The organism is Paenarthrobacter sp. 4246, assembly GCF_040546855.1.
Classification (GTDB): Bacteria; Actinomycetota; Actinomycetes; order Actinomycetales; family Micrococcaceae; genus Arthrobacter.
The window spans coordinates 57672-287765 of record NZ_JBEPOP010000002.1 but is presented as its reverse complement, the minus strand read 5'-3'; the positions used below and the strand labels follow the sequence as shown (position 1 = coordinate 287765).

Annotated in this window: 208 protein-coding genes, 2 tRNA genes, 1 pseudogene and 1 riboswitch (2 of these 212 running past the window's edge); of the genes and pseudogenes, 118 read left to right on the top strand and 93 right to left on the bottom strand. The window is 63.1% G+C overall.

Annotated elements, in window-relative coordinates; translation table 11 throughout:
- The 3 genes in view from ABIE35_RS04080 to ABIE35_RS04070 are tightly spaced (at most 26 nt apart) and all read left to right on the top strand, a layout consistent with a single transcriptional unit that may run on beyond the window.
- Positions 1–17, top strand: the final stretch of a protein-coding gene (locus ABIE35_RS04080) for an NADP-dependent oxidoreductase (RefSeq protein ID WP_354512604.1). It extends 979 nt beyond the left edge of the window; the window shows 17 of its 996 coding nt (coding positions 980–996); its start codon lies off the left edge, out of view; the stop codon is at positions 15–17.
- A gap of 26 nt (positions 18–43) precedes the next feature.
- A complete protein-coding gene (locus ABIE35_RS04075; RefSeq protein ID WP_354512602.1) occupies positions 44–889 on the top strand; it encodes an alpha/beta fold hydrolase in 846 nt (281 codons plus the stop codon).
- A gap of 12 nt (positions 890–901) precedes the next feature.
- Positions 902–1504, top strand: coding sequence for a TetR/AcrR family transcriptional regulator (locus tag ABIE35_RS04070; protein ID WP_354512600.1), 603 nt, complete (start codon positions 902–904; stop codon positions 1502–1504).
- 14 nt (positions 1505–1518) lie between these two features.
- On the opposite strand, the gene ABIE35_RS04065 is transcribed toward ABIE35_RS04070, so the two are convergent.
- Positions 1519–2706 (bottom strand): TerC family protein, encoded by a 1188-nt coding sequence (locus ABIE35_RS04065; protein WP_354512599.1) that lies wholly within the window; start codon positions 2704–2706, stop codon positions 1519–1521.
- A gap of 180 nt (positions 2707–2886) precedes the next feature.
- Here ABIE35_RS04065 and ABIE35_RS04060 point away from each other — a divergent pair, with 180 nt between their 5' ends.
- Complete coding sequence (locus ABIE35_RS04060; protein WP_354512597.1) at positions 2887–3330, top strand: hypothetical protein; 444 nt, start codon at positions 2887–2889, stop codon at positions 3328–3330.
- Entirely contained in the window at positions 3327–3632 is a 306-nt protein-coding gene (locus ABIE35_RS04055) for a winged helix-turn-helix domain-containing protein (RefSeq protein WP_089594042.1), read from the top strand. Before ABIE35_RS04060 ends, ABIE35_RS04055 begins: the two co-directional genes overlap by 4 nt.
- Positions 3633–3690: 58 nt before the next feature.
- On the opposite strand, the gene ABIE35_RS04050 is transcribed toward ABIE35_RS04055, so the two are convergent.
- The 5 genes from ABIE35_RS04050 to ABIE35_RS04030 all read right to left on the bottom strand — a co-directional run bounded on the left by ABIE35_RS04050 (position 3691) and on the right by ABIE35_RS04030 (position 7043).
- Positions 3691–4761, bottom strand: coding sequence for a hypothetical protein (locus ABIE35_RS04050; protein ID WP_354512596.1), 1071 nt, complete (start codon positions 4759–4761; stop codon positions 3691–3693).
- Between the two features lie 106 nt (positions 4762–4867).
- The gene (locus ABIE35_RS04045; protein ID WP_354512594.1) at positions 4868–5257 is read right to left on the bottom strand and encodes a DUF6188 family protein; all 390 of its coding nucleotides are present in this window, start codon (positions 5255–5257) and stop codon (positions 4868–4870) included.
- An 11-nt stretch (positions 5258–5268) separates the two neighbouring features.
- Positions 5269–5769: a hypothetical protein gene (locus tag ABIE35_RS04040; RefSeq protein WP_354512593.1), complete on the bottom strand. Its 501-nt coding sequence runs from the start codon at positions 5767–5769 to the stop codon at positions 5269–5271.
- A 3-nt stretch (positions 5770–5772) separates the two neighbouring features.
- Positions 5773–6012, bottom strand: a complete 240-nt coding sequence (locus ABIE35_RS04035) for a PLDc N-terminal domain-containing protein (RefSeq protein ID WP_354512591.1) — start codon at positions 6010–6012, stop codon at positions 5773–5775.
- A 107-nt stretch (positions 6013–6119) separates the two neighbouring features.
- Positions 6120–7043 carry an FG-GAP repeat domain-containing protein gene (locus ABIE35_RS04030; RefSeq protein ID WP_354512590.1) on the bottom strand — a complete coding sequence of 308 codons (924 nt, stop codon included), beginning with the start codon at positions 7041–7043 and terminating at the stop codon, positions 6120–6122.
- Positions 7044–7640: 597 nt separating this feature from the next.
- On the opposite strand from ABIE35_RS04030, the gene ABIE35_RS04025 reads away from it, so the two are divergent.
- Genes ABIE35_RS04025 through ABIE35_RS04015 form a run of 3 tightly spaced genes read left to right on the top strand, consistent with a single transcriptional unit; the run spans position 7641 to position 10335 of the window.
- Complete coding sequence (locus ABIE35_RS04025) at positions 7641–8588, top strand: peptidoglycan-binding domain-containing protein (RefSeq protein ID WP_354512588.1); 948 nt, start codon at positions 7641–7643, stop codon at positions 8586–8588.
- Entirely contained in the window at positions 8585–9229 is a 645-nt protein-coding gene (locus ABIE35_RS04020) for an ABC transporter ATP-binding protein (RefSeq protein ID WP_354512586.1), read from the top strand. The genes ABIE35_RS04025 and ABIE35_RS04020 overlap by 4 nt, the downstream gene beginning before the upstream one ends.
- 38 nt (positions 9230–9267) lie before the next feature.
- The gene (locus ABIE35_RS04015) at positions 9268–10335 is read left to right on the top strand and encodes an ABC transporter permease (RefSeq protein WP_354512584.1); all 1068 of its coding nucleotides are present in this window, start codon (positions 9268–9270) and stop codon (positions 10333–10335) included.
- Between the two features lie 1356 nt (positions 10336–11691).
- On the opposite strand, the gene ABIE35_RS04010 is transcribed toward ABIE35_RS04015, so the two are convergent.
- Together ABIE35_RS04010 and ABIE35_RS04005 are read right to left on the bottom strand one after the other, a co-directional pair.
- Positions 11692–12099 (bottom strand): SRPBCC family protein, encoded by a 408-nt coding sequence (locus tag ABIE35_RS04010; RefSeq protein WP_354512582.1) that lies wholly within the window; start codon positions 12097–12099, stop codon positions 11692–11694.
- Positions 12096–12422, bottom strand: a complete 327-nt coding sequence (locus ABIE35_RS04005) for a metalloregulator ArsR/SmtB family transcription factor (protein WP_354512580.1) — start codon at positions 12420–12422, stop codon at positions 12096–12098. Before ABIE35_RS04005 ends, ABIE35_RS04010 begins: the two co-directional genes overlap by 4 nt.
- 209 nt (positions 12423–12631) lie before the next feature.
- Between ABIE35_RS04005 and ABIE35_RS04000 the strand changes: the two genes are divergently transcribed.
- Positions 12632–12997: a hypothetical protein gene (locus ABIE35_RS04000; protein ID WP_354512578.1), complete on the top strand. Its 366-nt coding sequence runs from the start codon at positions 12632–12634 to the stop codon at positions 12995–12997.
- On the top strand, positions 12994–13188 hold the full coding sequence (locus tag ABIE35_RS03995; RefSeq protein WP_354512577.1) for a hypothetical protein: 195 nt from the start codon (positions 12994–12996) through the stop codon (positions 13186–13188). Before ABIE35_RS04000 ends, ABIE35_RS03995 begins: the two co-directional genes overlap by 4 nt.
- Positions 13189–13239: 51 nt before the next feature.
- Here ABIE35_RS03995 and ABIE35_RS03990 read toward each other — a convergent pair whose 3' ends face one another.
- Entirely contained in the window at positions 13240–13830 is a 591-nt protein-coding gene (locus ABIE35_RS03990) for a PhoX family protein (protein ID WP_354512575.1), read from the bottom strand.
- Between the two features lie 31 nt (positions 13831–13861).
- The gene (locus tag ABIE35_RS03985) at positions 13862–14365 is read right to left on the bottom strand and encodes a MarR family winged helix-turn-helix transcriptional regulator (RefSeq protein ID WP_354512573.1); all 504 of its coding nucleotides are present in this window, start codon (positions 14363–14365) and stop codon (positions 13862–13864) included.
- 87 nt (positions 14366–14452) lie between these two features.
- Here ABIE35_RS03985 and ABIE35_RS03980 point away from each other — a divergent pair, with 87 nt between their 5' ends.
- On the top strand, positions 14453–15397 hold the full coding sequence (locus ABIE35_RS03980) for an EamA family transporter (protein ID WP_354512571.1): 945 nt from the start codon (positions 14453–14455) through the stop codon (positions 15395–15397).
- A 27-nt stretch (positions 15398–15424) separates the two neighbouring features.
- Here ABIE35_RS03980 and ABIE35_RS03975 read toward each other — a convergent pair whose 3' ends face one another.
- Entirely contained in the window at positions 15425–16603 is a 1179-nt protein-coding gene (locus ABIE35_RS03975) for a YDG/SRA domain-containing protein (RefSeq protein ID WP_502921355.1), read from the bottom strand.
- Positions 16604–17102: 499 nt separating this feature from the next.
- On the opposite strand from ABIE35_RS03975, the gene ABIE35_RS03970 reads away from it, so the two are divergent.
- The 3 genes from ABIE35_RS03970 to ABIE35_RS03960 all read left to right on the top strand — a co-directional run bounded on the left by ABIE35_RS03970 (position 17103) and on the right by ABIE35_RS03960 (position 19586).
- Positions 17103–18494: an APC family permease gene (locus tag ABIE35_RS03970; RefSeq protein WP_354512567.1), complete on the top strand. Its 1392-nt coding sequence runs from the start codon at positions 17103–17105 to the stop codon at positions 18492–18494.
- A 117-nt stretch (positions 18495–18611) separates the two neighbouring features.
- Entirely contained in the window at positions 18612–18812 is a 201-nt protein-coding gene (locus ABIE35_RS03965; RefSeq protein WP_354512565.1) for a hypothetical protein, read from the top strand.
- A gap of 159 nt (positions 18813–18971) precedes the next feature.
- Positions 18972–19586, top strand: a complete 615-nt coding sequence (locus ABIE35_RS03960) for a dihydrofolate reductase family protein (protein ID WP_354512564.1) — start codon at positions 18972–18974, stop codon at positions 19584–19586.
- A gap of 51 nt (positions 19587–19637) precedes the next feature.
- Here the strand turns inward: ABIE35_RS03960 and ABIE35_RS03955 are convergent, their stop codons facing one another.
- The gene (locus ABIE35_RS03955; RefSeq protein WP_354513017.1) at positions 19638–19904 is read right to left on the bottom strand and encodes an HNH endonuclease; all 267 of its coding nucleotides are present in this window, start codon (positions 19902–19904) and stop codon (positions 19638–19640) included.
- Positions 19905–21062: 1158 nt separating this feature from the next.
- Between ABIE35_RS03955 and cspE the strand changes: the two genes are divergently transcribed.
- The 3 genes from cspE to ABIE35_RS03940 all read left to right on the top strand — a co-directional run bounded on the left by cspE (position 21063) and on the right by ABIE35_RS03940 (position 25639).
- Entirely contained in the window at positions 21063–21266 is a 204-nt protein-coding gene (cspE, locus tag ABIE35_RS03950; RefSeq protein ID WP_011773907.1) for a transcription antiterminator/RNA stability regulator CspE, read from the top strand.
- A 482-nt stretch (positions 21267–21748) separates the two neighbouring features.
- Entirely contained in the window at positions 21749–24316 is a 2568-nt protein-coding gene (locus tag ABIE35_RS03945) for a LuxR C-terminal-related transcriptional regulator (RefSeq protein WP_354512563.1), read from the top strand.
- 69 nt (positions 24317–24385) lie between these two features.
- Positions 24386–25639, top strand: coding sequence for an APC family permease (locus ABIE35_RS03940; RefSeq protein WP_354512561.1), 1254 nt, complete (start codon positions 24386–24388; stop codon positions 25637–25639).
- On the opposite strand, the gene ABIE35_RS03935 is transcribed toward ABIE35_RS03940, so the two are convergent.
- From ABIE35_RS03935 to ABIE35_RS03900, 8 genes are all read right to left on the bottom strand, one after another.
- The gene (locus tag ABIE35_RS03935) at positions 25636–26907 is read right to left on the bottom strand and encodes an MFS transporter (RefSeq protein ID WP_354512559.1); all 1272 of its coding nucleotides are present in this window, start codon (positions 26905–26907) and stop codon (positions 25636–25638) included. The genes ABIE35_RS03940 and ABIE35_RS03935 overlap by 4 nt on opposite strands.
- Before the next feature lie 310 nt (positions 26908–27217).
- The gene (locus ABIE35_RS03930; RefSeq protein ID WP_354512557.1) at positions 27218–29410 is read right to left on the bottom strand and encodes a M48 family metalloprotease; all 2193 of its coding nucleotides are present in this window, start codon (positions 29408–29410) and stop codon (positions 27218–27220) included.
- A gap of 38 nt (positions 29411–29448) precedes the next feature.
- Positions 29449–29904: a hypothetical protein gene (locus tag ABIE35_RS03925; RefSeq protein WP_354512555.1), complete on the bottom strand. Its 456-nt coding sequence runs from the start codon at positions 29902–29904 to the stop codon at positions 29449–29451.
- 205 nt (positions 29905–30109) lie between these two features.
- Positions 30110–30859 carry a tyrosine-protein phosphatase gene (locus ABIE35_RS03920; RefSeq protein WP_354512553.1) on the bottom strand — a complete coding sequence of 250 codons (750 nt, stop codon included), beginning with the start codon at positions 30857–30859 and terminating at the stop codon, positions 30110–30112.
- Positions 30860–30946: 87 nt separating this feature from the next.
- The gene (locus ABIE35_RS03915) at positions 30947–31378 is read right to left on the bottom strand and encodes a hypothetical protein (RefSeq protein WP_354512551.1); all 432 of its coding nucleotides are present in this window, start codon (positions 31376–31378) and stop codon (positions 30947–30949) included.
- 76 nt (positions 31379–31454) lie between these two features.
- Positions 31455–31628 carry a hypothetical protein gene (locus ABIE35_RS03910; RefSeq protein ID WP_354512549.1) on the bottom strand — a complete coding sequence of 58 codons (174 nt, stop codon included), beginning with the start codon at positions 31626–31628 and terminating at the stop codon, positions 31455–31457.
- A 195-nt stretch (positions 31629–31823) separates the two neighbouring features.
- Positions 31824–33218, bottom strand: coding sequence for a UDP-glucose dehydrogenase family protein (locus tag ABIE35_RS03905; RefSeq protein ID WP_354512547.1), 1395 nt, complete (start codon positions 33216–33218; stop codon positions 31824–31826).
- Complete coding sequence (locus ABIE35_RS03900; protein WP_354512546.1) at positions 33215–34381, bottom strand: glycosyltransferase family 4 protein; 1167 nt, start codon at positions 34379–34381, stop codon at positions 33215–33217. The genes ABIE35_RS03905 and ABIE35_RS03900 overlap by 4 nt, the downstream gene beginning before the upstream one ends.
- Before the next feature lie 219 nt (positions 34382–34600).
- On the opposite strand from ABIE35_RS03900, the gene ABIE35_RS03895 reads away from it, so the two are divergent.
- Positions 34601–36421, top strand: coding sequence for an FG-GAP-like repeat-containing protein (locus ABIE35_RS03895; protein WP_354512544.1), 1821 nt, complete (start codon positions 34601–34603; stop codon positions 36419–36421).
- A gap of 302 nt (positions 36422–36723) precedes the next feature.
- On the opposite strand, the gene ABIE35_RS03890 is transcribed toward ABIE35_RS03895, so the two are convergent.
- Positions 36724–37362: a DUF4352 domain-containing protein gene (locus tag ABIE35_RS03890; RefSeq protein ID WP_354512543.1), complete on the bottom strand. Its 639-nt coding sequence runs from the start codon at positions 37360–37362 to the stop codon at positions 36724–36726.
- Between the two features lie 313 nt (positions 37363–37675).
- Positions 37676–38113: a MerR family transcriptional regulator gene (locus tag ABIE35_RS03885; RefSeq protein ID WP_354512541.1), complete on the bottom strand. Its 438-nt coding sequence runs from the start codon at positions 38111–38113 to the stop codon at positions 37676–37678.
- 141 nt (positions 38114–38254) lie between these two features.
- Between ABIE35_RS03885 and ABIE35_RS03880 the strand changes: the two genes are divergently transcribed.
- From ABIE35_RS03880 to ABIE35_RS03865, 4 genes are all read left to right on the top strand, one after another.
- Positions 38255–38677: an Hsp20/alpha crystallin family protein gene (locus ABIE35_RS03880; protein ID WP_354512539.1), complete on the top strand. Its 423-nt coding sequence runs from the start codon at positions 38255–38257 to the stop codon at positions 38675–38677.
- Positions 38678–38903: 226 nt separating this feature from the next.
- Positions 38904–39308: a J domain-containing protein gene (locus tag ABIE35_RS03875; RefSeq protein WP_354512537.1), complete on the top strand. Its 405-nt coding sequence runs from the start codon at positions 38904–38906 to the stop codon at positions 39306–39308.
- Positions 39305–39682 (top strand): hypothetical protein, encoded by a 378-nt coding sequence (locus tag ABIE35_RS03870; RefSeq protein ID WP_354512535.1) that lies wholly within the window; start codon positions 39305–39307, stop codon positions 39680–39682. Before ABIE35_RS03875 ends, ABIE35_RS03870 begins: the two co-directional genes overlap by 4 nt.
- A 2836-nt stretch (positions 39683–42518) precedes the next feature.
- Positions 42519–43850 carry a cell division protein PerM gene (locus tag ABIE35_RS03865; protein ID WP_354512534.1) on the top strand — a complete coding sequence of 444 codons (1332 nt, stop codon included), beginning with the start codon at positions 42519–42521 and terminating at the stop codon, positions 43848–43850.
- A gap of 44 nt (positions 43851–43894) precedes the next feature.
- On the opposite strand, the gene ABIE35_RS03860 is transcribed toward ABIE35_RS03865, so the two are convergent.
- Positions 43895–44344 (bottom strand): hypothetical protein, encoded by a 450-nt coding sequence (locus ABIE35_RS03860; RefSeq protein WP_354512532.1) that lies wholly within the window; start codon positions 44342–44344, stop codon positions 43895–43897.
- Positions 44345–44355: 11 nt separating this feature from the next.
- Here ABIE35_RS03860 and purN point away from each other — a divergent pair, with 11 nt between their 5' ends.
- Positions 44356–44931, top strand: coding sequence for a phosphoribosylglycinamide formyltransferase (purN, locus tag ABIE35_RS03855; protein ID WP_354512530.1), 576 nt, complete (start codon positions 44356–44358; stop codon positions 44929–44931).
- 71 nt (positions 44932–45002) lie between these two features.
- Here purN and ABIE35_RS03850 read toward each other — a convergent pair whose 3' ends face one another.
- Genes ABIE35_RS03850 through ABIE35_RS03840 form a run of 3 tightly spaced genes read right to left on the bottom strand, consistent with a single transcriptional unit; the run spans position 45003 to position 48279 of the window.
- Positions 45003–46355 carry an MFS transporter gene (locus ABIE35_RS03850; RefSeq protein WP_354512528.1) on the bottom strand — a complete coding sequence of 451 codons (1353 nt, stop codon included), beginning with the start codon at positions 46353–46355 and terminating at the stop codon, positions 45003–45005.
- A gap of 51 nt (positions 46356–46406) precedes the next feature.
- Positions 46407–47357, bottom strand: a complete 951-nt coding sequence (gene murQ, locus ABIE35_RS03845; RefSeq protein WP_354512526.1) for an N-acetylmuramic acid 6-phosphate etherase — start codon at positions 47355–47357, stop codon at positions 46407–46409.
- Complete coding sequence (locus tag ABIE35_RS03840; RefSeq protein ID WP_354512524.1) at positions 47332–48279, bottom strand: N-acetylglucosamine kinase; 948 nt, start codon at positions 48277–48279, stop codon at positions 47332–47334. The genes murQ and ABIE35_RS03840 overlap by 26 nt, the downstream gene beginning before the upstream one ends.
- A 171-nt stretch (positions 48280–48450) precedes the next feature.
- On the opposite strand from ABIE35_RS03840, the gene ABIE35_RS03835 reads away from it, so the two are divergent.
- Together ABIE35_RS03835 and purH are read left to right on the top strand one after the other, a co-directional pair.
- Positions 48451–49380 carry an endonuclease domain-containing protein gene (locus tag ABIE35_RS03835; protein WP_354512522.1) on the top strand — a complete coding sequence of 310 codons (930 nt, stop codon included), beginning with the start codon at positions 48451–48453 and terminating at the stop codon, positions 49378–49380.
- Between the two features lie 305 nt (positions 49381–49685).
- Positions 49686–51356 carry a bifunctional phosphoribosylaminoimidazolecarboxamide formyltransferase/IMP cyclohydrolase gene (purH, locus tag ABIE35_RS03830; protein ID WP_354512521.1) on the top strand — a complete coding sequence of 557 codons (1671 nt, stop codon included), beginning with the start codon at positions 49686–49688 and terminating at the stop codon, positions 51354–51356.
- Positions 51357–51485: 129 nt separating this feature from the next.
- Here purH and ABIE35_RS03825 read toward each other — a convergent pair whose 3' ends face one another.
- Complete coding sequence (locus tag ABIE35_RS03825; protein WP_502921354.1) at positions 51486–52595, bottom strand: trypsin-like serine peptidase; 1110 nt, start codon at positions 52593–52595, stop codon at positions 51486–51488.
- Positions 52596–52731: 136 nt separating this feature from the next.
- Positions 52732–53331 (bottom strand): hypothetical protein, encoded by a 600-nt coding sequence (locus ABIE35_RS03820; RefSeq protein WP_354512518.1) that lies wholly within the window; start codon positions 53329–53331, stop codon positions 52732–52734.
- A gap of 271 nt (positions 53332–53602) precedes the next feature.
- On the opposite strand from ABIE35_RS03820, the gene ABIE35_RS03815 reads away from it, so the two are divergent.
- On the top strand, positions 53603–55825 hold the full coding sequence (locus ABIE35_RS03815) for an NADP-dependent isocitrate dehydrogenase (RefSeq protein WP_354512517.1): 2223 nt from the start codon (positions 53603–53605) through the stop codon (positions 55823–55825).
- A 103-nt stretch (positions 55826–55928) separates the two neighbouring features.
- Here the strand turns inward: ABIE35_RS03815 and ABIE35_RS03810 are convergent, their stop codons facing one another.
- The 5 genes from ABIE35_RS03810 to ABIE35_RS03790 all read right to left on the bottom strand — a co-directional run bounded on the left by ABIE35_RS03810 (position 55929) and on the right by ABIE35_RS03790 (position 60940).
- Positions 55929–57038 (bottom strand): FAD-dependent oxidoreductase, encoded by a 1110-nt coding sequence (locus ABIE35_RS03810; RefSeq protein WP_354512516.1) that lies wholly within the window; start codon positions 57036–57038, stop codon positions 55929–55931.
- Between the two features lie 93 nt (positions 57039–57131).
- Positions 57132–57986, bottom strand: coding sequence for a phosphonate ABC transporter, permease protein PhnE (phnE, locus tag ABIE35_RS03805; protein WP_354512515.1), 855 nt, complete (start codon positions 57984–57986; stop codon positions 57132–57134).
- On the bottom strand, positions 57983–58768 hold the full coding sequence (locus ABIE35_RS03800; RefSeq protein ID WP_354512514.1) for a phosphonate ABC transporter ATP-binding protein: 786 nt from the start codon (positions 58766–58768) through the stop codon (positions 57983–57985). The genes phnE and ABIE35_RS03800 overlap by 4 nt, the downstream gene beginning before the upstream one ends.
- Positions 58768–59682 carry a phosphate/phosphite/phosphonate ABC transporter substrate-binding protein gene (locus tag ABIE35_RS03795; protein ID WP_354512513.1) on the bottom strand — a complete coding sequence of 305 codons (915 nt, stop codon included), beginning with the start codon at positions 59680–59682 and terminating at the stop codon, positions 58768–58770. The genes ABIE35_RS03800 and ABIE35_RS03795 overlap by 1 nt, the downstream gene beginning before the upstream one ends.
- Positions 59683–59722: 40 nt before the next feature.
- Positions 59723–60940, bottom strand: coding sequence for a TIGR03364 family FAD-dependent oxidoreductase (locus ABIE35_RS03790; RefSeq protein WP_354512512.1), 1218 nt, complete (start codon positions 60938–60940; stop codon positions 59723–59725).
- Positions 60941–61103: 163 nt separating this feature from the next.
- Between ABIE35_RS03790 and ABIE35_RS03785 the strand changes: the two genes are divergently transcribed.
- The 3 genes from ABIE35_RS03785 to ABIE35_RS03775 all read left to right on the top strand — a co-directional run bounded on the left by ABIE35_RS03785 (position 61104) and on the right by ABIE35_RS03775 (position 63046).
- On the top strand, positions 61104–61871 hold the full coding sequence (locus ABIE35_RS03785) for a GntR family transcriptional regulator (protein ID WP_354512511.1): 768 nt from the start codon (positions 61104–61106) through the stop codon (positions 61869–61871).
- A complete protein-coding gene (locus ABIE35_RS03780; protein WP_354512510.1) occupies positions 61868–62539 on the top strand; it encodes a phosphonatase-like hydrolase in 672 nt (223 codons plus the stop codon). Before ABIE35_RS03785 ends, ABIE35_RS03780 begins: the two co-directional genes overlap by 4 nt.
- 66 nt (positions 62540–62605) lie before the next feature.
- Entirely contained in the window at positions 62606–63046 is a 441-nt protein-coding gene (locus ABIE35_RS03775) for a DoxX family protein (protein WP_354512509.1), read from the top strand.
- 77 nt (positions 63047–63123) lie between these two features.
- On the opposite strand, the gene ABIE35_RS03770 is transcribed toward ABIE35_RS03775, so the two are convergent.
- The gene (locus tag ABIE35_RS03770; RefSeq protein WP_354512508.1) at positions 63124–64194 is read right to left on the bottom strand and encodes a Gfo/Idh/MocA family protein; all 1071 of its coding nucleotides are present in this window, start codon (positions 64192–64194) and stop codon (positions 63124–63126) included.
- Between the two features lie 275 nt (positions 64195–64469).
- Here ABIE35_RS03770 and ABIE35_RS03765 point away from each other — a divergent pair, with 275 nt between their 5' ends.
- The 4 genes from ABIE35_RS03765 to ABIE35_RS03750 all read left to right on the top strand — a co-directional run bounded on the left by ABIE35_RS03765 (position 64470) and on the right by ABIE35_RS03750 (position 67953).
- On the top strand, positions 64470–64796 hold the full coding sequence (locus tag ABIE35_RS03765; RefSeq protein WP_354512507.1) for a hypothetical protein: 327 nt from the start codon (positions 64470–64472) through the stop codon (positions 64794–64796).
- Positions 64797–64920: 124 nt separating this feature from the next.
- Positions 64921–66018 carry an efflux RND transporter periplasmic adaptor subunit gene (locus ABIE35_RS03760; RefSeq protein ID WP_354512506.1) on the top strand — a complete coding sequence of 366 codons (1098 nt, stop codon included), beginning with the start codon at positions 64921–64923 and terminating at the stop codon, positions 66016–66018.
- Positions 66019–66022: 4 nt separating this feature from the next.
- Positions 66023–66775 carry an ABC transporter ATP-binding protein gene (locus ABIE35_RS03755; protein WP_354512505.1) on the top strand — a complete coding sequence of 251 codons (753 nt, stop codon included), beginning with the start codon at positions 66023–66025 and terminating at the stop codon, positions 66773–66775.
- Complete coding sequence (locus ABIE35_RS03750) at positions 66772–67953, top strand: ABC transporter permease (RefSeq protein ID WP_354512504.1); 1182 nt, start codon at positions 66772–66774, stop codon at positions 67951–67953. The genes ABIE35_RS03755 and ABIE35_RS03750 overlap by 4 nt, the downstream gene beginning before the upstream one ends.
- On the opposite strand, the gene ABIE35_RS03745 is transcribed toward ABIE35_RS03750, so the two are convergent.
- From ABIE35_RS03745 to ABIE35_RS03720, 6 genes are all read right to left on the bottom strand, one after another.
- On the bottom strand, positions 67931–68623 hold the full coding sequence (locus ABIE35_RS03745) for an ABC transporter ATP-binding protein (protein WP_354512503.1): 693 nt from the start codon (positions 68621–68623) through the stop codon (positions 67931–67933). The two genes, ABIE35_RS03750 and ABIE35_RS03745, sit on opposite strands and share 23 nt — an antisense overlap.
- 1 nt (position 68624) lies before the next feature.
- The gene (locus tag ABIE35_RS03740; RefSeq protein WP_354512502.1) at positions 68625–70100 is read right to left on the bottom strand and encodes an ABC transporter permease; all 1476 of its coding nucleotides are present in this window, start codon (positions 70098–70100) and stop codon (positions 68625–68627) included.
- 224 nt (positions 70101–70324) lie between these two features.
- Complete coding sequence (locus ABIE35_RS03735; protein ID WP_354512501.1) at positions 70325–71422, bottom strand: substrate-binding domain-containing protein; 1098 nt, start codon at positions 71420–71422, stop codon at positions 70325–70327.
- Positions 71423–71476: 54 nt separating this feature from the next.
- Positions 71477–72745, bottom strand: a complete 1269-nt coding sequence (gene mmsB, locus ABIE35_RS03730) for a multiple monosaccharide ABC transporter permease (protein WP_354512500.1) — start codon at positions 72743–72745, stop codon at positions 71477–71479.
- 44 nt (positions 72746–72789) lie between these two features.
- On the bottom strand, positions 72790–74346 hold the full coding sequence (gene mmsA / locus ABIE35_RS03725; protein ID WP_354512499.1) for a multiple monosaccharide ABC transporter ATP-binding protein: 1557 nt from the start codon (positions 74344–74346) through the stop codon (positions 72790–72792).
- A 129-nt stretch (positions 74347–74475) separates the two neighbouring features.
- Complete coding sequence (locus ABIE35_RS03720; RefSeq protein WP_354512498.1) at positions 74476–75666, bottom strand: ROK family transcriptional regulator; 1191 nt, start codon at positions 75664–75666, stop codon at positions 74476–74478.
- 310 nt (positions 75667–75976) lie between these two features.
- Between ABIE35_RS03720 and ABIE35_RS03715 the strand changes: the two genes are divergently transcribed.
- From ABIE35_RS03715 to ABIE35_RS03705, 3 genes are all read left to right on the top strand, one after another.
- Positions 75977–76822, top strand: coding sequence for a carbon-nitrogen hydrolase family protein (locus tag ABIE35_RS03715; protein WP_354512497.1), 846 nt, complete (start codon positions 75977–75979; stop codon positions 76820–76822).
- A gap of 70 nt (positions 76823–76892) precedes the next feature.
- Positions 76893–77243, top strand: coding sequence for a PadR family transcriptional regulator (locus tag ABIE35_RS03710; protein WP_354512496.1), 351 nt, complete (start codon positions 76893–76895; stop codon positions 77241–77243).
- Positions 77236–77769, top strand: coding sequence for a hypothetical protein (locus ABIE35_RS03705; protein WP_354512495.1), 534 nt, complete (start codon positions 77236–77238; stop codon positions 77767–77769). The genes ABIE35_RS03710 and ABIE35_RS03705 overlap by 8 nt, the downstream gene beginning before the upstream one ends.
- Here the strand turns inward: ABIE35_RS03705 and ABIE35_RS03700 are convergent.
- Together ABIE35_RS03700 and alr are read right to left on the bottom strand one after the other, a co-directional pair.
- Positions 77766–79379, bottom strand: a complete 1614-nt coding sequence (locus tag ABIE35_RS03700; RefSeq protein WP_354512494.1) for a PucR family transcriptional regulator — start codon at positions 79377–79379, stop codon at positions 77766–77768. The two genes, ABIE35_RS03705 and ABIE35_RS03700, sit on opposite strands and share 4 nt — an antisense overlap.
- Positions 79369–80601: an alanine racemase gene (gene alr / locus ABIE35_RS03695; protein ID WP_354512493.1), complete on the bottom strand. Its 1233-nt coding sequence runs from the start codon at positions 80599–80601 to the stop codon at positions 79369–79371. Before alr ends, ABIE35_RS03700 begins: the two co-directional genes overlap by 11 nt.
- A 110-nt stretch (positions 80602–80711) precedes the next feature.
- Between alr and ABIE35_RS03690 the strand changes: the two genes are divergently transcribed.
- A complete protein-coding gene (locus tag ABIE35_RS03690) occupies positions 80712–82226 on the top strand; it encodes an amino acid permease (protein ID WP_502921353.1) in 1515 nt (504 codons plus the stop codon).
- On the top strand, positions 82223–83932 hold the full coding sequence (locus tag ABIE35_RS03685; RefSeq protein WP_354512492.1) for a flavin monoamine oxidase family protein: 1710 nt from the start codon (positions 82223–82225) through the stop codon (positions 83930–83932). Before ABIE35_RS03690 ends, ABIE35_RS03685 begins: the two co-directional genes overlap by 4 nt.
- A 137-nt stretch (positions 83933–84069) precedes the next feature.
- Here ABIE35_RS03685 and ABIE35_RS03680 read toward each other — a convergent pair whose 3' ends face one another.
- The 5 genes from ABIE35_RS03680 to purU form a co-directional block, all read right to left on the bottom strand.
- Positions 84070–84780, bottom strand: coding sequence for a hypothetical protein (locus ABIE35_RS03680; protein ID WP_354512491.1), 711 nt, complete (start codon positions 84778–84780; stop codon positions 84070–84072).
- The gene (locus tag ABIE35_RS03675) at positions 84777–85163 is read right to left on the bottom strand and encodes a PadR family transcriptional regulator (protein WP_354512490.1); all 387 of its coding nucleotides are present in this window, start codon (positions 85161–85163) and stop codon (positions 84777–84779) included. The genes ABIE35_RS03680 and ABIE35_RS03675 overlap by 4 nt, the downstream gene beginning before the upstream one ends.
- A 163-nt stretch (positions 85164–85326) precedes the next feature.
- A complete protein-coding gene (locus ABIE35_RS03670; protein WP_354512489.1) occupies positions 85327–85848 on the bottom strand; it encodes a gamma carbonic anhydrase family protein in 522 nt (173 codons plus the stop codon).
- A gap of 10 nt (positions 85849–85858) precedes the next feature.
- A complete protein-coding gene (locus ABIE35_RS03665; RefSeq protein WP_354512488.1) occupies positions 85859–86524 on the bottom strand; it encodes a class I SAM-dependent methyltransferase in 666 nt (221 codons plus the stop codon).
- A gap of 21 nt (positions 86525–86545) precedes the next feature.
- Positions 86546–87397, bottom strand: a complete 852-nt coding sequence (purU, locus tag ABIE35_RS03660; protein ID WP_354512487.1) for a formyltetrahydrofolate deformylase — start codon at positions 87395–87397, stop codon at positions 86546–86548.
- Between the two features lie 35 nt (positions 87398–87432).
- A riboswitch (ZMP/ZTP riboswitch) is annotated at positions 87433–87518 on the top strand.
- 115 nt (positions 87519–87633) lie between these two features.
- On the opposite strand from purU, the gene glyA reads away from it, so the two are divergent.
- The 11 genes from glyA (at position 87634) to ABIE35_RS03605 (ending at position 97274) form a co-directional block, all read left to right on the top strand.
- The gene (glyA, locus tag ABIE35_RS03655; RefSeq protein ID WP_354512486.1) at positions 87634–88929 is read left to right on the top strand and encodes a serine hydroxymethyltransferase; all 1296 of its coding nucleotides are present in this window, start codon (positions 87634–87636) and stop codon (positions 88927–88929) included.
- A gap of 129 nt (positions 88930–89058) precedes the next feature.
- Positions 89059–89952 carry a bifunctional methylenetetrahydrofolate dehydrogenase/methenyltetrahydrofolate cyclohydrolase gene (locus ABIE35_RS03650; RefSeq protein WP_354512485.1) on the top strand — a complete coding sequence of 298 codons (894 nt, stop codon included), beginning with the start codon at positions 89059–89061 and terminating at the stop codon, positions 89950–89952.
- 147 nt (positions 89953–90099) lie between these two features.
- The gene (locus ABIE35_RS03645) at positions 90100–91029 is read left to right on the top strand and encodes an ABC transporter ATP-binding protein (RefSeq protein WP_354513013.1); all 930 of its coding nucleotides are present in this window, start codon (positions 90100–90102) and stop codon (positions 91027–91029) included.
- A gap of 37 nt (positions 91030–91066) precedes the next feature.
- On the top strand, positions 91067–91885 hold the full coding sequence (locus tag ABIE35_RS03640; protein ID WP_502921362.1) for an ABC transporter permease: 819 nt from the start codon (positions 91067–91069) through the stop codon (positions 91883–91885).
- Positions 91882–92715 (top strand): ABC transporter permease, encoded by an 834-nt coding sequence (locus tag ABIE35_RS03635; protein ID WP_354512483.1) that lies wholly within the window; start codon positions 91882–91884, stop codon positions 92713–92715. The genes ABIE35_RS03640 and ABIE35_RS03635 overlap by 4 nt, the downstream gene beginning before the upstream one ends.
- A 138-nt stretch (positions 92716–92853) precedes the next feature.
- Positions 92854–93420: a hypothetical protein gene (locus ABIE35_RS03630; protein WP_231341139.1), complete on the top strand. Its 567-nt coding sequence runs from the start codon at positions 92854–92856 to the stop codon at positions 93418–93420.
- A 10-nt stretch (positions 93421–93430) separates the two neighbouring features.
- Positions 93431–94264 (top strand): exodeoxyribonuclease III, encoded by an 834-nt coding sequence (locus ABIE35_RS03625; RefSeq protein ID WP_354512482.1) that lies wholly within the window; start codon positions 93431–93433, stop codon positions 94262–94264.
- A gap of 20 nt (positions 94265–94284) precedes the next feature.
- Positions 94285–95406 (top strand): tryptophan--tRNA ligase, encoded by a 1122-nt coding sequence (gene trpS / locus ABIE35_RS03620; RefSeq protein ID WP_354512481.1) that lies wholly within the window; start codon positions 94285–94287, stop codon positions 95404–95406.
- Positions 95407–95410: 4 nt separating this feature from the next.
- Positions 95411–96088 (top strand): 2'-5' RNA ligase family protein, encoded by a 678-nt coding sequence (locus tag ABIE35_RS03615; RefSeq protein ID WP_354512480.1) that lies wholly within the window; start codon positions 95411–95413, stop codon positions 96086–96088.
- A complete protein-coding gene (locus ABIE35_RS03610) occupies positions 96015–97100 on the top strand; it encodes a YihY/virulence factor BrkB family protein (protein ID WP_354512479.1) in 1086 nt (361 codons plus the stop codon). Before ABIE35_RS03615 ends, ABIE35_RS03610 begins: the two co-directional genes overlap by 74 nt.
- Positions 97101–97121: 21 nt before the next feature.
- Positions 97122–97274 (top strand): YMGG-like glycine zipper-containing protein, encoded by a 153-nt coding sequence (locus tag ABIE35_RS03605; protein WP_280627428.1) that lies wholly within the window; start codon positions 97122–97124, stop codon positions 97272–97274.
- Between the two features lie 22 nt (positions 97275–97296).
- Here the strand turns inward: ABIE35_RS03605 and ABIE35_RS03600 are convergent, their stop codons facing one another.
- Both ABIE35_RS03600 and ABIE35_RS03595 read right to left on the bottom strand, forming a co-directional pair.
- On the bottom strand, positions 97297–99510 hold the full coding sequence (locus tag ABIE35_RS03600) for a hypothetical protein (RefSeq protein WP_354512478.1): 2214 nt from the start codon (positions 99508–99510) through the stop codon (positions 97297–97299).
- The gene (locus ABIE35_RS03595) at positions 99507–100427 is read right to left on the bottom strand and encodes a glycoside hydrolase family 43 protein (RefSeq protein WP_354512477.1); all 921 of its coding nucleotides are present in this window, start codon (positions 100425–100427) and stop codon (positions 99507–99509) included. Before ABIE35_RS03595 ends, ABIE35_RS03600 begins: the two co-directional genes overlap by 4 nt.
- A 111-nt stretch (positions 100428–100538) precedes the next feature.
- Between ABIE35_RS03595 and ABIE35_RS03590 the strand changes: the two genes are divergently transcribed.
- Positions 100539–101840 carry an ABC transporter substrate-binding protein gene (locus ABIE35_RS03590; RefSeq protein WP_354512476.1) on the top strand — a complete coding sequence of 434 codons (1302 nt, stop codon included), beginning with the start codon at positions 100539–100541 and terminating at the stop codon, positions 101838–101840.
- A 79-nt stretch (positions 101841–101919) separates the two neighbouring features.
- Here the strand turns inward: ABIE35_RS03590 and ABIE35_RS03585 are convergent, their stop codons facing one another.
- From ABIE35_RS03585 to sdhC, 5 genes are all read right to left on the bottom strand, one after another.
- Positions 101920–102696, bottom strand: coding sequence for an alpha/beta hydrolase (locus tag ABIE35_RS03585; RefSeq protein ID WP_354512475.1), 777 nt, complete (start codon positions 102694–102696; stop codon positions 101920–101922).
- Between the two features lie 119 nt (positions 102697–102815).
- Positions 102816–103598 (bottom strand): succinate dehydrogenase iron-sulfur subunit, encoded by a 783-nt coding sequence (locus ABIE35_RS03580; RefSeq protein WP_026542862.1) that lies wholly within the window; start codon positions 103596–103598, stop codon positions 102816–102818.
- A complete protein-coding gene (sdhA, locus tag ABIE35_RS03575) occupies positions 103598–105397 on the bottom strand; it encodes a succinate dehydrogenase flavoprotein subunit (protein ID WP_354512474.1) in 1800 nt (599 codons plus the stop codon). Before sdhA ends, ABIE35_RS03580 begins: the two co-directional genes overlap by 1 nt.
- 97 nt (positions 105398–105494) lie before the next feature.
- Positions 105495–105971 (bottom strand): succinate dehydrogenase hydrophobic membrane anchor subunit, encoded by a 477-nt coding sequence (locus ABIE35_RS03570; protein WP_026542860.1) that lies wholly within the window; start codon positions 105969–105971, stop codon positions 105495–105497.
- A 3-nt stretch (positions 105972–105974) separates the two neighbouring features.
- A complete protein-coding gene (gene sdhC, locus ABIE35_RS03565; RefSeq protein ID WP_089594138.1) occupies positions 105975–106355 on the bottom strand; it encodes a succinate dehydrogenase, cytochrome b556 subunit in 381 nt (126 codons plus the stop codon).
- Between the two features lie 289 nt (positions 106356–106644).
- On the opposite strand from sdhC, the gene ABIE35_RS03560 reads away from it, so the two are divergent.
- The 24 genes from ABIE35_RS03560 to ABIE35_RS03445 all read left to right on the top strand — a co-directional run bounded on the left by ABIE35_RS03560 (position 106645) and on the right by ABIE35_RS03445 (position 131630).
- Positions 106645–107742 (top strand): mannose-1-phosphate guanylyltransferase, encoded by a 1098-nt coding sequence (locus ABIE35_RS03560; protein ID WP_502921361.1) that lies wholly within the window; start codon positions 106645–106647, stop codon positions 107740–107742.
- Between the two features lie 110 nt (positions 107743–107852).
- Positions 107853–109058, top strand: coding sequence for an amidohydrolase (locus tag ABIE35_RS03555; RefSeq protein ID WP_024820064.1), 1206 nt, complete (start codon positions 107853–107855; stop codon positions 109056–109058).
- A 121-nt stretch (positions 109059–109179) separates the two neighbouring features.
- Complete coding sequence (locus tag ABIE35_RS03550) at positions 109180–109614, top strand: MarR family winged helix-turn-helix transcriptional regulator (protein WP_354512472.1); 435 nt, start codon at positions 109180–109182, stop codon at positions 109612–109614.
- Positions 109615–109667: 53 nt separating this feature from the next.
- Positions 109668–110099, top strand: a complete 432-nt coding sequence (locus ABIE35_RS03545; RefSeq protein WP_354512471.1) for an organic hydroperoxide resistance protein — start codon at positions 109668–109670, stop codon at positions 110097–110099.
- Positions 110096–111109: an NADP-dependent oxidoreductase gene (locus ABIE35_RS03540; RefSeq protein ID WP_354512470.1), complete on the top strand. Its 1014-nt coding sequence runs from the start codon at positions 110096–110098 to the stop codon at positions 111107–111109. Before ABIE35_RS03545 ends, ABIE35_RS03540 begins: the two co-directional genes overlap by 4 nt.
- Before the next feature lie 245 nt (positions 111110–111354).
- Positions 111355–112461, top strand: a complete 1107-nt coding sequence (locus ABIE35_RS03535) for a BMP family lipoprotein (RefSeq protein WP_502921352.1) — start codon at positions 111355–111357, stop codon at positions 112459–112461.
- Positions 112462–112595: 134 nt separating this feature from the next.
- Entirely contained in the window at positions 112596–114113 is a 1518-nt protein-coding gene (locus tag ABIE35_RS03530) for an ABC transporter ATP-binding protein (protein WP_354512468.1), read from the top strand.
- Positions 114106–115461 (top strand): ABC transporter permease, encoded by a 1356-nt coding sequence (locus ABIE35_RS03525; RefSeq protein WP_354512467.1) that lies wholly within the window; start codon positions 114106–114108, stop codon positions 115459–115461. Before ABIE35_RS03530 ends, ABIE35_RS03525 begins: the two co-directional genes overlap by 8 nt.
- A complete protein-coding gene (locus ABIE35_RS03520; protein ID WP_354512466.1) occupies positions 115458–116747 on the top strand; it encodes an ABC transporter permease in 1290 nt (429 codons plus the stop codon). Before ABIE35_RS03525 ends, ABIE35_RS03520 begins: the two co-directional genes overlap by 4 nt.
- A gap of 2 nt (positions 116748–116749) precedes the next feature.
- Entirely contained in the window at positions 116750–117154 is a 405-nt protein-coding gene (locus ABIE35_RS03515) for a cytidine deaminase (RefSeq protein WP_354512465.1), read from the top strand.
- Positions 117151–118461 (top strand): thymidine phosphorylase, encoded by a 1311-nt coding sequence (locus tag ABIE35_RS03510; RefSeq protein WP_354512464.1) that lies wholly within the window; start codon positions 117151–117153, stop codon positions 118459–118461. Before ABIE35_RS03515 ends, ABIE35_RS03510 begins: the two co-directional genes overlap by 4 nt.
- Positions 118462–118548: 87 nt before the next feature.
- A complete protein-coding gene (locus tag ABIE35_RS03505; RefSeq protein ID WP_354230084.1) occupies positions 118549–119199 on the top strand; it encodes a DedA family protein in 651 nt (216 codons plus the stop codon).
- Between the two features lie 192 nt (positions 119200–119391).
- On the top strand, positions 119392–120075 hold the full coding sequence (locus ABIE35_RS03500) for a DedA family protein (protein ID WP_354513011.1): 684 nt from the start codon (positions 119392–119394) through the stop codon (positions 120073–120075).
- 61 nt (positions 120076–120136) lie between these two features.
- Positions 120137–121279 carry an adenosine deaminase gene (locus ABIE35_RS03495; RefSeq protein ID WP_354512463.1) on the top strand — a complete coding sequence of 381 codons (1143 nt, stop codon included), beginning with the start codon at positions 120137–120139 and terminating at the stop codon, positions 121277–121279.
- A complete protein-coding gene (locus ABIE35_RS03490; RefSeq protein WP_354512462.1) occupies positions 121257–121943 on the top strand; it encodes a MazG nucleotide pyrophosphohydrolase domain-containing protein in 687 nt (228 codons plus the stop codon). Before ABIE35_RS03495 ends, ABIE35_RS03490 begins: the two co-directional genes overlap by 23 nt.
- Positions 121944–122059: 116 nt before the next feature.
- On the top strand, positions 122060–123340 hold the full coding sequence (gene eno, locus ABIE35_RS03485) for a phosphopyruvate hydratase (RefSeq protein WP_026542844.1): 1281 nt from the start codon (positions 122060–122062) through the stop codon (positions 123338–123340).
- A gap of 148 nt (positions 123341–123488) precedes the next feature.
- Complete coding sequence (locus ABIE35_RS03480) at positions 123489–124229, top strand: FtsB family cell division protein (protein ID WP_354512461.1); 741 nt, start codon at positions 123489–123491, stop codon at positions 124227–124229.
- Between the two features lie 68 nt (positions 124230–124297).
- A complete protein-coding gene (locus ABIE35_RS03475) occupies positions 124298–124981 on the top strand; it encodes a DUF501 domain-containing protein (protein ID WP_354513009.1) in 684 nt (227 codons plus the stop codon).
- Complete coding sequence (locus ABIE35_RS03470; protein WP_354512460.1) at positions 124978–125934, top strand: Ppx/GppA phosphatase family protein; 957 nt, start codon at positions 124978–124980, stop codon at positions 125932–125934. The genes ABIE35_RS03475 and ABIE35_RS03470 overlap by 4 nt, the downstream gene beginning before the upstream one ends.
- On the top strand, positions 125931–127322 hold the full coding sequence (locus tag ABIE35_RS03465; RefSeq protein ID WP_354512459.1) for a S8 family serine peptidase: 1392 nt from the start codon (positions 125931–125933) through the stop codon (positions 127320–127322). Before ABIE35_RS03470 ends, ABIE35_RS03465 begins: the two co-directional genes overlap by 4 nt.
- A 38-nt stretch (positions 127323–127360) precedes the next feature.
- The gene (locus tag ABIE35_RS03460) at positions 127361–128815 is read left to right on the top strand and encodes an NAD(P)/FAD-dependent oxidoreductase (RefSeq protein ID WP_354512458.1); all 1455 of its coding nucleotides are present in this window, start codon (positions 127361–127363) and stop codon (positions 128813–128815) included.
- A gap of 121 nt (positions 128816–128936) precedes the next feature.
- Complete coding sequence (locus ABIE35_RS03455) at positions 128937–129857, top strand: N-acetyltransferase (protein WP_354512457.1); 921 nt, start codon at positions 128937–128939, stop codon at positions 129855–129857.
- A 21-nt stretch (positions 129858–129878) separates the two neighbouring features.
- Positions 129879–129952: transfer RNA gene (locus ABIE35_RS03450), tRNA-Leu, on the top strand.
- Between the two features lie 322 nt (positions 129953–130274).
- A complete protein-coding gene (locus ABIE35_RS03445; protein WP_354512456.1) occupies positions 130275–131630 on the top strand; it encodes an ABC transporter substrate-binding protein in 1356 nt (451 codons plus the stop codon).
- Positions 131631–131713: 83 nt separating this feature from the next.
- Here the strand turns inward: ABIE35_RS03445 and ABIE35_RS03440 are convergent, their stop codons facing one another.
- From ABIE35_RS03440 to ABIE35_RS03420, 5 genes are all read right to left on the bottom strand, one after another.
- Positions 131714–132571, bottom strand: a complete 858-nt coding sequence (locus tag ABIE35_RS03440) for a phosphotransferase (RefSeq protein WP_354512455.1) — start codon at positions 132569–132571, stop codon at positions 131714–131716.
- Between the two features lie 154 nt (positions 132572–132725).
- Positions 132726–133496, bottom strand: a complete 771-nt coding sequence (locus tag ABIE35_RS03435; RefSeq protein ID WP_207596784.1) for an ABC transporter ATP-binding protein — start codon at positions 133494–133496, stop codon at positions 132726–132728.
- A complete protein-coding gene (locus ABIE35_RS03430) occupies positions 133493–134485 on the bottom strand; it encodes an ABC transporter ATP-binding protein (RefSeq protein ID WP_207596785.1) in 993 nt (330 codons plus the stop codon). The genes ABIE35_RS03435 and ABIE35_RS03430 overlap by 4 nt, the downstream gene beginning before the upstream one ends.
- Positions 134482–135450, bottom strand: a complete 969-nt coding sequence (locus ABIE35_RS03425; protein ID WP_354512454.1) for a branched-chain amino acid ABC transporter permease — start codon at positions 135448–135450, stop codon at positions 134482–134484. Before ABIE35_RS03425 ends, ABIE35_RS03430 begins: the two co-directional genes overlap by 4 nt.
- Positions 135451–135459: 9 nt before the next feature.
- Positions 135460–136794, bottom strand: coding sequence for a branched-chain amino acid ABC transporter permease (locus tag ABIE35_RS03420; RefSeq protein ID WP_232481563.1), 1335 nt, complete (start codon positions 136792–136794; stop codon positions 135460–135462).
- Positions 136795–137212: 418 nt separating this feature from the next.
- Here ABIE35_RS03420 and ABIE35_RS03415 point away from each other — a divergent pair, with 418 nt between their 5' ends.
- Positions 137213–138124, top strand: a complete 912-nt coding sequence (locus tag ABIE35_RS03415) for a Bax inhibitor-1/YccA family protein (RefSeq protein WP_354512453.1) — start codon at positions 137213–137215, stop codon at positions 138122–138124.
- A 155-nt stretch (positions 138125–138279) separates the two neighbouring features.
- Here the strand turns inward: ABIE35_RS03415 and ABIE35_RS03410 are convergent, their stop codons facing one another.
- From ABIE35_RS03410 to galT, 3 genes are all read right to left on the bottom strand, one after another.
- Positions 138280–139518, bottom strand: coding sequence for an acetyl-CoA C-acetyltransferase (locus ABIE35_RS03410; RefSeq protein WP_354512452.1), 1239 nt, complete (start codon positions 139516–139518; stop codon positions 138280–138282).
- 62 nt (positions 139519–139580) lie between these two features.
- Complete coding sequence (gene galK / locus ABIE35_RS03405) at positions 139581–140741, bottom strand: galactokinase (RefSeq protein ID WP_354512451.1); 1161 nt, start codon at positions 140739–140741, stop codon at positions 139581–139583.
- Positions 140738–141889, bottom strand: a complete 1152-nt coding sequence (gene galT, locus ABIE35_RS03400) for a galactose-1-phosphate uridylyltransferase (RefSeq protein ID WP_354512450.1) — start codon at positions 141887–141889, stop codon at positions 140738–140740. Before galT ends, galK begins: the two co-directional genes overlap by 4 nt.
- A 99-nt stretch (positions 141890–141988) precedes the next feature.
- On the opposite strand from galT, the gene ABIE35_RS03395 reads away from it, so the two are divergent.
- The 4 genes from ABIE35_RS03395 to ABIE35_RS03380 all read left to right on the top strand — a co-directional run bounded on the left by ABIE35_RS03395 (position 141989) and on the right by ABIE35_RS03380 (position 146175).
- Positions 141989–142939 (top strand): aldose 1-epimerase family protein, encoded by a 951-nt coding sequence (locus ABIE35_RS03395; protein WP_354512449.1) that lies wholly within the window; start codon positions 141989–141991, stop codon positions 142937–142939.
- A gap of 85 nt (positions 142940–143024) precedes the next feature.
- Positions 143025–144305: an AI-2E family transporter gene (locus ABIE35_RS03390; RefSeq protein WP_354512448.1), complete on the top strand. Its 1281-nt coding sequence runs from the start codon at positions 143025–143027 to the stop codon at positions 144303–144305.
- A gap of 3 nt (positions 144306–144308) precedes the next feature.
- Positions 144309–145547, top strand: coding sequence for a threonine ammonia-lyase (gene ilvA, locus ABIE35_RS03385; protein WP_089594164.1), 1239 nt, complete (start codon positions 144309–144311; stop codon positions 145545–145547).
- A gap of 13 nt (positions 145548–145560) precedes the next feature.
- Positions 145561–146175: a rhomboid family intramembrane serine protease gene (locus ABIE35_RS03380; RefSeq protein ID WP_089594165.1), complete on the top strand. Its 615-nt coding sequence runs from the start codon at positions 145561–145563 to the stop codon at positions 146173–146175.
- Between the two features lie 85 nt (positions 146176–146260).
- On the opposite strand, the gene greA is transcribed toward ABIE35_RS03380, so the two are convergent.
- The gene (gene greA / locus ABIE35_RS03375) at positions 146261–146755 is read right to left on the bottom strand and encodes a transcription elongation factor GreA (RefSeq protein WP_026542824.1); all 495 of its coding nucleotides are present in this window, start codon (positions 146753–146755) and stop codon (positions 146261–146263) included.
- A gap of 152 nt (positions 146756–146907) precedes the next feature.
- Entirely contained in the window at positions 146908–147366 is a 459-nt protein-coding gene (locus tag ABIE35_RS03370; RefSeq protein ID WP_207596794.1) for a DUF4307 domain-containing protein, read from the bottom strand.
- Positions 147367–147440: 74 nt separating this feature from the next.
- On the opposite strand from ABIE35_RS03370, the gene mca reads away from it, so the two are divergent.
- The 3 genes from mca (at position 147441) to ABIE35_RS03355 (ending at position 150925) form a co-directional block, all read left to right on the top strand.
- Positions 147441–148346 (top strand): mycothiol conjugate amidase Mca, encoded by a 906-nt coding sequence (gene mca, locus ABIE35_RS03365; RefSeq protein ID WP_354512447.1) that lies wholly within the window; start codon positions 147441–147443, stop codon positions 148344–148346.
- A gap of 103 nt (positions 148347–148449) precedes the next feature.
- A complete protein-coding gene (locus ABIE35_RS03360; protein ID WP_354512446.1) occupies positions 148450–148791 on the top strand; it encodes a hypothetical protein in 342 nt (113 codons plus the stop codon).
- Entirely contained in the window at positions 148769–150925 is a 2157-nt protein-coding gene (locus ABIE35_RS03355; RefSeq protein WP_354512445.1) for a thioredoxin domain-containing protein, read from the top strand. The genes ABIE35_RS03360 and ABIE35_RS03355 overlap by 23 nt, the downstream gene beginning before the upstream one ends.
- A gap of 15 nt (positions 150926–150940) precedes the next feature.
- Here ABIE35_RS03355 and trhA read toward each other — a convergent pair whose 3' ends face one another.
- Entirely contained in the window at positions 150941–151582 is a 642-nt protein-coding gene (gene trhA, locus ABIE35_RS03350; protein WP_089594169.1) for a PAQR family membrane homeostasis protein TrhA, read from the bottom strand.
- A gap of 107 nt (positions 151583–151689) precedes the next feature.
- On the opposite strand from trhA, the gene ABIE35_RS03345 reads away from it, so the two are divergent.
- A complete protein-coding gene (locus ABIE35_RS03345) occupies positions 151690–152493 on the top strand; it encodes an isoprenyl transferase (protein ID WP_354512444.1) in 804 nt (267 codons plus the stop codon).
- A 42-nt stretch (positions 152494–152535) separates the two neighbouring features.
- Positions 152536–154125, top strand: coding sequence for an RNA 5'-3' helicase PhoH2 (gene phoH2, locus ABIE35_RS03340; RefSeq protein WP_502921351.1), 1590 nt, complete (start codon positions 152536–152538; stop codon positions 154123–154125).
- A gap of 166 nt (positions 154126–154291) precedes the next feature.
- Here the strand turns inward: phoH2 and ABIE35_RS03335 are convergent, their stop codons facing one another.
- Positions 154292–154936 carry a GNAT family N-acetyltransferase gene (locus ABIE35_RS03335; RefSeq protein ID WP_354512442.1) on the bottom strand — a complete coding sequence of 215 codons (645 nt, stop codon included), beginning with the start codon at positions 154934–154936 and terminating at the stop codon, positions 154292–154294.
- 67 nt (positions 154937–155003) lie between these two features.
- Positions 155004–155765: a hypothetical protein gene (locus tag ABIE35_RS03330; protein ID WP_354512441.1), complete on the bottom strand. Its 762-nt coding sequence runs from the start codon at positions 155763–155765 to the stop codon at positions 155004–155006.
- 61 nt (positions 155766–155826) lie between these two features.
- On the opposite strand from ABIE35_RS03330, the gene ABIE35_RS03325 reads away from it, so the two are divergent.
- The 3 genes from ABIE35_RS03325 (at position 155827) to ABIE35_RS03315 (ending at position 157484) form a co-directional block, all read left to right on the top strand.
- Positions 155827–156378: a prepilin peptidase gene (locus ABIE35_RS03325; RefSeq protein ID WP_354512440.1), complete on the top strand. Its 552-nt coding sequence runs from the start codon at positions 155827–155829 to the stop codon at positions 156376–156378.
- Between the two features lie 124 nt (positions 156379–156502).
- On the top strand, positions 156503–157003 hold the full coding sequence (locus tag ABIE35_RS03320; RefSeq protein WP_354512439.1) for an META domain-containing protein: 501 nt from the start codon (positions 156503–156505) through the stop codon (positions 157001–157003).
- A gap of 4 nt (positions 157004–157007) precedes the next feature.
- The gene (locus ABIE35_RS03315) at positions 157008–157484 is read left to right on the top strand and encodes an NUDIX hydrolase (RefSeq protein ID WP_354512438.1); all 477 of its coding nucleotides are present in this window, start codon (positions 157008–157010) and stop codon (positions 157482–157484) included.
- Positions 157485–157486: 2 nt separating this feature from the next.
- On the opposite strand, the gene ABIE35_RS03310 is transcribed toward ABIE35_RS03315, so the two are convergent.
- From ABIE35_RS03310 to ABIE35_RS03290, 5 genes are all read right to left on the bottom strand, one after another.
- A complete protein-coding gene (locus ABIE35_RS03310) occupies positions 157487–159163 on the bottom strand; it encodes an MDR family MFS transporter (protein WP_354512437.1) in 1677 nt (558 codons plus the stop codon).
- The gene (locus ABIE35_RS03305; RefSeq protein WP_354512436.1) at positions 159160–159846 is read right to left on the bottom strand and encodes a TetR/AcrR family transcriptional regulator; all 687 of its coding nucleotides are present in this window, start codon (positions 159844–159846) and stop codon (positions 159160–159162) included. The genes ABIE35_RS03310 and ABIE35_RS03305 overlap by 4 nt, the downstream gene beginning before the upstream one ends.
- Before the next feature lie 186 nt (positions 159847–160032).
- A complete protein-coding gene (locus ABIE35_RS03300) occupies positions 160033–161460 on the bottom strand; it encodes a class II fumarate hydratase (protein ID WP_089594175.1) in 1428 nt (475 codons plus the stop codon).
- 87 nt (positions 161461–161547) lie between these two features.
- Positions 161548–162162, bottom strand: coding sequence for a carbonic anhydrase (locus ABIE35_RS03295; protein WP_011774029.1), 615 nt, complete (start codon positions 162160–162162; stop codon positions 161548–161550).
- A 51-nt stretch (positions 162163–162213) separates the two neighbouring features.
- Positions 162214–162915 carry a DUF4245 domain-containing protein gene (locus tag ABIE35_RS03290; RefSeq protein ID WP_354512435.1) on the bottom strand — a complete coding sequence of 234 codons (702 nt, stop codon included), beginning with the start codon at positions 162913–162915 and terminating at the stop codon, positions 162214–162216.
- Between the two features lie 200 nt (positions 162916–163115).
- Between ABIE35_RS03290 and glpX the strand changes: the two genes are divergently transcribed.
- Positions 163116–164138, top strand: a complete 1023-nt coding sequence (glpX, locus tag ABIE35_RS03285; protein ID WP_017198677.1) for a class II fructose-bisphosphatase — start codon at positions 163116–163118, stop codon at positions 164136–164138.
- Between the two features lie 308 nt (positions 164139–164446).
- Here glpX and ABIE35_RS03280 read toward each other — a convergent pair whose 3' ends face one another.
- The 5 genes from ABIE35_RS03280 to ABIE35_RS03260 are packed head-to-tail and all read right to left on the bottom strand — an operon-like array spanning position 164447 to position 170074.
- The gene (locus ABIE35_RS03280) at positions 164447–165382 is read right to left on the bottom strand and encodes a lipid II:glycine glycyltransferase FemX (protein WP_354512434.1); all 936 of its coding nucleotides are present in this window, start codon (positions 165380–165382) and stop codon (positions 164447–164449) included.
- A gap of 3 nt (positions 165383–165385) precedes the next feature.
- A complete protein-coding gene (gene manA, locus ABIE35_RS03275) occupies positions 165386–166636 on the bottom strand; it encodes a mannose-6-phosphate isomerase, class I (protein WP_354512433.1) in 1251 nt (416 codons plus the stop codon).
- A 53-nt stretch (positions 166637–166689) separates the two neighbouring features.
- The gene (locus ABIE35_RS03270) at positions 166690–168306 is read right to left on the bottom strand and encodes an LCP family protein (protein ID WP_354512432.1); all 1617 of its coding nucleotides are present in this window, start codon (positions 168304–168306) and stop codon (positions 166690–166692) included.
- Between the two features lie 20 nt (positions 168307–168326).
- Complete coding sequence (purE, locus tag ABIE35_RS03265) at positions 168327–168890, bottom strand: 5-(carboxyamino)imidazole ribonucleotide mutase (protein WP_089594181.1); 564 nt, start codon at positions 168888–168890, stop codon at positions 168327–168329.
- Positions 168887–170074, bottom strand: a complete 1188-nt coding sequence (locus tag ABIE35_RS03260) for a 5-(carboxyamino)imidazole ribonucleotide synthase (RefSeq protein WP_354512431.1) — start codon at positions 170072–170074, stop codon at positions 168887–168889. The genes purE and ABIE35_RS03260 overlap by 4 nt, the downstream gene beginning before the upstream one ends.
- 192 nt (positions 170075–170266) lie before the next feature.
- On the opposite strand from ABIE35_RS03260, the gene ABIE35_RS03255 reads away from it, so the two are divergent.
- Positions 170267–170830, top strand: coding sequence for a GtrA family protein (locus ABIE35_RS03255; RefSeq protein WP_207596812.1), 564 nt, complete (start codon positions 170267–170269; stop codon positions 170828–170830).
- Here the strand turns inward: ABIE35_RS03255 and ABIE35_RS03250 are convergent.
- Positions 170817–171512, bottom strand: a complete 696-nt coding sequence (locus ABIE35_RS03250; RefSeq protein WP_354512430.1) for a TIGR03089 family protein — start codon at positions 171510–171512, stop codon at positions 170817–170819. The genes ABIE35_RS03255 and ABIE35_RS03250 overlap by 14 nt on opposite strands.
- A 377-nt stretch (positions 171513–171889) precedes the next feature.
- On the opposite strand from ABIE35_RS03250, the gene ABIE35_RS03245 reads away from it, so the two are divergent.
- From ABIE35_RS03245 to ABIE35_RS03235, 3 genes are read left to right on the top strand one after another with little or no spacing between them, the layout of a single operon-like run.
- Entirely contained in the window at positions 171890–172435 is a 546-nt protein-coding gene (locus tag ABIE35_RS03245; RefSeq protein WP_081733423.1) for a WhiB family transcriptional regulator, read from the top strand.
- A gap of 29 nt (positions 172436–172464) precedes the next feature.
- Positions 172465–175818, top strand: a complete 3354-nt coding sequence (locus ABIE35_RS03240) for a glycosyltransferase (protein ID WP_502921350.1) — start codon at positions 172465–172467, stop codon at positions 175816–175818.
- Positions 175811–177448 carry a DUF5719 family protein gene (locus ABIE35_RS03235; RefSeq protein WP_354512429.1) on the top strand — a complete coding sequence of 546 codons (1638 nt, stop codon included), beginning with the start codon at positions 175811–175813 and terminating at the stop codon, positions 177446–177448. The genes ABIE35_RS03240 and ABIE35_RS03235 overlap by 8 nt, the downstream gene beginning before the upstream one ends.
- Positions 177449–177455: 7 nt before the next feature.
- On the opposite strand, the gene ABIE35_RS03230 is transcribed toward ABIE35_RS03235, so the two are convergent.
- On the bottom strand, positions 177456–177974 hold the full coding sequence (locus tag ABIE35_RS03230; RefSeq protein WP_354512428.1) for a metallopeptidase family protein: 519 nt from the start codon (positions 177972–177974) through the stop codon (positions 177456–177458).
- Positions 177975–178116: 142 nt separating this feature from the next.
- Here ABIE35_RS03230 and ABIE35_RS03225 point away from each other — a divergent pair, with 142 nt between their 5' ends.
- From ABIE35_RS03225 to ABIE35_RS03205, 5 genes and pseudogenes are all read left to right on the top strand, one after another.
- Positions 178117–178494, top strand: coding sequence for a DUF3499 domain-containing protein (locus tag ABIE35_RS03225; RefSeq protein WP_354512427.1), 378 nt, complete (start codon positions 178117–178119; stop codon positions 178492–178494).
- Positions 178495–178638: 144 nt separating this feature from the next.
- On the top strand, positions 178639–178857 hold the full coding sequence (locus ABIE35_RS03220) for a Trm112 family protein (RefSeq protein ID WP_354512426.1): 219 nt from the start codon (positions 178639–178641) through the stop codon (positions 178855–178857).
- Between the two features lie 45 nt (positions 178858–178902).
- Entirely contained in the window at positions 178903–180381 is a 1479-nt protein-coding gene (gene ahcY, locus ABIE35_RS03215; protein ID WP_354512425.1) for an adenosylhomocysteinase, read from the top strand.
- A 118-nt stretch (positions 180382–180499) separates the two neighbouring features.
- Positions 180500–181720 carry a L,D-transpeptidase gene (locus ABIE35_RS03210; protein WP_354512424.1) on the top strand — a complete coding sequence of 407 codons (1221 nt, stop codon included), beginning with the start codon at positions 180500–180502 and terminating at the stop codon, positions 181718–181720.
- 187 nt (positions 181721–181907) lie between these two features.
- Positions 181908–182747 (top strand): annotated as a pseudogene (locus tag ABIE35_RS03205) (pentapeptide repeat-containing protein).
- Between the two features lie 111 nt (positions 182748–182858).
- On the opposite strand, the gene ABIE35_RS03200 reads toward ABIE35_RS03205, so the two are convergent.
- Positions 182859–183662, bottom strand: a complete 804-nt coding sequence (locus ABIE35_RS03200) for an RDD family protein (RefSeq protein ID WP_354512423.1) — start codon at positions 183660–183662, stop codon at positions 182859–182861.
- Between the two features lie 108 nt (positions 183663–183770).
- Here ABIE35_RS03200 and ABIE35_RS03195 point away from each other — a divergent pair, with 108 nt between their 5' ends.
- Positions 183771–184763, top strand: coding sequence for a stage II sporulation protein M (locus ABIE35_RS03195; protein WP_337339544.1), 993 nt, complete (start codon positions 183771–183773; stop codon positions 184761–184763).
- A gap of 139 nt (positions 184764–184902) precedes the next feature.
- Positions 184903–186081: a TIGR01906 family membrane protein gene (locus tag ABIE35_RS03190; RefSeq protein ID WP_354512422.1), complete on the top strand. Its 1179-nt coding sequence runs from the start codon at positions 184903–184905 to the stop codon at positions 186079–186081.
- Between the two features lie 272 nt (positions 186082–186353).
- Here ABIE35_RS03190 and ABIE35_RS03185 read toward each other — a convergent pair whose 3' ends face one another.
- Both ABIE35_RS03185 and ABIE35_RS03180 read right to left on the bottom strand, forming a co-directional pair.
- Positions 186354–188186, bottom strand: coding sequence for an AMP-dependent synthetase/ligase (locus tag ABIE35_RS03185; RefSeq protein ID WP_354512421.1), 1833 nt, complete (start codon positions 188184–188186; stop codon positions 186354–186356).
- A gap of 10 nt (positions 188187–188196) precedes the next feature.
- On the bottom strand, positions 188197–189843 hold the full coding sequence (locus tag ABIE35_RS03180) for a dolichyl-phosphate-mannose--protein mannosyltransferase (protein ID WP_502921360.1): 1647 nt from the start codon (positions 189841–189843) through the stop codon (positions 188197–188199).
- A 248-nt stretch (positions 189844–190091) separates the two neighbouring features.
- Between ABIE35_RS03180 and rsmI the strand changes: the two genes are divergently transcribed.
- Both rsmI and ABIE35_RS03170 read left to right on the top strand, forming a co-directional pair.
- Complete coding sequence (rsmI, locus tag ABIE35_RS03175; protein ID WP_502921349.1) at positions 190092–191009, top strand: 16S rRNA (cytidine(1402)-2'-O)-methyltransferase; 918 nt, start codon at positions 190092–190094, stop codon at positions 191007–191009.
- 160 nt (positions 191010–191169) lie between these two features.
- On the top strand, positions 191170–192651 hold the full coding sequence (locus ABIE35_RS03170) for an NAD-dependent succinate-semialdehyde dehydrogenase (RefSeq protein ID WP_142939845.1): 1482 nt from the start codon (positions 191170–191172) through the stop codon (positions 192649–192651).
- A gap of 116 nt (positions 192652–192767) precedes the next feature.
- Here ABIE35_RS03170 and ABIE35_RS03165 read toward each other — a convergent pair whose 3' ends face one another.
- From ABIE35_RS03165 to ABIE35_RS03155, 3 genes are read right to left on the bottom strand one after another with little or no spacing between them, the layout of a single operon-like run.
- Positions 192768–195269, bottom strand: a complete 2502-nt coding sequence (locus ABIE35_RS03165; RefSeq protein WP_354512419.1) for a transglutaminase TgpA family protein — start codon at positions 195267–195269, stop codon at positions 192768–192770.
- A complete protein-coding gene (locus tag ABIE35_RS03160) occupies positions 195266–196693 on the bottom strand; it encodes a DUF58 domain-containing protein (protein WP_354512418.1) in 1428 nt (475 codons plus the stop codon). The genes ABIE35_RS03165 and ABIE35_RS03160 overlap by 4 nt, the downstream gene beginning before the upstream one ends.
- 9 nt (positions 196694–196702) lie before the next feature.
- Positions 196703–197791, bottom strand: coding sequence for an AAA family ATPase (locus tag ABIE35_RS03155; protein WP_354512417.1), 1089 nt, complete (start codon positions 197789–197791; stop codon positions 196703–196705).
- Between the two features lie 197 nt (positions 197792–197988).
- On the opposite strand from ABIE35_RS03155, the gene ABIE35_RS03150 reads away from it, so the two are divergent.
- The 5 genes from ABIE35_RS03150 (at position 197989) to ABIE35_RS03130 (ending at position 204078) form a co-directional block, all read left to right on the top strand.
- Complete coding sequence (locus ABIE35_RS03150) at positions 197989–198876, top strand: TatD family hydrolase (protein ID WP_354512416.1); 888 nt, start codon at positions 197989–197991, stop codon at positions 198874–198876.
- A 291-nt stretch (positions 198877–199167) separates the two neighbouring features.
- Complete coding sequence (locus ABIE35_RS03145) at positions 199168–200319, top strand: resuscitation-promoting factor (protein WP_354512415.1); 1152 nt, start codon at positions 199168–199170, stop codon at positions 200317–200319.
- Positions 200320–200345: 26 nt separating this feature from the next.
- A complete protein-coding gene (gene rsmA, locus ABIE35_RS03140; protein WP_354512414.1) occupies positions 200346–201227 on the top strand; it encodes a 16S rRNA (adenine(1518)-N(6)/adenine(1519)-N(6))-dimethyltransferase RsmA in 882 nt (293 codons plus the stop codon).
- The gene (locus ABIE35_RS03135; protein WP_354512413.1) at positions 201224–202216 is read left to right on the top strand and encodes a 4-(cytidine 5'-diphospho)-2-C-methyl-D-erythritol kinase; all 993 of its coding nucleotides are present in this window, start codon (positions 201224–201226) and stop codon (positions 202214–202216) included. The genes rsmA and ABIE35_RS03135 overlap by 4 nt, the downstream gene beginning before the upstream one ends.
- A 35-nt stretch (positions 202217–202251) precedes the next feature.
- Positions 202252–204078, top strand: a complete 1827-nt coding sequence (locus ABIE35_RS03130) for an ABC-F family ATP-binding cassette domain-containing protein (RefSeq protein ID WP_354512412.1) — start codon at positions 202252–202254, stop codon at positions 204076–204078.
- Between the two features lie 597 nt (positions 204079–204675).
- On the opposite strand, the gene ABIE35_RS03125 is transcribed toward ABIE35_RS03130, so the two are convergent.
- The gene (locus ABIE35_RS03125; protein ID WP_026542776.1) at positions 204676–205275 is read right to left on the bottom strand and encodes a TetR/AcrR family transcriptional regulator; all 600 of its coding nucleotides are present in this window, start codon (positions 205273–205275) and stop codon (positions 204676–204678) included.
- 299 nt (positions 205276–205574) lie between these two features.
- Between ABIE35_RS03125 and ABIE35_RS03120 the strand changes: the two genes are divergently transcribed.
- The 10 genes from ABIE35_RS03120 (at position 205575) to sufU (ending at position 220283) form a co-directional block, all read left to right on the top strand.
- Positions 205575–205646, top strand: a tRNA-Gln gene (locus ABIE35_RS03120).
- Between the two features lie 120 nt (positions 205647–205766).
- Positions 205767–207266 (top strand): bifunctional UDP-N-acetylglucosamine diphosphorylase/glucosamine-1-phosphate N-acetyltransferase GlmU, encoded by a 1500-nt coding sequence (gene glmU / locus ABIE35_RS03115; protein WP_354512411.1) that lies wholly within the window; start codon positions 205767–205769, stop codon positions 207264–207266.
- Positions 207263–208243: a ribose-phosphate diphosphokinase gene (locus ABIE35_RS03110; protein ID WP_011774071.1), complete on the top strand. Its 981-nt coding sequence runs from the start codon at positions 207263–207265 to the stop codon at positions 208241–208243. Before glmU ends, ABIE35_RS03110 begins: the two co-directional genes overlap by 4 nt.
- Before the next feature lie 315 nt (positions 208244–208558).
- Positions 208559–209128 (top strand): 50S ribosomal protein L25/general stress protein Ctc, encoded by a 570-nt coding sequence (locus ABIE35_RS03105; protein ID WP_354512410.1) that lies wholly within the window; start codon positions 208559–208561, stop codon positions 209126–209128.
- Positions 209129–209277: 149 nt separating this feature from the next.
- Entirely contained in the window at positions 209278–209862 is a 585-nt protein-coding gene (gene pth, locus ABIE35_RS03100) for an aminoacyl-tRNA hydrolase (protein ID WP_089594208.1), read from the top strand.
- 141 nt (positions 209863–210003) lie between these two features.
- Complete coding sequence (locus ABIE35_RS03095) at positions 210004–212736, top strand: helix-turn-helix transcriptional regulator (RefSeq protein WP_354512409.1); 2733 nt, start codon at positions 210004–210006, stop codon at positions 212734–212736.
- Between the two features lie 32 nt (positions 212737–212768).
- A complete protein-coding gene (locus ABIE35_RS03090; RefSeq protein WP_354512408.1) occupies positions 212769–215438 on the top strand; it encodes a helix-turn-helix transcriptional regulator in 2670 nt (889 codons plus the stop codon).
- Between the two features lie 472 nt (positions 215439–215910).
- Positions 215911–218346, top strand: coding sequence for an ATP-binding protein (locus ABIE35_RS03085; RefSeq protein WP_354512407.1), 2436 nt, complete (start codon positions 215911–215913; stop codon positions 218344–218346).
- 89 nt (positions 218347–218435) lie between these two features.
- Positions 218436–219761 (top strand): cysteine desulfurase, encoded by a 1326-nt coding sequence (locus ABIE35_RS03080; RefSeq protein WP_354512406.1) that lies wholly within the window; start codon positions 218436–218438, stop codon positions 219759–219761.
- 69 nt (positions 219762–219830) lie between these two features.
- Positions 219831–220283 (top strand): Fe-S cluster assembly sulfur transfer protein SufU, encoded by a 453-nt coding sequence (gene sufU / locus ABIE35_RS03075; RefSeq protein ID WP_354512405.1) that lies wholly within the window; start codon positions 219831–219833, stop codon positions 220281–220283.
- A 30-nt stretch (positions 220284–220313) separates the two neighbouring features.
- Here sufU and nhaA read toward each other — a convergent pair whose 3' ends face one another.
- From nhaA to ABIE35_RS03055, 4 genes are all read right to left on the bottom strand, one after another.
- On the bottom strand, positions 220314–221633 hold the full coding sequence (nhaA, locus tag ABIE35_RS03070) for a Na+/H+ antiporter NhaA (protein ID WP_354512404.1): 1320 nt from the start codon (positions 221631–221633) through the stop codon (positions 220314–220316).
- Positions 221634–221800: 167 nt separating this feature from the next.
- The gene (locus ABIE35_RS03065) at positions 221801–222022 is read right to left on the bottom strand and encodes an SCO4848 family membrane protein (protein ID WP_089594213.1); all 222 of its coding nucleotides are present in this window, start codon (positions 222020–222022) and stop codon (positions 221801–221803) included.
- 1 nt (position 222023) lies between these two features.
- The gene (locus ABIE35_RS03060) at positions 222024–222521 is read right to left on the bottom strand and encodes a DUF2505 domain-containing protein (RefSeq protein WP_310201612.1); all 498 of its coding nucleotides are present in this window, start codon (positions 222519–222521) and stop codon (positions 222024–222026) included.
- Between the two features lie 47 nt (positions 222522–222568).
- Positions 222569–224110, bottom strand: coding sequence for an SDR family oxidoreductase (locus ABIE35_RS03055; protein WP_354512403.1), 1542 nt, complete (start codon positions 224108–224110; stop codon positions 222569–222571).
- A gap of 109 nt (positions 224111–224219) precedes the next feature.
- On the opposite strand from ABIE35_RS03055, the gene mfd reads away from it, so the two are divergent.
- Positions 224220–227858: a transcription-repair coupling factor gene (gene mfd, locus ABIE35_RS03050; RefSeq protein ID WP_354512402.1), complete on the top strand. Its 3639-nt coding sequence runs from the start codon at positions 224220–224222 to the stop codon at positions 227856–227858.
- A 4-nt stretch (positions 227859–227862) separates the two neighbouring features.
- Complete coding sequence (locus ABIE35_RS03045; protein WP_354512401.1) at positions 227863–228672, top strand: metal-dependent hydrolase; 810 nt, start codon at positions 227863–227865, stop codon at positions 228670–228672.
- An 87-nt stretch (positions 228673–228759) separates the two neighbouring features.
- Here the strand turns inward: ABIE35_RS03045 and ABIE35_RS03040 are convergent, their stop codons facing one another.
- The 3 genes from ABIE35_RS03040 to ABIE35_RS03030 all read right to left on the bottom strand — a co-directional run.
- Positions 228760–228987 carry a hypothetical protein gene (locus ABIE35_RS03040; RefSeq protein ID WP_089594218.1) on the bottom strand — a complete coding sequence of 76 codons (228 nt, stop codon included), beginning with the start codon at positions 228985–228987 and terminating at the stop codon, positions 228760–228762.
- 53 nt (positions 228988–229040) lie between these two features.
- Complete coding sequence (gene deoC / locus ABIE35_RS03035) at positions 229041–229733, bottom strand: deoxyribose-phosphate aldolase (protein ID WP_354512400.1); 693 nt, start codon at positions 229731–229733, stop codon at positions 229041–229043.
- A 135-nt stretch (positions 229734–229868) separates the two neighbouring features.
- On the bottom strand, positions 229869–230094 hold the final stretch of the coding sequence (locus tag ABIE35_RS03030) for an FAD-dependent oxidoreductase (protein ID WP_354512399.1). Its footprint extends 686 nt past the window's final position; 226 of the gene's 912 nt are visible here — the last part of the coding sequence; its start codon lies beyond the right edge, outside the window; the stop codon is at positions 229869–229871.

Below are 230094 nucleotides of genomic sequence, written 5' to 3'. Positions count from 1 at the left end.
TCGTCAGCCATGTCTAAACCAACACCCCGACAGGACAACCATCATGAGCAATGAACAACAGCCGTATGTGCAGGTGCCGGCGAAGACGGTGACGGCCAACGGCGTCACGTATGCGTACCGGGAGATGGGTCCCAAGGGCGGGGTTCCGGTGGTCTTCCTGATTCACCTCGCCGGGACCATGGACAACTGGGATCCACGCATCATCGATCCCATCGCCGCCGAGCACCATGTGATCACCTTCAGCAACCGCGGCGTGGGCGCCTCCACGGGCAGCGTTCCGGACAGCATTGAAAGCATGGCCGAGGACGCCGCTGCCTTCATTCAAGCCCTCGCCTATCCTCAGGTGGATCTCTTCGGTTTCTCCCTTGGCGGCATGATCGCCCAGGCGCTGGTCCTCAAGCACCCGGGGCTTGTTCGCAAGATGGTGCTCGCCGGCACGGGCCCTGCCGGTGGGGAAGGCATCCAGAACATCATCGGAATCACCTACTACGACGTTCTTCGGGGCACCCTCACCCGGCAGGACCCCAAAGAGTTCCTGTTCTTCAAAAGGAACGCCGCCGGTAAGCCCGCCGCCCGGGCCTTCATTAATCGACTCAAGGAACGCACCACCAACCGCGAGGCACCCTTCAAGCTCCGCGCATTCCAGACACAACTGAAAGCCATCCGCAGGTGGGGACTGTTGCCGTCGGCCGATCTTGGTGTCATCACCCAACCGACGCTGATCGCCAACGGTGACAACGACCGCATGGTGCCATCCGTCCTCTCGAGTGACATGCACCGCCGGATTCCGGGCAGCGAACTGGTGATCTACCCCGACTCCGGGCACGGTGGCATCTTCCAGTTCCACGACAAGTTTGTCCCTGTAGCCCTCGAGTTCCTGGACCGCTGATACGGTAGCTCCATGCAACCTGCGCCCCACACCCTCGGCCGACGTGAGCGGAATAAGCAGGAGAAGCTTGAGCGCATCACCGCGGCAGCCCGTGAGCTTTTCACCCAGTATGGGGTGGATGAGGTCACCACCCAGCAAGTAGCTGAAAAGGCCGACGTCGGCTCGGGAACCTTGTTCCTGTACGCCAAGACCAAGGCGGAGCTGCTTTTGCTGGTGCACAACGTCAAATACGCCCAAGCGCTGACCAATGGGGTGGACGCAGCGGCCGCTGAAACGGCTGTGCTGGAGGCTGTGATGGCCATCATCCGGCCCATCATCGAGTGCAACCGCGTCCAGATCGAGAACGGCCGTACCTACCTGAAGGAAATCGTCTTCGGGGATCCCGCCGAGCCGCACCACGCAGAGGCGCTGTCGCTGACCATGCGCACGGAAGAAGCCATTGCCGACGTCCTGGGCCGCGACGAGCAACTGCTTGCCCGCGACCCCGCCAAGCTGGCACGGATCATCTCCGCGATCATGTTCATCAGCATGACGTCCTCGGCCACCAAAGAACTGACAGACGCCCAGGTTGGCGACGAGATCCGGGATCAGATCAGCGTGCTCCTGGGCGCCTGACTTCTTAGCTGGGCTTAGCGGTTGAGGAAAGCCTCGTGCTGGCGGTGGGCTTCGGTCACCTGCTCGCGGATCTTCTCCACATCCTTGGCCTTGTTCCGATACTTCAGCGGCATCTGAACGATCTGCGCCTCTTCCGCCGTCAGCGCGCGGTAGATGCGTTCACGCTCGTTCGCATCCGCGGTGTAGTCGAGGTCCAGGTAATCCACGGCATGGCGGCGGGCGTTGTTGATGGCCGTCTGGGCCTTGCCCGCCGGGCTGATCAGTGAGAGCACCACGGTGACGATCAGGACGCCGATGATCACACTCAGCGACAGGCCAGTGGTGATCTCGATGACGTTGACGTGCTCGCCGTCGTTGATGAACGGCAGGTTGTTCTCGTGCAGGGCGTGCAGGATCAGCTTGACGCCGATGAACGCGAGGATGGCTGCCAGGCCGTAGGAGAGGTAGATGAGGCGGTCCAGCAGGCCGTCGATCAGGAAGTACAGCTGGCGCAGGCCCATAAGGGAGAACGCCGTAGCGGTGAAGACGATGAAGACGTTCTGCGTGAGGCCGAAGATCGCCGGGATGGAGTCGAGCGCGAACAGGATGTCCGTTCCGCCGATGGCGACCATAACCAGGAGCATGGGAGTCAGGGCACGCTTGCCGTTGACGGTAGTGAAGAGCTTGTCGCCGTCGTATTTATCCGTGGTGTGGAAGAGCTTCTTGGCGAGCCGGATGATGAAGTTGTTGGCTTGGCCGTCACCGTGGTCGCCGGGCTTGAGCAGGTTGCCTGCCGTGAGCAGCAGGATGAGGCCGAAGATGTAGAAGACCCACGCGAACGAGTTGATCAGCGCGGCGCCCAGGAAAATGAAGCCGGTGCGGGCGATCAGCGAGAAAACGATGCCGAAGAGCAGGACCTTCTGCTGGTCCTCACGCGGCACCCGGAAGCTCGCCATGATGATGAGGAACACGAACAGGTTGTCGACCGAGAGGGCCTTCTCCGTGATGTAGCCGGCGAAGTACTCGGACCCCATTTGGCCGCCGCCGAAGATCAGCACCAGGACGCCGAAGAGCACAGCCAGGCCCACGTAAATGGAAGACCAGATGGCCGCTTCCTTGAGGGAGGGGACGTGTGCCTTACGGATATGGAAGAAGTAGTCGAAGGCCAAGAGCGCCAAAATGACGACGATGGTGATGCCCCAGATGAGGGGAGAGACGGTCATATGATCCTGCTTTCGTGAGGCGCGCGAGTGGTGTTGCTCACCGAGGGTCAAACTCTTGGAATCAAATTTACCGGGAGTGGTGGGGCGGGCGCTAACTAGACCGTCATGGGAAAGTACTTGACAATATGGAAAGTACTTTCCTAGGTTGGGGTCATTGATCCGCACAACTTTGGGGGAACCATGAACGAGACCACCGGAAATATGTCAGCAGCCGAGGCCCGCGAACTCCTTGCGAGAGCTGACTCAGTGGGTGCCGCCTCGATCAACGCAGCAGCCTGGCCCGTCGCCGTCCTGTTCACCAGCCTCGCCATCATGGGTTCACTGCTCATGATCGGGATGCACATCGTCGCCCATACCGGTTACGGCGCTGCGTTGCTGGCGTGTTCTGTCGGCGCCTGGGGTGCGATCTCCGCATGCATTTGGCCCATGTTCCAACGGTCCACCAAGGCCGGATTCACCAAAAGGTTCCTCACATCGCTGATCGGGTATTTCGCGCTGTACGTCGTAGCCCTGGTGGTTGGTGCCTACTTCTTCCGCGACGGAAACCTGTGGTTCTACATCCCGGCCGCTGTCGCGCTGGCCGGCATTGGCCTCGCCGCCGCCTTCCGTGAGCTGCGCGCATGAGCACTCCGGCGGAACACCCGCGCCACCAGCTCAACGAGGTAGTGCACTCGCCGGTTCGTTTCTCCATCATGGCTGCGCTGGCAAAGGCGGAGTCGTTGGACTTCAAGGACCTGCGCGATGCCATCCAAGTCAGCGACTCTGTCCTCAGCAAGCAACTGGCCATCCTGGAGAAGGCAGAGTTTGTGAAGATCAAGAAGAGCTTCGCCGGGAAGTTTCCGAGGACCTCTGCCAGCCTGACGAACGCTGGGCGGGGCGTGTGGGCAGCGCACCTGCAGACGCTGCGGGATATTGCGGGCGGCTGACCCGCCGCGGCGGTTCCCGTGCGAGAGCGCACGACGGCGACCGCGTTCGGCTTCGCGCCTAGGCGCCTGAGACCAACTCCCATTGTTCGTCGTTGTGTGGCCGGTGCCAATGCTGCCGCGGAAGCTCAGATTCCCTTGCGACATCCGTCAGCCAGATGGTGCTCCCGGGATCCCATCCTGCGATGACACTTGCGGTGTGTTCGCTCACCCTGATTGCACGGCCGGCAAGGCTAAGGTAGCCGGCGACAGTCAGGTGTACGGCATCCCACTCCGTGGCAGCTTGCTCCCAGTCGGGGATGACCCAGCGGCCATGGCGACCCGTGGTCCGGAACCAATCGTGCCGGCGGGACGCTGAGACCTCCAATGGGAAGGCGCGGCAGAGTTTGGTCCAGTCCTCTTCTGTGCGAATCTCCAGAATCCGGTCTGTCCCGCTGACGGGGATGGTGGTGGCTTCCGCCCAACCGAGGGAATCCTCCACAAGGCTGAGCCCCTCGGGGATTCGCGCCACTGTCTGGATCAGCCCGTGGGGGATCGACCACCACTCGCCACTGAAATTGGCGTGAGGATCTTGCGGTCGTTCCTTGGCCGCACGAATTTCCATGCCGCGTTCCTTCCGTGCCCACTCGGCCAACGTGTGCTGCGGGTTCCGGGGGAGCGGCGTGGGGTCGTTCGCTGAGCCCCAGTCGATGGCCCACTGCGCGGGTTGTGCCTTCTGGTCCCAGGACGCGGTTGCGGGTGATCCGACCACGCTGCGCGCGACGTGCGCCAAAGGTTCTGTGATCGCGTCGGTGGCGGCGAGGACGTCTTCGCCGTCGGGCTCCTGCCAGTATCTGGCGGTGTCAACGGAGCGCTGCAAAGCTCTCTGAACCAGCGCGTTAGTGATGCCCTTGAGATCCAAGGACGTGATCAATGCTGCGAGCTCATTCACGGTCGGCTCAGGCGGGGGAGGTGGTGTCTCGCCGGAGGAAACCATGGTCAACATCCTTCGTGATTTGCCAGCGCCAGAATCCAGGTTGTATCCGAGGTGGAATGCCGCGATCCGGATGTCCTGGTCCAGTTCCATCGCGAGTTCAAGACACAGGCGCCGCCCACGCGGTCCGCTTAGCAATTGCTCGACGTCTGGCTCCATGTCCCTCATCTTTGCAGCTGTAAACCCTGGCACGCTGAATCACGACGCCGGAACCCGCCTTGACTGCCTGCAGGCTGCCTGGCGCTTGAGCATGCTTTCAATGGTTTTACTGTGTGTCCAAGCCCCAGATTGCGAGACTGCCGCCGGGGCAAGAAACCAAGAGCAATCCCTCAGGACCATTGATGGTCCAGGCTTCGTACCGTCCGTGTGCCGAGACCTCAATGGCGCTACCGTCGGCGAAGTCGACATGTAGGCTTCCGCGGTCGTCAGCGAACCCCGCCGTGACTGAGGAACGTGCGATCGAGAGTGCAGGCCCCAGCTGGGAAGGTTCTCCGGCGGGATTAAGGCGGTGACTTAGGCCGGAAGCTGACTTGTAAATGAAATTATTCTCGACCCTGAGGACAATGCCGCCCTGCGTGTGAATGCTGAAGGCATAGTCGACCATACAACGGACAACGTCGTCCGGTCCGGATGTCGTTGGCCATGTCCAAAGCACATGTGAAGGTTTCACTGGCTCGCCGCTCCTGGTCGCATCCACTTCTGAATCTCCGGCCCGGCTGCATCCATGAAGCTCATGACCACCTGCCTGGCGTCGGGTTCCCCACCCCACCCGTCGTACGCATCATATGCGTCATCAAGTTCAACCAACTCTTGAGCGATGGCGTGGCCTTGGTGACCGACAACCCGGTGTGCCCATGACGCGAGTTCCCGAACGGGCAGGGTTCCCTCGATGGCTTGGCTGGCGTAATGGTAAGCCGCCACAAGCTGGGCATCGTCCTTGGTCATGTCACCCGTCGCCACGCCAAGCTCCTTGAGAGCATCGTCGACGAGGACCCCAAGCTCGAACACGTTGATGTGAAGCGAAGCGCCGGCAAGCTCGCGAAGTGCCTGGCCGTCGTGCTCTTCGACCAGCGCATTCGTCGCAGCCGAGATGGCTGCTGCTGTCGCATCCTGCCGGATAGTCCACGAAGCTCGTGCGGCAATCAGGGCGAGAGTAGCCGAGCCCAACACCTAGAGCATCTTCCGCAAACGCATGCCACTACTCAAACCAGACAGGCGCGGCTTTGCGTACAGCCACACCACAACCCCGAACAGCGGCACCACAAAGAACAGCATCACCCACATGATCCGGGCAGCTTGATCCAGACCGTCCTGACGCAGGACATCGAAGATCGCCCAAAGGTTCGCTCCCATGACAAACACCGCGGACAGTCCCGCCAGCGACGCCAACACCCATTCCCAAGCTTCCATGTCATCCCCCTGAACCAGCAGCTTCCGTACAAAGTAGCACTGGCGCTGCAGACGTACGACGGCGGAGCCCGCCTTGGTGCCTGCCGTTTAGTGGCGTTTCGGTTGGGTCAGATCAGCGCAGTCATGACGTTCCAGCCTTCCCCGATCTTCTTCCTGGGTTCGAGGTGACGACTGCCGACGCCGGGGTAGAGCCAGAGGTCTCCGTTGGCATCACGGGCGATGATTTGTGAGTAGCCCGGATAGTGGCCGTCGAATCTGCCGGTGGCGATGATCGCTGTCATGGCGTTCCAGCCTTCGCCTACCTGCATGCGGGGCAGCCACCCGCCCTTGCCATCCCCAGGGTAGAGCCACAGCCGTCCGCCGGTGTCGCGGGCCATGACGTCCCGTTTGCCGTCTTCATTGAAGTCGCCGCGGCCGATCAGCGCGGTCATCACGTTCCAGCCGACGCCGATTTGGACCCGGGGCTTCCATCCGCCCTGATGGTCACCCGGGTACAGCCAGAGGCGGCCCTCGACGTCACGGGCGATGACGTCGGCACAGTAGTCGCCGTCGAAATCACCAGGTCCCATGATGGCGGTCATGGCGTTCCAGCCGACGCCCACCTTGGTCCGTGGTTTGAATTGTCCGCCGGCGGCTGGGTACAGCCAGAGGTCGCCATTCTTGTCGCGTGCAAGGACGTCGTCCCAGAACTCGCTCTGGAACTTTCCTGCACCGATGATGGCGGTCATGGCGTTCCAGCCCTCGCCCATTTTGAAGCGCGGCTTTTTCCAACCACCCCTTCCGTTTCCCGGATATACCCATAGGTCACCGGCGGCATCACGGGCCATTACGTCTTCAAAGTAGCCGGTGTTGATGTCAATGTAGTCCCAGTTGTTGAGGCCGCGGCCGCCTCCCTCGAGTGCCTGGGCTGGGATTGCACACGGGCCGAAAACCAGAGCCGCCGCCGTCGTAAGTGCCGTTACCGCAACGCGGCGCCGCTGAGGTGTGGGCGTTTTGCGGCAAGAACCCGTGGTCGATTTAGATCGGAACATCACTGTTACCCCCATTAGCAACATAGCCATCACACGATGCAGGGGAGCTTAGTCCCCTTGGGCTGGTTTTGTTAGGCCCCGAAGTCCCGAGCGGTTTTCCCGCGGTTTGATGTGTGGCCGCTTTACGTGATGTACGACGGCGGCGCTGGCACCTAGTCGACCGGCCTGACCACTCACTTTTGGTTACTGGAGTACCTATATGGGCCCAAATCGCCACCTAATTGCCGCTCTGCGGCACTAGGTGGTCGTTTTTCGGGCGCAAGCTGAGCGGATCAGAGCAACATCGTTCCTCTCACTAGGAGCAGTCATGATCCTGGTCCCGCCGTCCGGAATAGGACACCGCGAACTGAGACGTGGTGGACAACAGAAAGGTGGTTCCGTCGTCCCTGGAGACCGTCCTGTTCTTCGCGACTGGCCGGATCCCGGCTTCGTGGCACTGAAACCTTGGGCGGAGAGGCAATGATGTCGATTCGGAAAACCAATCGTCTGCTTGGTGTGCTCGCATTGTGTTGCGGCGCCGCTGTCGCGGGAGGATGGGCGGCTTCAACTGTTTTCCAAACGGCGCCTATTGTCAGCCACCAAGAGTCGTTCACCTATGTGGAGGCAGTTCACGGAGAGGTCGGGTCGACGATTGATATCACCACTCTGGCCTCGTGGATTGCAACGCCCGTAGCCGTAAACCGGGCCTCTGGAGTTGTCACGGAGGTCTTCGTCCAGTCGAATGCCGGCGCCCTGCTGGGCCAAGGTTCGCCGCTCTATAGCGTTGACCTGCGTCCAGTGGTGGTAGCAATAGGCGCAATTCCCTCATTTCGGAACCTGGGCCCCGGCGACCGAGGCGCCGATGTCAGCCAGCTGCAGCAAATGCTTGTGGACAAAGAGATCTACGAAGGGCCGGTTACTGGCTTCTTTGACGCGGTGTTCACGGACGCTGTGAAGCGCTGGCAAGGTTCGATGGGGCACGACCCAACTGGCTTCGTTCTCAGCGAGGACGTGGTCTTCGTACCAGGGCTACCGGCTCGTATCTCCCTCGATTCTGCGGTCATCGCGCGGGGTTCAAATGTCACGGGCGGCGAGAAGGCAGTCAGCAGCCTCGCGGATCAACCCACGTTCACCATCAAGGCATCTCCGGCACAAGCTTCCATGCTCAAACCCGGGGCAAACATAGAGATCACATCACCAAATGACGGTGGTGTCTGGAGAGCTTTGGTTTCTGCCTCGGGTATTCAACAAGACGGCCAGGGCACCAACTTTGAGCTGACCGGACACGAAGGAGCGGTCATTTGTGGAACAGACTGCTCCAGTGTCCCCTTGGGAGGCCTCGAACTGCCATCGAAGTTGGTTGTAGTTGAGTCGACTACCGGACTCACACTGCCAACCGCTGCCGTTCTGTCTCAACCCAATGGCGAGCTCGAAGTTATCGACCGGCAGGGTGGCCACCACAAAGTGCGAATAGCAGTCAGCGCTCTGGGCATGAGCATTGTGGACGGGGTCGATCCCGGCACCTGGGTACGAGTCCCTGCCAAGTCCAGTCAGGGGGAGTCGTGACAACCCCTCCTTTGGCTGCCAGGAATATCAGCTTTGGGTACACCGAAACGGATCTCATTGTCGAAAATTGGTCGGAACAGTTCGCGGCGGGCGAGGTCGTGGCGTTGACAGGTCCGAGTGGACGAGGAAAGTCCACGCTTCTGTACATTCTTGGCCTAATGCTGGGACCGATGCGAGGTGGCGTCTTTGTGCATGGAAGGGCCGCAACGACACAGGGGGATGGCAATCGGGCGAAACTTCGCGCTAAAGAGTATGGCTTTGTCTTTCAGGACGCTGCTCTGGACCCATCCAGGAGCGTACTGGACAACGTTGTTGAGACGTCCCTGTACAGCGGAATGCAACGCGGGGTCGCCGTCACTCGGGCGCATGAACTGTTGGAACAGTTCGGCGTCGAAATTCGGGCCGACCATAAGCCTGGGCAGATTTCTGGTGGCCAGGCCCAGCGGATCGCACTTTGCAGAAGCCTGCTAGGCAATCCGCAGATCCTGCTCGCCGACGAGCCTACTGGCAACTTGGACGCCTCAAGCTCCGATGTCGTCATTGATGCACTCCATCGGCAAGCGCTCTGTGGTGGTGCAGTCGTTGTGGCGACTCACGACCCTCGGGTAATGGAAAGCTGCCACAGGGTGATAGCACTATGACCCGTCATCAGCCCTTTCTCCGGGAAGTATTCGCGTCAGTGGCTAGTCAGAAGATCACGTCAACAATGCTGACGGTAGTGATGGCCGGCATGTGTATGGCCGTTCTGCTAACTGCTGGCCGTACGGCGGGCGTCGAACAAGAGGTGCTCAAATCCATTGATTCAGCAGGAACCCGATCAGTGATAATTCGGGGCGACCCGGATTCGGGGCTGAACGCATCCGTCCTAACAAGGATAAAGAGCCTTGAGGGGGTTGAGTGGGCTGGAGCATTCAGCTCGGCTGTCGACGCGAGAAATGCGCAAATCCTGGACGGAAATCCAGTCCCTGTTAGAGAGCTCTTCACGACCGACCTTCGGTACCTGGGTCTGGATTCCGCGTGGGCCGTTGAGGACACCGCGTTCGCGTCTTCTGACGCAGTCGCCCATCTTGGCATGGTCGAGGCAAGCGGAGGTCTTTTGGCTGTTGAAGCGTCGCGAGCATATGGCCTCGGGGGAAACATGCGGGTCCCGGATTTTCTCGAGTTCATGGAGCCACTGGTATTGGTGCCAGGGTCTCCAGAGGATGAGCGCTGGCGAACTTCTCCTGTAGGCCTCCTCGTAGTCGTCGCCAAACGAGCAGATCTGGTGGTGCCAGTGGCCGCGACAGTTGCTGCCCTCCTGGGAGTAGAAGACATCAACAAGGTGTCCCTCGAAACCAGTGAGCAGCTGGCGGCCCTCCAATCCGTAGTCCAACAGCGACTGAGTAGCTACAGCAACGGATTGGTTATGGGCATATTTCTGGTCACAGCTGTTCTGGTAGCCGCAGTGTTCTCCACGCTGGTGCTGATCAAGCGAAAAGAGTTTGGAAGGCGTAGAGCATTGGGGGCGACTCGTACGTTCATTTCAAATCTGTTGATTTGCCAATCAGCAGTCATGAGCCTAGCGGGGTCTGTGCTCGGGTCAGTGGTCTCGGCGTTCGTCTTATCTCTTGATGGGGCACCTCAGCCGCCAATCAAGTTTTACTGCGCCTTGGTGGTTATCGCCCTCTTGTTGGGCGCATTCGCGGTGATGCTTCCCGCGGTAATTGCCTCATACAGAGACCCGGTGCGCGAACTGCGGGTTCCCTGATTCACTCCGCAATTCCACGGGAGACTTATTCAAAAATTTCATTGAGAACCAGATTGCATGAGAGGTGGTTGGGTCAATGGTGCAAAATAGTCGCCGGATATGCGTTCTTGTTAGTGCTGTTCTTGTCCTTTTGGGGGGACTTGCGGGATGCGGGTCCCCGTCTCAAGAAGCTGGGCCCAGGCCGGCTAGTGAGCGCTTCCCGACGCCCTTGGACTTAGCCAAAGCGCGGGCCAAGTGCTTACAGGGCAAGGGGTGGGACTCTCAGGTTCACGACGCCGATGCAACCATCGCGACGACGGTGACCCCGGCACAACAAAGGAAATTTGAGGAGGATGACGCTGCATGCTTCCAAGAGTTGGGCGTCGATCCGAATCGAGAACCAACAACCGCCGAATACGACACGCTATACAAGCAGTATCTGGACGGTAAGACGTGTCTTGAAAAGGCGCAGTATGTGATTTCGAAGGCACCGTCTCGGCAGGTATTCCAGGAGACTTATCTTAGTAAGCCGTGGATTCCTTGGACCGAGGTTCCCGATTCAGCCCGCCACGATGCTTTGAAGGAGTGCCCTATGCCTCCACCAATTTACTAATCGCTGCGCACAATACTCCTGATAGCTGCACGCATAAATACTCATCCTCATACTATTCTTTATGTATTTGACAGGGTCAATTCTGCATGCGCCGGAGTGGGTGGAGCATTATTTCGCAATTGGATTTATTTTCTTGGCAAAAGACTTGGTTATTGATACCTTGCAATTGCGGCAATTAGGCCGCCTTTCGATTGGGGAAAGATAATGAACAAATCAGTTCGTATAGCCAGTGTTTCTGCCCTAGCAGCTGGTCTTATTGCGATCACTGCAATGCCGGCCAGCGCGGCCTACAGCGTCGGGCTAGGAGCTGTGGAATGCTCCATGGTGCAGCCTCATGAGGTTCACGTTGAATCCGTGGCGCGCGGAGCAGTCCACCACTTCACGCACAGCGCATTCCACGGCAGTATGACCATTAGTGCAGGAACGTCGGCTTCATACATGGAGGTCGACACTCATCATTGGCCAAGGAAAGAGGCTGTTTATGGGTGGGTTTCCACGTCAAGCAATAGTTCAACGGACATACAGTCGGCAAAGATCAACTGTCAGTAGTCGTCCATGACCAGGAGCGGGGCATGCCGTCGGCCTGCCCCGCTCCCGGCGTTACCCCAAGGGCCTGTGTCAGCCGTTCGATTCGGTTGGGAACCGTGACGAAGCCGCCTTGCCATGCGGCCGACTCGGCCCAGAAACGGGCGTCCTGCGACTCCCCAGCGGCTACTCGCCGTCGTGTGTTAACTGACGGTACCGCGGCGGAACGCGTCTGTGGCTCAGCCGGCGTTGACCAGGACGCCGTCGACGCGGGCGAGGAGGCCCGGCCAGCCGTTGCCCATGCCTTCGATGGCCTGCCGCCCCATCGGTGAGTCGAGGTTGAAGCCGGCGTGTTCGAAGGTAAGGGTGGTCCCGGCGTCGACCGTTTTCACTGTCCAGGTGATGGTGGTGTCCAAGGTGCCTTCGGCGAAGGTGAAACTGATGGACGTGCCGGCTTCGACTGTGAGGACTTCGCACGGCTGCTGGCCCCAGCCGCCCATGTCCATAGTGAAGCGGTGGCCGACCACGGGTGCGATGTCGCCGGCTGCCCACCAGCGTGCGAGGAGTTCGGGGGTTGTCAGTGCTGCCCACACTGCTTCCTTGGGGTGCGGAAAGGTGCGTTCCAAGCGGATTGCGTTGTCAGTCATGGGTTTTCCTGTTCAGTAGGTTGGCCGTCCAGTAGATCGGACAGGGCGCCGAGCCGCCGGTTCCAATATTGTTCATAGCTGTTCAGCCATCCGTTGACCTCTTGGAGACCCCGGGCTTCGAGATGGTAAATCCGCTGCCGGCCTTTTCGTTCTTCGCGGATCAGGCCTGCCTCTTTGAGGACGCTGAGATGTTCCGACGCCGAGGAGCGGCTGAGTTCCAAGTTGCCGGTGAGTTCGCCCGCGGTTAGGGGGCCTCCGAGGAGGTTGTCGAGGATGGTGCGCCGCGAAGGGTTCGCGAGGGCTCCGAAAACGTCGATGGGCACTGCTCAATCATATGTCGGAAATTTCCGAAATGATAAGTTGCTCGGAGGTGGCTGGCACCTAGGCATGCTGTCCGAGCACTCATTTTCGGGTTGTTCAATACCTAAATTGGCCCCAACAGCACCTAGTTTGGGGGATTTGGGCACCTAGTCCGGGTTTGGAGGTGCAAGCTGTTCATGTCACTGCAAGCGTCGCGTCTGGGGGAGGCTTTATGCCAGCAAACACGAGGGAGACCAAGCGGTACTCGTTGTCTTTGTCCTTGATTTTGGGGGCGAGTGTGCTGTGCGTAGGGCTGGTGCCTCAGCCGACGATCTTCGTCGTCGCTGCCGCGTTGGTGGTGTGCATCCTGGCTGCAGCTGTGCACTACAGGAAATGGCGGTGGGTGCCGTCCGATGGCCAGGAATCAAAAATGGCCAGGCTCAGCGTAGGATGCGTCACTGCGACCACGTTGGCGCTGCTCCTTAGGGGATACCCACTGAGTTTCGTGTTGACGCCGCTCATTGGCATTGCCGCGATCGTCGGGATGAATCGTGAGCTCACCACGCGCGGCCGTCTTATTGGCAGGAGCAAAGGATGAAAACGTCTCGGCATCCCCTGCAAGTCGTTATGTTCTTCGTCATGGCCCTCAACTTCGCCATTTGGCAGCCTTTCGGCTGGTGGCGTGCCGCGGCTGCTGTGCTCATGCTCGGATTCGGTTGCTACGGCGTTTATGTGTTGCGGCGGAGCAAGCGTAAAGAGTCCAGCCAGGAGCCCTGCGAGCTTGAGTGAGCGCGAAATTGAGGATGGTCTGTGGACTGACGTCTGCAGGCCATCTCTTTGTTAATGGGTGTTTTGGTCGGGGCGAAGGCGATTCTGCAAGTCTGGGTCACCGAAGCCGGACACGAATCCGAAGTCGTGTTCTCCGTTCTCCGGAGGGAGGTCGCGCTCCAGTTTCAGTGCCGTCGTGGGCGTGAGCAGGGTTTTAGCGATTCCGCTCTCGGTTTCAAAGGTGAAGGATCCAAAGATTGTCGGGTCAATGCGGTGCCTGAGGAGGAGCGTTGTGTCCGAGCCATTCACCTCACATGCAACCGGATGATAGTCGTCCAGTTGTCGGCCCCATATGGGCAGGGAGAGTGGGAACGAAAGCTGGACGGCTTCAGGAAACGAGAACGGGATGCGTTCAATCGAGAGGCCGTAAGGATCATCCACGCCGTCAGTCTGGATTATCAGTCTTCGGGGGTCGAACGTTCTCGTAGCCCCATCAGGCAACTCCTCCGCAGACCAGATGAAGGCCCGTGGGTGCACCGAAACTGCATGCCTCACTAAGTGGTTACCGCTTTGGCAATACGAGGTGCCGGTGTAGGCGCTTGCCTGTCCGCCGCCCAGCGCTTTTCCGATTGCGATCGCCAGCTGCTCAGAGGAAGTGTCCACGCCTCATCCTCGCATGGGTGACGCTACCCGCTTAGGAGGGTTCGCCGTCGTGGTTTGTTAGCAGGAACTTGCGCAGCAGGTTCGCCAGCTGCACCCGCTCGGTCTCGGATAGGCCTTCTAGCATCTTCTGTTGGTTTTCGACGTGGTGCTCCACCACGTCGTCCACCAGGGCGAGTCCCTCTGGCGTGAGGCTGATGAGTAGTTGCCGGCGGTTCTCGGGGTTGGTCTCGCGATGAACCAGGCCGCGGTTTACGAGTCGGTCCACGCGGTTGGTCATGGCCGCCGAACCGATCATGGTGAGGCTGGCGAGTCGACCCGGCGTCAGAGGAGCCTCGGCCGCCGACCGGCGTAGCGTTGCCAGGACGTCGAACTCCCACGGCTCCAGTCCGAACTGGTTCATGAATTTCTGCACGTCAAGTGAGGCGAGACGACTCGCCCTGTTGAGCCGGCCCAGAACGCCCATGGAGCTGACGTCCACGTCGGGCCGCTCCTTGTTCCACTGTTCAAGAATCATGTCCACTGCGTCGCGGTCCATCGTCCTCCCATGCTTGACCTCAAACAGTACAGCACCTAGATTGTCCTACATCAAATAGTTTGACATCGAAATGTATGGAAGTGAAAGATGAGTATATCTGCAGCGGTTGCCAGCAGGGCGGGAGCTGGGGCGTCCAAGGCATCCCCTCGCGACCTCTTTATCACCGCGCTCGCGCCGATGGTCTGGGGTTCCACCTACCTGGTGACCACGGAGTTCCTCCCCGCGGATCGGCCGCTCCTCGCCGCAACCGTGCGGGCGCTGCCAGCGGGCATCGTGCTCATGGTGGTCACCCGAACGTGGCCGCGGGGGAGTTGGTGGTTCAAAGCGGCGGCGCTGGGTGCGCTGAACATCGGGCTGTTCTTCTTCCTCCTGTTTTTCACCGCGTATCAACTGCCGGGTGGACTCGCGGCGCTGGTCATGTCCATCCAGCCCTTGTTCGTGCTCTTCCTCGGCGTGCTGTTGCTGGGGGAGAGGATCCGCAAGGCGCACATCATTGCCTGCGCGGTGGGAGCCGCGGGTGTCGGCTTGCTCGTCCTGCGATCCGACGCGACGCTGACTTTTGTGGGTGTGCTCGCCGGGATGGCGGCGGCGCTAAGCATGGCGGCCGGCATAGTTCTCACCAAGCGCTGGGGAAGGCCCGACGGCGTGGGGCTGCTTGGGTTTACAGGCCTGCAGTTGGCGATGGGTGGGGTGATGCTGCTGCCGGTGACGCTGGTGGTTGAGGGGCTGCCGGGGTCGATCTCTGGGTTGAATCTTGCGGGGTTCGCTTACCTGAGCGTCCTCGGTGCGTTGGCTGCCTACGCCGTGTGGTTCCGGGGAATACAGCGGCTGCCGACGATGGTGGTGTCGTTCCTGGGATTCCTGAGCCCGCTCGTGGCTACGGTGCTGGGGTTTGTGTTTTTGGGCGAGTCGTTGTCAGGGTGGCAGCTGGTGGGTGCGGTGTTGGTGCTCGGGGCGGTGTTTTTGGTGCAGCGGTATGGGGCCGTTGAGCGACAGCAAACTCCCCTAAAGCGGAAGCGATCAGGTGAGTGATGGAGCAGTTGCCAGAAATCCGTGTCCCTATGAAAGTTCCGAATAAGCTGTCGAGAACTGCTCTTGATAAGCGAGATGTTCGAAGTTCAGCCCGTGACCCTCCGCCACCTTAAGCTTTCCTGTTGGTCTCCCCAGATTCATGACCGTGCTGTCCGGCCGAACTGTTAAAGCATGTCCGTCAAAGAGGACGTGGCAATTTGGGCATAGGCAAAGGATGTTCTCCAGAGTATCGGGCCCGTTGTGGGGGATGCCCAACGGTCGGATGTGTGCACCCTCCGAGTATGGCCCGGCGGCGGTGACGAGTCTGGTTCCACATATCTGGCAGGCGTTGTCATAGAGTCGCTTCACGGAAGCTGCGACATCGTAGTTCCGAGTGATCCGATTGACGTGTGCGCTGCGTCGAGGCGGTGTTACATCCTCCCCACGGGTCAAAGCCGTGGCAAGTTCACCGGGCAGGAGACTCTCGCCAGCAACTACTCGGAGCTGGTAGATCAGGACTTTCCAGCCGTCACGCGTACCCCAGCCCCAATTCGTGACCGTGAACAGCCCGAGGTAGACGTATTGGTTGTGCGCTTTCCTTGCGGTGAGCACGGACTCCTTGACCAGAACCCGAACAGGCCGTCCAAGTTTGTAGTTCTCGACGAGGCCTAGGTTGCCCTTTTCCAGCTTTTGATCGGCGATGTGTCGGCCTGTGTTTGCGTCGCGACCACCAGCGCCGGTGTAGGTGATCAGGTCACCCTGAATCTCGTCATCTGAGTATCCATCGGAAAGGCAAATGGATTGGGTGCCGCCTGCCTGACCAGCGATGCCTGCCTGTGTGGTCCTGTGAACGCCCGCGTCGAAGGCCTCCCGTCGATCCTTGAAGGTTGTCCCTGGCGGGCAGTCCGGGATTTCCCCATACATCCGCCCCGGCGGTTCAATGGCGTTTATGACGAGCTCTATGCCGAAGCGTTTCAGTGCCCTTCGAGTCTCCTCTCCGCCCGAGAATAGCCGGACCGAGAGCGGTCCCCTGGCTGGATGCTGCTTTCCATAGGCGACTGCCAAAAGCGGTTTGGAGTCGATCAGCATGCCGTTGACTTCGGCGAAGTAACGCACGGACGGTTGTTGTCCATGCGTGGCAAGGAAAGCATCACGTCCCAGAGTCCTGAACTCATCGACCGTCTCTGCAATTGCTGATGGATCCGTCAGCTCCGACAATGCCCCCACAGAAGTAACCCCACTGTCTTTGTCCCATTTGTCGCCAACTACCGTCCGAGGTTGGGAGGGCGGCGGATCGTCTGAGTACTGGCATGGGTGCCAACGATCTAATCAAAAATATATGAATATCCGCGTCACGCGCGGCTTCTAACGGACACATATATTGGGGATCTTCGTCTCACATTCAGAAAGTGCGTTGTGACGAGTGAAGTTTTAGCCATGGGGCATGGGGCAGGGGGCCGAGGCGAAGCGGGCGGCCGGGAGGGCGAACCGGTGGCGCCGCAGTCGCCAGAACTGCCCGTCACATATTGACTGTGACCCGCCTCACCGTCACACTAAATGAACGCTATTCATTTCACGTTCACAAGGCCAAGGTCGTCCACCACGCGCCCCTGAGCCAACCCAGCACTTCAGGATCTCGGTGACCCCGCAGATCCGGTAGCCGCTACGAAGTTCTGCAGCGTCGCAGCTTCCAAGCACACACCGGCATGACCATCAAGGATTCCCAATGACCCCCACGTTTGAAACTGATACACCGGCAGGCGAGAAGCCTGTGGGGCCGACCTCCGCCCAAGCACCTTCCCAAGGTTGGCGCCGTGTCCTCGGTGTTCCATCCCTTGTCCTGCTGGGATTGGTCTACATGGTGCCACTGACCATCTTCAGCACCTACGGCATTGTTGTGGAACTGACTGGTGGGCGGCTCTCCGCTGCCTATGCCGTAACCCTGGTGGTCATGCTGTTCACGGCCCGTTCGTATGGCCGGATGTCGCAGGCCTTCCCGTTCGGGGGATCCGCGTACACCTATGCAACCCGCTCCTTCGGGCCAGGCCTTGGATTCATGGCTGGTTGGTCGCTTCTGCTGGATTACCTGCTGCTGCCGATGATCAACTATCTACTCATCGGCATCTACATGGAAGCCGCATTCCCGGCGATTCCTGCGTGGGTGTTCATGATCATCTCGATTGTGGCTGTGACCGTGCTGAACATCCTGGGCATTACTGCGATTGCGAAGGCCAACTTTGTGGTGGTGGGTCTCCAAGCGCTCTTCATCGTCTTGTTCGTGGCCTTGGGGCTTTCCTCTACCACCGGAACTGGCAACATTGATTTATTGGCGCCCTTCACCGGGGCCGAAGGTGCCGAAGGACTGTCGCCCATCTTCGCAGGCTCCGCCATCCTCTGCCTCTCCTACTTGGGATTCGACGCCGTCTCAACTTTTGCGGAGGAAACAAAGGACCCGAAGCGGAATCTGCCCCGCGCCATCATGATCACCACGATTCTTGCCGGGATGATCTTTCTGGGACTCGCGTACATCAGCCATCTGGTTCTCCCCGTCAGCACCTTCAACGACGTGGACTCGGCTGCCATCGAGGTCATCGGCGCAGCTGGCGGCGAGTTGCTGGTGGCTTTCTTCACGGCCGCCTACATTGCTGGCAGTCTCGGATCAGCGTTGACCTCACAGGCTTCGGTCTCGCGGATCATTCATTCGATGGGCCGCAGCGGGGTGTTCCCTGCAGCGCTGGGGCGGCTGCACTCCCGCTTCGGCACCCCCGTGTTGCCCATTCTCCTGACCTCGGCCGTGTCTCTGCTGGCGTTCGTGTTGGACCTACTGACAATTTCCTCGCTGATCAGCTTCGGTGCCCTGGTGGCGTTCTCCGTGGTCAACCTGGCCGTGATCAAGCGCTACTTCTTCGACCAGAAGGCCCGCGGCGCCCGTGGTGTGATCCACAACCTTGTACTTCCCGGCATTGGGTTCGTGCTCACAATCTGGCTGTGGACCAGCCTGAGTGGGCTGTCCTTCACCTTCGGTTTGATTTGGGCAGGCGCGGGATTGGCCTACCTGGCATTTCTGACGCGAGGTTTCCGGAAACCAGCGCCCCAATTGGACCTGAAGGAAGCCTAGGGTTCCTGGGAGAAAGCTCAGAGGATTTTCGTCAGCCGGGTCATTCCTCCCACAGCCACTCTGGGACCGGAGACGTTAGGCTTCTTGGACGACATCGTAGGGGGAACGATTCTGAAAATGACTACTGCACGTAAGCTCCGCATCTTGAACATTGCATCCACAGTCCTGTTGATGACCGTCGTGATTCTGCAATCCACCCAACTGATCAGCGTGTTCTGGGGCATGGCGCTGCTGGTACTCATCGGGGTCCCTACGACGGTCGTTTGGGTGATTCTTGAGCGGCGCCAGGGCGCCGAGAAGATGAGGGGCGAGGCGTAGCTCGACTTCTCCGGAAGTCAGGTGTTTGGCGGCGGTGCCCGCGCAGGGTGTGTCGCCGTCGTTGTCTTCCGGTGACCATTGCCTGGCGGTCCCTCCTGTGGAACCCTCAACTTGATCCTGTCGCCGGGGTGACGACGGGCAGCAGGAAAGGATCCCGACATGGGACTGATACACATTGACCTCTTCACGACGCTCGACGGCGTCGCGCAGGCGCCCGGCGGGCCCGAAGAGGACCCTGCTGATGACTTCGCGTTCGGCGGCTGGCAGGCGCCGCTTATCGACGAGGTTGTTGGGGATCAGATCGATTCCGGAATGGTGGGAATGGACGCATTGCTACTGGGGCGGCGGACTTATGACATCTTCGCCTCGTACTGGCCTCACCAGGATGGCAAGATCGCGGAGCTGTTCAATCGCCTTCCGAAGTATGTGGCTTCGCGCCAGTCGCTGGAGCTTGAGTGGGAGGGATCAAGCCTGCTCGGCCCTGACACCGTGACGTCCTTGCTAGAGCTCCGCCGGAAGCACCGGAACATCCACGTCATAGGCAGCCTCGACTTCGTCCAGACTCTTTTCTCTGAGCGCCTGTTCGACCAACTCAACCTGTGGGTCTATCCGATCCTCCTCGGCCGCGGGAAAAAGGTGTTCGCAGACGGAGTGGTGCCAACGAACCTCAGGCTTATCGAGCCCGTGGTTGCATCACCGAAGGGGGCGGTGATGCAGCGTTACGCCTTGGTTGAAGGGACGCCTGCGGTGGGAAACATGGCGGAGATCGATTAGGCAGAGCAAACACGAAAGTAGCGGCAAGGTGCGATGCGTGAGTTTGCATCCTCACGGGCCGCGCCTTTCGCCCACCAGAACCGCCTCAACCGCCCCGACATACGAAGCACGCCGTCGCTCCAGGCGCGTCAATAGGCCAGGACTCGGGATGCGGGCGCCCTTCCGCCGATTGCATTGACTACATGCGGCAACGAAGTTTCGGAGGGAAGTCGCTCCACCTCTAGACCATGGATAGAAATGATCTCCGTGTTCGGCAGCTTGGGTGCAACGCTTCCCGTAACGTGACTCCAGCTCACATCGCCCCTTTGCTCGAGTCATCCCCTCGCGTCGCTGGTACCGCGTAAACCGGCGCTGCGGATCACGCCTGCGTAGGTCGCCCCTCCGCAAGACGAAAGCTGCAACTAGCAACATCACAATAAATGCTGCTGGCGCTCCGATCGCAACCCAGAGGCCGCCAAATACTTCTCGGATGAATGCCCCGATTGTGCCCGCGCCGATCTCGCCAATGCCTCGCGGCGAAGTAAAGAACAGGTAAACAGCCCCAAACAACCATGCCGCGGAGAGCCCGAAGAGCATGCGAAGGGACTGGCGCGTCCAATAGATACGCCGCAATTCAAATCGAAATGACTGGCCCACTGTCATGACGTGACGTTAGCAGGAACGTAGTTCACCATCAGCGGTGCGGGGTACAGCCGTGCCGCGTCCACGCCCGTATGGATCGGTACAGCGATCAGCTCTGCATAGCGCCTGAGGGGGTCACCACTGCGTCGCGGAAGATGAACGCGTCCCGATCCTCGCCGTCGCACGGCATGCCGGGGAGGTCCAGTGCAAGGTTCGGGGTGTTCATATAGAAGCTGTCCCAGCGGTCAGGGAAGGCGCTGCCCAGGGAATCGCGTCGTTCCAGGAGCTGATGCTCGACGCCGAATTGCGTGTGCCACTAGCTCGTCGTGAGGTCGGCTTGGGCTGCGCTGATGATGACCGTATCCGGAGTCGGTCCATGGGGGTGGAGTTTGCGCTCGGGGGCTGTTGTGCCTGTTTCTGCTCGTCAGCGGCCAATTGGACAACTTCTGGGCAAAGGCGTGCCTTATGGCGACCGCTGCCTCGTCGACTGCCAGTTGGGTGATCAAAGACAGGCTCAAGGGCGTAACCAACGGTGACAAGCCGCGGCAGCGGTAGCGAGCTGTTTGCCCGGAGCCGCGGAACTGCTGAGGCGGACTTCACTGCCCTGTAAACGGTGGGGATTGAAGGCCCGGTTTCGAGCCTGCAGGAAACATCCAATGGATAAATATTTCCCAGCACTAGCTATCTGCTCAGAACTCTGTAGACTTGACGGTGTTGTTGTGTTTGGCATTTGGTAGTTCAGGCAGTCCCCACGGTCCCTCTGGATCGTGACCTTCTGAAGTAACGGTGGAGAACACCCCACACCGGAGACCCGAAAGTCGGGAGCATCTCCACCTTCAGTAAGGACTGAAAAAAATGGCTACAGGTACCGTGAAATGGTTCAACTCCGAAAAGGGCTTCGGCTTCATCTCTCCTGAAGATGGCAGCCAGGACGTTTTCGCTCACTACTCTGCGATCAACTCCTCGGGCTACCGCTCCCTCGAAGAGAACCAGAAGGTTTCCTTCGACGTCGAGCAGGGCCCCAAGGGTCCCCAGGCAGTAAACATCCAGGCTATCTAGTCTTCGGATAACAAAGAAGCAGGGCCGGTCATCGACCGGCCCTGCTTTTGTTTGCCCTCATGCAGGTGATCCCGGCCTTGCAGCAGCGCCGGGTGCGTCCGCAGGGGGTGTAGCAAGCCCATGCTAAAACAAGCTGGGACTCGCTTGCATGTCCAAATTGAACATACTTACTAATCTAGTAAACCCTGATCGAACACATATCCACATAGCGAATTACACCCATGTAACTCTCGCTCAGCCCTCCGTAGCGTGGGAGGTAATCCACCCACAGAGCTGAGGGAGCATCCCATGGAGCACCTGATTTCCGAGCAGCCCCACCACCTAGACGAGTCCCGCCACCACCTAGATTTGCCCAAATCACCACCTAGATGGACCCAAATTGGCCTGTGCAAGGCCGTTTTGCCACCTAGTCCCGTTTTCTCGATCTAGCCTGCGAAGTGAGCCGCATGTCGGGCATCCACAGAAACAGAAGGTTGGGTCGAGTGTTCGATTCTGAGGTTCAGCGAATCCTCGACTTTGTCGCACGCGGAATTGGCGTGCGGGTCGTCGGTGCGCCGGGCAGCGGCAAAACGTCCGTGGTCCGCAGCGTCATGAGCAATCTGGAAAAGACCGGAGTAGCCGTTCACTTCATCACCGGACTGCGCACGCACCGCACCCTCCCGTACGCGGCCATCAAAGGACTCGGGCTGGACTTGAGGCCTGGCCGGAGCGGCGTCTTCGACATCGCTGACGTGCTGACCAGCCAACTGGCCACCAACGGGAAGCACCTGCTGGTGGTCGATGACCTCCACTTGGTGGACAGCGAATCACTGGCGGTCCTGGAGGCGGTTCGACGCCGATCCACTTGCCCCATGGTTGCCACGGCGCCCGAAACCTGGGCCTTCTCCAAAGGGCAGTTGGCTATCCTCAACAACGGCCGCGAGGCGCACCTGCAACTGGACCCGCTCCACTACGAGCAGGTTCACATGCTGATCGCACAAGTCCTTGGTGCACCGGCAGACGCAGACACCACAGCCCGGATACTCACCAAGTCCGCCGGGAACCCGCGGCTCGTCGTGCGGATCGCGGAAACGGCGTCCCTGAGCAACCTGCTGGTCATGAAGGACAAGCAGTGGTCCATGGCCACCAACACCCTCTGGAACGAGCACTTGCGGGGGACTCTCGAGTCACTCCTGGCAGAGCTCAGTGCCGAAGAGTTCACAGCGCTGCACACCATGGCGATCCTCGGCACCGCCCGTGTGGACGTCCTGCAGAAGGTCATCGAACCCGACGCCCTGGAAGGCCTCGAACGCAGGGGATTCCTCTCCGTCATGGACGACCACCACAACGGTTCCATCGCCGCCATCAGTCCACCCGTCATTGCTGACTACTTTCGAGGCAACAAGAACCTCAGGGACCGGAAACTGCTGCGACGAAAGATCGCCGGCGTTCTGGAGGCCGCGCCGCGGGCAGAGCAGGACAATCAGACAACGGCAGACTGCCTCGTTCAGGTCCTGGCTACCCTTCGTTTGGAAAAGGCCGACGGCGACGCCGTCACCGCCCGCCACTTCCACGACCACAATGCTGATCGTGAACGTATCCGCTTCGAACGATGGGAAGCCAACAAGTCTGCCGCCAACGCTGCCTCCCTGCTGCGGATCTATTGGGGCGCTCCTGTGGACGTCCAGCGGGCAGTCCGCGTCTGCAGTGAAACAACAACGTCCGACGCCGACCCCAAGGACGTCCTGTTTGTCACCATTACCCGCGCCATGCTCGCCGTCCACACCGGGCAAGGCCCAGGTGCCGCCGTCGACATCCTCCAAAAGTTCGCAGACGATAATCCGCACCATGCCGCGGAAGCCACCAACGCGATCACCTTCCTGAGCGCTTCCCATGGCAGGGTCCCTGTGGATACGCCAACAAGCGGGCTCGGTAGCAACCCGTCAGGGATGGGCAGCTTGGTTCACGGGCTGCTTGAGCTCTACCGCTTCAGGCCAGCTGCAGCCTACGACACCGTCGAAGGACAGAACGATGACGACGCCTTCCCTCACCTCCGCCCCTTCATTAGGGGTTTCGCGCTGTTCGCTTCCGGACGCATCGAGGAATCCCTCGTCTTTGCTCTGGACTGGCGGGCCGAAGCACGCAAGAACCTGGACCAATTCGGCGTGGTCACCAGCAGCTACATCGCTGCACACGGATTGCTGTACCGCGGGCACTTTGAAGAAGCGGAGTACCTCATGAGCAGTGTCTTCGCCATGGGGCGGCCAGGCTTCGTGGTGGACACACTCTACGACGCGATGCTGCGGCTTGCGGGGCTCCGCCACGCAACAACTGCCACGCCGCCGGCCCTTTCAATTGCCGCGCAGGCGCGGACAGACGTGCCCGACGTCGGACCCTTGCCCGGCATTGGCAAAGGAGCCTACGAACTGATTGCCCATGACAGCGCGCAACCTTCGACGTTCGACCGCAAAGCCGCGAAACTCATCAGACGCCAGCTGAAGAGCGGCTACGTTCTGGAAGCCATGATGACGGCGCTCCTCTGCACGTGCCTGAACCCGGGGCGTCCAGTTCTGGACCTGCTGCAGAAGATCCTGCGGGACAGCGGCGTCACGGTTCATGGTCAACTCATTGGCATTGCTACCGCCGTGGTTGAAGGGGACCACCAGCTCCTTGGACTGCTGCTGAAGCACTACGAATCGGACATCGACACCTATCAGGTGGGGATGATTCTCCGGGGCGCACTCAAGAGACACGTCATTGAAGGGGACACTGCCGCAGCCGACGCCATGGCTCAGGCCTCGTCCATGTTCGCCGTCAGGTTCCCGACAGCCAACGAACAACTCTCCTTCAACTCGTTCAGGACCACGCCACTGACCGAACGGGAGATCGAGGTTGCCGTCCTGGCGGGCCATCGCACCAACGTCGAGATTGCGGAACATCTGGGCATAAGCGCAAGGACGGTGGAAAACCACATCTCCAACGCGCTGCGCAAGACGGGTGCGACGTCCCGCAACGGACTCTTCATGCTCGTCGGGAATTCACTTCCGCCGCGAGGAGCCGGGATAAGCTGAAACCAATTCTCCCAACGCCGGTCTCCGACGCCACGCCCTGAGCCCGGTCCCTCAGCGTGAAGGGTTTCAGTGAACAACTCCCCGGCTTTGGCCCGCCGACTCGGCACGTTCGATGCCTCGCTTATCGGACTAGGCTCCATGATCGGTGCGGGGGTGTTCGCAGCCTTCACTCCGGCCGCTGCTGCCGCGGGGTCCGGACTGCTGATAGGCCTTGTAGTGGCTGCTTTTGTCGCCTTCTGCAACGCAACCTCCTCTGCCCAACTCGCTGCCAGATACCCGACATCCGGAGGTACCTACGTCTACGGAAGGGAACGGCTGGGACCTTGGGCCGGGTTCCTGGCCGGCTGGGGTTTCATCATTGGCAAGACCGCCAGTGCTGCTGCCATGGCCATGACCTTCGCCGCCTATGCCGCACCGCAAGGCTGGGAACGCCCGGTGGCGATTGCCGCCGTCGTACTCTTGACCGCGGTGAACTATCACGGGGTGACCCGGACAGCAGGACTGACCCGGGTGTTGGTGATTGCGGTGTTGGCTGCCTTGGCGATCGCGGTAACCGCCGTGTGGGGTGGGTCCGGCCCCGACTTTGGCGACTTTGCGGGGGAGGGGCTGCTGGCGGAGGGCTGGTACGGGATCCTGCAGTCCGCCGGTCTGCTGTTCTTCGCGTTCGCTGGGTATGCGAGGATCGCGACCATGGGCGAGGAAGTGCGCGAACCTCAGCGCACCATTCCCCGGGCGATCGGCATCGCGTTGGGCATCACGATTCTCATCTACGCCGTTATTGCGGTGACACTGCTCGCGGCACTCGGCCCGGAGGGTGTGGCTGCTACGCCCACACCGCTGGCTGACGCAGTGGGCGCAGGAGCGTTGGCGTGGGCCTCGCCTGTTGTACGTATTGGGGCCGCCGTCGCCTCGTTGGGCGCGCTGTTGGCACTGATCGCCGGACTCGGGCGGACAAGCCTGGCGATGGCCCGCGAACACGACCTCCCGCACTGGCTCTCTGCCGTGCACCCCAAGTACAAGGTGCCCCATAGGGCCGAGGTGACTCTTGCCGTGGTGATCTGCCTGATCATTGCCGTGGCCGATCTTCGCGGGGCCATCGGCTTCTCGTCTTTCGGCGTGCTGCTCTATTACCTGGTGGCGAACGTCGCCGCCTACACCCAGCCAAACGAGGATCGTCGCTATCCGAAGTTCCTGCAGGTGGCCGGCGCGGTTGCATGCGTTGTTCTTGTCGCGACGCTGCCGCCCGTATCAGTTGGGCTGGGCCTGTTGGTGTTCGTGGTGGGTATCGCTTACAGGGTTATCAGGTTGCGGGTAATCCGCTAGGCCAGTTCGCGGGTTGGTAGTGGAAGGAATCGGCGGATCGCAACAGCCGAGACCACAGCGATAGCACCAGTGAACAGCCACGGCGAGGCAGCCGCCGTCGACGTTTGGTCAGCAAACTCGTACAGCGGCGCCATAGCCGTGTTTCCGATCAGCACCATGGCGCCTCCGCAACTGGCGAGGAGCCCGTAGTAGGCGCCGGTGGGTCGGCCGCCGGCGAAGTCCATGACGAGCCGCATTGCCGTGGGAGTCGCGCACATGTTGCCCAGGCACAGGCCGGTGACGAGGGCCAGTGCCGGCAAAGCCGGCAATGATCCGATGGGTGGCTGAGTAGCCAGGATTGCGACGGCGGTGAATCCTGCGGCTTTCAGACTGAGGCCTAAAGTCAGGGCGTTGCGCTCGCCGAATCGGCGCATGAGCTTGGCGACGGGCCACTGCAGTGTGACCGTCAACAACGAGGCGTACGCGAAAACCACGCCAAGCGTGCCGGCGTCGAGACCGCTGCGTCGCAGCTCCACCGGGAGGCCGAAGTACAGCTGGTTGTGTGCCAGCAGGCTGACACTGAAGAAGCAGGCGAACGCCACAAAGCGCTTGTCGCGCAGGCAGGCCAGGAGTTGGCGTTTGGGGACCGCTGCGTCTGTTGGCTGTAGGCTGCCACGCGCGCGTGGCAGGAAACGCCAGAAGACGAAAGCCATGACCGCGAAGATGGCCGAGGCGACGTAGAGGGAGACTTCGAAGCCGAAGCCCAGGAGCAGGCTGCCAAGCAGTGGGCCCGCCACGGCCCCGAATTCGCCGACGATGACCAGCGAAGCGAAGAGGGTTGGCCGGTGTTTCCCGGACGGTTCGCGTCGTTCCTCGGCTGCGGCGACCAGGCTTTCGAGTGCGGGCGAGAACAACGCGCCACCGACGCCGGTGACGATCGCACCCGCGAGGAAGAGACTGAAATTGTCGGCCGCCGCCAACAGCAAATAGCCACTGACCCGGACGATGCACCCGGCGACCATGGTGTAGCGGGCGCCCCAGCGATCGGAGATGGCACCGCCCACCAGGAACATCCCTTGCTGGGCGAAGGTCCGTGCTCCCAGGACGACTCCGATGGCCACCGCGCTCATGGCGAAGTCGTTGGCCATGGTGAGGGCAATGAACGGCACCACAGAGTAGAACCCGATGTTGAAAATCAGCTGGCTGGAGAGCAGGAGCTTCGGGTTGGGCCTGGCTGGCCGTCCCCCGGGCTGGAGGGGTGTCTGGGTGGAGCTGGTGGCGGGTTTCATGAACGGCTTTCCTTGGCGGCAGGCACGTTCGAGATTATCAATAATCGTTCTCGTTTACTCCTGTGACGACTCGCGGCGTTTCTGGCTTGGGCACGACTCCACCTGGGGGTAGACGGGTGGAGCCGTGCCGTAGTGCCTCCTACGCCAAAGCGGGTGGGGCTCCCGCCGGACACCGGGACTCCCGCTTCGGAGGCACATAAGGAGACTACGGGCGGGTTCGTGGCTCTAGGTGGCAAATTTGGGCGACTAGGTGCCGTATCCGGAGTAATTAGGTGTTGGTGCGGAAGAAATAGGTGGTGGCGGGGAGCGCCTAGGTGGTGGCTGCCCGGCCGCTTGGCTTAGCTGCCCGACTCACCCGCGCCGCCCGGTTCACCGCGAAGCCGATCACCGCCTGCACCGCGAGGCGAAGAGTGACGGTGAGGCTGACGACAATGAGGGAGATGGCGAACCCCCGCGCCATGGCCGGTGCCCAGATGCTCAGCAGCACGTCCCACGGCACTGAATCCATGCTGGCCAACCAAAAGACAGCAACACCCATGGCACAGAGCGCCACCGTCAGAGGTCCCGCGATGAACGTAGTGGCAGGACCAGTAGCGGGATTTACCAGGCAGAGCACGGCTGACACTGAAGCCCAGCACAGCACCGTTGTGCTTACCCAGAGGAAGTCGGCGTGGGAGGCGGCTTCCGCGGTCCTGATGGGACTGATCAGCAAGAGCTGCGACACGAGGAAAATGCTCCCTGCGATGCCTGCCACCAAGCCCAGGACCAAGGGCAACCAGAACGAACTGCCGGGAGCCTTAAGGTGAGGGCGACGCTGGGAGTCAAGGCCGCCGTCGTCGTCCTTGTTGTCATCAAAGTACATCCAGCCACGGGCTTCACGTCCACGGGAGAACTGTCCATAACAAGCCGCGATGGTGGCTGTGATGCCCAGCACCAGGGCAACGCCGATTCCCGGCCACTCGTCATAGCCGTACTGGATCCACAATGCGCCGCCCACCCATCCGAAGTTTGTGAGGGCAAGATCCAAGCTGTCGGCCATCGAGGTGGTGACCACAAAAATTGCGGTGCTGAGCAACGCCACAGGCAGCCAGAAGTGCCGGGGACGCCTGGCCAGGAGTGCCAGGGGGAGGCCTATGCTGGCGAAACCCGCGCAGATGAACACTGTTCCGAGCCCGGCGATGATGGGAGCGATCAACGTCATGGGATCCACCGGTGCGGAAACGTCCTGCCCTATCCCCGCGAACGACAGGACCTGCCCCAGCGCCAGGCCCACGGCAACACCGACGGCGACCCTGAAGACGCCCGGCAAGTCCCGCGTCGCCAGTGAATCCCGCGGATTACGGGCCGAATGAGCGGATCCCGCCGGATAAGCTTCCGCTAACGAAGCCGCCAACCGTGATCGCCACAGATCAAGACCGACGGTAAAACCCAGTAGCGATCCCGTCACTGCCGCTGAGGCCCAGATGCCACCCAGTACGACGCCGGATCCCGTCAGCAGGGCGGTGGCGGTTCCCACAACCAGTGGACCAACAATCCCGGCGAGGGCACCGGCGCTCAGCGAACGGAGGAAGTCGCTGGTGGCGGCTTTACTCGGCGCGTGGAGGACGGCGACTCTTGCCTCGCGTGTCGGGTGGCGCATGCGCAGGCGCCGTATCCACGGGGCGAGAGTGCCGGGTCCGAGGAGTCCCAAGCTGGCGCTGACCTTCTGGTATGAGCCCTGCGCGGCACGCAGGTCGGCATCATGTTCACGCGAGCGAAGCAAGGCAGCTGTCACGATTTCCACCACGACAGCCAGGAGGACCGCACGCCAGAGGTAGTAGGGAAGCAGCGAAGGACCCTCCCAAATGGCGCCAGCCACAGGAACGAGAAGCACCACCAAAGTCACGTACCACGAGCTCCGCGCCAGCCAGGCCAGTTCCACGTCGCGGTGACGGATATGCGCGAACTCATGGAGGATCACGCCGTCGGCCGGTCCGGGCCGTACAAGCAGACCGACAATCTTTGGCGGCAGGGCAACTGCCGTTGATCCGGGCCTGCCGAAAGAAAAGGCATCTCCCATTCGTGCCGGACCGATGAATAGCTTTGGTACGCGACGCAGGCCGGCCTCGGACGCCAAGTCGCCGAAGCGTTCCACCACCGCGCTGTGCTTTAGCGACGGCGCCTGCAGGGCTCGCCGCCGTCGAATCATTAATGGCACAACAAACATGACGGCCACGGCGAACACTGCCATGACCCCCGCCCCGGCCAGGGACCAGAGGCCCCGCCTGATCTCCAGAGGTGCCGTGCATTGCTGTTGCTGAGCGAGATCTAGAGCCAGACACTTACCCAACTCTTGGACCCATTCCCGTCCAAGGACCACGTTGTGCATCCATGAGCCCACAAACAAGCCGACCGCCAGAAGTGCAGCAACGAAGAGAAGGTACAGGCCAGTGGTGGGTGCGGGGAGGGCGAGTACGTTGACCCGACGAGGATCAACTGCTGGCGTCAACGGCTTCTGGTCCATCCTGACCGGCTCCTAGGGATTGGAGAGCTACGGAAGATTCACCTGCTGAGGACCCCGAGGATTGCGTTTCCCAACAGATCGGCCTTGGTTTCGTCGAGGCCAAGACGCTTGGACTGCTCTTTGGCGGCGGCGAAGACGCGGTCGCGCTGTTCCGCGGTGAGTTCGATTGCTGCACTGGTGGAATCCTGTGGGGAGTCCAGCCGCAACACCCTGCGAACGGCTCCCGTCACTGCAGGTTTGGTGGCGTCCTTCACCGCGTCCTTGGCCACGTCGCGGAGCAAGTCACCGAGGAAAGCGATGACGAACTGGGCCACGGCGAGGGCAAAAGGTGCAAGCAAGGCCAGCTCCAGGCCGAAGCCAACGGCCTCATCATTCTTGGCCGGTTTCAGAGTGGATTCGGGATCCGCGTAGTACTCGTCGGCGACTTCGTCGAAGGTGAGCAGTTCATCAGGGGCGGCCCGCTCGATCATCAGCCTTGCCAGTTCAGTGCTCACATCACGTGTCTCGCCCATTGGGATGTCCGTGCCCAACTCTCCCATGGTGCCCCCTTGGTGAGAATAGAACAGACTCGGAGGTCTGCCGTGGGACACATTGTCCGCCTGACGGTGGGGGACCACAAGGCCATAAGCCGCCGTCGTCGAGCTTCGCCTTTCGATCAGCGGTACGGAGCCGCTGACCTGGCGTCAACTGGCTCGGCGGTTAGCAACCGAGCTGAAGGATGCTGCCGCGCCAGGTGGCTAGAGCGGTGCGGTCGCGCTCGGGGAGGTCGGCGGCCTGAGTGAATTGTTGAGGGTCGAACCCGGCCAAAGCCGTCCGAAAGGCTCCTTCGGTGGTTGTCCCGTGGCGCTCGCAGAGTTCGTTGAGCACGGATTCGGCATTGTTTCTGTTGCTGCTGGCAGCGCGGACGTCGCCGAGCCTGACGGTTTCGAGGTAGTCATCTACGATTTCCTCGGTGCCGGCGTTCACGGCCGACAACAGAATCATGGCAATAATTCCGGTCCTGTCCCTGCCACCCATGCAATGAAAGAGGACGCCGCCCGGCGGTGCGTTGAGTATGGCTGAGATAGCAGCCCCGGCTCGTTCGGGCATCTCGGCCAGGTGGGGCAGGAAATACAGTGCCGTGCCCACCAAACCGTTGTCCCAGTAGCCAGCCCAGAACTCGGTGTTCTCAAGGCCGTCGAGATCCACGTTGATCGTGGTGAGCCAGGGTGGGCGTTTCCGGGTGTCCTTTTCACGTTCCCCAGGTTGCCGAAGATCGATGACGGTTCGGATGCCTGCTTCGTAGACTTGTTTCCACCCGTCGGGGCTTATCCGGTCCACGTTGTCGCTTCGGAAAAACACCCCGTGCGGCGTCAGGGTTCCGTCTGCACGTTCCAAACCGCCAAGATCACGGGCGTTGACCAGACCATCAACCCGGAGCGCGCGGTCCTTCCTGCCAGACTCTTCCATGCCCCAAGTAAAGCAAAGGGGCCCTACGCCCGCGCGTGCAACATGGGGGTGACCGCAGCCTCTCGGCCACGGTCACCCGCAGGATGACTACTTCTCACAGCCGATTCCGTCTCCGTCATTGTCTAGGCCGTAGATGTCAGAACCAATGACACTCACTGGGCCACGTACATATGCCGGGCCGTTGCCTTTGCCGCCGGCACAGTCGACGTCGGACGCAACGGGAACGCAACCCGAGTAGTTCGGATCGCAGTTACTTTGTGCCTGCGGCGCCGCCGGGACAGCAGCTTTGGGAACAAGCTTGGCAGCCGCGGCGTCAGCGGCCGCTTTGTCTGCTGCTGCTTTATCGGCTGCTGCCTTTGCGGCCGCAGCTTGAGCTGCCGCGGCCTGGTCAGCTTCGGCTTTGTCAGCAGCTGCCTTATCCGCAGCGGCTTTGTCCGCTGCCGCCTTCTCGGCGGCAGCTTTAGCAGCCGCCTCAGCAGCTCGATCATCGGACAGTTTCTTGGCGGTCGCTGAGTCCAACCACGTTAATGTGCCGGCGCGGTCAATCGCGCAGACGTACGTCTCGCCGGAAGTAGTTTGAGTCGCTTTCTCACTCTTACAGGCGGTCCCAGCGACCTTGCTGGGTGTTGGCGATGGTGTCGCTGAAGGTGTTGCCGTTGTGCTGTTCACCGAACTGGCGCTTGTTGTCGTCCCTTGACCGCAGGCTGTGGTCATAGCCAGCATCGACGTGATCGCCACCAGCCCCAGTGTCTTCCTGCGTTGAGCCCACGAAGACTTGCCTGACAAATGCCTGATTTTGGCCGCGAGAATAGAACCCTTTTTCACTTATTGCCCCCTTGTAGATGCGCCGATGCGATGGCGCGTCCCGTGACCATAACACTCGGCGGAACGGCAAGGGGAGGGAAAGTTATCTATGACTTAGCGTGCTTCGCAGATTACAGGAGGCACACCAGACCTTCGGGCCCTACGCCCGCGCGTGCTTCTTCCCGCCGGCACGCGGAGCCGCTCCAGCCTCGCCCCGCTCCCCGGCAGTAACCGACGCCCCCGTCCCCAAGCCGCGGACCGTCCACCCGGCACTCCGCCAGGCCTCAGCGTCCAGGACGTTTCGAGCGTCCAGCACCATCCGGCGTCGTACTAGGCCTCCCACAACGGAAGGCGACAGCGAGACATATTCGTCCCATTCGGTGAGCAGCAGCACCAGTTCGGCGCCTTCGAGGGCGCGTTTTGTGTCGGCCTCGAAGCGGATTTGCGGGTAGCGGATCCAAGCGTTGTTGATGGCTTTGGGGTCGGTGACGGTGACGTGCGCGCCGGCCGCAGCGAGTTGTTGGGCGACGTCCAGGGCGGGGGAGTCGCGGATGTCGTCGGTGTCTGGCTTGAACGCTGCGCCAAGGATGGTCACCGTGCGGCCGGAGAGGAAGCCGCGGCACATCTCGCGGGCCACCTCCACGGCGCGGGAACGCTGGTCCAGGTTCACCGAATCAACCAGGGCCATCCACTCATCCACGGACGGCACCGACAGCTCGCGGGCCTGCGCACGGAACGACCGGATGTCCTTGGGCAGGCAGCCGCCACCGAACCCGAGCCCGGCGTGCAGGTATCGGTTGCCGATGCGCGGGTCCAGGCCCATCGCCTCGCTGAGCTCGCTCACGTCAGCGCCCGACGCGTCGCACAGCTCGGCCATCGCGTTGATGAAGCTGACCTTGGTGGCCAGGAACGCGTTCGACGCCGACTTGATCAGTTCCGCGGTCGCGAAGTTGCAGACGAGCCGCGGGATGCCGGCGCTGATCAGCGGTTCGTACACGGCATCCAGCACGGCGGTGACCGGAGCGCCGGCAGCGGCACCCTTGCCGCCAGGAACGCCATAAACCAGTCGGTCGGGAACCAACGAATCCTTCACGGCCGTTCCCTGGCGCAGGAACTCGGGGTTCCAGCCGAGCAGCACATCGGAGCGTCGGGCCAGTATCGTGCGGAGCGTTTCCACTGTGCCTACCGGCACCGTCGATTTACCCACGACGGCGGCGCCCTTGGCCAGGTGCGGCAGGAGGCTCTTCGTTGCGCCCATCAAGTAGGAGAGATCGGCCGTGTCAGAGGTCTTGGACTGCGGGGTACCAACGCAGAGGAAGTGCACCTGCGCATCGGCGGCGGCGGAGAAATCGGTGGTGAACACGAGTCGGCCGGTGGTGCGGCCGTCCTGGAGGAGCTCGTCCAAACCGGGTTCGTGGAAGGGCGCCACAGCTTTGTTGAGCTGTTCAACCTTGGAGGAATCGACGTCAATGCCCACCACATTGTGGCCCATCGAAGCGAGCGTTGCTGCATGGACTGCGCCGAGGTAGCCGCAGCCGATCACGGAAATCTTCATGAAGTGGGTCCTTTGCTTGAGGTGAGTTCTGTGGGCCCGTTTTCGCGGGAGAAGGACGCGATAACTTCGGTGTAATGCCGGACCAGGTTCGCGCTGAGCACAGGCCACGTCCGCCCCTGGACCGAGGCGGTTGCCGCCGTCGCGAACGCGCGGCGCTTGGCGTCGTCGCCCATCAAGTCCTGCACGTATGCCCTGAGTTGGCTGAGGTTTCCGGGCTCGTACAGCCAGCCGGTGCGGGAGTTTTCGACCAAGTCCAAGGGCCCGCCGCGTCCGGTCGCGACCACTGGAACGCCCGATGCCATGGCCTCCTGGATGGTCTGGCAGAAGGTCTCGAACTCGCCGGGATGAACAAAAAGGTCAAAGCCGGCGACCGCCTCAGCCAGTGCATCCCCGCCGAGGAAACCCGTGAATACAGCGTCCGGCAGCTGAGCTTCCAGCGCCGCACGCTGCGGACCATCACCCACAATCACCAGCTTCGTGTTGGGCAGATCAGTCAGCACGGCAAGATCCTCAACCTGTTTCTCCACGGCGAGCCGGCCGACGTAGCCGATGATCCGGTGACCGTCGGGCGCTAGTGAGCTGCGCCACGCCGTCGAACGTTTGGCGGGGTTGAAGCGCGCGGTATCCACGCCGCGACGCCACATGTCCACGCGCAGGATGCCTCGCCCGCGCAACTGGTTCAGCGCGAACGTGGAGGGCACAAGGGTTCGGGTGGCCAGGAGATGGATGTTGTCCACGCGGTTCCAGGCCCAGTTCTCCAAGAACGGCACGCCATAGCGGGCGGCGTAGCTGGGAACCTCGGTTTGGTAGATGGCCACAGTGGGGATGCCGAGTTGGTGGGCGGCCTGCACGGCCCGCCAGCCGAGGACGAACGGGGAAGCGAGATGAACAACATCGGGGGAGAAATCGGCAAGGATTCGCTTGACCCGATTCACACCACCCAACGCAACCCGCACATTCGTGTAGCCGGCCAGCGGCACCGAAGGAAGCCGGTGCACATACGCACCCTTCTCGACGCTCGAAACATCAGTGTCCGACGTCGACGGCGCGATCACCATCACCTCATCCCCGCGCTCCTGCAGATGCTCCAGCACCCGCAGAATGGAGTGGGTTACCCCATTCATCAATGGCAGGAATGATTCGGCGACGATTGCGATCCTCACGCCTTCCACGGTCGTCTGGGCGGTTGGCGGCGCGGGTTAGAACGGGTGGCCTGTGGAGGAAGAGTTGGTTAACAGGTGGTTCTCTGTTTTGTCTGAGCGCGCGCGTAGACTCTGCTTCACCGACGCGCTGGGGCGTCATGACTTCTGGGGGTTTTCGCAATGTTTGCTGCTGGGGACAATTCGCGCGCGCTTGGGGTACGACGGCGGCGCTGGGCGGCGGTGCGGTCAGTCGCTGTCGGTTTGGGCTTGGCGGTGTTGTTGGGAGCCTTCAGTTCGCCCGGATCGCCGGCTGTGGCTGATGCGGTGACGGATATCGTTCCTGTAGGCGACAAACCTGGTGCCATCGCCGTGAACCCTGTGACGAACAAGGCGTACGTTGCCTCATTCGAAGGCGTTTCGGTCATCAACGGAACGTCCGACGGAGGCCTCCTGTACTCGGGAGACATGCCCGTGGACGTTGCCGTGAACTCGGCGACGAACAAGATCTACGTCAGCGAGATCGGCGGCTCGGTTGCCGTTGTAAATGGGGTTTCCGGTGCAGTGACGTGGGTTCCCGTGGGGGCTGAGCCGGGCGTTGTGGCGGTGAACGAAACGACCAACAAGATCTACGTGGCCGTGAAGACCGGCATCACCATCATTGATGGGGCTACGAACACGACCACCTCTGTGCCATTCGACGGAGGTGCGCAGGACATCCTGGTGAATTCCGTGACGGACAAGGTCTATGTTCAGTCCAGTGGCACCATCAAGGTCATCAACGCCAGCGGCAATCTCTCCTCAACGATCGTCATCGGCGCAGGCATCTTGGGCGCAGCGATGAACGAGACAACGAACAAGCTTTACATCACGACGATCAGCAGGTTCGGGCCACGGCTCTCCGTAATCAACGGCGCAACCGACACCAGTGGAGCGAGCCTCACGTTCTCGCAGACCGTCGGCACCCTCGCGGTTAATCCTGGGACGAACAAGATATATGTAGCCGCAGACAGTGCTTCAACGGACGGCTTTGTAAAAATCATTGATGGGGCGACCTTCACGGAAGTGACCACCATCAGCACCGCCACGCGTGTCAGCGAGATCCTCGTGAACCCCACGAGCAACAAGGTCTATGCGCCGACCAACGGCGGGGGCACCGTCATCATCAATGGCCAGAGCAACAGCAGCTACGCCGTTTACACAGGCAGCGAGCCGGTCTCCGCTGCCGTCAACACCTCCACCAACAAGGCGTACGTCGTCAGCTACGGCACTGCTTCTGTGCGGATCATCGACGGGACCGTGGAGCAGCCTGTCAAGAATGATTTCAACGGTGACGGGTTCACGGACGTTTTGGCTCGGGAAGCTTCCGGCGTCCTGTGGCTCTACCCAGGGGATGGCTCGGGCGGGTGGCTGAATCGCGTTCAAGTAGGGCAGGGCTGGAACATCATGACGGCTCTGGTTACTCCCGGCGACTTCAACGGCGACGGGAATGCCGACGTCCTTGCCCGTGATGGCGGAGGGCTGCTCTGGCTCTACCCCGGCAATGGCTCGAGTGGTTGGCTGCCTCGTGTGCAGGTGGGCATGGGCTGGGCTGGCATGACCGCGATCGAGTCCGTCGGGGACTTCAACGGCGACACCTTCGTGGATATCGCTGCCCGGACCGCCTCCGGCGTGCTGTGGGTGTACCGGGGTAGCGGCTCTGGCGGTTGGCTGTCTGCCATCCAGGTGGGTACCGGTTGGAACGGAATGTCCGAGATGACCGGCGTCGGCGACTTCAACAGCGACGGCACGCCCGATGTTGCCGCCCGGGACTCCTCCGGCGTGCTCTGGCTTTACCCAGGCAACGGCTCCGGTGGATGGCTGCAGCAGCGGGCTATTGGGCAGGGCTGGAACGTCATGAACTCGCTGCTTGGTCCGGGTGACTTCGACGGTGATGGACGTGCAGACATCCTCGCGCGGAACGCCGCGGGTGAGCTGTGGTTGTACGCGGGCAGTGGGGGAGCTGCATGGCCCACGGCTTCCCGCGTGGGTACGGGGTGGGGCGGGATGACGGCGATTCTGTAGATTTTCAACTGCGTTTAGCAAAACGACAAGAGGCGTTGAATAATCGGAGTTGGGGAGCGGCCACGTCAGGTATCGTTCACTCTTTTAGAGGAGCGACTTAGCCTTTGCCGGAATAGCGAGGCAATTAAGCAGAATCTTGGCCCCTGATGCGCTCTGGCTTTTGCTTTGACCTGTGCCGATTGCGACCGATAGCGAATGCCGCGGCCTGCGGGACGACTTTTCGGCGTGCCGCTCCTTCACGTCTCGGCGGGGTTGAGGAGGCCGGCCCCAGACAGGTGCGACCGGCCCCCTAGATTCCTTTGTTAGCTGATCGGGTACTCGAAGAATGGGCCGGCGTATGCGCCGCCCGTGTAGACCAGCGTTCCCGTTCCCGGCGGAAGGTCGAGAACAACGCTGCCTGATACCTTCTCTGCGGGCCCCATACCCCCGCTCGGGAATTCCAGCGCGTCGTCGATGCACGAGTACGTCGCTGAAGTGCCCAGATTACCGTTGAACGTTGTGCCGCTGGCCGCGATGAACTTGAAGTCGTGGCTAGAGATCATGTGCTTTGGAAAGGAATCCTCGGCAAGTTCCGGAGTGGTCTCCACGGTCAGGGCCACTGAAATAATCCGGCCGTTCTCGGCCGGACGGGAGTAGGGCTCTGTGCAAACAGTGTCCAGGATGCTGTCCACGGTGAACTTGGTAGTCACCTTCTTGGTGTTCTGGTTGCTGAACGTTCCTACGTCGCCGAGCTTTGCAATGAAGTTACCCCGCGCCGACTTTGCATTTCCAGTCGGCGAAGGCGTCGACTTGGGAGTGGCCACGGGCTCTGCCGTCGGGGCGGTGACTGGAGCGTCTGAGGACTTCGCCGACTCCGCTGCCGTGTTCTTGGCCGTGCTCCCACACGCGCTGAGGGCGAGCGCCGTCGCAAGGACCGCAGTGCCAATGAGTGCCTTATTCATATGTTCCCCTTTTTAAGCGAGCAGACAGCGACTTGCTGCCCTCTCTGAGTGATGCGATTGGAGTTTCCTCCGTACCCTGCCCTGGTCGTGAACCAGCGCCGTCTGGGGCGGCGGGGTGACCGTGAAGCGGCCTGGGCCTTGCCGACTTCAACGCCCTTTTGTTGTAGATCACACCATATCCGTGACCTCTGACAGTCATGGAAAGAGGCGCGGTAAGCCGCGCTATGTTACATGGTCGGCTCTGAGGTTGGGCGTTCGCGCCTTTCGCTGGTCTGCAGCCACTGCCTGACGACTCCAGTGGTGTCTCGTTCAGTCAGAATTGGCCGCTCGGAGAAGACCGCGCCCGCTTCAAATCCTTGCGCAGCCCCCGGTTATCAGCCCGGAGTTCCCGGTTGTCATCAGCAAGCCCCCGGTTGTCCTCCGTCAGCCCGCGGTTCTCGGCCTCCAACTCGAGCACCAGCTTCACTCCGGCCAGGTTCAGCCCCTCATCCAGGAGTGCGCCGATCCTCCGTAGAGTCGCAAGGTCGTCCTCGCTGTAACGCCGGGTGCCGCCGTCGGTCCTTTCCGGGGTGACCAGCCCTTTGCGCTCGTACTGCCTGATGTTCTGCTGCCCCGTGCCAACCAGTTCCGCCGCCACTGAGATCGCGTAGACGCCGCGAGCGTCCCGGCCACCGGCAGAGGTGCCGTCCGCCCCGGAAGCAGCCGGGCCGCCGTCGTGCGTCTCCGCAGCAGCGCCGTCCGAACCCGCCATCAAGAACCTCCGAAAATCTTCCGAAAACCTACTTGCACTACTTTCTCACCAGTGCTATAAAAAATCTATACCAGCCACCACAGATCAGGGAAGGCTGGGACAACAACAAATCAGCATCACGACCAGAGGAGTGAGAACAAAATGCTGATGCGCACTGACCCGTTCCGCGAATTCGACAGGCTCGCCCAACAGGTTTTTGGCACAACAGCACGCCCTGCCGGCATGCCCATGGATGCTTGGCAGGAGGGCGAGGAGTTTGTCGTTGCCTTTGATTTGCCAGGTGTGAGCCCCGACTCCGTCGACCTCGACGTCGAGCGCAACGTCCTCACGGTCAAGGCAGAACGGAAGTCGCCGGCTGGCGAGAACTCAGAGATGATCGCCGCCGAACGCCCGCAAGGTGTCTTCAGCCGGCAACTGATCCTGGGCGACACCTTGGACACCGAAGGCGTCAAGGCCAGCTACGACGCGGGCGTGCTGACACTCCGCATCCCCGTCGCCGAGAAGGCCAAGCCGCGGCGCATCGAGATCACGTCCACCGAACAACGGCAAGAGATCAACGCCTAATCCTGTGCCCTTCCGGAAGGCTTCCCCGGGGGTGGCCAACCGGCAGGGCGCCGACCGGGAACAACGGAGGCGGCCGCATCGGAATAGTTGGGCGCAGGCTTCGTGCCACGTCACAGCGTTTTTTAGCGCACATGAAAGCGGTCCCCGCCCGTCGTCTCCCGATTGATGGCCCCCGGTTCACGCCGGGGGCCATCCCCAAGTCCGCTGCAGGAAACCGGAACCAACCGTGAGCGATCAACCTGACCACTACGCCACTTTGCACGTGTCGCCGGACGCGACGACCCGTGAGATCGCCCGCGCCTACCGCACGCTGCTCCGGACCCATCACCCGGATACACGCCAAAAGGTCGACGACGGCGACACCACCTCCGCGGACGACCTCCAGGAACTGCACGCCATCATGCAGGCGTACGTCGTTTTGTCGGACCCAGGAAAGCGGGCGGCTTACGATCAGGCGCGGCGGAGGGGTGTGCCCGCACGAAAGCCCGGAACGCCGGTAAAGGTGCGAGTCCATCGACACGAACCAGCGGCCAGCAAGGAACCAGGGCGGCCCCAGTCGCCCCTGACTTTCGGGCCGCCCGGCTGGGAGCCTTCTTCCCGAACCCTCAAATCACCAAGGAGCCATTCATGAGTGCCTGGCGTCCGTATGACGGCCACATCATTCCCGCGTTCTACGAACGGTTCGAGAAACGCTGGGGGAGGGGAACGGCGCCATTCCTGGACCCCGAAGTCCACGAGCAGCCCTTGCCCCGTGCCCAGTGGATCAACCCGGACACCGGCGCTGCGGTTGCTGTGGTGCCTATCTGGACCGACGACCCCGAGCATCGCTCATTTGGCGTGTTCTACCTCCCGCCGGCTGGGGACATCTGGATGCTCCGCCCCGGCCCCACAGCGTTCATGGAACCAAGCGCAGGTGCCAGCGGGGAGCAAGTGACGCTGCGGAACGATGCCTTCAAGAAAGCCGTCAACCACGCCAAGGAGTTCATCTACGGGCCCCAGCTCTAGCGGGCTGGCGCGAGGGGTTAGATCTCGGCAGAAAGAGAGGCATCAAAGTGCCGAGATGTCGCCCCTCGGCGAGGGCTGGGCGGGCAAACTTAACAAGTGCCGACCCAATAGGCACAGCCAGGCCCTGCGGTAGACCGGGGCAAAAGACTCATTTACCACCAGGGACTTCGGATGCCGCCGAAGCGCACGACTCGGCTGCTCCTTCCGGAACAAGATTCTCGAACGGCACGAGAGTGAGAACAACGCTGTCAGTGGGGAAAGAGGAAACGCGCCCACTTTCCTGGAGGGGCTCTGGAGTGGGACTACGTGTAGTGACGATCGTTTGGTTGTCGCGGGTCCCTAGCACCCAGACTGCTTTGGAAGTCCCAGGTTTCGAATCTTGCTGTAAGCACGCCGGTACAGGGTAGTTTGCCCGCGCGAACGCTTGGGTTCCATAGGTTCGAAGGTTGTATCCGGCGGTCATCTCCGTCTGGACGATGGTAAGTAGGCATACCAAAACAGAAGCGCCGATCGAGATGTTGATTAAGAACCGCATCCAACTACCGTTTTGCTTACCTACCCAAACGATTAGTAAAGATAAGGCAGCTACTAGTACCAACCCGAAAAGCCTAGGCATGAAGGAGACTAACTGCGTCCAATCGACAGTGCTGGTCAGCGGTCCGACGCCAATACCCTCCAGGTAAGCCCAAGCCGGAAGCCGCATAATCAGAGCGATAGCGATTGCCGCAGAGCCTATATTGAACACCAGACGCGGCAAGGATTTGCCACCTAGCAGCATATGGGCTGCCAGGAGACGTGATGCGAACCAAGCCAACGCCATCCCAGCCGCGATCCCAACGGTTCCCGCCAGCCCGCCAGGTAAGCCGATCGCAATTGACCCACTGACCCAGAGGGTTCTTCCGACTAAGAAGCTCACACCAATCCCAATTAGCAGTGCGTAAAGGGCTTGGATCCTAACGTATGTCTTTGTGCCCTCGTCTGCCTCAGAGTCTTTGGAGGGCCACGACCACCCAACTGCCTCTCGCGGCTTCTGCGGTACGGGTAATCGGAGGGTGACTTCAGACCCCCTAAACGCTCCAAGCAGCGCGGCACCCCAGAGACTCACACCGTAGAAGACGCAGCATAACAAGGTCCAGGCAATGATCAGAAGGTACGGTTCAACAGCGAACCAGGAGTCCTCATGGATGACGAGGCTCGGACTCGTGACTACGGGAAAGCCCTGAAAGGCGGAGCGAATTGTTCCGGCCGTGAAGAAGCCTAGGAGGGCGAAACCTAGAAAGGTGGCCGTGATTCTCCAGTCCGGACTACTTACAGAATGTTCTCGGTCTAGGCGAGACGCCGCATTGGAAGGTTTGAGATCGCCGTCAGGGAAGGACTGCCTCACCTGTTGCAGGACGGGGCCATGCTCGCCATAGATGTAAAGAGGGCCTTTACCCACTGAATGTGGACTTGAGTCGCCACTGCCCCTGTCCACCACCCACCTTGGCAGCTGTCCGTAGTCAGGCTTCACGAAGGTTGGTTCAAGGACTGCGGGCGCGTTGGGGATACTGGACAGAACTGTTCGGAGTTCGTGAATGAACCGCTCTCGGGTAGCAAGGCCGACGACGCGAGGGCCTGTACGAACCAACGTAATGCGGAAGTCAGATTCCCATGTGGTTGCATCCTCGATAACCCAGCCTGCGTTCACGACCGCCGTCTCTATAGACCCCCGGAAGCTTGATGACGTGAATCTCACCTCGACTACCAGCGATCCGTAACCGTTGAGCTTCGCATATATCCGTTCCGCAATGGAGCCACCCAGAATGGAACCGGCCTTGTTGTATTGTTTCGTCCACACTGCCATTAGATGTGCTCCCCATTCTGTTAGGCAGACGCGTTGTGTCATACCCCTTCTTTAGTGAGCTCCAACGCTAATAGATGACGGGGGAATGGTTCTTGTACGTAATGTGGGTATCTCACGCGTCGTTCTCAGAGCCAGCTGCTGGGCTCAACACTGCACGAGAATCTTGTGTTCGACGCTGTGAACTGCGCGGGCTGAGCACACCCCCAGCCACTCGCTATCGCACTCATGACGCCCAAATTTCCGGCGGACCACGATTATCAGCTACACCCCACGGATGGTGTGTTGCACAAGGTCTTTATGCAGCGTGAAGGTCGGCGCGACATCGTCTAGGAGGGTCAAGCTTCAGCAGCCAATCTGGCCGCCCGTCGTCGTGCGTTCAATCTTGAGGGGTTAGCATTCGATTGAAAGTGGGCCTCAAAGTGCTGAGACGTCGCCCCTCGGCGGGAGGTGGTGGGGTAGACGCCCAACCAGGCCGCCCGCCGTCGTGCGTTGGTTCGCGAGGGGTTAGATCTCGGCAGAAAGAGGGGCATCAAAGTGCCGAGATGTCGCCCCTCGGTGGGAGGTGGTGGGGTACGCATTCAACCTGGCCACCCGGCGTCGTAGGTTCCTATCGTGAGGGGTTAGATCTCGGCACTAAGAGAGGCATCAAAGTGCCGAGATGTCGCCCCTCGGGGAGGCAAGGCGAAGAGCAAAAAGAAGGCTGGTGCAGCCTAGGAGAGAATCCCGAGGCGGCTGCACCAGCGGCTAGTACGACTTTCTGTTATGAGTTGTGACACCTATCCATTGGCCGCTCCTAGTTCCCGGCTTCGATTGTTTCCGGGTCTTGCAAAGTCTGTGCAGGTGGGGGCGGAGCTGAGGTGGTCGGTGAGGGCTCCGTGCCCCGGGAGAACACCTCCCATTTTACGGCGGCTTCGTGGAAAAAGCGCTGGAATTCGCGGTATTTCAGGGGCGCCTGCGGGGTGGGAGCAGCCTGCCGTGGCACGATAGATCACGATGAAACTGCGCGCTGATCAGACCGGAAACCGTGGCCTCCCGATGCCCCTTTGGCTGCAGGGTGGTTTGGAAGCGGCGCAGGCAGCGTTCATTTCGGCCATCGTTGTGGTGTTACCGCTGGTGGGGGTGTGGGCAACCGATGGTTTCCAGGACCGGAACGTCGACTCCCTGGCCCGTTTGGGCGGCCAGGCTTGGCTGCTGATCCACGGTGTTCCGCTGGAGCTGGCGCAGGTCAATATCGGTACTGCGGCCCAGCCGGGTTCGGGTCTGCTGTCCCTCATTCCGCTGGGGCTGACGCTGATCCCGTTCCTGCTTGCGTGGCGCGCGGGTCGTCGGCTCGCCCGGGCCTCCTACACCGACCAACTGTGGCAAGCGTTCCTTGGCGCCTTCGTCGTTTACGCGGCGTTCGGGGCCGCCACCGGGTTCGTGTGCCGCACCCCTGAAGTGGTCATCAACCTCTGGTTCGCCATGACCATCCCCCTGATTTCCTTCGGCCTTGGCCTGATCGTGGGCGCTCGCCGAGAGGCCGGTTCGTGGAGCCGACTGATCGGCGTCGACGCCGTCGCCTGGCTCGCCAAGACCAGCCAGCATTCGCGCTGGGCAGGCTCCTACGTAGGCTCCGCGTTGAAGGCCGGATTCGTCGCGGCGATGGCTTCGGTCTGTTTGGCCGCGGTCCTGCTGGCTGTCACCATCGTGTGGCACTGGACGGACATCATTGCCGTTTACCAAGGCATCCAGGCCGGCGCCCTCGGCGGAGCCGTGCTCACCATCGCGCAGCTGGGCTTCCTGCCGAACCTCGTCATTTTCGCGCTTTCCTGGTCCTCCGGCGCGGGCTTCTCGCTCGGCATTGGCTCCACGGCGGGTCCGCTGGGCACCGCGGTCGGACCGCTCCCGGCCGTCCCGGTTCTCGGCGCCCTCCCCGCAGGACAGCTCGACGCCGGTGCCATGGCACTCGCGCTGCCCGTGGTCGCCGGCATCCTGGCGGGCTGGTGGTTCCTCCGCGAAGGCGAGAACCATTTTGACGAGTGGCTCTCCATCAAGATCAAAGCCCGATGGTTCACAGCTGCCGTCTCAACCCTGTTCCTGGGTGCGTTCATTGGCGCGGTTGCGGGGCTCCTTGGCGGTGCCTTGGCATGGATCGCCCGCGGTTCTGCCGGTATTGGGCGGCTCACGGAAATCGGACCCCACCCGCTGTGGACGGCAGTCTGGCTGGCGGCGGAAGTGGGTATCGGCGTCGTGATTGGCTACGCAGTGGGGCCGTGGCTGGAACGCAGCCAGAAGCAGCGCGAGGCGAACCTCGACGAAGCAGCGTACGACGACGAACACGCCTGAGCGGGCCTGCTCGCTTTAGCGCTGGGCTACTCCAGCGGACGGGCTTAGCGAAGCGGTCCCGGCATGGAGTTCTCGAGCTGCGTCAGGCACTGCGATTTGGCGGACTCCGTCAGCGCCCCGCGCGAGCAGTCCTGGTACGTGCTGACTTGGCTAAAGAAGAGCACCGACGTCAGGATGAGCAGGCACATCACGGCCGTGACCACCAGACCTGAGATTGTCCCAAAGAGAATCAGGCGGGGGTGCTTGTACTTCAACGTGCGGACCAAGACGACGATCCCCAGCACCAGACCTGCGAGCGTCAGAATGGCGCTCAACCACACGTAGTTCACGTTCAGGGAGAACACAAAGAACGCACCCAAAGCCGTCAAAAGGAAGGCGCGGAAAAGGATCTGGGTCTTGCCGAGGGCGGACTTTTCGGCCTCGGAGCGGGGTTGCTGGCTCGGCTTGGGACCGACGTCGGGATTCATGTTTTCCAGCCTACGCGAGCCGCCCATAAGCTAGTGCAATGCGCATTGTTGTCCTCGTCTCCGGTACCGGTTCCAATCTTCAGGCAGTCATCGACGCCGTGAAGTCGGGTGAACTGGATGTCGAGATCGCCGCTGTGGGCGCCGACCGACCGGATACTTATGGCGTGGAGCGCTCCGACGAAGCCGGCATCGAGACGTTCGTGGTCAACTTCAACTCGTTCGAAACCCGTGCTGAATGGGACGCCGCACTGCGCGACAAGGTGCTGTCCTACGCCCCGGACGTCGTGGTGTCCTCCGGGTTCATGAGGATCGTCAGCGAAGACTTCATCAACGCTTTCGAGGGCAAGTACGTGAACACGCACCCCGCGCTGCTCCCGTCCTTCCCGGGCGCCCACGGGGTTCGCGATGCCATTGCGTACGGTGTGAAGGTCACGGGCTGCACCGTTCACTGGGCCGACGCCGGGGTGGACACGGGGCCCATCATCGCCCAGGAAGCCGTCACTGTGCTTCCGGAGGACTCAGAGGAAACCCTGCACGAGCGCATCAAGGTAGTGGAGCGCCGCTTGCTGGTCCAGACCCTGCGGGAGCTCGCCGCCGCCCCCTCACCCAAGTAGCTCGCACTCGTGGCTGTTTCCAGGTCTGGGAACAGCCACGAATGCCAGTCAGTTGGGTGCAAGGGACCCGGTTAGGAGAGGACGCGCTGCTTCGTCTCCGGGGCGAAGAACGCCATCCACAGCACGGACAGCAGCACTAGGCCACCAGCCATCGCGAAGGACTGAGCCAACCCGAACTCGGGCCAGAAGAACGAGGCAAACACCAGCGGGCCGAAGCCGGCGCCGATGCGGGAGAACGTCGAAGCCCAGCCGAAGCCCGAGCCGCGAAGTTCGGTGGGGTACAGCTCGGACACGTAGGCATAGAGGACCGGAATGGCCACCTGGACCACGAAACCGAACACCAGCAGCCAGAACACAGCAGCCGATGGCACATCCACGACGAACGCCACGATCACCAGCGTCAGCGCGGACAACGGCCCGGTGATGGCAAGGATCCACTTGCGCCCCACCCGCTCCACCAGCAGCGCTGCAACCACGACGCCCAAAAGTCCGACGGCGGCCATGCTCGCCGTCGTGACGAACGCCTTGTACTCCTCGAATCCGGCGCCGATAAGAATGCGCGGCATCCACGTGAGCGACAAGTAATAGACCAAGAGGATGCTGAAGAACAGGGCCCAGGCTGCGGTGGTGATCTTCCAGTTGAACTGCCAGATCCCACGCAGCTGCGCCCACGCGCTGCCGGGGGAGAGACGCGGTGCGGCCTGCGGTTCGGGCAAGCTGTAGGCCCTCGGCGTGGCGCCAGTGGCCTCCACCAACCCATCAATCACCGCCGCCGCTTCCTGTCGGCGGCCCGCACGAATCAAGAACAGTGGAGATTCCGGCACGGAACGCCGAACCCAGAAAACGAGCAGCGCGGGCAGCACCATGATCAGCATGGTGAGCCGCCAATCGCCGAAGGCAGCAACCAGACCGGCCGAGACGAAACCACAGAGCGCAGCACCGATCGGCCACCACCCGTCCATGGCTGTCAACACCTTGCCCCGTTGTTTGCGCGGCGTGAACTCACCAACCAACGCGTAGTCCACGGGGATGCAGCCGCCCAAACCGAAGCCGGCCATGAAGCGGAAGATGCAGAACCACACGAGGTCCGGTGCGAAAGCACCCAGGACCGTGAAAATGCTGAAAATCAGGAGGGTCGCCGTGAAGGCTTTCTTGCGGCCAATGGTGTCGGCAATGGTGCCCCATGCGAACGCACCCACGGCCATGCCGATCAGGTTGGCCGTGCCAATCCACGCAGCGTCGGTCGGTTGCAGCGACCAGTGCTTGGACAGCAGTGGAATCAGGATGCCGTTGAGCGTGACATCCCAAGCGTCGAACATGAACCCGAGCCCGCCGATCAGGAAAATCCGTCCCTGGACCTTCCACCGCCATGGCAGTTCCTGCACAACTTGTTCGCCGCTGGGCACGGCTGTGTATGTATTCATTGGGCCTCCTGCATGCAACTTTATGCGCTGTGCACGGAGCGGAAGTCCGCGTTACTTCTGGTTCTCGATGGCCCTCCGCAGGAAACCGCCGGCTTCCTCCAAAGCGCCCTTGGCCTGACCAGCCTCGATACCTGTGAGCAGCACCAAAATGGCCGCCTTCACGGACCCGCCAACAGCGTCCAAAGCAGTGGCAGCTTCCTGGGCCGACACCCCGGTGGCGTGCTGGACCGTCCGTTGCGAACGAGCCAAAAGCTTCTCGTTCGTGGCACGCAGGTCCACCATGAGGTTCCCGTAGGTCTTGCCGAGCTTCACCATCACCAACGTGCTGATCATGTTGAGGACAAGTTTCTGGGCGGTACCCGAGTTCAGCCTGGTGGAGCCCGCAATAAACTCCGGACCCACAACAACCTCAATCGCCGCGTCCGCCAGGTGACTCACGGCAGAGCCCTTGTTGCACGCAAGCGACGCCGTAAACGCACCCCGCTTCCGGGCTTCTTCCAGCGCACCGATCACGTACGGCGTCCTGCCGGAGGCTGTGATGCCCACGACGGCGTCCGCTTCCGTCACATTGATGTCGTGAAGGTCGCGCGCGCCGGCAGTCGCGTTGTCCTCTGCATACTCAACGGGTTTCTGGATGGCCTGAACTCCGCCCGCAATAAGTCCGACGACGAGTCCCGGCGGGGTGCCGAACGTCGGCGGGCACTCGCTCGCGTCGAGCACACCCAACCGTCCGGCCGTTCCCGCTCCCACGTACAAAAGGCGCCCGCCTCGCTGGAGTCGCTCCGCAACGGCGTCGACTGTTTGAACGATCGCCGGGCTCGCAGCCTCAACGGCAGCGTGTACTCCTGCACTGTGGGCAAGCATCGCGGAAACGAGTTCTTCGGTACCCAGAATGTCCAGGTTGTCCAAGCCCTCAGCCGTGGCCTCGGTCGCCAACCCGGCGAGTTCCGTGCGCAGGCCCGCAAGTTTGTCGGCGTCAGTCGGGCCAGTTTGTTCCGTCACGGTGGATGTACCTTTCCTGGATGAGCCCGCGGCACGTCGCAGCGAGGGCAGCACCGTCCAAGCCATCGCCGAGCGGCGCCACCACCTCAATCCCAGCCGAAGCGAGGGACTTCCGCAAGAGCGCCGCGAAGAACTCCGATCCCACCACTCCGCCCAGGAGCGCCACGCGCGGCGAACTGCTGCGCTCACCACCGGACGCGAGCTTCACCGTGTGGGTCAGAATGCGGCACGCCTCGCCGATGATGTCATGTGCGACGGTGTCACCCGCCTCCGCTGCGTGCAGAACCAGCGGCGCGAACCGGGCCATCGCCCGGTATGGGTTTTCGTTGGCAGCGAGCCAGCCCGGGAGCATCTCCGGCGACTCCACCAGAGCGCCGGCCGCAGCCGACAACGATGTGGCGGGTCCGCCGTCGTGCGCTTCAAGAACTGCCTGCAGACCTTGCTGGCCGATCCATCGTCCGCTGCCGCGATCGCCAAGGTAGGGCCCCCAGCCGTCGGCCCGGTGCAGGACTCCGGCTTCGTCGAAACGGAAGGCCACGGCTCCTGTGCCCACGATGAGCGTGGTGCCCGGAGCTCCCTGGAGAGCCCCGAGTTGGGCGGCCGTCGCGTCGGAAAGGACCGCCGCGGGGACGCTGAATCTCCGGGCCAACATGGTGGCGAGTTCCTGGGACTTTTCGGCGGATGCTTCGACGCCGGCCACTGCGGCGCCGATTCCTGTCAACGTGCTGACGGGGAGGCCGGGCGGCAACAGGCTGACAGTCTCGAGAAGGAGCTCGAACGCCAACGTGGGCCCGTTGTCCACGTGCACGCCGGGAAACCCGTGCTGGTCGGCCGCGCCCAGCAACTCGCCACCGCTGCGCAACTCCACGCGGCAACGGCTCTTCCCTACATCGGCAACAAGAACGACCTCGGTGGCTTCCATGGATCAACCCTATGTTGTGAGGCCCGTTCTGCAGGGTATGGGTCGCGCTTTGCCTGCAGAGTGGGCCTCGCAACGCGGGCGCAACTTCTGTGGAGGAACAGTCGCAGCGCCCCAGGGGCCAAATCTGTGGATAACGCAACGCCGCCGACCGTTTCCGGCAAGCATGGTCCAATGCTGAAACCCACGCCCCTGCCGTCGGAGATCGACCCGGATGGCTTCCTTGTCCGAGATGCGTACGCGGCTGGCGTGCCCCGCGGGAGGTTGCAATCGGCGGGCCTCGTCACACCCAGCCGGGGAATCCGGCTCAACCGAAGCGATAGCCCCAACGTGGCGCTACTTGCACGGCTGCATACGGCCATCACTCCCAGATGTGCGGTGAGCCATGTGACCGCGGCGCTCCTCTGGTCGATCCCACTTCCGATCTATCTGGAGGAGGAGGGGAACAACGGCGTTATCCATGTGACGCGTCGACACGAGATTGGGCGGGTTAAACGTCGCGGTGTGGTCGGGCATCGGGCGCCGCTCTTGGCCAGGGATGTTCGTGTAGTGAACGGGGTCCATTTGACGTCGCCCGAGTGGACCTGGATGGATTTGGCCCGGCATATGGGGCGGTCTTCGCTTGTGGCCGCCGGCGACTTTCTGTTGGCCCGGGAGAATCCGTTGTCCTCCATTGAGGCGATCCAGGAAGTCATTAACCGGCGACCGAAGGTAAAGGGAATCAGGATGGCCCGGGAGATACTGCCGTTGCTGCGCGTTGGGGTCGATTCTCCGCAGGAATCCCGGCTGCGGTTGAAAATCGTCGACGCCGGCCTGCCGGAGCCAGCGGTCACGCAGCCGATCTTTGATGAGCATGGCAGGTACATATCCACGCCGGACCTCCAGTACAAGGAATACAAGATTGCCATGGAGTATGAGGGGGACCATCATCGCTCCGATCCCGTGCAATGGGGTAAGGACATCGAACGTGACGATCGGCTTCGGGCTATGGGATGGATCGTGCTCAGGTTCTCCGATGTCCAGATGAAAAGTGGATGGGCCAACGCGGAACGTAAGGTGCGCGATGCGTTGGTGTCGCGCGGGTGGCGAGGACCGGCGTCGTAATTCTTGCGCACGGGTTGATGGGTGTGGAGTGGGCCTCGCAACGCAAGGGGTGTGTTTGTGGGGCCTGGTGTGCAGGGGTTGGGGAGGGTTGATGGGTGCGGAGTGGGCCTCGCAGTGTGGGGGCGGGATTTGTGGGGCCTGGTGTGCAGGGGTTGGGGAGGGTTGATGGGTGCAGAGTGGGCCTCGCAACGCAGGGGGGCTTCAAAGACGTAAAACGAGCCAACCAACGAAACGCGATAAACTCTCCGTATCCCACACCCGCGACACCACCCGCGACTTCTACGCGAACTAAGACGGAGACTTTTGTGAGCTTGACGCAGCTTGACCGTGTTCCCATCCGCCGTGCACTGATCTCGGTTTACGACAAGACGGGACTGGAGGAGCTCGCGAAGGGCCTGCACGCAGCAGGCGTCGCCATCGTTTCCACCGGCTCCACCGCCAAGAAGATCGCTGCCGCAGGCATCCCGGTCAAGGAAGTCGAAGAAGTCACCGGCTCCCCGGAAATGCTGGACGGCCGCGTCAAGACCCTGCACCCGCGCGTGCACGGCGGCATCCTGGCCGACCGTCGCGTCCCGGCGCACATGGACACCCTGGCCGGCATGGAGATCGAGACCTTCGACCTCGTGGTGGTGAACCTGTACCCGTTCGTGGAGACTGTGAAGTCCGGCGCGGCGCAGGACGACGTTGTTGAGCAGATCGACATCGGAGGCCCCGCGATGGTGCGTTCGGCCGCGAAGAACCACGCCGCCGTCGCCATTGTCACGGACCCCAACTTCTACGGCGCAGTGGTTGCCGCAGCGCAGGAAGGCGGCTTCGACCTGAACACCCGCCGCCGCCTGGCTGCCAAGGCTTTTGCGCACACGGCCAGCTACGACAACGCTGTTGCCTCCTGGACTGCCAGCCAGTTCCTGGACGAAGACGGCGACGGCATCATCGACTGGCCCGCCTATGCCGGCCTGTCGCTGGAACGCTCCGAGGTCCTCCGCTACGGCGAAAACCCGCACCAGCAGGCGGCTCTCTATGTGGACAAGGCTGCCCCGGCCGGCATCGCCCAGGCTGACCAGCTGCACGGCAAGGCCATGAGCTACAACAACTTCGTCGACGCCGATGCCGCTCTGCGCGCTGCCTTCGACTTCGCCGAGCCGGCTGTCGCGATCATCAAGCACGCCAACCCGTGCGGTGTAGCTGTCGGTTCCGCCGACGCTGCAGACCCGATCGCCGATGCCCACGCCAAGGCCCACGCCTGCGACCCCGTCTCCGCTTTCGGTGGCGTCATCGCTGCGAACCGTACCGTTACCGCCGGCATGGCCCGCACGGTTGCCGACATCTTCACCGAGGTTGTCATCGCCCCGGACTTCGAGCCCGAAGCCGTGGAGATCCTCTCCAAGAAGAAGAACATCCGCCTCCTCGCCCTGCCCGAGGGGTACGGCCGCTACCCCTCCGAGATGCGCCAGGTTTCCGGCGGCGTCCTGGTCCAGATGAGCGACAAGGTAGACGCCGACGGCGACAACCCCGCCAACTGGACCCTCGCTGCCGGCGAAGCCGCCGACGAAGCAACGCTCGCAGACCTCGCTTTCGCGTGGACAGCTTGCCGCGCCGCCAAGTCCAACGCCATCCTGATCGCCAACCACGGTGCAGCCGTGGGCATCGGCATGGGCCAGGTCAACCGCCTGGATTCCTGCCGCCTGGCCGTCGAGCGCGCCAACACGCTGGGCGTGACGGTAGAGTCCGACGTCGAAGGTGCTGGCGGCGCGTCCAACACCAGCGGTAGTGACGCACCTGAGCGCGCCCGCGGTGCCGTTGCATCCTCCGACGCGTTCTTCCCGTTCGCTGACGGCCTGCAGATCCTGATCGACGCCGGTGTCCGCGCCGTCGTCCAGCCGGGCGGTTCGGTCCGCGACGAGGAAGTCATCGCCGCAGCCAACGCTGCAGGCATCACGATGTACTTCACCGGCGCCCGCCACTTCTTCCACTAGTAGAAGAGCCCGCCAGGGCCCAGGCACAAAGCACCACAACGCAACGGCGGCCGCCCCCGGAAGGGGACGGCCGCCGTCGTGCTTTATCCGCACATACTTAACAGGGACGTGCGTGGCGATTCAGTACTGTTACGAGGCCGCTGCTGCGGTGTTGTACGTGGACTGGATCACGGTGCCCCAGTACGGGCCGTACATGGTGGTGGAGTTGCTGCCATAGCCGTAGCTGTTCACGGTGTTCTGGTAGCCCGTGGAGCTGTTGCCGATGAACCACGGACCGCCCGAGGAACCACCGGTCATGTTGCAGGGGATTCCCTGGCTGTTGAACTGCGGGTTGTAGGGATCGTTGGTGGCGGTGCCGGAGCAGCTCTTGAGCGATTCGCCGTTGAAGGGCGAGCCTGCCGGGTAGCCGAAGGCCTTGTAGCTCAGACCGCGGGCGGCGTTGAACTGGACGCCGGAGGCCCCGACGACGTCGGCGAGCTTCTGGCCGTTGAGGGTGTTGACCACGGCGAAAGCGGTGTCGTACTGCATGTTGCCGTTGGACGCCCACTGAGTGGGGGCGTACAGCGCCTTTGCCGTCCACTTCCCGTAAGGTGCGGAACCGTTGAGGTAGGCCGGGACAAACACGAAGTTGGTGGCGTACGCGCCCGGGCCTTCGTTGAGGCAGTGGCCTGCAGTGGAGACCGTGCTCTTGTTGGATGAGGTGACGGAGTTGCCGGAGCAGACGTAGTTGGAGCCGCCCAGGGTGAAGAAGACCTTGCCGATGTGCTTGACGGGGGTTTCGCTCTGGTTGACCTTGCGGTCGATGGTCTTGGATTCGGTGGTGGCCTGCTGGCCTGCGATGCTGCTGATGGCGCCCGGGGCTTCGGTGACCGGGGCTTTGCCAAGGTTGAGGAGCTTGCCACGGTCAAGTGCTTTGGCCGCGAGGATTTCGCCGGATTTGGCATTCTTCATGCGCTCTGGCGTCCAGTAGTCTGCAGCGCCAGTGTCCGACACTACATGGCTGCTGACCGCAGCGCCGCTGGAGTCTGCGTTCTGAGCCGGTGCCGCGTTGGCGCTGGTGGTTCCAACCAGCGCCAGGATTGCGGCAGCGGACAGACTCAGCAGGCTTGTGGCCAGGGTCTTGGTTTTCGTCACGTTGTTCCTACCTATCGAGGGAGTGAGGCGGCCAGTGATGGCGACCGCCGACTGACGGAATTGAAGGTATCGAACGTATGACAAGTTTGTAAAGAGATGTTTCATAGTTTGTGATAATTTGGTGTCACTTCCTCGTCAAGTAGCGAGGTCCCTTTGATGACCCCACTGACAGCCCGTGGCAGCGGTCAACGTGAAGGTCACAGCGCCGTTTGCCATCCGAACATCCGTGGCGTGGAGGCCGTCAGTGGTCCTTCACCGTGACTCTGTCAGGGAGGGGCTTGGGCGTGACGCCAGGCCATGAACCGTCCTGTGAGAGCAGGGATAGATTGCGCGCGCCCTCGGGATCGTCGGCTCCGAGGGGGATGATGATGGTGTTGTGCTGCGAAGGAGCCGAGGGCTGTCCGCCCATCCAGGCCGATCCCACGCCTGCAGTGGAGAGATCGAAGAACGGCTCGCCGTCGGCGGTGCTCGAACTGATCTGGATCTGCGTGTTTGGCATGTACCCCTCGCCTACTGACCAGACGTTCCGGACGATGTAATCGACCAGCAAATCGCCGTAGAGAACGGTGTAACCGGGATCGATGGCTATCTGTACGGAGTATCCGGTGTTGCCCTTGACGTTGGGTGGCCCTCCTCCGGCGAAGTCGGTCACCGAGATTCCGGGGACGGCGTCGATTGCCTCGCGGGCTTCGGCAATCGTCTGGCCGGTGTCGGCATCGTGCGGGATGGTCTCCCGGGGTGTCGGCGCCGGGACGGCGCAAGCGGTCAGGGCGAGGAGAATCCCAGCCGCCGAGGCGGTCAGTGCGGCCGCAAAGGAGGTGGGTCGAATTGTGCGGGTCATGACTTCACTATGTTCGGTTTCGCTGTGAACCAGATGCTGACGCGCCCGGGAACTGGACATTTGCCCGCAGCAACCAGCTTCCGGCAACCAGCTCTTCGCAACCAGGGTCCGACGGCGGCGGGCAGCAGCGGCGGTCAGGCCGCCGTCGGACGTTCATCACCATGGCGTGGTAACGAACACGTGATCCCGGACACGAAGGGCCGCCTTATCCGTCTACTCGGGTAAGTTAGGAGATGTTGAAATCTGCAGACTTTCAGGGAGAACCCCGCCAATGGCCAAGATTATCTATACCCACACAGACGAAGCGCCGATGCTGGCAACGTACTCATTCCTGCCGATTGTGGAAGCGTACGCCTCGACCGCAGGTGTAGAGGTGGAGACCCGCGACATTTCGCTGGCCGGCCGCATCATCGCCGTTTTCGGCGATTTCCTGACCGAAGAGCAGCGCACGGGCAACGCCTTGGCTGAACTTGGCGAACTGGCAAAGCAGCCGGAAGCCAACATCATCAAGCTGCCCAACATCAGCGCCTCCGTGCCGCAGCTCAAGGCTGCCATCGCCGAGCTCCAGGCCCAGGGCTACGCCCTCCCGGACTACCCGGACAACCCCTCCTCGGACACCGAGACGGACATCCGCTCGCGCTACGACAAGATCAAGGGCTCCGCTGTGAACCCGGTGCTGCGCGAAGGCAACTCCGACCGCCGCGCACCCCTGTCGGTGAAGAACTACGCCCGCCAGAACCCGCACTCCATGGGTGCCTGGTCCGCTGATTCCAAGACCAACGTTGCCACCATGGGTGAGAACGACTTCCGCTCCAACGAGAAGTCCGTTGTCCTGACGGCGGATGATTCCCTGACCATCCAGCTGGTCCGCGAAGACGGCACCACCAAGGTCCTCAAGAAGGACTTCCCCGTCCTGGCCGGCGAAGTTGTGGACGCCACCGCGCTCCGCGCAGACGCGCTGGACGAGTTCCTCAAGGCACAGGTTGCCCGCGCCAAGGAAGAGGGCGTCCTCTTCTCCGCACACCTGAAGGCCACCATGATGAAGGTCTCGGACCCCATCATCTTCGGCCACGTGGTCAAGGCCTACTTCTCCGAGCTGTTCGACACCTACGGCAAGCAGCTCGCAGCCGCAGGCATCAGCCCGAACAACGGCCTCGCAGCAATCCTCAGCGGCCTGGAAGACCTGCCCGAGGACGTCCGAGAAGGCGTCAAGGCAGCCATCGCCAAGGGCCTCGAAGAGGGTCCCGCGCTGGCGATGGTCGATTCCGACAAGGGAATCACCAGCCTCCACGTTCCGTCGGACATCATTGTTGACGCCTCCATGCCGGCCATGATCCGTTCCTCCGGCCACATGTGGGGCCCGGACGGCAAGGAAGCCGACACCCTGGCCGTCATCCCGGACAGCTCCTACGCCGGCATCTACCAGGTGGTCCTGGACGACTGCCGCGCCAACGGTGCTTTCGATCCCACCACCATGGGCACCGTTCCCAACGTGGGCCTGATGGCCCAGGCAGCCGAAGAATACGGCAGCCACGACAAGACCTTCGAGATCCAGGCAGCCGGCACCGTCCAGCTCGTGGACAGCAAGGGCACCGTCCTGACCGAGCACCAGGTCTTCCCGGGTGACATCTGGCGCGCCTGCCAGACCAAGGACATCCCGGTCCGCGACTGGGTCAAGCTGGCCGTCACCCGCGCCCGTGCCTCCCAGACCCCGGCCGTGTTCTGGCTGGACGAGACCCGTGCGCACGACGCCAACCTGATCGCCAAGGTCAACGAGTACCTTAAGGACCACGACACCGAGGGCCTGGACATCAAGATCCTTTCCCCGGTTGAGGCCACGGCCTTTACCCTGGAGCGCATCCGCAAGGGCGAGGACACCATCTCCGTCACCGGTAACGTCCTCCGCGACTACCTCACGGACCTGTTCCCGATCCTCGAGCTCGGTACCAGTGCCAAGATGCTCTCCATCGTTCCGTTGATCAACGGTGGCGGCCTGTTCGAGACCGGCGCCGGTGGCTCCGCTCCCAAGCACGTCCAGCAGCTGATCAAGGAAAACCACCTCCGCTGGGACAGCCTGGGCGAGTTCCTTGCCCTGGCCGTCAGCTTCGAGCACCTTGCCACCACCACGGGCAACGCCCGTGCACAGGTTCTGGCCGACACGCTGGACCGCGCAACGGGTACGTTCCTGCTGGAAAACAAGTCCCCGCGCCGCAGCGTCGGCGAGCTGGACAACCGCGGAAGCCACTTCTACCTGGCCACCTACTGGGCCCAGGAACTGGCCAAGCAGACCGAAGACGCCGAGTTGGCCCAGGACTTCGCAGCAATCGCTGACGCCCTGACCTCCAACGAAGAGGCAATCGTCGGCGAGCTCGCCGCAGTCCAGGGTCCCGCCGTCGACCTGGGCGGCTACTACCGTCCGGACGCCGCCAAGGCCGCTGAGATCATGCGCCCGTCGGCGACGTTCAACAAGGTCCTCGCAGACCTGAAGAAGTAGTCCCTCGAGCTCGGGTGCCTTTCTGGGGCGCCCGAGCTCCGAGTTTTTGTACAGATAATGCCCCCAAGACCGCGTCTTAGGGGCATTATCTGTACAAAAACTCTTAGCGCTCGGCCAGGAACCGCTCCGGTGCCACTCCGCCGTCGACGATGTCCTTCAGCACCCGGCCAATAGCCGGCGTGAATTTGAACCCGTGTCCGGAGAAACCGGCGCCCACCACCAGCGGACCGAAACGGTCCAGCACAAAGTCCTCGTTGGGCGTGGTGGTGTAGGTGCAGCTGATGGGAACCGCGGTGGCGGGGTCGACGCCGGGAAGCCACTCTTCTGCGTACCGCACCAAGGCTTCGAGCTGCTGCGGGATAGGCTCGAACGTTCGCTCGTCCGGGTCCATGACGGGGCCGACGCCGTGCCAACCTGCCTTCACCCCTTCGCCGGGGGTGAGCATGCCGTAGACGGGGCTGAACCAGTATTCGTAGAGTTCGTTGTTCGGATCGGGGTCCGGGTTGTGGTTGAAGCTCGGCCACACCAGCGTGTTGTCCGTCGGTGTGAAGTGAGCGGGTTGCTCTTGGGTCACCACCAACGCGGGGAGTTTGGCGAGGCCGCTCAGCACCTTCGTCGTCCAGGCGCCCGCGGTCACCACAACGCGGGTTGCCGTGTATTCGGTCTCCTCTGTCACCACCACTACCGTTTCGGCCCCATCGATGCGGATGTCGCGGACCGGCGTCGAGTATTTGAAGACGGCGCCATGGGCCTCAGCCGATTCCCGCAGCGCCACCAGGGCATCCGCCGAACGGATCCGACCGGAACCTGGCACGAACAGGACATCGGTGGCGAAGTTCATTCCCCGCCAGCGGTTGGCGGCCTCGTCGGCTGAGATGAAGTAGCTCTCTATGCCGCGTTCCTGGTGGGCATCGCGGACTTGCTGCAAACGGGGCACGTTGCCGTGGTTAGCCAATCCCACCATGTCCAGCAGGGGAGCGCCGTGCTGGGCCGCGAGTTCGTCCCACAGCGTCTTGGACTCGGCCAGGAGATCCAGGTAATCGGCCTCGGCATACGCGGTATTGAAGTTGCGGGTGGCGCCGTGGGAAGCGCCAATGTGGTGTCCGGCCTCGAACTGCTCCAGCAGAACCACTGAGCGGCCTGCCCGGGCGAGTTGCCATGCGGCCGCCGATCCCATGGCTCCTCCGCCAACAACTACAACGTCAACCTGCATGCCCTGCTCCATCCACCGTTGGCCCTCTTTAGAATCGCACCCCCCGAAGAGGGCCACCTCCCATTCTGCCCCCACTCACCCAACTAGAGTGCGTTACGCGGCCAGGCGCCTGCGGATCCACGCGGAGAACTGGTCCACCACGATGATCAGCACCAACACGATCAGGATGTGGGTGAGCATGGAGTCGAACTGGAACGACTTGATGGACTGGTTGATCAGCAGCCCGATGCCGCCGGCTCCCACCAGCCCAAGGACCAGCGAGGACCGCACGTTGACGTCGAAACGGTACAGCAGCAGGCCCACGAACTGGGGGACCACCATGGGCAGTGTGGCATTGGCTACCTGCTGGATCCTGTTGGCACCGGCCGTGCGGAGTGCCTCCTGCGGCCCGGCATCGATTTCCTCCATGGACTCGGCCCACAGCTTCCCCATGACACCGGTGTTGTGGCAGATCAGGGCGAGCACGCCGGCGAAGGGACCGAGCCCCACTGCGGTGACGAAGATCAGCGCAAACACGATGTCCGGTACAGCACGGAAGAACGACAAGATAGCCCGCGCTGCCTGGTACACGAGCCGATGCGGGCTGGTGTTCTCAGCAGCCAGTGCCGCGAGCAGCAGGGCGAACGGCACGGACAACGTGGTTCCCAGCAGGCCAATCCACAGAGTCACCAGCGTCGCTTCGAGGCCGGGCTTGAGTGTCTTCTCCCAGCTCAGGTCCGGCGGGAAGGCGTCGCCAATGAAGGCTGCCATGCCTTTCCAGCCGTCAACCAGGAGTTCCGGTTTGAAGTCCGTCCCCTCGATGGCCACGGCGTGAAGTCCGACGACGGCGGCCGCCACTGCCGCCGTCGTGATCCACCGCAGCGGCTTCTTGGGGCGGACCAGTGCCACACGGGTCCTGTCGGTGGAGTCCCGGCGGGCGACGGACGGGGTCAAAGTGTGGGGAGTCATGCGGCCTGGGTCCTGTCTGAAACGGCGCTGCCTGAAACGTCCCGGTCCGGGGCGTATAACGTGTCGAGGTGATCGGCTGTGACCTCTGTGGAGGGGAGGTCGAAGGTCATGGAGCCATGGAGCAGCCCGATGGACCGGTCAGCGTATCGCAGCGCGAGATCGGGTTGATGGAGAACTGCGGCCACCGCCAACCCTTCGGAGTGGGCGAGTTCGCGCAGCAGAGCCATCACTTGCTCTGCTGCGTGCGGGTCCAGTGCGGAGACAGGCTCGTCGGCGAGTACGACGTCGGCCCGCTGGCAGAGTGCCCGGGCTACGGCAACGCGCTGCTGCTGTCCGCCGGAGAGGCGGCCCACCCGGTCGAAGGCGCGATCGGCCAAGCCCACGCGGTCCAGGCAGTCGAGGGCTTCCTGCTGGACGTCGCCCGGAAACAGCAGAGGACTGAGGGAGCGGACGGTGGGGATGCGGGCCAAGGCGCCGGCGCAGACGTTGTCCAACGCCGTGCGCCGGGGGACCAGATGGATCTTCTGGAAAATCATGGCCATGCGTTGGCGCGCTTGCTGCAGGTCACGCCCTTGGAGGGTTTCCAGCGCAGTTCCGTCGATGCTGATGCCGCCGGAATCCGGAGCAGTGATACCCATGACGCAGCGCAGGGTGGTGGACTTTCCGGAGCCATTGGCACCCAGGAACGCGACAAGTTCTCCGGCGGCTACGGAGAAGTCCACGCCTTGAAGGACAGTCCTGCCACTGAACGACTTTCGCAAGCCTTGGACGGCGAGAGTCATTACAGATCCTTCTCGGTGAGGCCCATGGTCTCGGCGAGCTCGAACAGCGGCGTGTAGTTGTCCTTGGTGACTTCCAGCAGCGGGCCTGGAGGGGTGACGTCCAGGAACTCGCCCACCTTGGCCACGTCGGCGGGTTCCAGGCTGAGGAAAGCGTCCTTGACGGCTGCCTTGAACTCGGGGGCCGCGTCGCCGCGCACGGTGATGGGGTCGTTGGGGATGGGGTTGGACGTCCACACCTGGCGGAAGTCGTCCTTCTTGAAGGTGCCTGCGGCAATGGCGGTGGCCAGCGTCTGGGAGTTGATCTCCGCTGCATCAACTTTGCCGTTGGTCAGTGCGAGCAGGGCTTCAGGATGACCGCCGGTGTAGTCCATCTTGATGTCGGCGTCGGCGATTCCGGCTTCACGGAGGCCGAAGCGGGGCAGGACGTCGCCCGAGGTGGATCCGACGCTGCCCAGGGCGAGGGACTTGCCCTTCAAATCCCCGATGGCCTGGATGGGGCTGTCCTTGGTAACCCAAATCCCGGCCGTGTACGTGCTGAGTTCCTTCTCGGCAGTGCCAAAGGAAACCAGCGGCTCGGCGCCAGCCTTGGCATCAGCGAAAACGTAGCCGAGCGGGCCGAACTGGCCCAGGTCCAGTTTGCCATTGCGCATGGCCAGGACCTCGGCGGCGTAGTCCTCAACCACCTGGACGCTGACGGGGCATTCGAGCTTCTTGGACAGGGCGGCCGCCAGGACGTCGTAAGCGGGCTTCAGCTTGGCCGGGTCCTCGTACGGCTCGATGCCGAACTTGATCTCCCCGTTGGGGCAGGTGGCGGACGTCGCCTCAGGTGAGGACTGGGCTGAACCACCACAGGCGGTGAGCGCCAGAACGGTAGCGAGGGCAAGCGCGGAACCGGTGAAGAGCGAGGTTTTCATGGGAATCCTTATGCGAAGGGGATGAGGGAGAGGGGGAAAGTCAGTACAGGCGCGACACGTTGCGGTGTGCCAAACCGAAGGACAGGGTCATGCCCACGCCGGAGGTCACAGACACCACCGTGACGCCGGGCTGAACCTCGCGGACCAGGATGGGCGCTACGTCGGAGGAAGCGTAGATGCCTTGCCAGCGCTGGATGATCTCCAGTGGTTCGCCGATCCGGCCTGTGATTTCGGCGTTGAGCGTGGAGGTGACGGACTCGTCCAGGAAGGGATCGGCAGTGCGGTGATAGTGGTGGGAATCGCCCAGAATGAGCGTCCCGTCCGGGCGTTGGGTGAACATGACGTTGGCGCCGATCTCCAGCAATTCGGGCTGGTTCTCCAACACCTCGGAGCGGAGTGCAGCGGCAGCGGGCATGTCCGTGAACGCCGGGTACCGGAGCATGGATGTTGCGGTGAGGACTGCAGGAGCGAATTCGATACCGGACGGCTTGGCCGCCAGCGACATCTGCAGAGCACACCGCTGGATCCGGTGTTCTTCGGCGAGGTCCGGGAAGAGGTAGTCGACGTCGTGGCCGACGCACACGAAAACCTGCTTCGCTTGAAAGGTGCCCCGCGATGTCTGCATAGTCACGCCGTCGGTATTCCGGCTGAAGCCCAGCGCGGCGGTGTTCCAGTGGAGTTCGACGCCGGGCTGCCGGCTCAGCCATTCGGCCAACTTTGCGACCGTGGTGCGGGGGTCGACGCGAAGGTCGTCCCGGAGGAAGGCGCCGCCAACGAGGCCTGGCCATTGAGTGCCCGAAGCAGCAGCGTCGTCGTGCGCCTCCTCCACAGCGGAAGCCGAGGCGCCCAGCCGTTCCCGGGTCCCGGCGGGGGAGAGCAGCTCGACTTGTCCAGGCTCGCGCACCTCGGAGAGTTCGCGAAGGACGTCCATCTCGGCCTCAGTGCGGGCCAGGACGACGGCACCGGATTCGGCGGCCCAGAACCCGGCGCGCTCGGCGAACTCCAGCCAGTACTTCCGCGAGGTCTGTGCGAGTTCGTAGAGCTCGCCGGACTGTGCGGTGATGCAGCAGTGGCCGAAGTTGCGGACGGAGGCACCGGCGGCGTGGTGGTCGCGCTCGATGATGGTGACGGTGAGGCCGTTGGCAACAGCGTGGGCGGCGTGCGCCAGGCCCACGATTCCGGCACCGACAATGACGACGTCGGTGGGCTGGTTCGCGGTGCTGTTGGCGGCGGTGTGGGAAGTGCTTGGGTTGTTCACAGCATTGAGACTGGCGGCTGATGGACGGGGAATCAAGCCATTTTGGCACTTGTATATACAAGTTAACCTGATTTTAACTTCTGTTCATTTGAGTTCATACCAAGTTCATCTACAGGCCCTCCAAACAGCTGTTTTCGCGCGAAGTGACTTGTATTATCAACTGGTGACCACACAGACGAATGCGCCCCTCCACGCCAAGCTGAGCGAAGAATTCATGCGCCGGATTACCGACGGCGACTGGCCGCCGGGCTTCCAACTGCCCAGTGAAGCGGAGCTGTGCCGCGAGTTCGGGACGTCGCGTGGCCCGATCCGTCAGGCACTCGCGTTCCTCCGTTCCGAAGGTGCTGTCACAGGCGGACGGGGGCGCCCTCCCATGGTTCGCTCGTCTGTGCCGTCGCAGTCGTTCTCCACGTTCAACTCGTTCACTGAGTGGGCCAGTGGGATCGGCAAAAAGCCCGGCCAGCGGACACTCGAAGTGGCCCGGCGCGAAGCCAGTCCGGAAGCCGCTGAGGCACTCGGCCTGATGCCTGGCACCACTGTGGTGGAGGTCCTTCGCGTCCGTTATCTGGATGAGGCGCCGGCCATGATCGAGCGCACCACGTTCATTTTGGACGTGGGACGCAAGCTATTCGACTTCGACACCGACTCCGGGTCCATCTTCGCGTTCCTCAAAGAGCAGGGTGTAGACCTGCACAGTGCGCGCCACACGATCGACGCCGTTGCTGCCAGTGACGAGGACGCCGAACTGTTGGAGCAACCCGAAGGTATTCCGCTTCTGCGCGAACGCCGCATCACCCGTTCCGCCGACGGGCAGCCCCTGGAATACTCCGAGGACCGCTACCTGCCGGCGCTCACCAACTTCACCATCGACAACACCGTGGAACGCCGGGCCGCCCTGGTCCGCATCCATACCGAAGGAGCCACCCCATGATCAAGCTTGTTGCCTGCGATATGGCCGGAACCACCATCGACGAACACGGCGACGTGTACGTAGCCCTTGCCCGCTGCGTTGAGGAAACCGGGGTGACCACCACACCCGAGGCTGTGCAGGAATGGATGGGCGCGGACAAAGTTGAGGCCATTACGGCGCTCATTGAAGCTGGTGGGGGAGCGGCCACGCCTGAAGTAGTGGCGGCCGCATTCCAGCGCTTCAAGGAATTGCTCGTGGAGTTCTACGACGCCAACCCGCCGGTCGCGCTGGAGGGCGTGGAAGACGCGTTCCGCGCGCTCCGCAGCCAAGGCATCAAAGTGGCCCTGACAACCGGCTTCTCCCGCGACGTTGCGGAGCCCCTCCTGGAGCGGCTGGGCTGGAGCGTCGACGACGATAACCTGCTCGACGCCGTCGTCTGCTCCGACGAAGTAGCCGCCGGACGACCGGCACCACACATGATTCACCGGGCCATGGAACTGACCGGAGTCCAGGACGTCCGCGCCGTGATGGCCGCGGGCGACACTGTGAATGACCTCGCCGCTGCCAACAACGCCGGCGTCACGGCCGTGGGCGTGCTGACCGGCAAACTGGGCCGCGAAGACCTGTCCGTCCACCCGCACCACCACATCCTGGACGGCGTGAAGGACATTCCGGCGCTGCTCTCCTGATCCCCAGCGTCAGGCCCGTACTGCCGGCGTTTGGCCCCCAGCCCCATGCATGGAAGATTGGAACGCGTGAAATTCCTTCACCCGTCACCCAAGTCCTCCGCCCGCGGCGTCACCATCCTGCGCGTGGTCTTCGGCGCGCTCATCATGGTCCACGGTATCCAGAAGCTCATGGCCGGGCACGCTGCCTTTGCCGCGTCGGTTGCCGCCATGGGCGTGCAGAAGGCGGAGATCGTGGCGTGGCTGGTGATCGCCGGCGAGCTGGGGCTGGGCCTGCTTCTGGTCCTTGGCGCCCTGACCCGCGTGGCAGGGTTCCTCGCCGCCATCATGTTCGCTGGAATCTGGTTCGTTACCGAGGCCGGCAAACCCCTGCTCACGGACAAGGCAGGGGTGACCGCCGAGCTCCTGATCATCTACGCAGCCATCTCGGTGGCGTTCATCTTCCTGGGACCCGGAGCTTTGTCCTTGGACCGCAAGCTGGCCCGGCAATCAGCCGGCTCGCGGCGTTAGCCCTTCGGGGTTAATGCGATTGGGTTAACTCACGACGACGGCACTCGTCGCCGGGCTGGAGTCACCGCCGGGGCGCCTCACCGCGCGTCGTTCGGATACCTGATCCCCAGCTGGGAGCGCACGCCGTCGAAGAGGCGCATGACGTTGATGGAGTCTTCCAGCGGCATCACCGGGCTTTCAGTGAGGCCTTGCTGGATGCAGCGCGTCACTTCCCGGAGCTCGTAGGTGTAGCCCGTGCCCACCACATCGAAGTGCTCGTGGCGCGGTTCGTCCCAACCGACCCGGATCATCAGCTCGCGAGGGTTGTTCACTGAGCCAACGGTCTGCAGGAATCCGAGTCCGCCCGCCACGGTGGCAGTCCTGGGTCCATGTGCCATCAGGGACGACGTCAGCTGCACTTGGGCACCATTGGAGTAGCCCAAGGTCAGGGCGTTCTGGGTGTCCACCCCGTCATCGTTAAGGGTGCCGATCGCGGTGACGGACTGCGGGAAACCCAGCGTGCCCAAGGCCCAGAGGAGTGGGTAGACGGTGATGTCCAGAAGTGCGCCACCACCATCATTGAGGGCCCAGATACGGGCCGAAGGGTCGTAGGGCGCCGGGAAGCCAAGATCCGCGCTGACCCATTGGATCTGTCCAAGCTCGCCAGAGGCAGCAATTTCGAACGCCCGCTGCATGCTCGGCAGGAAGCGGCTCCACACGGCCTCCATGAAGAAAACGTTGTTTTCCCGGGCCAGTTTCACCAGCTCGGAGGCCTCACGGGCGTTGATGGTGAGGGCCTTCTCGCAGAGCACGTGCTTGCCGGCACGCAGGGCGGCCGAGGCGATCAGGAAGTGCTGGGCATGGGGAGTGGCCACATAGACCACGTCCACTGCCGGGTCCTCCACCAAGCGCTGGTAGCCGGGAACGCCGCCGTCGTCCCCGTAGCCCTTGGCGAAACCCAGCGTGTGGGCGAAGGCATCAGCGGCAGCCTGCGTCCGGGAGCTCACGGCGTAAAGCTCCGCATCTTCCAGCAGGGCCAGGTCCTTGGAAACACTGTTGGCAATGTTGCCTGTAGACACCACGCCCCACTTCAAGCGCCGGCCGGTGGTTGCCCGGGGATCCTGGTTGGTTTGGGAGGACAGCCACGGCTTGGCGATAGGGAGGGTCATGACTGACATCCTCTCATTTCGGGCAAGCGTTGACCGCTAAGGGATCAGGGTGCCGCACCCTTTCACGCCGCTCGCTGCCGTAACTTCTGGTGCGCTGGGCGGGTACGGGTGCGCCCGCAGAAAACGAGGGGTGCGCCCGGCGGGCAGGGGTGGGCCCGCCCACATGGCGCAGCCGGTCCGGACATGCTGGTAGCGTCGGCTGGAAATGCAGTAATCGGGGGAATGTGGAAACGAAAACGAGAAGGCCTTCAGAGGGCCCGCGAGGTGCCCTAATAGTGGTCTCGGTGATCGGTGCCATCATTTCAGTGCCCGCTGCTGCATTCCTCGGGTTTGCGCTTGGATTCTACCCATCGCGGATGGAATGCACCCAGGACACCTTGGGATCCGGATGTTATGAAGGCGAACTCCTGATGGCGGTGCTGGCGTTCGGCGTCTTTTTTCTTCCGTTCTTCCTACCGTGCCTCATGATGTCGCAGGGCGCACACAGCGGCGCCCGCCGGCTGTCATCTTGGTGGCCTCTCATCGTATTGTGCGCCGTCCCGTTGACCGTGGTGGTGGTGGGAGCTCTTTCGGCGCTTGCGGATCCTCATGCTTATTTCTGAAATCCCGACAGACTAAGCATTCTGTCAAGTCATACGAATGGCCGGCAGCACAAAATTCCTCGCTTAGGCTTAGCCCATCATCCCTCGCAGAGGTTCTGTGGGGAGTTACCGAAATGGAGCAGGGATGGGTACTTTTCGGCGCGTCATTTTGCCGGTTGCCTGGTTGTTGGTTTTCGCGATTATCGCGGTGGCTTTGGTCAAAATCGCCTTTGTCGATGGCCTTGAAGCGACCGGATCCGAGCCGGCGCCCTTGGCCCAGGTGGATATCCCGGTGGTCCCGGCCACCCGCGCCACTGTCACTAACACCGTGGAGATCAAGGGCACCGTCCAGAGCGACGCCGCCGATACCGTCCGCAGCACTTCCGCGGGCAAGGTCATCAAAGTCTTTGTTGAAGAAGGCGCCACCGTGGCCGAGGGCCAAGCCCTGTTTCAGGTCAAAGCTGAGCGACCAGTCACCACCACGCAGACTTCCAAGGACGGGACCCCAACGGCTCCCAAACCCGTTTACGACTACTTCGACATCCTTGCTCCCAGCGCCGGGACCCTGCAGCAGCTCACAACGCTCATAGACCAGCAGGTCACCGTCGGCGAGGCAGTGGGCAAGATCGATCCCGGAACCTACACGGTGGCCGGTTCAGTGACGGCCGCCCAGCAGTACCGCCTGCTGGGCAAGCCGGGCCCCGCGGAGATTGCGTTGGTGGGTGGACCGGCGCCGTTCCAGTGCGCCGAAGTGACGCTTAAGAACAACGCGTCCGACGACGGCGGCAGCGCCTCGGGCGGTTTGGCCGCCACCGGCGGAGGTGCCGGGATGGGCGTGGGCACAGCAATCGCTGGTCCCGGGGCCGGCGGGAGCCAGCCTGAAGAAGGCGGCACTCCCACGGGTACGTTGAGCTGCGCGATTCCTGCGGACCAGCAGGTCTTCGCAGGCCTCGGAGCCACCATGACGGTCAGCGCAGGAGTTGCTCCTGACGTTGTGACGGTTCCTTTGACCTCGGTGAAGGGCAGCGTCAAAGACGGGATCGTATGGATTGCCGGACCGGGCGGGGCCGGGGCGGCTCCTGAGCAGCGAACCGTCCAGTTGGGCCTCAATGATGGCTCCGTGGTTGAAGTGACCTCCGGGCTCGCCGAGGGCGAACAGGTTCTGGAGTTCGTTCCCGGTGCACCGGCCGCCCCGAACCCCATGATGGGGCCGGGCCAGATCGCCTACGCTCCGGCAGGCTAGGCCCGTGGACGACTCACGCGAGGAACCGCAAAAGGAAACTCCCAAGGAAACGCTGGTCAGCCTGCGATCAGTCACCCGGTCTGTCACGCTGCCGGACGAGCAGCAGCTGCATATCCTCAGGGGCATCGACCTTGAGGTGTACAGCGGCGATCACACCGCCATCGTCGGCCGTTCCGGTTGCGGCAAATCGACGCTGCTGAATTTGCTCGGCCTGCTGGACGTCCCAACGTCGGGTGAGCTGGAGTTCCTCGGCCAACCCGCGGACAGGCTCGGTAACAACGCCCGGGCACGCCTGCGCGGCTCCACCGTGGGCTTTGTGTTCCAGCAGTTCAACCTGTTGCCCGGACGCAGCGCCCTGGACAACGTGATCACCCCCTTGTTCTACGCCAAGGGCAAGGAGTTCTGGCGCCGTCGTGAGATCGCTATGGACATGCTGGACCGCGTGGGCCTCGCCGCCCGGGCCAACACTATGCCCAACATGCTCTCCGGCGGTGAGCAGCAGCGTGTAGCGATTGCCCGTGCCTTGGTCCGGAGGCCACGGCTCATCCTGGCTGATGAACCCACAGGGGCACTGGATGTGGAAACCGGCCAGTCCGTCATGGCACTGCTGGACACCGTCGCCACGGAAACCGCGGCGGCTTTGGTGACCATCACCCACGACACCAACGTGGCAGCCCTGGCCCGGGCCTGTTACCGGCTGGACTCCGGCGTGCTCAGTCCACTGTCGGTTCCCGCAGCAGCAGGTGTCAGCGCATGACCGGCTTTGTATCCACGCTGGTTGAAGCGTGGCAGGAACTTCGAATCAACAAAGTCCGGATTCTCTTGGCTCTCCTTGGAGTGGCCTTGTCCGTGGCCGCGCTGACCTCCGTGGTGGGCGTCGGAAATCTAGCTCGCGAAGGCTACAAATATCAATCTGAACGAAACGGCGGCCGGGTAGCGACGCTGTCCTTGAACGTCGGCGGACCCACCCCGCCGGATCCAGCAAAGCTCGAAAAGGCCTATCAAGGGATCCAGCAGCGCTACGGCATCACCACTTCCACCCACGTCGGTCAGACGCAAGCCGGCTTTCAATTTCCCCGGGGTGTGACTGGCGTGAACGTCACCATCGTGGACGTCGGCTACGGCATTATCCACCGGGTCCCGCTCCAGCAGGGCAGCTGGTTCGCGGCCGACGACGGCCAGAGGCTTGCGCCCGCCATCGTGGTTTCCGAGGCTTTCTACAACCAAGCCGGCCGGCCCAACCTGTCGGCCAATCCCACGGTGAGGATCCCGGGTGACCAGCCTGCCACGGCGGTGATCATCGGCGTCGTGCCTGATGCCTACCCGGACACCCCGCCTGCCGCGTTCATCCTTTCCGAGGGAGCTGCGATGACTGGGATGCAGTCCCAGATGTCTCAGTTCAAAATGTGGGTGGGCGAGGAGCAGGCCGAGGCCCTCAAGGGAGCGATTACTGCCGACCTCCAAGGGCAGTTCCCCGGCCTCTACGCCCAGGCAGACCGCATGGACTATGCCGCATGGGGCGACCCCTTGGCTCCCGTGCAGCTGGTGGTGGGGGGAGTAGCCGGTCTGGTCCTGCTGCTTGGCGCCGTGGGGATGCTGAACATCTCCATGGTCACGGTCCGCTACCGGGTCCGGGAAATCGGTATCCGACGAAGCTTCGGTGCAACCTCCGGCCGGATCTTCGTGGGCGTCATGATGGAGTCCGTGGTGGCCACCGCGGTCGCTGGCCTGGCGGGCGTCATGCTGGCAGTCGCAGTGGTGAAGCACCCGTGGATCGAGTCGAAGGTTGCCCCAGGGCTCACCGAATACCCGGCATTCCCCATCGACGCCGCGTTTTTGGGATTCGGTGCGGCAGTCCTTGTGGGCGCAATCGCCGGTGCCATCCCCGCGCTCGTGGCGGTGCGCGTCAAAGTTATCGACGCGATCCGGTTCTGACCTCCTCCGTGAGCCGGCCCTGCTGAAGCCGGAAGCAGCGTTCGGTCTTCTGAGCCAAGCTGCGGTCATGCGTGACCACCAGGATGGTGGTGTTGTGGTCGCGGCTCAGTGAGCTCAGCAGCTCGATGATGTGCTCACCGGTTTGCTCGTCCAGGTTGCCCGTGGGCTCATCAGCGAGGATCAGCTTGGGCTCGTTGGCCAGCGCCCGGGCGATCGCCACACGCTGCTGCTCGCCGCCGGACAGCCGGTTGGTCCTGCGTGGGTGCTTCTCCGGATCCAATTGCACCTGTTCCAGCAAGTCCTTGGCACGCTGCAGCCTGGCCGCTCTGCGGACGCCCGCGAACTCCATGGGCAGCATCACGTTGTCCACGGCGCTGAGGTTGGGAATCAGGTTGAACTGCTGGAACACAAACCCGATGTCCCGGCGACGGTACTCGGTCAGCTTGCCGTCCGGAAGTCCCGCCAGGCTGACGCCATCCACGACGACGTCACCTGAGGTGGGCTTGTCCAGCGCACCCAAGAGGGACAACAGCGTGCTTTTGCCGCTGCCGCTCTTGCCCACGATGGATGCCAGCGAACCCTTTTCGAGCTCGAAGCTCACGCCGTTGACGGGCTTGATGGTCCGGTCACCGGATTTGAACTGACGGACCAGGTCCTTGACTACGATCACGCTATTCTCCTCGGAGTACTTCGATGGGACGGATACGGGCGGTCAGCAAGGCCGGGACGAGCGCGCCGATGATGGCCACCGCGAACACTGCTGCGATACCGGCTGCGAGCACACCGGGGGAGACGCTCGCGGTGACAGAGGTGAGCAGCTGCGACGCGCCGCCGAACGGGCCGCCCTGTCCGCCGCCCGGGAAGCCGCCGCCACCAGGAACCGGCCCGTTCGGCATGGCCCCAGCGAGACCGCCGCCGCGCTGGGTGGTGGTTGCCGCCGTCGTGGTGGTGTTTGAACTGATGAGCGCCGATGCGATACCGCCGCTGGCAAGCGAAGCAATCACAGCACCCACCACGCTGCCAAGGGCCACCAGGACCAGCGACTCCAGGACGAACTGCAGGCCGATGGTGCGGTTGCGTGCACCGATCGCTTTCAGGACGCCGATCTCACGACGGCGCTCGCGGACCAGCATCACCATGATGAGCAGGATGATGATTCCTGCGGTGGCCAACGCCGCGATGAAGGCGATCAGGGAGATGTTCTTGACGCTGTCCAATGAGCTGACAGCTGTCTCGAGGTTGCGCTGGCCCTGGGTCACGTCGGCCTTGTCCGTACCGAGTGCGTCCTGGACAGCGGTTTTGGTGCTGTCCACGTTCTCCATGCTGTTAACCGTGACGATCATGCTGGAGAGTTCTTCCGGGGTTTCGGCCAGTGTCTGGGCTTCCGGGAGGGTGACGTAGACGGCGTTGTTGCCGAAGGTGGTGCCGGCGTCGAAGATGCCTGCCACGGTGAAGGTCTTGTCCTGGATGGTGAACGTGGAACCGACTGTCAGGCTGTTCTTCTCAGCCAGTGCCGCGCCCACCAGTGCCTTGGTTTCGGCTGCGGTGTAATCGCTCAAGCCTGTGCCGCTGGTGATGTTCAAGGCCTTGCCCGTGCTGTCTACCTCGGCGCCGATACCCGTTGCCGTGATCGGAAGAGTACGCGCGGGCTGGGTGGTGGTCCCGGTGCTGCCGGTGGTACCTGTTGTTCCAGCGGAGCCGTTGCGGTTGCCGAGCGTCCCGGCGTCGACGGCGGCTGTCAGGTTGGTGCTGACCGTCGCCTGCTGCCCGCCGGGACCGAAGCCGCCGCCGGGACCAACCTGCTGGGTGGTTCCGGTGCTTGGATCCGTGGTTCCCGTGGTCGCTGTCTGGAGGCGCAGTGCTTTGGTGCCCACCACGGAGGTCACGTTGGCGACCGACGCTGCAGTCTCGGCATCCGCCGTCGTGAGTGGTTCGCCGCCGCCTTCAAAGCCTTGGCCTCCCGCGGGGTTCACCGTCAGGGTGGTACCCACGGACGCGTTGAGCTCCTGGACTTTGGCACCGACCGCCTGGTTGGCTACCAGCATGGCCAGCGCCAAGCCAATGGCTACGGCCAGTACGGCAACTACCGCTGCCGTTCTGATCTTGTTGCGGAAGGCATTGCCTACGCTTCGGGCAAGGACGCTCACGTTTCTCCTCTTGACCTGCAGGTTTGTCCGCCCGCTGAACGCGGGCTGCAACTCCTACCTTGCTGAGCGCTGCTGTGCGGCAAGCCAGCCGAAGCTATGCGTGGGCTGTGAAAGCACCTGCGTCAGCGGTGCAGGAGGCAAGCCGTCCGCGGTGCGGGAGGCAAGCCAAAGCCCCGGCCCGCCTGCTGGCGGACCGGGGCTGACTGTCGTGCTTTTAAGCGGTGTTACTTGGTGATCGGGCCGAGTACCGGATCGTCAACGTAAGCCGTCTTGACGTTCTCTGCCGTAACAATCTGCGGCGGGAGGAGGTAAGCCGGGACGGTCTTAACGCCGTTCTTGTAGGAGTCCTTGTCGTTGATTTCCAGTTCCTTACCGGCCTGGAGATCCTTCACCATGGTGATGGCGTGCTCAACGAGCTTGCGGGTGTCCTTGTTGATGGTGGAGTACTGCTCGCCTGCCATGATCGACTTGACGGACTCAACCTCGGAGTCCTGGCCGGTGACAACCGGGAGCGGCTTGCCAGCGGCCTTGACGGACGTCAGCACTGCGCGGGCCAGGGTGTCGTTCGGTGACAGGACGCCGTCCAAGGAAGCGGTGCCGTAGCTGCCGGTAAGCAGCGTGTCAGCGCGACGCTGGGCGTTTTCTGCCTTCCAACCCTGGGTCACAGCCTGCTCGAACGAGGTCTGGCCGGAGACCACCTTGAGGGTGCCGTCGTCGATCTTCGGCTTCAGGACGCTCATGGCGCCGTCGAAGAAGACCTTTGCGTTGGCATCATCCGGGGATCCTGCAAACAGTTCGATGTTGTAGGGGCCGGTTGCCTTCTTGGCCTTCATGCCGTCCAACAGGGCCTGGCCCTGCAGTTCGCCCACCTTGAAGTTGTCGTAGGCCACGTAGTAGTCCACGTTCTCGGTGTTCAGAAGCAGACGGTCATAAGCGATGACCGTTGCCCCGGAGTCCTTGGCCTGCTGGAGCTGGGTGCCCAGCTGCGCACCGTCGATGGCACCGACGATGATGACCTTGGCACCCTTGGTGACCATGGCACTGATCTGGTTCTGCTGCTCGGATACGCCGCCGTTGGCGAACTGGACGTCCGGCTTGAAGCCGGCGCTGGTGAGGCCGTCGTTGAACAGCTTCTCCGCGAGGACCCAGTTTTCACTGGTCTTCTGCGGAAGTGCGACGCCGATCAGCGAGTCCTTGGGGAACGCTTCCCCGCCTGCTGTGCTGCTGCTTGAGCCGCTGTCAGTGCGGCCGCAGGCTGTCAGCGCCAGTGCCGCGATGGCAGCGACTGCTGCTGCCTTTCCTGCTTTACCAAACATTCGCATATCTTGGTTCACTTTCTGTGTGGGTGGGGTGGAGCGAGTCTGTCAGGGAGCGGATTACGCTTCCTTGGAGATGACCTCCTTGGTGGAGGTGGTTTCGTCGGGCTTGATCTCGTTGTTGCGCTGGAAGTTCTTCATCAGCAGCCCGGTAATGGAGCGCTTGCCCTGGGACTTGTTGTAAACGTCGAACGCCACCGCGGCCAGGAGGACAAGGCCCTTGATGATCTGGGTGAGGTCGGCGCCGACACCCAGGAGCTGGAGGCCATTGTTGAGGACGGCCATGACCAGGCCACCGACGATCGAGCCGATCACGGTGCCAACGCCACCGGTGACTGCTGCGCCACCGATAAAGACGGCCGCAATGGCGTCCAGTTCCCAACCGACGCCGTCGAACGGGCCGGAGGCGGTGGAACGGCCAACGAAGATCATGCCGGCCAGGCCTGCCAGGACAGACATGTTCATCATGACCAGGAAGTTGACCTTCTTGGACTGCACGCCCGAAAGCTCTGCTGCGTGGCGATTGCCACCCACTGCGTAGACGTGACGTCCGAGGACGGTCTTGTCAGCGATGAAGCCGTAGATGAGGACCAACACCGCGAGGATCAGGCCGGGGATGGGGAAGGAGGTTCCTGGGCGACCGGTGGCGAAGAGGTACGTGGCGTAGAGGATGGCACCGCAGATGAGGACCAGCTTGGTGACCTCAACCCAGAGCTCGGGAACGTCGGCGCCAAGTGCCTTGGCGGTAGCGCGGGCACGCAGGGACATGATGACCACAAAAGCGACGGCGATCAGGCCAAGCAGGAGCGTGAGGTTGTTGAAGCCCGTGTCGGGGCCAACTTCGGGGAGGTAGCCGGAACCCAGGAACTGGAATTCCTTGGGAACGGGGATGGTGTTGGACTTACCGACGAACTGGTTGAAACCGCGGAACAGGAGCATGCCGGCCAGGGTCACGATGAAGGCGGGAATGCCCACATACGCCACCCAGAACCCTTGCCAGGCTCCGATCACCGCGCCAAGGACCAGGCCGAACAGCACACCGGCCCACCAGGGGAAACCCCAGTCCCGCATCGCCAGGGCAACGAACACGCCCACGAAGGCGGCCACGGAACCCACGGAAAGGTCGATGTGACCGGCGATGATGACCAGGACCATGCCGATGGCCAGGATCAGGATGTAGGAGTTGCCGTTGAACAGGTTGATCACGTTGCCGGGGGTCAGGGTGCGTCCCTCGGTGAAGATCTGGAAGAAGACGATAAGTGCCACCAGGGCGAAGATCATGCCGAACTGGCGGGTATTGCCACCAAAGAGCTTCTTGAGCGCGTTCATTGTTTAGGTCCTTGTGTCAGGAAGGGGTGAGGCTGGGCCATCGGTCAGGCTGTCTTGCGGGCGGAAGTCATGAGCTTCATGAGGCTTTCCTGGCTTGCTTCGTTCTTGTCCAGGACGCCGGTGATGGCGCCTTCAAAAATGGTGTAAATCCGGTCGGACAGGCCCAGGAGCTCCGGGAGCTCCGAGGAAATGACAATCACTCCCTTGCCCTGGTTGGCGAGCTTCTGGATGATGCCGTAGATCTCGTACTTGGCACCGACGTCGATCCCGCGGGTGGGTTCGTCCAGGATCAGGAGGTCCGGATCGGTGAACATCCACTTGGCCAGCACCACTTTTTGCTGGTTGCCACCGGAGAGCTTGGCTACGCCTTCCTCAACCGACGGGGTCTTGGTCCGCAAAGACTTCCGGTACTCCTCGGCAACGGAGAATTCCTTGCGGGTATCCACCACGGAGTAGTTGCTGATCTTGTTCAGCGCCGCCGAAACCGTGGTGGTCTTGATGTCATCCAGCAGGTTCAGGCCCAGGGACTTGCGGTCCTCAGTGACGTAACCCAGCCCGGCGTCGATCGCTTGCTTGACGCTGCGGAGGTTGACCTGCTTGCCGTCCTTGTAGACCTGGCCTTTGATGAAGCGGCCGTAGGAGTGACCGAACAGGGACCGCGCGAGTTCCGTGCGGCCGGCGCCCATGAGGCCTGCGAAACCGACAATTTCGCCGCGGCGTACATAGAAGTTGGAGCCCTTGCAGATCAGGCGGTCCTGAATCTGTGGGTGGCCGACCGTCCAGTCCTTGACCTCGAAGAAGACCTCGCCGATCTTGGGTTCGTGTTCCGGGAAGCGGGACTCAAGCGTCCGGCCCACCATGCCCTTGATGATGCGGTCCTCGTCCACGCCGTCGCGCTTGACGTTCAGGGTCTCGATGGACTTGCCGTCACGGATGATGGTGATCTCGTCCGCAATCTGTTCGATCTCGTTGAGCTTGTGGGAAATGATGATCGAGGTGATGCCCTTGCCCTTGAGGCCCAGGATCAGGTCCAAGAGGTGCTGGGAGTCGGATTCATTCAGTGCAGCCGTGGGCTCATCCAGGATCAGGAGCTTCACGGACTTGTTCAGTGCCTTGGCGATTTCCACCAGTTGCTGCTTGCCGACGCCGATTTCCTTGATAGGGGTATCGGGATCCTCGCGGAGCCCAACGCGGGCCAGGAGTTCGAGGGAGCGCTTGCGGGCCTCGGCCCAGTCGATCACGCCCCACTTGGTGGGTTCGTTGCCGAGGAAGATGTTCTCCATGATGGACAGTTCCGGGATCAGTGCCAGTTCCTGGTGAATGATCACGATGCCAGCCGCTTCACTGGCGCGGATGTCCTTGAACTGCTGGGTTTCGGCTTGGTACACGATGTCTCCCGTGTAGCTTCCGTACCCGTAAACGCCGGAAAGAACCTTCATGAGCGTGGACTTGCCGGCACCGTTTTCCCCGCAGATTGCGTGGATTTCGCCGGCCATCACACGCAGGCTCACGTTCGACAAGGCCTTCACGCCGGGGAATTCCTTCGTGATCGAGCGCATCTCCAAAAGGATGGGATCACCTTGCGTGTCGAGGGATGTCATCAGCCCTTACGCCTCCAATGCATGACTTCGTTGTCGGCCCCGCAATGGCGAGGCTGTCTGATGAAAAAGTAAACTGGATCACCCGTCTTGTCGTCAAGACTTGAACGCATGATCCAGCTAACGATTTCGTTACCTACCGGTAATACCTGCGTGTTGGAACACCAAAGCGGCGGCTCCCAGGGCCTCTGCGCGCGCGCCGAGGGACGACATTGCGAGGTGGGTTGTCTCGCCCACCACTGGCACTGCGTGCCGCACCAGGCCCCTGCGGATGGGGTCCAGCAAGAGGTCGCCGAGACCAGCCAGGGGGCCGCCCACCACGATCACTTCAGGGTTGATGAGGTTGGAAACGTTGCCCAAAGCGCGTCCTACCGCCAGTCCGGCGTCGTCCACCACCCGCTGTGTTGCGGAGTCGCCGGCGAGGCAGTTCCGGACGATGTCCTGGGGTGTCAGCAGCGTCTCCTGGCCGCGGCCCAGCAGCTCGATCATGGTGGTGGTGGACGCTATCGTTTCGAGGCAACCCCTGTTCCCGCAGCGGCACACGAGGCCGTGCTCATGGATGGTCGCATGGCCTATTTCACCCGTGATGCCCACGTTGCCGTAGTAGGGGAAGCCGTTGAGGATCAGGCCCGCGCCGATGCCCGAACCGATCTTGAGGAACATCAGGTTGGACACCCCGCTGTGGGGTCCCCACGTCACTTCGGATAACGCACCGAGGTTGGCGTCGTTGTCAACAAACACGGGGCAATTCAGCGCTTCCTCCAGCCGGTGGAGAATATCGATGCCTACCCACTCAGGGAGGATTGCGCCTTGTGCGACTGTTCCGGAGCGGCGGTCGATCGGGCCGGGGATGCCCGCGCCCGCGCCCACTACGGCAGTGCGGTCGATGCCGTTCTCTTGGAGCAGTTTTTCCAGCAGCAGGACAGCCGCCGCGATGCCCTCTTCCGCCTGGTGGCCCAGCGGCAATTCGATGTAATCCTCGGCAATGACGTGGTATCCCAGTGACGCAAGGACTACGCGCAGGTGGCGGCGTCCGAAGTCGATGCCGACGGCCACGGCGCCGTTGCTGTTGAGTCTGACGTTGGTTGCGCGGCGACCGGAACTGGTGGTGGGTTCGGTGGAAACGAGGCCTGCGTCCTGCATGATTTTCACGATGTTGGAAATCGTTGCGGTGGACAGCCCGGTCTGTCGCGAGAGCTCGGCTTGCGTGGAAGGACCGCTCAGCAGGCACTCAATGATGCGCTGCTGATTCAGGTGGCGCAGTGCTGACTGCGAGCCGGGTTTTCTTGGATGGCTCTTCGTTGAGCGCTGCGTAGCGGGCATGACAAGAAGATTGCCCCACAAGCAACGTTGTAGTCAAGAAGTGAACACAACAAGTCAACCCTGCCCGACATACTCCAACGCAAGATCACGACATATGTACCCCTTGCGAGGCCCGCTATGCGCTCTAATTCGGTCTTTTGGTGGGCAGAGCGGGCCCCGTAACAGCTGAGTTGCGTGCATTGCGTCCCGATTCGGAGGCATGCAGGTCCAATTGCCTCACCCGCGGCGTGAGTCCCGCGCCTACGCTGGAAGCAAGAAATCTCCCGGGCACGTGTAAGAGCTCTCGGGAACAGGAGAAACCTAGGTGGTAATGATGCTGCTCTCAGTCCTTCAGGCGAACGCTTCCGTCATGGACGTTGAGGCGAACCTGCGCACAATCGACGACGCCGCCCAGCGCGCCGCTCACGCCGGGGCCGGGCTGCTCCTCACGCCTGAGTTGTTCCCTGTGGGGTATGCCCCGCTGCGTCTGCACGCCGAACTGGACCCCGCCACACTTCCCGGGATCCGTGAACGCCTGGCCGGCATCGCCCGCCGGCACAGCATTGGCCTGGTCTACAGCCTTCCGGCGGCCAAAGAGACATCGCACGACGACGGCGCTGAGCCGGCTTCCGCCGTTGGTCGCTGGCACATCACGGCTACTTTGCTGGACGCTTCGGGCAACGAAGTCCTCAATTACGCCAAGGTCCACCTCTTCGGTCCGGAGGAACACAAGGCGTTCGTCGGCGCCCAAGAACCTCCCGCCGTCGTGGATTTCAACGGGATCCGTACGTCGATGCTGATCTGCTATGACGTTGAGTTCCCCGAAGCCGTTCGCGCTGCAGCGACGAGGGGCGCGGAGCTGTTGCTGGTGCCCACTGCGCTGTCCGCTGGATTCGAGAATGTCCCGCAGGTGCTGATCCGTGCCCGTGCGTTGGAAAGCCAGCTCAACGTGGCGTACGCCAACCACTCCGGCCACGAGGATATCTACTCGTTCCTGGGGGGCAGCGTCGTGGCCGGTCCGGACGGATCTTTACTCGCCGCAGCCGGGGAGTCCCCGGCTCTGCTGTTCGCGGAAGTCGGCACGGATACAGTGAACGCAGCCCGCGAGGAAGTCCCCTACCTGCGCGAACGCCGCCCGGAACTCTACGACCGTTGGGAGCAGGGCGGTAACCGGTAGGCCTTGCAGGCCGGCTGAGAAGCTCTCCGTTTAGCTTGTGCAGCATCAGTATTAATGATTTATTACTACTATGTCGAGAATACAGGCGCAGCAGGACGCTCAACTCACCCGGGCCGCCCTACCTCTATTGACGCTCACCCTCCTCGCCGGTGGGGAATCCTACGGCTACCAACTCATCGAACGTCTCGCAGAGCTGGGCCTGGAAGTACCGACCGGACTGATGTATCCGCTGCTCAGCAGACTCGAACGTGACGGGTTGGTCTCTGCGCGCATGGTGCCATCGACGAGCGGGCCACACAGGAAGTACTTCGCCCTGACAGAAGCAGGCCTCACAGCACGGGTGTCCATAAACGAACAGTGGCAGGTTGTAGCCTCTGCCGTTAACGCCTCCACGGAGAAGGAGCACACTCCCTATGTCTGACAAGACTCTGGAAACCAGCCCGGGCCGGCGCCGTTCGCTCGGTGAAAAACTACGAGCCGACTTCTACCTCACCCGGCTCGACTGGCACCTGGAATCAGTCCTGCCGGGTAGAGCACGCCGAGCAACGGTCAAAGAGCTCCGACAAACACTGGCTGATGACCCCCGGGATGTGACCACCAGCCTCCGAGACCTCGGCTCACCCAAAGTACTCGCTGAGCAGTACGCCAACGATTCGCATCGCAGGCCGCTATGGTCCGTCGGTGTGATCGCTGCCGGCGCGGCACTTTTGGTCTATTGGATAGTGTTCCTCTCCTTTGTGTCCGGGATGCTCGCCGCCGTTGAGTCACTAGGATCCACCCAGGCCGAAGCCACGTTCTTCACCATCAAGGTCAGCGCGTATTCCGCCGCCGGAGCCATTGGCGTTATCTGGACCAGCGACTGGGCCTGGCTCATCCTCCCCACCGCCATCGCCTCAATTGCCTTCCTGCTCGCAGCCAGATCCTGGCGAGTCCGGCTCCGCCCCTAGCCCACGGCGCTTTCGGCGGGCCGTCCCGCCACCAGCTCGTCCACGTACTGCAATGCGAACCACAGCTCAGCCCGGACCTGCGCCTGGTTGAGATCCATGTCCAGCAGTTCGCCGAGAACGCCGATCTGCCGCCGCACGCTGTTCCTGTGCAGGCCCAGCAGTTTGGCCGAGCCGTCCCAGCTGCCGTTTTCACTGAGCCAGCCGCGCAGGACGGCCAGAAGGGGGTCACGACGATCCGGTTCAAGCGAAAGCACCGGGGCAAGGAGCCGTTCGGCCAGGAGGGTCCCTGCTTCGCGCCCCAAAAGTCCGGCGACGGACCAGGTCACCTCGTCCACGCGTGCGCTCTTGCCGGTTGTCACCACACGGCTGCGCAAGGAATCCGCTCGTTTGTAGGCTGCCTGCAGGCCAAAAAGCTCAGTCGGTTCGCCAATCACCAGCCGCCAACCAAGTTTTTCCACATCGGCGAGCAACGAGTCATCCACCTTGAAACGGGTAATGGCAACGAAGCCGTAATCAGTGATCTCTACCAGCTTGGTGTCGAACAGCCTGCGCCATTGCAGAAGCTCGCGGACGGGGCCGTCGTCGGCCGCACCGTCCACCCTGACGCCCTGTACTACCCGCATCTGTGCCGAGCGGGTTGAGGAGAGACTCTGAGCCAGCAGGTCCTTGAGTCCGTTGACGTGTTTAGTGCCGCCCGACGTCATCGAATCAGGGTGCAGCAGCGCTGCCGTGGCCAACTGGCTCGGGGCCAAAGATCCACTGGTCCGCTGCCGAACCAGCAATTCCAAAAGGCCCACGGCAGACTGCACCACATTGTTCTGCGCTGGCGTCAGTGGAGTGTCCGAGCCGAGAATCAGGGCGCCGAGGTTGGCGTCCTTGGTGCTGCGCAGCGGATGCCCAAACACGAAGGCTGAGCCGGGTTCTTCAAAACCATCCATCTCAACCCGCGGACCGCTGCCGGAGAGCAACCGCTCCAGCATGGGGGCAAGCAATGAAAGCTCGACGCCGTTGCTGCCGCCGGCATTGTGCCCGCGCGCCCGAACCCGCCCGTCGGCTCCCATCAGGACAGCCCACACGGGCACCCTTTGCACAAGGGCCGCGAGGAGTTCGTGCTCGGGCCTGGGGGAGAGGACCGCCCGCATGAGTTGCCGGTTGGTCTCGGCCAGTTGACGGAAAACCCGGGCATTGTCAGACTCCAGGAGCTGGGAAAACTCCAGCCCGATCGCCGCGAACGGCACGGATTCGGGTACCTCGAACAACGTGAGGTTGTGCTTGCGGCAAGCCTCCAGCAGGGCGTCCGGGACGGCGTCGAAATAGGGCCTGATCCCAAAGCCGAGCGCCGCCACCTTGGCGCCCACGAGTCGCTGAACATAGGCGTCCACCTTGGCCGCCGAGCCGCCCTTCCCAAGGAAAGGCAGCCCGGCGGTCAGGAGGAACTCGCCCTCCGGCAGGTACGGCGTGGGGTCCTCAAGCTCACTCGGTTCAACCCACCGCAGCAACGAGGCGCCGCTGCCGCCGTCGTGAAGCATTTTCAACTCCGGCGGCAGCTGCTCCACAAACTGTTCGAGCGTGACGAAACTCAGGCGGGCGGTGGCGGGCTCAGGCGTCATTGTCCTGCCCGGCGGTGGCCGGTTCCTGGTAGTCGGGGCACTCGTAAGCGGTATTGGCGTAGGCGCGGGGAAGGCGCGGGGCAATCCGGTTGATGATCTCGTCCCCGTGGCTGCCAATTGCGGCGCCCCAATCGTCGGCGCTCGCCGCTCCGGATGCAGGGTCGCCGAACAACACCGCGGTGTCCCCAACGGCAATTCCCGAAGCGTCCGGGCCAAGGTCCACCATGAACTGGTCCATGCAGACCTTGCCGATCACCGGCACGCTGCGGCCCGCGATGTTCACCACGGAACGGCCACTGATCCCCTTGGGGATGCCGTCCGCGTAACCCAGTGGAATGAGGCCGAGGTAGCGCGGCTCATAAGTGATCGCTTGGTGTTCGTAGCTGACGCCAGTGCCGGCGGGGACCTTTTTGACCATGACCAGCGGCGCGGTCACGCTAAGCGCGGGCCGTAGCCCGAAGTCGGCCGGATTCAGGTGATCGGCCGGGGCAAGCCCGTAAATGGCAAGGCCCGCGCGGACCATGTCGAAGTGGAATTCCGGCCGGTCCAGGATGTTCGCAGAACTGGAAACATGCCGGAGCTCAGGGGTCAGTCCTGCCTGGCGAGCTTGGCCCACGGCGTCCTCGAACTCTGCTACGGCGCTGGCGTTGCCGGGGTGCGCCGGGACATCTGCCCAGGCCAGGTGGGTCCAGAGGCCTCGAACACGGAGGGTCCCGTCAAGTTCAGCTTCCCGTGCCTGCCCCACAAGTTCAGCCCAGTCCTCCTTGCGCGCACCGCCGCGGCTGAGGCCGCTGTCCAATTCCAAATGGACGACGGCGGGACGGCCCAGGCGTTTGGCGATGCCAGCCAGGACCTCGAGTTGGTTGACGCTTCCGAGGGAAACATCGATGTCATTTTCCAAGGCCTCCAAGATGGTGGCACTCGTCTGGGATGCCAGATAGAGCCATGACAGGATCGGTATCGTGATGCCTGCCTTACGGAGTTCAATAGCTTCGCTGAGCTGGGCGGTTCCGAGCCAGTCGGCTCCTGCATCGACTGCTGTGCGGGCTACCTCAACCAGTCCATGGCCATAGGCATTGCCTTTGACCACTGCCATGAAATGTGGCGCAGACGTGCGCTTTTTCAATGCTTGGATGTTGTCTGAAATAGCAGACAGGTCCACGTTGACCTGTCCCGAGAGGGCAGTCGTGGCTGCCTCTTGATAGTGTGCATTACGTCTCATGGTTGAACACTATAGGTCATTTTGCACCGCGGTGAGAGGTGGCTCACATGCGACTCTTGTGGAGGGGAAATCAAAACTACTTTGAAGGGACGTCAAGGGTGACTGTGCCTGTGAACACCAAAAACACGGCTTCGGCAAGCGTGGGCAAGCCGAGCCTCGGCGCGCAACTTCTGCGTCGCAAGCCCATTGGCCAGATGGTCGATGAAGCTGGAAGCAGCGAAGGTGGAACGCCGCTGGTCCGCAGCTTCGGCGTCTTCCAGCTGACCATGATCAGCGTCGGTGCCACGCTGGGCACCGGCATTCTGGTGATCCTCGGCGAATCCGTGCCGCTGGCCGGTCCTGCTATTTGGATCTCCTTCGTCGTCGCCGGCCTCGCTGCATTGCTCTCCGCCGTGTCCTACGCGGAAATGGCCGGGCTCGTCCCAGTGGCGGGCTCCAGCTACTCCTACTCCTACGCCACCATGGGCGAGGGCATGGCCTGGATTTGTGGCTGGTGCCTGGTGCTGGAGTACGCGGTCTCCGTAGCGGCCGTGTCTGTGGGTGCAGGCCAGTACGTCAACGAAACGTTTGCGGCTTTCGGAGTGTTCCTCCCGGATGCCATCAGCCAGCCACCCGGAGAGGGCGGCGTTGTGAATGTATCGGCCATGGTGATTGTGCTGCTTGCTATGGTGCTGTTGGTCCGGGGCGCCCGCGAAAGTGCGTGGGTGAATACGGCGATTGTCGTCATCAAGGTGGGCATCCTGCTCTTCTTCTGTGCTGTGGCTTTCACCGCCTTCAGCGCCGGCAACTTCGAGCCACTTTTGCCCATGGGTGCAGCCGGGGTGTCCGCTGCCGCCTCGAGTGTCTTCTTCTCCTACATCGGCTTCGATGCCGCCTCCACCGCTGGCGAGGAAGCCAGGAACCCCAAGCGGGACCTGCCGCGGGCCATCATGCTCTCCATGGTCATCGTCACCACCATCTACGTGTTGGTAGCCGTGGCCGCAATTGGCGCCCGGCCCTGGGGTTGGTTCGACGGCACTGAAGCTGCGTTGGTGCAGATTCTCCATGAGATCACCGGCCAACCTTGGATTGCCTTGGTGTTCTCAGCAGGTGCAGTGCTCGCGATTGCCAGCATCGTGCTGACTGTTCTTTACGGACAGACGCGTATCCTCCTCTCCATGTCCCGTGACGGCATGGTGCCCAAGGTCTTTGGCCGTGTGTCCCGCCGCACCGGCACTCCGGTGGCTGGCACGCTGATAGTTGGCATCGCCGTCGCCATCACGGCCGGCTTGGTGCCGCTTGGTGCCCTCGCGGATGCCACCAGCATCGGCACGTTGTTCGCCTTTGCACTGGTCAACGTTGCTGTGATCTACCTTCGGCGGAACCGTCCGGACCTTGAGCGGAGCTTCCGCGTCCCGCTGTACCCGATCACACCGATCCTGGGCACCCTGATGTGCGCTTTCCTGATGCTCAACCTCGGCGCCGACACCTGGATCACCTTCGGTGTGTGGATGCTGGTGGGCATCGCCGTCTACTTCGGCTATGGACGCCGGAACTCCAAGGTAGCCGAGCTCAGCGAGCAGGACTACCGTGAACTGACAACCAGGGCAGTGAGCCCGGAATCTGTGAAAGCAGCAAAATCATGACCATCGCCACAGAACTCCCTCTCATCGAGGAACCAGGAGCGCCTGACGCAGCCGCCGCTGGAGCCCCCATCACCATGTTGAATCCGGATTTCCCGTTCAGCTACGACCATTATCTTGCGCACCCCGACGGGCTCGGCTCAGTCCCCGAGGAGCTCCATGGTACGGAGGTAGCCATCATCGGCGCCGGCCTGTCCGGGTTGGTGACCGCCTATGAGCTGATGAAGCTCGGCCTCAAGCCCGTCATCTACGAGGCTGATCAAATTGGTGGGCGTCTCCGGACTGCGAGCTTCCCGTCAGCGCCCGGCGTCGTGGCAGATCTTGGCGGCATGCGCTTCCCGGTGTCCGGCAAGGCTTTCTACCACTACGTGGACCTGCTTGGGCTGGACACTCAGGACTTCCCGAACCCCATGGCGCCGGCGACTTCCTCCACCGTGATTGAGCTCGCGGGTAAGAAGCACTACGCCGCTACGGCCGATGAACTGCCGGAGTTTTTCCGCGAAGTGGCCGATGCCTGGAAGGCTGCAGTCAACGACGGTGCAGCCTTCGCGGAAATGCAGGAAGCCATCAAGGCCCGCGACACCAAGCGGATCAAGGAAATCTGGAACGCGCTGCTGCCTGAACTCGACGAGCAGACCTTCTACGGCTTCATCGCCGCCAGCAAGTCCTTCAAGGAAGCCGGCTTCGCACACCGCGAGGCATTCGGCCAGGTGGGCTTCGGTACGGGCGGTTGGGACACCGACTTCCCCAACTCAATCCTCGAAATCCTCCGTGTGGTCTACACCGACGCCGACGACCAGCACCGTTCCATTGCGGGAGGAGCGCAAAGGCTCCCCGAGGCACTCTGGAACCACGCGCCGTCGGACCTTTTGTACTGGCCGCAAGGCACCTCGCTCGCATCCCTGCACTCCGGCTCGCCCCGCGGCGCTGTGGACAACATCCGTCGGGCAGAGAACGGCGACCTCCTGGTCCGCGAGAACTGGGGACGCGAAGCCACGTACCAGGCCGTCGTGACCACGTGCCAGTCCTGGCTGCTGTCCACGCGCATCCACACCGAGGAAGCACTGTTTCCCGCTGAACTGTGGACCGCGATCGAGCGTTCGCATTACATGCAGTCGTCCAAGACGTTCGTGATGGTGGACCGGCCTTTCTGGAAGGACATCGATCCCGAGACTGGACGTGAAGTCCTGTCCATGACGCTCACCGACCGCCTCAACCGGGCCACCTACTTGCTCGACGACGGTCCGGACAAGCCTGCAGTCATGCTCCTTTCGTACACGTGGAACGACGACGCTCTGAAATGGCTGGCCCTGACTGCTGACGAGCGGGTGAAGCTCATGCTGCACTCCTTGGAACAGATCTACCCGGGCGTGGACATTGCGAGCCACATCATCGGGCAGCCGATCACCGTGTCCTGGGAAGCGGACCCCAACTTCATGGGCGCCTTCAAGGCCAACCTGCCCGGGCACTACCGCTACCAGCAGCGCCTGTTCACGCACTTCAAGCAGGACCAGTTGCCGGAGTACCAGCGCGGCATCTTCCTCGCCGGTGACGACGTGTCCTTCACCGCCGGCTGGGCTGAGGGCGCTGTGACAACGGGCCTGAACGCCGTGTGGGGAGTGGTGAACCACCTGGGTGGCACGTCCGCTTCCGGCAACCCGGGCCCCGGCGACCTCCTGGACGAGCTCGGCCCGATCAGCCTGGACTAATCGCCGAACGTTGCGAGGCCCGCACTGCATCCCCACCGCCTCCCTGACTTCGCAAGCTCAGCCAGGGAACCCGTGCGGTGTGGGCCCTATGATTGCTTGGGACGCAGAGCGGGCCTCGCATTCGCCGTTAACGTGTCCTAGCTGAGCGCTACAGCGAGTCCGAGCACTGCCAGCGAGAAGGTCGGGAAAAGCCAGTTGGAGATGAGCGCGAACGCCCTTGTGCGCATCCCAGTGCTGCGTGGGGTGTCGGCGCGTGGGTCGACGATGTCGTCGCCGGCACCGAGACCCCGGACCGTGTTAAAGATCGAAATAACCAGCATGATGGTGGCGCTGCCGACGAGCCAGGGGAGGGGATCCAGTTCCAGCCACGCATCCGCCCGATGGGTCGGGGCTGCAATTCCGGAGAGGAGCCCTGACACCACGCAGATGGCAACGAGGGCTATGAGCACCCAGATGCGGCGGACTGCTGCCGTGATATAAAGCGGCAGGAGAGCAATGACCACAAGTGGTGTTGCCAGAAAAGCTGCCTGTGCCGGCGAAACAAGCAGCACCTCGGACCGGACCCAGGGCACAACCGCCTGGTTGAAGACCAAGAAGGCCAAGAGACCCAGCAGGGCTGGGCACAGTGCCTTATTGACCCATTCGTGTTTCGGTGCGGTTGGTAGTTCCAACGCGGCGGCGTAACTACGCGCCGGACCGAACGCCTCCTCAGCCTGCTGTCCGGTATCGGCGAGGAGTTCTCGGGCGCTTGCCACGGCATCGCCAATCGCGTCCCCCTGCACCTGGCGGAGGCGAAGCTCCAGAACGAGTTCGTCAAACCACTTCTTGTCCGTCGTTGCCTGCGTCATGTGCTGGACTCCTTCGTGTGCTGACCGTCGTCGAGGTAGGTGTTGCTGAGGTGTGTGAACCGAAGCCAGTCCCCGCTGAGCCGGAGCATTTCCGTGCGCCCGTGGTCAGTCAAAGCAAAATACTTGCGGCCGGGACCGCCGTCGCCTGCACGCCACTCGGTGGTGACCAAGCCGGCCGCTTCGTAGCGGGTGAGGAGCGGGTATAGCGTGCCGCCTTTGATGGTGCCAAACCCGCGACGTTCAAGTTCACTGATGATCGCGTAGCCGTACGAAGGTCCGGCGGCAAGGGCACGAAGCGCCAGGAAGCCCAGTGTCGCCCTCAGCCAATCACTTGGCCATTCGGTGCCTTCCGGGCTCGAAGGATCAGGGTTGGATTCGTTCATGACTATATTGTCACTCTAAGTAGTTTGTCTGTAAAGCTACTTAAATGATGCGAGGCCCGCCTTGCGTCCCTAAACCCATCGCAGGGCCCACGCCGCCCGGGTTCCCTGGCTGAGCTTGCGAAGTCAGGGAGGCGGTGGGGACGCAGAGCAGGCCCCGCATTCGTTAATTCCCGTGCATCTCCCGGTGCGCAGCTGCGAGCTCCCTGTAGTGGGCTGCGTTGTGCTTCACGCCATCGAACTCCTCATCGGTGAGTTCACGGCGGACCTTCGCAGGCACGCCAGCCACCAGGGAGCGTGGGGGAATAACCGTGCCCTCCAACACCACGGCGCCGGCGGCAATGAGCGAGCCCGTGCCGATCACCGCCCCGTTGAGGATGGTGGCACTCATGCCGATCAAGCAGTCATCCTCCACAGTGCAGCCGTGGACTACTGCGCTGTGCCCCACGGAGACGCGCTCGCCTACGGTGCAGGGGAAGCCCGGGTCGGCGTGGAGGACTACGTTGTCCTGCAGGTTGGAGCCAGCGCCGACGCTGATCGCTGCCGTGTCCGCGCGGACGGAGACACCGTAAAAGGCGCTGGAGTCCTGGGCCAGGGTGGCCTTGCCGATGATGGATGCAGTGGGTGCCACGAACGCGGTTTCATGGATGGCCGGGGTGTCCCCGGCGAAAGTGTAAGAGGGAGCCATGGTGCCCAGCTTAGTTGGGTGCCGGGGTGCGGAGGACCAGGAACTGATAGTGCTGAACCCAGCTGCCCGCACCGGGCCCGGACTCTACGCCGACGCCCTCGGGCCAGGTCCGGAAATGCTCAACCAAGCCATGCTCGCCGAAGATCCTGAGCACGGTGTCATCGCTGCGGCGGCTGAAGAACCGCCGCGGCTCCTCGAGGTCCTCCGGGTTGAGGACTTCGCAATCCTCACCTGACCAGAGTCCGACGGCGATTGGCGCACCAGGCGCGGTGACCCGCACAAGTTCGCTGACGACGTCGTGAATTCCGCTGTTGGGGACATGTAGAAGCGTGCTCATGGTCCACGCAGCTGAAAAGACAGCATCCGCGAAGGGCAGGCTGCGGCCGCTGGCCACCGTTGCCTCAAGCCCGGCCGAGCGCGCCAGATGGACGCTCTCGGAAGACAAGTCCACCCCGGTGTAGTGCAATCCGGCGCGGACAAACTCCAAGCCCTCAACGCCCGTGCCGCACCCCAGCTCAAACAGGGAATGACGGTGTTCGGATTTCAGGAGCCGGACGAACCATTCTCTGCACTCGACACGGTGCGGCGTGAGCGCGCGGGTGTTCCGGACAGGAGCCTGACGGTCGTAGTAGACCGCCAAATCAGCCTCGTGCTCGGCGTGAGGAATGCCCCGCATACCCTCAGCATAGGAGCGGCGTTAGTTGAACACCACAGTCCGGGTGCCGTCCAGGAGCACGCGGTGTTCGGCATGCCACTGGACCGCCTGGGCCAGCGTACGGCCTTCGACATCGCGGCCCATCTGGACAAATTGTGCAGCCGTGCGTGCGTGGTCCACACGGATGACTTCCTGCTCGATGATCGGGCCCTCGTCGAGGTCGGCCGTCACGTAGTGTGCGGTGGCGCCGATGATTTTCACTCCGCGCGCGTGGGCCTGGTGGTAAGGCTTGGCGCCCTTGAAGGAGGGCAGGAATGAGTGGTGGATGTTGATGGCCTTGCCGTTCAACTCCGTGCACAGATCGTTGGAGAGGACCTGCATGTAGCGGGCAAGCACGGTCAGTTCCACGTCGTGTTCGGCGATGAGCTTCAAGAGCTGCGCCTCGGCCTGGGGCTTGGTTTCCGGCGTAACGGGGATGTGGTGGAACGGGATGCCGTAGAACTCCGCCAACGGCTCAAGGTCCCGGTGGTTGGACACGATGGCCGGAACCTCGATGGGCAAGGTGCCGGTGCGCTGCTGGAACAGGAGGTCGTTCAGGCAGTGCGCGTCCTTGGAGCACAGGATGATGGTGCGGACCTTTTCGCCCACAGGGTTGATCTGCCAGGTCATGCCGAAGGATTCGGCCACCGGTCGCAGGGCAGAGGCCAGTTCGTCCTGGGTGCTCGACGTCGATGCCTCCACGCGCATGAAGAAGTTGCCTGTGCTGGGGCTTCCGTACTGCTGGGAATCGGCGATATTGCAGCCTGCCTCAAGCAGGGCTCCCGCTACTGCGTGGACGATGCCGGGGCGGTCGGGGCAGGAAAGTGTTACTACGAAAGCGGTGGATTCAGTCACACGATCAAGCCTACCTGTGCTGCGTTGTTGTACTGTTAACGGGTCGCAACTGGCGTTGGGTGGACTACCACCAGGGAGCGGCAATCATGAAGACCACGGATCGTACGCCTGGGCCGAGGGTCATGTCTTACCGCTGCATGCACGTGACCAATCCCTCTGTAATCAACGGGACGCGGGAATGCTGCTGCCGGTAGCCTGACCTGTAGCACCACCCGTTGCCTAGCCAGGAGATCTCCGTGACTACCACCACCACTTCCGCGTCTGTCAGCAACCAGTCGCTTGCCGATCTCGATCCCGAGATCGCAGCAGTCCTCAACCAGGAACTCGGCCGCCAGCGCGGCACCCTGGAGATGATTGCTTCCGAGAACTTCGCCCCCCGCGCCGTCATGGAAGCCCAGGGCTCTGTCCTGACCAACAAGTACGCCGAGGGTTACCCGGGCCGCCGCTACTACGGCGGTTGCGAGTACGTCGACGTCGCCGAGCAGCTTGCGATCGATCGCGTCAAGGAACTCTTCGGTGCTGAGTTCGCCAACGTCCAGCCGCACTCCGGCGCGCAGGCAAACGCCGCAGCGCTTTCCGCCATGATCACCCCCGGAGACAAGATCCTCGGTCTGTCGCTGGCACACGGTGGCCACCTGACCCACGGCATGAAGCTCAACTTCTCCGGCAAGCTCTACAACGTAGCGGCCTACCAGGTTGAAGAAGACAACTTCCGCATCGACATGGACAAGCTCCGCGAGCAGGCCATCGCCGAGAAGCCCCAGGTCATCATTGCCGGTTGGTCGGCTTACCCCCGCCACCTCGACTTCGCTGCCTTCCGCTCCATCGCCGACGAAGTTGGCGCCCTCCTCTGGACGGACATGGCACACTTCGCCGGCCTGGTTGCAGCAGGCCTGCACCCGAGCCCGGTGCCGTACTCCGACGTCGTCACCTCCACGGTCCACAAGACCCTGGCAGGTCCCCGTTCCGGTGTGATCCTTGCCAAGCAGGAGTGGGCCAAGAAGCTCAACTCCAGCGTTTTCCCGGGCCAGCAGGGTGGGCCGCTCATGCACGTCATCGCCGCCAAGGCCGTTGCCTTCAAGATTGCCGGCAGTGAAGAGTTCAAGGAACGCCAGGAGCGCGTCCTTGAAGGTGCCAAGATCATCGCCGACCGCCTCAACCAGTCCGATGTCGCCGAAGCCGGCGTCTCGGTCCTTACCGGCGGCACCGACGTTCACCTGGTCCTGGTTGACCTCCGGAACTCGCAGCTGGACGGCCAGCAGGCCGAAGACCTCCTGCACTCCGTGGGCATCACCGTGAACCGCAACTCTGTTCCGTTCGATCCCCGCCCGCCGATGGTCACCTCCGGCCTCCGCATTGGTACGCCTGCCTTGGCTACCCGCGGATTCGGTGCCACCGAGTTCACCGAGGTTGCCGAGATCATCGCCACCGCGCTCAAGGCCGGTTCCTCGGCGGACGTCGAGGCCCTTCAGGCACGCGTCGACAAGCTGGCCGCTGACTTCCCGCTGTACCCGCAGCACGAGCAGTGGTAACCGGCCTCTCCAAGCCGTAAAGCACCATCCGGGCATTGAACCGGAGCCCACGGGATCCGCCGCCACACCTACGGCGGCGGGTCCCGTTGGCATGAGCCATTAGGTCACCCACCAGAAAGAGCAGATGGAATGACACAGTCCACCGCACAGATCCTTGACGGCAAGGCCACCGCCGCAGCCATCAAGGCAGAACTGACCACTCGCGTTTCCGTCCTCGCCGCCAAGGGAATCGTCCCCGGTCTGGGCACCATCCTGGTGGGGTCGGACCCCGGCAGCACCTGGTACGTCGGCGGCAAGCACAAGGACTGCGCCGAGGTTGGCATCCAGTCCATCCGCCGCGACCTCCCCGAGGACATCAGCCAGGAGGACCTCCTGGAGGTCGTCCGCGAGCTCAACGACAACCCGGAGTGCACCGGTTACATCGTCCAGCTGCCGCTGCCCAAGCACATCGACCAGGACGTCATCCTCGAAGCCATGGACCCTGACAAGGACGCCGATGGCCTGCACCCCATGAACCTTGGCCGCCTGGTGGCCAACGTCAACGGCGAGATGAAGTCCCCGCTTCCCTGCACGCCCAAGGGCTGTGTTGAGCTGCTCCGCCGCCACAACATTGAACTCAAGGGCAAACGCGTCCTCGTTGTGGGTCGCGGCGTCACCATCGGCCGCCCCATCGGCCTCCTGCTGACCCGCAAGGAAGTCAACGCCACGGTCATCCTCGCCCACACCGGAACGGTGGACCTGCCGGCGGAACTGAAGCAGGCCGACGTCGTGATCGCTGCTGCCGGCGTGCCGCACATGATCAGGGCTGAAGACCTCAAGCCGGGTGCAATTGTGCTCGACGTCGGTGTCAGCCGCGTGGACGACGGCAACGGCAAGGCTGTTGTCACCGGAGATGTGGACCCGGCAGCTGCCGACGTCGCCGCCTGGCTGTCCCCGAACCCGGGCGGCGTGGGTCCGATGACCCGCGCCATGCTGCTGGCGAACGTCGTGGAAAGCGCAGAGCGTCAGGCAGGCATCGCCTAGCTTCCGACGCTTCAAACGAGAGGGCTCTTGCAAAAATATCTGCAAGAGCCCTTTCACATGTCAGGGGGCACTACTAGTCTGCTGAGGGTGCACAATGAAGCAACCCGCTCCGCAACTCCCACTGAATCGTCGCAATCCAGCCTCGACATGAACCGACCAACCGTCATCAGCGCGCGGAACCTCACCAAGGCCTATGGTGAGCTCACCGCCGTGGACAACATCTCCTTCGACGTACCGGCGGGGGAGTCCTTCGGGCTGCTGGGCCCCAATGGCGCCGGCAAATCCACCACCATGAAAATGATCGGTGGCGTCTCCCAACGCACCTCGGGCACGCTCAGCATCATGGGCTTGGATCCTGAGTCGCACGGTCCGGAGGTGAGGGCGCATCTAGGTGTGGTCCCTCAGCAGGACAACCTGGACGAAGAGCTGAAGGTCCGCGAGAACCTGATCGTCTACGGGCGCTACTTCGGCCTGCCCCTGAGCTACTTGCGTCCCAAAGCCGACGAACTGCTGGAATTCGCGCAGCTGACGGACAAAGCGAACTCGAAAGTCGACGCACTCTCCGGCGGCATGAAGCGGCGGCTCACCATCGCCCGGTCCCTCATCAACGAGCCCCGCATCCTGCTCCTGGACGAGCCCACCACCGGCCTGGACCCGCAAGCGCGCCACATCCTGTGGGACCGGCTCTTCCGACTCAAGGAAAATGGCGTCACCCTCATCCTCACAACGCACTATATGGACGAGGCAGAGCAACTCTGCGATCGCCTGATCGTGGTGGACAAGGGCCGGATCATGGCGGAGGGTTCGCCTGCCAACCTGATCCGCGAGCACTCGTCGCGCGAAGTACTCGAGCTCCGGTTCGGGTCCGAGCGGAACGCGACCATCGGCGTCGAACTTCAAGGCATCGGCGAGCGGCTCGAAACGCTGCCCGACCGCGTGCTCATTTACGCGCACGACGGCGAAGCCGCGCTGGAGCAGGTCACCGCGCGCGGGCTGCGGCCGATGACCTCGCTGGTCCGCCGTTCCTCGCTGGAGGACGTGTTCCTGCGGCTGACCGGCAGGAGCCTCGTTGACTAGCGGCACTGACAAACCACTTACGACGGCGGCACCGCCGTTGCGGGCCCACTCGCCTGAGGTTTCGGCTGCCCGGGCGCGGCGATGGGGCGCCTTTTTCTACGCAGAGCAAGTACTTCGCGTCATGCGCAACTACGGCTGGTCCGTGATCCTGTACAGCGTGGGGCAACCCGTGGCGTACCTCTTTGCCATGGGCGTTGGTTTGGCCAGCCTGGTGGACGCCAACAGCGAAGCCACGTTCGGCGGTGTCAGCTACTTGGAGTTCGTGGCTCCGGCGTTGTTGGTCTCGGCTGCGGTGATGACTGCCTCCGGGGAGTTCTCCTATCCCATCATGGACGGATTCAAGTGGCGCCGTGTTTTCTACGGCCCACACGCCTCACCGTTGATTCCCGAGCAAATCGCCAGCGGACACATCATGGCCAGCACCCTGAGGTTCCTCCTTCAATCGGTGGTCTACTTCGTGGTGGTGGCACTGTTCGGTGCTTCGCCGAGTCCATGGGGCTGGGTGTCGGCGCTCGTGGCTACCGTGGCGGCGCTGTCCTTTGGCCTGCCGCTGATGGCTTATGCGGCCAGCATCAAACAGGACAAGGGACAGTTTGCGTTGGTGCAACGCTTCATTGTGATGCCGCTGTTCCTGTTCTCGGGGACGTTCTTCCCACTGGATTCCCTGCCGATCGCTGTCCGATGGATCGGATGGATTTCACCGGTGTGGCACGGGACTGAGCTAAGCCGCGTGTTCACTTACGGGATGGATCAAAGCCCTGTGCTGACCATCATCCACGTGGTGTTTCTGCTGGTGACCGCCGCCGTTGGCTGGATGGTCGTTCGCCGCCAGTTCGTGAAAAGGATGGGCTCATGAGTGTCCTGACGGGTGGTCACAGCGCCACGGATCGTGCGCGGGAGCGGAAGTTCGGCTCCCTCTATTCACGCAATGCCAAAGCCGTAGTGGGCCGCGGATTGATGGCGGCCAAGTCCAGCACATGGCTGGTCATGGTCTCCGGGTTCTTTGAGCCGGTGCTGTTCCTGCTGGCCATGGGCGTGGGCATGGGCTCCATCGTGGGCAATGTCCAGGGCCCTGGCGGCCAGGAGATCAGCTACGCGGCCTACATTGCGCCAGCGCTGCTGGCCGTTTCGGCGATGAACGGGGCGATCTACGACTCCACGTGGAACGTGTTCTTCAAGATGAACTTCGCCAAGCTCTACCAGGGGATGCTCTACACGTCCTTGGGGCCGTTGGATGTAGCCATCGGCGAGATCTTCCTTGCCCTCCTGCGCGGCTTGCTCTACGCCACGGGATTCACTGCTGTCATGGGTGTCATGGGCCTGCTTACCAGCTGGTGGGCCATCCTGGTCATTCCTGCCTCGGTGCTGATCGCCTTCGGTTTCGCGAGCTTCGGAATGGGCATCACCAGTTTCATGAAAACCTTCCAGCAGATGGACTGGATCAACTTCTTCCTGTTGCCCATGTTCCTGTTCAGTGCCACGTTCTACCCGCTCAGCGTCTACCCACAGGTCATCCAATGGTTCATCCAGGCCATGCCCCTGTGGCACGGCGTGGAGTTGCTGCGGCAGATCAGTGTGGGCTCGTTCAGCCCCGCCACTGCCATCCATGTGGGCTACTACCTGGTGATGATCGCCCTCGGCATCATGCTGACCACCGGAAGGCTGCGCCAACTGTTCCTCAAATGATGGAGTTTTTGTACAGCTAATGCCCCGAAAACGGCGTCTTGGGGGCATTAGCTGTACAAGAACCCGGGGCTTGGGGGCCGGTGTTCGCCGTCCGTGGAAGCGGACTGGGTACCTGTGCACATTTGAGAGAATAGGTCCATGCAATCTCTCGGTGACCCGCACCCGTCCACGTCCCCCGCCGGCAAAGGCATGTTCAAGGGCTTCCGCATTGGCGGCCTGGGCATGACCGTCGTCATCATCGCGTTCCTGGTGGCCGTCATTTTCGCGGCAAACCAGAACGATGTTGTGGGTTGGGTCGTCGCAGTAGTGGCCTTCGGTTGGCTGGCTCTGGCCACTTTCGTGGTGCTGAGCATCCGCAAGGCCGCGCAGCGGGCCGGCGCAAAGCTGACCGAAGCGCAAAATGCCTTCAACGCCGCAGCCGGCCGCGCGCCGTCGTCGTCCGCTGCTGACAGTGGCGGCACGCGCGTAGTAGCCGAACGGAGCAAGGCTGACGAGGTGCGCGACCTCAAACTGGACCACTCGTTCAAGATCGTCCAGGTACAGGTTCGTGTCGTCGATGAGGAGCGGGCCAAGGGCGGGGCTGCTGATCAGGACACCATCAACCGCGCACTGGAAACCATCGCCATTACGGCCACCAACGCGCGCGACATGATCAAGTCCTCCGGCGGCTCGGACGAGCCCGTCGCCGGCACCATCATCGACTAGAGTGGACCGGGTGAGTACGGCATTGAAGAAGGACTTCCTTCGCATCGCGTCAGTTAACGTCAATGGCCTGCGGGCTGCCTACAAGAACGGCATGGCGGAATGGCTGGAGCCACGCGAGGTAGACATCCTCTGCCTGCAGGAAGTCCGCGCACCTGATGACATCGTCAGGAAGCTGATCGGCGAAGGCTGGCACATTCTCCACACCGAGGCTGAGGCCAAGGGTCGCGCCGGTGTTGCCATCGCTTCCCGTGAGGAGCCCACTGCCACCCGGGTTGGTATCGGCGATGACTACTTTGACACGTCCGGGCGCTGGGTCGAAGCCGACTACACCGTCAAGAACAGTGCCGGCGAAGCCACCACGCTCACCGTTGTCAGCGCCTATGTGCACTCCGGAGAAGTGGGAACCCCCAAGCAGGACGACAAGTTCCGCTTCCTCGACGCCATGATTGTCCGCTTGCCCGAGCTCGCCAAGCACAGCGACCACGCCTTGGTGGTGGGCGACCTCAACGTCGGACACACAGAACTCGACATCAAGAACTGGAAGGGCAACGTCAAGCGTGCCGGCTTCCTCCCGGAGGAGCGCGCTTACTTTGACCGCTTCCTCGGCGAAGAAATCGGATGGAGGGATGTCCACAGGGGCCTGGCAGGAAATGTTGCCGGCCCCTACACCTGGTGGTCCCAGCGCGGTAAGGCCTTTGACACTGACACAGGCTGGCGCATCGACTACCACCTGGCCACACCGGGCCTCGCAGCAGCCGCTTTCTCGGCTGTCGTCGACCGGGCGCCTTCGTGGGACACCCGCTTCTCCGACCACGCACCGCTGGTAGTCGACTACCGGCTCTAAGCTCCCTGAGGTTTTTCTCCATGACTAGTTCCATCACGACTGAAGCCGGCGCATCAGCTGATGCTGCCACCAACCCGAAGCCTGCGACCTCCACCAAGCTGGCCTTTGGCGCCAAGCATCGTGTCCTGTCCGGCATGCAGCCCTCCGCCGACTCCCTGCACCTTGGCAACTACCTCGGTGCCTTGGTCAACTGGGTCCGGATGCAGGACGAGTACGACGCCGTGTACTTCATCCCGGATTTGCACGCGATTACCGTGCCGCAGGACCCGGCCGAGCTCGCCCGCCGTACCCGCGTCACCGCCGCCCAGTACATCGCCGGCGGCGTCGACGTGGACAAATGCACCCTGTTTGTCCAGTCCCAGGTCCCGGAGCACGCCCAGCTCGCGTGGGTCCTGAACTGCATCACGGGCATGGGTGAAGCTGCCCGCATGACGCAGTTCAAGGACAAGGCGCAGAAACAGGGTTCTGACCACGCCAGCGTTGGCTTGTTCACGTACCCGATCCTGCAGGCCGCAGATATTCTCCTGTACCAGCCGCATGGTGTGCCGGTGGGCGAGGACCAGCGGCAGCACGTGGAACTCAGCAGGGACCTCGCCAACCGCTTCAACAGCCGCTTCGGCGAGACATTCCAAGTGCCCGAGGCCTTCATTCAGAAGGAATCGGCCAAGATTTACGACCTCCAGAACCCGAACGCCAAGATGTCCAAGTCAGCGGAATCACCCGCCGGCCTGATCAACCTCCTGGACGATCCCAAGACCGTGGCCAAGCGCATCAAATCGGCCGTTACGGACACCGAGACGGAGATCCGGTACGACCGCGAGAACAAGCCGGGTGTATCAAACTTGCTGACCATCTACTCGGCCATCAGCGGCACACCGGTAGAGAAAATCGTGGCTGACTACCAAGGCAAGATGTACGGGCACCTCAAGGTTGACCTCGCGGAACTCGTCTCCGGGCACCTGGCACCTATCCGGGAGCGGGCCAACGAGCTCCTGGCCGACCCCGCGGAACTCGATCGCCTCCTGGCCCTCGGGGCAGACAAGGCACGGGAAATTGCTTCAGCGACTCTCGCGGATGTCTATACCAAGGTCGGTTTCCTGCCCTACCGCGGAGATGCCCACCGCGACCTGGGAGTTCGCTAACTCCATGTGCTCCGCTGGCCAGCTCAACGTCAAGACCGACACCCGCAAGGGTGTCGGTCCGGACGACTCTCGCCAGACGGGTGTTGCCGGTACCGACTGCGGCGACGGTGATACCATGTGTGTTGGCGTGATACTCGGCTTCCCGCCGGAGATTGCCCGCGAACTGCAGGAATGGCGCGCCTCCTTCGGTGACCCGATGGCCGAGGTCATTCCTGCCCACATCACCCTGATCACCACCACACCTACCCAGGACTGGGCCGCAACCCGCGAGCATGTACGGGAAGTGGCCCGGACCCAGGAACCTTTTCACATCACCATTTCCGGCACGGGTTCGTTCCGACCCGTGTCACCGGTGGTCTTCGTCAACGTTGAAGAGGGCTTTGAAGAGTGCGTGCAGTTGCACGAGAAACTTCAAACCGGACCGCTGGAACGGTTGCTGCCTTTCCCGTACCACCCGCACGTCACCGTTGCCCACGATGTCGCCCAGGAAAATCTGGATGAGGCCGAAACGGTCCTCAGAGATTACCGGGCGACCTTCCCTGTGGTTAGCATGGGACTTTACGAGCACGACACCAATGGAATATGGCAGCTACGGGAAGAGCTCGACTTTGGCGGCGATACTGACGAAGAACAGCAAGCGGATTCACGCCACGCAGGCGGACGTTCCTCCGCTGCCAACTGAGCTGGCCAAGCTCAAACTCGAGTTGCTTCGCAAGAGGCAGGACTGGGGCCAGGCGAAGCGGGCGGGTGGGGGCCTGCCGAAGAAGGCCGGAGCATTCTTTGCCCTCTTCATGGCAAGGCTGAACACTAACCGTGCCTTGCGTTCCTTCCAGCACTACACACGCCAGCATGGGCCTCTGTTGAGTGCTGGTATTGGCTTCAACATGTTCTTCTCCGTGACGGGTCTGCTGACCACTGGTTTCGCGATCGCCGGTATCGTCTTGGGCGGCAACCCAGTACTTGAAGACGCCGTCATCGGCAGTGTCGCATCCGCTGCGCCCGGGCTCCTGCAGGTCAATGGCGGTGAAGGACTGGTGGATCCGCAAACATTGCTGAACCCGTCCGGCCTCGGCTGGACCGCACTCATCGCCGCTGCCGTCACCATCTTCACGTCCCTTGGATGGATTGCCAGCGTCCGGGAGGGCCTGCGCGGCGTCATGAACGCTGACCCCCTCCAGCGAAACGGCCTCCTGCAAAAGCTCATCGACGCCGGCACCCTGTTGCTCCTCGGAGTCATCCTGGTCATCAGCGCCGGAGCGTCCCTGATTTTTGGCACAGCCGCCGAGTGGCTCATCGACTTGATGAAGTTGGACGAGGCCGTTGCCGCGCCCATCGCCGCCACCGTCAAGATCGTGGTTCCCCTCCTCCTGAACTGCGCGACGGCGGCAGTACTGTTCCGTATTGCAGCTGGCCTGACGTTGGGCCGCCGCGCGTTCTTGGAGGGGGTAGTGCTGGCGGGCGTGGGGACTACAGTCCTCCAATTCTTCAGCACCGAACTTCTGGCCCGGTCCGGAAACAACCCGGTTCTGGCATCCTTCGCCATCATCATCGGCCTGCTGATCTGGTTCAACCTGGTGAGCCAGGTATACCTCGTCTCCGCGTCGTGGTCGGCCATTCGGGAGGCCGATACTGAGTCGGGGGAGACCCCGCGCAAGAAGGTCCTTGGGTCGCGCCGCGTGGCGCCCCGCACCTGACAGTTTTCTCCGGGAGACGCCATGAACAATCAACTGTGGATCGGCTGTCTCCTCGGGGCTGCCGTTGGTCTCATTGTTGGGCAACTGATCTTCAAATCCCCTTTCCTGGGCATCCTCATCGGGGTAGGGCTGGGGGCACTTGTCGGGGCTGCAGTGGGACCTCGCCGGGGATAGTGGGCAGGTCCCTGGGCTGAGGCTAGGGTGCCTGCACCAGCCCTTCCCACGCCACGGTCCAGTCGGGCGGGAAGCCGGGCGCGGGCCGGCCGGGACCGTTGTCCCAGCCGGCCGCCATCAGCGCGACGGCGGCCAGAAGGCCGCCATTGCCGGGCAAGTACAGCGGCAACGAATCCGTCTGGCGGTTGTGGCCGTTGGCCAGCACAGTGTTCTTGCCGGCGCTCAAAAGGAGTGCCTCCACGGCCGCTTCCGGGTCCTCCAACCGGGCGGCCGTCATGGCCATCACTGGGTAATCCCAGCCCCAGGTGCTGCCCCAGTCCCAGTCGGCCAGCACGTCCGAGAGCGTTGCCCGCATGATGTTGGGGTCGATGAGGTCGGTCAGTGGGAGGACTCCGAGGGCGCACAGCATGGACGGATGGTCGGTGCGGATGGTGAAGGGTTCACTATCGATCGCTGCGTATACGCCGCCGATCACCCGCGGAGGAACCATGCCCTCTGCGACGTCAGACCATCCAGGCACCGGTTCCAGGCCCAACCGCTCCCGCCACTCAGAAGCCGTGCGCAGGCCCCACTGCCAGTAGGCCAGCTCGAAGGTGGGGTTGGTGACCTTGGCCCGGATGGAGCCGTAGCTTTCCTGCGCCGGGATCAGGGGTGGCCCCAGCTCGAATCCCCGCGATGTGGAGTGGGCAAAGCTGGCCATGAAGGCAGCTGACTCAAACACGATCTCCGCGAACTCCTCCAGGACTTCGAGGCTGGGGTTGGCCCGGTACACAAGTTCGGCCAGGTGGATGGGGTGTGGTTGCTGCCAAATGAGGAATGTGCCGATCGGACTGGGGCTCTCCCGCCCGTCCGGCCCCACCTGCTTGGGCCAGCGAACGCCGTCGAATCCTTGCGCTTTGGCCGTCTGCCGTGAAGTCTCCAACACTGTGGAGTACCAGCGCAGCGACGGCAGGAGCAGCTTCACGCGGTTCCAGTGCGCAAAGTGGGCCGCATGCCACCAGTGCATCTCCAGATGGAAGCGGCCACGCCAGGAGTTGCACACGAGCCCCGTCTCCTGCGGCGGCAATGAACCCGCGCAATTGATCGCCGTGAGGTATTGGGACAGCACAATCCGGCGTTCCAATTCCTTGGCCCGCGGATCATCGGTGGCATCGAGCTCGATCGCCCCACCCGAGGACCAGAACGCCGGCCAGTAGGCGGCGGATTCTTCGATGACTGAACGTCCAGGTGAAAGTTCGACGCCGGTCCGCACCTCCGCAGGGCCGTCCGGCTGATGGGCGTGGTTGGCTGGCCTGTTGTTGCCTCTCGGGATACTGTCGCCATCCCCGGCCGACACGAACGCCACGGAGAAGTCCAGCACCGTATCGCAACCCGGTGTTCCAGGCGACGCCGGGGTGATGCGGAGATCATGCTGACCGGCCTGTACCACGGCCAGGCTCTGACCAGTGATCACCACCTCGTAGCGGGAGTCGTCCAGTTCGCGCTGGGCGGTCCATGCTGTGGATCCGTTGTTTCCCACTGGTGACGGTCCACTGAGTGTGGTGGTGTGGGCATCCGGTCGATCCCAGTCCGCGGCGTCATGCCAGGCCTCGGACCCGTAGGGGAAGCCGACGCCGACAAACAATCCGGCACCAAGCGCAGTGGACTCCACACGGAAGCCGAGCTCATCCCGGTCCGGGTGGCACGCCGTCGTCACTTTCACCCGGTGACCTGCCACGGTGAACAGGCTGGTCACGGCTCCTGTCCAGAGGTCCAGTGTTTGTTCCGTGTCAGTGATGTCCGCTGCATTCAACGGACGCTCGGTGCCATCCTGCAGCCAGCGAAAGCCGATGCGCCCCAAGTCCAGCCGGTGCGCGTTCGATCTGAGCCACGTTTCCGCCACGGAGGTGTCGGTTTCACGATCATTGACGATGTCACCCACCATGTCCACGTAAGGGACTGGGCCGCGGGGTGAATCGTAAAGGACGGTGGATCCTGCGAGGTGGTAGGGGTGGGGTGGTGGAACGGAGTGCCAGCCCCACTGCGCTTGCGTTCCCAGGAGTGTCCCGGGTGGCAGGTCATCACGTGCGCCCACGGGGTAGTCGGTGGGTAATGACTGCAGCCCGGTGAGGTCCACGGTGAAGGCGAACTCGCCGTTGCCGACGGAGACGGGGCTGCGAGGATCCAGTTGCTGCTGCCGGACGTTGTGCCGCCGGACCAGTGCCTTGCGATCAATAGCGGGGTGTGGCGGGTTCATGTCAGCCTTTCTGAAGGGATGACGCCGGCGAGTGTCACGGTGTCCTCAAGTTCAAGGAGCGGGAAGAACGCTGCCCGCTCGTAGGGAGTTTTGTTTGGCTGGTGCAACGTCAGGAACAGGCTTCCGTCCAGATGGCGGCCGATCATTCCATGGCCGCCATCTGCGCTCCAGAGCGGTTCGGGCTCTTGTTTCCAGGGGCCCAGCACTGTCCCGGATTCGCTGCGGGCAATCCCCATGGCGTATCCGGTGTCACCGAAGCTGGACCACAGCATGATGAGTTTCCCGCTTGAGAGCCGGAAGAGGAACGGACCATCGGTGACATACACAGGAAATCCGCGGTCCCGGACCGATGGGACATCAAGTGCCCGGGACCATGGTGCCTCCGAGGCGCTGAAAAGGAACACCGGCACGCCCGCGGCGCTGCGCAGGTCCGGGCTGAGGCGCTGGGCCATCATGGCGCCGTCGTGCACCTGCTTCCATTCATGGCAGAAGACAATCCACGGCATTCCACCCTCGTCCACATGGAGCGTGCCGTCCAAGCATTGCCAATTTCCGGGCGTGACCGGACCGTCGCTCCATGGCTCGTAGGGACCCTCGGGCTTATCTGCAGCAAGTATCTGCGTTCCGCGGAGGCGTCCGGGCGCAATGAAGGTGGCGAACATGTAAAAGCGCCCTTGGTACTCATGGACTTCGGGGGCCCAGTACTGCTCCTGGCTCCAAAATCCGCGCGGCGGCCTGAACGCCTCAAGGGGGCCCTGCCAGGTGAGCAGGTCGCTGCTTCGATAGCAGTCGAATCCGGTGGCCTGTCCTGACCAGATGTTTTTGTCCGTGCTGCCGAACAGTAGATAATCGCCGGACATGGGCTGGGTCAGCACGAAGGGGTCCCGGATCTGGATCTGGTTCAATCGTAGGTCCACTGTGTCCTCCTTGACGGATCCAAATAGTTCATATCCCAAACTATTGACGAATATACACCGCCTTGATACGTTTCAGGAACCGTTTTCTTGAGCCTGAAAGAAGCTTACCCAATGACGCGTAAATCTCTCCGACATCTCCGTAAGTCCGTGGCTTTCGTAGCAGCCGTCAGCATGCTGGGCCTCACTGCGGCTTGCTCCAGCCCCTCCTCCACCCAGCCCGAAGATGGGCCAGTGGAAATCAGGTTCTCGTGGTGGGGCAACGCCACCCGGGCCGACCTCACCAACAAGGCCATCAAGGAATTCGAGGCTGCCAACCCCAACATCAAGGTCAAGCCGGAATACGGCGACATCGGCGGTTACTTCGACAAACTCGCCACCCAAGTTGCAGCCAACGATGCCCCTGATGTCATCACCATGGGTGGCGCCTACCCAGCCGAATACGCCAACCGCGGCGCCCTCTTGGATCTGTCCAAGGTGGAGGGTCCGCTGGACCTGTCCAAGATGGACCAAGGAGCACTGGAAAATGGGCAGGTCCAAGGCAAGCAGTATGGCGTCTCCACCGGTGCCAACGCCCTGGCGATCGTCGTCAACCCTGCCGTATTCCAAGCGGCGGGTGTTGCCTTGCCGGATGACAGCAAGTGGTCCTGGGACGACTTCGCCAAGACGGCCGAGGAAATCACGGCCAAGAGTCCCAAGGGGACCTACGGCACCGCTACCGTCCTGACGCATGATTCGCTGGATGCCTTTGCCCGCCAGCGCGGAAAGTCCCTCTATACCCAGGACGGCCAGTTGGGTCTGGACAAGGAAACTGTGCAGGATTACTTCGACTTCTCGGTGAAACTCAGTGAATCAGGCGCTGCTCCCAGCGCTTCGGAGACCGTGGAGAAGCTCAACGCCAGCACCGAGCAGACACTCATGGGCATGGGCCAGGCCGGCATGATGTTGACCTGGACCAACTCACTGACTGCCCTCAGCAAAGCCTCCGGTGCAGACTTGAAACTGCTCAAACTGCCCGGCGAGACGCCCACGCCCGGGATCTGGCTCCAGTCATCGCAGTTCTACACCATTTCAGCCCGGAGCAAGCACGCGGATGCTGCCGCCAAGCTGGTCAGTTTCCTGGTGAACAATGAGGCCGCAGCAAAAATCATCCAGAGCGACCGCGGGGTGCCCAGCAACTCCGGCATGCGCACGGCCATCCAGGACCTCCTGACACCGCAGGGCAAGGTGGAGGCCGCCTACATCGACCAGATCGGCAAGATGGACTTCGCTCCAACGTTCATCGGTCCCACCGGTTCCACGGCGGTCTCCGAGATCACGGCGCGCATCAACACCGAAGTCCTCTTCAAGCGTCTGAGCCCGGAGAAGGCAGCGGAGCAGTGGCTGAGCGAGAGTAAAGCGGCCATCGGCAAGTAGTACCCAACTAGGTGACAGCAAATGCTCCACTGAGGCGTCAGTGGAGCGTTTGCTGTTACCTACATGGGCGGCAGGGCGGTCAGCCGGCGTCGCGGAGCTCCAGGTAGGGGTCCGCCCACGCAGCGATGATGCGCGCAACCCGTGCGGCCTGGCCCTTTCCGGTGAGGAGGTGCTCGCTGCCCTCCAAAGAGATGAAACTCCGGGGGTGCCGGGCCGTACGGAAGATCTCGCTGGCGTTGTCGATCCCCACGGTGTTGTCGGTGGGGGAGTGCATCACCATCAGCGGCTTGTGAAGGGTTCGGATGCAGTCGCGCAGGTCGGCGCGTTCCACGTCCTCCACAAAGTGGCGGCGTACCTCCATGGGACGTCCGCCGAGGTCAACCACGGCGCTGCCGTCGCGCAGGATGTCCTCCATCTCGGTGTCGAACATGTGCTCTACGTGCTTGGGCTCGTACGGTGCGGCAACGGTCACCACGGCGTTCAGGCCCGGGACGTCGCGGGCTGCGGCCAACACAGCTGCACCGCCGAAGGAGTGGCCCACCAGCAGGGAGATTCCCCGGCCCTGCTCCCTCATGAACTCCGCGGCCAGGATGGTGTCGGCCACCTTCACGCTGAACGATCCCGCTGACCATTCACCGGCAGAACCGCCCAAACCCAGGTTGTCGAAACGCAGCATGCCGACGCCCTGCTCAGCCAATCCCTTGCAGATGCGGGAAGCGGCTGGGCTGTCCTTGCCGAGGGTCAGGCCGTGCGAGTACAAGCCCCAGCCGCGGACAGGCCCTTCCGGGACGTCTACGATGCCGGCCAAGGTGTCGCCGGTACTTCCCGTGAAGCTGATCTTTTCAGAGCGTGACACGCTGATCTCCTTGCGTTGCGGTGGCGGTTGGTTTCGGCAATTGATTAACGACGACGGCGCCCCTCACCAGCAGTGGTGAGTGGCGCCGTCGTCGTGGTTGTTCTTGTACGAAACGCGAACTAGATCTTGCGGGACAGGATGGCCTGCTTGACCTCTGCGATTGCCTGGGTCACCTGGATACCACGGGGGCAGGCTTCCGAGCAGTTGAAGGTGGTGCGGCAGCGCCACACGCCTTCTTTGTCGTTGAGGATCTCAAGGCGCATGTCGCCGGCATCATCACGGGAATCGAAGATGAAGCGGTGCGCGTTGACGATTGCTGCCGGACCAAAGTACTGGCCGTCGGTCCAGAAGACCGGGCAGGACGAGGTGCAGGCAGCGCAAAGGATGCACTTGGTGGTGTCATCAAAGCGCTCACGGTCCTCTACGGACTGCAGGCGTTCCTTGGTGGGCTCGTGGCCCTTGTTGATGAGGAACGGCATGACTTCGCGGAAGGACTGGAAGAAGGGTTCCATGTCCACGATCAGGTCCTTCTCCACCGGGAGGCCCTTGATCGGCTCGACGGTGATGGGCTTGGTGGTATCCAGGTCCTTCAGCAGCGTCTTGCACGCGAGGCGGTTGCGGCCGTTGATGCGCATGGCATCTGAACCACAAACACCGTGGGCGCAGGAGCGGCGGAAGGAAACGCTGCCGTCGATCTCCCACTTGACCTTGTGGAGGGCATCCAACACGCGGTCCGTGCCATACATGGTCAGCTTGTAGTCATCCCAGCGTGCTTCGTCCGAAATTTCGGGATCGTAGCGGCGCACGCGGAGCGTGATGTGGAACGTGGGGATTTCACCGTCGCCGGCAACGCTTGCCGGGAGCTCGATCTTGGAAGCGGGCTCTGCCATTTCGGTCGTCATTAGTACTTACGCTCCATCGGCTCGTAACGGGTGAAGATGACGGGCTTCGTCTCAAGACGGATGCCCGCGACGGATTCCGCCGAGGAGTCGACGGTGACGGAAGTGTCCAGGTAAGCCATGGAGTGCTTCATGAACTTCTCGTCATTGCGGTCCGGGAAGTCTTCGCGGTAGTGGCCACCGCGGGACTCTTCACGGTGCAGTGCACCAACAGTCATGACCTTGGCCATGTCCAGGAGGAAGCCCAGTTCCACGGCTTCCAGGAGGTCCAGGTTGAAGCGCTTGCCCTTGTCCTGAACAGTGACGTGCTTGTACCTCTCCTCGAAGGAAGCGATGTCGCGAAGGACCTGCTCCAGGGATTCCTTGGTACGGAACACCTGCATGTTGGCGTCCATGGTGTCCTGCAGTTCCTTGCGGATCTGCGCAACACGCTCGGTGCCGTTGCCGGTGAGCAGACCGTCCAGGATGCCCCGGGTCATTGCCTCGGGGTCCTCGGGCAGCTCGACGAAGTCGGCCGTCTTGGAGTACTCCGCAGCTGCGATGCCTGCGCGCTTGCCGAACACGTTGATGTCCAGGAGCGAGTTGGTGCCCAGGCGGTTGGAGCCGTGCACGGACACACAAGCAACTTCACCGGCTGCATAAAGGCCCGGGACGATCGTGTCGTTGTCCTGGAGCACTTCAGTGGTGATGTTGGTGGGGATGCCACCCATGGCGTAGTGCGCCGTGGGGAACACGGGAACCGGATCGGTGAACGGTTCCACACCAAGGTAGGTGCGGGCGAACTCCGTGATGTCCGGAAGCTTGGCTTCGATGTGAGCCGGCTCAAGGTGGGTCAGGTCCAAGAGGACGTAGTCCTTGTTGGGACCACAACCGCGGCCTTCGCGCACTTCGTTCGCCATGGCACGGGCCACGATGTCACGGGGTGCGAGGTCCTTGATGGTGGGGGCGTAGCGCTCCATGAAGCGCTCACCTTCCGAGTTACGCAGGATGGCACCTTCACCACGTGCACCCTCGGTGAGGAGGATGCCCAGGCCGGCGAGGCCGGTCGGGTGGAACTGGAAGAACTCCATGTCTTCCAGGGGGATGCCACGGCGGAAAGCGATGCCCATGCCGTCACCCGTGAGGGTGTGGGCGTTGGACGTGGTCTTGAAGACCTTGCCGGCGCCGCCAGAAGCGAACACGACGGACTTGGCCTGGAATACGTGAAGTTCACCGGAAGCGAGGTCGTAGGAGACCACGCCGGCAACGCGCTTCTGCTTGTACGGGGTACCGTCTTCGCGCACTGCGTCTTCTTCGACGATCAGCAGGTCCAGAACGTAGTACTCGTTGTAGAACTCAACGTTGTGCTTGACGCAGTTTTGGTACAGCGTCTGCAGGATCATGTGGCCCGTACGGTCGGCTGCATAGCAAGCACGGCGAACGGGAGCCTTGCCGTGGTCACGGGTGTGGCCACCGAAACGGCGCTGGTCGATCCGGCCCTCCGGCGTGCGGTTGAAGGGCAGACCCATCTTTTCCAGGTCCAGCACGGCGTCAATGGCTTCCTTCGCCATGACCTCGGCTGCGTCCTGGTCAACCAGGTAGTCGCCACCCTTGATGGTGTCAAAGGTGTGCCATTCCCAGTTGTCTTCTTCGACGTTGGCCAGTGCTGCACACATTCCACCCTGGGCTGCACCGGTGTGCGAACGGGTGGGGTAGAGCTTGGTCAGTACCGCTGTGCGTGCGCGCTGACCGGACTCGATCGCGGCGCGCATGCCGGCGCCACCTGCACCGACAATAACGACGTCGTACTTATGGACCTGCATACCAGATGCTCTCTCTTTCAAAATTCAGATGGTCTGCGGAGGCTGCTCCGCTACGTCAGGCGATCCGGTTCACTCCGCAGAGCCACCGGAAACGCTGCTACGGGGCCGGGCAGAATCCGCCAGGAAGCTGAACGCCGTCAACAACAGGGCACGGGTTGAAGGTGAAGATCACCAGGGTGCCCAGGATGATGATGACCAGGGTGGCCGCGTAGAGGACCATCTTGAGCCAGAAGCGTGTGGAATCCTTCTCGGCGTAGTCGTTGATGATGGTGCGGACGCCGTTGGTTCCGTGCAGCATGGCAAGCCACAGCATGGCGAGGTCCCAGAACTGCCAGAACGGATCTGCCCACTTGCCGGCAACAAAGCCGAAGTCGATCGCGTGGATGCCCTCACCTACGAGCAGGTTCACGAAGAGGTGGCCGAAGATCAGCACCACCAGGACGATGCCGGACAGGCGCATGAAGAGCCAGGCGATCATCTCGAAGTTGCCGCGGCTGGAGCCTGTGCGGTTGTACTTCGGGGCGATCTTGCCGGAGCCGATTTTCCCGCTGCGCGGGGATTCGATGGTTGTCATGGCTTAGTGGCCTCCCAGCGCGAGGGAAAGGTGGCGGATGGCGAAGCCGGCGAACGTGACCAGCCACAGCGCAAGCACGATCCACAGCATCTGGCGCTGGTACTTGGCGCCCTTCTTCCAGAAGTCGATGGCAATCACGCGCAGGCCGTTGAAGGCGTGGAAAATGATCGCAGCGACCAGGCCCGTTTCCCCCAGGGCCATGAGGGGGTTCTTGTAAGCACCAATGACGGCCGTGTAGGCCTCAGGGGACACGCGCACCAATGAGGTGTCCAACACATGGACCAACAAGAAGAAAAAGATCACTACACCGGTAATACGATGTCCAACCCAGGACCACATGCCTTCACGGCCGCGGTACAAGGTGCCAGCTGGTTTTGTCGGCACTGATTAAACCTTCCTGCAACACAGCGGCGCTGGCATGGGATCCACGCGGGGGGAACGCCTGCTGCGAGAGCACTCGTAGCTCACGCCTAAATCTAGGCTTCGCTCACAGCATATTCAATTTAGGACGGGCTTCTCTCCTTGTTAATTCCATGTTTCCTGCCAGTATTCAGGCGATTTTGCCCACTCCCTGAGACGAACGCCACATGCGTGGCGTGCTGCAGGGCTTCGCGCTTGCGTCGGATAAAGTGTTGCGGTGAGTACAGAAGACGCGAAATACCCGGAATCGCCCATGAACCGCTTCCATGCGGTTATTCCGGCCGGCGGTGTGGGGACCCGGTTGTGGCCGCTCTCGCGGGCCGCTGCGCCCAAGTTCCTCCATGACCTGACCGGTTCCGGCAGTACGTTGTTGAGGGCCACCTATGACCGGCTGGAGCCACTGGCCGGCGAGCGGGTGCTCGTAGTTACAGGCGAGGCCCACCGTGCCGCTGTTTGCCGCCAGCTTCCTGAAATCGGGGACGACGAACTGGTGCTCGAGAGCGAGCCCAAGGATTCCGGTGCTGCGATTGGACTGGCTGCTGCCATCCTGTACCGCCGCGACCCGGACACCATCATGGGCTCCTTCGCAGCGGACCAGGTCATCAGCCCGGACCACCTGTTCCAGGAAACGGTGCGCGAGGCCATCTACACAGCCGCCATGGGCAAGATTGTCACCATTGGCATTAAGCCCACGCACCCCTCCACAGGCTTTGGCTATATCCGCTCCGGTGCTGCCCTCCACGTGGAAGGCGCACCGAATGCGCTGGCGGTGGCTGAGTTCGTGGAGAAGCCCAGCCAGGAAGTCGCCAACAAATATGTAGAAGCAGGGGACTACGTCTGGAACGCGGGCATGTTCGTTGCTCCCGTGGCGCTCATGCTCAAGCACCTTGAGGCAAACCAGCCTGAATTGTTCAAGGGCCTCCAGGAAATCGCAGAGGCCTGGGACACTCCACAGCGCGCCGAAGTCACCGCGCGGATATGGCCCACGTTGCCCAAGATCGCGATCGATTACGCCGTGGCCGAGCCCGCAGCGGCAGCCGGCGATGTCGCCGTCGTGCCTGGCACCTTCCGTTGGGACGACGTTGGCGACTTCGCCGCGATCGGTCGCCTCAACAATGCCGGCGATGTGGACGAAGTGACCGTGCTTGGTGAAGGCGCCCGCGTGTTCGCGGAGAATGCAAGCGGCGTGGTGGTCTCCGACACCAAGCGCGTCATCGCTTTGATCGGTATCAAGGACGTAGTCATCGTGGACACCCCCGACGCACTCCTTGTCACCACCAAGGAACACGCGCAACTGGTCAAGGGGACCGTAGACGCCCTCAAAGCCAGCGGCGATACAGACGTGCTGTAACGCTTCTCCTTATACCGTGAGCCACCTCTTTGGTTGTCCTGCGTCTGAACGCAGCGTAACCAAGAGGTGGCTTTCGTTCTTTGCGTGCCGCTGATGGCTAGAGTTGTGACGTGCGCAATTACACCACTGAAACCGAGCCCGCTCCCGTTGTGAGTCCTTGGGTTGATGAACTGCTGCCCGGGCTCATCGAATTCCGGCGTGACCTCCATGCGCACCCCGAACTCTCCTTCAAGGAATTCCGCACCACGGACAAACTCGTGGAGCGGCTCGAAGCGGCAGGACTGAAACCGCGGCGTCTGGAGGAAACCGGGCTGACGGTTGACGTGGGCGAGGGCCCCATAGCCACCGCCCTTCGTGGTGACATCGACGCACTGCCGATCATTGAGGAAACCGGCCTGCCGTTCGCTTCGAAGAACCACGGCGTGACGCATGCTTGCGGGCACGACGTCCACACCACCGCCATGCTCGGCATTGCCTTGACGCTCCAGCGGATGCACAAGAACAATCCGCTGGGCGGCACGGTCCGGATCATCTTCCAGCCGGCCGAGGAAACCATGCCGGGTGGCGCGCTGTCCTGCATTGAGCAGGGGGTCCTTGAGGGCGTGCCGCGCATCCTGGCGCTGCATTGCGATCCCCGGATCAACGTGGGCCAGATCGGCACCCGCATCGGGGCCATCACCTCAGCCTCGGACACCATCAAGATTGAGCTTTCCGGCCGGGGTGGCCACACATCCAGGCCACACCTGACCGAGGACCTCGTGTTTGCGCTGGCCCAAATAGCAGTCAATGTCCCGGCAGTCCTTTCCCGCAGGGTTGACGTCCGCAGTGGCGTGTCCGTTGTCTGGGGCCAGATCTCCGCAGGCTCTGCACCCAACGCCATCCCCGGCTCCGGTTACATGGCCGGTACTATGCGTTGCCTTGACCGCGATGCCTGGCACAGCGCGGGCGAACTGCTGGACGATGTCGTCCGGCAAGTTGCCGCGCCGTACGGCGTGGATGTCCACCTGGAGCACACCCGTGGCGTGCCGCCTGTGGTCAACTCCGAGCACGAGACCGCCCTCATCGAAGCTTCAGCCCGCGCGGAGTTGGGTGAAAACGCAGTGGTCCTCACCCCGCAGTCCATGGGTGGCGAGGATTTCGCCTGGTTCCTGGCCGACCTCCCCGGTGCCATGATGCGCTTGGGCACTCACACTCCGGGCGGCGAAGAATACGATCTCCACCGTGGCGACTTCATCGTGGACGAGCGTGCCCTCGGCTACGCCATCCGCGTCCTGACTGCAGCTGCCCTCCGCACGATCCGCGACCTCGAGCAGTAACCCAACCAAGTCGCACCTAACCGCGTTTTGACCGCTCAAAACGCGCTTAACTGCCCCTCAATTGGATGCGGTCGGCGAATATGAGTTGTGCACAATTGAATTGTGCACTATCGTTTTATGCATGAGTGATGCACCCCGCCTCCGCCACCAGGTCTGTTTTGCGCTGTATTCGGCGTCCAAAGCCGCGACGGCGGTCTACCGCCCCGTACTGGAGGACCTTGGCCTGACGTACCCGCAATACCTGGTGATGCTGGTGCTGTGGGAGCAGGAGCCGCGGAGTGTTCGCGAGCTCGGCGCCGAACTGGGTCTCGATTCGGGCACATTGTCGCCCCTCCTGAAGCGCCTTGAGGGCCTGGGGCTGGTGGAACGCCGCCGCTCCGCAGAGGACGAGCGCCGCGTGGACGTGATCTTGACCGACGCCGGGACCGCCTTGAGCGACCGCGCCCAGGCTGTGCCCCAGCGCCTCGCGGACGCCGCCGGACTTTCTGCCGGTGAGATCGAACAACTCCACGCCACCCTCGGCAAGCTCACGAAAGCCCTCAACGGCTCACTCTGACAAACTCCCGGAATATCCCGAGACGTCCATTCCCGAAGAGAAACGGAAACACCATGAAGACTCTCTACACTGCCGAGGCCCTGGCCTCCGGCGAAGGCCGCGACGGCAACGCCCGCACCAATGACGGCAAACTGGATGTAGCACTCGCCAGCCCCGTGGAACTCGGTGGCAACGGTGAAGGCACTAACCCGGAGCAGCTGTTCGCCGCCGGCTACGCGGCCTGCTTCCACTCCGCGCTGCGCCTGGTGGGCCGCAAGGAACGCGTTGACCTCAGTGATTCCGCCGTTGCCGCCAAGATCCACTTCGGTGCACTGACTGAGAGCGAAGGCTACGGCCTGGCTGCCGAGCTCGAGATCGCACTGCCTGCCCTGGACCGCACCACCGCTGAAGAGTTGATGACCAAGGCGCACCAGATCTGCCCGTACTCCAACGCAACCCGCGGCAATATGGCCGTAGACCTCAAGCTCGTGGAGTTCGCAGCATGAGCGCCGTCGCTACCGAAACCCGCGAAATCCAGCTTGCTTCCCGCCCGGTGGGCCGTCCTGCTCCGGAGAATTTCCGGCTGGCAACAGCGCAGCTTCCCGAGCTCGCCGAGGGACAGCTCTTGGTGAAGAACCAGTTCATGTCCGTGGACCCCTACATGCGTGGCCGCATGAACGACGTCAAGTCCTACTCGGCACCGTTCCGCATCGATGCAGCGCTCGACGGCGGTGCGGTAGGTGAGGTCATCGCGTCCCGGTCCGACGCGCACAAGGTGGGTGACGTCGTCGTGCATCAACTCGGCTGGCGCGAGCACGCCGTAGTGGACGCCGCGGCAACCACTCCAGTCCCGTCGGGACTGGCCCCCACCTCCGCGTTCCTTGGCGCCCTGGGCATGACCGGCCTGACTGCCTATGCCGGACTGCTCAAGGTGGCAGAGTTCAAGGAAGGCGACGTGGTGTTCGTCTCCGGCGCTGCAGGTGCGGTGGGCTCGATGGTTGGCCAGATCGCCAAGGCCATGGGCGCGTCCAAGGTCATCGGCAGTGCAGGATCGCCGGAGAAAGTTGCCCGGCTGCTGGAGCTCGGCTTCGATGCCGCCTTCAACTACAACGACGCTCCGGTGCTGGAGCAGCTGCAGGCAGCAGCGGGGGAGCGCGGCATCGACGTGTACTTCGATAACGTCGGCGGCGAGCACCTCGAGGCAGCCCTTGCCACCCTTACCGTTGGCGGGCGCGTAGCCATGTGCGGAGCCATTGCACAGTACAACTCCACCGAGCCTCCGGTTGCGCCTAGGAACCTGGCGGTGGCGATCGGCAAGCAGCTGACAATGCGTGGATTCCTGGTGGGCGGACAGCGGCAGCACGCCGCTGAATTCGCACAGAAGATGGCTGGCTGGCTCGCCGATGGCAGCGTCAGCTATGACGAAACGATCGTCGACGGCTTGGAGAATGCACCGCAGGCCTTCATCGATCTCCTGGATGGAGCCAACACCGGAAAGATGCTGGTCCGCCTCTGATCCACCGGTGAATCGCGTGTGACTTGCGCACCCAGCTACTGCTTGGTAACAAAAGGTCAACAATCTGACCTGGAGTGATCAATTGTGGTAGCTGGGTGTGTTCCAGGCCACTAGTGTGGGTTTCATCAATGCGCTTCGGCGCAGCTGCGAGCATCAGTGAAAACAGAATTTCTGCCTCAGGTATAGGAAACGGACACTCATTGACCATCCGTCGTAGCGCCAAACACTTTCTTCCTGGAGGAAAATTGAAGAAACCACTGCGTGCCACCCTGAAGCGCGGTTCAATGGCCGGTGTAGCCACTGTCGGCGCAGCAGCGCTCCTGCTGACCGGCTGCGGACAGGCCCCCGACGCCGGATCCGGCGCCGCTACCAAGAGCGACTTTGTTGGATGTATCGTGTCCGACTCCGGCGGATTCGATGACCAGTCCTTCAACCAGTCCTCGTTCGAAGGCCTCAAGAAGGCCGAGACTGATTTGGGCATCACGGTGAAGTCGGCCGAATCGAAGGCCAACAGCGACTTCGAAACCAACCTCAACGGCATGATTTCCGCCGGCTGCAACCTCACAGTGACCGTTGGCTTCCTCCTGGGCGATGCCACCAAGGCCGCCGCCGAGAAGAACACCGACAAGCACTTCGCGATCGTCGACTACACGTACGAGACTCCGATCGCCAACGTCAAGCCGATCGTCTACGACACGGCGCAGGCGGCATACCTGGCCGGATACGCGGCTGCGGCCACCTCCAAGACCGGCAAGGTAGGTACCTTCGGCGGCATCAAGATCCCCACGGTCACCATCTTCATGGACGGCTTCTACGACGGCGTCCAGGCCTACAACAAGGCCAAGAACAAGACCGTCCAGGTTGTCGGCTGGGACAAGACCACCCAGGACGGTTCGTTCACGGGTGACTTCGAGAAGCAGGACACGGGCAAGCAGGTCACCATCAACCTGCTGGACCAGGGCGCGGACATCATCATGCCTGTCGCCGGACCTGTTGGTAAGGGCGCAGGCGCTGCGCTGAAGGAAGCCAAGGCAGCCGGCAAGGACGTCAAGCTCATCTGGGTTGACTCCGATGGCTACCTCACCGCTCCTGAGTACAAGGACCTCATGCTGACCTCCGTGGTCAAGCAGATGGGCGAAGCTGTTGAAGCCGTGGTGAAGGATGACACGGAAGGCAAGTTCAACAACGCAGCCTACGTCGGCACCCTGGAGAACGATGGCGTTGCCATCGCTCCGTTCCACGATCTTGACTCCGCTGTCACCGCTGAAACCAAGTCCGAGCTCGATGCCCTGAAGGCTGACATCGTCTCCGGCAAGCTGGTTGTCGAATCGGCAGCGAGCCCCAAGAAGTAATTCAATTCCTGGACGCGCCGCCAGTACCGAGCCCCGGTACTGGCGGCGCGTTTTTGCCCTGACTACGCTGGGCTCAAAGCCAGTGGCTTTGGAGCAGTACAGCCGTCCCTCGGACTCACAGAACGGTGGGAGTTGTGAAACTCGAATTGAAGGGGATCTCGAAAGCCTTCGGGACCTTCTACGCCAACCAAGACATCGACCTTGTGGTCGAATCCGGCCAGATCCATTGCCTTCTCGGCGAAAACGGTGCCGGAAAATCAACCCTTATGAACGTGCTGTACGGGCTGTACGAGCCCACAGCCGGCCAGATCCTGGTCAATGACCAGCCGGTCAGTTTCCGCGGCCCCGGTGATGCCATGGCGGCCGGCATCGGTATGGTGCACCAGCACTTCATGCTGGTCCCCGTCTTCACGGTGGCGGAAAACGTGGCCCTCGGTGCGGAGCCGACCTCGTTCGGCGGTGTGCTCAGCATGGACGAAACCCGGAAGAAGATTCGGGAAATCTCCGACAAATACGGCTTTGACGTGGATCCTGACGCCTTGGTGGAGGACCTGCCCGTGGGCGTCCAGCAACGTGTCGAGATCATCAAGGCACTGGTCCGCGAAGCCAAGGTCCTCATCCTGGACGAGCCCACCGCAGTGCTGACACCGCAGGAAACCGATGAACTTCTGGACATCATGCGGCAACTCAAGGCCGGCGGCACGTCCATCGTCTTCATCTCGCACAAGCTGCGTGAAGTGAAGGCTGTCTCCGACGTCATCACCGTCATTCGCCGCGGCAAAGTAGTGGGGGATGCGCCTCCCACGGCATCCGCCACCGAACTGGCGTCCATGATGGTGGGCCGCCCCGTCAGCCTGAGCCTGAACAAAGCACCCGCGCAGCCGAAGGAAACCACGTTCGTGGTGGAAAACCTGACGGTCCGCGCTGCCAACGGCACCAACGTTGTGGACGGGATCAGCTTCGACATCGCCCAAGGCGAGATCCTCGCCGTCGCGGGTGTCCAAGGCAATGGGCAAACGGAACTGACCGAAGCGATCCTGGGCGTGCAAGAGCACGTCACCGGTTCCGTGACACTGGACGGCAAGCAACTGCTGGGCCTTCCGGTCAAGGAGGTGCTGCGCTCGGGCGTCGGCTTTGTTCCGGAGGACCGCACCGTTGATGGACTGGTAGGTCCTTTCTCGGTAGCCGAAAACCTGGTCCTTGACCTGTATGACCAAGCACCGTTTGCCAGCGGCATCAGCATGAAGCCGGCCAAGGTTGCCGAGCATGCCAAGGCCAAGATCGAAGAATTCGATATCCGGACTCCTTCTGCGGGGTCGGCGGCCGGAACACTGTCCGGCGGCAACCAGCAGAAAGTGGTCATGGCCCGGGAGTTGTCCAGGCCTCTGCGGTTGTTCATCGCGAGCCAGCCGACCCGTGGCGTGGATGTCGGCTCCATCGAGTTCCTGCACAAACGAATCGTTGCCGAGCGCGACGTTGGAACGCCGGTCATGATCGTTTCCACTGAACTTGATGAGGTCATCGAACTCGCCGACCGGATTGCCGTGCTCTACAAGGGCAAGCTCGTGGGCATCGTCCCCGCCGGAACGCCCCGCGACACCCTCGGCTTGATGATGGCCGGCGTCGGCCCGGAAGGAGGCTCCGATGACTGAGAACGATCAGTCCAAGAGCGAACCAACACCCGCATTGCCCGCTGAGGACCAGTCCACAGCGGACCTCCGTGCGGCAGATGTCTCACTGGATACTGCGGGAGGCATGCTGGAACCGTCCATCGTTCCGGTGTCTTCCCAAAGCGGCGATCCAGGAGCGCAGCAGGGCAGCCTCATGCGCCGCATCGTGATGGGCAACGGCTTCGTGTCCGTCCTGGCCGTCATTGTGGCGCTCTTCCTGGGTGGCCTGCTGATTGCCAGCACGGACGCCCAGGTTGCCAAAACCGCAGGCTACTTGTTCGCACGACCCACGGACTTCCTGAGCGCGTTGTGGTCGGCCATGACCGAGAGCTATGTTGCCCTTTTCCAAGGGTCAATCTTCAACCCCCGGCAGGGACTGCAGCCGCTGCTTGAAACCATGACTGTGGCAACGCCGCTGATCTGTGCCGGCCTCGGCGTAGCCCTGGCCTTCCGCGCCGGCCTGTTCAACATCGGCGCCCAGGGACAGATCATCATCAGCGCCACGCTTGCTGCCTACGTAGGGTTCGCCTGGCACCTGCCATTCGGCCTGCACCTGCTGGTGGTCATCATCATGGGTGTCCTGGGTGGTGCTCTTTGGGGTGCGATCGTTGGCATCCTGAAAGCACGGACTGGCGCACACGAGGTGATCGTCACCATCATGCTGAACTACGTTGCTTTGTTCCTGCTGGACTTCCTGCTGAATACTGCTGCGTTCCGGCGTCCGGGGGATAACAGCCCCATCTCGCCACGCCTGGACGAGTCGGCAACGTATCCCGTCCTCATCCCCGGCTCCCGTCTCCACGTGGGATTCCTGGTGGCCATAGCGCTGACCTTCGGCGTGTGGTGGCTGTTGAACCGGTCCACCATCGGTTTTGAGTTCCGTGCTGTCGGCGCCAATCCCATCGCTGCACGGACTGCCGGCGTCAAGGTATCCCGCGCCACCATCCTGGTGATGGCCATGGCCGGTGCACTCGCCGCGTTCGGTGGTATCGCCCAGGTGGCCGGTACGGAAAAGGTGCTGACCGGCGGCGTCGCTGCCCAAATCGGCTTCGACGCCATCACGGTTGCCTTGCTGGGACGCAGCACGCCGTGGGGGACGTTCTTCGCCGGCCTGCTGTTCGGAGCCTTCCGCGCAGGGGCAGTGCAGATGCAGATCCAGACCGGAACGCCCATCGACATCGTTCTGGTGGTGCAGTCCTTGATCGTGCTCTTCATCGCAGCGCCTCCGCTCATCCGGTCGATTTTCCGGCTTGAGCCCAAGAAGAAGAACAAGACACCCAAAGCGGCTCCCAAGGCTGCCCTCGTCAACGCCTCCGGAGGTGCCAAGTGAGCGCGACAACCACCGCTCCGAAGTCGGGTTCAACGGCACTGCCGGCGTTCCGGCCTTCCATGAAAGTCCCGCTCTCGCTCGGCATCCTTGCCCTCATAGCCTTGGTCTTCTTCGGCTTCCTGGGCCCGGACCAGACAGCCGAGATGAAGATCAGCGACGCAGGTGACGCCGTTGCCGTCCCGGCCCTCATGATTCCGGGACAGGTGGGCGGGGTCGTCTTCGGCATCCTGCTCCTGGCCATGGCCGCGTATTCGATCTACCTCTGGACTCAGGGGGAGCGGTCACCCAAGTGGCTGCCCATCGCGTTTGCCGTAGTGTTCGTGTTCGCGTTGCTCGTCTGGATCGTCGCAGGCGCCCGCCAACCCTCCATCTCGCTGGCGGGCCTCGTCGCCGGTTCGGTAACACTGGCCGTGCCGCTGGTGTTCGGCTCTCTGTCCGGCGTGCTCTGTGAGCGCGTGGGCGTAGTGAACATCGCTATCGAGGGTCAACTTCTGGGCGGCGCCTTCACCGCTGCGCTGGTAGCCACCATGACGGGCAGTCCTTACATTGGCCTGATCGCGGCGGCTGCCGCCGGTGCCGCTGTCTCCATGGTCCTGGCGGTCTTCAGCATCAAATACCTGGTCAACCAGATCATTGTGGGCGTTGTCCTCAACGTGCTGGTCTCCGGCCTCACGGGCTTCCTTTACGGCACGCTGATGGTCCCCAACAAGGAGCAGTTCAACACCCCCGGGCGCCTGGACATCCTGCCGATCCCGCTGCTCTCGGACATCCCCATCATCGGGCCAATCCTGTTTGAACAATCCATTGCCGGCTACCTCATGTACATTGCCGTGGCAGTGGTGTGGTTCGGATTGTTCAAGACCCGCTGGGGCCTGCGGGTCCGCGCCGTCGGCGAGCACCCGCAGGCGGCCGACACCCTGGGCATCAACGTCAATGCCACCCGCTTCTGGAATGTCACCTTGGGAGGTGCCATTGCGGGCATCGGTGGTGCCGTGTTCACCTTGGTGACCATCGACACGTTCACCAAGGACATTTCCGGTGGCCGAGGCTTCATTGCCTTGGCGGCTTTGATCTTTGGCCGTTGGAATCCCATTGGGGCCTTCCTGGCTTCACTGCTGTTCGGCTTCGCGTACAACCTGCAATCGATCATTGGCATTATCGGTACCCCGGTCCCGAGCCAGTTCATGGCCATGCTGCCGTACTTGGTGACCATTTTCGCCGTCGCCGGTTTGGTGGGTAAGTCGCGGCCACCGGCCGCAAGCGGCATACCGTACGTGAAGGGTTGACGATGCCTGCGGATGACATCGATTGGCAGGCCCTGGAAGAGGCGGCACAGCAGGCCATGCGCCATGCCTACGCGCCGTACTCCAAATTCCCAGTGGGGGCTGCGGCCCTCACCGAGGACGGCCGGATCGTGACTGGCTGCAATGTGGAGAACGCCAGCTACGGACTCACCCTCTGCGCCGAATGCGCACTGGTTGGCCAGCTCCACATGACCGGCGGTGGCCGGCTCGCCGCGTTCTATTGCGTGGACGGCCAGGGCAATATCCTCATGCCGTGCGGACGTTGCCGCCAGTTGCTCTACGAGTTCCGGGCACCCGGCATGCAACTCATGACCACGCAGGGAATCAAAACCATGGACCAGGTGCTGCCTGATGCCTTCGGTCCCGAAAACCTGGAGGAAACCACGTGACCAAAACTGAAGCGTTCGACGCCGTCCAGATCATCTCCATCAAGCGGGACAAAGGCACCCTCACTCCCGAGCAGATTGACTGGACCATTGATGCCTACACCCGAGGCGTCATTGCCGAGGAACAAATGGCCGCGCTCAACATGGCCATCCTGCTCAACGGAATGGACCGCAGCGAGATTTCACGGTGGACTTCCGCCATGATCGCCTCGGGCGAGCGGATGGACTTTTCGTCCCTGACAACGCCCGACGGCGGCATGAAGGCTACCAGCGACAAACACTCCACCGGTGGGGTCGGGGACAAGATCACGCTCCCTCTGGCGCCGCTCGTTGCCGTGTTCGGCGTCGCGGTTCCGCAGCTGTCAGGCCGCGGGCTGGGCCACACAGGTGGAACGTTGGACAAGCTGGAAGCCATCCCCGGGTGGCGCGCCAACTTGAGCAACGACGAGATCATGGCCCAGCTCCAGGACGTCGGTGCAGTCATCTGCGCGGCAGGTTCCGGGCTGGCTCCTGCCGACAAGAAGCTCTACGCCCTGCGCGACGTCACTGGCACCGTGGAGGCGATCCCATTGATTGCTTCCTCGATCATGAGCAAGAAGATCGCTGAAGGAACGGGCTCCTTGGTGCTGGACGTGAAGGTAGGTTCCGGCGCTTTCATGAAGGATGAAGCACGGGCCCGCGAGCTTGCCGAGACCATGGTGGCTCTGGGCAACGACGCCGGTGTGCACACCGTCGCCCTGATCACGGATATGTCCACGCCCTTGGGATTGACGGCCGGAAACGCGATCGAAGTTGAGGAATCCGTGGAGGTCCTGTCCGGCGGCGGCCCGGAAGACGTCGTCGAGTTGACCGTCCGCCTGGCCGAGGAGATGCTGGCCGGTGCCGGCATCCACGACGCCGATCCTGCGGCAGCCCTGAGGGACGGCCGTGCCATGGACGTCTGGAACCGAATGATCGAAGCACAGGGTGGAGACCCGCGTGCTGCGCTTCCGGTGGCAAAGGAGTCCGAGGTTCTCTACGCTCCGGCAGACGGTGTCCTGGTGGAACTGGATGCGCTTTCTGTGGGTGTTGCGGCCTGGCGCCTGGGCGCGGGGCGGGCCCGTAAGGAGGACCAGGTCCAGGCCGGTGCAGGTGTCCGCATGCACGCCAAGCCGGGTGCCTTGGTCCGTGCGGGGGAGCCGCTGATGACGCTCCTGACGGACACTCCCGAGAAGTTCGAACGGGCCAAGGAAGCGCTCCAGGATGCCGTGGTGATCGCGCCCGAGGGTTCACGCCCGGCGCATCAGCTCATCATCGACCGCATCGCCTAGGCTTAAGTGTTCCGGGCCGTTCGCCAAGGACGCCCGGAACACCAGTCATCCGGCGCCTGTGGGGGAGCCGGCTATCGTAAGGAAACCGTGCAGGGCATCAACGATTTCATCCTCGCCGCGGCGGAGCAGCCATGGGTGTTGTTCCTGGTGCTGGCCTGCTGCGTGATAGATGGCTTCTTCCCACCCATTCCGAGCGAATCCGTGGTGGTGGGCTTGAGCGCCGTGTCCGGGAGCAGCGGCTCTCCCAATGTCTGGCTGCTCGGCGTGATGGCAGCCCTGGGGGCGTTCTCGGGGGACAACATCGCTTACATTATCGGCCGCCGCATCGGGATCCAGCGGTGGCGGTGGATGCGTACGCAGCGGATGCAGGGCGCCTTCCGTTGGGCAGGCAAGGAACTCCGACGCCGGTCGGCCTCGCTCATCATGGTGGCCCGCTTCATCCCCATTGGCAGGGTGGCCGTCAACCTGACGGCCGGTGCCACGCACTTCCACCACCGACGCTTCGTGGCCCTTACCGCCATGTCCGCCGTCCTGTGGGCCACGTATTCGGTGATCCTGGGCTACTTCTTTGGAGTCTGGTTCGAAGACAACCATCTCCTGGGCGCCGTCATAGCGATCGTGGTTGCCGTGATCCTGGGAATCATCATCGATCGGATCATCAGCAAAGTCCGTGGATCCGTGCCGTTGGACGGCAAGAACATCCCTGAGGAAGACGCCCCGGCTCCACCCACGGTATGACGCCTCCGGCCCCGGAAGATCAGCCCGGCGGTTGACGACGGCACCCTATCAGCCCCTATAGCGTTAAGCGTGTGATCCCAAGGCTGGGACGTAGCGAACGACGTCCCGGCCGTGGGACACTAGAGCGACTTCCGTCACACCGTCAAGTCATATTCGTCTAGGAGCTACCGCCGCGTGGAGTTTTTGAACCAAATGCTCGAGCATGCAGCCGGGCAGCCCTGGATATACCCGGTCCTGCTGGTCTTCTTCTTCATTGACGGATTTGCCACCATCCTTCCCAGCGAAACAGCCATCGTTGGCCTCTCGGCGCTGTCCCTTCACAGCGGAGAGCCCAACCTGTGGATCCTGGGAGGCACCGCACTGGTAGGTGCCATGGCAGGCGACAACATGGCCTACATGCTGGGCCGGAAAATCGGCCTCACCCGCTGGAAGTGGATGCGCCGGCCCAAGGTCCAGAAGATGTTCGCCTGGGCGCAGTATGAGCTGGATAAGCGCGGCGCGGTCCTCATCTTCACGGCCCGCTACATTCCCTGGGGCCGCGTAGCAGTGAACTACGTGGCCGGACAAACCGGCTTCCGCCACCGGACTTTCTTCTGGTTGGACGCCTTCGCCTGCATCACGTGGGTGGGCTACTCCATCGGTATCGGCCTCCTCGCAGGCCAGTGGGTGCACCACAACCCGCTCCTGGGAGTCGGCATCGCGGTTGCCTTCGCCGTTGTCCTGGGCATTGTGGTGGATCACGCCCTCCGTTGGTGGCACAAATACCTGGAGAAGAAGGACCTCGCCAAGGAAGCTGCTGCCAGCACGGAGGTGGCAGCAGTCGATCCCGCGGAAAAGGCGATCGCCGGCGTCGACCTCTCCAAGCCCGCCAGCTAGGGCGACCAGCTGTACCAGCAGCAGTACTAGCCGGAGCGGCTGTGGGGACTAGTCTTAGTACGTGACTGAGCCCATACTTGACGCCGCCCCTGCCCTTGACTTCGATCTGAAGAGCCTCCCCAAGGTTTCCCTCCACGACCACCTGGACGGAGGTCTCCGCCCCGCCACGATCATCGAACTCGCTGAGGCGGTCGGCCACACGCTGCCGTCCACCGACCCCGTTGCGCTGGGTGAATGGTTCCGCGAATCAGCCGACTCCGGCTCACTGGTCCGCTACCTCGAAACGTTCGACCACACCATTGCTGTCATGCAGACCAAGGAAGGCCTCTTCAGGGTGGCCAAGGAGTTTGTGGAAGACCTGGCCGAGGACGGCGTCGTCTACGGCGAAGTCCGCTGGGCTCCCGAACAGCACCTGCAGCAGGGCCTGACCCTGGACGAAGTTGTTGAAGCAGTCCAGACGGGCCTTGAAGCCGGCATGGAGTCCGCTGAAGAACGTGGCCAGCAGATCCAGGTGGGGCAGCTCATCACTGCCATGCGGCACGCCGACCGCGGTCAGGAAATCGCCGAGCTCGCCGTCCGTCACCGCGCCAACGGCGCCGTTGGCTTCGATATCGCCGGGGCCGAAGACGGCTTCCTCCCGTCCCGTTTCAAGGACGCCTTCACGTACCTTGCCGAAAACAATTTCCCGGCCACCGTCCACGCCGGTGAAGCAGCGGGCCTGGAGAGCATCCAGTCAGCCCTGGTTGATGGCCGCGCCCTGCGCCTGGGCCACGGCGTCCGGATCGCCGAGGACATCTCGGTGGAGTTTGAGGACAATTCCGACGACGACGGCGAGGACACCATCGGCATGGTGACCATCGGCAGTGTGGCGGCCTGGGTCCGCGACCGCGGCATCGCCCTGGAAATCTGCCCTTCCTCCAACCTTCAGACCGGCGCCATTTCCGGCTTTGGCGATGGCATCGAAAGCCACCCGGTGGACATGCTCTTCCAGCTCGGCTTCAACGTCACCATCAACACGGACAACCGCCTCATGAGTGGAGTCACCCTGACGGACGAGTTCGAGCTGCTGGTGGAAACCTTTGATTACGACCTCGATGACCTCCTTGAACTGACGCTCAACGCCGCCGAGGCAGCCTTCCTGCCGCTGGACGAGCGCGAAGCCCTGGTTGAGTACATCAACGATGCCTACGCCAACCTCGGCTAACAACGCCGACGGACTCACGGAGCTCATTGGGACAGTCGCCGCGCTGCGTGAGCACTGCCCCTGGATGGGTGGGCTGACGCACGAGTCGCTGGTGGAATACCTGATTGAGGAAGCCTACGAAGTGGTGGACTCGATCGAAGCCGGTGCGGTGGACGACGAGCTTCGCGGCGAGCTGGGTGATGTACTTCTTCAGGTAGTGCTTCACGCCCGGCTCGCCGAGGAGCGCGGCAGCTTTGATTTTGCTGACGTAGCCCGGGGCATCAACGCCAAAATGGTCCGGCGAAACCAGCACGTCTTCAAGGCGGACGGTTCCCTTCGGGAGAGTTTCCCGGCCAGTGTCGAGGAGATCATCGTCAAGTGGGATGCCGCCAAGCGGGCGGAGAAGCCGGAACGGAAAGACCCCTTCGAGGGTATTCCGCCGCACCTCCCGGCCTTGGCGGCAGCCCAGAAATCCCTGGACCGGGCAGTCCGCTCAGGGTTGGACGTGGACGCCCAAGGTGCGCTGGCCGCCGTCGGGCTGACTGCTGTTCCTGCCACGGAAGAGGCGCTCGGTGAGCTGCTGCTCGCCGTCGTGGCCGGGGCCCGGGAGCAAGGACTCGACGCCGAACGGGCCCTCCGTTCCGCAGTTCGATCGTTTCAGAACCGCCAGGCCCAGCCTTCATGACGTGAGTCTTTGGAAGTTGTTCCGTAACCTAAGCCACTCTGGACTACGCTAGTAGCGACGAGGACGTTGAGAATTTCCCTCCTCATTCCTGTAATTTGCCCATAAGGAGCACATCCATGGCGCTTATCGATGCCATCCACGCACGCGAGATCCTTGATTCCCGCGGAAACCCGACCGTAGAAGTTGAGGTCCTGCTCTCCGACGGCCAGATCGGCCGTGCAGCAGTTCCCTCCGGTGCTTCCACCGGCGAGCACGAGGCCGTTGAGCTTCGCGACGGCGACAAAGGCCGTTACCTCGGCAAGGGTGTCCAGAAGGCCGTTGACGCCGTCATCGACGAGATCTCCCCGGCCCTGATTGGTTTCGACGCCACTGACCAGCGCAGCATCGACCAGGCCATGATTGACCTGGACGGTACGCCCAACAAGGGCAAGCTCGGCGCCAACGCCATCCTGGGTGTTTCCTTGGCCGTTGCCAACGCTGCCGCAGCTTCCGCTGACCTGCCGCTTTACAAGTACCTGGGTGGCCCTAACGCCCATGTCCTGCCCGTTCCCCTGATGAACATCCTCAACGGTGGCTCGCACGCCGACTCCGATGTGGACATCCAGGAATTCATGATCGCCCCGATCGGTGCCGAGACCTTCTCCGAGGGCCTGCGCTGGGGCGTTGAGGTCTACCACAACCTCAAGGCTGTCCTCCAGGAAAAGGGCCTCTCCACAGGCCTCGGTGACGAAGGTGGCTTTGCCCCCAACCTGCCGTCCAACCGCGCTGCACTGGACCTCATCCAGGAAGCCATCAAGAACGCCGGCTACACCCCGGGTACGGACATCGCCCTGGCACTGGACGTTGCCTCGTCCGAGTTCTACAAGGACGGTGCTTACCAGTTCGAAGGCAAGGCACTTTCCGCCACCGAGATGAGCGCCTACTACGCTGAGCTCGTTGCCGACTACCCGTTGGTTTCCATCGAAGACCCGCTGGACGAGAACGACTGGGAAGGCTGGAAGACCCTCACCGACACCATCGGTGACAAGGTCCAGCTGGTGGGCGACGACCTCTTCGTCACCAACCCGGTCCGCCTGCAGCAGGGCATCGAGACGGCCACGGCCAACTCCCTGCTGGTCAAGGTCAACCAGATCGGTTCCCTGACCGAGACGCTGGACGCCGTTTCCCTGGCCCAGCGCTCCGGTTACACCACCATTACCTCGCACCGCTCCGGCGAAACCGAGGACACCACCATTGCTGACATCGCCGTTGCCACCAACGCGGGCCAGATCAAGACCGGTGCCCCGGCCCGCTCCGAGCGCGTCGCCAAGTACAACCAGCTGCTGCGCATCGAAGAAGAACTCGACGACGCCGCACGCTACGCCGGCCGCAGCGCGTTCCCGCGTTTCAAGGGCTAGCCTTCAGCGAAAACACGTAACCGGTGGCTATGGTGGAAAGACCATGGCCGCCGGTTCTGTTTAACTCCGGTTCTGCTTAACACGGGCCAGGTCAACAACAGCAAGCGCAGCAACCCGCCAGGCAAGCACCGGGCATTACAGGAGTGTCATGGCCACCCGTCGTCCAAAGGTACCCAGGGCCGACGCACTGGGCCCCTCCAGTGCAGGCCGTTCCTCCGGTGCGGGCCGCCCCGCCAGCGAAACCCGGGCCACCGGCGCCAGTCCGCGAACTGCCGCCAAAAGCACTGAGGGTTCAGGCACGACTGGTTCAGCTTCCGGTAGCGGCGATGTCATCAAAGCCGAGTTTGGCGGACCGCGGACGAGTGCCAAAACCTCGACGCCGGCAGGCGGAACCACAGCACCCGCCGGCAAGAAGCCCACCGTGGGCCAAACAAAGCCCACGTACAAGGCAGCCAGCAAGCCGGGCACCAAGGCCACAGCTGAACATGATCTGGATCCAGTACCGGCCAAGGCGTTTTCCGGCAGGATGCTGGCGCTGGCAGTGGTCATGATTGCGATCACCATTATGCTGGCCCCCACGGTGAAGATTTTCCTGGAGAAGCGCGCCGAAATTTCGGCGTTGGAGGCCGAGATTGCAGGACGGAAAGCAGAGCAGGCCGAGCTCAACAAGCAGCTTTCCCGGTGGCAGGACCCCAACTACGTGAAACAACAGGCCCGCGACCGCATTAACATGGTTATGCCGGGTGAAACAGGTTACTGGGTGTTTGGGGGAGAAGAAGCCGCCGGCACGCCGGGTGGCCGCACCGGCTCCGGATCGTCTGCAAACCCGGAGAATCTGCCATGGGTGGATGCCCTCTGGGAGTCAATCAGACGATCGGCAACTGACTAGACGCGGTGCCCACCGCCGTCGTGTCCGCAGTGGACACGGCAACAAGGGCAGGAAGGGTGGCAGCGCAAGTGGAAGAGAACACGGCAGCCGTGCCGCAGGAATCCCGCCAGCCATCAGCACATGATCTTGAGGTCCTCAGCCGCCAGCTCGGCCGGCCGGTTCGGGATGTCGTTGAGATCCCTGCACGGTGCGTCTGCGGCAATCCGCTGGTGGCGGCTACCGCACCGCGGCTCAGCAACGGAACACCGTTTCCCACCACGTTCTACCTGACCCACCCCGTCATTACCTCCGCGGTGTCGCGGTTGGAAGCGGGCGGCCTCATGAACGAGATGAATCATCGCCTCACGGACGACCAAGACCTGGCGGGCGCCTACCACAGCGCCCACGAGGCCTACCTCCAGGCCCGCAACGAGATCGCCGGCCGCTCCGGAACCGGCGCTGTCCCTGAAATCGACGGCATCTCCGCCGGTGGGATGCCCACCAGGGTGAAGTGCCTCCACGTACTGGTAGGGCATTCCCTGGCTGCAGGGCCGGGCGTCAACCCGTTGGGAGACGAAGCCCTGGGCGCCATCACGCAGTGGTGGACCAAGGACCGTTGCTACTGCGATGGCGCGTGGGAGACTGCCGGTGAGGCACCTTCCCGGGACCTGAGCCGGCACGGGCCGCAGGGGTTGCCTGAGATCGTGGGACGCCCGGCGCCGGTTCGTAAACCGAAGACGGACACTCCGGGCCATCAGGAAGGCACTGCATGAGCCGCGTTGCAGCGATCGATTGCGGAACCAACTCCATCCGCCTCCTCATCGCCGATGTCTCAGCAGACGGCGCAACCGGCCCGCTGGCCGACGTCGTGCGTGAAATGCGGGTGGTTCGACTCGGTCAAGGAGTCGACGCTACCGGCGAGCTCGCACCGGAGGCCCTGGAACGCACGTTTGCAGCAACACGCGACTACGCCCAGCTCATAAAGGTGCACGGCGCCGGGCAAGTCCGTTTCGCCGCTACGTCCGCCACCCGTGACGCCCGCAACCGGCAGGTTTTCGTGGACGGCATCCGGGATCTCCTGGGTGTGGAGCCCGAGGTCATTTCCGGGGACGAGGAAGCGGCGCTTTCCTTCGCCGGCGCCAGCAGTGTCCTGCCGGCCACGGGGGAGGACCCCATCCTGGTGGTGGACCTCGGTGGCGGCAGCACTGAGTTCGTCCTGGGTGATTCCACTGGAGTCATCGCGGCACGCTCCGTGGACATCGGGTGCGTGCGGCTCACCGAACGTCACCTTCGCAGCGATCCGCCCACCGCTGCGCAAATCGCGGCAGCAGAGGCCGACGTCGATGCCGCACTTGATCTTGCTGCGCAGGCGGTGCCGCTTGACCGCGCCACTGCCGTGGTGGGCGTCGCCGGTTCCATCACCACCATCACCGCCCACGCGCTGGGCCTGGACGAATACCAGCCGGACCGGATCCATGGTGCCTCACTTGATCTCGAAACCATCAGCGACGCATGCACCAACCTGCTGGAAATGACGCGGGACGAGCGCGCAGCGCTTCCGTACATGCATCCGGGCCGCGTGGACGTCATCGGCGCCGGCGCCTTGGTGTGGCGCCGGATCCTGGACCGCCTGGCCAGTGTCAGCAGCGGCAGGATCGCTACGGCCGTCTCCAGCGAGCACGACATCCTGGACGGCATCGCCCTCAGCATCCGGGATGCCGCATGACGTTGCGTTTTCGCCGGACCCTCTCCGCTGCCCTTGCCACAGCTTTGGCAGGCGGGGCGTTGGCGGGTGCGTTGTTGACGGCTCCTGCCGCCGCTGCAGACGCGTGGCGCGACAAAGAGTTCTGGCTCAAGGATTCGGGCGTCACCAACGCCTGGCAGGTGTCCAAGGGTGCCGGGGTGAAGGTTGCGATCATCGACAGCGGCATTGATGGAAACCACCCGGACCTCAAAGGCGTGGTGGTGGGCGGGACGGACGTTTCGGGCGCGGGAGCACCCAACGGGCAAAAGAGTATTGGTGCCAAGACCGAGCACGGAACCTTGGTTGCCACGATGCTTGCCGGGCGCGGCCACACCACTCCCACGGCCTCGCCTTCACCGACGGGGTCCGCGCCCCCTCCAGGGCCGCCCACGGTCCCTCCTGCCGGGGGACCGGATGGGATCACTGGTGTCGCTCCTGAAGCGCAAATCCTGGCGGTCTCCACCTGGCTCGGATCACCCAACCCGGGCGGCAAAACGGACCAGGAGCAGATTCCGGACGCCGTCCGCTGGGCCGTGGACAACGGTGCCAAGGTCATCAACATCTCCTTGGGCAGTACCTCGCCGGACTGGCCGCAGAGCTGGGATGCGGCGTTCCTTTATGCAGAGCAGAAAGACGTGGTGATCGTCGCGGCCGCCGGTAACCGCGTGGGCGGCAACGTGCAGGTCGGAGCGCCCGCAACCATTCCCGGTGTCTTGACCGTCGCCGGACTCGACGGTGAGGGGCGCGCCAGCGTCGATTCCTCGTCCCAGGGCATCAGCATTGGCGTCGCCGCGCCGGCCGAGAAGCTGGTAGGCGGCATCCCCGGCGGCGGATACGCCGAATGGGCGGGAACGTCAGGTGCTGCCCCCATCGTTTCCGGTGTGGCCGCCCTCATCCGTTCCAAATGGCCGGAGATGAGTGCCAACCAGGTCATTAACAGAATTGTGAGCACGGCCAAGGACGCGGGAGCTCCGGGCAAGGATCCCCTTTATGGCTACGGCATCCTCAACGCCGAGGCAGCCCTGAAGGATGACGTGGCTGCCACCACCAGCAACCCGCTGGGATCCATCGCTGACTGGATCCGGGTCCACCGCCGCGGAGATTTCAGTGAGCCGTCGCAGGCTCCTGTAGCGAGCCCCACCAGCGCAGCACCCACCCTGGTTGATCCGACGGTCCCGACAGCGAAGACGCCGGCAACCGTCGACGACGCCCTGCCGGCCGCCGTCGTACTTGGTTTTGGAGCCTTGTTCCTTGCCCTGGTGACGGGCGCCGCGATTCAGTTGAGGAGGGTCTCCAAAAACGCTCCAGCGGTGGCCGAGGAGGCCGAAACGGGCGCGCTTCTGAAAGTGGATCCGCCCGCCCGGACATAGTTAGTGAAGATTTTCACAAAGTGCTGTACTCTGGACTCATGGCAACCACCCCAGAGCTCATTGACCGTCCCCGGGTTCTCGTCGTCGGCGGCGGCTACGTCGGCCTGTACGTAGCCCTCAAACTGCAGAAGAAGATTGCGAACGCCGGTGGCATCGTCACCGTCGTTGATCCACTGCCGTACATGACCTACCAGCCCTTCCTCCCGGAAGTGGCCGGTGGCAACATCGAGGCACGCCACGCCGTCGTCTCCCACCGTCAGCACCTGAAGCAGACTGAGCTCATCCAGGGCCGCGTCACCAGCATCGATCACGCCAACCGGACCGCGGTCATCGCCCCGTCCGACGGCGGCGACAACTTCGAAATCCCGTACTTCGACGTCGTCATCGCAGCAGGCGCCATCACCCGTACCTTCCCCATCAAGGGCCTCGCGGACAAGGGCATTGGCCTGAAGACCATCGAGGAAGCCGTTGCACTGCGCAACAAGGTGCTGGAGCGCATTGAAGCCGCTTCCACCATGACCGACCCCGCACAGCGCGCCAAGGCACTGACCTTCGTCGTAGTGGGTGGCGGCTTCGCCGGTATCGAGTGCCTCACCGAGATGGAAGACCTCGCCCGCGCCGCGGTCCGCAACAACCCCCGCATCCGCCAGGAAGAAGTCCGCTTCATCCTGGTCGAAGCCATGGGCCGCATCATGCCTGAGGTCACTGCCTCGCAGGCCGAGTGGGTTGTGGAGCACCTCCGCAGCCGTGGCATCGAAGTCCTCCTCAACACTTCCCTTGACAGCGCCGAGGGCAACCTCAAGCTGATCAACCTCCCGGACAAGACCCCGGCCCAGGAAGTTGAAGCGGACACCCTGGTATGGGCTGCCGGCGTGCAGGCCAACCCGATGATCCGCTCCACCGACTTCCCGCTGGAACCCCGTGGCCGTGTCCGCGTCCTCCCGGACCTGCGCATCGCAGGCGACGAAGGCATCGTGGAGAACGCCTGGGCTGCCGGGGACATCGCCGCTGTTCCGGACCTCACGGGCAAGGGCCTGCCGGACGGCACCTGCGTCCCCAACGCCCAGCACGCTCTTCGCCAGGCCAAGAAGCTTGCCAAGAACCTGTGGGCTTCCCGCTGGGACAAGCCGCTGCACGACTACAAGCACAAGAACCTTGGCGCTGTGGCCGGCTTCGGCGAGTGGAAGGGTGTTGCCAACATCAATCTGCTGGGCCGTATCGGCCTCAAGGGCGGCCTCGCCTGGCTGGCACACCGTGGTTACCACGGCATGGCCATGCCCACGGTGGAGCGCAAGTTCCGCGTGGTCTTCGGTTGGATCCTGGCCTTCTTCGCCGGCCGCGACACCACGCAGCTGATCGACCTCGACAACCCGCGCGGCGCGTTCGTTGCCGCTGCGACGCCGGCCCCCAAGCCCGCAGCTGCTCCGGCACCTGTAGAGGCCAAGCCTGCTGCTGAGGAAGTCAAGACTCCGGTCACTGCTGCCGCAAAGTAGTTCGCGCGCCACGCAGTTCACGCACGACGGCGGTCGCTCCCTTTCGGGGAGTGGCCGCCGTCGGCGTTTAAGCAGGTGTGCCCACTGCGGTGCCGGGTTGCTGCGCCCCTAGACTGTTGCCATGTCCGGTGAAACCGATCTGAAGACACTCCTGCATTCCCTTCACCCCGTGGCCCGTGATGGCGATTACGTCTACGCCCTGTGGCCACACGGCAGGCCTCTGGAGGGCGGGATCGAGGCGGCTGTGCGCGAGGCGGAGGGCCTTACGGTAGTCCTCCGCCGGGACGAGGCTGATTCGCTGGGTCTGAGCTACGACTTCGTTGCCACGTGGATCACGCTCCAGGTGCACTCGGCACTCGAAGCGGTGGGCCTCACGGCTGCCGTGAGCGCCGCGCTGACCCACGCAGGAATCAGCTGCAACGTCCTGGCGGGCTTCCATCACGACCACCTCCTGGTGCCTTCCGCCGACGCAGGCCGGGCCATGGATGTGCTCCGGCTTTTGGGCAAAGGACTGGTGCTCCGAAGTGAGCGCCCTGAGGACCGCACCGAGATTCTGGAACTGACTGCCCAGGCCTTCTCCGTCTCGCCTGTGACCGGTGAGCCTGTGGAGGGCGTGCCGATTGAAGTAGGGCTGCTGCGCGAGCTCTTTGAGTGCCCTGAGTACCTTCCGGAATTCAGCATTGTCGCGGAAATGGGTGGGGAGATTGTGGGGCATGCCATCAGCACGCGCGGCTGGATCGGGGACTTGGAGCTGCTGGGGCTGGGCCCGATCGGCGTGCTTCCCGCCTTTCAGAAGCGCGGGGTCGGTTCATCCTTGATGCGCGAGACGACTGCCCGTGCCACAGCCGCAGGGGAACCCGGCATTGCCTTGCTCGGCAGCCCCCTGTACTACCCGCGCTTCGGTTACGTGCCGGCAACCTCCGTAGGTGTGCAACCGCCGGAGGCGATGTGGGGCGATCACTTCCAGTTACTGACGCTTCCGGAATGGCCCGACGGCGTCCGCGGCACCTTCCGCTACGCCGGGCCATTCAGCGGGCTGTAGCTGGGATACCATGGTGCGGGCGCCCCAGTAGCCCAATTGGCAGAGGCAGCGGACTTAAAATCCGCGTGTTGTGGGTTCGAGTCCCACCTGGGGCACAAACGGGAAAGCCTCCGAATCCCTTGCGAACAAAGGGATGCGGAGGCTTTTCCTTTGGTCCGGGTGTGGCCGTCCAAGAGCGGCCTGGTGGCCTGTCTGGTCCTTGGCATACTCGCCCACATCGCTTCCGCCGTGCTCCAAGGGATCCTCCGCGGAAATTCCCAGCCGGCTCGTAGATTCCCCACAGGCAACGAGTGTTATAGGGATGTGACCGGAATCACTTATGTTCGCCGCCCAATTGCATTAGTTTGAGTCTTAATCAGGAACACCTGAGTAATCGCATCAAAGGCAGTTCGCACCTTTCGATCGAGGAGACAACGCATGTTTGATCTTTCCCCAGCGGCGCCCCGAGCCGCCAAGCTAACAGCGCTTGGCATTGGGGTCGCTCTCTTGGCCACGGCCTGTGGTGGGTCTTCGACTCCTACCCAGACCGGGTCTTCTTCCGCCGCAGCCGCAGGCATTTCCTGCCCGGCTCCCAGCGGCGGGGCGGGAGCCGGCAACAGCCAGGCTGCCACCAACACGGGACCAGTACCTCCCTCGACCACCACCACTGACGCACCACTGAAACTTGGATCGCTTCTGCCGACGACGGGGTCGCTGGCGTTCCTCGGCCCGCCCGAAATTGCCGGTGTCAACCTCGGCATCAAGGAAGTCAACGACGCCGGTGGCGTACTCGGGGCACCTGTCTCCGTGGTCCACCGCGACTCCGGTGACACCAAGACGGATATCGCCACCCAGTCCACCACCGCCCTCCTGGGCCAGGGCGTGAGCGCCATTATCGGTGCTGCATCCTCCGGCGTTTCCAAGACGGTCATCAACCAGATCACGGGCGCAGGTGTCATCCACTTCTCGCCGGCCAACACCTCGCCTGACTTCACCACGTGGGACGACAAAGGCCTCTACTGGCGAACTGCACCGTCCGACGTCCTGCAGGGCAAGGTCCTGGGCAACTACATGGCTACCTGTGGAGCACAGACCGTTGGCATGATCGTTCTGAACGACGCTTACGGAACCGGTCTCCAAAAGAACGTCAAGGAAGCCTTCGAGGCAGCCGGTGGCAAGGTTGTTGCTGAAGAACTCTTCAACGAGGGTGACTCCCAGTTCAGCAGCCAGGTGGACAAGGTCCTCGCCGCCAAGCCGGATGCGATCGCCCTGATCACCTTCGACCAAGCCAAGAGCATCGTCCCCCTGATCACCGGCAAGGGCATCAAGCCCACGCAGCTGTTCATGGTTGACGGCAACACCTCGGATTACAGCAAGGACTTCCAGGCCGGCACCATGAAGGGCGCACAGGGAACCATCCCCGGTACGTTCGCCAAGGACGACTTCAAGAAGAAGCTCCTCGCCATCGATCCTGCACTGAAGGATTACAGCTACGCAGGCGAGTCCTACGACGCCGTGAACCTGATCTCCCTGGCCTCTGAGGCCGCCAAGAGCACCAAGGGTACGGAAATCGCAGCCAAGCTGAAGGAAGTCTCTGAAGGCGGCGAGAAGTGCACCACCTTCGCAGCCTGTGTCACGTTGCTCCGCGACGGCAAGGACATCGACTACGACGGCCAGTCCGGTCCGGTCACGTTCTCCGACGCTGGTGACCCCACCGAGGCGTACATCGGTATCTACGAATACCAGGATGACAACACCTACAAGCCGGTTCGTGAAGAGTTCGGCAAGCTCTAAGCCGCATCTGTTCTAAACCGCAGTCAGTAACAGGCCCCCTTCCTCATCTGGAAGGGGGCCTGTTCTGTGCTGGGCTGCGATGGCTACCCGCTGCGGGGGAGAAACCCATCAAGGACCCGGGCCACCATTTCCACGCCCTGACGCTCAAAGACGGCGTCTCCCACGTGGTGTGCCCAAACCACCGTGCCCACTGACTGGTTGAGGTTTTCCAGTGTCCACAGCTGGTGCTCCTGCTCGGTGGTGATAACCCTGCCCAAGCCCTCGTGGAAGGCCGCGGCAAGCATTGGCTGAGCGAGCAACTGCTGGTGGCTGAGCCGGACCAGGTCATGAACCCATGGGCGAAGCTCGGCGCGGCCAAAATCGATCACCTTGATCAGGCCGTCGTCGTCCAGCCAATTCCTGGGCTGGTAATCGCCGTGGGTTGTCACAAGCGCGGCAGGCCCCGGCTCCAACGAATCGAGGGCTTCTTGTAACCGGCTTCGCGTCTCCCCGGGCAAGAGTCCGTGGGCACGTTGAATGAGGGAAGCCGTCCTGGCAGTCACTGCCCTTGCGTAGCTGCGGGACGTGCCCGCCGGCAGATGCATCCTGGAGAGCAGCGTGCCGGCCTCACGGTACGTCCTGGGATCGGACTCGGAAGAGGTTCCGGCCACCAGGGTCCCCGGCAAGTAGCCGGTGACCAGGAGGCCTGCCTCAGGCGACGCGTGCTTTAGGGTGGGTACCCTGCCGTCCAGGCCCGGCAGGCCGCGCGAGTAGGCTGCAATTTCCCGCCGGATGTGGTGGCTCGTGGTGCTGGCTTTGACGATGTACTCCTGGCCACCCGGAGCGGCCACCTGAAGGACGGTGGTGTCCTGGAGGGGCCACGAGTGGTCCTGCACCACAGTGAAGTCACCCAGCCATGACACCAGGAGGCTTTGCTGCAGTTCCGTGATCTTTTCCGTCATCAGTCCAGCATGCCATTGGGGGGTCATTCCGCGTTGGCTGAAGGGGTCCAGCCGGGCTTGGCTATGGTGTGGATCCCTTAGTAAGAATGTGGCTTTAACAGCAGACGGCCCCGGGTGTTGTCCCGGGGCCGTCCGTGGTGTGGGGCTGCGGTGCCTAGACTTCGTCCGCCAGGGTGCCCAGATAGAGCTGAATGACCTTGGGGTCCTTCATGAGCTCACGGCCGGTACCCGTGTACGCGTCCTTGCCCTGGTCCAGGACATAGCCGCGGTCGCAGATCTGCAGGCAGCGGCGGGCGTTCTGTTCCACCATGATGACCGAGACGCCGGCACGGTTGATCTCGTGGACCCGAAGGAAGGTTTCGTCCTGTTTGACGGGGGAGAGGCCTGCCGACGGCTCGTCCAGAAGCAGTACGGCCGGATCCATCATGAGTGCTCTGCCCATCGCTACCATCTGGCGTTCACCGCCGGAGAGCGACCCCGCCCGCTGGGCGCGCCGCTTAGCCAGTTCCGGGAACAGGCTGGTCACAAAGTCGAAGCGCTCAGCGAAGGCCTTGGGACGCTGGAACATACCCATCTGGAGGTTCTCTTCGATGGTCAGTGCTGCGAACACGTTGTTGGTCTGCGGCACGAAGCCCACGCCCTGGGTCACCAGCTTGTTGGCTTTCAAACCCGTGAGGTCCTGGCCCCGGACCACCACGGTGCCGGAGTGGACCTTCACCAGGCCGAACATGGCCTTCAGCAGGGTGGACTTGCCGGCACCGTTGGGGCCGATGATGCCGATCAACTCACCCTTGCGTGCCTCGATGCTGCATCCGTTGAGGATGTTGACGCCGGGAATGTACCCGGCTACGAGGTTGGTGACTTTGACGACGGAATCGCCTGCCGGAGCAGCTGCTGAGGCGGGCATTGCGGCTGGGCTGCTCATTTCCCGTCCTCCTTCTTGGTTTCAACGATGTCGGACAGGATGCCGGCGTCTTCAGTACCTACCACTGACTCTTCGTCGGCCTCGAGTTCGGCTTCGAGCACCTTGATGCCTTCGGCATCGCCGAGGTCCACGTCATGGTGGGCGCCAAGGTAGGCGTCGATGACGGCAGGGTTCTTCATGACTTCGCCCGGAGGCCCTTCAGCCACTACCTTGCCTTCCGCCATGACCACTACCCAGTCCGCGATATGCCGGACCATGTTCATGTCGTGCTCGACGAAGAGCACGGTCATGCCTTCGGCCTTCAGGTTCTTGATGTGGTCCAGCAGCGACTGCGTCAGCGCCGGGTTCACGCCGGCCATGGGCTCATCGAGCATCACGAGTTTGGGGCGCACCATCAGGGAACGTGCCATTTCCAGCAGCTTCCGCTGTCCACCCGAGAGGGACGCCGCGTAGTCGTCCTTCTTGGCATCCAGCTTGAACTTCTCCAACAGCACGTTGGCCTGGGCCGTGATTTCCTTCTCGCGGCCTCCCCACATGCCCTTGAACAGGGCCTTGGAGAGCCGTTCGCCGGGCTGGTCCGCTGCGCCGAGCCGCATATTCTCCATGACGGTCAGCTTGCCCATCACTTTGGTCAGCTGGAACGTGCGCACCATACCCATGCGTGCCACCTTGTAGGAGGAAACTCCCGCCAGGCTGTTGCCCTCAAACTGCCACTTGCCCGTATTGGGCGTGTCAAAGCCCGTGAGCAGGTTGAACAGGGTGGTCTTGCCGGCCCCGTTGGGGCCGATCAAAGCAGTGATCTTGTGACGCGGAATCTCAAGGTATTCGACGTCCACAGCGTTGATGCCGCCAAAGGACCGGGTGACATCCTCTGCCACCACGATGGGATCGCGCTTCTTACAGCCGGGAGTGTTTTCCCCGACCGCGATGGGCCGCGAGTCGGTCATGTAGTCGATATTCTCGGTATTGCGTTCGTTGGTCTCACTCATGCGAAAGCAAGCTCCTTCTTATTGCCGAAGACGCCTTGCGGGCGGAAGATCATCAGGAGCATCAGCGCGACACCCACCAGGATGTAGCGCAACTGGCCGGCCTGGACGGTGGTCAGCCAGGTGACTGCCCCTGATTCGATAAGGCCGTAGAGCAGGCTCTGGGTCAGCGACAGGACAACCCAGAAGATCATGGCTCCGATGACCGGCCCCAGGACAGTGGCCATGCCACCGAGGAGGAGACAGGTCCACAGGAAGAACGTCAGTTCCGTGCCGTAGTTGGACGGCTGGACAGCGCCGCGGGGGAGCGTGAAGATCATGCCCGCCAAAGCGCCCAGCACACCACCGATGACCAGTGCCTGCATCTTGTAGGCGTAGACGTTCTTACCGAGCGAACGGACAGCATTCTCGTCTTCGCGGATGCCCTTCAGGACACGGCCCCATGGGCTGCGCATGAGGAGCCACACCAGCACACAGCACACGATCACGAGTCCCCAGCCGATCACGCGGATGAAGAAGTCGCGGTTGTTCATGCCCATATAGGACCCCTCAGGGAAGGGGTTCATGGCGTAGAACGTGTTCTCGAACGCTGCCAAGCCGTTGGCCGAGCCCGTGACGCTGGTGAGTTGGTTGGTGGTGACCACGTAGCGGACAATTTCCGCCGCTGCGATGGTGACGATTGCCAGGTAGTCGGCGCGTAGCCGGAGGGTGGGAATACCGAGGATGAAGGCGAAGATCACCGAGCAGAGAATGGAGATGATCAGTGCAAGGAAGAACGGAGCGTCGAAGCTCAGGGTGGAGATGGCGAAACCGTAGGCACCAACCGCCATAAAACCGGCTTGGCCAAAGTTCAGCAGGCCTGAGTAGCCGAAGTGAACCGCAAGGCCCAAAGCGGCAAGTGCGTACGCCGCCGTCGTCGGGCTGAATAATTCGCCAAGGGCGCTGGAGAAAATGAATCCGAAGTCCATGGCCCGCTCCTAACCCACACGCTCACGCCGGCCGAGGATACCCTGCGGTCGGAACAGAAGAACAACGATCATGATGAACAGTGCACCGACGTACTTGAGGTCGGCGGGGAGGCCGAACACAGTAGTCAGTTCCACGAAGATGCCGACGACGATCGAGCCGATCAAGGCGCCGAAGACGGTTCCCAAACCACCGAGTGTCACGCCGGCGAAGATGAGAAGCAGGATCTGCGAGCCCATGTCGAAGGTGACGCCCGGACGGTAGTACGCCCACAGGATGCCACCGAGGGAGGCGAGAACGCCGCCAACGATCCAGACGATGCGGATGACGGAGTCGACGTCGATGCCGGAGGCGGCGGCCAGTGCCGGGTTGTCCGCCACGGCGCGGGTTGCCTTGCCCAGACGGGTCTTCAGAAGGACGATGCCGATCAAGGCGATGACCACGGCACTGATGACCAACGACCAGAGGTTGTTCGGGGAGATGGACACAGGCCCTATCTGAATTTCCGCGCTTTGTGCGCCGGGCAGCTGTTGGGTTGCTCCACCGAAGAAGAACTGGATGACGTAGCGGATGGCCAAGGCCAGGCCGATGCTGACGATCATCATGGGAACAAGGCCGGAGCCGCGCTTCCGCAGTGGGCGCCAGAGTCCGGCGTCCTGGACGTAGCCGAAGAGCCCGCCGCCTATCAGTGCCAGCAGGATCGCCAGCCAGAAGGGGAGTCCGAATCCGTTGAACATGAACACCAGGACGGCGCCCAGGGTCACCATCTCGCCGTGGGCGAAGTTGGTCAGGCCCGTGGTTCCGAAGATCAGGGAGAGGCCCACGGACGCGAGGGCAAGGAGGAGGCCAAAACTCAGGCCCGCCACCAGGCGGTTGAGCAGGTTCTGGCCGAAGTCCTGCTGTTGGACCACGATGCCCTCACCGAAGGCGAAGATCACCGACAGGTTGGAGGTCTGGCTGAACGTGACATCGCGGGGATTGTCCTGGCCCTCGGCCAGTGCGATGCCCTCCGGCAAGGTGGAGGTGTCCAGTTCGATGGTGTAGGTACCTTGGACGGGGACACCGATGGTCCACGCGCCATTGGCTCCGGAGGTTGCTTCACCTTCGAACCCGTTGCCTGAGGCTTTGATTTTGACGCCGGGTATGGGTGCCCGGGCATCATCGCGGAGGAACCCGCTGATGTTGTTTTGGAATGAGGTCGGTGATGGCGAAGGCGATGGGGTGGTTGCCTGTGCCGAGGGGGCGGCGATCAACAGAGTGGCGATGAGGGCTGCGAACAGCGCCCCCACAACTCTCTGCAGTCCCTTGGACCGTCTGATGGACGGGTCGCGCAGTGTGCTTCTCAAAATGGAAACCTCCACAGTGGGGGTGGTCCCGGCTGCGCCATTGCAGCCGGTGCGAACGGTAAATGGGGCTTGTGAACAGTTCTTGCCTAGCTGCCTCGATTGTGATCTAAGTCACCCATGTGTGGCCTATGCTACCGCCCGGCGGGCTGAATAAATGCGCAGTTCGGGGGTGGAAACATCGCGATCGGATAACAACTGTGAAGCTATAGGCAACTCTTGATGTAGCAGTACTTAAGTAAACCTTTGTTGTGTACGGGTGTTTCTAAACGTTTCGGAGGACGTTTGTGGCAGCCACACTGCCGCTTTCGTGTCACGGTTGCGTTTCGTCTGGGTGAACAAGGGAACTTTCCCTGCCGCGCGGGCGTGGTAATTGGTACCGTGAATTATCACTTAGCCCTTTTTCAGGAGGACACCCGCAATGGCACTTGGCGGAAACCCAGTCTTCAACGGAAAGAATTTCCGTGGAGCAAAGCAGGCCCCGCCTGTACCGCAGAACCCGTACGGCCAGCAGTTTAACCAGGCACCCGGCCGGGCGCCTGGCCAGGTGATGGATGGCCAGGCCGCATGGTCTGCCCAGCAGCAGAACATGACCAATGAGCAGCTGCAGCAGATGTACAACCAGCCGGCTGCCGGCCCCGCCGACACCGGCCGTATGACCTATGACGACGTCATCATGAAGACTGTCGCCTGCCTCGTGGTCTTGGTGATCGGCGCCGGCGTGACGCTCTTCGTAGCTCCCGCCCTCTCCACCATGCTCATGATCGTTGGCGCACTGGGCGGATTCGTCCTGGCACTGGTCAACACCTTCAAGAAGCAGCCTTCACCGGCACTGATCCTTGCCTACGCCGGCCTGGAAGGCCTGTTCCTGGGCGGCCTTACCCGCATCCTCGACGGCATGTACCCCGGCGTCGGCCTCCAGGCTGTCATCGGCACCTTGGCAGTCTTCGGCGTCACCCTGGTCCTCTTCAAGAGCGGCAAGGTCCGCGCCACTCCCAAGATGGTGCGTTTCTTCATGATCGCCACTATTGGTTACGCGGTCTTCGCGCTGATCAACATGGTGATGATGTGGACCGGAGCTGTCCAGGAGCCGTTCGGCCTCCGGACCAGCATGGAAATCGCAGGCATCCCGCTGGGTGTCTTCATCGGCATCCTGGCCATCGGCCTGGCAGCTTTCTCGCTGATCATGGACTTCACCAGCATTGAGGAAGGCGTCCGCGCCGGCGCCCCGGAGCGTTACTCCTGGGTTGCAGCATTCGGCCTGACGGTCACGCTGGTCTGGCTCTACGTGGAAATCATCCGCCTCCTGGCAATCCTGCGAGGCGACGACTAACTGCTGCAGGGCCAACCTGCAGAGTAAGCCGAAGCGAAATGCCCCCGAAGACTCTTCGGGGGCATTTTTGTGTCCGTGAGGGGCGAGGTCTCGACTGTAAGTAAAGGCTCAAAGAGGCGAGATCCAACCCCTCGCGGCCAGCCAGTCCCTCACCGTTAGCTCAAACGTTCGAAAACTACAGCCATTCCCTGCCCGCCCCCAACACACAGCGTGGCAAGCCCCAGGGTTCCGTCCCGTTCCTTGAGCCCGTTCAGGAGCGTACTGGTCATCCGTGCCCCGGTCATGCCAAAAGGGTGTCCCAAGGCGATGGCGCCACCGTGGACGTTGAGCTTGGCGGGATCGATGCCCAGTTCCCGTGCACTTGCCACCACCTGCACGGCGAAGGCTTCGTTAAGCTCCACGAGATCAATGTCCTCCATGGTCAGTCCGGCCAGTGCCAGGGCCCGCTGGGTGGACTCAACGGGACCCATGCCCATGAGCTCGGGGGAGAGGGCGCTCACCCCGGTGGACACCACCCTGGCCAGTGGTTCGAGGCCCAGCTCGCGGGCCCGGTCATCGCTCATGACCACGACGGCTGCGGCGCCGTCGTTGAGCGGGCACGCGTTGCCGGCGGTGACTGTACCGTCGGAACGGAAAACTGGCTGGAGGGCGGACACTGCTTCAAGTGTCACTCCCGCGCGAGGAGAGTCGTCGCGCTCCACCACTGTTCCGTCCCTGCGGGTGTAGGGGGTGATATCGCGGGCGTAGAAGCCCGAGGAGATGGCAGCCTCGGCCCGGTTCTGGCTCAGGACGCCCCACTCATCCTGCTCGGCCCTGCTGATGCCGTAGGTGGTGGCAACGTTCTCTGCCGTCTGGCCCATGGAGATATAGATGTCCGGCAAGCGGCCACCCAATCGGGGATCGGTCCACGGAATGTTGGAAGCTGCCCTTGAAGCAGTGCGTTGGGCTGCCGGACCGAAAAGGGGGTTGTGGTTGGCAGTGTCCGTTTCCCCTGCGCCTGCCCAGTTCTGGTAGCGGGACACGCTCTCCACTCCGGCGGAAACAATGGCGTTGGCTTCCCCGGCTTTAATGGCGTGGAAGGCCATCCGCAGCGTTTGGAGGCTCGACGCACAGAAACGGTTGATGGTGGCCGCCGGTACCCGGTCCATTCCGGCCAGGACGGCCACCACGCGAGCCATGTTGGAGCCGGCTTCGCCGCTGGGTTCCGCGCAGCCAAGAAGGAGATCGTCCAGGCCCCGCCCATCCTCGGAACCTGGATCAAACGCCGGAATTCTGGCGAGGGCAGCCTGCACCATGGCGGTGGCGAGATCATCGGGGCGTTCGTCCTTAAGGGAGCCTTTGAAGGCGCGGCCAATGGGGCTTCTGGCAATGGAAACAATGACAGCCTCAGTCATGGCCACAGCTTACGCCCGGCGCCTGCTCCAGTGCCGGGCGGCCGCTGGAAATCACCGACGTGTCAGGCCAAACGACGGGCGCCTGCCGCCGGAGTCACCGTGAAAATGTCCGGTGCGGTGTAACCGGCGTCGGCGAAGGAACGCACGACGGCGTCACGCACCTGCTGCTCCTGGCCCACCGGGGTTAACGCGATGGCCGAACCGCCGAACCCGCCGCCGGTCATGCGGGCACCGATGGCGCCGTTGGTGCGGGAGATGTCCACGGCCAGGTCCAGCTCAGGGCAGGAGATCTCAAAGTCGTCGCGCATGGAAACGTGGCTCGCATCCAACAGCGGACCAATGCTGGCGGGTCCGTGGCTGCCCAGTACCTCCACGGTTTGCAGCACACGGTCGTTCTCGGTGACCACGTGGCGCACTCGCTTCATGGTGGTCTCATCCAGCAGTCCGGACGCTTCCTCCAAACGTTCCACGCCGACGTCGCGCAATGCTTGGACGCCCAAGATCTCGGCACCCAACTCGCAGGACGCGCGGCGGGATGCGTAACCGCCGTCGGCGTGCGAATGCGACACCTTGGTGTCGATCACCAACAGGACCAGTCCGGACGCTTCGGCGTCGAACGGGACCAGCTCCACATGTTGGTCGCGGCAGTCCAGGAAGACAGCCTGGCCCTTGGCGCCGCGCAGGGAAGCTGATTGGTCCATGATGCCGGTGGGTGCGCCAACGAACACGTTTTCGGCGCGCTGGGTGGCCAGTACAAGGTCCTCGGCGGCGAGTCCGGCTCCGGTCAGCTCATTCAGGGCGCTGATAACGGCGCACTCAATAGCGTGGGAGGAGGAGAGACCGGCGCCAGACGGGACGTCCGAGTCGAGCAGGAGGTCGAAGCCCGGTACCGTGATGCCACGCTCCTTGAGCGCCCAGGCGACCCCCAGCGGATAGCGGGACCAGCCTTCGCCGGATCCGGGTTCCGAGTCCGCGAGGTCAGCCTCCACTACGCCGTGCCCGCCGAAGGTGGACAGCATGCGCACCTTTGAATCGCCGCGGACGCGCAGGGCCACCTTTGCCGTCTTGTCGATGGCGAAGGGCAGCACGAAGCCCTCGTTGTAGTCGGTGTGCTCGCCGATGAGGTTGACGCGCCCCGGTGCCTGCCACACGCCGTCGGGGGCTTCACCGAACGTTTCCTGAAAGCGGGCGGCGAGGACGCTGGTATCGGTAGTGGTGCTCATGCTCGGGTGCCTTCCAGGGTCTTGGGGGATGCCGGTGCTGCTGAGACGCTGCGGAGACGCTCCGCCACGGCTTCGGGGGTGGTGTCGTTGATGAACGCTCCCATGGCGGCCTCCGAGCCGGCCAAGTACTTGAGCTTATCGGCTGCGCGACGAGGCGAAGTCAACTGCAGGTGGAGTTGGCCTGCAGGGCGCAGGGACGGGTCCAGCGGAGCCTGGTGCCATGCGGAGATGTACGGCATGGGGGTGGGGTAGAGGGAGTCGAGGCGCTTGAGCAGGTCAAGGTAGACGTGCGAAAGTTCATCGCGTTCTGCGCTGGTCAACGCAGCGAGGTCGGGGACGCTGCGGTGGGGGACCACGTGGATTTCCAGGGGCCAACGGGCGGCGAACGGGACGTAGGCGCTGAAGTGTTCGGCCTCCAACACCATGCGGCTGCCGTCTTCGCGTTCAGCCTTAAGGAGCGAGGCCGCCAGCGTTTCCTTCCCGTCGACGTCGTCGTAGTACTTCCGGGCGACAGCACCGAGCTGGGCGGCGCGCGGCGTGACATACGGGTACGCGTAGATCTGGCCATGCGGGTGGTGCAGGGTGACTCCGATGTCCGCACCACGGTTCTCGAACGGGAACACCTGCTTGATGCCCGGCAAGGCGCTGAGCGCTTCGGTCCGCTGCGCCCACGCCTCAATGACGGTGCGTGCGCGGGTCTCGCCGAGTTCGGCGAAGGAGCCAGTGTGCTGCGGGGTGAAAGCGACTACTTCGCATCGGCCGAATGCCGGGCCGGTGGTCCCGTGGCCGCTGCTGCCCGGTGCGGGTGGAGGGGGAATCTCACCCAGGGCAGGGCCCAGGGACGGGAAGCGGTTCTCGAACACCACAACGTCATAGTCCGCTGCCGGGATTTCCGAGGGGTTCGACGCAGTAGTGGGGCAAATAGGGCACTGGTCGGCAGGCGGCAGATGCGTGCGGGCCTGGCGGTGCGCAGCGACGGCGACCCAGTCACCCGACAGGGCGTCGTATCGGACTTCGCCGGGCTCGCCGCGGGCTGGGAGCTCGCGGTGATCCACCAGTGATTCCGGTGTTCGCTCCGGAGTGCCGGGGTCGTCGAAGTAGATCAGCTCGCGGCTGTCCGCAAGGCGGGTGCTGGTGATGCGACTCATGAATCCATTGTTCCACGAGTGACCAAAAACGCATAGTTTCTAACAAAAGCTAACATTGGGTGGCGAGATCCTGGTTCCGAAATGAAGTACGGTATTGCCATGTCTGCCTCGCCTTCGCCCGCCGATAACGCGCTCCCGTCCGAATCCCGCCGCTTCGCCACGGGCCGGCAATTCGAGCTTCGCAGGGGCGATGCTCTCGCCGTCATCACCGAACTAGCGGCCGGGCTGCGCCTGTACTCCCGCGGCGGTGTGCAACTGACGGAAAGCTACGATGACGACCAGATTCCTCCGGGTGCCACGGGCATCACCCTGGCACCATGGGCCAACCGCGTGGAGGACGGGGTCTGGTACCTCGACGGCAAGAAGCAGCAGCTCGATATCACCGAAGTCTCCCGCAACAACGCCAGCCACGGGTTGCTGAGGAATGCTGCCTACACCCTGGTGGACGAATCCGAGTTCAGCGTGTCGCTCGAAGCCACCGTCTTCCCGCAGCACGGCTACCCTTTCCTGGTCCGGCACGTGGTCCGCTACGAACTGGACGAGGCCATGGACCTCCGCGTCCGGCAGACCTTGGTCAACGATTCCCAGGGCAGGGCGCCCTTTGTGCTCGGGGCCCACCCCTACCTGCGCCTTGGCGACGTCGCTACCGAGGACCTGGTCCTGACTGTAAAAGCCCGTACCCGGCTGGTGGCCGATGAGCGGCTGATTCCCCGCAGCACAGCTGCGGCAGATGGCCCGTACGATCTTTCCGCCGGCACCGCGGTGAATGACCTGTTGATTGATGTCGCCTTGACGGACCTGGCGTACGACGGCGGCGTGGCCCGCCATACGCTGACAGCGCCTGATGGCCGCAGCGTAAGCCTCGAACAGGACGAGCTGTCCCCGTACGTCCATGTTTTTGTCACAGACACTTTCCCCGGCCGCTCCAAAGCAGTGGCCATCGAGCCCATGACGGGCCCTGCCAACGCCTTCAACAGCGGTGACGGCCTGCGATGGCTGGCCCCCGGTGAGGCGTTCACCATGAGCTGGGGCATCACCGCATCACTCTGAGCTTTTTGTACGTGTTGCCTCAGCGTTTGGTAACAGCTGCGCGGGCCGGTTTCCCATACGGCGTGGCCTACGGAATTATGGGTTCATGACGCCAACACCGGACGCCAAATCCCGCTCTGACCGCCAAATTGCCGAAGACATCCCCTACGGGGTGCGAATTGCTGCTGCCTGGTCCTGGCGGGCAGGACTGATCCTGCTCATGATCGGTGCCCTGGTCTGGCTGCTGGGCAAGGTCAGCTTCCTCATCATTCCGGTCATGGTGGCGGCCCTTTTGGCCGGCCTGCTGTATCCGGTGGTGGCGTGGCTCCGCAACCGGAACGTGCCCAACGGGGCCGCCGTCGCCATCACTGTGGTGGCCTTCATTGGCGTCATCGCCGGCGCGCTCGCCCTGGTGGGAAGGCAGCTTGCCTCCGGCTTCGGTGAACTCTGGCAGGAAGCCTTGGCCGGGATCCAACAGATCCAGACCTGGCTGGCCGATGGCCCCCTCCACCTCACGGCAGACCAGATAGACCAGTACATTGCCGATGGCGCCAACGCCCTGCAGAACAACAGCAGCAGCATCCTTAGTGGCGCTTTGTCCTTTGGCAGCACTGCCGGACACTTTGCCGCGGGACTTGTCCTGGCACTCTTCATCCTCATCTTCTTCCTGCTCGAAGGCAGTCGGATCTGGGGCTTCCTGGTGCGGCTGCTGCCCAGAACCGCGCGGCGGGCCACCGACGGTGCCGGCCGCCGCGGGTGGACCTCCATGGTCAGCTACGTACGTATCCAGATGTTCGTGGCGTTCGTGGATGCTGTGGGCATCGGCGTGGGCGCGGCCATCATCCAGGTTCCCTTGGCACTTCCCTTGGCGGTCCTGGTTTTCATCGGCTCCTTCATCCCGGTAGTGGGTGCCCTTGTTACCGGAGCCATCGCGGTGCTTCTTGCGCTCGTAGCCAACGGGCCCATCAACGCGCTCATCATGCTGGCAATCGTCCTGCTGGTCCAGCAGCTCGAAAGCCACATCCTTCAGCCGTTGGTGATGGGCAAGGCCGTGTCGCTGCACCCCGTAGCCGTGATCCTCTCAGTGGCAGCAGGCTCCTACCTCGCAGGCATCCCGGGAGCGCTGTTCGCGGTCCCGTTGCTCGCCGTAGTAAACACGGCGGTTCGGTACATTGCCGGACGGACGTGGGAACATGATGAAGGATTGGGCGGTATGGAGCCTCAGCCGGCAACCGTTTCTGCGGGGCCGACCGGAGACGCCAACTTCAAGGAGGTTCACCTCCCCAAGCCCGAATCCCGCCTCGGTAAAGGCATCGCAGGCAAGAACAAGGATGCAGGATGCCCCTCTGCTGAGGGCCCTGCCGCCGACACCACTAAAGGAGAATAGTCAGTGAATACCCTCGAAACCCTGCCCGTCACGCTGGACGATGTCCTCAAGGCGCAGGAGTTGCTCGAGGGCATTATTACCAAGACTCCGGTGGAGTCGTCCCGTGCTCTCGGCAGCCTCGTAGGCGGCAACGTCTTTTTCAAGTGTGAGAACCTCCAGCGCGCGGGCTCCTTCAAAGTCCGCGGCGCCTATGTCCGCATGGCCCGGCTCACCGAGGACGAAAAGAAGCGCGGCGTGGTGGCGGCCTCCGCAGGCAACCATGCGCAGGGTGTAGCGGTGGCCGCTAAGAGCCTGGGCATCAACGCCCGCATCTACATGCCCCTTGGCGTGGCTTTGCCCAAGCTGGCAGCTACCCGCAGCCACGGCGCAGAGGTTATCCTGCATGGCCACAACGTGGACGAAGCACTGGCCGAAGCGCAGCGCTATGCCAACGAGACCGGCGCTGTGTTTGTCCACCCCTTTGACAACGTGGACGTCGTTGCAGGCCAGGGAACCATTGGGCTGGAGATACTGGACCAGATCCCCAACGTGGACACCATCCTCATGGGCGTCGGCGGCGGTGGACTCCTGGCCGGAGTGGCGGTGGCCATCAAAGCCAGGGCCAAGGAGCTCGGCCGCGAGATCCGGGTGATCGGCGTCCAAGCGGAAAACGCCGCTGCCTACCCGCCGTCGCTGGCCGCTGACGCATTGGTGCCGCTCAAGAAGGTCACCACCATGGCTGACGGCATCGCCGTGGGCCGTCCGGGGCAGCTTCCCTTCAGCATTATCCGCGAGCTGGTGGACGATGTTGTCACTGTCAGCGAGGACTCCCTGGCGCGGGCGCTGATCTTCCTCCTGGAGCGGGCCAAGATGGTGGTTGAGCCTGCCGGCGCCGTCGGAGTAGCCGCGCTGATGGATGGCAAGATCGAAAACCCGGGGAACACCGCCGTCGTGCTTTCGGGCGGCAACATCGATCCCATGCTCATGCTCAAAGTCATCCAGCGCGGCCTGTCGGCCGCAGGCCGGTTCATGACCGTCCGCATGATGCTGGATGACCGTCCAGGTTCCTTGGCCACCATTGCGCGGATCATTGCCGAAAACGACGCCAACGTCACCGGACTGGATCACACCCGCTTGGGTGGCTCCATCAGCATGGGCGACGTCTCCATCACCATCAACCTGGAAACCAAAGGCCACGAACACGGCGAACAGGTTCTCGGCGCACTGCGGGCCGAGGGCTTCCAGCCGATCGTGGTGCACTGACGGGAGGAGCACCATGGTGCTGGGAACGCCTGAAGGATCCAAAGAAGCGGACCGGGAGTCGCTGGCCGGACGGGCGAAGGGTGGCCTGCTCTTCATGGGCGGCTTCGTCATCCTGCTCTATGTCATTGAGATCCTCAACACGCTGATGCGCCACGGCTTGAACTTCACCTTTGGCCTGCGTCCCCGCTCCATGGACGGCGTGCTGGACATCCTGACGTTCCCGCTGTTGCACGCGAACTTCAACCACTTGCTTTCCAACACGCTGCCCCTGATCATCTTCGGCTTCCTGGTGTTCTTGTCCGGCCTCCGCGTCTTTATCACGGCGCTGGCCTTCAGCTGGCTGGGCTCCGGGCTCGCTGTGTGGCTCATCGGCGGGGGAGGGGTAACGGTGGGGGCGTCCGGGTTGGTCTTCGGATTCTTCGCGTTCCTGCTGGTCCGTGGATTCTTCAACCGGAACTGGTGGCAGATCCTGCTTTCTGTAGTGCTGTTCATGGCCTACGGCAGCATTCTCTTCGGCGTGCTGCCTACGGTGATGGGCTACGTCTCCTGGCAGGCGCACCTCGGCGGAGCTGTTGGCGGCGTCATCGCAGCCGTCCTGTTACGTCCCAAGTCCACGCTGGCGGCCTGACCCCTGCCAGCGGCGCACAAAAACGCCGGCCCGCCCCGTGGAGGGGTGGGCCGGCGTCGTGTATTTCGGGCCGGTAAGCCGCTGGTTAGGCGACGTAAGGCTTGGCGGAGACAATCTCCACCGGAATTTCCTTGCCGTTGGGGGCGACGTAGCTCAGGCTGTCGCCTTCCTTGTGGCCGATGATGGCGGCGCCCAGGGGTGACTTCTCGCTGAAGACGTCCAAATCGGAGTCCCCGGCGATTTCGCGGGAGCCCAGCAGGAACGTCTCTTCGTCACCTGCGATGCGGGCAACAACCAGCATTCCGGGCTCAACGATTCCGTCATCGGCAGGGGCCTCGCCAACCTGGGCATCGCGAAGCAGTGCGGTGAGCTGGCGGATGCGGGCCTCGATCTTGCCCTGCTCTTCCTTGGCTGCGTGGTAGCCGCCGTTTTCCTTCAGGTCGCCTTCCTGGCGGGCAGCTTCGATCTTCTGGACGATTTCCGCCCGGCCAGCGCCGGAAAGGTGGTCCAGCTCAGCCTGCAAGCGGTCGAAAGCTTCCTGGGTGAGCCAAGCCGCAGTGGCGCTATTGGTGGTAGACACGGATTTCTCCTCTAGATCTGACAATGCAAAAGACCCCGCCGAGGTGGCCACTCGTGGAACTCAGTAACCAACTTAACGGGGTGAAGGTTTCATCCATTGTAGTAAATCCTTTGGACGAACCCAAACCGGTTGAGTCATGGGTCACATGATTGTTATTTACCACTGTCCGTGATCCAGCAGTTGTCCACCACTCCTGAAACAGCCGGTGACTCGGTACGCAGGACCGTGCGCTGGACGGTGGTGCTGCCGCCGTCGGGGTCGTCCTGGGGATCGTTGGGGCCTACTTCCACTACCTTCCAGCCCACTACCGCGAACTTGGAGTCCAGCGCCTTGATGGCGCATTTGGCTGTGGCTCCGGGATATTTGGTGACCTGATAGTCCACCTCTGCCTGGGTGCCGTCCACGGTGCTGTACCCGATGTCCTTGAAGGTGACAGGGGCTTGTGCGGACCCGGTGGCCACATAGGCGGCGAACCCAATCCCGATGACCAAGGCACCGATGACGATGTTCCGCTTGGTTTTGCGGTTCATCGCGCGCTTTTGACCGCCGTAGCGATTGGCTAGGCTGGTGCTTGCCGGTACTTGGGTGGCCGATAGGTCCTCTGAAGTCACCCGTCCAGTTTAGTGCCGATCCCGGCGCCCCATCACCGCCCACACAGCTTGATCCACGAAAGAGGAGCCGTCACGTGACAGCGTCCAGCAGTTCCGACCAGCAGCTGCGGCTGCTCGCCGTCCACGCCCACCCTGATGATGAGTCCAGCAAGGGCGCGGCCACCATGGCAATGTACGCCGCCGCTGGAGTAGACGTGATGGTCGCTACGTGCACTGATGGCTCACGCGGTGACATCCAGAACCCGGCCATGGAAGATGCGCCCCACCCCAAGCGGGATATGGCCGGTGCCCGGCGACTGGAGATGGCGAATGCGGCTGCCGTCCTGGGAATCCAGCAGCGGTGGCTCGGGTTCGTGGATTCGGGCCTTCCGGAAGGTGATCCACTGCCGCCGCTGCCGCCGGCGTGCTTTGCCCTCCAGCCCCTGGAACGTGCCACGGCGCCCCTGGTCCGGCTGGTCCGCAGTTTCAAGCCGCACGTGATTCTGAGCTACGACGAAAACGGTGGCTACCCGCACCCGGACCACATCATGGCCCACAAAGTGGCGGTGGAAGCCTTTGATGCCGCCGGTGACCCGGACCGTTACCCGGGCATGGGGGAGCCGTGGGCCCCGAGCAAGCTCTACTACGACCGTGCTTTCAGTCCTGAACGGTTCCGTGCGCTGCACTTTGCGTTGGAGGAAGCGGGTTTGCAGTCTCCCTACGCTGAGCGGCTTGCGGCGTGGCTGGAAGCCGATGCCGAGGGCCATACTCCCGTTCCCCCGGGATACCAAACCACCACCCAGGTGGATTGCGGCGATTTCTTCGAGGCACGCGACGACGCGCTCCGGGCACACCGCACCCAGATCGATCCCCTGGGTTTCTTCTTCGCAGTATCGCCGGATCTGCAGCGCACAGCGTGGCCGTGGGAGGACTACACCCTCATCAAGTCCACTGTCCCATCCGAGCTGCCGGAGAAGGACCTGTTCGCGGGGATAAGATAGGAACTCCGGCAGTTTCTATCGCCCGTAGAAATTGCCGCCAGGCCAACCAGCTTCCGGCTACGCTGCCTGTCGGCATGCATCAGCTCCCATAGAAGGTTTGAACGTGCACCACTTGATTCTCGCCCTGACCGTCACCCCGTCGCCCAATCCCTCGGGCACGCTGCGGCCCGGCCTGTCCGAGGACCAGGTGACGCCCGGTACGTGGGGCTTCGTCCTCACGGCCTTCATCGTCATCCTGACCACGTTCCTCATTGTGGACATGGTTCGACGCATCCGGCGCGTCCGGTACCGGGCACAAGTGGAAGAAGCACGCCTGGCAGCTGAGGAAAGCCGGGCCGAGGAGGTCGGCCAACCAGCCGACGGCGGCACCCCCGGAGCCCCCGGCGCACCGTCTGCAGGCGGAGCCTCGGACGAGAACGACGATGCCGGTCCCCGGACCCGCTGAATCCACCGGTAACGGTTCGCCCTGGGCCAACAATGCCCTGGGCTCGGAACCTTCTGCCTATTTGCGGCAGCACGCGGACAATCCCGTGCACTGGCGTCCGTTCGGCGACGAAGCGTTTGCTTTCGCCGCCGAACGCGATGTCCCGGTTTTCCTTTCCATCGGCTATGCGGCGTGCCATTGGTGCCATGTCATGGCCCACGAGTCTTTCGAAGACCAGCAGACGGCTGACTACCTGAATGCCCACTTCGTCCCGGTGAAGGTGGACCGGGAGGAGCGTCCGGATGTCGATTCCGTCTACATGGCCGCAACGCAGGCCATCAGCGGTGAGGGCGGCTGGCCGATGTCCGTCTTCCTCACGCCGGACGGACTCGCTTTTCACGCGGGAACCTATTTCCCGCCCGTGCCCCTGCCCGGCAGGCCGTCCTTCCGCAACGTCCTTGAAGCCGTCCATGAGGCTTGGCTGGAGCGTCGTGATGGGGTGGAGCAGAACGCGCGGGGTCTTGCGGCCAGCATGGCCGATGGGCAACTCTCCGCGGCGGTCCGGCTCGACGAACCGCCCGGGTTGCTGGACGCTTCCCTCCTTCCGGAGGCCGTGGCGCTGCTGGCCCGCTCCGAAGACCCCGACGCCGGCGGGTTTGGCAGCGCGCCCAAGTTCCCGCCGTCGGCCGTTCTGGAGTTCCTTATCCGGCACGCGGCTGTGCCCTCAGATACCGCAGATGCCGCCAAGGATATGGCCGGACGAGCGTTGGCGGGCATGGCGCGCTCAGCCTTGCGCGACCAACTCGACGGCGGATTCGCCCGCTATTCGGTGACGGCGGACTGGTCCGTGCCGCACTTCGAGAAGATGCTCTATGACAACGCCCAACTGCTCCGGGTCTATGCGCATTGGGTGCGGTTGGGTGGCAACGAGGTCTATTCACCCGAGGAAGCAGCGGCTGTGGCGTCGCGATGCGCAGACTGGATGCTGGAGTCACTGAGGCTGCCAGGCGGCGCTGTGGCTTCCTCCCTGGACGCCGACACGGTATCCGACGGCGTTCATCATGAGGGCGCCACGTACCTGTGGACCCTGGACTCCTTGGCGGATGTCCTGGGCGCCGATGAGGCCCTGCAGGTGGCGCGCATGATGAACGTTGGCGCTGAAGGGACAGTGTCGGACCTTGGCTCGCCACTGCATCCGGCGCGGAAGCTGTCCGACGCCGATCGGCGGCTTTGGGAGCGTGTGGCGCCGGTATTGCTTACGGCGCGCAATCTCAGGAACCAGCCGGCCAGGGACGACAAGGTGGTGGCCGGCTGGAACGGGCTGGCTGTAGCCGGACTCGCCGAGGCGGGTGCCATTCTGGGCCGCCCGGACCTGGTGTCGGCGGCGGAGAACGTGGCCGAGTATCTCGCCACCGTCCACTGGAACGGTGAAACGAAGACGTTGGTCCGCGTCTCACATGACTCCCAAGCACGTGGAATTGGCGGTCTGCTGGAGGACTACGCGTTCTGTGCTGATGGCTTCCTGGCCCTCTTCGCGGTGACGGGAACCAAACGCTGGTACCTTCTGGCGGAGGAGCTGGTGCTGGCTGCGTGCACTCGCTTCGTGGAGAACGGACAGCTTGCGGACTCGACGGGGGAGTCCGCGCAGGTCTTCAACGCCCAGGGTCAACACACAGGCCTGGACCCGTTCGACAACGCCACGCCCAGCGGTGCCGCGGGGTTTGCCGGCGCGCTCTTGTCTTATGCCGCCTATTCCGGTTCCCACGGGCACCGGCTCATGGCCGGCACCATCATGGGGCTGCTCCCAGCCATCGCCGGCCGTGCACCGCGCGTTGCCGGCTGGCTCCTGGCCACCGCGCAAGCCGCGCTCGCAGGGCCGGTGGAGGCCGCCGTCGCGGGCCCGGATTCGCCGCTGAAGCGCGAACTGCACCACACGCTGTTGACGTCTCCCAGCCCTGGGCTGGTGGTCGCTGTGCAGGAGGACGACGCCGGGGCCCCGGGTGGGGATCCCGGCGTGCCGCTGCTTCTCCACCGGTCAGGCGCGCCGGACGGCTTACCGCAGGTATACCTGTGCCGGGACATGGTGTGCGAAAGGCCGTTGGGGGATGCTGCTGCTGTCCGGGCCCGCTTGGCGGCCATGGGATCAGGCGACTGAGCGGTTCCTTTCGGCTTAGCTCAGCACTGCCAGCATGATGGCGATGAAGTGGGCCGCGAAGGCCAGCACGGTAAAGGCGTGGAAGAGTTCGTGGAAGCCGAAGTGCTTAACGCTGAAGTTGGGCTTCTTGGTGGCGTAAAACACCGCGCCGGCGATATACAGTGCGCCGCCCACGCAGATAAGGATCGCGGCAGGGGCGTTGGCCGTGAAGAACTGCGGCAAGTAGAACAACGCTCCGCAGCCCAGGGCGATGTAGACGGGAACGTACAGCCAGCGCGGTGCGTGCGTCCATAGAATCCTGAAGAGCACACCGACGATCGCCCCGGACCAGACAAGCCACAGCAGAGTGACGGCCTCGGAACGTTCCAGCAAGGACCAGGCCAGCGGGGTGTAACTTCCGGCAATGACCAGCATGATGTTCGTGTGGTCCAGCCGTTTGAGGACCATGCGGACTTTGGGGGACCAGTTTCCCCGGTGGTACACAGCACTTACCCCGAACAGGAGGAAGCCGGTCAACGCATAGATGGCGGACGTGATTTTGCGGTCCGGTGTCGGGGCAATGGTCACCAGCAGGATCCCTGCAGCCAGTGCGAAGGGAGCCGCTACAGCATGGATCCACCCGCGCCAGACGGGCTTGGTTTCGAGTAGCTCAGCCATAGTTAAACCATAACTTACGTTTCGGTAAGTTACCGAAGGGTAACAATGGACAGGGGGATTTTTGCCCTTGGCTGCACCGGCTCGCCAGCTGGGGAAGGTAGCCTTGGATGTGCGTCGTCGTACAAGCAAGGAAGTCAGGTGAGAGTCCGGTGGAGCTGCCCGGTTTCCTCTATGGCTTCTATGAGCGCAAACTTCTGCGCTCCCTCAAGCAGGACCAGATCCCCCGGCACATCGGTGTGATGGTGGACGGCAACCGTCGGTGGGCACGCCAATTCAACGCACCCACCAGCCAGGGACATCAGGCCGGTGCAGACAAAATCCACGAGTTCCTCGGTTGGTGCCAGGAACTCGGCGTCAAAGTAGTGACGCTCTACATGCTTTCCACGGACAACATGAACCGCTCCGGTGAAGAGCTGGACCTCCTCATGGGCATCATCGCCAACACCATGGACCGCCTTGATGAAGACGAAGACGTCTCTGTCCACGCCATGGGCGCTCCCGAGCTCCTGCCGGACTATCTGGCCGAACGCCTCAACAAACTGACAGCCCGCACGCCGGTCCACGAAAAGATCCACGTCAACGTCGCCGTGGGCTACGGCGGCCGCCGTGAAATTGTCGACGCCGTCCGGGAACTCCTGCACGATGCCGCCGCCAAGGGACGGACTATGACCGACGTCGCAGATGAACTTTCGGTGGACGACATCTCCCGGTTCCTTTACACCCGCGGCCAGCCTGATCCTGACCTGGTCATCCGCACGTCCGGCGAGCAACGCCTCTCCGGTTTCCTGATGTGGCAAAGCGCTTACAGCGAGTTCTACTTCTGTGAGGCACTGTGGCCGGCGTTCCGTAAGGTTGATTTCCTGCGGGCCCTCAGGGATTATGCCGGGCGCCAGCGCCGCTACGGAGCATAGGGCGCCCCGGTTCATCAAAAATTAACGAACCGGACATGCGACTTGCCGACCGCGGATTGCGGAAATGAATGTGTCCGGGATTACGTTAATCACATCAGCAGGCAAAACCGCCCGCTGATCGGGGAGGCCAGTACATGGAGCGGATCATCGCACCAGTTACATGGGAGGCCACGCCCGGCCTTCCGGCCGAGCCGCTTCACCATTAGGCCGGGCGAACTGCCCGGGGCTGGAGTCGATGTGGCTATTTCTGAGCAACTGCCCGCAATGGTTTCCGACGGGGAAAGTGCAGCTACCTCTCGCGCCAAGCGGGTCCCACAAACAGCGCGGACCAAAAAGTCCGTCACAGGCCGCAGCTACGTGATCGACACGTCCGTCCTGCTGTCCGACCCCCACGCATTGCTGCGATTCGCTGAACACGAAGTCATCGTCCCCATCGTGGTCATCAGCGAACTGGAAGGAAAACGCCACGACCCCGAACTCGGATATTTCGCCCGCAAAGCACTGCGGCTCCTGGACGATCTGAGGATCGAACACGGCGGCCTTGACCAGTCCATTCCCATCGGGAAGGACGGCGGAATGCTGCGGGTGGAAATGAACCATATTTCCCCTGAGGTGCTGCCGGCAGGATTCCGCGGAGGCGACAATGACAGCCGCATCCTGGCTGTGGCGAAGAACCTGGCAAACGAAGGCCACAACGTCACCGTGGTCTCCAAGGACCTCCCCATGCGCGTCAAGGCATCCGCCATGGGACTGCAAGCCGACGAGTACCGCAACGAACTCGTCAAGGACTCCGGCTGGACCGGCATGGCCGAGGTCGAAGCCAACGACGACGAAATCACCACCCTTTACGGTCACGAACCGGTTTTCATCCCAGCTGCCGCCGAACTCCCCGTCAACACCGGACTGGTCCTTTTGTCCAACCGGGGATCCGCGCTGGGCAGGGTCGGGGCCGACAAACAAGTCCGCCTCGTCAAGGGTGACCGCGACGTCTTCGGCCTCCATGGACGCTCGGCTGAGCAGCGGCTCGCCATTGACATGCTCATGGACCCCGCCGTCGGCATCGTTTCCATTGGTGGGCGCGCGGGCACCGGCAAATCCGCGCTGGCCCTCTGTGCGGGCCTGGAAGCTGTCCTGGAACGCCGTGAGCACCGCAAAGTGGTGGTCTTCCGCCCCCTGTACGCGGTAGGCGGCCAGGAGCTCGGCTACCTCCCCGGATCCGAGTCCGAGAAGATGAATCCCTGGGCCCAGGCCGTGTTCGATACCCTGGGCGCCCTGGTGAGCCAGGAAGTCGTCGAGGAAGTCATGGATCGGGGCATGCTCGAAGTCCTGCCGCTGACCCATATCCGCGGTCGTTCGCTGCACGACGCCTTCGTGATCGTGGACGAAGCACAGTCACTCGAGAAAAATGTCCTGCTCACCGTCATGAGCCGCATCGGGCAGAACTCCAAGATCGTCCTCACCCACGACGTCGCCCAGCGGGACAACCTCCGGGTAGGGAGGCACGACGGTGTTGCGGCCGTCGTCGAGACACTCAAGGGCCACCCGCTGTTCGGGCACATCACGCTGACCCGGTCGGAGCGGTCGCCGATTGCAGCGCTGGTGACGGAGTTGCTCGAAGGGGCTGAGATCTAAGCTGCGTTTGCTGCACGGTGGTCACCACCGCGCGGCCACGGCCTCCCGCCGTCGCTTAGACACAACGCAAAAGGACCCCGAAGGTCGCCCAGCGACCTTCGGGGTCCGATGCGTTGCGATGCGCTCCTTTCCGGGAGACCACAGCCGCGCTATTGCCTGAGAGCCGTTAGAGCTTCAGGTACGTTCTCAGTTCTTCGTGGCCTTGGATTTTGAGGGTCCAGTCCGGGCGTTTGAAGGTGGCGGGGGTGAGGCGGACTTTTTGGACTTCCTGGACGGTGTCTCCCCAGCCCTCGCGGAAGATGCCATTGGGTTCGTAACCGAGGCTGGTGGAGACGCCCAGGGACTGTTTATTCCAGGTGGCAGCCTCGGACTCAGCTACTTCGGCTCCCAGGTAATCAAAGGCATAGCTGACGACGGCGGCACGCATCTCCTTGCCGAACCCCTGCCCGTGGGCGGACTGCTTGAGCCAGGAGCCAGTGCCAACTGTTTTCAAGGTGTTGAAGTTCTTGGCGCCGATGTCCTGGACGCCGAGGAACTCGTTGTTATTCCAGACCGCCAGGAGGAGGGTCCAGGATTCCTTGGTGAAGTTGGCGCGGCAGCGCCAGTACCACTGGGCCATATTCGGAGCGAGTTCATGGTCCGGAAGGTCGGTCCACGGGGTGCTGAACGGGCTCTTGCCGGGCTCGTGGACACCGGATCGCGCCGCGGCGACGGCGGCCGGGATGTCGTCGTCGAAAACTGGACGGATACTTAACCTCGGGGTGGTGAGGGTGAGTCCGAACGGGGGCCAGATGTCTGCCAGCGATGTCATCGCCGTAGCTTAGCCCGGCAGGAGGAGCCTCGCGAGTCACATCCCGGGGAGACTCCTGCGCTTCTCTTCAGGCGGCCGGGCCTATGTCCCACGGGATGTGGCGGCGCACGTCCGTGAGGTTCATGGACTCAGCCAGGAAAAGGTCGTCCAACATGTACTCGTCCACGGCCAGGATCTTCAGCCAATGCCCCTTTCCGGAAGAGTCCCCATCCAGGCTTTGGCTGGCAACGCAAACTCCTGTGCCGGCGTCGATCCTGATCAACGTTCGTCCGGTGTGGGCCAAAGGCTCGGCAGGATCCGAGGGAACATAGGTCCTGCTGCGGGTCACGATGGTTTCCAAAGCGAGGCGGCCCTCATGGTCCACTTCCCGGGGTTCTTCAAGGAACACGGGGTTTGTGTCCGGGAATTCGAGGGGAACCGGAGCGTTGCCGGCCAGTTCCACGGGATCGAGTGCGGCGGCAAGGCGGCCGTTGCCGAAGGAGGGCTCACCGTAGGCGGCCTCCGGGCGTCGCCTGACCAGTCCGGCGTCGTCATAAACGGGCGTCACCAGATGGGCCGGAAGCAGCCATGAGCGGCGTGTTGAGGACACGTACAGATCATCCCGGGAGTCATTGATGCCCGTGGTGCTGTGCAGCAATCGGCCGTCCGGTGTTTCCAGGCGAAGAGCTCCCGGCCGTCTCAGCCATGCGCGGACCATGGTGGCGCCCGTCCCGGGCCGTTCCAGGTATTCGAAGCGGAGGCTCGTCCATTTCCACGGCGAAGAACGGCAAAGGTTCCGGAATGTGGAGGACAAGTCGAAACCCGGTCCTCCTGCGCTGTAGCTCCCCATATCCACAGTTTACCTAGGCGTTCAAGCGTGCCCTGCGGCCAAAGCGGGATAGCATCCGAGAGTGATCCGACGACTCTCCGACCTCTGGGACGCCAGCCCGCTGGGCTTCTGGGTGGTGATGGCCGCGTGCCTGTACTTCGTGGTGATGGCTGTTCGGCTCACGGTGATAGACGTGCGGAGCCACCTGTTGCCCAACCGCATTGTGTTTCCGTCATACGCAGTGGCAGGTGTGTTGTTACTGGCGGCATCGCTCCTGGCATTTTTCGCCGATGCCGGCCCGGACCTCCACCTTTCTGCAGACCTGTTCGCTGTGCCCGGACTCCGGGTCCTCGGGGGAGGCGCTGTGCTGTGGCTCTTCTACTTCGTATTAAGGCTCATCCACCCGCCCGGGATGGGCTTTGGTGACGTCAAGTTGGCGGGTGTGCTGGGCCTCTACTTGGGATACCTGGGGTGGAGCCACGTGTTCGCGGGCACGTTCGCCGCTTTCATTCTGGGCGGTCTGTGGAGCCTGGCTATCCTTGTGTCGCGCCGCGGTACCCTGCGATCGGCCATTCCCTTTGGTCCGTTCATGCTGGCGGGAGCGGCAGCTGCCATGGTGCTGATACCCGCATGACGCTTCCCACCGTGCCAACTGCGGCCGAACTGCAACCGTCCCCGTATTTTCGCGTTCACCATGCTGCGGCATGCTTAGCCCAGCGGGTGTTTGGATGCGCTGGATGGAGGCAGGAGAGGGTGCAATGCAGCGGAACAGGTTGAGGCTCGCGGTGGGTGTGTCCATTGCCTGCACCGTCCTGCTCAGCGGATGTGCCCAACCAGACAGCACCTCCGCTGCTCCGACGCCGTCGGTTATCACGTCGCAGGCCTTGCAGCGGCCAGTGCGGTCCTGTGAAACTCCGCTGGGGTGTTCCGAATTCACGTCCGTGCGCGGAAGCGACGCCACAGGAGAGGTAGCGTGGCTCGGCACGCATCCGCTGCGTGTAACGTCGGCGCGTTTCGATGGAGTGTGGACCTTGCATGTCGCCACGCCCTGCAACCATCTGCAGGTGCAGGTTTCGGTCCAGGATGATGTCCTGACACCGGGGTTGGTGTCCGTTACGGACAGGGGCTGCGAGGAGCCAACGGGCAGCTACCAGGCCTGGACAGAGAAGCTCTTTGAGCAGCCTGTTCAGTGGAAGCTCGACGGCGATACGCTCACCTTGCGCAATGCACACGCCACCATTGACCTGAAGGAAAGCTGACACCATGGGTGCACCGGAATTTGTGCTCAAACTGCGGGAAAAGATCGGCAACGATCCCCTGTGGCTGCCGGCCGTGCGGGGAGTGGTCTTCGACGACGAAGGCAGGGTTTTGTTGGGCCAGCGTGCCGACAACGGTCACTGGACACTGATCACCGGAATGTTGGAGCCGGGGGAGCACCCCGCGCCGGGGCTAGTACGGGAGATCTTCGAGGAAACCGCGGTAGTGGCTGAGACTGAACGGATCATCGGCGTCGGAGTTGTGGGACCGGTGACCTTCCCCAACGGGGACGTCTGCGACTTCCTGGACATTACCTTCCGGTGCCGATATGTATCCGGGGAAGCCCAGGTCAACGACGACGAATCGCTTGCCGTGGGGTGGTTCGAGTTGGATGACCTTCCGGACATGAGCGCCGGAAACCTTGAAGCCATCAGGCTTGCCACGGAGCCCGAAGGCCCCGTGGCGTACCAAGTGGAGGACTAGCGCTACCGACGTCCTGCATCGGCTGTCGGGCGATCCTCGTCAACGCCATCCGAAGCCGCCAGATCGGTATTCAAGCGCGCGGTCTCGAGTCGCTCGGCTTCAAGGCGGTCGGCCTCCTCGCCACCCACAGCCTCACCTCGTGCCACCATGCCTGCGGTGTCGGAGAGGGGGATCTGCTTGAGCGTGATGGCCAGGATCAGTGCGATGGCAATGAACGGCACCAAGTACCAGAACACGGGCGCCAGCGAATTGGCGTAGGCGTTGACGATCGCATCGCGCAACTGCTCGGGCAGCTGTGCCAATGCCTGGGGATCCAACGTGCTGGTGGACTGTGAAGCCTGCTCGGCAGAAGCGCCGGCGCCCGTGAATGCCTCGGTCAACGATTCGGACAAGCGGTTGGTGAAGATCGCACCGAAGACGGCGACACCCAGCGACGCACCTACTTCACGGAAGTAGTTGTTGGTGCTGGTGGCCGTGCCGATCTGGTCGGCCGGCACGGAGTTCTGGACCACCAGGACGATGACCTGCATGATCAGGCCCAGGCCCGCACCGAAAATGAACAGCTGGACACAAATAACCCAGATGGGGGTTGATGCCGCCAGCGTGGTCAGCCACAACATCGCAGCGATCGTGAGTGCTGCACCAAGGATCGGGTACATCTTGTACTTTCCGGTCTTGGATATTCGGATACCGGAGTAGATGGACGTACCCATCAGGCCCACCATCATGGGGAGCATCAGCAGGCCCGACTCAGCCGCCGAGGTGCCCGAGGACATCTGCAGGAACGTCGGGACAAAAGCGATGGCAGCGAACATGCCAAGGCCCAAGGTGAAGCCGATAGCCGTTGCATTGATGAAGATGGGGTTCTTAAACAGGCTCAGGGGAATGATGGGATCCTCGGCGCGGCGTTCAACCATCACAAAGGCGAAGGCGGCCAGAACCATGCCGGCGCCAAACGCCCAGGTAAGCGGCGAGTCCCAGCCTTCGTCCTTTTTGCCACCGAAGTCGGTGAAGAAGATGAGGCACGTGGTGGCGGCGGAGAGGAAGACGACACCCAGGATGTCGATCTTCTTTTCGGCCTTCTTGTTGGGCAGGGTCAGGGTGAACCAGGCGGTGATGAACGCCGCGATGCCGATGGGGATGTTGATGTAGAAAGCCCACTCCCAGGTGAGGTGGTCTACGAAGAACCCGCCCAGCAGCGGTCCGGCCACAGCGGAGAGACCGAAGATGGCGCCCAGAGGGCCCATGTACTTGCCGCGTTCCTTGGCAGGAACGATGTCAGCGATGATGGCCTGCGACAGGATCATGAGGCCACCGCCACCCAGGCCCTGGATGGCACGGAAGATCACGAAGCCCCAGAAATCGGTGGCGAAGGCGCAGCCCACGGACGCCAGGGTGAACAGGGCGATGGCGATGAGGAACAGGTTGCGTCGCCCCAGGATGTCACCAAACTTGCCGTAGATGGGCATCACGATGGTGGTGGCCAGGAGGTAGGCGGTGGTGATCCAGGCCTGGTGCTCCACACCGCCGAGCTTGCCCACAATGGTGGGCATGGCGGTGGAGACGATGGTCTGGTCGAGGCTGGACAGGAGCATGCCTGCGATCAGTGCCGAGAAGATGATCCAGATGCGTTTCTGGGTCAGCAACAGCGGTTCTGCTGCCTTCGAGAGTGTGCTCATGCGGGGTCCTTCAAGGTTTCAAGGGGGTTGGGGCCCAGTTGCTGGTTCGTGGCCAGCGGCTGGGCAAAGAGTTTCCGTGCGGCGTTGAGGTTCTGTTCGAGGATCCGGCGGTACGTGCGGGTGTTTTCCTCCGAAAAGAATTGCTGTGCTGTCTTTTTGGAGACCGCCCCGAACAACGCGGTTGCTGTTACGACTTCCGGGTGATCCGGATCCAGCCCCTCGCGGGCAGCCACCAGAGCAGCGAATTGCCGTTCACGCGCCTCCCCTTCGAGGGTGAGCCGCGCCAGGAGTTGTGGTTCGGCCGTGATGGCGGCGATGAACTGTTGGACCTCTGTGCGGCTGATGGATGAGCGTTCCATGATGGTCACCGTGAGCACGTGCAGGGCTGCCAGGAGACTTCCGGAGATGCTGTCCTGGATGCGCGTGGGATTGGCGTTGAAGGCCTCTAAAGCGTCTGCGGGCAGTTCATCCGAGAAAGAGCCGATCACGGCGTCTTCTTTGGAATGGAAGTAGTTGAAGAAGGTTCGGCGCGAGATCCCCGCCGCTTCGCAGACTTCCTCAACAGTGAAACCGCTGAGGCCATGCTCCGCGGTCAGGGAACGCGCGACGGCGGTGATCGCCGTCCGCGTGGCAGCCCGCTTGCGCTCGCGAAGGCCGCCGTCGATATTTGCACTATTGCTCACAAAGTAAAGTTTTGCACTCTAGGATACAAAGTGCAAAAAGAGTCAGAAGTTTTTGTACAGCAGATGCCCTTAAGGGTGGGTCTTAAGGGCGCCTGCTGTACAAAAACTCCGGGCTACGACGACGGCCGGTACCTTTCCAGCGAAAGGTACCGGCCGTCGTCGTGCTGTTGGGTTTTAGACCAGGAGTCAGGCCTTGTGGGCCGGGGCCGTCATGGTGGTGACGTCCAGGGCCTTGTCGAGCTCGGCCTCAGTGACCTTGCCTTCGCCCTCGCCAACGAAGCCGAGCTTCTCGGTAGCCTGGCGGATGGTCAGGCCCTCCTTGACGGCAATTTTGGCGATCTTGGCAGCGTTTTCGTATCCGATGAACTTGTTCAGCGGGGTGACGATGGACGGGGAAGCCTCGGCCAGGAAGCGTGCCCGCTCCACGTTGGCGGTGATGCCGTCGATCATCTTGTCAGCCATGACGCGGCTGGTGTTGGCCAGCAGCCGGATGGACTCAAGGAGGTTGGCGGCCATGACGGGGATGCCGACGTTGAGCTCGAAGGCGCCGTTGGTGCCGGACCAGGCGATGGCGGTGTCGTTGCCGATCACCTGGGCGCAGACCATGATGGACGCTTCGCAGATGACCGGGTTGACCTTGCCCGGCATGATGGAGGAGCCCGGCTGAAGGTCCGGAATGGCGATTTCACCGAGACCCGTGTTGGGGCCCGAGCCCATCCAGCGGAGGTCGTTGTTGATCTTCATGAAGGAGATCGCGATGTTGCGGAGCTGGCTGGAACCCTCGATGAGGCCGTCGCGGTTTGCCTGCGCTTCGAAGTGGTCGCGGGCCTCGGTCAGCGGCAAGCCGGTGTCGGCTGCGAGCAGTTCAATGACGCGCTCCGGGAAGCCGGCAGGGGTGTTGATGCCGGTACCCACGGCGGTGCCGCCCAGGGGAACTTCGGCAACGCGGGGGAGTGCAGCGTTGATGCGCTCGATGCCGTAGCGGACCTGCGCGGCGTAGCCACCGAACTCCTGGCCGAGCATGACGGGCGTGGCATCCATGAGGTGGGTGCGGCCTGACTTGACGACATCCTTGAACTCCACAGCCTTGCGGTCGAGGGAAGCTGCCAGGTACTCGAGGGCCGGGATCAGGTCGTTGATCAGGGCCGACGTTGCGGCGACGTGGACGGACGTCGGGAAGACGTCGTTGGAGGACTGCGAAGCGTTCACGTGATCGTTCGGGTGGACAACTTTGTCACTCCCGGCGGCTGCGAGGGCGCGCGATGCGAGCTCGGCGATGACCTCGTTGGTGTTCATGTTGGAGGAAGTGCCCGAACCGGTCTGGAAGACGTCGATGGGGAAATCGCCGTCGTACTTGCCGGTGGCAACCTCATCGGCAGCGGCGGCGATAGCCTCGGCGAGCTCACCATCGAGCACCCCCAGTTCGGCGTTCGCCAGTGCAGCTGCCTTCTTGACGCGGGCCAGGGCCTCGATGTGTGTGCGCTCGAGCGTCTTGCCGGAGATCGGGAAGTTCTCCACAGCACGCTGCGTCTGGGCGCGGTACAGGGCGTTCACGGGGACGCGAACTTCGCCCATCGTGTCATGTTCAATACGGAACTCAGTGGTGGAAGTCATGGGGCTAGCTTAGGGCGATTGGACGCCGCACAGAAAACCCGGAGGGGAGTGCTACGTGCTCCGGCGCCGGGGCCGGAGCACGTGCTCCTAGAGCTTGCCGATCCCGGAAACGAGGGCCGCACGGCCTTCGTCGAGCTTGTAGGACAGGCCAATGACAGCTACGCGGCCGTCGTCGATGGCGTCGGAAATCACACGTGAGCTGTCAGCAAGGCGGGCGGCGGTCTGCTTGACGTGCTCCACTACCATGTCGTTGACGTCTTCCTGGCTGTTGCGCTTGGCCGTCAGGACCGACGGCGTGATGCGCTCCACGAGGTCACGGATGAAGCCGGGAGGCATCTCACCCGTTTCCACGGCGGCCTTGGTGGCCTTCACTGCGCCACAGCTGTCATGGCCAAGAATCACAATCAACGGAACCCGGAGTTCGCTGATGCTGTACTCGAGGGAGCCAAGCACGGCGTCGTCAATGACCTGGCCGGCGGTGCGGACCACGAAGGCGTCACCGAGGCCCAGGTCAAAGATGATTTCGGCGGCGAGCCGTGAATCCGAGCAGCCGAAAATCACAGCAAAGGGATTCTGGTTCTCGATGAGTGAGGATCGTCGCGAAGCATCCTGGTTGGGGTGCAGGGATTCGCCGGAAACAAAACGTTCGTTGCCCTCGCGGAGACGGCGCCACGCCAGGGCTGGAGTCAGGTAAGTAGGCACGAGCCTTACTTTACGACGCGGACAGGGCAGTCCGTGAAACTGTTGCGCGGGTTAAGCGGACGGTTGCGTCGAAGCAGGGGCTGTGGCGGGCGCACTTGCCGGCGGCGCCTGCTCTGCGGACTTCACGACGGCGGCAGCGAGCGTTGCGAACTCGTCCAGGCTCGCGGTGCCGCTCAAGATGATGGTGGTACCCCGGTACTCCAGGACCATGCTGCGCTTCTCCTTGCCGGAGTCCCGCAGCTCCCAGTCCTGGCCGCTGGCGTTGCGAGTGCCGGTGACGGGCAGGTTCTCCGTCTGCTGCAAGACCCACGTGGGGTTGGCCTGGGTGGTCTGGGTGAGGCCGATGAAGGCCTCCTTGGGGGTGAGGAAACCAATCTCCCAGGTGGGGACGCCGCTTCCCGTGCCTGATTCCCACCGGGCGTAATTCGGTTTGAATGTGTCGCCCGTATCCGGGGTCACCGGTGTGAATCCTGCCACACCTGCGGCATTGCGGGCGATGGCTGCCACGTCAACATCGGGCCGGAAGCCCTCGCCCTTCGGGGCCGGGTTCATCAAAACGATGGGGAGGAAAGCCAGCACGCAGACAAGCAGGGCAATGACCATGCCAATGACCGAGGCGTTGGCCCGCTTGGCAGCTTTCGCCGCGATGACGGGTTTGTAGGGGGCATCCGGGATGGCCTGGGCATCGTTTTGGCTGGCCGCTGCAGCGTCCGAATGGTTCTCGGCTGCGGGCTTGTCCTGCGTTTCACTCACCTGTCCATGATCCCTTATCCCGGCAGGGAACACACATCCGGTAACCTAACCACCGGCATCGGGGGCTGTGGTCATCCAACGACTCAGGGACCACGTGGCGACTATGATCGTTGATAGAGGAACCCCGGGTTGCCCCGCGCAACCATGTCCGGTCCCGTGAATCGTCACTCGAAGAAGAGGTTCAAGTGTCTCCTGCACCAATGACCCAGCAGTATTCCACGATTTCGCCGTCGCTCGCCGTCGGCCTCGACGAACCCGACCGCAACCTTGCGCTTGAACTCGTCCGAGTCACCGAGGCCGCGGCAATTGCCGGTGGCCACTGGGTGGGATTCGGTGACAAGAATAAGGCAGACGGCGCCGCCGTCGATGCCATGCGTTCGTTCCTTCACACTGTCCACTTCAACGGCGTTGTGGTCATCGGTGAAGGCGAAAAAGATGAAGCCCCCATGCTGTTCAACGGTGAGCAGGTTGGTGACGGCACCGGCCCCGAGTGCGACGTCGCCGTCGACCCCATCGACGGAACCCGCCTGACCGCCCTAGGCATCAACAACGCCCTCGCAGTGCTGGCAGTTGCTGAGCGCGGTTCCATGTTCGACCCCTCCGCCGTGTTCTACATGGAGAAGCTCGTTACCGGCCCCGAAGCCGCCGACATGGTGGACCTTCGCCTGCCCGTCAAGCAGAACCTGCACCTCATTGCCAAGGCCAAGGGCGTCAAGGTCAACCAGCTCAACGTCATGATCCTGGACCGCGACCGCCACCGCCCCCTCGTGGAAGAAATCCGCGAAGCCGGTGCACGCACCAAGTTCATCATGGACGGCGACGTCGCCGGCGCCATCGCCGCAGCCCGCTCCGGCACCGGTGTTGACGCCCTCATGGGTATCGGCGGCACCCCTGAAGGCATCGTTGCAGCGTGCGCCATCAAGTCGCTCGGTGGCGTCATCCAAGGCCGCCTGTGGCCGACGTCGGACGAAGAGAAGCAGAAGGCCATCGACGCCGGACACGACCTCGACCGCGTCCTGTCCACCAACGACCTCGTCACCTCGGACAACTGCTACTTCGCAGCGACCGGCATCACCGACGGCGACCTCCTCCACGGCGTGCGCTACCAGAAGGACCGCGTTATGACGCAGTCCATCGTGATGCGCTCCAAGTCCGGGACGGTCCGCTTTGTTGAGGCCGAGCACCACGCATCCAAGTGGGAGACATACGCGCGCAAGCCGTAACCACCCCGTTGCTGTCGCGTCTTTGACGCGAAAAGCGCCCTATCGCTCTGCGGCTATCTCCTCGTACCTCGTCGATTTGATGCCGCTGACGCGATAGGGCGCTTTTCGCTGTCCGGATGCGATGGTGCCGCGGCTTCCGGCTGCGTGCTGATAAAGGGTGGGGCAGTGCTCCGGGTGTGCCTTCACCACCTACTTTGGAGCGTGAACGACGCCGACACGCCGTGAGCCACGGGGTGTTGCGGGGTTGGCGGGCTCAAAGTGGGTGGTGGCGGTACGGGTGGATCCAGGCGAAGTTGGGGGGGCAGGGACTAGCGGAGCTTGTCCCGCAGCGCCCGGGCCAGTTGGTAGGCACCGTAGCGGAGTTTGTTGACCGGGAGGTCCCAGGTGCCGGGGTAGGAGACTTCGCGGCCACCGAAGGACTTCTTGAACGCAGTGAACCCTGCCCACTTGTGGTCCGGCTGGTCCTCGGGCGCCACGCCCCAGAGGTCCACGTGCTTCAGGCCCTTCTCCTTGGCGTCAGCCATGAGTGTCACCAGGAGGGGGATGCCCGCGCTGAGCTTGCGGTGGGTGTCGTCCAGAGCCGCGTGGGCGTAGACACGGGTGTCAGCGGAGTCGTAAGCGAAGGCAGCAGCGATCGGTTCGCCCTCCAGCTCCGCAATGAACAGAGTTCCCGCGCCGGAGGGCAGCAGGGACGCGGCAACCTGGGTGAGGTATTCGTCGCTTTGGGGCTTGAAGCCGTTCCGGGCTGCCGTGAGGTGGAGGAAGTGCAGGAGCACCGAGATGTCCGCGGGATCCTGGGAAGCCCGGAACGTCACACCCTTTTTGTGGATGTTCCGGTACAGGTTCCTGTTGGTCGGCTTCATACCGGCCAGGACGTCCTTGAAGTCGCCGTCGAGGTCCACGATCCAGCTGAGCTCGGGCTGCTGGTTGACCGGGGCGGGGCGCAAGCCGCGCGCGCGGAGGAGGGGGCCGGCGTCGGATGCTGTAAAACCGGCCGCTGCAGGTTCCATCCGTACGAAGACCGCGTGCTCGTCCTTGGCCAGGGATACCAAGGCCGCCGTGGCGGCGTCGAACGCTTCAACGGACTCTGCCACGGGACCGTAGGGGGCGTAGATGACCTTGCCGGCGGGGTTCTTCTCCTCAATGGCGAGGAAGCTCCAGCCCGGGCCGGACTGTTCGTGGACACGGCGGCCCAAGGAACGCTGGACAGCAGCCCACGCCGGGGTTTGCAGGAAAAACTCCATGGATCAGTTCCCCAGCCCTGTAGTGACGGCAAAGGCGATGCTGGTTTCAGTGGCTCCCTGGACGGGATGGACGTTCACGGGTGCCTCGAGATCCGGAATGAAGGCGGCCGCGCCGCGCTGAAGGCGGAGGTCGCTCTTGGGCGAGTCAAGCAGCACCGAACCGGAAACCACCACGACGACGGCCGGTCCGGTTTGCGCCAAGGGCACCGGCTCGGCACCCGGGCCAAGCTCAATGCGCTGCAACTGGAATTCCTTGAAGGGCGGCCGGTACAGCTCCTGCCCGAACTCGGTGCCACTCGCTTCGACGCGCGGCACTCCGAGGGCTTCAAACCGGACCGTCTTCAGCAATTCCGGAACGTCCACATGCTTGGGGGTGAGCCCGCCCCGAAGCACGTTGTCGGAAGAAGCCATGACTTCCACGCCCAGCCCATGAAGGTACGCATGGATGTTTCCCGCAGGCAGGTAAACCACCTCGCCGGGCTCCAGGGTGAGGTGGTTGAGGAGAAGTGAGATGAGGACACCGGGATCGCCGGGGAAGGCTTCGTTGATATCCAGCATCGCCGTCAGTGCTTCCCGGTGCGGCTCCAATGGAGCTCCGGCGGACAGGACCGCCACTACCTCGTTGATGGCGTCGGAGATGTCGCCGCCACCCTTGATAAGGCGGCTGAAAGCTGCCTTGAGGGCAGTGGATTCATCGGCCTGGGCGAGATCGGCGATGACGTTTCGGATGACGGCCGGGATTTCCACCGCCGCTGAATCAAGAACCTGTGCCAGGTGCTCAAAGATGCTCTGCGAATCAGCAGGGGAGCGGAAACCACACAAGGCCCGGAACGGAGTGAGGGGAAAGATCATCTCCGGTTTGTGGTTGTTGTCGCGGTAGTTGCGGGTCGCGGCATCGGCAGGGACCCCGGCCGCGTTCTCCCGGGCGAAACCTTCTTGGGCCTGTTCCAGGCTGGGATGCACCTGCAAGGACAACGGCTGTTCCGCTGCCAGTAACTTGGTGAGGAACGGCAGCCGCGGTCCGAATTCGGCCAGGCTCTCCGAACCCAGGAACCGATCGGGATCGGACTCGATCAAGGCGTTCAGGGGCTGGGTCACGCCGTTGGGGTGAAGGGCTGTGGAGGGGGAGTCCGGGTGGGCGCCGATCCACAGTTCGGCTTCGGGGCCACCTGATGCCGGCCGCCCCAGCAAGTCTGCGATCGCCGTCGTCGAACCCCACGCGTAGGGTCGCAAAACATTCTCAATCTGGTACACGAAAGAAAGTCCTTATCGTTGCGCTGGACGTGGGGTGGAGGGGACCGGCACGCTTACAGCGGTGCGCACTGTCCGTTGGTGGCTACGAGATCCCGGATGCCTTGCTCATCGCCCTGGGCCTTGAGGCCGTTCAGCAGTTCGATGGTGATCGGGGTGCCGTCCGGTGTAGTGGTCACCGGGGTGAAATCGGCCGACGGCGAGGGAAGCTGGCTTGCGGGGAGGCGCCCTGCAACTGGTCCGGCAGCCACGATGGTGCCGACGGCAGCGCCGTTGGGGGATACGACGGCGTCATCTGCCTTGGGGGCGTCGGACGACGCCAGGACTTCCTGGACCTTGGAGTGGATGAGGTCGAAGTCGGGCACGGTGGAGAAGGATGCGTCAAAGTCCGGAGGGCCGATGGTGAGCCGCTTGACCGGCTGGTTCTTGGACTTGAGGGCGAGGTCCACAAAGCTGCCCAGCTGGTTGGAAGAAATATTGGAATCAACAACCTTGGTCCCGGCGTTGGCGATGTCCTCGAACTTGGTCAGGAGGGTGGCCGGATCCAACTGCTTGAGCATGGCCTGCTGTACGCATTGCTGGCGGGCGATGCGGGCGTAGTCGTCCACGAATTCGCGGGAGCGGCCGTACCAGAGGGCATGGAAGCCATCCAGGTGCTGGTCACCGGCCGGGATCCAGCCGTCCGGCATGCCATGGATTCCATTGGCTTCATCAGTGACGGGGCCACTGATGGGAACCCATCCGCCGGCCTTGATGCGGATGCCGCCCATGGCGTCGATGAGTTTGGCGAAGCCATCCATGTCCACCAGGACGTACGCCTGGACAGTGATTCCGAGCGTGCCGGAGACCGCCTCCAAGGTGGCCTGGGCGCCGGGATCGGCAACGCCGGGGTAGAGGTTCTGGTAGTTGTTGGTGACCTCGGTATTGACGGCATTGATGAGGCATTCGTCGCCGCAGTTGTAGCCCTCAGGGTAGATCTCACGCATGGGTGAGCCCTCGCTGAACCGGGCGTTCTGAAGATTGCGGGGTACGGAGATGATGGCGCTCTCGCCGGTCTTGGCGTCGACACTGATGACGGAGAGGCTGTCCGGGCGTCGGCCCGTCCTGTCATCCCCGGCGTCGCCACCCATCATGAGGAAGTTGTAACGCCCGTCCACGGGATCGATGGCCGGTCCGGCGTTGAAAATACTGCCGATGGCGTTCCGGCTGACGTTCAGGACGTAGGCGATGTAACCCAGCGAGCCGCTGGCAAGCACTGTAGAGACTGCCAGGACCACGGCAATGATGGGTCGCATCCCCGGAGCCAGCAGGGCAGGCCTGATGATCCGCAAGGTGTTGAGGAACAGATAGGCCCATCCCAGAGCCAAAGCCACAAGCACCACGATGATGAAGAGAGAACCGATCGGATGGGTAAAAATACTGAGCAACACGGTGCGGTTCACCAACGCGATGAACAGGATAACCAGCGCCACTGCCCACACGGTGAGCGTGACCCGCAGCGCCACCCGGCCAAGTTTTCGGTCCCCGGCAACAATCTGTGCGCTGCCGGGGATAAAGAGCGTGAGGAGCACCAGCACGAAGGCGCGTTTGGTCCGGACCGGGGCGCTGGCCCCGGACGGATAGCGGACGGGATCAGTCAGGGCGGAACCGGGCTGATTCGAAGTCTTGTGCATGGTAGTCAACCGCTGCCTTCCTAGCGGGAGCCCCGGTCTGAAGCGTTGGCAGGGGAGAAGACTTCCTCTACTTTGCGACGCAGGTTTTCGCCCTTCTTGCTGGCGACATCATTGAGCTCCTGGGCAAAATCGAGCAGATCTGCGCGGAGCTTCGCGGCGAGTTCGTCCGTTCCCGAGGCCAGCATCCGGACAGCAAGGAGTCCGGCGTTGCGGGCCCCGGCAATGGAGACCGTGGCCACGGGGACACCGGCAGGCATCTGGACGATGGACAGCAGGGAATCCATGCCATCCAGGGTCTTGAGGGGCACGGGGACGCCGATCACGGGGAGCGGAGTCACCGAGGCCAGCATGCCTGGGAGGTGGGCCGCGCCGCCTGCGCCGGCGATGATGACCCGCAGTCCACGCTCGTGGGCAGTCTGGCCGTAGCGGATCATTTCAGTCGGCATGCGGTGCGCAGAAACGACGTCCGCCTCAAAGGGGATACCGAATTCTGCCAGGGCGTCTGCTGCAGCTTCCATGACGGGCCAGTCTGAATCCGAACCCATCACGAGCCCTACCAGCGGGGCTGTTGCTTCTGACGTCATGCGGTCTCCTCAAGGGTGGTCTGCTCGGGCTTGCGGCCGTCGCGGATGATGTTGGCCACGACCGTGGCGCGCTGGCGGACAGAGTCGACGTCGGAGACCGAGTTGCCCACGAGGTTCACGTGGCCGATCTTGCGGCCGGGGCGAACGGACTTGCCATAGGAGTGGACCTTGGCCGCGGGCTCGTAGGCCAACGCCATGGGGAAGGCCTTGAACAGGTCCTGGTTCTCGCCGCCAAGGAAATTCTTCATGACTACTACGGGCGCCAGCGCATCGGTAGCGCCGAGCGGCAGGTCCAGCACAGCCCGAAGATGCTGTTCAAACTGGCTTGTAATGGATCCGTCCTGCGTCCAGTGCCCTGTATTGTGCGGGCGCATGGCAAGTTCGTTGATAAGGAAGCCTGCTCCGACACCCGGCGTTTCAAACAGCTCTGCAGCCATGACGCCGGTGACGCCAAGCTCGTTGGCGATGCGCAAAGCAGCTTCCTCGGCGGCAGCGGCCACCTCAACGGGGATGTTCTGGGCCGGTGCGATGACTTCGTCGCAGACACCGTCCACCTGGATGGTGTGGACCACGGGCCAGGCCCGCGATTCGCCACTGGGGGTGCGTGCGACCAGCGCCGAGAGTTCGCGGCTGAAGTCCACCTTGGCCTCTGCCAGCAAAGGGCTCATGGCCTGGAACCAATCGGCGGTGGACGCAGCGTCCTCTGCCGAGTGGACAATCCTGACACCCTTGCCGTCGTAACCGCCGCGTGGTGTCTTCAGGACAACGGGCCAGCCGATGCGGTCGCCAAAAGCCACCAGCTCTTCAATGCCGTTGACCGAGGACCACTCTGGATTGGGAAGGCCGAGGCGGTCGATCGCAGCCCGCATCACCAGCTTGTCCTGAGCGTTGACCAGCGCGTCGGGGCCGGGCTGGACGTTGACGCCGGCATCCAGAAGGGCCTGCAAGTGTTCAGTGGGGACATGCTCGTGGTCGAACGTCAGCACGTCCAGGCCCTTGGAGAACTCAAGGAGAGCGTTCAGGTCCTTGTAGTCGCCGATCGGGGCCGTTGCCACCGCGGCAACAGCCGAAACGTCCTCACCCTCAGCCAAAACACGGAGTTCGAAGCCCAGGGCGGTAGCGGGCGGAGCCATCATTCGTGCGAGCTGGCCGCCGCCAACAACGCCAATTACTGGAAAAGTCACAAGGTTCAGCCTACCGAACCGGTGGCGTGATCACTGATTCTGCCGCCCCTGCGGCTGCTTTTTCCACAGCTTCCGGCAGCATGAGGGCGCCAATATCGGCGTTCTCACAGTCACCTCAAAGGCAGTGCGGGGAAATCGGGGCTAAAATGAACTTGGCCCATCGGCCCACCTTTTCAACGGCCATGGAGGGTCATGATCACCACACTTGCAGATCGCATCCGCGGACTCGCCTCGCTTTTCTGGCGCGAAGTAGCGAAGTTCGGCGCCGTCGGCGGTGTTGCTTTTGTCATTGACTCGGCCGTTTTCATCTGGCTGTTCTCCGGACCGATGCACGGCAGCGAAGTGTGGGCCAAGGCAATAGCAACCATCGTTGCAAGTGTTTTCTCGTGGGTCGCAAACCGTTTTTGGACATTCCGCCACCGCAAACAGGCGAATGTGGTCCGTGAGGCCGTGTTGTTCGCCATCATGAACCTGGTGGGGCTCCTGATCGCATCCGGTTGCGTGTGGTTCGCCAAGTACATCCTGGACCTGAACGACAAGCCCTCGCTGTTCATCGCCGGCAGCGTAGTAGGCCTTGTCCTGGGCACCATCTTTCGCTTCTTCGCCTACCGCTTTTGGGTGTTCAACGAAGAACTGGATGCCGAGCCCGAGTTCTCGCATGACCACGAGATCATCGAACTCCACCACAAAGCCAAGAGCGAGGCCGGAGCTGCCAACCCCGGCACCGGCGAGTTGCCGTCCGTTAAGAACGGCTGACCCGCTCGTTCTCCAGCAGGTGCTCGGTCACCTCGAGGTCAGGGTGCACCAGCACTACCGAGCCGTCGCCGTTCCACGCGCCCAGCGATGATGCCAGGCATTTCTCCAGGCCTTCTGTTGCCCGTACCAGCAGGCGGACGCCGGGTTCGTGGCCAGCGGCAAATTCCTCAATGAGGGCTTCGTGTGTGAGTTCCGAGGCACCCCGCACTGCGGGCAAATCCGGGGCAGGTTCGTTGTGCGCCATAAAGACGTCGCCATGGGAGCGGACTTCCGCCGCGTAATCCACGACGCCGGATGGCAGCTCGCCGGGCCAACGCATCGCAAGTGCCGCGAGCGGTACGGCCACCACCGCATCGAAGCCGGACCCGTCGCCGTCGTTGGGATTGTCGGTGACCAGGAGATCCGCGGAGGTGCGGTCAAAGACCACCTCCATGCCAAGCTGCCAGGCAGCCAACGCCCAGACGAATGACTTCCAGTGCGCGGGGAGGTCCAGCCGGATGGTCATGCCGGGTTCCGCGTCCAGCTCGTCCTGCAGGAGGTTGCTGGTCTTGGCCACCCAGTTGTCCAGGACCCGGCCCGACAGCTCCACCCGCTCGGAGTCAGGCCCGTACCACGTGAGCCGTGGTGAGGTTGAATGGCCGGATCGCAGGGCGGTCATCAGGTTTGCTGCCGGGATGCTCATGCGTCAATCTTGCCACGGTGGCCCCACCCCGTCCGGGGATTATCACCGGGATTGTGAATTGCGACACATGGTATTTTCTCCAGTCGGTGGGCGCCTCACGTCGGCAGGCTTAATTTTCCGCGGAAATTCAATGAAAGTTCACGTAAATCGATCCGAACCACGCGTTTGCCGCGGAGACACGCAGCGGCACGGGCAAAATCTTGGGCGTGGCGCATCCCACGTTTGTGCGGATTCTTGATTATTATCCCGGCGCAGCTTGACTGACGGGTAGTTACACGCGTGTAATTAGTAATCAAACGCCGCTGCACAGATATCCGGAACGTCGCCGGGAATCGGAAACACATCCACGCAGCAGCTGCAAAATCAGGAGGGACGCCATGGGGCAAGCGTTGCGTATCCAGGAAGATGCAGTCGTCGCAGAACATGCGTCGGTGAAATACCGTTCGCGGGAAGTGCCGGGAGATTGGTACGTCGACCCAGCGGATCCGGAAGCGGCTGACCGCTACAACCAGAATGTGCAGGACTCTTTGGAGGATCAGGCAACTGCCCTCCTGGCTGCACATGAGGCGCTGATCGGCGATCTGCCTGCAGGGCCGGAAGAAGACCTGGACGACCCTCCCATGGAGGTGCGTCGTCCGCTGGAAACACCGGGGCAGCCCGTATGGATCGGCCTTCCGGGCCAAGGTGACTTCGACGACGAAGGCGAACTTGGTTGGCAGACTGATGCACTGTGTGCACAAACCGATCCGGAAGCTTTCTTCCCGGAGAAGGGTGGATCCACCAGGGACGCCAAGAAAGTCTGCGGGGCGTGCAACGTCCGTTCGCAGTGCTTGGAATATGCCCTCGCCAATGATGAGCGGTTCGGTATTTGGGGCGGACTCTCTGAGCGGGAGCGTCGTCGGCTAAGGAAGCGAGCGGTCTAATTCTCAAGGAAGTTCACGTTACCGCCGTTGTGGTCTCCCACAACGGCGGCGACTATCTCCCCAGGACACTGGCGGCACTGTCGGACCAAACACGTCCGGCAGATGCCGCCATTGGCATTGATACAGGTTCCACGGACAATTCGCTGGACATGCTTCGCGAAGCTTTCGGCCAGGGCAATGTCGCCACCTTCCAGCAGGCGAAATCCGGTTTTGGCGCAGCCGTTCAGGCGGGCCTCCAAGAGCTGGCCACAGGCGAGGCTGCCGGCGGCGATGACCGTGGATACCACGCCGGCTCTGTTGACTGGATCTGGCTCCTCCACGACGACGCCGCTCCGGCACCCGACGCCTTGGCGGAACTTCTGCACGCTGTGGAACGGGCCCCTTCGGTAACAGTGGCCGGTTGCAAGCAACTCGGTTGGGACAATGAGCGGCATCTGGTGGACGTAGGACTCTCCACGAGCCGCTGGGCCGAGCGCCTGACCCTGATCGATGCCGACGAAGTAGACCAGGGGCAATACGACGCCCGCACAGACACCTTCGCCGTGAATTCTGCCGGGATGTTGATCCGCCGCGATGTCTGGGAGCTGCTGCAGGGCTTTGATCCTGCGCTGCCCGGCAGCGGCGATGACGTGGACTTCTGCTGGCGGAACTGGCTGGCCGGCAATCGCGTGGTGGTGGTTCCCAGCGCCAGGATGTTCCACGTGGAGCACCGGCCCCATGGTTTGGGCACCTCCTCAGCCGCGCGCAAAGCCCAAATTCATCTGCGGCTCAAGCACGCTCCCTGGTGGAAGGTTCCGTTCCAGGCCGCGGGAGCCCTGTTCGGTGCCATCGTTCGACTTATGCTGAGCATTCTGGTCAAGGAACCGGGATACGGCTTCTCGCAGTTCACGGCAACCGTTGCCGCCTTGGTTCGGCCGGTGGCCATTGCGCGGGGCCGCCGGGTTGCCGCAAGCACCCGCCGTGTGCACCGTTCGGTGGTCCGCGGCCTGCAAACATCAACCCGCGAAGTCCGATCCAACAGGCGGTCTTTGCTGGAGGCAATCCGCCCCAGTGACGACCCGTCCGCGGTTTCGGACCTTCTGGCACCCGAACCCAGTGGAGATGCCCCGGACGACTTCGCGTCGTTGGCAACCAACGAACGCGGTTGGGTAGGAACAGGCGCCGTCGCGGCGGCCCTGCTGGCCTTTGCCGCTGCGTTTGTTGGACTGCTTGGGCTGCTCCGCTCCGGCGTCGTGGCCGGTGGCGGCCTCATCCCGCTCTCTGCAACGCCTGGAGACATCTGGGCCAATGCCTCCACCTGGTGGATTTCCCTCGGCGCAGGATTGCCGGGGCACGGGGATCCCTTCGGCTACGTGCTGTGGCTGCTGTCCCTCTTTGGCGGAGGAGACGGCAACTCGGCCATGGCTTGGCTGCTGATCCTTGCCATGCCGCTGTCCGCTGTCGGCGCATGGTTCGCCGCGGGCGCTTTGACCACCAAGCGTCGTTTCCGGACGGTTGCTGCCCTGGCGTGGTCTGCCGCCCCTTCTCTGCTGGTCGCGATCAATGAGGGCCGCGCGGGCGCCTTGGTGGCCCATGTGATGATGCCGCTGTTGCTGCTGGCACTGTTGCGCGCCTCCGGATCGGCGATCGGCCACGTGCATTCACACCCTGTCTCTTCACAGAGCAGGCGGCCTGCTCCGATTCTCGGAAAGCCGGGCATCAACGGGACACCGTCCTGGACCGCTGCCGCGGGCGGAGGGCTGGTCATGGCCATTGTGACCGCCTCGGCACCATCGCTCTTGGGGCCGATTGTTGTCGCGGTGATCCTTGCTGCGGTCATCCTGGGGCAGCGCGGAAAGACGCTGTGGTGGTCACTCCTGCCTACAGTTGCTTTGTTCGTGCCGTACGGAATTTCCGTGCTGGACAGGCCCCGTGCCCTGCTGGCTGATCCCGGACTGCCGTTGACCTTCGAAGCCGCGCCGCTCTGGCAGCAGTTGCTCGGACAGCCGTTGGCATTCGACCTCGACGGCGGCCTGACCGGCCTGGCGTTCTTTGGCCCGGGCGCCGTGCCTTGGGCTTTGCTGCTGGCGCTGTTGGTCAGTGCGCCGGTGCTGATTCTGGCAGTGACGGCGCTGTTCCTGCCCGGCAAGCGGACGGCCTTGGCAAGGGTGTTCTGGGTGGCCGCACTGGCCACCTTGGCAAGTGGCTGGTTGGTGGGGCACGTAGCCACCGGCGTCAACAACAACGTCATCGTTGGACCTTTTACCGGCCCTGCGGTGTCAGCGGCCGGCATGTTGCTGCTCGGTGCTGCGGTTATTGGCGCCGACAAACTCTTCTCCGCGCCGCGCCGTATGACCGATTCCAGTGGCCCAAAGCTGCCCATGCGGCGCGTGGCTTCCGGGCTGGTCCTGACGCTCCTCGTGGCTGGGCCACTTGCGGGTATGGGCGCCTGGGCAGGTCAGAACGTCCTTCAGCCTTCGCCCGCGCCCGGGATGTCGACGTCACCCAACGCAGCCGAACCGACGTCGTCCCTTGGGGCCGAACGCCAGGTTTGGCCGGTGGACTACGGCACTTTGCCGGCCACCGCCGTCGATCGCGGACAAGGCCCGGAACGTACCCGCACCCTGGTCATCACCAGCGGCGAGCAGGGCGCGTTTACGTCCTCGTTGATGCGCGGCGCTGGTACCACCCTGGACAGCCTGTCTACCATCGCGTCGGCACGCACCATCATCGGTGCACCGGGTCGCGAAGAAATTGTGGACGACGACGCCGCCACAGCCTCGCTTCGGCGGGCAGTGGCCACCATTGTGGCCAGTAGTGGAGTGGACCCGCGCGCAGACCTGGAACAGCTGGGAGCCGGATTCGTGGTCCTGAAGGCTGCTGATAACGCTGCCCAGTTGACTGCGAGCAGGATCGACGCCGTCCCGGGCCTGGTTGCCGTTGGGCAGACCGACGCCGGATGGCTGTGGCGTGTCTCGCCACGGAACCAGCCTGCCGCTACGGCTGCTGAGACCGCGCACCGCGTCAGGATCGTTGATGCCGAGGGCAAGACGATGGCCAATCTGCCGGCAGAAGAAGTGTCCGTGGACGCTACGGTCCCTGCGGGCGGCGAGGGCCGCAAGCTTGTTCTTGCCGAACGGTCCGATCCCGGCTGGACGGCCTCGATGGATGGAAAGCAACTCAAGACTGCCACGTCCGGATGGTCGCAGGCCTTTGACCTCCCGGCCAACGGCGGCGAGCTGGAAGTCCGTTATACCAACCCTTGGGCGTTGTGGTTCGGCATATTGCAGGCCGTGGTGATCGGGCTGACGCTTCTGTTGGCCATTCCGATGCCAGCGCGGCGCACCCGAACCGGCATGTCGAGGGATGAAGTTTCCCTCCGTAAGGAGTACAGCAGTGTCTGAGGACCAGAAGCAGCCTGTGGACGAAAAACCGTCGCGCAGTTCCAGCAAGGGCTCGCGAAGTTCCAACCGGGGCGTCGTCACGGGTGTGCTCTCCGCAGTGGTCATCCTGGCCGCCGGTGGTGGTGCTGTTGCGGCGACGTCGATGATGCCCGAACCATCCGGCGGGACCACCATGGACATCCGGCAGGCCGATGTTCCGGCAGGCCGCGCACTGGGTGTGTGCCCGGAACCTGCGAGGCTGGTCAATGGAACGGTGGTGGGAACGGATGCAGAGTTCAGCCCCGTCTCCACTACCGCCGTCAGCGCCCTCAACGCAGTGGTGCTGAGTAATCCGGCCGGTACGGTTCCTGGAAGTAAGGTGACGTCGCTGGAAGGTGACGCAGTTGCTGAGATCGCCAAAGCGCCGGCCAGCACTCCCACGCCAACGGCCGGACCACCAGTGTTGTCTGCCGGTGTGGCCTCGATTTCCCCGGTGACGGCTCCGGCCGTGGTGGGAGCCGATCCCCTGGGGAATGAGCAGGCCTCCCTTGCTGCCAATCTCAGCTACGCCGCCACTGATGGAGATCTCCGCGGCTTGGCTTCAGCCCAATGCCAATCGCCGGGAAACGACGCCTGGCTGTTGGGGGCCAACACTGCAGTGGGCCGTACGGCAGTCCTGAACCTGAGCAACGCTTCGGAGACTCCGGCCACGGTGAACCTGGACCTCTTTGGGGAGAAGGGCCAGATCCAGGCGCCGGGGGCACGCGGACTCCTTGTTGCTCCAGGAACCACTCGCTCGGTGAACCTCGCAGGCCTGGCCCCCAGCGAAAGCGAACTTGCCGTCCATGTTCGCAGCACGGGTGGACCGGTGGCTGCGACCATTCAGCAAAGCGTATTGCGCGGCCTCGCTCCCGGCGGCGTCGAATACCTTTCGCCGGGCTCAGGGGCCTCTAGCCTGCAGGTCATGTCCGGCGTCGATTTCCAGGATCCGGCGGCTACAAAGGCGCTCGCCACCAAGCCCGGTTTCGCCGACGCAGCACCGGCCCTGCAGATCGCCGTTCCCGGCTCCACCGATGCCGTAGTGCAGGTCAGCCTGTACGGGGCCAACGGCGAACGCAAGATTCCCAGCGGCGGAGTGGTGACGGTCAAAGGCGGATCAGTAGCCACCGTGAACCTGGAAGGCATCCCTGCCGGCACCTACACCGTCCGGGCCAGCTCAGACGTTGCCTTCGTGGCTTCGGCCCGGGTTACGCGGGGAGCCAAAGCGGAGGAAGCCACTGACTTCGCGTGGTCGCCCGCCTCGGCCCGTCTCGGCAGCCAGCACCTCGTGGCCGTTCCACGCAACGGTCAGCGGTACCTGAGTTTCGGTGTCCCCGAAGGGCGGGGCACGGTCACCTATGCCCCCGTCACCGCAGACGGCGCAGTGGGCAAATCCGTAGACGTTGACATGTCCGGCGGTACCACCTCGTTGATCGAACTTCCCTCAAAGTCCGGCGATTCGGTGGTAGCGGGATATATAGTGTCAGCCTCCGGTGACCCCATCTATGGCGCACTGGTCCTTGGCACGCAAGGCCGTCCGGATATCTCGGTAGTAGCCATCCAGGACGCAGCCGCGGGACTCGAGAAGGTTCCTGTCTCCGTGGGCTACTAGCGGGGTGCTACTGATACCGGCGGCGGTATACGGGATCCAGCGTCTCCGGGGGCACGCCCAGCATTTCAGCTGTGTACTCCACCACGACGTCATGCACCAGGTCCTGCAGTTCCTCGCGGGTGGTGCAGCCTTGTTCCACTACCCTGCGGTAAACCGTGATCATGGGGGCTTCGCCGCGACTACCGGGCGTATACGAGCCCAGGGGAGCGGTGCTTCCCATGGCAACAAGCTGTTCCAGGTTGGGTGGGATCTCGTCGACGGCAAAAAGGACGCCGTCGAGCTGCTTGCCCCACATGTCCTGAAGCCGCTCTGCGGAGTCCAGCACCATGTCATCAAAGCGCTCTGCGCGGGTGCGGAAGCCGGGAAGGCTGGGGAGCATCAGCTCTCCGCGAAGTCCCCGCCCATGCCGGTTGCGCCGGCGCCGCCGGAAACCGCGCACACCCGAACCGGCGTGTTGCTCTGCCTGATCGCCATCGGCGTCAGTCCACCGGATGTTGAATCCGGGAACATGTGGCTGTGACTGCATATATCGACTTTAGTCCCGAGGAACCGCCAGCGCGACATCATGGCCTGCAGCGCGCCGGAGTTGCTGCTGAGCCATCGGGTTCAGGGAGCCACGGGCGGCCAATGCGCAACTCTGCCGCAAGTTGGCGCTAATCTGGGATGTTGTGGGTGCTATTCGTCAATGTTCAAGATCAGCCTGCCGCCAGTCGGCGGTGGCCACTTTGACGTACGTGTACGCCGAGTCGACCGCCGTCCTTGGTCCCTTGGCCACGTACGCCGAACCGCACGCCTATGATCTTTGCTCACAGCACGCAGAGAGCCTGACGGTCCCGCGTGGCTGGGAAGTCCTGCGCCTGGCGATGCCTGCCACGCCGCCTGAACCTGGGCCCGACGACCTCCTGGCTCTTGCCAATGCCGTCCGCGAGGCGGCTTCAGCGGCTCCCGAAACTCCTGCCCGGCACAGCCACGCGCAGATGGAGCCACCTGCAGCGATCGAGGGAACCCGACGCGGCCACCTGCGCGTCCTCCGCGAACCGTCCTGACCTGGGTCGCGCTGGAGTTCTCCTTCTGCTTCGGACGCAATTCTTCGCCCTGCTCTCAGCAGGCTGATCCTGCGCGGTAGTCTGGAATCTGCAGATAACATCCGCCACCTGCGCCATGACGGCGCCACCCAGGGAGCATCATTCATGCCAAAGGTCAGTCCTGAACTGTTGTCCATCCTGCGCTGCCCCGTGTCGGGTTCACCGCTGGTCCAGGAGGGCGAGGAGCTGGTCTCCACCGCTGGAGACTCCAACGGGGAAAAGCTCCGCTACGCAATCGAGGACGGCATCCCGCTGCTCTTGCCGCCGGAGCTCCTCGCCGCGGCCCATGCAGCCACCTCCGGCCAGCACGATTCCAAGGCTTAATGCACACTTCTTCACTCAATCCGCACGGTACCCCTAAGGACTTTCATGACTTTCGACTTTAAAGTGGCTGACATCACCCTTGCGGAGGCTGGCCGCCACCAGATTCGCCTTGCCGAGCACGAGATGCCGGGCCTGATGTCCCTCCGCGCCGAATTCGGTGCCTCGCAGCCGCTCAAGGGCGCCCGGATTGCCGGCTCCCTGCACATGACCGTCCAGACGGCGGTCCTCATCGAGACCCTCACGGCCCTGGGCGCTGAAGTCCGTTGGGCTTCCTGCAACATCTTCTCCACCCAGGACGAAGCCGCTGCCGCCGTCGTGGTCGGTAAGGGAACCCCGGAAGATCCGCAGGGTGTTCCGGTCTTCGCCTGGAAGGGCGAGACGCTGGAGGAATACTGGTGGACTGCGGAGCAGATCCTCACTTGGCCCGGCGCCGACACCAACCCGGAGTTGGGCCCCAACATGATTCTCGACGACGGCGGCGACGCCACGCTGCTGCTGCACAAGGGCGTGGATTTCGAGGCCGCCGGCGCCGTTCCCACCGCCACTGAGGAGGATCCGGAAGAATACGTCCTCATCCTGGACCTCCTCCGCAGGACCCTGGCAGCTGATCCGCAGAAGTGGACCCGTCTTGCGGCCCGCATCGAGGGTGTCACGGAAGAAACCACCACCGGTGTCCACCGCCTGTACCAGCTCGCCGAGCAGGGAAAGCTCCTGTTCCCGGCCATCAACGTCAATGACTCCGTCACCAAGAGCAAGTTCGACAACAAGTACGGCATCCGCCACTCCCTTCCCGACGGCATCAACCGTGCAACCGACGTCCTCATGGGTGGCAAAGTAGCTGTCGTCTGTGGCTACGGCGACGTCGGCAAGGGCGCTGCAGAGGCCCTGCGTGGCCAGGGTTCGCGCGTGATCGTCACTGAAATCGACCCCATTTGCGCCCTGCAGGCCGCCATGGACGGGTACCAGGTTGCCAGGCTGGAGACGGTTCTGGCCCAGGGTGACATCTTCATCACCACCACTGGCAACAAGGACGTCATCATGGCCGAGCACATGCTGGGCATGAAGAACAAGGCGATCGTTGGCAACATCGGCCACTTCGACAATGAGATCGACATCGCCGGCCTGGCCAAGATCCCGGGTGTCAGGAAAGTGGAGATCAAGCCCCAGGTCCACGAATGGGTGTTTGAAGAGGGTACGGATTCCGAGCGGTCCATCATCGTGCTGTCCGAGGGACGCCTCCTCAACCTGGGCAACGCCACGGGACACCCGTCCTTCGTGATGAGCAACTCCTTCGCCAACCAGACCATCGCGCAGATTGAACTCTGGACCAAGAAGGACCAGCCCGCCGGCGAACGCGAGTATGGGAAGCAGGTTTACGTGCTTCCGAAGATCCTGGACGAGAAAGTGGCGCGGCTCCACCTGGACGCCTTGGGTGTGGAGCTGACAGAACTCAGCAAGGACCAGGCCGATTACCTGGACCTGGACGTTGCCGGTCCGTACAAGCCGGAGCACTACCGCTACTAAAGCGGGCCAGCACTACCCAAATCGATGGTGAAAGGCCGGACACGCGAGCAGCGTGGCCGGCCTTTCGGCTAGAATTGGGTGTTCAGTATTGCTTGCCGGGGGACAGGAAGACGGAAACATGACGGAAGTCGCCAAACGCAAGAAGGGCAAGATCCTTGCCATCGCAGGGATCTGCGCCGCTATTGCCGTGGGCGGAATCGGCGTCGCTACCGTGCCCGGACTGTTGGCCGGCTCTCCGCAGGACAGCGGCGCTGCTGCGTCTCCCGCGCCCACGGTAGAAGCAAAGCCCGTGGAGTTGGGCATCACACCACTGGACGGTGCGGTCGAATGGAATCCCGTGGTTGGACCGCAGATCAAAGCAGTCAACGGCAAGGTCAAGGACGTTGTCCTGGCTCCTGCAGAAGGCGGCACACCTGTCCTAGGCAAGACCAGCCCGGATGGAAGCACCTGGACCACCTCGGAAGTACTGAAGTTCAAAACCCAGTACAGCTATTCCTTCACCGTGGTTGATACCGCCGGGAAGGAAACCAAGAAGTCCCAAACTTTCACCACCGTTTCCGCGGCGTATGAAGCCGATGCTTCCATCTACCCCCGCAACGGAACCACAGCCGGGTCGGGCCAGCCCATCGAGATCAACTTCAGCGAGCCCGTGGTGGACAAAGCAGCCATGGAGAAGCGAGTGGCCATCACGGTGTCCTCCGGCCAGCCCGTGGCGTGGCACTGGTATTCGGACACGAAGGTCCGGATCCGCCCCGAGGCTTTCTGGGCGTCAGGAACCACCGTCACCGTGGACATGAAGCTCCTGGGCGTCGACTTTGGCAACAAGATGATCGGCAACGCGGACGTGGTGTCCACGTTCACCACCGGTCCGCAGCGTGTAGCCGTAGTGGATGACAACACCAAGACCATGAACGTGTACTCGGACGGGCAGTTGGTGCACACTGCGCCCGTGTCGCTCGGCGGCGAAGACTGGTTGTCTCCAACCGGCTACGCCGTGATCATGGAGCAGGAACGCCACTCCAACTTCAACGCGGGGACCATTGGCCTGAAGCCGGGTGACAAAGGCTACTACCCGCCGCTGGTGGTGGAGTATGCCAACCGCCTGACATGGTCCGGCGTTTATGTCCATCAGGCTCTTGAAGCGGCCTGGAGCTCCATCGGGGTTGCCAACGTTTCGCACGGTTGCGTGGGACTGCTGCCTGCAGATGCTGCTTGGTTCTTCAACAACATGAAGACCGGCGATGTCGTGCAGATCCTCAACACCGGAGCCCCCGCAGTAGAGCCTCTGGAGGGCTTCGGCGACTGGAATATCCCTTGGGCGAGCTACGCCCAGCGTTAGCCCAGCGGTTACGATAATGGCAGTGATTATTTCCTGCGCTCTTTGACCCACATTTCCTGTGCTGACCATGTGTTGGCCCTTCACTTTGTGCTGCCTTCCTCGGTGATTCCGGGCGTCCCTGCGGGGAACCCGTCAACGGGTTCCCCGGCTCTTCCCACCGGACCCTCTGTCATCACCTGGAGCACGCATGACTTTTCAACCAACCCTTCGCCCGGACTGCGGCAACTGCTTTGCCCTCTGCTGTACAGCCCTGGGATTCGCCCGCTCGGCCGACTTTGCCATCGACAAACCAGCGGCGACGCCATGCCCGAACATGTCCGCCGACTTTTCCTGCGCCATCCATGAACGCCTCCGGCCGCGTGGATTCCGCGGCTGCACCGTTTTCGATTGCTTCGGTGCGGGCCAGGTGGTGTCCCAGCACACCTTTGGCGGTACCAGTTGGAGGGACCAACCCTCGTCCATGTCCTCGATGTTCGCCGTGTTCAAGGTGGTGAGGCAGCTCCACGAAATGCTCTGGTACCTGGCCGAAGCCGAACAACGGACCTTCGACCCCCACCTCGCTGATGCGGCCGGCCACCTGTCCGGGCGCATAGCAACCACCGCCCAAGGCGACGCAACAGCGATCCTGGCCATCGACGTCGAAACCCTGCATGGTGAAGTGCGGGCCCTTCTGATGGAGGTCAGCGAGGAGCTACGGGCCTCCTACGGAGCCCAGGACACACAGACGCCCGACGACGGCCCTCCCCGGGACGGTGATCACAGCGGCGCCGACCTGATGGGCGCGAACCTGGCGAACCGGCGCCTCTGCGGATCCAACTTCCGCAGTGCCTACTTGATAGGAGCAAACCTCAGGAACAGCGACCTCACTGCGGCAGACCTGTTGGGAGCCGATCTCCGGGGAGCCCACCTCCACGGCGCCGATCTCTCCAGTGCGCTCTACCTGACGCAACCGTAGATCACCGCCGCCGAAGGCGACCCCACCACCCTCCTGCCACAAAGACTCACAAAACCGGATCACTGGCGCTGAAGACAGCAACCGGGACAAGCCGGGGGCCGGCGTCCGGCAGTCTGCGTCCAAGCGAGGAACGAGCGAGCAGGCAGAGGACGGAGGCCCCCCGGCGCCAGCCGGTGGCAGGCACTAAACGTCGGTGAACGGCAGCTTTTGTAGTCGCTCACCTACGGTCGCGTTCCGCCTCTCCGCCTGGCGCAGTCGCACAAGTTCGCGGTTGCGCCGTTCCCCGAGGACGGCCCCGATGTAGTCCTCGGCGATGGTCCCGGAGGGCGGGAGAGGGGCCACGTATTTGGCCAGTTCGGAGCCGATGGACGCGGCCATGGCGACCCGGGATTCCGGGGACATGAGGTAGGCCTGTTGCACGAAGGTACCGGCCCTTCGTGCAGTGGCGTCCGGGACCCTGCCGATGTCCGCCATGGCGGCCCAGGCCTGGAGGTAGTGCGGTGCCACGGGCATGATGCGCGGTTTTGAGGGAACCCGCTGGCGGAGCGAGTAGGTGCCGGCCACGATGTCGCCGAGGCGCTTGGATTTGTCGTTGAACAGCGCCACGCCGATCGCGAGGCCGCCAAAGGTCAGATAGATCTCAAGGACGCCAAGCAGCCCCCTGATAACGGCGTGCCTGAAGCGGATGGAACCGCCGTCGTCGCGCACTATGCGAAGTCCTGTTGCGAGCTTTCCCAGGGATCGTCCGCGGGTGAGGGTTTCCACAGCGACGGGAACAATGACGATGGACAGCACAACGCTGCTGAGGATCAAGGCACGGATCGCGGCGTCGTCGAGGTCCTCTGATGCAACGCTGATGAGGATGATCAGCAGTATCGCGAGGACTACCTGCGAGATGATGTCGAGGATGAGTCCCAGCGCGCGGGCAGCAAAGGATGCCGGTCGCAGCTCGAGGACTACTGCCTCGCCTGTGATGATTGAACTCATGCCCAGCCCCCATGCCTCGCAAACGCTGCGGACGCTTGGCGTGCCCGCATCACCGAGTCTAGCGGCGGGACCCACCCCGTGCGTGGACTGAGGCGCTAGGGTGGTGCCGTGGACATCGACGCCTTCTCGGCCGTACATGGGGACAAATGGTCCAGGCTTCATTTTCTTGCGCATAAGCGCCGTCTCACGGGAGCCGAAGCCGATGAGTTGTTGCGGCTCTACCAGACGGTATCGGGGCATTTGTCCCTGATCCGCTCGGTGGCTCCGGAGACAGCGTTGTCCGCCACGCTGTCCGCAGGGCTGGCACAGGCCCGGACCCGGTTCACGGGGGCGCGCTCGAATTTCATGGAGGACCTGGCCCGGTTCTTCGTCATCGCCTTACCCGCGGCGTTCTACCGGATCCGCTGGTTGACCCTGTGGTGCGGACTGGCTTTCGTGGTGGTGGCAGGGGCGTACGCCCTGTGGATTGGAACGTCGGCGGAGGCGCTGAGGGCGGTGGGCAGTGATGCCAGGATCCAGCAGTATGTGGACGAAGACTTCATCGACTACTACTCGGAGAACCCGGCTGCCTCGTTTGCCGGCGCCGTGTGGACCAACAACGCTTGGATTTCTGCCCAGGCCGTGGCATTCGGAGTCACCGGATTTTGGGTGCCGTACATCCTGTTCATGAATGCCCAAGGCCTGGGTATCGCCGCGGGACTCTTCCTGGCGACGGGGAAGATGGATGTCTTCTTCAGCTACATCCTTCCGCATGGACTGATGGAATTGACGGCAGTGTTCATCGCCTGCGCAGCGGGCCTTAAAATCTTCTGGGCCATGGTGCGGCCGGGGCCTCGCACACGGCTGCAGGCTGTGGCTGACGAGGGGCGTTCCCTGATCACGATTGCGCTGGGGTTGGTGTTGGTCCTGCTCGTTTCCGGAATGGTGGAGGGATTCGTGACGCCCAGTCCGCTGCCCGTGTGGGCGAAGATCACCATCGGAGCCTTGGTTCTGGCCGGATATTGGGTCTACACGTTGGTGCTCGGTGGCAGGGCCGCCCGGACCGGTGTTACCGGGGACCTGGACGCGAACGACGCCGGATATCGCAGCATCGCTGCGTAGACCTTACAGTTACGTTTCGATCTGGGCGCACCCGGGGTGGCACAGCGTGTCGGCGTAAGGCCGGACGGTAGGCTCGAATGCAGACAAGAGAGCCGGCAGTACGCATTCGCCGGTGGATGCCTACGGAAGTGAAACCGCTGTGAGCGACAAGAGCCCAAAACCACAAGAACCGGACACGGACGTCCACGAGGACCCCAACGAACCGGCCTTCGACTGGATGAAGCCGAAGACCTCCGGTGGTGCCTCTGCAGTGGCTCCCGCCACGACGGCCACGCCCGCGCCCACGCCGGATAAAGCGGGGCCGGCAAATGCGACGACGCCTTCCACTACGGGGATTGCTCCCACTACCGCGACGCCGGCCGGCGGCCAGCCCGAAAGCCGCGCCCACCGGAAAGCTGCAGAAGCGGCCGACATCGAGCCGGAACCCCCGCTGTTCGCTGACACTCTTGCGGGCAATTCCGCTGAAAAGCAGGACCCGCACTATTCGGAACCTTTGCCGACGTCGGCCCTTCAGGTTCGACCCCCGGAAGATGAAGTGGCCCGCCGCAATGCAGAGCGTGAGCAAGCAGCCAAGGTAAAGCCGATTGGTCCCCGGATCTTCCAGGTGATGTTGGCCGTCTTCTACCCGGTGATCCTCCTAGTGCTGGCCGTCAGGGCGGTTACCAGCCCACTGTTCCTTTGGGTGGAATACAACCGTCCGGGCTTCCCGGGCGATGGTTACGGCTTCAACACCGACGACCGCATGACTTACGGCTCCTACGCTGTGGACTACCTCAGCAACTGGGCGGGCCCCCGATACTTGGGTGGCCTGGTCAACCAGGACGGAGCCCAGCTGTTCAAAGACAGCGAAGTTTCCCACATGGCCGACGTCAAGCTGGTCATCCTGTCGTCCTTCGGTGCAGGCTTGCTCCTCATCATCCTCAGCATCATCGCCATCATGTATCTGCGTAAGCGGAGCAACGGCGGGATCCGTCGCGGTCTCTTTGCCGGCTCGATCGTCACACTGGTCATTATCATCGGCCTCGCCGTCCTGGCAGCACTGAGCTGGCAGCAGTTCTTTACCGAGTTCCACCGGATCTTCTTCGCCAATGGAACCTGGACGTTCTCGCTGGAGGACACCCTCATCCGGCTCTTCCCGGGACAGTTCTGGGTAGACGCGGGCATCGTCATCGGCGCCCTGGTGTTCCTCGTAGCTACGGTGACGTTCATCTTCACGTGGCCCACCAAGAGGCGCCGGGGTCTTGCGGACAAGCAGGACGCTGCGGAGGAGACTGCCAGCGACCCGGAGGACGCGCCCATACGGGCCGATATCTCGTAGGCGTGAGCAGAGTGTGCCGAAGGCTATGAATGCCAGCCCCAGAATTCGTGGAACCATGCTGGCATTGGCGCGGGAATGGTAAAGCGCCTGTGGCGGCCGTGCTGAACTTGCTTCCATGAGGTCCCCCTGAACGTGTGGATCGTGAGGGCAACGCTACGGCCGGAACAAGGACCCTCAGATGAGGGAACAGTGAATTCGGTGGCGATTCTGGCGATACTAGGTGGTGAGAAGCGTGAACCAGGTGGTGATTCGAGCCAGCCTAGGTGGAGCTGCTACTTCTCGTAAAGTTTTTCCACAACAGCCGGGAAGTCGTTGACCACAGCGGCCCGCTTCAGTTTTAGGGAAGGCGTCAGGTGCCCCGACTCGACACTGAGCTCGGCCGTGATGAACGCGAATTTCCGGATGGACTCGGCCGCGGAGACCAGTTTGTTGGCCTCATCCACGGCCGACTGGACGGCCGCCCTTACGCGGGCATCAGACGCGGCTTCCTCAGAGGTCATGGCACCTACCTTGTTCTCGGCGCACCAGTCGGCAAGTCCCTCGGGGTCCAGGCTCACTAGTGCCGCCACGAACGGCCGGCCATCGCCCACCACCACTGCCTGCCCCACCAAGGGGTGTTCGCGCAGTTTCTCCTCCAAAGGTGCGGGGGCCACGTTCTTGCCACCAGCGGTGACCAGGAGGTCCTTCTTCCTGCCGGTGATGGTGAGGAAGCCGTCGGCGTCGAGTTCGCCGAGGTCGCCGGTACGGAAGAAGCCATCAACAAACGCAGCTTCGGTGGCCGCTTCATTGGCGTGGTAGCCCTTGAAAACACCGATGCCCTTGACCAGAACCTCGCCGTCCTGGGCCACCCGGATGGTGGTGCCGGGGAGGGGGATTCCGACGGTACCAATCCGGGTCATGCTGGGAGTGTTGACCGTGCAAGGCGCTGTGGTCTCCGTCAGCCCGTAGCCCTCCAGGACAGGAACGCCGGCGCCATGGAAGAAATGGTTGTCCCGGAGGCTCAGGGGACTGGCCCCGGAGACCGTGTAGCCCACATGCCCGCCGAAAACCTCGCGAACCTTGGGATAGAGAAGCTTGTTGAACGCGGCGTGCTTCATGCCCAAAAGCCACCCCGGACCGGGGCCCTGCCCGCGCGCGGCGAGGTCAACCGCCGTCGAATATTCCACAGCGGTGGCCGACGCTGCGGAGAAGAGCGCCGACTTTCCACCCATGGCGGCTTTGTGGCCGGCACCGGCGTAGACCTTTTCAAAAATGCGCGGCACGGCAAGCAGGAAGGTGGGCTTGAAAGTACTGAGGTCTGCCATCAGCCCATTGGCACCCGCGCTGTGACCGAGCGTGATGCCCGCGGTGAGGCACACCACCTGGACTGCCCTGGCGAGGACGTGAGCCAACGGCAGGAACATCAGCGTCCGCGCGCCCTGCTGCATCAGCAGCTCGGGAAGGAACGGGATGACGTTCCGTGCCACCAGGACAAAGTTGCCGTGGGTGATTTCGCAGCCTTTCGGCTGGCCGGTGGTTCCGGAGGTGTAGACGATCGAGGCGATGTCGGCGAGATTCGCTGCGCTGCGCTGACGCTCCAGCTCGGCGTCCATGATGCCGACCCCGACGGCGGAGACGCTGGTCAGGTTGGGGGCGTCGCCGTCGTGCTCCATCCGCATGATCGCCACGGGATCGTCCCCGAGTGCCGTGGACCGGTTCACCAGGGCGTGGACGAGATCTGCTTTGGCTGTGTCCTCCACGAAGATGCGACGGGCGCCTGAATCGGCCAGGATCCACTCGATCTGGCTCGGGGACGACGTCTCGTAAATGGGCACCGTCACGCCGCCGGCCATCCAGATAGCGAAGTCCACCAACGTCCACTCGAAGCTGGATCGGGAGAGGACCGCTACGGGGTCGCCGGGGTTGAGGCCTCCAGCGATCAGTCCTTTGGCGAGGGCAGTGACATCGGCAAGGAACCTGGCCGCGGATACATTCAGCCAACCGTTCGCCGTTTTGTGGGCGTACAGGATGCCGAACGGATCCTTGGCACAGCGTTCCAGGAGGAGGTCCGTCACATTGGTGTCAGGGTGGGCCTCGACCAGAAGCTCCGTGCTGGCTTCCCTCACTGTTTGCCTCCTAGATCCACGATGGCATCCACATTCTCATCCGCCACTCCTGGTAGCTGATGACCTCTGCGGTCAGGACCGGATAGAAGAACGCCGTTGCCAGGACCGCCAGTACCAGGACCAGGCCCACCACATAGAGCCCGGACCGTCGCCGCCAGGGAGGATCACTGCTTCGGCCGAGCATCAATCCCAAGACGTAGGTCAGGCCAAGCACCAGGAACGGTTCGAAGGACACAGCGTAGAAGATGAACATGGTGCGTTCCGGATACATAAACCACGGAAGGTAGCCGGCGGCCACTCCGGCGAGGATGGCACCTGCGCGCCAATCCCGCCTGCCGGCCCACCAGAACAACAGGATGACCAAGGCGATGGTTCCGCCCCACCACACCACCGGATTACCCACCGGCAGGATGGCCGAGGAACAGGTCTCAACCACGCAGCCCGGAGTGCCCTGCTTGGGTGTTTGGTAGTAGAACGAGGTAGGCCGGCCCATGAGGAGCCAGGTCCACGGACTGGACTCATAGGGGTGGTCTGAGCTGAGGCCTTGATGGAATTTGTATGCCTCAAGGTGGTAGTGCGCCAGGGACCGCACGGAATTGGGCAGCCAATCCCAACCCGCTGCGGGGTTCGTGGCGGCCCATTGGCGGTAGTAGGCGTCCTTGGACAGGAACCAACCCGTCCATGTCACCGTATAGGTCAAAGCGGTCACCGGAATGATGGTGACGAAGGCCAAGAGGCCGTCCTTGAGGATGCCGGCGCTGAACCAGCTGCGGATGCCGGCAACACGCCGGGCGTTCAGGTCCCACAGGACCGTCATCAGGCCGAAAGCGGCCACGAAGAACAACGCTGACCACTTGGTTCCCACAGCCAAACCAAGGCAGATGCCGGCGACCAGGCGCCACCAGCGCATTCCGAGCCAAGGGCCGGCAACCAGTTGCGTGGGGGATGGCCGGCCACCCGGCGAAGCAGCCGCCTGCGCGGCGAGGCGGGAAGCCAGGCGACGGCGGCCGTCGTCGCGGTCCAACAGGAGAGCGCCGAAGGCGGCGAGGATCCAGAACGCCAGGAAGACGTCCAGCAAAGCCGTCCGGGAGAGCACCAGGTGGTGTCCGTCAATGGCGAGCAGGAGCCCGGCAACGGCACCTAGTGTGTGCGAACGGAAGAGTTTCAGTGCGATGAGGGAGACAAGGAAAACGGTCAGGGTCCCCGTCAGTGCTGCACCGAAACGCCAACCGAACGGATTGTCACCGCCGAACAGCCACATGCCAAAGGTGATCATCCACTTGCCTACCGGCGGGTGGACAACATACTCCGGGGTGTTGAGCAGTACGTTCGGGTTGCCCGCATTGAAGGAGTCGTTGGCGTTGGCGGGCCAGCTGCGCTCATAGCCGCTCAGCAAATAGGAATATGCGTCCTTGACGTAGTACGTCTCATCGAACACCAGGCTGTGCGGGGCATCCAGCCGGAAGAACCGGAGAATGCCGCCCAGCACCGCTGTGATGGTGGGGATCAGCCAGAACCATAGACGCAGCGACGCGGGGTAGTCACGCCAACTCTGGATCCCGCCGATCAGGCGCTCCCTGAGGGCCTGTGCTGTGTAAGCCTCGGTTGGCCGGGCGATCCACCGGTGGCCTTCCAGACCGCGGCCGGGAAGGGGCATTGCCGCGGTCTCGTCCAATGCCGCGGTCCGCCGCGATCGCGTCACGTCCCCGGTGGGCCTGGCAGATGCTTGCCCGTTGCTGTCTGCGGCAGCGGGGGCATCGGATCCACCGGTTGCAGGGGACGCCACAGGAGTTCCGGAAGTGGTGGCAGGAACGGGCGACTGGTTCACCCGCCCATGCTACCTTTCCATCCTTGTCACAGCGTTGAGGTGCGGTGTTGGAGGCACCGCGGCATTAGGCTTGGCAGGTGGACGAACAGCGCAACACCCCGGATGAGGCTCCCTTCAGCGACGACCTGGACGAGGCAGCTCCTGCTGCCGGCACAACTCCGGGTGTAGGCAGGATTGTGCTGGCGGCTACCCCGATCGGCAACGTGGGCGACGCATCGTCCCGGCTGGTTGAGCTCCTGGCCACCGCGGACATTGTTGCCGCAGAAGACACCCGGCGTTTGCACCGGCTGGTGACGTCCCTGGGCGTGGAGGTCTCCGGGCGGGTCATCAGCTACCACGAGCACAACGAGGTTGCCAAGACCGGCGAACTGCTTGACTACGTTCGCGCCGGAAAAACCATCCTCATGGTCAGCGACGCTGGAATGCCCGCCGTCTCGGACCCCGGCTTCCGCCTGGTGGAGGGCGCTGTTGCTGCGGGCCTGACCGTCACTGCCGTCCCGGGCCCGTCTGCCGTGCTGACAGCCTTGGCACTCTCAGGGCTCCCCACCGACCGTTTCTGCTTTGAAGGATTCCTGCCACGTAAATCGGGGGAGCGGAACTCACGCCTCGCCGACCTGGCAGACGAGCGCCGCACCATGGTCTTCTTCGAGGCCCCGCACCGGCTCGAAGTGATGCTCCGTGCGCTGCACGAGCGGTTTGGACCGGAGCGGCGCGTAGCTGTATGCCGTGAGCTGACCAAGACGTACGAGGAAGTCATTCGGGGAACGCTGCGCGAACTGCTGGAGTGGGCAGAGAACAACGAAGTCCGGGGCGAAATCGCGGTGGTGGTGGGTGGTGCGCCTGAACAGGAGCCCGGCAAACCCGAGGACCACGTGGCAGCCGTGAACCAACTCATGTCCCAAGGCATCCGCCTGAAGGAGGCCGTGGCAGCAGTGGCCGACGATGCCCGCGTCAGTAAGCGGGAGCTGTACTCGGCGGTACTCGCGGCCCGCTGATCCGTGCTGTGCAGCTGCACAAATTGGCGGCTCCATGGCAGTGCGTGAAGGCGTAGACACTCCTTCTCGCGGGGCAGTACCGTGGCAGTAATTCACGCCACTTCCGGCAACGAACCCCCGTGGTGCAATTCTCCAAAGCACCCAAGACGAAGGAGTCGCCATGACTGTCACGGTTGAACGCGAAAGCGAACTGCTGGCTTCCGTCCCTACCGGCCTGCTGATCAACGGTCAGTGGCGTCCGGCTGGTTCCGGAAAGACCTTTGATGTTGAGGACCCGGCAACGGGCAAGGTCCTGCTCAGCATCTCCGACGCTGGTGCTGAAGACGGCGCTGCCGCCCTCGACGCCGCTGCTGCCGCCCAGGCTGACTGGGCACGCACCGCACCGCGCGAACGCGGCGAGATCCTGCGCCGTGCGTTCGAGCTCGTCACCGAGCGTGCCGAAGACTTCGCACTGCTCATGACCCTGGAAATGGGCAAGCCGCTGGCCGAAGCCCGCGGTGAAGTGACCTACGGTGCCGAGTTCCTGCGCTGGTTCTCCGAGGAAGCCGTCCGCGTATCCGGCCGTTACTCCGCAGCACCGGATGGCAAGAACCGCCTGCTCGTGCAGAAGAAGCCGGTAGGTCCCTGCCTGCTGATCACCCCGTGGAACTTCCCGCTGGCCATGGCCACCCGCAAGGTAGCCCCCGCCGTCGCCGCTGGCTGCACCATGGTGCTCAAGCCCGCCAACCTGACCCCGCTGACCAGCCTGCTGTTCGCCCAGGTCATGCAGGAAGCCGGCCTGCCCGCCGGTGTCCTGAACGTCATCCAGACCTCCACTGCAGGTGCTGTCACCGGCCCCCTGATCAAGGACGACCGCCTCCGGAAGATCTCCTTCACCGGCTCCACGCCGGTGGGCCAGGCCCTGATCCGCGAAGCCGCGGACAAGGTCCTGCGCACCTCCATGGAGCTCGGTGGCAACGCCCCGTTCGTCGTCTTCGAGGACGCCGACCTGGACAAGGCCGTTGAAGGCGCCATTGCCGCCAAGATGCGCAACATGGGTGAGGCCTGCACCGCAGCGAACCGCTTCATTGTGCACGAGTCCATCGCCGACTCCTTCGCGGAGAAGTTCGCCGCCAAGATCGGTGCGCTCACCACCGCCCGCGGCACCGAGCCCGAATCCAAGGTGGGCCCGCTGATCGATGGCAAGGCACGCGACGGCGTTCACGCCCTGGTGTCCGAAGCCGTAGCAGGAGGTGCCACAGCCGTCACCGGTGGTGCCGCCGTCGACGGTCCCGGCTACTTCTACCAGCCCACTGTGCTGAAGAACGTCGCCGCTGACGCCCGCATCCTCCAGGAAGAGATCTTCGGACCGGTAGCGCCGATCATCACTTTCTCCACCGAAGACGACGCCGTCCGCCTGGCAAACAACACCGAATACGGCCTGGTTGCCTACGTCTTCACCAAGGACCTCAACCGCGGCCTGCGCATCAGCGAAAGGATCGAGACCGGCATGCTCGGCCTCAACGCCGGTGTCATCTCCAACGCCGCCGCACCGTTCGGTGGCGTCAAGCAGTCCGGCCTGGGCCGTGAAGGCGGCTCCGAAGGCATCGAAGAGTACCTGTACACCCAGTACGTAGGTATCGCGGACCCGTACGCCGACTAGGCTGCTCTTTCCACCAAAGAGCCCGTCCGCCGCTCTCGCAACAAGAACGGCTGAGACACGCAAGGGCCCGGCTCCTGGAACCAAAAGTTCCGGTGGCCGGGCCCTTTGCTGTCTGGCTAGCGCCGCTGTGGAAGCACGCCGCGGAGCGTCCGCCACCACCGCGCGAGCCCGCGCCCCACAGCCGTAGCGAGCGACCTCACGGACCGGAACGGCGCCCCGAGCGCATGGACCCACCGGCGCATCATCGACGGCGGCAGCCAGTCAGCGCGGAAGCGCACCAGCCAGCGGGCATTGTTCCGCAACGTTTCACGCACGACGGCGATCCGCGTCGCCGCCGCTGGTGTCGCCGCTGGTCCCACCTGGCGGCCATAACGCTGCCGTTCGAAGTCCGAGGTGAGCGAGGCAACCGCCACGTGCGCGGCGTCGTCCATTCCACCCGCGTCTCCGAGGGCGGCACTGGAGCGAAGCCTGGTGGAGAAGTGCCTCGGCGTTTCGCTGGGCGTGGAGGGTAAACCGTAGTCCGTCGCCAGGTCCTGCAGTTCCGCCCACGCCAGCTCCGGGGCCGGATCCTTGTAGCCGGGCTGCAAGGCGTCGGCCTCATCGGGGGGTCTCTGGTTCAGGCGCCGCCGCCGCAGGACGGTCCTGCTCAGCCGCGGAGACCACAGGAAGGCAAGCAACAGCGCCACGGCTGCGGCGGTCCCGCCGATGACCGGCAGCGGGTTCGCACTGGAGGATTCCGTCGCCGGGGTTTCCACGCCAGGAAGAGGAACAGGGGCTGGTGTGGCCGGGGCCGGCGTGTTCAGGACCTCTTTCTCGTCCGCATTGGTGCTGAGGTTGCTGGGAACAGAGGTTTCCGTGGCGTACTCGGGAACAACGCCTCGCGAAGGAGTGGGCTCAAACGGGACCCAGCCGAGGCCTTCGAAGTACAACTCGGGCCAGGCGTGCGCATCCCGGGCGTCTACCTCGTACTCAGGGAAAGAACCTTGACCGACCAACGCCACGGACTCGCCCGTGAGCCGGCCTGGTGCGTAGCCCACGGCGATGCGGCTCGGAATACCCTCAGCCCGGGCCATGACGGCCATCGCAGAGGAAAAATGGACGCAGTAGCCACTCTTGACGGCCAGGAAATCGGCCAGGACCGAGAGCCCGTTGCCGTCGTAGCCGTTCTGGACCGGTGCCTGCAGGGAGTACGTGAATTCACCGGAGCGGAGGTACTTCTGGATAGCCAGGGCCTTGCCGTAGTTGCTCCCCGCGGACGCCGTGACGGAATCCGCCGTTTGCCTCACGATGTCAGGAAGGTTGCCTGGAATCCGGAGGAAATCCTCTGAGATGCCTTGGGGAGCTGCTGTGGCCTGGGACAGGGATTCTGCCGTGACCTTGGGTGCCCCGGAAAACACCACGTACCGCTGCGCGCGCGTGGTGGTCTCGGTGCTCATGATGCTCAGCGTGGCCGGATCCCAGGTCCAGCGTCCGTTGAGGCCGTTTACTGAGGCTGGCGCAAACGGTGCAGGGAGGTAGGGACTGGTGAAGAGGCCGGCATTGACGGACGTCACCGTGTTGACCACCTCGGCCTGGACGGAGTATCCCGTTTCAATCCTGTCGGCACCCGCGCGCCGCTGGGCCGCACGGTCGTCCGGTGCCCAGGTTTCGCCGTCGAAGTGGTCAATGGTGACAGACCTCAGGTAGAGCGGCCCGCTGGCACTCGTGGCGTAAGTAATGCGGCCCGATCCCGTGGGGCTCCGGAGGCTGTTGCCCAGGGTGATCATGGGATTGAGCCCGTTGGAGGTGCCCCACGGACTCAGCCGGGATCCTTGGGGGAACGTCCCTGTCTCGAATCCCGGGATGGCCAGCGGAACCACCATGGTCAGGGCCAGCGCCAGGCCGCCCGTCACCAGTGAACGCCTGAACTGGCCGGCGCCCCGCCCGGAACCGGACTGGAGCCTGGCGTCAGGGGCGAACCAGTGGCTGCACCCCAGAATCAGCAGATATCCCACAGCAGCGCCGACGAAGCCTGCAACGCCCACGCTCTGGGGTTTGATGGTGGCTGGAACCACCATGACCGCGAGGAGCCCGATGCCGCTGGCTGCCGGCATCGCCAAGGGAACTGCCAACGCGTCGATCAAAATCACCAGGAGCCCCAGGCAGGCGCACATGACGAACACGATCCCGGCGTTGGGCGCCACAGGGGCGCTTTCGGAGACCACAGTCTCGGCAGCACGTTTGATCAGGCGTCCGACGGCGGTAAACGTCCCGGCCGTGGGGATGAAACCTGCCAGGCTTTCCTGCCGGAAGAACGTAAAGCTGAGAATCCCCGCGAGCGAGGCAAAGGAACCAAGGGTGGCCAACAGTGGCTGGGCCCGGAGTGCCCGAAGAAGAGCCAAGGTCAGCGCGACAACCAGCACCGTGGTGATCAAGGGCATGAACCAGGCCCAGCCCCTGAGGACGCCGTTCAAGGACAAGGCAGCGCCCAGAACGGCGACAACGATCGATCCCGCCATGACCCAGGGGTAAGGCCCGGGCCTCGGGTTTTGCGGCCGCGAGGCCCCGGACGGCTTCGGGCCGGACGTTTTCCCGGGTTGGACCGGTGCGGGGGAGCCGCGGTGGGACGTAGCGGTCATCGGGGAACCGCCGCTCCACGCCGGACGTCCATGGCCGATCCTGCCGCGGCCACGATTCCCCCTTCATCAAAGGAGGACCAAGCGGCCGCCAGTTGGGTCCTGGACGTCACCACAGCCACCCGCCAACCGGCCAGGCGCAGGATCTCCAGCACGTCATCATTGTTCCGGGCGGCGTCAGTGACCATAAGGGCGAAAGCATTGGCTCCATAGGCTGCCGCGGGTGCCAGAGACTTGGCCTCATCGGGAGTCAGCGTGCCCAGCAGCGCAAGAAGAGGACCGCGAAGACGGTGGGCGGCGAGCTTATCCATGAGCCGGTCATCGAATACAGCATCGGCGGAATCAGCGGTGGCTGGGCCCGTTGCAGCCTCTGCCCTGTGGTGCTCCGCCCGGATATGCCGGGGACCGCTGAGTTCGATGGCGGCCAGCCCTTCAGCGATGGCCTGCAGGCCTCCGATGCCCGAGAACTCTTCGGCATCCGGCTCCGGTGCCGAGCGCGAACGGATGAATGCCGGGCTTCCGAAAACATCGAGCATCCGCAACGAGTAATTCCACTCCGACAGATGGGCCGCAACGGACATCGCTGCCGTCACCACCCATTCAAAGCCAGGGCTGGTGACCAGGTCCGAGTCCTCGTCGTGGGTTCCGAACATGGAACCTGTTCCTGCGGCAAAAGCCGTGAAGCGCTGGTCCAGGATGAGGGTGGCTTCCGGGGTAGTGACGGATTCCTCCTGGCGGACCATCAGTTGCCCGTGGCGTGCCGTGGCAGCCCAATGCACGCGGCGCATGGGATCGCCGTGCCGGTACTCCCGGGTCATGATGTCGTCGTCGCTGGGGTTGGCCCTGATGCGCGTGGCGGTCACGCCATCGTTGCCGCGCGCGCCTGCAAGGCCCGTGACGGGAAGTTCGACGGCGGCCGGCGTCACGGTGAGGATGTCGCCGTCGTCGATGGCATGCCGACGCAGCGACAAGCCGAAGGGGTCACTGAACTCCGCCGTCACCGGGCCGATGCGGAACTGTCCGCGCTTGCCGGAACGAAGCTGGTATTCGTAGCGGCTGGTGCCTCCCGACGCTGAGCGGGCCGGAAAACGGAACGCCGGAGGCTCGCCGAAGCGGGGAGGCAACTGCTCCTCCATGATCACGTGCCCTGTGGAATACGAGGACCGTGCTACAGCCAAACGAACGGTGGTGGTGCTGGAAGTTTCCACAGTGGAGGGGTTGAACTCCCGGTACACCTGGAACTTGGGCTTCAGAATCCGGACTCCGGCGAGGGCCACCAACGGCAGGAGAAGCAACAAGACCGCGAGCGTCAGGAGATCCCGCCTGCCCATGACCCAGGCACACCCCAGCGAGACGGCTCCGGCCGCCAGCAATCCCCAGCCGCGGTTGGTAAACAAATGCTTGGGGAGCCGATCCACGAGCGCCATTTCTGCCTCCTAGGCGGTGTGCCTGTCCCTGCGCCACGCGTTGGGCGGTTCCTGGGCAACCGGCAGGGCGGCCAGGATGCCCCGGAGGATGCTCTGCGGCGTATCACCTGAGCTTGCCGCTTTCCGGTCCAGGATGATCCGGTGGGCGAGCACCGATTCGGCCACGTCCACTACGTCATCCGGGAGAACAAAGTCCCGGCCGTCCAACGCGGCGGTTGCCTTGGCTGCACGCAACAGCTGCAGCAAGGACCGCGGGCTGGCACCTAGGCGGAGACGTGCGCTGTCGCGGGTAGCCCGCCCTATAGCCACGGTGTACTCCTTGATGGCCGTGGACACATACACCTGCTGGACGGCAGCGATCATGGCCGCGACGTCGGCGGCAGTGACCACTGGGGTCACCTTGGCCAGGGGAGAGGAGGCCTGATGCGTCTCCAGCATTTCGATCTCGGCTTCCTTGTCCGGATAGCCCATGGAAATCCTGGCCATGAAACGGTCCCGCTGGGCTTCGGGCAACGGGTAGGTGCCCTCCATCTCGATGGGGTTCTGGGTGGCGACCACCATGAAGGGCAGTCCCAGTTGATAGGAATGCCCATCAACGGTGACTTGGTGCTCTTCCATGCACTCAAGAAGCGCGGACTGGGTTTTGGCCGAAGCCCGGTTGATTTCGTCGCCGATCACAATGTTCGCGAAGACTGCGCCCGGCCGGAACTCAAATTGCCGGGACGACTGGTTGTAGATGGAGACGCCGGTGACATCCGACGGCAGGAGATCCGGCGTGAACTGGATGCGGGAGACGGTACAGTCCACGGTCCGCGCCAGTGTCTTGGCCAGCAGGGTCTTGCCGACGCCGGGAACATCTTCCAGCAGGAGGTGGCCTTGGGCCAGCAGAACCGTCAACGCGAGTTTCGCGGCGTCGGCCTTGCCGTCAATGACCTTGTTGATGGACCCCAGGATACGTTCGCTGGCATCGTGGAACCGCTCCGCGTCCATGACCTGAGGCCTGTGTCCATTGAGTGCTGCACCATCCCGCGGCAGCGTACTGTAAGCCTCGCCCTGGAGCGGGCTGGGTTCAACGGATACTTGACGCTTGGACTCCATGGGTTGCCCTTCAGCCGTGGCCACTGCACCAGCAATCTTGATGATGTGTTGCTGTTCCTGACCGTCTGTCCGTTCCAGACTACCCAGACATTGGCCGCGGCTGACATAGTGCTCAGGAATTTATGTGCCGAGTGGAATTTATCTCTGCCCACCCGGCCGCTGCCTCAGGGGGACCGTGGTCCGATTAAGGTGGAAGCATGTGTAATTCGCTCGCCCCTGTTGCGTACCGCGCGTCATCCGAGGATGCAGATTCCCGCAAGGAGTACCCGCCGGCACCGGAACCCCTCCCTGTTCCCGTCATGGACAACCACACGCACCTGGATTTCCGGCACGGACTGATCGCGGTCTCGGTCCGCGATGCGATGGACTCGGCTGAGGCCGTAGGTGTGCACGGAGCGGTCCAGGTGGGCTGCGACCTGGAGTCGTCCCGTTTCACCGTGCAGGCAGTGGACGCTGATCCGCGCCTGCTCGGAGCCGTAGCAATCCACCCCAACGATGCCCCGGTGTACGCCGGGCGCGGTGAACTGGAGTCAGCGCTCGCCGAGATCGAAGAGCTGGCAGCCCACCCGCGGATCCGCGCCATCGGTGAAACGGGGCTGGATTTCTTCCGGACCCACGGGGAAGGGCTGGTGGCCCAGCGGTACTCGTTCCGGCGCCACATCGACATCGCCAAGCGGTTGGGGCTGACTTTGCAGATCCATGACCGCGACGCCCACGACGACGTGGTGCAGGTGTTGATGGAGGAAGGAGCCCCCGAACGGGTGGTGTTCCACTGTTTCTCCGGAGACGAAGAATTGGCCCGGATCTGCAACCAGAATGGGTGGTACATGTCGTTTGCGGGCACCATGACGTTCAAGAATGCCGGGAACCTTCGCGCAGCACTGGCCATTGCCGAGCCACAGCGGATCCTGGTGGAAACCGATTCGCCGTTCTTGACCCCCCACCCTTACCGTGGGCGGCCGAACGCGAGCTACATGGTTCCTTACACTGTCCGGTCCATGGCGGAAGTGACTGGAGACGACCTCTCCGAGCTCTGTTCGCGTTTGGCGGAAAATACGCTCCAAGCCTACGGCTCCTGGGCCTGAGACGTCCCTTCGGGGCACCTTCCCCGTGCCCGTGATGAATACCCGGTATGCAGAAGTCTTGGTTGGTTTATAACAGATCGGTTACTGTGTTAAACAAGTAGCCGGGGTCGGGGAAGGCCTTCGGACAGCTGGGCCGGTTGAATCCGGCCTTCATCAGTTGAATGTAATTGGCGGCGCAGATGCCGGCAGCAAGTGTGGGACCAGGCTTTGTGCCTGGCCCCTCCGTTTTGCCGCTGGCATTATTTCTGTGCTTTTCCCCGTGCCCGGATGGTCTGAGAGTTATGGGCAATCGTGATCAAGTTCTTCACAACGGATGGCAAGTTCAGCTTCCTCAAAGTCGGTGCCCAGTTGCTGGTTGTTGCAGCGCTGGTGGTCGGAGTCGTCGCCTTTGTGGGCAACAACAAGACTGTCACCCTCAACGTGGACGGCAAGGTGAGTTCCATCCAGACCTTTGGCGGCACAGTTGACCAAGTGGTCAAGGCGGCCAAGGTTGAGCTGAAGGACGCTGACAGGGTCTCGCCCGCCCTCGATGCCCGGGTGGATAACGGCTCCGTGGTCAACATCAATCTCGCTAAGGCCGTGTCCATTGAATTGGACGGCGCGCGCAAGACCGTGAACACGAATGCCCCGGATGTCGCCGCGCTGGTCAGCGAACTTGGAGTGGCAAGCTCCTCCGAGATCTCCCAGCCGAAGGAAGCATCGCTGGAAGTCACCGGCTCCTTTGTCTCCATTTCAACTCCCAAGACCATCAGCGTTGTTGCCGACGGCAAGGACACCAGCACCACCACGACGGCGGCCGACGTCGCCACCGTGCTCAAGGACACCGGCATCACCGTCGGCGCCAACGACCGCATCTCCCAGCCTGGCAACGCGCCCATTGTTCAGGACATGGTGATCAAGGTCTCCCGCGTGGACACCAGCAAGACAGCCGAAGCCACCGAGGAAGTGCCCTTCGAAAGCGTGAAGACCGAAACCGCCGAGCTGTTCAAGGGCGAAGAGAAGGTTACCCAGGAAGGCGTAGCCGGTTCGCTGGTCAAGACGTTCAAGCTGGTCATGGTTGACGGACGTGAAGCATCGCGGGCCCTCGTCTCAAGCAATGTCACCACCAAGCCGGTCACTGAAAAGGTCAGCGTTGGCACCAAAGCCCGCCCCGTTGCTGCTCCGGCCAAGGCAGCAGCAACCTCCAGCGGCCCCACGGGTGCCCCGAACGAAGGCATGTGGGACAGGATTGCCCAGTGCGAGTCCGGTGGAAACTGGTCCATCAACACCGGCAACGGCTACTACGGCGGCCTTCAGTTCTCCAGCCCGACGTGGCTTGCCAATGGTGGCGGAGCTTACGCTCCCAACGCCAGCCTGGCCACCAAGGCCCAGCAGATTGATATCGCCAACCGCCTCTACGCCAAGAACGGCCTCCGCGACTGGGGCTGCGCGCACGCAGCCTGACCCTCCACAGGCGATACGATACCTAGGTGACTGAACCGAATTCCGAACCCGCCGCCGTCGCGCCTTTGCTGGGCGCCACAGACATCCGACGGCTTGCCGAGGAAATCGGTGTACGCCCAACGAAAACCTTGGGGCAGAACTTTGTAATTGACGGCAACACCATCCGCAGGATTGTGGCCGCCGCAAACATCGGCTCCGACGAAACCGTGCTGGAAGTCGGCCCGGGACTTGGTTCGCTGACCCTCGGCCTGCTGGACGCAGCCAAGACTGTTGTGGCGGTGGAGATCGACCCCGTGTTGGCGGAGAAACTGCCGGCGACTGTGCGCGCTTGGCGGCCCGGAGCGGAAGACAACTTCCACCTGGTGCTCTCAGACGCCATGAAGGTCACCGAACTGCCCGTACCTCCCACGGCGCTGGTGGCAAACCTGCCATACAACGTTGCTGTCCCCGTGGTCCTTCACCTCCTGCAGCACTTCCCGAGCCTGCAGCACGGCCTGGTCATGGTCCAGGATGAGGTAGCTGACCGGCTTGCCGCGACTCCCGGGTCCAAGATTTACGGTGTTCCATCTGTGAAGGCCGCTTGGTACGGGCACATGCGCAAGGCCGGTGTCATCGGCATGAACGTGTTCTGGCCCGCACCCAAGATCCATTCGGGACTCGTGGCTTTCACACGCCACGACCCGCCCCGGACGCATGCCACCCGCGAGCAGGTTTTTGCCGTTATCGATGCTGCGTTTGCCCAACGCCGGAAGACCCTCCGGGCTGCGCTGGCCGGCTGGGCCGGGAGCGCCGCTGAGGCAGAACGATGCCTGGTTGCGGCCGGCGTGGACCCCACCGCGCGCGGCGAAGTCCTGGATATCTCCGCCTACGTCAAGATCGCCGAAGCCCGCCACCCCGTGGACGCATGAACCCGGGCACCCGCAAACCCAGCAGCCTGCCGTTCGCGGGGGACCGCTTCCATGCCCGGACAGTACGCGTCAAAGCGCCCGGGAAGGTCAACGTCTCCCTGAGCGTCGGACCGCTGCGGCCTGATGGCTACCATTCGGTGGCCAGCGTCTACCTTGCCGTTTCCCTCTACGAGGAAGTGGCGGCAACCAGCACCGAGGCCCAGGGAATCACCGTCAGCATCAGCCCTGACAGCACCCTCGACCTCGACGGCGTGGACATTCCGCTGGATGAACGGAACCTTGCCTACAAGGCCGCGGCCATCATGGCCGAAATGTCCGAGAAGCCCACCGGTGTCCACCTTGAAATCACCAAGCGCGTGCCTGTGGCCGGTGGCATGGGCGGCGGTTCAGCGGATGCCGCGGCAACCCTGCTGGCCTGCGATGCCCTGTGGAACAGCGGACTGTCCCGCGAGGAACTGGCGCATCTGGCGGCCGAGTTGGGCGCAGACGTGCCGTTCTCGCTCCTGGGAGGCACCGCCGTCGGGCTGGGCGTGGGCGACAAACTCTCCCCGGCCCTGGCCAAAGCCCAGATGGACTGGGTGCTGGTTTTTGCAGATTACGGGCTCTCGACACCTGACGTGTTCCGGACCCTTGACGGACTCCGGGATTCCGAGGGCATGGATATTCCGGAACCCGTGGCAGTGGACCCCACCATCCTCCAAGCGCTCCGTCATGGAGACCCTGAGACCCTCAGCCGGGTGCTGATCAACGACCTCCAGAGGGCTTCCATTACGCTTGCGCCTCAACTTCGCGACACCATCGGACTGGGCGAAGCGCGGGGTGCCTTGGCCGGAATGGTCTCTGGCTCCGGCCCCACTATCGCGCTGCTTGCACGCGACTCCGTTTCAGCCAGTGTCCTCGCCGACGAGTTGACCCACCGCGGCCACACTGCCTTGGCGGTGCACGGCCCGGTGCCCGGCGCCCGGATCATCTCCGATACCCTCCTTTAGTACCTCCGCATTCCAGCAGTAGAAAGTAGTACCCATTGGCCCACCTGCTTGGCGGCGAAAACCTCACCGTTTCGTTCGCGACCCGCACTGTCCTCGACGGCGTCACCCTCGGTTTGGAGGATGGCGACCGCATCGGCATGGTGGGGCGTAACGGCGACGGCAAATCTACCCTCATGCGCCTGCTCGCCCTGCGCTCGACGCCGGACTCCGGACGGGTCACCAAACGGGGCGATGTCAACGTGGGCTATCTGGACCAAGGCGATGTGCTCGACGGCGACCTGACAGTCGGCGCCGCGATCGTCGGCGACCGCGCGGACCACGAATGGGCTGCAAACGCCAAGATCCGCGAAGTCATGGGCGGACTGGTGGGCGACGTCGACTGGCACGCCAACGTCCACGCCCTTTCCGGTGGCCAAAAGCGCCGCGTTGCGCTGGCCAAGCTCCTCATCGAAGACCACGACGTCATCATGCTGGACGAACCCACCAACCACCTGGACGTCGAAGGCGTCGCCTGGCTGGCCCGGCACCTGAAGACGCGCTGGCGCGCCAACCAAGGCGCCTTCCTGGTGGTCACCCACGATCGCTGGTTCCTCGACGAAGTCTGCAATTACACCTGGGAAGTCCACGACGCCATGGTGGACATGTTCGACGGCGGATACGCCGCCTACGTTCTGGCCCGCGCCGAGCGTGACCGCATGGCCTCCGTCGTCGAAGGTAAACGCCAGCAGCTCGTCAAGAAGGAACTCGCCTGGCTCAGGCGCGGTGCACCTGCCCGTACCGCCAAGCCCAAATTCCGCATCGAGGCTGCCAACGACCTCATTGCCGACGTGCCCGATCCCCGTGACTCGGTGGCGCTCAGCAAAATGGCCACTGCACGTCTCGGTAAGGACGTACTGGACCTCGAGAACATCACCCTGGACTTTTTGGGCGGCGAGAGCGGTCAAAAGCTCTTTGACAACATCACGCTGCGGCTCGCACCGGGCGAACGCCTGGGTTTGGTGGGTGTCAACGGTGCGGGGAAGTCCACCCTGCTGAAACTGCTGAACGGTGAGATTCAGCCGACCTCCGGCAAGGTCAAGCGCGGCAAGACCGTGGTTACCGCGGTGCTGACGCAGGATGTCAAAGAGCTCGACGACGTCTCCGACCTGCGGGTCATTGAAGTCATCGAACGCGAAAAGCGGTCCTTCAGTGTGGGCGGCAAGGAATTCACCGCCGGCCAGCTCGTGGAACAACTGGGGTTCACCAAGGAAAAGCAGTGGACACCCGTCAGCGACCTCTCAGGTGGTGAGCGCCGCAGGCTCCAGCTCCTGCGCCTCCTGGTAGGGGAACCCAATGTCCTCATGCTCGACGAACCCACCAACGACCTCGACACCGATACCCTGGCCGCCGTCGAAGACGTCCTGGACGGCTGGCCCGGGACCTTGGTGGTTGTCAGCCACGACCGTTACCTGCTGGAACGCGTCACCGACAACCAGATGGCGTTGCTCGGCGACGGCAAACTCCGCGGCCTGCCCGGCGGCGTCGACCAATACCTTGAGCTGCGTGAAGCCGCCCTTGCGTCCGGCGCTGTTGGTGGGGGCTCGGGCGCGCCGACTTCTGCCAGTTCTTCTTCCGCTGCTGCTCCATCCGGTGCCAGCGAAGCCGAAAAGCGAGAGGCCCGCAAGGACCTCAACAGGATCGACCGCCAACTCGGCAAGATCTCGCAGCAGGAAGACAAGCTCCACACCCAAATGGCAGCGAAGTCCGAATCCGGCGACTTCGACGCCCTGGGGGAACTCAACGCCAAGCTGCAGGAGTTGCTCGAGGAAAAGGAAGGGCTGGAGCTGGAGTGGTTGGAGGCTGCTGAGATCCTCGGCGAGTAGATAGTGGGTCAGCCGCACCATCGAGTGCGTGCTGGCTCGTTCCTCGCGACGCGGCACAGCGGGTCGCCGATGACCCGCTGACCGCGGATTACCGATGCTCTCTCATATCCCTCGGGTTTGGGATGGATGCTCTTTCATATCCCTCGGGTTTGGGGTGGATGCTCTTTCATATCCCTCGGGTTTGGGGTGGATGCTCTTTCATATCCCTCGGGTTTGGGGTGGATGCTCTCTCATATCCCTCGGGTTTGGGATGGATGCCATTGCGTCCCTTCGTAGCCTATGAGCCATTGGAGGCCGTGGCGGCCCACGAATTGACCGTCGTTTCACCGTTGGCAGCGTCAGATCCCAGCAACGAGACCGCACCACTCAGGAGCCCATGGGCGCTGGCATCCTAAGGGCCGCCCGTGCGGCTGAACTCCTCAAACTGTGCAGGAAAACCTCACCCCGAAGATCTTCGCGTAGAAGCCAAGCGCCCCGCCTCCGCAGGTGGGCTCAAGGGCGTGGGATGTGAGAGAGGGGTGGGCTCAAGGGCGTGGGATGTGAGAGAGCGTGCCGATGAGCGGCGCTGGCGCCGCGGAGGTGACTACGGAAGGGGACCTAAGCCTCGGAACGCAGTCCGGGCTCCTTCTGCAAGCCGGTGAGGCCGTTCCATGCAAGGTTCACCAGGTGGGCGGCGACGGCGCGCTTGTCCGGTGTCCGGCTGTCGAGCCACCACTGGCCGGTCATCGCCACCATCCCTACCAGCATCTGCGCATACATGGCACCGTCTGCGGCGCTGAACCCGCGGCGGGCGAATTCGTCGGACAGCAGGTGCTCCACCCGGGCGGTGACGTGGGAGAGCAGTGTGGAGAAGGCGCCTTCGGGCTGCGATGGCGGGGCGTCCCGCATGAGGATCCGGAATCCGTCGGTGCGGTCTTCGATGTAGCCAAGGAGGGCCAGCGCTGCGCGTTCCACCAGTACCCGGGGTTTGGCTTCGGTGCTGAGGGCCTCGGTGATGGAGTCCAGCAGGATCCTGAATTCGGTCTCCACGACCTGCCGGTACAGGCCTTCCTTGGAGCCGAAGTGCTCGTAGATGACAGGCTTGGAAACTCCCGCGCTGGCGGCGATTTCCTCGATGGTGGTACCGTCCAGGCCGCGGGCAGCGAAGAGCGCGCGGCCAATGCCGATGAGCTGGGATTTGCGCTGCTGACCGGTCATCCTGATGCGGACTGCAGGGCCGGTGGAAACCTGCTCCAGGGGCCCAGCAGTGTCCTCGGACCGGGGGAGTTCAGTGCGCTTGCTCACGTGACCATCATGCCTTACCGGCCGGTTACAGGCCCGGCCCGGCGGGTCTGAAAGGGGTGCAGGAGGCATCCCGGGGTGCGCCGGGGCAGGCGTGGCGGGCGGTCAAGTCGCGAAGCATGCAAAGGTCATGGCAAACTAGATTCTTGTGTGTGCATCCCGGTAGCCCGGGAAACCGTCAGGCCCTGCTGCTTGATGGTGTGAATCATGCACGGTCCGCTCTGGTGTAATGGCAGCACCCCGGCCTTTGGAGCCGTGGAGTATAGGTTCGAATCCTATGGGCGGAACGGTCGGAAAATGCGCTCCTCTCTGTACCTGGAACGGCTCGAACGGTGCCTGGGTCCATTGGGATGGCAGCATTCCGAAGCCGGGTTACCCGGGACATACCGAGCAAGGAGAGCCAGTACGTGAGCCCCGAATCCACCGGTCCCGCAGCGGTCATAGTTTTGGCCGCAGGCGCTGGAACGCGCATGAAGTCCCGGACCCCCAAGATTCTCCACGAAATTGGCGGACGCTCCATGGTGGGCCACGCTCTCCTGGCAGCCCGTTCCATCACTCCGCTGAAGCTGGCGCTTGTTGTCCGGCACGAGCGCGACCGCGTGGCCGAGCACGTCACCGGGCTGGATCCCGAAGCGCTGATAGTTGACCAGGACGATGTCCCCGGTACGGGTCGGGCAGTGGAGGTGGCCCTCAAGGCCCTCGACGCCGAAGCCGAACTTACCGGCACCGTGGTAGTGACGTACGGCGATGTTCCGCTCCTGACGGGCGAGCTGCTCGGGGAACTCGTGACCACCCACGAGGCCGAGGGCAACGCTGTCACGGTACTGACCGCGGTCCTGGACGACGCCACTGGCTATGGCCGGATCCTCCGCGCCGAAGACGGAACTGTCACCGGCATCCGTGAACACAAAGATGCGAGCGAGTCCGAGCGCAGCATCCGCGAGGTCAACTCCGGTATCTACGCCTTCGATGCCGCCGTGCTGCGCACCGCACTGGCGAAGGTGACCACGGACAACGCGCAAGGCGAGATGTACCTGACTGACGTCCTGGGGTTGGCGCGCGACGCCGGTGGCCGGGTTGCCGCCGTTGTGACCGAAGACCGCTGGCAGGTTGAGGGCGCCAACGACCGCATCCAGCTTTCGGCCCTTGGCGCCGAGCACAACCGCCGCATCATCGAATCCTGGATGCGTGCCGGCGTGACCGTGGTTGACCCGGCCACCACCTGGATCGATTCGACGGTGACCCTCGACGAAGACGTCCGTCTGTTGCCCAACACCCAACTGCACGGTTCCACCAGCGTGGCGCGCGACGCCGTCGTGGGTCCCGACACCACCTTGACCGATGTCAACGTGGGCGAGGGCGCGAAGGTGATCCGCACGCATGGCTCCGGTTCCACCATTGGTGCCAAGGCGAGCGTTGGACCGTTCACGTACCTCCGCCCGGGCACGGTGCTGGGCGAGACCGGCAAGATCGGCGCGTTCTACGAAACCAAGAACGTGACCATCGGCCGCGGTTCGAAGCTGTCCCACTTGGGCTACGCCGGCGACGCGGAAATCGGTGAGGACACCAACATCGGCTGCGGCAACATCACGGCCAACTACGACGGCGAGAAGAAGCACCGCACGGTAATCGGCTCGGGTGTCCGCACCGGCTCCAACACGGTCTTCGTTGCTCCCGTCACGGTAGGCGACGGTGCCTACAGTGGCGCTGGGGCTGTCATCCGCAAGGATGTTCCCGCAGGCGCCCTCGCACTCAGCCTGGCCGCACAGCGGAACGCCGAAGGTTGGGTCATTGCCAACCGTCCGGGCACTTCTTCCGCCACTTTGGCCGAAGCCGCCCAGGAACCGGCGTCCGCCTCCACATCCTCACAATCCCCGGCAACCATAGAAGAAGGCAAACAGGCATGAGCGAAATTACCGCACACGGAGAGAAGAAGTTAATTCTCGCCGCCGGAAGGGCACATCCGGAGCTGGCGCAGGAAATCGCGAAGGAGCTGGAGACTGAGCTCCTGCCCATCGACGCCTACGACTTCGCCAATGGGGAAATCTACGTCCGTTCGGCCGAGAGCGTGCGAGGCACCGATGCCTTCGTCATCCAGGCCCACCCGGCGCCGCTGAACAACTGGCTGATGGAGCAGTTGATCATGATCGACTCCCTGAAGCGCGCCTCTGCCAAGAGGATCACGGTTGTTTCGCCGTTCTACCCTTACTCCCGCCAGGACAAGAAGGGCCGCGGCCGCGAGCCCATCTCTGCCCGCCTGGTTGCAGACCTGTACAAGACCGCCGGCGCGGACCGCATCATGTCCGTGGACCTGCACACTTCGCAGATCCAGGGCTTCTTCGACGGCCCCGTTGACCACCTCATGGCCATCCCGCTGTTGGCTGACTACATCCGCACCAAGGTTGAGGCTGACAACATCACCGTTGTTTCCCCCGACACTGGCCGCGTCCGCGTTGCCGAGCAGTGGGCCGAACGACTGGGCGGCGCTCCGCTGGCGTTCGTGCACAAGAGCCGCGACCTCACGGTTCCCAACCAGGCTGTCTCCAAGACCGTCGTTGGCCAGGTGGAAGGCCGCACCTGCGTCCTGATCGACGACATGATCGACACTGGTGGAACCATCTCCGGTGCTGTCCAGGTCCTGAAGAACGCCGGTGCCAAGGACGTCATCATCGCCTGCACCCACGCCGTCTTCTCCGACCCCGCCGCGCAGCGCCTCGCCGATTCCGGAGCCCGCGAAGTCGTGGTCACCAACACGCTGCCCATCCCGGCCGAGAAGCGGTTCCCGTCGCTGACGGTGTTGTCGATCGCACCCTTGATCGCACGCGCCATTCGTGAAGTGTTCGACGACGGTTCGGTCACCAGCCTCTTCGACGGCAAGGCATAAGAATCTCCGTGCCACAACGGGCCATCCGCAGCTTACGGGCTTGCGGGTGGCCCGTTTTGTTGCCCGTTTTCATATCGGACGCGTTCCGCTGCTAAACTCTTGGGGATACCTTGGCGAGGGAGAGCACATCCGGTCTACGTTGCGTGGGCTTGGGTTGCGGGTCTCCGTTATCGACTGGGTCTGCATCTCCTTCAACACAGGCGGAACGGCTGCTCAGCGGCCGATTTCAGCCGGGCGTAGAAGGTCTCCAGACCTCCGCCCTTGCTGATAGACAAGCCCGGATTTTCCGGGCGCCACAGTAATCAAGGAGTACACATGTCTGAGCAGAAGCTCACCGCAGAACTGCGCACCGAATTCGGCAAGGGTTTCGCCCGCCGTGCACGCATGGCCGGCCAGATCCCGGCTGTCATCTACGGCCACGGCGCAGAGCCGATCCACATCAACCTGCCGGGCCGCGCCACCACGCTGGCAGTGCGCGTTTCCAACGCCCTCCTGGCGATCGACGTCGACGGCGAGCAGCACCTGACGCTCGTCAAGGACATCCAGCGCGATCCCGTAAAGCAGATCATCGAGCACGTTGACCTGCAGACCGTGAAGGCCGGCGAGAAGGTTACCGTCGACATCCAGATCCACGTTTCCGGTGAAGTTGCTCCGGGTGCTGTCGCCAGCCTCGAAGCCACCACGGTTTCCCTCGAAGCTGAGGCAACCCACGTTCCCACCGCCGTCGAGGTCAGCATCGAAGGCCTCAAGGCCGGCGAGAGCATCCACGCTTCCGACCTCGTCCTGCCGAAGGGTTCCACCCTCCTCACCGAAGGCGACACCCTGGTGGTCCGCATCGCTGAGACCGCTTCCGAGGCTGAAGAAGAAGCACCGGCCGCTGAGTAGTCTTGTGACTGCTTGAGGCGCAAGCCGTTGAGTGGCCGGGTACCTTCGGGTCCCGGCCACTTTCCTTTTGTCCTTGCCCTGTTCAAGAACAGTCCCGCCGGTACATCACGTTCCCGCTGATACATCGAAACGTTTCCTAGGATGAGACCATGAGTGACACTTGGCTGATTGTCGGCCTCGGCAACCCCGGCAGTGAGTACAGCAACAATCGGCACAACGTGGGCCAGATGGTGCTGGATGAACTTGCTTCCCGCATGGGCGGAAAGTTCAAGGTCCATAAGGCCCGGGCCCAGGTAGTGGAGGGCCGACTGGGTATCGGTGGCCCCCGTGTGGTCTTGGCCAAGCCCATGACGTACATGAACACGTCAGGGGGGCCGGTTGCGGGCTTGTGCAACTTTTTCGACATCGCCCCGGACCATGTCATAGCGGTCCACGACGAAATCGACATTCCTTTTAACACAGTCAAGCTAAAACTAGGCGGAGGCGAAGGCGGACATAACGGCCTGCGGGACATCTCCAAAGCTCTCGCCACCAAGGACTATTTGCGCGTCCGCGTAGGAGTGGGACGGCCTCCGGGCCGGATGGAGACCGCCGATTACGTCCTCCGGGATTTCGCCACCGCCGAAAAGAAGGAACTGCCGTTCCTGCTGGACGAAGCCGCCGATGCCGTGCAGTTGCTGATGGACCAGGGCTTGTTGTCTGCGCAGCAGAAACACCACCCCGCCAAAGCTTGAGCGAATCTTGAGGTAAGCCTGAGGAAAGCCTGACGGTCCCGAGGACCCTAAGGCCTACAAACTGTCGGCGCCCGGCGGTAGTGTGCATGGTACGCAGGTAAGCGGTGGGGGACTGTCGCGGATGTGTAGCGAAGGATGCGAATGTCGGCGGAGTTGCTAAACAAGGGCGGGGGAGGCGCAGCAAGGGCTGCGGCTCCCGATCTTGTGGGCGGAACTACGGACAGGCAAACGTGGTCACTGCTGGCCCGCAGCCGCGATCTGTCGAAGGCGGGAAAGTTCCTCGAATCACCCGACTCGTATGGGGTGGTCCTCACCGGCCAACGGGGCATCGGAAAATCCGGCCTCGCGCGCGCCGTGGTCTCCTCGCTTGGCCCCAAGGTCCACAGCCTTCAACTGCGCAACACTGTTGCCAACGGCCAAACACCGTATGGATGCCTGGGTTTCCTGCTGGCCCGCCTGCCATCCGAAGCCGTCAGTTCTCCGACCGGCATCCTGCATGCAGTGACAAGCCTGATCAGGCAGGAAGCGGCGGGCCGGGATACCGTTCTCATTGTGGACAACGCCGGCGGCATGGACCCCATGAGCACAGGCGTGCTGCTTAACCTCATGGCCACCGGCACCGCCAAGGTTGTTGCCACCGTACAGCGTGCCAGCGACCTGCCTGCCGATTTCCACCGCCTGGTCCTCGAAGGGGAGCTGGGCGAGGTCCATCTCAACACCCTGAGCGAAGAACAGACCAAACAGGTGTTGGGATCGGTCCTGGGACACTACGTATCGTCAACGCTGGTTGGTTCACTGCACTCGGCCGTGGGCGGAAACCCGATGCTGCTCCATGCCCTCCTGGAAGAACAGCGGCAAACCGGCAACTTGGTACTCAACGACTCCGTCTGGACGCTGCGGGACCGGATCAAACTGGAGGGCGCAACGGTGGTGGAGGACTTCGTCCGTTCCAAACTGGCGCGCGAAACGCAGGCCAGCAGGACCGTCGTCGAAATCCTCGCCTGTGCGCAGCGCGCAACCCTGGTGGACCTGGCAGCCATTTTTGGCACCGAAGTCCTGGTAGAGATGGAAGACTCCGGGCTGCTCACCGTTGAACGGGGCGATGACCACTGGGTATCCCTCCGGGATCCCTACGTGGGCGAGGTGGTCCACAGCTGGCTGAGCACCCGCCGCAGACGCGAACTGCGGCTGATGCTTCATGGCCCCAAAGAGCCTGAACTGCAGGGCCTCGCCGCGCGGGATCTCCTGAGCTATGCCGCATGGATGCACTCTTGCGAGGACGAGCCAATGCCCTCGCCGGCCCACGCATTGGCCGCCGGACGCGCAGCATTGGACAACTACGATCCCAACTTTGCCATCCAGTGCACGCTGCCCCTGGATCCCAAAGACCGAGAGTGGGTCCCCGGGCAGCGCCTGAAAGCTGCGGCGTACCTCATGCTGGACCTGCCGTTGCACGCCGCCCAGGCTCTGGATGAGGTGTCCGAGTCCCACCTTGCCGCGCTGGACCCGGTGGAGTTCGCGGAATTAACCGCAGCGAAATGCCAGGCAATGACGTGGATTGATGGTCGGGCGGGCATGGTGCCGGGGGTTATTTCCGACGGACTTGAGACTCTCGGGGCCATGGCGGGCAACTACCCGGCTGAGACAGTGGCCAAGGCCTACAACCGCCTCCACCTGTGCAGTTACGAGTACAACACCTATATGGGTGAGTACGCCTCCATCATCGATCATTTGGAAGAGGAACTGGCCAAGGATCCTGAAGTGGACCGGGAGCACTGGCTGAGGTCAGCGTTCTTCCTGGTTGAGGCCCGCTGCATTCTTGGCCGCGAGCTTGAGGCGCAGGAACTCGCGCGCACCGTTTCACGGCTTTTGGGCGATACTGACCGGCCTGCCCAGCTTGAAGAAGCCTTCGCCAAGCACGCATTCCTGGTCATGTTGCTGTCCGGGCAGTGGCGGCAATGCATCGAACTCATGCGTCGCTCACCGTCCCGGTCGTCACGGCTTCAGTTCCGGGGTGCCTTGACTGAACTGGGCATCGGCCTCGCTTACGCCTACGCCGGCAAACCTGCCAGTGCCATTGAACCCCTCAGGTCCGCGGTTGCCCAGCTGGAACTCCGCCCGGCCATGAACATGAACAAGGTCGCCTACGCTGCCACCGCTTTTGCTTATGCCCAGGTGGGCAATTCCGTGGAAGCGGGCCGTTACCTGGACCTGTACAGGACATGCCGGGGAGAGGGAACCTATTTCTCCGAATCCGTGGCCGCTTTCTGCGCTGAGATGGCCGGGCGATGGATGGGAGATCCGGACGTCAAGCAGCGGCTCCTGGCCCGGGTCCGCGACGACGTCGAGAAACAGCGCATGACCACTGCCGGCATCTGCCTCTTTGGCGCCACGGTTGAAGGCACCGACGAAGAGTACCGGCTGCTCGAAGATATTGCCGGGCGCCGCCAGGGGCCACTGGCCCGGATTTCCGGCAACCTCGCCCGCGGTGCGCTGAACAGGAGTTCCCGGTCCCTGCTGGAGGCAGCCGACGCCGCCGCAGCGCTGGACCTGCTGGTGGTCGAGGCCAGGTGCGTGGCCATGGCATTGGACTTTGCCCGGGACGCGGGCGAGACAACCGCTGCCCGCACGGCGCAGCTGAGGCTGGAACGGCTGGAGCATTCCGTGTCCGCGTTGCCGATACAACCGCGCAGCGACGCGCCGGTATTGACGGAGCGTGAACGCCAAATTGCTAAACTCGCCGGGAAGGGTGTCAGCAACCGTGAAATCGCGATGGATATTGGGGTGTCTGTGCGAACTGTCGAAGGCCACTTGTACCAGGTGTTCACAAAGTTGGGTGTTTCGTCTCGAGGCGAGCTCAATGGGCTCCTATGAGGCAGGAATCGCCGTAGAAGTGCGGAGCGCCCATGCGGGCTGAGCACCTTGTAGGCCGGGATGCCGAGCTGGACCTGGCAATGAAGATCTTGCGCCAGGAAGGCGCGGGGGCTGTGCTTCTGGTAGCGGACCCCGGCATCGGAAAAACGGCCTTGGCCGCCGAAATTGCGACCCGCCTGGCAGGGGAAATGGTGGTGATGCGGGTCCACGGAAGCCCCGCGTTGTCTGCTGTGCCCTACGGTGTCCTGGCGCCCTATTTGCTGGACCTGCCTGTGGAACAAGCCACCTCGCCGGTGGCGATCCTGAGGGAGTTCTGGGCACAGTTCGAGAAACGCCGTGGAGGCCAAGGCGCACGGCTTTTGCTTATCGTGGACGATGCCCACGACCTTGACGAAGGCAGCACCCAGATTCTGGCCGAATTGGTGACGGCGGGGTGGGCCAGGCTCGTGGCCACCGGAAGGCCTCGCCCGGGTCTGCCCGCCGCGCTGCTTCAGCTGTGGTACGACGGCCTTGCCGAACGCCTGGAGCTTCATCCCCTGGACCATGAGGGCGTCACTGAGCTCGCGGAGAAGACTCTGGACGGAACCCTCATGGCCAGTGCCGCGGACGTGCTGCACTCCGTGTCCGAGGGCAACCCGTTGCTCCTTCGCTGCCTCCTGGATGACTCAAGGGCGGACGGAAACCTGGTGCGGCGGAACGGTGTCTGGTTCCTGACACGAGCCCTCTCGGGCAGCGGCGAAGGCTTGGCCGAGGTGGTGCGGAACCGCGTGCTGCGGACCAGCGAGGCTGAGAGGGAAGCGATGTATGTCATCGCCCTCTCCGAACCCGTCCCTGCCGCAGTGCTGGATACACAAGTTGGCAGGGAAACCGTGCGGGCGCTGATGGACAGCCGGCTGGTGCTGTCCACCAACGGGCCCGGAAGCCCCCTCAAAATGTGGCACCCCATGTACAGCGAGGCGCTACGCCAGATTGTTTCGCCTGCCCGCAGCCTCCAGATCCGCCAGCGCATGGTCCAACACCTGCTCGCGGAGCCGCCCACGGCCGAGGGACTGCTCCGGTTGGTGAGCTGGGCGCTGGACTGTGGTGCCGACGTCGATGACGAACAGCTGTTGGAGGCAGCCTTCCTGGCTGCGAAACTGCTCCAGAACCCCTTGGCGCTGGCGGCAGCGGGCAAGGTCCGTTCCGAGGCGTTGCGCCCCCGCGCCCGTGCAGTCATGGCCATGGTCAGCTACAACGACGGCGACTTCCGCAAGGCCGTGCGACTGTTGGAAGAGGGCCTGGGGTACTTGGACGCCGATCCGTCGGGCCCCTTGGGGGCAGGGCTGTTGTGGGCCGCTGCGCGGGCGGCCACGGGAGACTCATCGGCGGACATTGTGGCCGACGCCCGGACCGCGGCGGCAGCCCTCGTTAATGGCCTTCCGGAATCAGCCCCCATGGTGGGGCTTGTGGGACGGCATGCCAAGGCACTGGAGTTGGCGGCGCTTGCCCACGATGGCCACTACGCAGAACTCCGTGAAGGCCTGGAGCGGTTTGGGGCGGCGCTCAGCCCGGACCAACCGGATTTTGTCATGAACCGGGTATTCCTCCTGGCCACCCAGTGCGAACTCCTGACGGTAGAGGGCCATGCCGTGGAGGCGCTCGACGCCGGCCGTGAAGCGTTGGTGCTGCTGGATGAGCAGGCTGATGACCTCCTGTACTTCAGCGACTTTGTGCTGGCGCGCTACACTCTCGCCGCCCTGGGCGCTGGGGACTGGGGCGCCGCCGGGACAGCCTTGGAACGCTATTCCGCGAGATCGGCCATGGGACTCATTGTCTTTGGCGGCGACATCCAGACCCTCAAGGGGTTGTCGCTGCTGCGTCAAGGCCGCCTGGAGCAGGCCGCGGAGCTGGTCACTCCCGCTGTCGAGGCACTCAGGGTCAGGGACCCCCAACAGCTGAAGAATCTGGGCAATGCACTGGCGTTCTACGCCGCGGCCAAGTCCGGCGACACCGCGCTCGCGGAGCGCCTGGCCGGCGAACAGGCTGATCAGGCAGGCCAGCAGGCCGGAGGAGCCTACGTGGAGGCCCTCGCGGAACTTTTTACCCTGGCCGGCCAGGAGCTGGCAGCCAAAGGCTCAGGGCTGGAGAAGCTCAGGAAGCTACCGGAATCCGTGCGGCTGCATCAGGAGCCTGGTGTCCTGCTGCAAAATCTGGTGCTCCGTGCCGAGCTCGGCGATGTCCAGGCCATGGAGTCCATCAAGGGGATCACACCGTCCATGTCCGGTGCCTGGGCCGCAGGATGGTTTTCTCTGGCGGAAGCACATCTGGGCGCTGACGGCCAAGGCTTCGTCAACGCCGGCAACCTTCTGGCCGCGGCCGGCATGCCCGGACCGGCCGCCGTGGCGTTCGACAAAGCCGCATTATCCTTCGACGCCGAAGGAAAGCGACCGGAAGCCCGGCAGGCAGCGGTGCTGCGCGATGTCAGCGAAGCCAGTCTTGGTGATGCCATGGTCCATGACCCCAGCACCGAAGCGGACCGCTCAGTGCCGTTGACCCGCCGTGAACAGGACATCGTGGCGTTGGCAGTCTCAGGACTGACCGACCGCCAGATCGCGGAGAAGCTCATGGTGTCCGTGCGCACGGTAGAGGGCCACCTCTACCGCAGTTACGCCAAGTTGGGCATCCGCCGTCGTGAAGACCTGGGGGCTGCTGTCCGTCATTGACGGCAGTGCTCTTTGAGTACTCACTAACCACCCGCCACGCCACTTGCCCCCGCCACCGCACGGATTTTGGCCAATCAGTGGAGTAACCCGTGGGAGTGTTGTGCCCAAACCAAGTAGTGCCCCTCCGGGGGACTGAGTACAACAAGGTAGAGGCCCGGAAAAAGCCCCGGACTAATCGAGTACCAACTACTGGTGTACCCCGTTCGCCGCCCCGGCAGTATTGATCTTGGAAGAACGGTTCAGCCCCAAGCATCACCGGGATTCCGAAAGTCGCATCATCCGCATCGGTGGTCTCTTTGAGCCGATGCACCGGACACCGAAAGGTGTTCCGGCCCTGGACGAAGCCGGCGGCGACAGAGTCTTCTGAGACCGAGACTCTCCCCCCAGCCGCCGCCGGCTTCTAGGCCAGGTAGCCCGCACCTCGCGGAAATCACCCCTCCCGGACCATGGGACTGCTGCTATTGGAGTGCGCATGCTGCCGGATCCCTGGCTGGACGAAGACACCGTCACAGTCGGGCTGAGGCCATCACCCTTCCCGGACCGGACGAGGCTCCTGGACATCATCCTTTCCGCAGTACCGTCGCCCTCCACCAGTGGCATCGTGGTGGTTGGGGACCGAGGATCCGGAAAGACCCACTTGTTGCTCTCCGTCAAAGAGGGCCTCACCGAAACCATGGACGTCAGAAGTTTCGCCGGAAAACCAGAGCTGAGGACCATCAGTTACGGCGCCTTGGGTGCGGCACCTGAATCCGACGGTGAAGACACACTGCCGCCGGGACTTCACGTCCTCCGGGCCCTGACCAGCACCCTGGGCGCCGCCGAATATTTGTACACACCACAGACCGGCCGACGCCGGAACAAACGCCGGGCTCAAACGGCAAGGCCGCCGCTGGTGCTGTTGGTAGACGACATCCACTACGTAGACCCGGCCTCCTTGGCCGTCCTGCTGCAACTGATACCCGGTTTCGGGGCAACCTTGGTTGCCACTGCCGACAGCCGCCGGCCCCTTCCTCCCGACCTCTACCAACTCTGGGAAGACGGCTTCCTGGAACAGTACTTTCTTCCGCCCTTTACCTTCAGCGAGGCGCATGCCCTGTCCGAATCCATCCTGGGTGGAAGGGTCCAACGCCGTGCCAGCAGCCTCTTGGCCGCCATGAGCGGCTTCAATGCAGGGCTGCTGGGGATCGCCATCAACGATGCACGTAGTGCCGGCCTGCTGGTGCAGAAGGACGGCTTCTGGACCATTGATATCCGCGCCCACTGTGACTGGCCAGGTGTGGTGGCACAAGTGCAGGCCGAAAACGCCGTCCGCCCCGCAGAGGAACGGCATGCGCTGGAACTCATAGCGCTCGCTGAACCTGTGGCGCTGGACGTTGTGGAACACCATTTTGGCCGGAGCGCTGTTGAACACCTTCTGGCCAACCACCACATCCGGCTGTTGGCCGGGCGGCCGCCGCTGGTCAGGACGAGTTCCTGGCTGCGCGGCGAGGGTACCCGGCTGGCGGTGCCGCGACCCAGGAGCCTTGCCCTCCGCCTTGGCGTTGAGGAACCCGCGCTCACGCAGGAATCAGCTCCCACCTTGCTGCGGTGGATGACATGGACCCTTGACTGTGGCCTGACCCTTTCTGATGAACTTCTCCTGGCCACCGCGCCGGCCGCCGACAGGCCGTCAACAGCAGAACTCGTCATGCGGGCTGCCGCAGCAGTGGCCGGACCGGGCCGAAAGGATGAGGCCAGGCTCCTCCGGGTACGGGCGCTGGTTGCTGAAGGCCTGCTGGGCGAAGCGGCCCCGGAACTGCGGGAGTTGGCAGCAGGTGGGGGATCGCCGGAAGTGAAGGCCGATGCCGGCAGCCGCCTGTTGGCTTTGGAACTCCTGGGGGCTGTCCCGGGTGAAGCCGTGCCCGGCCTTTCGGAGGACGCCGGTTCAGGGGAGACTGCTTCCGGCCAGGTGGTGTGGAAGGTCCGGGAAGCCGAACGGCTCTTACTCGCCGGATCCGCCCCGGAAGCGTTGGAGCGGTCAACTGCGGCAATGGCGGCCGTTGACGCGGACCCTGCCCTGGAGATGTTCCGGCCTGGGGTGCTCCTCCGGCACATAGTATGCCTTCGCAACAATCTGGCCTGGAGCCACATGGATTCACTCCTGGAGTATCCTGCTGCCTTTGTCCTCCCCACATACCTTGCCGTGTGCTTGGACGTTGCCCGGGGGTACGCCGAACTCAGCCAGGGGCTTCCCCGGGCCGCGCGTCGAACCTTGGAGCCGGCCCTTGCGGAACTGTCCGACGCCGGCCTTCCGCCGGTACTGGCTTTCGCTGCTGCCCTGCTGGCCTACTCCGAGGCGCTGTGCGGAAACACTGTGCAGGCGATGGAGCGTTGTGGGCAGAGCCTCGCTGCTTTGCAGGAAGTCGAGGATCCCGCGGGCCTCCTTCCCCGGCTCAGCTCCGTCTATTTGGCGGCGGCGCAGGACCAGATGGCCGGTAAGCCGGACCATCTGTTGATGCTGGCAGACGAACTCCACCACCAAGGCAGCACGTTGTTGGAGGCCGAGGCAGTGTCCCTCCTGACGCTCAACGCGAACAGTGCCGCCGTCGACGATCTTGTGGTCCAACGGCGGCTGTCAGGACTTTCGGCGGAAATCCGCGGAGCCGGGGGTGCCGCACTGGGAGCGTTTGCAGAGGCACTGTTGGACAACGATCCCAAGACGTTGGAAGCTGCGGGAAGGAGCTTGTCTGCCGACAGGCTGTTTGCCCATGCGTCCCTGTGCTACTCGCGTGCGGCCAGCGGGTATGAAGCCCGAACCCGGAGTGCGGCAAGCCGGCGCGCGTCGGTCCTGGTTGAACGGCTGCGTAAGGCGTTCGATAGCGGGGCTGTTCCGCCGCTGGGCTGGGTGCCCGGAAGGGCCGGCGGGTGAACGTGCTGCACGGCACACCTGCGGCTCCGCACGGCAGAGGCCATCGTGGGATAATGGGGAGTCCCTGAAGGATTTCCAAGGAGCGCCCCTTGACTGCCGTATCAACCCCCGCCTCACTACTGCGGTCCGTGCATGCCATGGACAATGCGGAGGTGTTGCGGATCCGGAATGACTTCCCGGTGCTGGACCAGCTGGTCAACGGTAAACCCTTGATCTATTTGGATTCCGGCGCCACGTCGCAGAACCCGCTCAGCGTCATCGAAGCCGAGCAGGAGTACTACGAGCAACGCAATGCGGCCGTCCACCGTGGAGCCCACCACCTTGCCGTGGAAGCCACGGAGGTCTTCGAGGACGCACGCCAGACCGTGGCGGACTTCATCGGCGCGCAGTACGAGGAAACCGTGTGGACCTCCAACGCCACCGAGGGACTCAACCTCATCAGCTACGCACTGTCCAACGCCGGGTTGTGGGCGGCGCAGGGCCGAGGCGATTCACGGTTGAAGGACCTGGCCGTGGGACCGGGCGACGAAATCGTGGTCACCGAAATGGAGCACCACGCCAACCTCATCCCGTGGCAGGAGCTGGCCTTCCGGACGGGGGCCACCCTCAAGTACATCCCCGTCACCGATGACGGGATGTTGATGCTCGACGCCGCAGCCGGAATCGTCGGGGAACGGACCAGGCTCCTGGCCTTCACGCACGCTTCCAACGTCCTGGGTACTATCAACCCGGTTGCGGAACTCGTGGCACTTGCCCGCAAGGTCGGTGCACTGGTGGTCCTGGACGCTTGCCAGTCTGTGCCGCACCTGGCCGTGGACGTCAAAGAGCTTGACGTCGACTTCGCCGTGTTCTCCGGGCACAAGATGCTGGCTCCCACAGGTGTCGGCGTGCTTTACGGCAAGCAGGAACTCCTGGATGTTATGCCACCCTTCCTCACCGGTGGTTCCATGATCACCACGGTCACCATGGAACGGGCCGAGTACTTGCCGGCCCCGCAGCGGTTCGAGGCCGGTACCCAGCGGATCTCCCAGGCCGTGGCCCTTGCTGCCGCAGTGAACTACCTCACCGAAACCGGCATCGACCGCATCCATGCGTGGGAAACGACGCTTGGTCAGCGCCTCGTCAAAGGGCTCGAGAGCATCGACGGCATCCGCGTGGTTGGTCCCGCCTCCGGGTCCGAACGAATCGGCCTGGCAGCGTTCGACGTCGCCGGTGTCCACGCGCACGACGTCGGGCAGTTCCTTGATGATCGCGGCATCGCCGTTCGTGTCGGTCACCACTGCGCCCAGCCGTTGCACCGCCGCCTGGGCCTGACTGCCACTACCCGGGCAAGCACCTACCTTTACAACACCACGGACGACGTCGATGCTTTCCTCGACGCTGTTTCCGGGGTCCGGGCATACTTCCAAGCCTGACCTTCGGCGGCCTTGAAAATCCAGGCAGCCTCAAACCAACGATTTTCCGCAGAACAGGCAACAACCACCATGAGTCTTGACCAGCTGTACCAGCAGATCATCCTGGACCACTCCAAGCAGCGGCATGGCAGCGGCTTGGCTGAAACGCCAGCCCCGGAAGGGGCGTCCACCGGCCAATCACACCAGCTGAACCCGGTGTGCGGGGATGAAGTGACGCTGCGGTTGGCCGTTGCTGACGGAACCGTCCAGCAAATCAGCTGGGACGGCGCGGGCTGCTCCATTTCCATGGCCTCGGCCTCGGTACTCAGCGAACTGGGCGAGGGCATGTCCGTGGAGGAATTGCACGCTGTGATCGAGAACTTCCGCGAGGTCCTGCGGTCGCGAGGCAAAGTCCAGGCGGACCCGGAGATCCTGGGCGACGCTGCCGCTTTCGAGGGCGTTGCCCGTTACGTGGCCCGCGTGAAATGCGCCATGATCTCCTGGGTTGCTGCCGAGGACGCGCTCAACCAGGCCACCGCCTAGCCTCCCAGCAGCGCCCCCGGCCCCCGCGCGTCAGGTGCGGGCAAAGACGTCAGGCACGCCATCGCCGTCGTCGTCCCGTTCTTCGTCCGCCTTCACCTGCCGGTACCGCCGGTTACGGGCCCGGAGTACGACGGCGGCCAGCAGCGCCGAGATCAGGGAACCTGCCAGGATGGCCACCTTGGCATGGTCATTGTGGGCTGAACCTGTGCCGAAGCTCAGTTCGCCGATGAGCAGCGAGACCGTGAAACCGATGCCGGCCAGAAGCGCGAGCCCGAAGAGATCGATCCAGGCAATGCTGGAGTCGAGGCTGGCGCGGGTGGTCTTGGTGACAAGGTACGTGGTACCGAAAACGCCCACTGCCTTGCCCACTACCAACGCTGCCACGATGCCAACGGCCACGGGATCCGTGAGCGCTGCCCCCATGCCATCGAAGCCGCCCAAAGCCACGCCGGCGGAGAAGAATGCGAAGACGGGCACCGCGAAGCCTGCCGAGAACGGGCGCAGCCGGTGCTCGAAGTGCTCTGCCAGCCCTTCGGCCGGCTCTCCCTTCTTGCCGCTGGCCAGGACCGGAACGGCGAAGCCCAACAGCACTCCGGCCACAGTGGCGTGGATCCCGGAGGCGTGGACGAAGCCCCACGTGGCCAAGGCGAGAGGGATGAGCAAGTACCAGCTGCGGATCCGCTTTTGGACCAGGAACGTGAAGAGGGCCAGCGGCACCAAGGCAGCCAACAGCATGAGCGGCTGGAGCCCCGTGGAATAGAAGAACGCGATGATGCCGATGGCGATGAGGTCGTCCACCACGGCGAGGGTCAGCAGGAACGTCCGGAGAGCGGCCGGCAAGTGGGTGTTGATGACTGCCAGCACGGCCAGGGCGAAAGCGATGTCCGTGGCGGTGGGAATGGCCCAGCCCTTGAGCGTTTCAGGGGACCCGAGGTTGAACAGGACAAAGATGACGGCCGGAACCACTACGCCGCCGATCGCCGCGGCCACGGGAACAACTGCTTTCGCGGGTTTGCGGAGTTCGCCGGCCACGAACTCGCGTTTGAGCTCAAGGCCCGCCAAGAAGAAGAACACCGCCAGGAGGCCGTCCGAGGCCCAATGGCCAAGGCTCAGCTCAAGATGCCAAGGCTCGAAACCGATCTTGACGTCGCGGAATGCGAAGTAGCCGTCCGCAGCGGGTGAGTTGGCCCAGATGAGGGCCACCACCGTGGCTGTCAGGAGGAGGGCGCCGCCCACTGTCTCCGTGCGAAGGATCGAGAGGATCCTGCGGTACTCGGGGTAGCTGGAGCGCGAGAAAACTGCGCTTGAGCTGCCGGGTTGCTGAGGGGTTGCAGGGGGCTTCTGGGCCACGGGGGCTCCTTAATTGCGGGAATCAATCGGTCCAAGGGGAGCACAAAGGCTCCGCCGACCAGACTTCCCGGCACACCAATAACCATCTTACCCAACTGAGTAGCAGCACATGCTCCAATGAGGGCTCAGTGGAGCGTTTTCCGTTACTCAGTTGGGTAAGGCGAGGGCTAGGCGACGAGGCCCGCAATCCCAATGGCCGCCGTCGCGAGTCCCAGCACCATGGAGATGGTGACCAGCACAACGTGGACCGTGAGGAACTTGGTGGCCTTGCCTGCGGCATCGCGGGCGCGGGGATCCTTCATGACGCGCTTGAGGAACTGCGGCCACACCACCAGGGACCAGACCCCGGCAACGATCAGGACAACCGCGAGGATCGCGGGGATCTCCACGCTAGTGGCTTTCGAGCCAGGCCTGGGCCTGCTGTGACTGGATGTTCAGTGCTTTGCCCACCATCGGCTCCGCGGCGTCTGCGATCTTGCCACCGAGGAACGGCACCGAAGAAGACACGTTGCCTTCGAGCTCGATCCGGGTGTTGCCGCCATCAGCCACGAGGCGCTGAACGGCCGTGACGTCCAGGGGAGCACCCGAGATCTTGAGCGCGATGTTGCTGGCGCGCGAACCATCGGCGGCGGGAGCTTCCCACTGCTCGGTCTGGGTGACCTTGAGGGTTTCGCCAACGAACTTGCGGGCAATGTCCGGCAGGCGGGTGGTAGGCAGGGTGCGGACGGTGGTGGTGCTGAAGGCACCGGCGGGGTCGCCGTCGATCGTGAACGATTCCAGGGAGCCGCCCACCAGTTCGCTCGTGTGACGCAGGAAATCTTCGTTGACAAATACGGCAGCAACGCGGTCAACGCTGTGCGGCAGGGTGGTGGATGCGCTCAGGGCCATGGGTCCTCCGTGAATGGTGGTGGTGAAGCTTTTTAGCTCCCAACATCCTACGGGGTCTCGCTGGCCACCCCTGAACCGGCGGTCTCGGCCGAGCTTTGCTGGAGGGTGAGGGCCGCTGCCGAGATGTTGCGGGCCATGGACGGGAAGATAAAGCCGTGGAACGGGTAGACACCCAGCCAGTAGAGCCGCCCGGCCAGGCCACGCGGGAAGAAAATGGCGCGCTGCTTGTAAAGGCTGCCGTCACCGTCGGGTTCTACCGCCAACTCCAGCCATGCACCTCCCGGTGCCCGCATCTCGGCCCGCAAGCGCAGCAGGTGCCCGCGGTCAATGGCCTCCACCCGCCACCAATCCACTACCTCGCCGGTGTTCAGCGTCTTGGGGTGCCGGCGACCCCGCAGCAATCCTGCGCCACCCTGGAGCTTGTCCAGCCACCCGCGGATCCGCCAGGCCAAAGGCAGCGAGTACCAGCCGTTCTTGCCGCCGATGCCCTCGATGATGGTCCAGACATGCTCTGGCTTCGCTTCACTGTGGAAGGTCCGTTCGTCCAGGAACACTTTGTAACCGGCCCAGTCGGGGTCGCTGGGAAGCGGATCGGCATCGATGCCGGCGTTGGCCCAGGTGGTCTCCACCTGCCCGTCCCGTTCCTTGCCGAGCGCCAAGGCGACGGCGCGGCGGTAGGGCGTCAGGCCGCCGTCGGGCTGCGGGAAGTAACTGTCGACGTCGTGCTCCCGCGAGACCGCGTCATGCTGCAGCGACTGTACCAACGGCAGGGACATGGACAAAGGAATGGGGGTCACCAGGGCAACCCACAAACCGGCAAGCTTCGGTGCAGGCACGGGGAGCGCGATGACCAGCCGGCGGGGGAGCCCACGCTCCACGGCGTACTCGTTCATCATCTCCTTGTACTTCAGGACGTCCCGCGACCCAATGTCGAAGGAGCGGTTCACTTTCTCCGGCAGCGCAGCGGCAGCTACGAGGTAATGCAGGACGTCACGGACCGCGATGGCCTCAACCCGGTTGCCAACCCAACTTGGCGCGGGCATCACCGGAAGGGTTTCGGCGAGGTGCCGGATCATCTCGAACGACGCCGACCCGGAACCAATCACCACACCGGCCTGGAACACGATCGCGTCTACCGGTGAATCAAGGAACACCTTTCCCACGGTCTCGCGGGAACGCATGTGAACGGAAAGTTCCTCGTTCTCCGGGTGCAGCCCGCCGAGGTAGACGATCCTGTCCACGCCGGCCTCGGCTGCGGCTTCTGCCACGAGCCGGGCCATGGCTTTCTCCTTGGCTTCGAATCCGCTGCCGGACGCCATGGAATGGACCAGGCAATACAAGACGTCCACGCCAGCCAGGGCCTCGGTGAGGCCGTCGGCGTCGGACAGGCTGTTCTCGATGATCTCCACGCGGTCATGCCAAGGAACATCGGCGATCTTCTGTGGCGTGCGGACCAGGACTTTGACCCTATGGCCGGCCTCGAGGAGCCGGGGGACCAGGCGGCCGCCGATGTACCCGGTGGCACCGGTCACCAGTACGGTCTTGGTGTCCTGCGGGGTGTTGGAATGGGTGGCTTCCGAAGGCTGCAAAGGAACTCCTGGGGCTGGGGGTAGAGGTAGGCTGGAATGACCCGGCGTTCATCTGAATTTCCGGGCATTTGTGTTGCCTGCCCTTGGACCCACCCTAGGAGTTTCTGTCATGAGCCTCAACGGTCTGCGCCGCGCATTGGCGGAGGACAAGACTTTCGCGCGCGTCCGAACGGAAGCTCAGCGGCCCTTCAGCGACCGCAACACCGACTACCAGATCAGCGCGCCCACGGGCATGCGGGCTGTGCTGCTCGCGGAAATGGCCGACGCGCTTGCTGATGCCGGTGCTGGTGCCGATGGCGCTGGCACTCCCGTGGTCCTCGCCGTCACCGCTACTGGCCGCGAAGCCGAAGACCTCACTGCCGCTCTGGCCTCCTATCTTCCCGCCGAGTCCGTGGCGGCCTTCCCCAGCTGGGAAACCCTCCCGCACGAGCGGCTGTCGCCGCGCTCGGACACCGTAGGCCGCCGCCTATCCGTCTTGCGCCGCCTGACCCACCCGGAAACCTCGACGGCGGCTCCGTTGCGCGTAGTGGTGGCTCCTGTTCGCGCCGTGGTCCAGCCCCTCGTGGCCGGGCTAGGGGACTTGGTTCCGGTGACCCTGCAGGTGGGGCAGGAACGCTCGTTCACGGAGGTAGTCCGTGCGCTGTCCGATGCCGCGTATGCCCGTGTGGACATGGTGACGCACCGTGGCGAATTCGCCGTCCGTGGCGGCATTCTTGACGTTTTCCCGCCCACCGAGGACCACCCCATCCGCGTCGAATTCTTCGGCGATGAAGTGGACCAGATGCGCTGGTTCGCCGTAGCCGACCAGCGCTCGCTGTCCGCCCCCGGCATCCACCACCCCACGGCACTCCATGCCCCGCCGTGCCGCGAAATCCTGATCACGCCGTCCGTGATGTCCCGCGCGTCGAAGCTGAAGGCGGACATGCCGGCAGCTGCGGACATGCTGGAAAAGATCGCCGGCGGCATCGCCGTTGAAGGCATGGAATCGCTGGCGCCCGTGCTGGTGGACGCCATGGTTCCGTTCGTGGATCAGCTCCCGCCCGGGTCCTTGTCTGTCGTCATCGAACCAGAGAAGGTGCGCACCCGCGCGCACGATCTCGCTGCCACCAACGAGGAATTCCTGGAAGCCGCCTGGTCAACAGCGTCCGACGGCGGTGCGGCGCCCCTTGACCTGTCGTCCCAGGCCTCCACGGACCTGCATGCCGCCAGTTTCCGGTCCCTCACCGACACCCGCTCGGCTGCCCTGGCACACGACGTCTCCTGGTGGTCCATCACCTCATTGGCAACTGACGAGGACCTGGTCCTGGACATCGACGTCCTGAACATGCGTGCCCGTGAACCTCGAGGCTACCAAGGTGAAGTGGCGGAGATGCTGGAGTTCATCGGCTCCCGTGTCCGCGAGCAATGGCGGGTGGTGGTGGTGACCGATGGTCCCGGGCCTGCCCAACGCCTCGCAGAGCTGTTCCACGATGCCGACATTCCCTGTTCCCGCGTTGAGTCGCTGGAGAAGGATCCGCAGCCAGGCATCATCGAGGTGACCACTGCCGCCGTCGGACGTGGTTTTGTCCTGGACGGCCTCAAGCTGGGCCTGTTGACCGAAGCCGACCTGCTGGGTCGCGCGACGGCCAGTTCCACCAAGGACATGCGCCGCATGCCGTCCAAGCGCCGCAACGCCGTGGACCCGTTGCAATTGCACGCCGGCGATTTTGTGGTGCACGAGCAGCACGGCATCGGTCGGTTCGTGGAGCTGATACAGCGCAAGGTGACAGGTACGTCGTCGTCCGATGCCGGGCTGCGCGAGTACCTCGTGCTGGAGTACGCGCCCTCCAAACGCGGCGCTCCGGGGGACAGGCTCTTTGTGCCCACCGACCAGCTGGACCAGGTGACCCGCTACGTCGGCGGAGACACCCCCGCGTTGAGCAAAATGGGCGGTGCCGACTGGGCAAGTACCAAGTCCAAGGCCCGCAAGGCCGTCAAGGAAATCGCCGGTGAGCTGATCCGGCTGTACTCCGCCCGCATGGCATCCCGCGGACATGCCTTCGCCCCCGATACCCCGTGGCAGCGCGAACTCGAGGAAGCCTTCCCGTATGTGGAGACGCCCGACCAGTTGACCACCATCAACGAGGTCAAGGCGGACATGGAACGGGAGATTCCCATGGACCGGCTGGTGTCCGGTGACGTGGGCTACGGCAAAACGGAAATCGCCGTCCGTGCAGCGTTCAAGGCCGTTCAGGATGGCAAGCAAGTAGCTGTGCTGGTGCCCACCACGCTGTTGGCGCAGCAACACTATGAAACCTTCACGGAGCGCTTTTCCGGGTTCCCGTTGCGCGTGAAGCCGATGTCCCGCTTCCAGAGCACCAAAGAAGCCAAGGAAACGGCCGAGGGCGTCAAGAGCGGGGCCGTGGACGTAGTGATCGGTACGCACCGGCTGCTGTCCAAGGACTTCGAGTTCAAGGATCTGGGTTTGGTGATCGTGGACGAAGAACAGCGCTTCGGTGTGGAGCACAAGGAAGCGCTCAAGAAGATGCGCACCAACGTTGATGTACTGGCGATGAGTGCAACGCCGATTCCCCGCACCCTTGAAATGTCCCTCACCGGTATCCGGGAAACATCCACCCTGGCCACGCCGCCTGAGGAACGGCACCCCGTGTTGACCTACGTGGGGCCGTACACGAACAAGCAGACCTCCGCAGCGATCCGTCGCGAACTCATGCGCGAGGGACAGGTGTTCTTCGTTCACAACCGGGTTTCCTCGATCGAGCGCATTGCAGCACAAATCCGCGAACTGGTTCCGGAAGCCCGCGTGGAAGTTGCACACGGCCAGATGTCCGAAAGCCGCCTCGAGAAGATCATCGTGGACTTCTGGGAGAAGCGGTTCGACGTCCTGGTCTGCACCACCATCATTGAGACGGGCCTGGACATTTCCAACGCCAACACCCTGATTGTGGATGGCGCGGACAAGTACGGCCTCTCGCAACTCCACCAGCTCCGTGGACGTGTCGGCCGTGGCCGTGAACGTGCCTACGCCTACTTCCTGTACCCCTCCGAGAAGCCATTGGGAGAGGTAGCGCTGGAACGCCTCAAAGCCGTGGCAGCGCACAACGAACTCGGGGCCGGGATGCAGCTGGCCATGAAGGATCTGGAAATTCGTGGCGCCGGCAATCTCTTGGGCGGGGAGCAGTCGGGCCACATCCAAGGCGTCGGTTTTGACCTCTACATTCGCCTGGTGGGCGAAGCTGTGGCCGAGTACCGCGGCGAGGCCGAGGAAAAGGCGGCGGAAATGAAGATTGAACTGCCCGTCAATGCCCACCTTCCGCACGACTACGTGCCAGGGGAAAGGTTGCGCCTGGAGGCCTACCGCAAGCTGGCCGCGGCCATCACATACGAAGCGATAGACGAAGTCCTGGCCGAACTGGTGGACCGTTATGGTGAGCCCCCGCTGCCTGCCCAGAACCTCATTGCCGTGGCGCGCTTCCGGGTGGGAGCCCGCGAAGCCGGCCTGTCCGACGTCGCGCTCCAAGGCAACTTCATCCGCTTCTCGCCGGCGCAACTGCCCGAATCCAAAACCATGCGCCTGAACCGCATGTACCCGGGCTCCCAAGTGAAGCCTGCGCTGGACTCCGTGCTGATTCCCAAGCCCAAGACGGCCAGGATCGGCGGACGCGACCTCCAGGATGCCGAAATCCTGCAGTGGGCCAACACCGTCATTGAAGCAATTTTCACCGACGTACCCGTGAAGGCTGGCTAACTGAATGATGGGAGGACATCACGCCGCGTCGGGAGCCGCGGCGTGGATAGCTATTGCCTCAACCGGACCGTATGCCCTGGGTTGGTACCCGTTGGATTCCACCGGGATCCTGATCGGCGCCATGGCGACGGCGGGAACTGCTTTGGTGGTCGACTGGGACCACCGCCACAGCACCATCGCTAACTCCCTGCCGCCGTTGTCCAACATGATTGCGGTAGGAATCGAGAAGGCCAGCGGCGGGCACCGCCAAGGGACGCATTCCCTCTTAGGGGCCTCGGCGTTTGTTGTGCTGGCAGCAATGGCCGCGCAGTTCCAGATGGTGACGCCCATGGGGAAGCTGTCCGTGGGCGCGGGGCTGCTGTGCATGTTCATGATCAACCTGGCGGCCAAGGCGTTGAACCTGTTTCCGAAGTCAGGCTGGATTACCAACTGGCTGTTCGCGTTGGTCATGGCCGGCCTGGTGACCTGGTTTGCGCCGGATCAGTGGGGTTGGTTGCCGCTGTCCATGCTTACCGGCGTAGTGGTGCACATTGTGGGGGACATGATCACTGTCGGCGGGGTTCCACTTTTATGGCCAATTGTCATCAAGCCACCAAAATTCCTGCGCAAATCGCTGATCAGCGGAATTTGGCGCTCCAACGGGGCCTTCTCCATTCCACTGCTGGGGCGGGCTGGTTCCCGACGTGAGTGGCTGGTCCTGATTCCTGTCAGCGGTTATGCCATGGTGGGTATGGGCGCCGCGGCATGGACACTGGCGCAACAACACTGGCCCGGCGTTCTGGCAGCATTGGGCGGTGTGATCCAGTTACCGTGACGGCCTGACGGGATCGCCGGCCTGCAACTGGCCAAAAAAGAAAGCGGCCCAGGCATAACCTGGGCCGCTTCGCTGTAACTTTGGGGTTTAGCTTTCGCCGGCGGAATCAGAACGGCCAAGAATGGTCTGCGGGATCCAAAAAGCCAACGCGAACAGGCCCAGGCAAACGGCCATCGGCCACGGGTTGTCCAAGCTCAGGAAGGACAGCGAGTAGATGGAGCCCAGGAAGAGCACGATCATGACCACGAACAGCACAATGCTGGTGCCCAGGTTGTTCTCGCGTTCAATGGGGGCGCTTGTTGCGTTCTTGGACATTCGTTCCTCCTCGGCCCCGCGGGGCTCAAAATTCTCTGGCAGTTGCGGAAGCCTCAGTAGGCGGATGAACCCTGTTCACCCTTGACGATGGCAATTCCGGAACTTGCTCCGATACGTGTTGCACCAGCAGCAATCATAGCCTGTGCATCGGCGAGGGAGCGCACTCCACCGGAGGCTTTGACCCCGAGGTCCGGTCCGACGGTCTTGCGCATCAAAGCGACGTCCTCAACTGTTGCACCTCCGCCGTTGAAGCCGGTGGAGGTCTTCACGAAGTCCGCACCCGCTTCCACGGCCGCTTCGCATGCGATGACCTTCTGTTCGTCGGTCAACATGGACGTCTCGATGATGACCTTCAGGATGGCCTCACCGGCGTGGACCGTCTCGGCTACGGCCTTGATGTCGTCCACCAGGGCACCCTTGTCATTGGCCCGGGCAGAGGCCATGTTGATCACCATGTCGATCTCGTCAGCACCATCGAGCACTGCTCCGCGGGCCTCAAAAGACTTAACGTCGCTGGGCGTGGCGCCCAGCGGGAATCCGATGACCGAACACGTCAGCACGCCGGAACCTTTGAGGGCCTTGGTGACGGTCTTGACCCAGACCGGGTTCACGCAGACGGACTTGAACCGGTATTCGATGGCCTCGGCGCAGACCTTGAGGACGTCTGCTTCACTGGCCTCCGGCTTCAGCAATGTGTGGTCGATGTAGGAGGCGATGTTCGCCGGGGCGACGGCTTGGTTGCTCATGGGATCCTTCCGTGCAGGGCGTGGCCGGCCCGGTGGCCGCAGGGTTGTCACTGCCCGTCAAAGGACCATCTTGCCACATGGGCTGCCTACTGCAGGGAGGGCCTGGGTGCCGTGGAATACGGCAGGCAGGGCGGGCTAAGCCGCCATCGGGACCTGCTGATCAGAGCTGCCCCGTGTTCCCAACAGCATGCCGGATGCGCACAACATCGCAGAAGACTCAGCGGAAAGAAGCAGGCCAAGGCGGAGGCCATCGCACGAAGCGGCGTCGCCGATCGCCCAGATGCCTGGGACTGAGGTGGCGAGGTCGCGCCCCACGGAAATGCCGCCGTCGGACGCCACCGCCAAGCCGGCGCTTCCGGCG

Bases quoted from the DNA above. Each gene is read 5' to 3' on its own strand.
- ABIE35_RS04055 (WP_089594042.1), top strand. From the start codon at position 3,327: ATGAGCACTCCGGCGGAACACCCGCGCCACCAGCTCAACGAGGTAGTG.
- ABIE35_RS03995 (WP_354512577.1), top strand. From the start codon at position 12,994: ATGAAAACGTCTCGGCATCCCCTGCAAGTCGTTATGTTCTTCGTCATG.
- ABIE35_RS03935 (WP_354512559.1), bottom strand. From the start codon at position 26,907: ATGAAACCCGCCACCAGCTCCACCCAGACACCCCTCCAGCCCGGGGGA.
- ABIE35_RS03770 (WP_354512508.1), bottom strand. From the start codon at position 64,194: ATGACCCTCCCTATCGCCAAGCCGTGGCTGTCCTCCCAAACCAACCAG.
- ABIE35_RS03905 (WP_354512547.1), bottom strand. From the start codon at position 33,218: ATGAAGATTTCCGTGATCGGCTGCGGCTACCTCGGCGCAGTCCATGCA.
- ABIE35_RS03310 (WP_354512437.1), bottom strand. From the start codon at position 159,163: ATGAGCACACTCTCGAAGGCAGCAGAACCGCTGTTGCTGACCCAGAAA.
- alr (WP_354512493.1), bottom strand. From the start codon at position 80,601: ATGAGACGTAATGCACACTATCAAGAGGCAGCCACGACTGCCCTCTCG.
- ABIE35_RS03335 (WP_354512442.1), bottom strand. From the start codon at position 154,936: ATGACATCGCTGGCAGACATCTGGCCCCCGTTCGGACTCACCCTCACC.
- ABIE35_RS03820 (WP_354512518.1), bottom strand. From the start codon at position 53,331: ATGACCCGCACAATTCGACCCACCTCCTTTGCGGCCGCACTGACCGCC.
- ABIE35_RS03470 (WP_354512460.1), top strand. From the start codon at position 124,978: ATGAGCCGCGTTGCAGCGATCGATTGCGGAACCAACTCCATCCGCCTC.
- ABIE35_RS03960 (WP_354512564.1), top strand. From the start codon at position 18,972: ATGGGACTGATACACATTGACCTCTTCACGACGCTCGACGGCGTCGCG.
- ABIE35_RS04075 (WP_354512602.1), top strand. From the start codon at position 44: ATGAGCAATGAACAACAGCCGTATGTGCAGGTGCCGGCGAAGACGGTG.
- ABIE35_RS03440 (WP_354512455.1), bottom strand. From the start codon at position 132,571: ATGACGGAAAAGATCACGGAACTGCAGCAAAGCCTCCTGGTGTCATGG.
- ABIE35_RS03545 (WP_354512471.1), top strand. From the start codon at position 109,668: ATGAAGACTCTCTACACTGCCGAGGCCCTGGCCTCCGGCGAAGGCCGC.
- ABIE35_RS03650 (WP_354512485.1), top strand. From the start codon at position 89,059: ATGACACAGTCCACCGCACAGATCCTTGACGGCAAGGCCACCGCCGCA.
- ABIE35_RS03720 (WP_354512498.1), bottom strand. From the start codon at position 75,666: ATGCCCGCTACGCAGCGCTCAACGAAGAGCCATCCAAGAAAACCCGGC.
- ABIE35_RS03060 (WP_310201612.1), bottom strand. From the start codon at position 222,521: ATGGCCCTGAGCGCATCCACCACCCTGCCGCACAGCGTTGACCGCGTT.
- ABIE35_RS03105 (WP_354512410.1), top strand. From the start codon at position 208,559: ATGTCTGAGCAGAAGCTCACCGCAGAACTGCGCACCGAATTCGGCAAG.
- ABIE35_RS03665 (WP_354512488.1), bottom strand. From the start codon at position 86,524: ATGCGGGGCATTCCTCACGCCGAGCACGAGGCTGATTTGGCGGTCTAC.
- ABIE35_RS03890 (WP_354512543.1), bottom strand. From the start codon at position 37,362: ATGAATAAGGCACTCATTGGCACTGCGGTCCTTGCGACGGCGCTCGCC.
- ABIE35_RS03250 (WP_354512430.1), bottom strand. From the start codon at position 171,512: ATGAGCATCCCGGCAGCAAACCTGATGACCGCCCTGCGATCCGGCCAT.
- deoC (WP_354512400.1), bottom strand. From the start codon at position 229,733: ATGAGCAACCAAGCCGTCGCCCCGGCGAACATCGCCTCCTACATCGAC.
- ABIE35_RS03090 (WP_354512408.1), top strand. From the start codon at position 212,769: ATGCGGGCTGAGCACCTTGTAGGCCGGGATGCCGAGCTGGACCTGGCA.
- ABIE35_RS03230 (WP_354512428.1), bottom strand. From the start codon at position 177,974: ATGCAGTCACAGCCACATGTTCCCGGATTCAACATCCGGTGGACTGAC.
- ABIE35_RS03040 (WP_089594218.1), bottom strand. From the start codon at position 228,987: ATGTCCAAGAACGCAACAAGCGCCCCCATTGAACGCGAGAACAACCTG.
- ABIE35_RS04065 (WP_354512599.1), bottom strand. From the start codon at position 2,706: ATGACCGTCTCTCCCCTCATCTGGGGCATCACCATCGTCGTCATTTTG.
- ABIE35_RS03315 (WP_354512438.1), top strand. From the start codon at position 157,008: ATGGGTGCACCGGAATTTGTGCTCAAACTGCGGGAAAAGATCGGCAAC.
- ABIE35_RS03200 (WP_354512423.1), bottom strand. From the start codon at position 183,662: ATGAGTTCAATCATCACAGGCGAGGCAGTAGTCCTCGAGCTGCGACCG.
- ABIE35_RS03460 (WP_354512458.1), top strand. From the start codon at position 127,361: ATGGCAACCACCCCAGAGCTCATTGACCGTCCCCGGGTTCTCGTCGTC.
- ABIE35_RS03410 (WP_354512452.1), bottom strand. From the start codon at position 139,518: ATGACTGAGGCTGTCATTGTTTCCATTGCCAGAAGCCCCATTGGCCGC.
- ABIE35_RS03985 (WP_354512573.1), bottom strand. From the start codon at position 14,365: ATGGACCGCGACGCAGTGGACATGATTCTTGAACAGTGGAACAAGGAG.
- ABIE35_RS03355 (WP_354512445.1), top strand. From the start codon at position 148,769: ATGCCGGTCCCCGGACCCGCTGAATCCACCGGTAACGGTTCGCCCTGG.
- ABIE35_RS03540 (WP_354512470.1), top strand. From the start codon at position 110,096: ATGAGCGCCGTCGCTACCGAAACCCGCGAAATCCAGCTTGCTTCCCGC.
- ABIE35_RS03580 (WP_026542862.1), bottom strand. From the start codon at position 103,598: ATGACGACCGAAATGGCAGAGCCCGCTTCCAAGATCGAGCTCCCGGCA.
- ABIE35_RS03045 (WP_354512401.1), top strand. From the start codon at position 227,863: ATGATGGGAGGACATCACGCCGCGTCGGGAGCCGCGGCGTGGATAGCT.
- ABIE35_RS03590 (WP_354512476.1), top strand. From the start codon at position 100,539: ATGACGCGTAAATCTCTCCGACATCTCCGTAAGTCCGTGGCTTTCGTA.
- ABIE35_RS03330 (WP_354512441.1), bottom strand. From the start codon at position 155,765: ATGGGGAGCTACAGCGCAGGAGGACCGGGTTTCGACTTGTCCTCCACA.
- ABIE35_RS03800 (WP_354512514.1), bottom strand. From the start codon at position 58,768: ATGACTCTCGCCGTCCAAGGCTTGCGAAAGTCGTTCAGTGGCAGGACT.
- ABIE35_RS03850 (WP_354512528.1), bottom strand. From the start codon at position 46,355: ATGAATACATACACAGCCGTGCCCAGCGGCGAACAAGTTGTGCAGGAA.
- ABIE35_RS03320 (WP_354512439.1), top strand. From the start codon at position 156,503: ATGCAGCGGAACAGGTTGAGGCTCGCGGTGGGTGTGTCCATTGCCTGC.
- glpX (WP_017198677.1), top strand. From the start codon at position 163,116: ATGACCCAGCAGTATTCCACGATTTCGCCGTCGCTCGCCGTCGGCCTC.
- ABIE35_RS03095 (WP_354512409.1), top strand. From the start codon at position 210,004: ATGTCGGCGGAGTTGCTAAACAAGGGCGGGGGAGGCGCAGCAAGGGCT.
- ABIE35_RS03630 (WP_231341139.1), top strand. From the start codon at position 92,854: ATGCAATCTCTCGGTGACCCGCACCCGTCCACGTCCCCCGCCGGCAAA.
- ABIE35_RS03245 (WP_081733423.1), top strand. From the start codon at position 171,890: ATGGGGCAAGCGTTGCGTATCCAGGAAGATGCAGTCGTCGCAGAACAT.
- ABIE35_RS03670 (WP_354512489.1), bottom strand. From the start codon at position 85,848: ATGGCTCCCTCTTACACTTTCGCCGGGGACACCCCGGCCATCCATGAA.
- ABIE35_RS03155 (WP_354512417.1), bottom strand. From the start codon at position 197,791: ATGGAGTCCAAGCGTCAAGTATCCGTTGAACCCAGCCCGCTCCAGGGC.
- ABIE35_RS03525 (WP_354512467.1), top strand. From the start codon at position 114,106: ATGACTGAGAACGATCAGTCCAAGAGCGAACCAACACCCGCATTGCCC.
- ABIE35_RS03795 (WP_354512513.1), bottom strand. From the start codon at position 59,682: ATGAAAACCTCGCTCTTCACCGGTTCCGCGCTTGCCCTCGCTACCGTT.
- ABIE35_RS03835 (WP_354512522.1), top strand. From the start codon at position 48,451: ATGCTGAAACCCACGCCCCTGCCGTCGGAGATCGACCCGGATGGCTTC.
- ABIE35_RS03380 (WP_089594165.1), top strand. From the start codon at position 145,561: ATGGTGCTGGGAACGCCTGAAGGATCCAAAGAAGCGGACCGGGAGTCG.
- ABIE35_RS03085 (WP_354512407.1), top strand. From the start codon at position 215,911: ATGCTGCCGGATCCCTGGCTGGACGAAGACACCGTCACAGTCGGGCTG.
- ABIE35_RS03570 (WP_026542860.1), bottom strand. From the start codon at position 105,971: ATGACAACCATCGAATCCCCGCGCAGCGGGAAAATCGGCTCCGGCAAG.
- ABIE35_RS04035 (WP_354512591.1), bottom strand. From the start codon at position 6,012: ATGGAAGCTTGGGAATGGGTGTTGGCGTCGCTGGCGGGACTGTCCGCG.
- ABIE35_RS03870 (WP_354512535.1), top strand. From the start codon at position 39,305: ATGAGTGCCTGGCGTCCGTATGACGGCCACATCATTCCCGCGTTCTAC.
- eno (WP_026542844.1), top strand. From the start codon at position 122,060: ATGGCGCTTATCGATGCCATCCACGCACGCGAGATCCTTGATTCCCGC.
- purN (WP_354512530.1), top strand. From the start codon at position 44,356: ATGCGCATTGTTGTCCTCGTCTCCGGTACCGGTTCCAATCTTCAGGCA.
- ABIE35_RS04070 (WP_354512600.1), top strand. From the start codon at position 902: ATGCAACCTGCGCCCCACACCCTCGGCCGACGTGAGCGGAATAAGCAG.
- ABIE35_RS03490 (WP_354512462.1), top strand. From the start codon at position 121,257: ATGCCTACGCCAACCTCGGCTAACAACGCCGACGGACTCACGGAGCTC.
- ABIE35_RS03600 (WP_354512478.1), bottom strand. From the start codon at position 99,510: ATGAACCCGCCACACCCCGCTATTGATCGCAAGGCACTGGTCCGGCGG.
- sufU (WP_354512405.1), top strand. From the start codon at position 219,831: ATGAGTCTTGACCAGCTGTACCAGCAGATCATCCTGGACCACTCCAAG.
- mmsB (WP_354512500.1), bottom strand. From the start codon at position 72,745: ATGAACGCGCTCAAGAAGCTCTTTGGTGGCAATACCCGCCAGTTCGGC.
- ABIE35_RS03605 (WP_280627428.1), top strand. From the start codon at position 97,122: ATGAACAATCAACTGTGGATCGGCTGTCTCCTCGGGGCTGCCGTTGGT.
- ABIE35_RS03425 (WP_354512454.1), bottom strand. From the start codon at position 135,450: ATGGACTTCGGATTCATTTTCTCCAGCGCCCTTGGCGAATTATTCAGC.
- ABIE35_RS03415 (WP_354512453.1), top strand. From the start codon at position 137,213: ATGGCACTTGGCGGAAACCCAGTCTTCAACGGAAAGAATTTCCGTGGA.
- ABIE35_RS03165 (WP_354512419.1), bottom strand. From the start codon at position 195,269: ATGACCGCTACGTCCCACCGCGGCTCCCCCGCACCGGTCCAACCCGGG.
- ABIE35_RS03780 (WP_354512510.1), top strand. From the start codon at position 61,868: ATGATCAAGCTTGTTGCCTGCGATATGGCCGGAACCACCATCGACGAA.
- ABIE35_RS03675 (WP_354512490.1), bottom strand. From the start codon at position 85,163: ATGAACGAATCCAACCCTGATCCTTCGAGCCCGGAAGGCACCGAATGG.
- ABIE35_RS03645 (WP_354513013.1), top strand. From the start codon at position 90,100: ATGAACCGACCAACCGTCATCAGCGCGCGGAACCTCACCAAGGCCTAT.
- ABIE35_RS04000 (WP_354512578.1), top strand. From the start codon at position 12,632: ATGCCAGCAAACACGAGGGAGACCAAGCGGTACTCGTTGTCTTTGTCC.
- ABIE35_RS03965 (WP_354512565.1), top strand. From the start codon at position 18,612: ATGACTACTGCACGTAAGCTCCGCATCTTGAACATTGCATCCACAGTC.
- ABIE35_RS03445 (WP_354512456.1), top strand. From the start codon at position 130,275: ATGTTTGATCTTTCCCCAGCGGCGCCCCGAGCCGCCAAGCTAACAGCG.
- ABIE35_RS03615 (WP_354512480.1), top strand. From the start codon at position 95,411: ATGTGCTCCGCTGGCCAGCTCAACGTCAAGACCGACACCCGCAAGGGT.
- ABIE35_RS03280 (WP_354512434.1), bottom strand. From the start codon at position 165,382: ATGGAGTTTTTCCTGCAAACCCCGGCGTGGGCTGCTGTCCAGCGTTCC.
- ABIE35_RS03980 (WP_354512571.1), top strand. From the start codon at position 14,453: ATGAGTATATCTGCAGCGGTTGCCAGCAGGGCGGGAGCTGGGGCGTCC.
- pth (WP_089594208.1), top strand. From the start codon at position 209,278: ATGAGTGACACTTGGCTGATTGTCGGCCTCGGCAACCCCGGCAGTGAG.
- ABIE35_RS03180 (WP_502921360.1), bottom strand. From the start codon at position 189,843: ATGCCCCTTCCCGGCCGCGGTCTGGAAGGCCACCGGTGGATCGCCCGG.
- ABIE35_RS03840 (WP_354512524.1), bottom strand. From the start codon at position 48,279: ATGGAAGCCACCGAGGTCGTTCTTGTTGCCGATGTAGGGAAGAGCCGT.
- ABIE35_RS03715 (WP_354512497.1), top strand. From the start codon at position 75,977: ATGATGCTGCTCTCAGTCCTTCAGGCGAACGCTTCCGTCATGGACGTT.
- ABIE35_RS03700 (WP_354512494.1), bottom strand. From the start codon at position 79,379: ATGACGCCTGAGCCCGCCACCGCCCGCCTGAGTTTCGTCACGCTCGAA.
- ABIE35_RS03210 (WP_354512424.1), top strand. From the start codon at position 180,500: ATGACGGAAGTCGCCAAACGCAAGAAGGGCAAGATCCTTGCCATCGCA.
- phnE (WP_354512515.1), bottom strand. From the start codon at position 57,986: ATGACTCCCCACACTTTGACCCCGTCCGTCGCCCGCCGGGACTCCACC.
- ABIE35_RS03430 (WP_207596785.1), bottom strand. From the start codon at position 134,485: ATGAGTGAGACCAACGAACGCAATACCGAGAATATCGACTACATGACC.
- ABIE35_RS03110 (WP_011774071.1), top strand. From the start codon at position 207,263: ATGAGCGAAATTACCGCACACGGAGAGAAGAAGTTAATTCTCGCCGCC.
- ABIE35_RS03150 (WP_354512416.1), top strand. From the start codon at position 197,989: ATGTGTAATTCGCTCGCCCCTGTTGCGTACCGCGCGTCATCCGAGGAT.
- ABIE35_RS03465 (WP_354512459.1), top strand. From the start codon at position 125,931: ATGACGTTGCGTTTTCGCCGGACCCTCTCCGCTGCCCTTGCCACAGCT.
- ABIE35_RS03920 (WP_354512553.1), bottom strand. From the start codon at position 30,859: ATGGAAGAGTCTGGCAGGAAGGACCGCGCGCTCCGGGTTGATGGTCTG.
- ABIE35_RS03125 (WP_026542776.1), bottom strand. From the start codon at position 205,275: ATGACCGGTCAGCAGCGCAAATCCCAGCTCATCGGCATTGGCCGCGCG.
- galK (WP_354512451.1), bottom strand. From the start codon at position 140,741: ATGAGCACCACTACCGATACCAGCGTCCTCGCCGCCCGCTTTCAGGAA.
- trpS (WP_354512481.1), top strand. From the start codon at position 94,285: ATGACTAGTTCCATCACGACTGAAGCCGGCGCATCAGCTGATGCTGCC.
- purE (WP_089594181.1), bottom strand. From the start codon at position 168,890: ATGACGTCAGAAGCAACAGCCCCGCTGGTAGGGCTCGTGATGGGTTCG.
- ABIE35_RS03435 (WP_207596784.1), bottom strand. From the start codon at position 133,496: ATGAGCAGCCCAGCCGCAATGCCCGCCTCAGCAGCTGCTCCGGCAGGC.
- ABIE35_RS03930 (WP_354512557.1), bottom strand. From the start codon at position 29,410: ATGGACCAGAAGCCGTTGACGCCAGCAGTTGATCCTCGTCGGGTCAAC.
- ABIE35_RS03885 (WP_354512541.1), bottom strand. From the start codon at position 38,113: ATGGCGGGTTCGGACGGCGCTGCTGCGGAGACGCACGACGGCGGCCCG.
- ABIE35_RS03735 (WP_354512501.1), bottom strand. From the start codon at position 71,422: ATGCGAATGTTTGGTAAAGCAGGAAAGGCAGCAGCAGTCGCTGCCATC.
- ABIE35_RS03865 (WP_354512534.1), top strand. From the start codon at position 42,519: ATGAAACTGCGCGCTGATCAGACCGGAAACCGTGGCCTCCCGATGCCC.
- ABIE35_RS03480 (WP_354512461.1), top strand. From the start codon at position 123,489: ATGGCCACCCGTCGTCCAAAGGTACCCAGGGCCGACGCACTGGGCCCC.
- ABIE35_RS03560 (WP_502921361.1), top strand. From the start codon at position 106,645: ATGAACCGCTTCCATGCGGTTATTCCGGCCGGCGGTGTGGGGACCCGG.
- ABIE35_RS03220 (WP_354512426.1), top strand. From the start codon at position 178,639: ATGCCAAAGGTCAGTCCTGAACTGTTGTCCATCCTGCGCTGCCCCGTG.
- mmsA (WP_354512499.1), bottom strand. From the start codon at position 74,346: ATGACATCCCTCGACACGCAAGGTGATCCCATCCTTTTGGAGATGCGC.
- ABIE35_RS03710 (WP_354512496.1), top strand. From the start codon at position 76,893: ATGTCGAGAATACAGGCGCAGCAGGACGCTCAACTCACCCGGGCCGCC.
- galT (WP_354512450.1), bottom strand. From the start codon at position 141,889: ATGAGTCGCATCACCAGCACCCGCCTTGCGGACAGCCGCGAGCTGATC.
- ABIE35_RS03390 (WP_354512448.1), top strand. From the start codon at position 143,025: ATGACGCCAACACCGGACGCCAAATCCCGCTCTGACCGCCAAATTGCC.
- ahcY (WP_354512425.1), top strand. From the start codon at position 178,903: ATGACTTTCGACTTTAAAGTGGCTGACATCACCCTTGCGGAGGCTGGC.
- ABIE35_RS03750 (WP_354512504.1), top strand. From the start codon at position 66,772: ATGACCGGCTTTGTATCCACGCTGGTTGAAGCGTGGCAGGAACTTCGA.
- ABIE35_RS03395 (WP_354512449.1), top strand. From the start codon at position 141,989: ATGTCTGCCTCGCCTTCGCCCGCCGATAACGCGCTCCCGTCCGAATCC.
- ABIE35_RS03825 (WP_502921354.1), bottom strand. From the start codon at position 52,595: ATGAAACATCTCTTTACAAACTTGTCATACGTTCGATACCTTCAATTC.
- ABIE35_RS03815 (WP_354512517.1), top strand. From the start codon at position 53,603: ATGGCCAAGATTATCTATACCCACACAGACGAAGCGCCGATGCTGGCA.
- ABIE35_RS03550 (WP_354512472.1), top strand. From the start codon at position 109,180: ATGAGTGATGCACCCCGCCTCCGCCACCAGGTCTGTTTTGCGCTGTAT.
- ABIE35_RS03170 (WP_142939845.1), top strand. From the start codon at position 191,170: ATGACTGTCACGGTTGAACGCGAAAGCGAACTGCTGGCTTCCGTCCCT.
- ABIE35_RS04030 (WP_354512590.1), bottom strand. From the start codon at position 7,043: ATGTTCCGATCTAAATCGACCACGGGTTCTTGCCGCAAAACGCCCACA.
- ABIE35_RS03635 (WP_354512483.1), top strand. From the start codon at position 91,882: ATGAGTGTCCTGACGGGTGGTCACAGCGCCACGGATCGTGCGCGGGAG.
- ABIE35_RS03345 (WP_354512444.1), top strand. From the start codon at position 151,690: ATGTGCGTCGTCGTACAAGCAAGGAAGTCAGGTGAGAGTCCGGTGGAG.
- ABIE35_RS03300 (WP_089594175.1), bottom strand. From the start codon at position 161,460: ATGACTTCCACCACTGAGTTCCGTATTGAACATGACACGATGGGCGAA.
- cspE (WP_011773907.1), top strand. From the start codon at position 21,063: ATGGCTACAGGTACCGTGAAATGGTTCAACTCCGAAAAGGGCTTCGGC.
- ABIE35_RS03500 (WP_354513011.1), top strand. From the start codon at position 119,392: ATGCTCGAGCATGCAGCCGGGCAGCCCTGGATATACCCGGTCCTGCTG.
- ABIE35_RS04060 (WP_354512597.1), top strand. From the start codon at position 2,887: ATGAACGAGACCACCGGAAATATGTCAGCAGCCGAGGCCCGCGAACTC.
- ABIE35_RS03455 (WP_354512457.1), top strand. From the start codon at position 128,937: ATGTCCGGTGAAACCGATCTGAAGACACTCCTGCATTCCCTTCACCCC.
- ABIE35_RS04010 (WP_354512582.1), bottom strand. From the start codon at position 12,099: ATGACTGACAACGCAATCCGCTTGGAACGCACCTTTCCGCACCCCAAG.
- sdhA (WP_354512474.1), bottom strand. From the start codon at position 105,397: ATGCAGGTCCATAAGTACGACGTCGTTATTGTCGGTGCAGGTGGCGCC.
- ABIE35_RS03880 (WP_354512539.1), top strand. From the start codon at position 38,255: ATGCTGATGCGCACTGACCCGTTCCGCGAATTCGACAGGCTCGCCCAA.
- mfd (WP_354512402.1), top strand. From the start codon at position 224,220: ATGAGCCTCAACGGTCTGCGCCGCGCATTGGCGGAGGACAAGACTTTC.
- ABIE35_RS03515 (WP_354512465.1), top strand. From the start codon at position 116,750: ATGCCTGCGGATGACATCGATTGGCAGGCCCTGGAAGAGGCGGCACAG.
- ABIE35_RS03160 (WP_354512418.1), bottom strand. From the start codon at position 196,693: ATGGCGCTCGTGGATCGGCTCCCCAAGCATTTGTTTACCAACCGCGGC.
- ABIE35_RS03760 (WP_354512506.1), top strand. From the start codon at position 64,921: ATGGGTACTTTTCGGCGCGTCATTTTGCCGGTTGCCTGGTTGTTGGTT.
- ABIE35_RS03685 (WP_354512492.1), top strand. From the start codon at position 82,223: ATGACCATCGCCACAGAACTCCCTCTCATCGAGGAACCAGGAGCGCCT.
- ABIE35_RS03810 (WP_354512516.1), bottom strand. From the start codon at position 57,038: ATGCAGGTTGACGTTGTAGTTGTTGGCGGAGGAGCCATGGGATCGGCG.
- ABIE35_RS03705 (WP_354512495.1), top strand. From the start codon at position 77,236: ATGTCTGACAAGACTCTGGAAACCAGCCCGGGCCGGCGCCGTTCGCTC.
- ABIE35_RS03680 (WP_354512491.1), bottom strand. From the start codon at position 84,780: ATGACGCAGGCAACGACGGACAAGAAGTGGTTTGACGAACTCGTTCTG.
- ABIE35_RS04050 (WP_354512596.1), bottom strand. From the start codon at position 4,761: ATGGAGCCAGACGTCGAGCAATTGCTAAGCGGACCGCGTGGGCGGCGC.
- ABIE35_RS03860 (WP_354512532.1), bottom strand. From the start codon at position 44,344: ATGGGCGGCTCGCGTAGGCTGGAAAACATGAATCCCGACGTCGGTCCC.
- ABIE35_RS03270 (WP_354512432.1), bottom strand. From the start codon at position 168,306: ATGCACAAGACTTCGAATCAGCCCGGTTCCGCCCTGACTGATCCCGTC.
- ABIE35_RS03135 (WP_354512413.1), top strand. From the start codon at position 201,224: ATGAACCCGGGCACCCGCAAACCCAGCAGCCTGCCGTTCGCGGGGGAC.
- ABIE35_RS03970 (WP_354512567.1), top strand. From the start codon at position 17,103: ATGACCCCCACGTTTGAAACTGATACACCGGCAGGCGAGAAGCCTGTG.
- trhA (WP_089594169.1), bottom strand. From the start codon at position 151,582: ATGGCTGAGCTACTCGAAACCAAGCCCGTCTGGCGCGGGTGGATCCAT.
- ABIE35_RS03955 (WP_354513017.1), bottom strand. From the start codon at position 19,904: ATGACTCGAGCAAAGGGGCGATGTGAGCTGGAGTCACGTTACGGGAAG.
- ABIE35_RS03255 (WP_207596812.1), top strand. From the start codon at position 170,267: ATGATCACCACACTTGCAGATCGCATCCGCGGACTCGCCTCGCTTTTC.